This is a genomic window from Nocardioides sp. cx-173, assembly GCF_021117365.1.
GTDB lineage: Bacteria > Actinomycetota > Actinomycetes > Propionibacteriales > Nocardioidaceae > Nocardioides.
The window spans coordinates 2902415-3126072 of record NZ_CP088262.1; the positions used below are offsets into that span (position 1 = coordinate 2902415).

General features: G+C 72.2%; 218 protein-coding genes, 2 tRNA genes and 1 pseudogene (2 of these 221 running past the window's edge). 80 read left to right on the forward strand and 141 right to left on the reverse strand.

What is annotated here, in order from left to right; all coding sequences use genetic code 11:
* The 3 genes in view from LQ940_RS14095 to LQ940_RS14105 are tightly spaced (each overlapping or abutting the next) and all read right to left on the reverse strand, a layout consistent with a single transcriptional unit that may run on beyond the window.
* Positions 1 to 566: the 5' portion of an O-antigen ligase family protein gene (locus tag LQ940_RS14095; protein WP_231243993.1), read on the reverse strand. The gene continues 739 nt to the left of window position 1, outside the view; the window shows 566 of its 1305 coding nt (coding positions 1-566); its start codon is at positions 564 to 566; its stop codon lies off the left edge, out of view.
* On the reverse strand, positions 560 to 1375 hold the full coding sequence (locus tag LQ940_RS14100; RefSeq protein WP_231243992.1) for a polysaccharide deacetylase family protein: 816 nt from the start codon (positions 1373 to 1375) through the stop codon (positions 560 to 562). The genes LQ940_RS14095 and LQ940_RS14100 overlap by 7 nt, the downstream gene beginning before the upstream one ends.
* Complete coding sequence (locus LQ940_RS14105) at positions 1372 to 4122, reverse strand: oligosaccharide flippase family protein (protein WP_231243991.1); 2751 nt, start codon at positions 4120 to 4122, stop codon at positions 1372 to 1374. The genes LQ940_RS14100 and LQ940_RS14105 overlap by 4 nt, the downstream gene beginning before the upstream one ends.
* Before the next feature lie 83 nt (positions 4123 to 4205).
* Between LQ940_RS14105 and LQ940_RS14110 the strand changes: the two genes are divergently transcribed.
* On the forward strand, positions 4206 to 4943 hold the full coding sequence (locus tag LQ940_RS14110; protein WP_231243990.1) for a hypothetical protein: 738 nt from the start codon (positions 4206 to 4208) through the stop codon (positions 4941 to 4943).
* Between the two features lie 20 nt (positions 4944 to 4963).
* Here the strand turns inward: LQ940_RS14110 and LQ940_RS14115 are convergent, their stop codons facing one another.
* Entirely contained in the window at positions 4964 to 5659 is a 696-nt protein-coding gene (locus tag LQ940_RS14115; protein ID WP_231243989.1) for a hypothetical protein, read from the reverse strand.
* Positions 5660 to 5810: 151 nt separating this feature from the next.
* Between LQ940_RS14115 and LQ940_RS14120 the strand changes: the two genes are divergently transcribed.
* Positions 5811 to 6875, forward strand: a complete 1065-nt coding sequence (locus LQ940_RS14120; RefSeq protein ID WP_231243988.1) for a GNAT family N-acetyltransferase — start codon at positions 5811 to 5813, stop codon at positions 6873 to 6875.
* Here LQ940_RS14120 and LQ940_RS14125 read toward each other — a convergent pair.
* Positions 6805 to 7689 (reverse strand): JmjC domain-containing protein, encoded by an 885-nt coding sequence (locus tag LQ940_RS14125; RefSeq protein WP_231243987.1) that lies wholly within the window; start codon positions 7687 to 7689, stop codon positions 6805 to 6807. The two genes, LQ940_RS14120 and LQ940_RS14125, sit on opposite strands and share 71 nt — an antisense overlap.
* Before the next feature lie 152 nt (positions 7690 to 7841).
* Positions 7842 to 9719: a translation elongation factor 4 gene (gene lepA / locus LQ940_RS14130; RefSeq protein ID WP_374229535.1), complete on the reverse strand. Its 1878-nt coding sequence runs from the start codon at positions 9717 to 9719 to the stop codon at positions 7842 to 7844.
* Between the two features lie 68 nt (positions 9720 to 9787).
* On the opposite strand from lepA, the gene LQ940_RS14135 reads away from it, so the two are divergent.
* Both LQ940_RS14135 and rpsT read left to right on the forward strand, forming a co-directional pair.
* The gene (locus LQ940_RS14135) at positions 9788 to 10726 is read left to right on the forward strand and encodes a hypothetical protein (RefSeq protein ID WP_374229534.1); all 939 of its coding nucleotides are present in this window, start codon (positions 9788 to 9790) and stop codon (positions 10724 to 10726) included.
* Between the two features lie 128 nt (positions 10727 to 10854).
* Positions 10855 to 11115: a 30S ribosomal protein S20 gene (gene rpsT, locus LQ940_RS14140; RefSeq protein ID WP_231243985.1), complete on the forward strand. Its 261-nt coding sequence runs from the start codon at positions 10855 to 10857 to the stop codon at positions 11113 to 11115.
* 63 nt (positions 11116 to 11178) lie between these two features.
* On the opposite strand, the gene holA is transcribed toward rpsT, so the two are convergent.
* The 5 genes from holA to leuS all read right to left on the reverse strand — a co-directional run bounded on the left by holA (position 11179) and on the right by leuS (position 19150).
* Positions 11179 to 12153, reverse strand: a complete 975-nt coding sequence (gene holA / locus LQ940_RS14145) for a DNA polymerase III subunit delta (protein ID WP_231243984.1) — start codon at positions 12151 to 12153, stop codon at positions 11179 to 11181.
* A 42-nt stretch (positions 12154 to 12195) separates the two neighbouring features.
* A complete protein-coding gene (locus LQ940_RS14150; RefSeq protein ID WP_231243983.1) occupies positions 12196 to 14502 on the reverse strand; it encodes a ComEC/Rec2 family competence protein in 2307 nt (768 codons plus the stop codon).
* A 1-nt stretch (position 14503) separates the two neighbouring features.
* A complete protein-coding gene (locus tag LQ940_RS14155; protein ID WP_231243982.1) occupies positions 14504 to 15547 on the reverse strand; it encodes a helix-hairpin-helix domain-containing protein in 1044 nt (347 codons plus the stop codon).
* A gap of 240 nt (positions 15548 to 15787) precedes the next feature.
* A complete protein-coding gene (locus LQ940_RS14160) occupies positions 15788 to 16642 on the reverse strand; it encodes a DegV family protein (protein WP_231243981.1) in 855 nt (284 codons plus the stop codon).
* A 24-nt stretch (positions 16643 to 16666) separates the two neighbouring features.
* Positions 16667 to 19150 carry a leucine--tRNA ligase gene (gene leuS, locus LQ940_RS14165; protein WP_231243980.1) on the reverse strand — a complete coding sequence of 828 codons (2484 nt, stop codon included), beginning with the start codon at positions 19148 to 19150 and terminating at the stop codon, positions 16667 to 16669.
* 175 nt (positions 19151 to 19325) lie between these two features.
* On the opposite strand from leuS, the gene LQ940_RS14170 reads away from it, so the two are divergent.
* Positions 19326 to 20087, forward strand: coding sequence for an SDR family NAD(P)-dependent oxidoreductase (locus tag LQ940_RS14170; RefSeq protein ID WP_231243979.1), 762 nt, complete (start codon positions 19326 to 19328; stop codon positions 20085 to 20087).
* A gap of 222 nt (positions 20088 to 20309) precedes the next feature.
* The gene (locus LQ940_RS14175) at positions 20310 to 21998 is read left to right on the forward strand and encodes an alkaline phosphatase (RefSeq protein ID WP_231243978.1); all 1689 of its coding nucleotides are present in this window, start codon (positions 20310 to 20312) and stop codon (positions 21996 to 21998) included.
* 40 nt (positions 21999 to 22038) lie between these two features.
* Here LQ940_RS14175 and LQ940_RS14180 read toward each other — a convergent pair whose 3' ends face one another.
* Entirely contained in the window at positions 22039 to 22965 is a 927-nt protein-coding gene (locus LQ940_RS14180) for an AraC family transcriptional regulator (RefSeq protein ID WP_231243977.1), read from the reverse strand.
* Positions 22966 to 23035: 70 nt separating this feature from the next.
* On the opposite strand from LQ940_RS14180, the gene LQ940_RS14185 reads away from it, so the two are divergent.
* Positions 23036 to 24496: a flavin-containing monooxygenase gene (locus LQ940_RS14185; protein ID WP_231243976.1), complete on the forward strand. Its 1461-nt coding sequence runs from the start codon at positions 23036 to 23038 to the stop codon at positions 24494 to 24496.
* 9 nt (positions 24497 to 24505) lie between these two features.
* On the opposite strand, the gene LQ940_RS14190 is transcribed toward LQ940_RS14185, so the two are convergent.
* From LQ940_RS14190 to LQ940_RS14255, 14 genes are all read right to left on the reverse strand, one after another.
* Positions 24506 to 26146: an acyl-CoA synthetase gene (locus tag LQ940_RS14190; protein WP_231243975.1), complete on the reverse strand. Its 1641-nt coding sequence runs from the start codon at positions 26144 to 26146 to the stop codon at positions 24506 to 24508.
* A 74-nt stretch (positions 26147 to 26220) separates the two neighbouring features.
* Complete coding sequence (locus LQ940_RS14195; RefSeq protein WP_231243974.1) at positions 26221 to 27537, reverse strand: metallophosphoesterase family protein; 1317 nt, start codon at positions 27535 to 27537, stop codon at positions 26221 to 26223.
* Between the two features lie 133 nt (positions 27538 to 27670).
* Positions 27671 to 27743, reverse strand: a tRNA-Ala gene (locus tag LQ940_RS14200).
* Between the two features lie 73 nt (positions 27744 to 27816).
* Entirely contained in the window at positions 27817 to 28437 is a 621-nt protein-coding gene (locus LQ940_RS14205; RefSeq protein ID WP_231243973.1) for a histidine phosphatase family protein, read from the reverse strand.
* Positions 28430 to 28813, reverse strand: coding sequence for a ribosome silencing factor (rsfS, locus tag LQ940_RS14210; RefSeq protein WP_231243972.1), 384 nt, complete (start codon positions 28811 to 28813; stop codon positions 28430 to 28432). Before rsfS ends, LQ940_RS14205 begins: the two co-directional genes overlap by 8 nt.
* Positions 28810 to 29454: a nicotinate-nucleotide adenylyltransferase gene (gene nadD / locus LQ940_RS14215; protein WP_269214872.1), complete on the reverse strand. Its 645-nt coding sequence runs from the start codon at positions 29452 to 29454 to the stop codon at positions 28810 to 28812. Before nadD ends, rsfS begins: the two co-directional genes overlap by 4 nt.
* 24 nt (positions 29455 to 29478) lie before the next feature.
* Positions 29479 to 29637 (reverse strand): hypothetical protein, encoded by a 159-nt coding sequence (locus LQ940_RS14220; protein ID WP_231243971.1) that lies wholly within the window; start codon positions 29635 to 29637, stop codon positions 29479 to 29481.
* A gap of 21 nt (positions 29638 to 29658) precedes the next feature.
* Entirely contained in the window at positions 29659 to 30117 is a 459-nt protein-coding gene (locus LQ940_RS14225; RefSeq protein WP_231243970.1) for a hypothetical protein, read from the reverse strand.
* Entirely contained in the window at positions 30114 to 30743 is a 630-nt protein-coding gene (locus LQ940_RS14230; protein ID WP_231243969.1) for a CDP-alcohol phosphatidyltransferase family protein, read from the reverse strand. Before LQ940_RS14230 ends, LQ940_RS14225 begins: the two co-directional genes overlap by 4 nt.
* 30 nt (positions 30744 to 30773) lie before the next feature.
* Positions 30774 to 32033 carry a glutamate-5-semialdehyde dehydrogenase gene (locus LQ940_RS14235; protein ID WP_231243968.1) on the reverse strand — a complete coding sequence of 420 codons (1260 nt, stop codon included), beginning with the start codon at positions 32031 to 32033 and terminating at the stop codon, positions 30774 to 30776.
* A 151-nt stretch (positions 32034 to 32184) separates the two neighbouring features.
* A complete protein-coding gene (locus LQ940_RS14240; protein WP_231243967.1) occupies positions 32185 to 33150 on the reverse strand; it encodes an electron transfer flavoprotein subunit alpha/FixB family protein in 966 nt (321 codons plus the stop codon).
* Between the two features lie 15 nt (positions 33151 to 33165).
* Positions 33166 to 33954: an electron transfer flavoprotein subunit beta/FixA family protein gene (locus tag LQ940_RS14245; RefSeq protein ID WP_231243966.1), complete on the reverse strand. Its 789-nt coding sequence runs from the start codon at positions 33952 to 33954 to the stop codon at positions 33166 to 33168.
* Between the two features lie 205 nt (positions 33955 to 34159).
* Positions 34160 to 34480 (reverse strand): hypothetical protein, encoded by a 321-nt coding sequence (locus tag LQ940_RS14250; protein ID WP_231243965.1) that lies wholly within the window; start codon positions 34478 to 34480, stop codon positions 34160 to 34162.
* 4 nt (positions 34481 to 34484) lie between these two features.
* The gene (locus LQ940_RS14255) at positions 34485 to 35264 is read right to left on the reverse strand and encodes an enoyl-CoA hydratase/isomerase family protein (RefSeq protein ID WP_231243964.1); all 780 of its coding nucleotides are present in this window, start codon (positions 35262 to 35264) and stop codon (positions 34485 to 34487) included.
* 89 nt (positions 35265 to 35353) lie between these two features.
* Here LQ940_RS14255 and glgX point away from each other — a divergent pair, with 89 nt between their 5' ends.
* Positions 35354 to 37516 (forward strand): glycogen debranching protein GlgX, encoded by a 2163-nt coding sequence (gene glgX, locus LQ940_RS14260; RefSeq protein ID WP_231243963.1) that lies wholly within the window; start codon positions 35354 to 35356, stop codon positions 37514 to 37516.
* A gap of 9 nt (positions 37517 to 37525) precedes the next feature.
* Here glgX and glgP read toward each other — a convergent pair whose 3' ends face one another.
* A complete protein-coding gene (glgP, locus tag LQ940_RS14265) occupies positions 37526 to 40120 on the reverse strand; it encodes an alpha-glucan family phosphorylase (protein WP_231243962.1) in 2595 nt (864 codons plus the stop codon).
* A 353-nt stretch (positions 40121 to 40473) separates the two neighbouring features.
* On the opposite strand from glgP, the gene LQ940_RS14270 reads away from it, so the two are divergent.
* Genes LQ940_RS14270 through LQ940_RS14290 form a run of 5 tightly spaced genes read left to right on the forward strand, consistent with a single transcriptional unit; the run spans position 40474 to position 48631 of the window.
* Entirely contained in the window at positions 40474 to 42468 is a 1995-nt protein-coding gene (locus LQ940_RS14270; RefSeq protein ID WP_231243961.1) for an alpha-1,4-glucan--maltose-1-phosphate maltosyltransferase, read from the forward strand.
* Positions 42465 to 44228, forward strand: coding sequence for a maltose alpha-D-glucosyltransferase (treS, locus tag LQ940_RS14275; RefSeq protein WP_231243960.1), 1764 nt, complete (start codon positions 42465 to 42467; stop codon positions 44226 to 44228). Before LQ940_RS14270 ends, treS begins: the two co-directional genes overlap by 4 nt.
* Positions 44225 to 45652: a maltokinase N-terminal cap-like domain-containing protein gene (locus LQ940_RS14280; RefSeq protein WP_231243959.1), complete on the forward strand. Its 1428-nt coding sequence runs from the start codon at positions 44225 to 44227 to the stop codon at positions 45650 to 45652. The genes treS and LQ940_RS14280 overlap by 4 nt, the downstream gene beginning before the upstream one ends.
* Positions 45649 to 47865 (forward strand): 1,4-alpha-glucan branching protein GlgB, encoded by a 2217-nt coding sequence (glgB, locus tag LQ940_RS14285; RefSeq protein ID WP_231243958.1) that lies wholly within the window; start codon positions 45649 to 45651, stop codon positions 47863 to 47865. The genes LQ940_RS14280 and glgB overlap by 4 nt, the downstream gene beginning before the upstream one ends.
* 10 nt (positions 47866 to 47875) lie before the next feature.
* On the forward strand, positions 47876 to 48631 hold the full coding sequence (locus LQ940_RS14290) for an NUDIX domain-containing protein (protein ID WP_231243957.1): 756 nt from the start codon (positions 47876 to 47878) through the stop codon (positions 48629 to 48631).
* On the opposite strand, the gene LQ940_RS14295 is transcribed toward LQ940_RS14290, so the two are convergent.
* Positions 48610 to 49602 (reverse strand): EamA family transporter, encoded by a 993-nt coding sequence (locus tag LQ940_RS14295; RefSeq protein WP_231243956.1) that lies wholly within the window; start codon positions 49600 to 49602, stop codon positions 48610 to 48612. The genes LQ940_RS14290 and LQ940_RS14295 overlap by 22 nt on opposite strands.
* A gap of 72 nt (positions 49603 to 49674) precedes the next feature.
* Between LQ940_RS14295 and LQ940_RS14300 the strand changes: the two genes are divergently transcribed.
* On the forward strand, positions 49675 to 50580 hold the full coding sequence (locus LQ940_RS14300; RefSeq protein WP_231243955.1) for a LysR family transcriptional regulator: 906 nt from the start codon (positions 49675 to 49677) through the stop codon (positions 50578 to 50580).
* Here LQ940_RS14300 and LQ940_RS14305 read toward each other — a convergent pair.
* The gene (locus tag LQ940_RS14305) at positions 50566 to 51339 is read right to left on the reverse strand and encodes an EI24 domain-containing protein (RefSeq protein WP_231243954.1); all 774 of its coding nucleotides are present in this window, start codon (positions 51337 to 51339) and stop codon (positions 50566 to 50568) included. The two genes, LQ940_RS14300 and LQ940_RS14305, sit on opposite strands and share 15 nt — an antisense overlap.
* 11 nt (positions 51340 to 51350) lie before the next feature.
* Complete coding sequence (locus LQ940_RS14310; RefSeq protein WP_231243953.1) at positions 51351 to 52301, reverse strand: co-chaperone YbbN; 951 nt, start codon at positions 52299 to 52301, stop codon at positions 51351 to 51353.
* A gap of 69 nt (positions 52302 to 52370) precedes the next feature.
* Between LQ940_RS14310 and LQ940_RS14315 the strand changes: the two genes are divergently transcribed.
* On the forward strand, positions 52371 to 53645 hold the full coding sequence (locus tag LQ940_RS14315) for an endonuclease/exonuclease/phosphatase family protein (RefSeq protein ID WP_231243952.1): 1275 nt from the start codon (positions 52371 to 52373) through the stop codon (positions 53643 to 53645).
* 3 nt (positions 53646 to 53648) lie between these two features.
* On the opposite strand, the gene LQ940_RS14320 is transcribed toward LQ940_RS14315, so the two are convergent.
* From LQ940_RS14320 to LQ940_RS14330, 3 genes are all read right to left on the reverse strand, one after another.
* Positions 53649 to 54857, reverse strand: coding sequence for an acetyl-CoA hydrolase/transferase family protein (locus LQ940_RS14320; RefSeq protein WP_231243951.1), 1209 nt, complete (start codon positions 54855 to 54857; stop codon positions 53649 to 53651).
* Positions 54858 to 54927: 70 nt separating this feature from the next.
* Positions 54928 to 55533: an MmcQ/YjbR family DNA-binding protein gene (locus tag LQ940_RS14325; RefSeq protein ID WP_231243950.1), complete on the reverse strand. Its 606-nt coding sequence runs from the start codon at positions 55531 to 55533 to the stop codon at positions 54928 to 54930.
* Positions 55481 to 55969 carry a MarR family winged helix-turn-helix transcriptional regulator gene (locus LQ940_RS14330; RefSeq protein WP_231243949.1) on the reverse strand — a complete coding sequence of 163 codons (489 nt, stop codon included), beginning with the start codon at positions 55967 to 55969 and terminating at the stop codon, positions 55481 to 55483. The genes LQ940_RS14325 and LQ940_RS14330 overlap by 53 nt, the downstream gene beginning before the upstream one ends.
* Before the next feature lie 96 nt (positions 55970 to 56065).
* Between LQ940_RS14330 and LQ940_RS14335 the strand changes: the two genes are divergently transcribed.
* The 5 genes from LQ940_RS14335 to LQ940_RS14355 all read left to right on the forward strand — a co-directional run bounded on the left by LQ940_RS14335 (position 56066) and on the right by LQ940_RS14355 (position 61500).
* Positions 56066 to 57457, forward strand: a complete 1392-nt coding sequence (locus tag LQ940_RS14335; protein WP_231243948.1) for a cytochrome ubiquinol oxidase subunit I — start codon at positions 56066 to 56068, stop codon at positions 57455 to 57457.
* Positions 57454 to 58455 (forward strand): cytochrome d ubiquinol oxidase subunit II, encoded by a 1002-nt coding sequence (locus tag LQ940_RS14340; protein WP_231243947.1) that lies wholly within the window; start codon positions 57454 to 57456, stop codon positions 58453 to 58455. The genes LQ940_RS14335 and LQ940_RS14340 overlap by 4 nt, the downstream gene beginning before the upstream one ends.
* Positions 58456 to 58537: 82 nt before the next feature.
* Positions 58538 to 59065, forward strand: coding sequence for a SigE family RNA polymerase sigma factor (locus tag LQ940_RS14345; protein ID WP_231243946.1), 528 nt, complete (start codon positions 58538 to 58540; stop codon positions 59063 to 59065).
* Positions 59062 to 60255, forward strand: coding sequence for a PASTA domain-containing protein (locus LQ940_RS14350; protein WP_231243945.1), 1194 nt, complete (start codon positions 59062 to 59064; stop codon positions 60253 to 60255). Before LQ940_RS14345 ends, LQ940_RS14350 begins: the two co-directional genes overlap by 4 nt.
* Positions 60256 to 60309: 54 nt before the next feature.
* A complete protein-coding gene (locus LQ940_RS14355) occupies positions 60310 to 61500 on the forward strand; it encodes a hypothetical protein (protein WP_231243944.1) in 1191 nt (396 codons plus the stop codon).
* On the opposite strand, the gene LQ940_RS14360 is transcribed toward LQ940_RS14355, so the two are convergent.
* Genes LQ940_RS14360 through LQ940_RS14370 form a run of 3 tightly spaced genes read right to left on the reverse strand, consistent with a single transcriptional unit; the run spans position 61497 to position 64100 of the window.
* Positions 61497 to 61928, reverse strand: a complete 432-nt coding sequence (locus LQ940_RS14360; protein ID WP_231243943.1) for an SRPBCC family protein — start codon at positions 61926 to 61928, stop codon at positions 61497 to 61499. The genes LQ940_RS14355 and LQ940_RS14360 overlap by 4 nt on opposite strands.
* A 32-nt stretch (positions 61929 to 61960) precedes the next feature.
* Complete coding sequence (meaB, locus tag LQ940_RS14365; protein ID WP_231243942.1) at positions 61961 to 62926, reverse strand: methylmalonyl Co-A mutase-associated GTPase MeaB; 966 nt, start codon at positions 62924 to 62926, stop codon at positions 61961 to 61963.
* Positions 62910 to 64100 carry an acetyl-CoA C-acetyltransferase gene (locus tag LQ940_RS14370; protein ID WP_231243941.1) on the reverse strand — a complete coding sequence of 397 codons (1191 nt, stop codon included), beginning with the start codon at positions 64098 to 64100 and terminating at the stop codon, positions 62910 to 62912. Before LQ940_RS14370 ends, meaB begins: the two co-directional genes overlap by 17 nt.
* Positions 64101 to 64260: 160 nt before the next feature.
* On the opposite strand from LQ940_RS14370, the gene mce reads away from it, so the two are divergent.
* The 4 genes from mce (at position 64261) to LQ940_RS14390 (ending at position 68717) form a co-directional block, all read left to right on the forward strand.
* Positions 64261 to 64758 carry a methylmalonyl-CoA epimerase gene (mce, locus tag LQ940_RS14375; protein WP_231243940.1) on the forward strand — a complete coding sequence of 166 codons (498 nt, stop codon included), beginning with the start codon at positions 64261 to 64263 and terminating at the stop codon, positions 64756 to 64758.
* Between the two features lie 58 nt (positions 64759 to 64816).
* On the forward strand, positions 64817 to 66169 hold the full coding sequence (ccrA, locus tag LQ940_RS14380) for a crotonyl-CoA carboxylase/reductase (protein ID WP_231243939.1): 1353 nt from the start codon (positions 64817 to 64819) through the stop codon (positions 66167 to 66169).
* Positions 66170 to 66345: 176 nt separating this feature from the next.
* Positions 66346 to 67554, forward strand: coding sequence for a hypothetical protein (locus LQ940_RS21770; RefSeq protein WP_269214868.1), 1209 nt, complete (start codon positions 66346 to 66348; stop codon positions 67552 to 67554).
* Entirely contained in the window at positions 67551 to 68717 is a 1167-nt protein-coding gene (locus LQ940_RS14390; RefSeq protein WP_231243938.1) for an AI-2E family transporter, read from the forward strand. Before LQ940_RS21770 ends, LQ940_RS14390 begins: the two co-directional genes overlap by 4 nt.
* A 3-nt stretch (positions 68718 to 68720) precedes the next feature.
* Here the strand turns inward: LQ940_RS14390 and LQ940_RS14395 are convergent, their stop codons facing one another.
* The 3 genes and pseudogenes from LQ940_RS14395 to LQ940_RS14400 form a co-directional block, all read right to left on the reverse strand.
* The gene (locus tag LQ940_RS14395; protein WP_231244007.1) at positions 68721 to 68876 is read right to left on the reverse strand and encodes a hypothetical protein; all 156 of its coding nucleotides are present in this window, start codon (positions 68874 to 68876) and stop codon (positions 68721 to 68723) included.
* A 115-nt stretch (positions 68877 to 68991) separates the two neighbouring features.
* Positions 68992 to 69177 (reverse strand): annotated as a pseudogene (locus LQ940_RS21775) (sigma factor-like helix-turn-helix DNA-binding protein); the annotation flags it as partial.
* Positions 69178 to 69229: 52 nt separating this feature from the next.
* Positions 69230 to 70201: an EamA family transporter gene (locus LQ940_RS14400; protein WP_231243937.1), complete on the reverse strand. Its 972-nt coding sequence runs from the start codon at positions 70199 to 70201 to the stop codon at positions 69230 to 69232.
* 38 nt (positions 70202 to 70239) lie between these two features.
* Here LQ940_RS14400 and LQ940_RS14405 point away from each other — a divergent pair, with 38 nt between their 5' ends.
* A complete protein-coding gene (locus LQ940_RS14405; protein WP_231243936.1) occupies positions 70240 to 70782 on the forward strand; it encodes a CGNR zinc finger domain-containing protein in 543 nt (180 codons plus the stop codon).
* Positions 70783 to 70801: 19 nt separating this feature from the next.
* Here the strand turns inward: LQ940_RS14405 and LQ940_RS14410 are convergent, their stop codons facing one another.
* Positions 70802 to 71575, reverse strand: a complete 774-nt coding sequence (locus tag LQ940_RS14410; RefSeq protein WP_308217439.1) for an alpha/beta fold hydrolase — start codon at positions 71573 to 71575, stop codon at positions 70802 to 70804.
* Positions 71569 to 72339, reverse strand: a complete 771-nt coding sequence (locus LQ940_RS14415) for an endo alpha-1,4 polygalactosaminidase (RefSeq protein ID WP_231243935.1) — start codon at positions 72337 to 72339, stop codon at positions 71569 to 71571. Before LQ940_RS14415 ends, LQ940_RS14410 begins: the two co-directional genes overlap by 7 nt.
* 38 nt (positions 72340 to 72377) lie before the next feature.
* Here LQ940_RS14415 and LQ940_RS14420 point away from each other — a divergent pair, with 38 nt between their 5' ends.
* Together LQ940_RS14420 and LQ940_RS14425 are read left to right on the forward strand one after the other, a co-directional pair.
* A complete protein-coding gene (locus tag LQ940_RS14420; protein WP_231243934.1) occupies positions 72378 to 72860 on the forward strand; it encodes an SRPBCC family protein in 483 nt (160 codons plus the stop codon).
* A gap of 1 nt (position 72861) precedes the next feature.
* Positions 72862 to 73779 (forward strand): DUF6910 family protein, encoded by a 918-nt coding sequence (locus LQ940_RS14425; RefSeq protein WP_231243933.1) that lies wholly within the window; start codon positions 72862 to 72864, stop codon positions 73777 to 73779.
* A 12-nt stretch (positions 73780 to 73791) separates the two neighbouring features.
* Here LQ940_RS14425 and LQ940_RS14430 read toward each other — a convergent pair whose 3' ends face one another.
* Both LQ940_RS14430 and LQ940_RS14435 read right to left on the reverse strand, forming a co-directional pair.
* Positions 73792 to 75594 (reverse strand): 3-hydroxyacyl-CoA dehydrogenase family protein, encoded by a 1803-nt coding sequence (locus LQ940_RS14430; RefSeq protein ID WP_231243932.1) that lies wholly within the window; start codon positions 75592 to 75594, stop codon positions 73792 to 73794.
* Positions 75595 to 75651: 57 nt separating this feature from the next.
* Positions 75652 to 76185 (reverse strand): GNAT family N-acetyltransferase, encoded by a 534-nt coding sequence (locus LQ940_RS14435; protein ID WP_231243931.1) that lies wholly within the window; start codon positions 76183 to 76185, stop codon positions 75652 to 75654.
* A 25-nt stretch (positions 76186 to 76210) separates the two neighbouring features.
* On the opposite strand from LQ940_RS14435, the gene nucS reads away from it, so the two are divergent.
* The 3 genes from nucS (at position 76211) to LQ940_RS14450 (ending at position 77907) form a co-directional block, all read left to right on the forward strand.
* The gene (gene nucS, locus LQ940_RS14440; protein WP_231243930.1) at positions 76211 to 76897 is read left to right on the forward strand and encodes an endonuclease NucS; all 687 of its coding nucleotides are present in this window, start codon (positions 76211 to 76213) and stop codon (positions 76895 to 76897) included.
* Between the two features lie 78 nt (positions 76898 to 76975).
* Positions 76976 to 77317 carry a hypothetical protein gene (locus tag LQ940_RS14445; protein WP_231243929.1) on the forward strand — a complete coding sequence of 114 codons (342 nt, stop codon included), beginning with the start codon at positions 76976 to 76978 and terminating at the stop codon, positions 77315 to 77317.
* A gap of 59 nt (positions 77318 to 77376) precedes the next feature.
* The gene (locus LQ940_RS14450; RefSeq protein WP_231243928.1) at positions 77377 to 77907 is read left to right on the forward strand and encodes a DUF952 domain-containing protein; all 531 of its coding nucleotides are present in this window, start codon (positions 77377 to 77379) and stop codon (positions 77905 to 77907) included.
* Positions 77908 to 77958: 51 nt separating this feature from the next.
* Here the strand turns inward: LQ940_RS14450 and LQ940_RS14455 are convergent, their stop codons facing one another.
* From LQ940_RS14455 to LQ940_RS14480, 6 genes are all read right to left on the reverse strand, one after another.
* Positions 77959 to 79251: an HNH endonuclease signature motif containing protein gene (locus LQ940_RS14455; RefSeq protein WP_231243927.1), complete on the reverse strand. Its 1293-nt coding sequence runs from the start codon at positions 79249 to 79251 to the stop codon at positions 77959 to 77961.
* 78 nt (positions 79252 to 79329) lie between these two features.
* Entirely contained in the window at positions 79330 to 80151 is an 822-nt protein-coding gene (locus tag LQ940_RS14460; protein ID WP_231243926.1) for an NAD(P)/FAD-dependent oxidoreductase, read from the reverse strand.
* A 31-nt stretch (positions 80152 to 80182) separates the two neighbouring features.
* Positions 80183 to 80707 (reverse strand): ferritin, encoded by a 525-nt coding sequence (locus tag LQ940_RS14465; protein ID WP_231243925.1) that lies wholly within the window; start codon positions 80705 to 80707, stop codon positions 80183 to 80185.
* A gap of 26 nt (positions 80708 to 80733) precedes the next feature.
* Positions 80734 to 80940: a hypothetical protein gene (locus LQ940_RS14470; RefSeq protein ID WP_231243924.1), complete on the reverse strand. Its 207-nt coding sequence runs from the start codon at positions 80938 to 80940 to the stop codon at positions 80734 to 80736.
* Between the two features lie 56 nt (positions 80941 to 80996).
* A complete protein-coding gene (locus tag LQ940_RS14475; RefSeq protein WP_231243923.1) occupies positions 80997 to 82994 on the reverse strand; it encodes a protein meaA in 1998 nt (665 codons plus the stop codon).
* Positions 82995 to 83081: 87 nt separating this feature from the next.
* Positions 83082 to 83387, reverse strand: a complete 306-nt coding sequence (locus LQ940_RS14480; protein WP_231243922.1) for an STAS domain-containing protein — start codon at positions 83385 to 83387, stop codon at positions 83082 to 83084.
* Between the two features lie 107 nt (positions 83388 to 83494).
* Here LQ940_RS14480 and LQ940_RS14485 point away from each other — a divergent pair, with 107 nt between their 5' ends.
* Complete coding sequence (locus LQ940_RS14485) at positions 83495 to 84082, forward strand: cob(I)yrinic acid a,c-diamide adenosyltransferase (RefSeq protein ID WP_231243921.1); 588 nt, start codon at positions 83495 to 83497, stop codon at positions 84080 to 84082.
* On the opposite strand, the gene LQ940_RS14490 is transcribed toward LQ940_RS14485, so the two are convergent.
* From LQ940_RS14490 to argS, 23 genes are all read right to left on the reverse strand, one after another.
* Positions 84069 to 85349, reverse strand: a complete 1281-nt coding sequence (locus LQ940_RS14490) for an MFS transporter (protein WP_331275728.1) — start codon at positions 85347 to 85349, stop codon at positions 84069 to 84071. The genes LQ940_RS14485 and LQ940_RS14490 overlap by 14 nt on opposite strands.
* On the reverse strand, positions 85241 to 85681 hold the full coding sequence (locus tag LQ940_RS14495) for a DUF2550 domain-containing protein (protein WP_231243919.1): 441 nt from the start codon (positions 85679 to 85681) through the stop codon (positions 85241 to 85243). Before LQ940_RS14495 ends, LQ940_RS14490 begins: the two co-directional genes overlap by 109 nt.
* Before the next feature lie 97 nt (positions 85682 to 85778).
* Complete coding sequence (locus LQ940_RS14500) at positions 85779 to 86174, reverse strand: F0F1 ATP synthase subunit epsilon (RefSeq protein ID WP_231243918.1); 396 nt, start codon at positions 86172 to 86174, stop codon at positions 85779 to 85781.
* Positions 86174 to 87631: a F0F1 ATP synthase subunit beta gene (gene atpD, locus LQ940_RS14505; protein WP_231243917.1), complete on the reverse strand. Its 1458-nt coding sequence runs from the start codon at positions 87629 to 87631 to the stop codon at positions 86174 to 86176. Before atpD ends, LQ940_RS14500 begins: the two co-directional genes overlap by 1 nt.
* A gap of 18 nt (positions 87632 to 87649) precedes the next feature.
* Positions 87650 to 88573 (reverse strand): F0F1 ATP synthase subunit gamma, encoded by a 924-nt coding sequence (locus LQ940_RS14510; RefSeq protein ID WP_231243916.1) that lies wholly within the window; start codon positions 88571 to 88573, stop codon positions 87650 to 87652.
* A 3-nt stretch (positions 88574 to 88576) separates the two neighbouring features.
* The gene (gene atpA / locus LQ940_RS14515) at positions 88577 to 90214 is read right to left on the reverse strand and encodes a F0F1 ATP synthase subunit alpha (protein ID WP_231243915.1); all 1638 of its coding nucleotides are present in this window, start codon (positions 90212 to 90214) and stop codon (positions 88577 to 88579) included.
* 57 nt (positions 90215 to 90271) lie between these two features.
* Entirely contained in the window at positions 90272 to 91081 is an 810-nt protein-coding gene (locus tag LQ940_RS14520; RefSeq protein ID WP_231243914.1) for a F0F1 ATP synthase subunit delta, read from the reverse strand.
* Positions 91081 to 91677 carry a F0F1 ATP synthase subunit B gene (locus LQ940_RS14525; protein WP_231243913.1) on the reverse strand — a complete coding sequence of 199 codons (597 nt, stop codon included), beginning with the start codon at positions 91675 to 91677 and terminating at the stop codon, positions 91081 to 91083. Before LQ940_RS14525 ends, LQ940_RS14520 begins: the two co-directional genes overlap by 1 nt.
* 44 nt (positions 91678 to 91721) lie before the next feature.
* A complete protein-coding gene (gene atpE / locus LQ940_RS14530; protein WP_193607516.1) occupies positions 91722 to 91910 on the reverse strand; it encodes an ATP synthase F0 subunit C in 189 nt (62 codons plus the stop codon).
* A 99-nt stretch (positions 91911 to 92009) separates the two neighbouring features.
* Entirely contained in the window at positions 92010 to 92852 is an 843-nt protein-coding gene (gene atpB, locus LQ940_RS14535; protein WP_231243912.1) for a F0F1 ATP synthase subunit A, read from the reverse strand.
* A gap of 313 nt (positions 92853 to 93165) precedes the next feature.
* Positions 93166 to 93636 carry a hypothetical protein gene (locus LQ940_RS14545; RefSeq protein ID WP_231365032.1) on the reverse strand — a complete coding sequence of 157 codons (471 nt, stop codon included), beginning with the start codon at positions 93634 to 93636 and terminating at the stop codon, positions 93166 to 93168.
* A gap of 43 nt (positions 93637 to 93679) precedes the next feature.
* On the reverse strand, positions 93680 to 94864 hold the full coding sequence (locus LQ940_RS14550) for a glycosyltransferase family 4 protein (protein ID WP_231243909.1): 1185 nt from the start codon (positions 94862 to 94864) through the stop codon (positions 93680 to 93682).
* A gap of 4 nt (positions 94865 to 94868) precedes the next feature.
* Positions 94869 to 95528, reverse strand: a complete 660-nt coding sequence (locus tag LQ940_RS14555) for an L-threonylcarbamoyladenylate synthase (protein ID WP_231243908.1) — start codon at positions 95526 to 95528, stop codon at positions 94869 to 94871.
* Positions 95529 to 95532: 4 nt separating this feature from the next.
* Entirely contained in the window at positions 95533 to 96375 is an 843-nt protein-coding gene (gene prmC / locus LQ940_RS14560; RefSeq protein WP_231243907.1) for a peptide chain release factor N(5)-glutamine methyltransferase, read from the reverse strand.
* The gene (prfA, locus tag LQ940_RS14565; RefSeq protein ID WP_231243906.1) at positions 96375 to 97448 is read right to left on the reverse strand and encodes a peptide chain release factor 1; all 1074 of its coding nucleotides are present in this window, start codon (positions 97446 to 97448) and stop codon (positions 96375 to 96377) included. The genes prmC and prfA overlap by 1 nt, the downstream gene beginning before the upstream one ends.
* 86 nt (positions 97449 to 97534) lie before the next feature.
* Positions 97535 to 97759, reverse strand: coding sequence for a 50S ribosomal protein L31 (gene rpmE / locus LQ940_RS14570; protein ID WP_231243905.1), 225 nt, complete (start codon positions 97757 to 97759; stop codon positions 97535 to 97537).
* A 143-nt stretch (positions 97760 to 97902) separates the two neighbouring features.
* Positions 97903 to 98280, reverse strand: coding sequence for a response regulator transcription factor (locus LQ940_RS14575; protein ID WP_231243904.1), 378 nt, complete (start codon positions 98278 to 98280; stop codon positions 97903 to 97905).
* A 53-nt stretch (positions 98281 to 98333) separates the two neighbouring features.
* The gene (gene rho, locus LQ940_RS14580; RefSeq protein WP_231244003.1) at positions 98334 to 100157 is read right to left on the reverse strand and encodes a transcription termination factor Rho; all 1824 of its coding nucleotides are present in this window, start codon (positions 100155 to 100157) and stop codon (positions 98334 to 98336) included.
* 321 nt (positions 100158 to 100478) lie between these two features.
* Positions 100479 to 101387, reverse strand: coding sequence for a homoserine kinase (thrB, locus tag LQ940_RS14585; RefSeq protein WP_231243903.1), 909 nt, complete (start codon positions 101385 to 101387; stop codon positions 100479 to 100481).
* A complete protein-coding gene (thrC, locus tag LQ940_RS14590) occupies positions 101387 to 102475 on the reverse strand; it encodes a threonine synthase (protein ID WP_231244002.1) in 1089 nt (362 codons plus the stop codon). The genes thrB and thrC overlap by 1 nt, the downstream gene beginning before the upstream one ends.
* 8 nt (positions 102476 to 102483) lie before the next feature.
* On the reverse strand, positions 102484 to 103776 hold the full coding sequence (locus LQ940_RS14595) for a homoserine dehydrogenase (RefSeq protein ID WP_231243902.1): 1293 nt from the start codon (positions 103774 to 103776) through the stop codon (positions 102484 to 102486).
* On the reverse strand, positions 103773 to 105131 hold the full coding sequence (lysA, locus tag LQ940_RS14600) for a diaminopimelate decarboxylase (protein WP_231244001.1): 1359 nt from the start codon (positions 105129 to 105131) through the stop codon (positions 103773 to 103775). Before lysA ends, LQ940_RS14595 begins: the two co-directional genes overlap by 4 nt.
* Before the next feature lie 43 nt (positions 105132 to 105174).
* Positions 105175 to 106830 carry an arginine--tRNA ligase gene (gene argS / locus LQ940_RS14605; protein WP_231243901.1) on the reverse strand — a complete coding sequence of 552 codons (1656 nt, stop codon included), beginning with the start codon at positions 106828 to 106830 and terminating at the stop codon, positions 105175 to 105177.
* A 126-nt stretch (positions 106831 to 106956) separates the two neighbouring features.
* On the opposite strand from argS, the gene LQ940_RS14610 reads away from it, so the two are divergent.
* Both LQ940_RS14610 and LQ940_RS14615 read left to right on the forward strand, forming a co-directional pair.
* Positions 106957 to 107029, forward strand: a tRNA-Arg gene (locus tag LQ940_RS14610).
* 177 nt (positions 107030 to 107206) lie between these two features.
* Positions 107207 to 108637 (forward strand): choice-of-anchor P family protein, encoded by a 1431-nt coding sequence (locus tag LQ940_RS14615; protein WP_231243900.1) that lies wholly within the window; start codon positions 107207 to 107209, stop codon positions 108635 to 108637.
* Between the two features lie 77 nt (positions 108638 to 108714).
* Here the strand turns inward: LQ940_RS14615 and LQ940_RS14620 are convergent, their stop codons facing one another.
* Complete coding sequence (locus LQ940_RS14620; RefSeq protein ID WP_231243899.1) at positions 108715 to 109611, reverse strand: LCP family protein; 897 nt, start codon at positions 109609 to 109611, stop codon at positions 108715 to 108717.
* Positions 109608 to 110165, reverse strand: a complete 558-nt coding sequence (locus LQ940_RS14625; protein WP_231243898.1) for a hypothetical protein — start codon at positions 110163 to 110165, stop codon at positions 109608 to 109610. The genes LQ940_RS14620 and LQ940_RS14625 overlap by 4 nt, the downstream gene beginning before the upstream one ends.
* Positions 110166 to 110376: 211 nt before the next feature.
* Between LQ940_RS14625 and LQ940_RS14630 the strand changes: the two genes are divergently transcribed.
* Genes LQ940_RS14630 through LQ940_RS14640 form a run of 3 tightly spaced genes read left to right on the forward strand, consistent with a single transcriptional unit; the run spans position 110377 to position 114980 of the window.
* On the forward strand, positions 110377 to 114147 hold the full coding sequence (locus tag LQ940_RS14630; RefSeq protein WP_231243897.1) for a multifunctional oxoglutarate decarboxylase/oxoglutarate dehydrogenase thiamine pyrophosphate-binding subunit/dihydrolipoyllysine-residue succinyltransferase subunit: 3771 nt from the start codon (positions 110377 to 110379) through the stop codon (positions 114145 to 114147).
* Positions 114148 to 114158: 11 nt separating this feature from the next.
* Positions 114159 to 114335, forward strand: coding sequence for a DUF6104 family protein (locus LQ940_RS14635; protein ID WP_231243896.1), 177 nt, complete (start codon positions 114159 to 114161; stop codon positions 114333 to 114335).
* 21 nt (positions 114336 to 114356) lie between these two features.
* Positions 114357 to 114980: an acetoacetate decarboxylase family protein gene (locus LQ940_RS14640; protein ID WP_231243895.1), complete on the forward strand. Its 624-nt coding sequence runs from the start codon at positions 114357 to 114359 to the stop codon at positions 114978 to 114980.
* Here LQ940_RS14640 and glyA read toward each other — a convergent pair whose 3' ends face one another.
* Positions 114981 to 116312: a serine hydroxymethyltransferase gene (glyA, locus tag LQ940_RS14645; RefSeq protein ID WP_231243894.1), complete on the reverse strand. Its 1332-nt coding sequence runs from the start codon at positions 116310 to 116312 to the stop codon at positions 114981 to 114983. It abuts the gene before it with no gap.
* A gap of 100 nt (positions 116313 to 116412) precedes the next feature.
* Between glyA and LQ940_RS14650 the strand changes: the two genes are divergently transcribed.
* On the forward strand, positions 116413 to 117360 hold the full coding sequence (locus LQ940_RS14650) for a helix-turn-helix domain-containing protein (RefSeq protein WP_231243893.1): 948 nt from the start codon (positions 116413 to 116415) through the stop codon (positions 117358 to 117360).
* Here LQ940_RS14650 and LQ940_RS14655 read toward each other — a convergent pair.
* Positions 117357 to 117575 (reverse strand): hypothetical protein, encoded by a 219-nt coding sequence (locus LQ940_RS14655; RefSeq protein WP_231243892.1) that lies wholly within the window; start codon positions 117573 to 117575, stop codon positions 117357 to 117359. The genes LQ940_RS14650 and LQ940_RS14655 overlap by 4 nt on opposite strands.
* An 83-nt stretch (positions 117576 to 117658) precedes the next feature.
* Here LQ940_RS14655 and LQ940_RS14660 point away from each other — a divergent pair, with 83 nt between their 5' ends.
* A complete protein-coding gene (locus tag LQ940_RS14660; RefSeq protein ID WP_231243891.1) occupies positions 117659 to 118279 on the forward strand; it encodes a TetR family transcriptional regulator in 621 nt (206 codons plus the stop codon).
* On the opposite strand, the gene LQ940_RS14665 is transcribed toward LQ940_RS14660, so the two are convergent.
* The 4 genes from LQ940_RS14665 to sodX all read right to left on the reverse strand — a co-directional run bounded on the left by LQ940_RS14665 (position 118276) and on the right by sodX (position 121534).
* Positions 118276 to 118971: an SDR family oxidoreductase gene (locus tag LQ940_RS14665; RefSeq protein WP_231243890.1), complete on the reverse strand. Its 696-nt coding sequence runs from the start codon at positions 118969 to 118971 to the stop codon at positions 118276 to 118278. The genes LQ940_RS14660 and LQ940_RS14665 overlap by 4 nt on opposite strands.
* Complete coding sequence (locus tag LQ940_RS14670; protein WP_231243889.1) at positions 118968 to 119945, reverse strand: zinc-binding dehydrogenase; 978 nt, start codon at positions 119943 to 119945, stop codon at positions 118968 to 118970. The genes LQ940_RS14665 and LQ940_RS14670 overlap by 4 nt, the downstream gene beginning before the upstream one ends.
* Positions 119946 to 119968: 23 nt before the next feature.
* Positions 119969 to 121084 carry an NAD(P)-dependent malic enzyme gene (locus tag LQ940_RS14675; protein ID WP_269214881.1) on the reverse strand — a complete coding sequence of 372 codons (1116 nt, stop codon included), beginning with the start codon at positions 121082 to 121084 and terminating at the stop codon, positions 119969 to 119971.
* 129 nt (positions 121085 to 121213) lie between these two features.
* Complete coding sequence (sodX, locus tag LQ940_RS14680; protein ID WP_231243887.1) at positions 121214 to 121534, reverse strand: nickel-type superoxide dismutase maturation protease; 321 nt, start codon at positions 121532 to 121534, stop codon at positions 121214 to 121216.
* A gap of 49 nt (positions 121535 to 121583) precedes the next feature.
* Here sodX and sodN point away from each other — a divergent pair, with 49 nt between their 5' ends.
* Positions 121584 to 121985: a superoxide dismutase, Ni gene (gene sodN / locus LQ940_RS14685; protein WP_134742060.1), complete on the forward strand. Its 402-nt coding sequence runs from the start codon at positions 121584 to 121586 to the stop codon at positions 121983 to 121985.
* Positions 121986 to 122097: 112 nt separating this feature from the next.
* Here sodN and LQ940_RS14690 read toward each other — a convergent pair whose 3' ends face one another.
* Positions 122098 to 122604 (reverse strand): helix-turn-helix transcriptional regulator, encoded by a 507-nt coding sequence (locus tag LQ940_RS14690; RefSeq protein ID WP_231243886.1) that lies wholly within the window; start codon positions 122602 to 122604, stop codon positions 122098 to 122100.
* A gap of 124 nt (positions 122605 to 122728) precedes the next feature.
* On the opposite strand from LQ940_RS14690, the gene LQ940_RS14695 reads away from it, so the two are divergent.
* Together LQ940_RS14695 and LQ940_RS14700 are read left to right on the forward strand one after the other, a co-directional pair.
* Positions 122729 to 123151 (forward strand): anti-sigma factor, encoded by a 423-nt coding sequence (locus LQ940_RS14695; RefSeq protein ID WP_231243885.1) that lies wholly within the window; start codon positions 122729 to 122731, stop codon positions 123149 to 123151.
* 1 nt (position 123152) lies between these two features.
* Positions 123153 to 123974 (forward strand): RNA polymerase sigma factor SigF, encoded by an 822-nt coding sequence (locus tag LQ940_RS14700; protein ID WP_231243884.1) that lies wholly within the window; start codon positions 123153 to 123155, stop codon positions 123972 to 123974.
* Here the strand turns inward: LQ940_RS14700 and LQ940_RS14705 are convergent, their stop codons facing one another.
* Positions 123975 to 124376 carry a hypothetical protein gene (locus tag LQ940_RS14705; RefSeq protein ID WP_231243883.1) on the reverse strand — a complete coding sequence of 134 codons (402 nt, stop codon included), beginning with the start codon at positions 124374 to 124376 and terminating at the stop codon, positions 123975 to 123977. It abuts the gene before it with no gap.
* 196 nt (positions 124377 to 124572) lie between these two features.
* Here LQ940_RS14705 and LQ940_RS14710 point away from each other — a divergent pair, with 196 nt between their 5' ends.
* Entirely contained in the window at positions 124573 to 124824 is a 252-nt protein-coding gene (locus LQ940_RS14710; protein WP_091026397.1) for a WhiB family transcriptional regulator, read from the forward strand.
* Between the two features lie 13 nt (positions 124825 to 124837).
* Here the strand turns inward: LQ940_RS14710 and LQ940_RS14715 are convergent, their stop codons facing one another.
* Positions 124838 to 126313, reverse strand: coding sequence for a sensor histidine kinase (locus LQ940_RS14715; RefSeq protein ID WP_231243882.1), 1476 nt, complete (start codon positions 126311 to 126313; stop codon positions 124838 to 124840).
* Positions 126314 to 126401: 88 nt separating this feature from the next.
* Here LQ940_RS14715 and LQ940_RS14720 point away from each other — a divergent pair, with 88 nt between their 5' ends.
* The 5 genes from LQ940_RS14720 to LQ940_RS21885 are packed head-to-tail and all read left to right on the forward strand — an operon-like array spanning position 126402 to position 129960.
* Positions 126402 to 127244, forward strand: a complete 843-nt coding sequence (locus tag LQ940_RS14720; RefSeq protein WP_231243881.1) for a DUF2785 domain-containing protein — start codon at positions 126402 to 126404, stop codon at positions 127242 to 127244.
* Positions 127245 to 127253: 9 nt separating this feature from the next.
* Complete coding sequence (locus LQ940_RS14725) at positions 127254 to 128945, forward strand: acetolactate synthase (protein WP_231243880.1); 1692 nt, start codon at positions 127254 to 127256, stop codon at positions 128943 to 128945.
* Positions 128945 to 129445, forward strand: coding sequence for a GNAT family N-acetyltransferase (locus LQ940_RS14730; protein ID WP_231243879.1), 501 nt, complete (start codon positions 128945 to 128947; stop codon positions 129443 to 129445). The genes LQ940_RS14725 and LQ940_RS14730 overlap by 1 nt, the downstream gene beginning before the upstream one ends.
* Positions 129445 to 129828: a thioesterase family protein gene (locus LQ940_RS14735; protein WP_231243878.1), complete on the forward strand. Its 384-nt coding sequence runs from the start codon at positions 129445 to 129447 to the stop codon at positions 129826 to 129828. The genes LQ940_RS14730 and LQ940_RS14735 overlap by 1 nt, the downstream gene beginning before the upstream one ends.
* A 57-nt stretch (positions 129829 to 129885) precedes the next feature.
* Complete coding sequence (locus LQ940_RS21885) at positions 129886 to 129960, forward strand: 50S ribosomal protein bL37 (RefSeq protein ID WP_371863162.1); 75 nt, start codon at positions 129886 to 129888, stop codon at positions 129958 to 129960.
* Between the two features lie 96 nt (positions 129961 to 130056).
* Here LQ940_RS21885 and LQ940_RS14740 read toward each other — a convergent pair whose 3' ends face one another.
* Positions 130057 to 130623 (reverse strand): TerD family protein, encoded by a 567-nt coding sequence (locus tag LQ940_RS14740; RefSeq protein ID WP_231243877.1) that lies wholly within the window; start codon positions 130621 to 130623, stop codon positions 130057 to 130059.
* 164 nt (positions 130624 to 130787) lie between these two features.
* On the opposite strand from LQ940_RS14740, the gene LQ940_RS14745 reads away from it, so the two are divergent.
* Positions 130788 to 131648 carry a pseudouridine synthase gene (locus LQ940_RS14745; RefSeq protein WP_231244000.1) on the forward strand — a complete coding sequence of 287 codons (861 nt, stop codon included), beginning with the start codon at positions 130788 to 130790 and terminating at the stop codon, positions 131646 to 131648.
* A gap of 9 nt (positions 131649 to 131657) precedes the next feature.
* Here the strand turns inward: LQ940_RS14745 and LQ940_RS14750 are convergent, their stop codons facing one another.
* The 3 genes from LQ940_RS14750 to LQ940_RS14760 form a co-directional block, all read right to left on the reverse strand.
* Positions 131658 to 132179 (reverse strand): hypothetical protein, encoded by a 522-nt coding sequence (locus LQ940_RS14750; RefSeq protein WP_231243876.1) that lies wholly within the window; start codon positions 132177 to 132179, stop codon positions 131658 to 131660.
* A 206-nt stretch (positions 132180 to 132385) separates the two neighbouring features.
* Positions 132386 to 132727 (reverse strand): hypothetical protein, encoded by a 342-nt coding sequence (locus tag LQ940_RS14755; protein ID WP_231243875.1) that lies wholly within the window; start codon positions 132725 to 132727, stop codon positions 132386 to 132388.
* Positions 132724 to 135786 (reverse strand): BTAD domain-containing putative transcriptional regulator, encoded by a 3063-nt coding sequence (locus tag LQ940_RS14760; RefSeq protein WP_231243874.1) that lies wholly within the window; start codon positions 135784 to 135786, stop codon positions 132724 to 132726. Before LQ940_RS14760 ends, LQ940_RS14755 begins: the two co-directional genes overlap by 4 nt.
* Before the next feature lie 97 nt (positions 135787 to 135883).
* Between LQ940_RS14760 and LQ940_RS14765 the strand changes: the two genes are divergently transcribed.
* Positions 135884 to 136186, forward strand: a complete 303-nt coding sequence (locus LQ940_RS14765) for a hypothetical protein (protein WP_231243873.1) — start codon at positions 135884 to 135886, stop codon at positions 136184 to 136186.
* Positions 136183 to 137013, forward strand: a complete 831-nt coding sequence (locus LQ940_RS14770; RefSeq protein ID WP_231243872.1) for an NmrA family NAD(P)-binding protein — start codon at positions 136183 to 136185, stop codon at positions 137011 to 137013. Before LQ940_RS14765 ends, LQ940_RS14770 begins: the two co-directional genes overlap by 4 nt.
* Before the next feature lie 7 nt (positions 137014 to 137020).
* On the opposite strand, the gene LQ940_RS14775 is transcribed toward LQ940_RS14770, so the two are convergent.
* Positions 137021 to 138172, reverse strand: a complete 1152-nt coding sequence (locus LQ940_RS14775; RefSeq protein WP_231243871.1) for an MFS transporter — start codon at positions 138170 to 138172, stop codon at positions 137021 to 137023.
* A gap of 22 nt (positions 138173 to 138194) precedes the next feature.
* On the opposite strand from LQ940_RS14775, the gene LQ940_RS14780 reads away from it, so the two are divergent.
* Positions 138195 to 138767 (forward strand): TetR/AcrR family transcriptional regulator, encoded by a 573-nt coding sequence (locus tag LQ940_RS14780; protein ID WP_231243870.1) that lies wholly within the window; start codon positions 138195 to 138197, stop codon positions 138765 to 138767.
* Between the two features lie 5 nt (positions 138768 to 138772).
* Here LQ940_RS14780 and LQ940_RS14785 read toward each other — a convergent pair whose 3' ends face one another.
* From LQ940_RS14785 to LQ940_RS14800, 4 genes are all read right to left on the reverse strand, one after another.
* Entirely contained in the window at positions 138773 to 139384 is a 612-nt protein-coding gene (locus LQ940_RS14785) for a hypothetical protein (protein ID WP_231243869.1), read from the reverse strand.
* Positions 139381 to 140724 (reverse strand): MFS transporter, encoded by a 1344-nt coding sequence (locus tag LQ940_RS14790; protein ID WP_231243868.1) that lies wholly within the window; start codon positions 140722 to 140724, stop codon positions 139381 to 139383. The genes LQ940_RS14785 and LQ940_RS14790 overlap by 4 nt, the downstream gene beginning before the upstream one ends.
* 620 nt (positions 140725 to 141344) lie before the next feature.
* A complete protein-coding gene (locus LQ940_RS14795; protein WP_231243867.1) occupies positions 141345 to 142673 on the reverse strand; it encodes an HNH endonuclease in 1329 nt (442 codons plus the stop codon).
* A 46-nt stretch (positions 142674 to 142719) separates the two neighbouring features.
* On the reverse strand, positions 142720 to 143766 hold the full coding sequence (locus LQ940_RS14800) for an IS30 family transposase (RefSeq protein WP_442939763.1): 1047 nt from the start codon (positions 143764 to 143766) through the stop codon (positions 142720 to 142722).
* A gap of 314 nt (positions 143767 to 144080) precedes the next feature.
* Here LQ940_RS14800 and LQ940_RS14805 point away from each other — a divergent pair, with 314 nt between their 5' ends.
* The 3 genes from LQ940_RS14805 to LQ940_RS14815 are packed head-to-tail and all read left to right on the forward strand — an operon-like array spanning position 144081 to position 148024.
* The gene (locus LQ940_RS14805) at positions 144081 to 146204 is read left to right on the forward strand and encodes an MMPL family transporter (protein ID WP_231365033.1); all 2124 of its coding nucleotides are present in this window, start codon (positions 144081 to 144083) and stop codon (positions 146202 to 146204) included.
* Between the two features lie 24 nt (positions 146205 to 146228).
* Complete coding sequence (locus tag LQ940_RS14810; RefSeq protein WP_231244272.1) at positions 146229 to 147383, forward strand: sensor histidine kinase; 1155 nt, start codon at positions 146229 to 146231, stop codon at positions 147381 to 147383.
* A complete protein-coding gene (locus LQ940_RS14815; RefSeq protein WP_231244273.1) occupies positions 147380 to 148024 on the forward strand; it encodes a response regulator in 645 nt (214 codons plus the stop codon). The genes LQ940_RS14810 and LQ940_RS14815 overlap by 4 nt, the downstream gene beginning before the upstream one ends.
* Positions 148025 to 148075: 51 nt before the next feature.
* Here LQ940_RS14815 and rsrA read toward each other — a convergent pair whose 3' ends face one another.
* The 4 genes from rsrA to LQ940_RS14835 all read right to left on the reverse strand — a co-directional run bounded on the left by rsrA (position 148076) and on the right by LQ940_RS14835 (position 150491).
* Positions 148076 to 148360 (reverse strand): mycothiol system anti-sigma-R factor, encoded by a 285-nt coding sequence (gene rsrA / locus LQ940_RS14820; RefSeq protein WP_231244274.1) that lies wholly within the window; start codon positions 148358 to 148360, stop codon positions 148076 to 148078.
* A complete protein-coding gene (locus tag LQ940_RS14825) occupies positions 148357 to 149022 on the reverse strand; it encodes a sigma-70 family RNA polymerase sigma factor (RefSeq protein ID WP_231244275.1) in 666 nt (221 codons plus the stop codon). The genes rsrA and LQ940_RS14825 overlap by 4 nt, the downstream gene beginning before the upstream one ends.
* A 72-nt stretch (positions 149023 to 149094) precedes the next feature.
* Entirely contained in the window at positions 149095 to 149742 is a 648-nt protein-coding gene (locus LQ940_RS14830; protein WP_231244276.1) for an alpha/beta hydrolase family protein, read from the reverse strand.
* Entirely contained in the window at positions 149739 to 150491 is a 753-nt protein-coding gene (locus LQ940_RS14835) for an SOS response-associated peptidase (RefSeq protein ID WP_231244277.1), read from the reverse strand. Before LQ940_RS14835 ends, LQ940_RS14830 begins: the two co-directional genes overlap by 4 nt.
* A gap of 123 nt (positions 150492 to 150614) precedes the next feature.
* Here LQ940_RS14835 and LQ940_RS14840 point away from each other — a divergent pair, with 123 nt between their 5' ends.
* From LQ940_RS14840 to rsgA, 3 genes are read left to right on the forward strand one after another with little or no spacing between them, the layout of a single operon-like run.
* Positions 150615 to 151142 carry a DoxX family protein gene (locus LQ940_RS14840; protein ID WP_231244280.1) on the forward strand — a complete coding sequence of 176 codons (528 nt, stop codon included), beginning with the start codon at positions 150615 to 150617 and terminating at the stop codon, positions 151140 to 151142.
* Between the two features lie 16 nt (positions 151143 to 151158).
* Positions 151159 to 152427 carry a 3-phosphoshikimate 1-carboxyvinyltransferase gene (gene aroA, locus LQ940_RS14845; protein WP_231244282.1) on the forward strand — a complete coding sequence of 423 codons (1269 nt, stop codon included), beginning with the start codon at positions 151159 to 151161 and terminating at the stop codon, positions 152425 to 152427.
* On the forward strand, positions 152424 to 153413 hold the full coding sequence (rsgA, locus tag LQ940_RS14850; protein ID WP_231244284.1) for a ribosome small subunit-dependent GTPase A: 990 nt from the start codon (positions 152424 to 152426) through the stop codon (positions 153411 to 153413). Before aroA ends, rsgA begins: the two co-directional genes overlap by 4 nt.
* Here the strand turns inward: rsgA and LQ940_RS14855 are convergent, their stop codons facing one another.
* On the reverse strand, positions 153414 to 153863 hold the full coding sequence (locus LQ940_RS14855; protein ID WP_231244285.1) for a DUF2231 domain-containing protein: 450 nt from the start codon (positions 153861 to 153863) through the stop codon (positions 153414 to 153416).
* A 41-nt stretch (positions 153864 to 153904) separates the two neighbouring features.
* Between LQ940_RS14855 and LQ940_RS14860 the strand changes: the two genes are divergently transcribed.
* From LQ940_RS14860 to LQ940_RS14870, 3 genes are read left to right on the forward strand one after another with little or no spacing between them, the layout of a single operon-like run.
* The gene (locus tag LQ940_RS14860; protein WP_374229544.1) at positions 153905 to 154795 is read left to right on the forward strand and encodes an inositol monophosphatase family protein; all 891 of its coding nucleotides are present in this window, start codon (positions 153905 to 153907) and stop codon (positions 154793 to 154795) included.
* Positions 154796 to 154836: 41 nt separating this feature from the next.
* Positions 154837 to 155271 (forward strand): CBS domain-containing protein, encoded by a 435-nt coding sequence (locus LQ940_RS14865; RefSeq protein ID WP_231244287.1) that lies wholly within the window; start codon positions 154837 to 154839, stop codon positions 155269 to 155271.
* A gap of 45 nt (positions 155272 to 155316) precedes the next feature.
* Positions 155317 to 155685 (forward strand): FKBP-type peptidyl-prolyl cis-trans isomerase, encoded by a 369-nt coding sequence (locus LQ940_RS14870; RefSeq protein WP_231244288.1) that lies wholly within the window; start codon positions 155317 to 155319, stop codon positions 155683 to 155685.
* Positions 155686 to 155786: 101 nt separating this feature from the next.
* Here the strand turns inward: LQ940_RS14870 and LQ940_RS14875 are convergent, their stop codons facing one another.
* Complete coding sequence (locus LQ940_RS14875) at positions 155787 to 156032, reverse strand: RNA-binding S4 domain-containing protein (protein WP_231244289.1); 246 nt, start codon at positions 156030 to 156032, stop codon at positions 155787 to 155789.
* A 4-nt stretch (positions 156033 to 156036) separates the two neighbouring features.
* Positions 156037 to 157311, reverse strand: a complete 1275-nt coding sequence (locus tag LQ940_RS14880) for a DUF445 domain-containing protein (RefSeq protein ID WP_231244290.1) — start codon at positions 157309 to 157311, stop codon at positions 156037 to 156039.
* Between the two features lie 67 nt (positions 157312 to 157378).
* On the opposite strand from LQ940_RS14880, the gene LQ940_RS14885 reads away from it, so the two are divergent.
* Positions 157379 to 157789: an adenylyltransferase/cytidyltransferase family protein gene (locus tag LQ940_RS14885; protein ID WP_231244291.1), complete on the forward strand. Its 411-nt coding sequence runs from the start codon at positions 157379 to 157381 to the stop codon at positions 157787 to 157789.
* 91 nt (positions 157790 to 157880) lie between these two features.
* Positions 157881 to 159440 (forward strand): MXAN_6640 family putative metalloprotease, encoded by a 1560-nt coding sequence (locus LQ940_RS14890; protein ID WP_231244292.1) that lies wholly within the window; start codon positions 157881 to 157883, stop codon positions 159438 to 159440.
* 6 nt (positions 159441 to 159446) lie between these two features.
* Here the strand turns inward: LQ940_RS14890 and LQ940_RS14895 are convergent, their stop codons facing one another.
* Positions 159447 to 160484: an alcohol dehydrogenase catalytic domain-containing protein gene (locus LQ940_RS14895; RefSeq protein ID WP_231244293.1), complete on the reverse strand. Its 1038-nt coding sequence runs from the start codon at positions 160482 to 160484 to the stop codon at positions 159447 to 159449.
* A gap of 294 nt (positions 160485 to 160778) precedes the next feature.
* Here LQ940_RS14895 and LQ940_RS14900 point away from each other — a divergent pair, with 294 nt between their 5' ends.
* The 7 genes from LQ940_RS14900 (at position 160779) to LQ940_RS14930 (ending at position 168079) form a co-directional block, all read left to right on the forward strand.
* Positions 160779 to 161741: an isocitrate lyase/PEP mutase family protein gene (locus LQ940_RS14900; protein WP_231244294.1), complete on the forward strand. Its 963-nt coding sequence runs from the start codon at positions 160779 to 160781 to the stop codon at positions 161739 to 161741.
* The gene (locus LQ940_RS14905; protein WP_231244295.1) at positions 161738 to 163150 is read left to right on the forward strand and encodes an FAD-dependent oxidoreductase; all 1413 of its coding nucleotides are present in this window, start codon (positions 161738 to 161740) and stop codon (positions 163148 to 163150) included. The genes LQ940_RS14900 and LQ940_RS14905 overlap by 4 nt, the downstream gene beginning before the upstream one ends.
* Complete coding sequence (locus LQ940_RS14910; protein WP_231244296.1) at positions 163147 to 163866, forward strand: SDR family NAD(P)-dependent oxidoreductase; 720 nt, start codon at positions 163147 to 163149, stop codon at positions 163864 to 163866. The genes LQ940_RS14905 and LQ940_RS14910 overlap by 4 nt, the downstream gene beginning before the upstream one ends.
* Before the next feature lie 65 nt (positions 163867 to 163931).
* Entirely contained in the window at positions 163932 to 164528 is a 597-nt protein-coding gene (locus tag LQ940_RS14915) for a cysteine hydrolase (RefSeq protein ID WP_231244297.1), read from the forward strand.
* A complete protein-coding gene (locus LQ940_RS14920; protein ID WP_231244298.1) occupies positions 164525 to 165967 on the forward strand; it encodes an FAD-dependent oxidoreductase in 1443 nt (480 codons plus the stop codon). The genes LQ940_RS14915 and LQ940_RS14920 overlap by 4 nt, the downstream gene beginning before the upstream one ends.
* A 1-nt stretch (position 165968) precedes the next feature.
* Positions 165969 to 166760 (forward strand): aspartate/glutamate racemase family protein, encoded by a 792-nt coding sequence (locus LQ940_RS14925; protein WP_231244299.1) that lies wholly within the window; start codon positions 165969 to 165971, stop codon positions 166758 to 166760.
* Complete coding sequence (locus LQ940_RS14930; protein WP_231244300.1) at positions 166760 to 168079, forward strand: FAD-binding protein; 1320 nt, start codon at positions 166760 to 166762, stop codon at positions 168077 to 168079. The genes LQ940_RS14925 and LQ940_RS14930 overlap by 1 nt, the downstream gene beginning before the upstream one ends.
* A 1-nt stretch (position 168080) precedes the next feature.
* Here the strand turns inward: LQ940_RS14930 and LQ940_RS14935 are convergent, their stop codons facing one another.
* Complete coding sequence (locus tag LQ940_RS14935) at positions 168081 to 168791, reverse strand: MBL fold metallo-hydrolase (protein WP_231244301.1); 711 nt, start codon at positions 168789 to 168791, stop codon at positions 168081 to 168083.
* Positions 168792 to 168870: 79 nt separating this feature from the next.
* Between LQ940_RS14935 and LQ940_RS14940 the strand changes: the two genes are divergently transcribed.
* Positions 168871 to 169401 (forward strand): TetR/AcrR family transcriptional regulator, encoded by a 531-nt coding sequence (locus LQ940_RS14940; RefSeq protein ID WP_231244302.1) that lies wholly within the window; start codon positions 168871 to 168873, stop codon positions 169399 to 169401.
* A gap of 10 nt (positions 169402 to 169411) precedes the next feature.
* Here the strand turns inward: LQ940_RS14940 and LQ940_RS14945 are convergent, their stop codons facing one another.
* Positions 169412 to 170383 carry a helix-turn-helix transcriptional regulator gene (locus LQ940_RS14945; RefSeq protein ID WP_231244303.1) on the reverse strand — a complete coding sequence of 324 codons (972 nt, stop codon included), beginning with the start codon at positions 170381 to 170383 and terminating at the stop codon, positions 169412 to 169414.
* A gap of 69 nt (positions 170384 to 170452) precedes the next feature.
* On the opposite strand from LQ940_RS14945, the gene LQ940_RS14950 reads away from it, so the two are divergent.
* On the forward strand, positions 170453 to 171139 hold the full coding sequence (locus LQ940_RS14950; RefSeq protein WP_231244304.1) for an alpha/beta fold hydrolase: 687 nt from the start codon (positions 170453 to 170455) through the stop codon (positions 171137 to 171139).
* Here LQ940_RS14950 and LQ940_RS14955 read toward each other — a convergent pair.
* The 27 genes from LQ940_RS14955 to LQ940_RS15085 all read right to left on the reverse strand — a co-directional run bounded on the left by LQ940_RS14955 (position 171136) and on the right by LQ940_RS15085 (position 203043).
* Complete coding sequence (locus LQ940_RS14955) at positions 171136 to 172341, reverse strand: multidrug effflux MFS transporter (RefSeq protein WP_231244305.1); 1206 nt, start codon at positions 172339 to 172341, stop codon at positions 171136 to 171138. The genes LQ940_RS14950 and LQ940_RS14955 overlap by 4 nt on opposite strands.
* A 44-nt stretch (positions 172342 to 172385) precedes the next feature.
* Entirely contained in the window at positions 172386 to 174875 is a 2490-nt protein-coding gene (uvrA, locus tag LQ940_RS14960; RefSeq protein WP_231244306.1) for an excinuclease ABC subunit UvrA, read from the reverse strand.
* Between the two features lie 34 nt (positions 174876 to 174909).
* Positions 174910 to 175770, reverse strand: coding sequence for a fumarylacetoacetate hydrolase family protein (locus LQ940_RS14965; protein ID WP_231244307.1), 861 nt, complete (start codon positions 175768 to 175770; stop codon positions 174910 to 174912).
* Between the two features lie 53 nt (positions 175771 to 175823).
* The gene (locus tag LQ940_RS14970) at positions 175824 to 177263 is read right to left on the reverse strand and encodes an alpha/beta hydrolase (RefSeq protein ID WP_231244308.1); all 1440 of its coding nucleotides are present in this window, start codon (positions 177261 to 177263) and stop codon (positions 175824 to 175826) included.
* Positions 177250 to 178077 carry a fumarylacetoacetate hydrolase family protein gene (locus tag LQ940_RS14975; RefSeq protein WP_231244309.1) on the reverse strand — a complete coding sequence of 276 codons (828 nt, stop codon included), beginning with the start codon at positions 178075 to 178077 and terminating at the stop codon, positions 177250 to 177252. Before LQ940_RS14975 ends, LQ940_RS14970 begins: the two co-directional genes overlap by 14 nt.
* Positions 178078 to 178614 carry a VOC family protein gene (locus LQ940_RS14980; protein WP_231244310.1) on the reverse strand — a complete coding sequence of 179 codons (537 nt, stop codon included), beginning with the start codon at positions 178612 to 178614 and terminating at the stop codon, positions 178078 to 178080.
* A gap of 53 nt (positions 178615 to 178667) precedes the next feature.
* On the reverse strand, positions 178668 to 179840 hold the full coding sequence (locus tag LQ940_RS14985; protein WP_231244311.1) for an acyl-CoA dehydrogenase family protein: 1173 nt from the start codon (positions 179838 to 179840) through the stop codon (positions 178668 to 178670).
* Entirely contained in the window at positions 179837 to 180712 is an 876-nt protein-coding gene (locus LQ940_RS14990; protein ID WP_231244312.1) for a VOC family protein, read from the reverse strand. The genes LQ940_RS14985 and LQ940_RS14990 overlap by 4 nt, the downstream gene beginning before the upstream one ends.
* Positions 180709 to 182019: a flavin reductase gene (locus LQ940_RS14995; protein ID WP_231244313.1), complete on the reverse strand. Its 1311-nt coding sequence runs from the start codon at positions 182017 to 182019 to the stop codon at positions 180709 to 180711. Before LQ940_RS14995 ends, LQ940_RS14990 begins: the two co-directional genes overlap by 4 nt.
* A 158-nt stretch (positions 182020 to 182177) precedes the next feature.
* The gene (locus LQ940_RS15000; RefSeq protein WP_231244314.1) at positions 182178 to 183809 is read right to left on the reverse strand and encodes an ABC transporter substrate-binding protein; all 1632 of its coding nucleotides are present in this window, start codon (positions 183807 to 183809) and stop codon (positions 182178 to 182180) included.
* A gap of 134 nt (positions 183810 to 183943) precedes the next feature.
* Positions 183944 to 184939, reverse strand: coding sequence for an oligopeptide/dipeptide ABC transporter ATP-binding protein (locus LQ940_RS15005; protein WP_231244315.1), 996 nt, complete (start codon positions 184937 to 184939; stop codon positions 183944 to 183946).
* The gene (locus tag LQ940_RS15010) at positions 184936 to 185976 is read right to left on the reverse strand and encodes an ABC transporter ATP-binding protein (protein WP_231244316.1); all 1041 of its coding nucleotides are present in this window, start codon (positions 185974 to 185976) and stop codon (positions 184936 to 184938) included. Before LQ940_RS15010 ends, LQ940_RS15005 begins: the two co-directional genes overlap by 4 nt.
* Entirely contained in the window at positions 185973 to 186875 is a 903-nt protein-coding gene (locus LQ940_RS15015; RefSeq protein ID WP_231244317.1) for an ABC transporter permease, read from the reverse strand. Before LQ940_RS15015 ends, LQ940_RS15010 begins: the two co-directional genes overlap by 4 nt.
* The gene (locus tag LQ940_RS15020) at positions 186872 to 187816 is read right to left on the reverse strand and encodes an ABC transporter permease (RefSeq protein ID WP_231244318.1); all 945 of its coding nucleotides are present in this window, start codon (positions 187814 to 187816) and stop codon (positions 186872 to 186874) included. Before LQ940_RS15020 ends, LQ940_RS15015 begins: the two co-directional genes overlap by 4 nt.
* 79 nt (positions 187817 to 187895) lie before the next feature.
* Positions 187896 to 188336 (reverse strand): GlcG/HbpS family heme-binding protein, encoded by a 441-nt coding sequence (locus tag LQ940_RS15025; protein WP_231244319.1) that lies wholly within the window; start codon positions 188334 to 188336, stop codon positions 187896 to 187898.
* A 2-nt stretch (positions 188337 to 188338) separates the two neighbouring features.
* Positions 188339 to 189499: a hydroxylase gene (locus LQ940_RS15030; protein ID WP_231244320.1), complete on the reverse strand. Its 1161-nt coding sequence runs from the start codon at positions 189497 to 189499 to the stop codon at positions 188339 to 188341.
* A gap of 113 nt (positions 189500 to 189612) precedes the next feature.
* A complete protein-coding gene (locus LQ940_RS15035; protein WP_231244321.1) occupies positions 189613 to 190512 on the reverse strand; it encodes an IclR family transcriptional regulator in 900 nt (299 codons plus the stop codon).
* Positions 190509 to 191840: an MFS transporter gene (locus LQ940_RS15040; RefSeq protein WP_231244322.1), complete on the reverse strand. Its 1332-nt coding sequence runs from the start codon at positions 191838 to 191840 to the stop codon at positions 190509 to 190511. Before LQ940_RS15040 ends, LQ940_RS15035 begins: the two co-directional genes overlap by 4 nt.
* Positions 191833 to 193071, reverse strand: coding sequence for a flavin reductase (locus LQ940_RS15045; RefSeq protein WP_231244323.1), 1239 nt, complete (start codon positions 193069 to 193071; stop codon positions 191833 to 191835). Before LQ940_RS15045 ends, LQ940_RS15040 begins: the two co-directional genes overlap by 8 nt.
* 45 nt (positions 193072 to 193116) lie before the next feature.
* Positions 193117 to 193953: an alpha/beta fold hydrolase gene (locus LQ940_RS15050; protein WP_231244324.1), complete on the reverse strand. Its 837-nt coding sequence runs from the start codon at positions 193951 to 193953 to the stop codon at positions 193117 to 193119.
* 238 nt (positions 193954 to 194191) lie between these two features.
* On the reverse strand, positions 194192 to 194971 hold the full coding sequence (locus LQ940_RS15055) for an enoyl-CoA hydratase/isomerase family protein (RefSeq protein ID WP_231244325.1): 780 nt from the start codon (positions 194969 to 194971) through the stop codon (positions 194192 to 194194).
* Between the two features lie 29 nt (positions 194972 to 195000).
* Positions 195001 to 196452, reverse strand: coding sequence for an aldehyde dehydrogenase family protein (locus LQ940_RS15060; RefSeq protein ID WP_231244326.1), 1452 nt, complete (start codon positions 196450 to 196452; stop codon positions 195001 to 195003).
* Positions 196453 to 196455: 3 nt separating this feature from the next.
* Positions 196456 to 197718 carry a CaiB/BaiF CoA transferase family protein gene (locus LQ940_RS15065; protein ID WP_231244327.1) on the reverse strand — a complete coding sequence of 421 codons (1263 nt, stop codon included), beginning with the start codon at positions 197716 to 197718 and terminating at the stop codon, positions 196456 to 196458.
* Entirely contained in the window at positions 197715 to 198845 is a 1131-nt protein-coding gene (locus LQ940_RS15070) for a citramalate synthase (protein ID WP_231244328.1), read from the reverse strand. Before LQ940_RS15070 ends, LQ940_RS15065 begins: the two co-directional genes overlap by 4 nt.
* Positions 198842 to 200203, reverse strand: a complete 1362-nt coding sequence (locus LQ940_RS15075) for an MmgE/PrpD family protein (RefSeq protein WP_231244329.1) — start codon at positions 200201 to 200203, stop codon at positions 198842 to 198844. The genes LQ940_RS15070 and LQ940_RS15075 overlap by 4 nt, the downstream gene beginning before the upstream one ends.
* Positions 200204 to 200220: 17 nt before the next feature.
* Positions 200221 to 201405, reverse strand: coding sequence for an acyl-CoA dehydrogenase family protein (locus LQ940_RS15080; protein WP_231244330.1), 1185 nt, complete (start codon positions 201403 to 201405; stop codon positions 200221 to 200223).
* Positions 201406 to 201459: 54 nt separating this feature from the next.
* Positions 201460 to 203043, reverse strand: a complete 1584-nt coding sequence (locus LQ940_RS15085; RefSeq protein WP_231244331.1) for a thiamine pyrophosphate-dependent enzyme — start codon at positions 203041 to 203043, stop codon at positions 201460 to 201462.
* Between the two features lie 96 nt (positions 203044 to 203139).
* On the opposite strand from LQ940_RS15085, the gene LQ940_RS15090 reads away from it, so the two are divergent.
* The 8 genes from LQ940_RS15090 (at position 203140) to LQ940_RS15125 (ending at position 210108) form a co-directional block, all read left to right on the forward strand.
* Positions 203140 to 203457 (forward strand): hypothetical protein, encoded by a 318-nt coding sequence (locus tag LQ940_RS15090; protein WP_231244332.1) that lies wholly within the window; start codon positions 203140 to 203142, stop codon positions 203455 to 203457.
* A 268-nt stretch (positions 203458 to 203725) separates the two neighbouring features.
* Positions 203726 to 204604 (forward strand): alpha/beta fold hydrolase, encoded by an 879-nt coding sequence (locus LQ940_RS15095; protein ID WP_231244333.1) that lies wholly within the window; start codon positions 203726 to 203728, stop codon positions 204602 to 204604.
* A 36-nt stretch (positions 204605 to 204640) separates the two neighbouring features.
* A complete protein-coding gene (locus LQ940_RS15100) occupies positions 204641 to 205612 on the forward strand; it encodes a cyclase family protein (RefSeq protein WP_231244334.1) in 972 nt (323 codons plus the stop codon).
* Between the two features lie 79 nt (positions 205613 to 205691).
* Positions 205692 to 206516 carry an SDR family oxidoreductase gene (locus LQ940_RS15105; protein WP_231244335.1) on the forward strand — a complete coding sequence of 275 codons (825 nt, stop codon included), beginning with the start codon at positions 205692 to 205694 and terminating at the stop codon, positions 206514 to 206516.
* Positions 206513 to 207370, forward strand: coding sequence for an SDR family NAD(P)-dependent oxidoreductase (locus LQ940_RS15110; protein WP_231244336.1), 858 nt, complete (start codon positions 206513 to 206515; stop codon positions 207368 to 207370). The genes LQ940_RS15105 and LQ940_RS15110 overlap by 4 nt, the downstream gene beginning before the upstream one ends.
* A gap of 1 nt (position 207371) precedes the next feature.
* Entirely contained in the window at positions 207372 to 208826 is a 1455-nt protein-coding gene (locus tag LQ940_RS15115) for an aldehyde dehydrogenase (protein WP_231244337.1), read from the forward strand.
* 2 nt (positions 208827 to 208828) lie between these two features.
* Positions 208829 to 209695 carry an NAD(P)-dependent oxidoreductase gene (locus LQ940_RS15120; RefSeq protein ID WP_231365098.1) on the forward strand — a complete coding sequence of 289 codons (867 nt, stop codon included), beginning with the start codon at positions 208829 to 208831 and terminating at the stop codon, positions 209693 to 209695.
* Positions 209692 to 210108 (forward strand): carboxymuconolactone decarboxylase family protein, encoded by a 417-nt coding sequence (locus LQ940_RS15125; protein WP_231244340.1) that lies wholly within the window; start codon positions 209692 to 209694, stop codon positions 210106 to 210108. Before LQ940_RS15120 ends, LQ940_RS15125 begins: the two co-directional genes overlap by 4 nt.
* Here the strand turns inward: LQ940_RS15125 and LQ940_RS15130 are convergent.
* Together LQ940_RS15130 and LQ940_RS15135 are read right to left on the reverse strand one after the other, a co-directional pair.
* Positions 210105 to 210734, reverse strand: coding sequence for a TetR/AcrR family transcriptional regulator (locus tag LQ940_RS15130; protein WP_231244341.1), 630 nt, complete (start codon positions 210732 to 210734; stop codon positions 210105 to 210107). The genes LQ940_RS15125 and LQ940_RS15130 overlap by 4 nt on opposite strands.
* Positions 210731 to 211312 carry a TetR/AcrR family transcriptional regulator gene (locus tag LQ940_RS15135; RefSeq protein ID WP_231244342.1) on the reverse strand — a complete coding sequence of 194 codons (582 nt, stop codon included), beginning with the start codon at positions 211310 to 211312 and terminating at the stop codon, positions 210731 to 210733. Before LQ940_RS15135 ends, LQ940_RS15130 begins: the two co-directional genes overlap by 4 nt.
* Positions 211313 to 211552: 240 nt before the next feature.
* Here LQ940_RS15135 and LQ940_RS15140 point away from each other — a divergent pair, with 240 nt between their 5' ends.
* Positions 211553 to 212803 (forward strand): flavin reductase, encoded by a 1251-nt coding sequence (locus LQ940_RS15140; protein WP_231244343.1) that lies wholly within the window; start codon positions 211553 to 211555, stop codon positions 212801 to 212803.
* 65 nt (positions 212804 to 212868) lie between these two features.
* Here the strand turns inward: LQ940_RS15140 and LQ940_RS15145 are convergent, their stop codons facing one another.
* The 10 genes from LQ940_RS15145 to LQ940_RS15190 form a co-directional block, all read right to left on the reverse strand.
* Positions 212869 to 213768 carry a VOC family protein gene (locus tag LQ940_RS15145; protein ID WP_231244344.1) on the reverse strand — a complete coding sequence of 300 codons (900 nt, stop codon included), beginning with the start codon at positions 213766 to 213768 and terminating at the stop codon, positions 212869 to 212871.
* Between the two features lie 49 nt (positions 213769 to 213817).
* On the reverse strand, positions 213818 to 214990 hold the full coding sequence (locus LQ940_RS15150) for a hydroxylase (protein WP_231244345.1): 1173 nt from the start codon (positions 214988 to 214990) through the stop codon (positions 213818 to 213820).
* A 28-nt stretch (positions 214991 to 215018) separates the two neighbouring features.
* Positions 215019 to 215876 carry an alpha/beta fold hydrolase gene (locus LQ940_RS15155; RefSeq protein WP_231244346.1) on the reverse strand — a complete coding sequence of 286 codons (858 nt, stop codon included), beginning with the start codon at positions 215874 to 215876 and terminating at the stop codon, positions 215019 to 215021.
* 128 nt (positions 215877 to 216004) lie between these two features.
* Positions 216005 to 217417 carry an MFS transporter gene (locus LQ940_RS15160; protein WP_231244347.1) on the reverse strand — a complete coding sequence of 471 codons (1413 nt, stop codon included), beginning with the start codon at positions 217415 to 217417 and terminating at the stop codon, positions 216005 to 216007.
* 50 nt (positions 217418 to 217467) lie between these two features.
* On the reverse strand, positions 217468 to 218670 hold the full coding sequence (locus LQ940_RS15165) for a hydroxylase (RefSeq protein WP_231244348.1): 1203 nt from the start codon (positions 218668 to 218670) through the stop codon (positions 217468 to 217470).
* A complete protein-coding gene (locus LQ940_RS15170) occupies positions 218667 to 219734 on the reverse strand; it encodes an ABC transporter permease (protein ID WP_231244349.1) in 1068 nt (355 codons plus the stop codon). The genes LQ940_RS15165 and LQ940_RS15170 overlap by 4 nt, the downstream gene beginning before the upstream one ends.
* A complete protein-coding gene (locus tag LQ940_RS15175; protein WP_231244350.1) occupies positions 219727 to 221262 on the reverse strand; it encodes a sugar ABC transporter ATP-binding protein in 1536 nt (511 codons plus the stop codon). The genes LQ940_RS15170 and LQ940_RS15175 overlap by 8 nt, the downstream gene beginning before the upstream one ends.
* 2 nt (positions 221263 to 221264) lie before the next feature.
* Positions 221265 to 222470 (reverse strand): sugar ABC transporter substrate-binding protein, encoded by a 1206-nt coding sequence (locus tag LQ940_RS15180; RefSeq protein WP_231244351.1) that lies wholly within the window; start codon positions 222468 to 222470, stop codon positions 221265 to 221267.
* A 294-nt stretch (positions 222471 to 222764) separates the two neighbouring features.
* Complete coding sequence (locus LQ940_RS15185; RefSeq protein ID WP_231244352.1) at positions 222765 to 223418, reverse strand: 4-carboxy-4-hydroxy-2-oxoadipate aldolase/oxaloacetate decarboxylase; 654 nt, start codon at positions 223416 to 223418, stop codon at positions 222765 to 222767.
* A 2-nt stretch (positions 223419 to 223420) separates the two neighbouring features.
* Positions 223421 to 223658: the 3' portion of an RraA family protein gene (locus tag LQ940_RS15190; RefSeq protein ID WP_231244353.1), read on the reverse strand. The gene runs 410 nt beyond the window's last position; only the last 238 of its 648 coding nucleotides appear in the window; the start codon falls outside the window, past its right edge; its stop codon occupies positions 223421 to 223423.

Genomic DNA, 223658 nt, shown 5'->3' on the forward strand with positions numbered 1-223658 from the left:
CCCACCCGCCGGTCCGCGCCCAGGACGTAGACGAGCACGCCGCAGACGGAGGCGAGGGTGCAGGACACGACGTAGACCCGAGCCACACGGGCCGGCGCCAGGCCGCCGCGCATGCAGTCGGTGAGGACGGCGAGCACGGCGAGGAACCCGGCGTAGCGCAGCAGGATGTCGAGCCCGGTGCGCCCGTTGGCGTGCAGCACCGTCGCGGCGAGCAGCACGCCCACGAAGACCAGGGCGCAGACCAGCACGGGGCCGAGACCCGAGCTGTGCCGGAGACCCGCACAGCGCCGCAGCAGCCACGAGCACACCAGCACGGCCGCCAGCCCCTTCACGGCGCGGGGGTCGACGAGGGTCAGGTAGTCCTCGAACACGGCCGTGCCGACGACCGCCAGTGCGGCCCAGTCGACGCGCAGCAGCAGGGTGACCACGACCCCGAGCAGCAGCAGCCCGACCAGCGCCTCGCGCGGCGCGAACCCGGCGGCCAGGCCCAGCACCACCGCAGCGATGAGTGCGGGGACGACCACCGGGCGGCCACGGCCCGTGGGGGGCGCGGCGAGGCTCACCACGGCGGCCGCCGGCGCCGCCAGCTGTCGAGCGGGCGCAGCGCCGTGTAGGCACCGTCCAGCATCGGGCGCAGGTCACGAGGGTCGTGCGGCACGAAGGAGCGACGCAGCGAGAGCAGCGGGGTCGCGGGCGGGTTCGCGCCCCGGTCCACCGTGACGCCGATCGTGTAGCCCGCCTCGCCGGCGGCCCGGCGTACGTCGGGGTCCCAGCCACCGGTGGGGTACGCCACGGAGGTCACCCGGCGACCCAGCAGCTGCTCGAGCGCCTCCTTGGAGTCCACCAGCTCGCGCCGCTGCTCCCGCGGGCTCAGCCGCGGCAGCCACGGGTGGCTGACGGTGTGCGAGCCGACGTCCAGGCCGTCCTCGGCGGCGGCCACCAGCGCCGCCGCGGTGACCCGTCGGTGCCCCTCGTGCTCGGGCCGGCCGAGGTCCCAAGCGAACCGGCGCTCGCCGGGCAGGTAGCCGGAGACCGCGAAGAGGGTGGCGGGCAGGCCCCGCTCGCGAAGCAGCGGCCAGGCGGTCTCCACGACGCTGGCGTAGCCGTCGTCGAACGTCAGCGCCACGGCCCGCTCCGGCAGCCTGCCGGAGCGCAGCCGGTCCACGGCGTCGTCCAGCGGCAGCACGACCGCGCCCCAGGCAGCCAGCTCGTCGAGGTGCCGGCGGAACGCCGCCACCGGCGTGGCCAGCCCGTCGCCCGAGTCGTCGACCCGGTGCCAGCCCACCAGGCTGAGCGGCGGCGTACGGCGCAGCCGGTGGGTGGCGGCCGCCACCGGGTGGAGCACCGTGGCCAGCGCGCGGACCCCGGGCCTCATGCCGGTCTCCGCAGGAGCCGGCCGGCCTCGCGCAGGTTGTCCCGGTCCAGGAGCCACACGGGCAGGGCGAACGCGAGCACGCCGATCGTCCCCACCACGAGCAGGTGGGTGAGGGACGGCTCGGCGACCGGGAACAGCCGGCGCACGGCCAGCACCACGGCGGTCATGGCGAGGACGCCGGTGGCGGCGGGCCGCAGCGACCACGCGAGCCCGCGCAGCGAGAAGCCGGTGACGAACACCCGGGCGAGCACCAGGGCGACCAGCGCCACCACGCTCGCCGCGAGGACCTGCCCGACGGCGACCGCGGTGATGCCGTGGTCGACCACGGCCAGCACGATCGCGAGCAGGAGCAGCAGGTGCGTGAGGCGCAGGCACATCGAGACGGCGGGGCGTCCGGCGGCGTTGAGCGAGGTCTGCACGAGCTGGCCGACGCTCAGCAGGGCGGCGTACAGGGCGAGCCAGCCGACCACCGGCACGCCGTCGGCCCACTTGTCGCCGAGCAGCACGAGGTGGTCGGCGAAGACCGCGAGGCCCACGCACAGGGGCGCGATCAGCGTGAGGGTCACCGTCATCACCACGGTGGCCGACCGGCCGAGGTCCCGCCCACGCATCCGGCACAGGTACGGGAACGCGGCACCGGTGATGACCACGACGATCATCAGGTACGGCATGAAGGCCAGCCGGAAGCCGAGGGAGTACTGCCCCAGGGCGACCGCGCCGAGCACCCGGGCCACGACCAGGTAGTCGACGTTGAGCTGCACCAGCTCGAGCAGGTTGGCGCCGGCGTACGGCCCGCCGTACGACAGCAGGCCGCGCGCGTCCTCCCGGTCCCAGCCGGGCAGCACGGGCGGGTGCACCACCCAGGCCAGCACCAGGGTGAGCACGCCCTGGACGACCTGCCCGACGACCAGGGCCATGACGCCGCTGCCCTGCATCACCATGGCGATCGCCACGGTGGCGCCCACGACCGAGGAGACCGTGTCGGGGATGATCCGGCGCAGGAACTCCAGTCGCCGCCGGAGGAGCTCGTTGGTCACCGAGGCGACCGCGAGGAAGGGCAGCGTGACCGTCAGCCCCCGGATCACCGCTGCTCCCCCGTCCTCGGCACGCAACGCGGAGGCCAGCCAGGGCGCGGACACCCACAGTGCGGCGGCGAGCACCGCGCCCAGCCCGGCTCCGATGGTCACCGCGGTGCGGGCAGCGCGCAGCACGTCGCCGCGCCAGTAGACCAGCGCGCTGGCGGTGCCCAGGCTGGTGACCTGGAGCGAGAAGTTGGCGACGAGCGTGCCGAGCGCCACCAGGCCGAGGGCCGAGGGGGCGAGCAGCGCCGCCAGCGTCAGCAGCACGATCGTCTGGGCGCCCTTGACCACGATGCCGTTGGTCGCCAGCCAGAGCGCCCCGCGGGCGGTGCGCCCCGCCTGGTCCGCGGCGGGCGGAGCCGGCGGCGGGGGCGACGCCTCCAGTGCCTGCGTGACGGCGGAGAGGTGGCGGGCGAGCGTCTCCTCGCCCAGGTCGTGCAGGGAGCGGTTGCGCAGGTAGAGGACCACGGCCGCGAGAGCCAGGGAGCGCCGCATCGGTCGCTCCCAGTCCGACCAGCGGCGTCCCGCGACGAGGGTGTCGGCGACCGGCCCGACCTCGTCGACGAGCGACAGGATCTCCTCGGTCGGCAGCCGGCTCGGGTCGCCGGCGGCGCGCAGCGCCGGCATCAGCAGGCCGTCCATGCCCTGAGGGGCGTCGGGCGAGGCGTTGTCCCAGTCGATGACGACGCTGGTGTCACCGTCGACGAGCACGTTGCCGGGCCACAGGTCGCCGTGGCACCACGTGGTCGGGAGTCCGCCCTCGAGCGCACGCAGCTCGTCGGCCCACCGTCGCCGGTCGGCCGCCGGCACCACCTCCGCCGCCGCGCACCATGCCTCGGCCCACCCGGGCCCGGTGGACCCGGTGATCCGGCCCGCCAGCACCGAGGCCACGTCGTCGGCGACCCGCCACTGCTGGTCGGGGCTCGGCCAGGGCCAGGACGGGGCCGCGCGTCGCCGCGGCCTCCACTCGGTGGCGCCCCACGGGCGCCCCCGCGTGCGCCCGCGTGCCAGGACCGGGGGCAGGTACGGCGCCAGGTCGGGGACGTCCTCGAGCACCCGAGCCGCCCGGTCGCCGTCGCGGTCGGGGTCGGTCAGCGAGAGCCGTACGGCCACGTCGCCGGCGTCGCCGCGGACGCGGAGGACCGCGTGACCGGCGGTCGTGACCCCGACCAGGCGGCCGGGCTCGCCGGTCAGCTGCCCCAGATCCGCGACGACCTCCTCGGCCAGGCTCGGGAGACTGGGCCCGCTGAGCTGCAGTCGGGGCGCGGTGGCCGGGCGGCCCACGGCGAGGGCCACCCTGCGGCGCAGCCACGGGACCGGCCCGCTGGGGACGTTGACCGGCCAGCCGCGCCGCCACAGCATCTCGGGGCTCTCGGCGCTCGGATGCACGACGTACTCGCCGTCCTCGCCCAGCGTCGCGAGCACCCCCTCGGGCGCCAGCAGCGGGCGGAGCGTCTCGACGTCATGGCTGCGCGCGTCGACGAGCACCAGCCCGGCCGATCCGGCCGGCGGCGCAGGCGCCCCGGTTGACCAGCCCGGCGGCAGGACCGTCGCCGCCGGGAACGCGGCGAGGAGGTGGGGAGCGAGGACGTCGGTGACGGCGAGGACCACCGGCCCGGGCGGGTCGGCCGGCAGCAGCACGGCGAAGCCCGCGAGCCGGTCTCCCACGGTCCAGTGCGGCGCCGGGGCCGCGGCCCTTACAGTGGGCGCGCCGGGGGTGCCCCCGGCGGCGTACGGACTCAGGGGGGCCGATGCACCGACGCTTCGCGATGCTGCTCGTCGCGTCACTGGGCGGTCTCCTGGTGCTCACGGGCTGTTCGGACCTGAGCGCCCAGCTCTCGGGCGAGCAGTCCTCCGAGCCGGTGAACGAGGCGGCCGCGCCGCCTCCCCCGCTCGTGACGGAGTCGTGGGGCACCGTCGACGGGCTGCTCTCGGTCCTCGTGCGCAACCCCTCCCGGCGGACCCTGCGCTACGCGGCGGCCACCGTCACGGCGCGTGACGCGAGCGGGGTGAGCGTCGCGTCGTCGAGGGGCGAGGCGGAGCCGCGCGACTGCTGCGTGGTCACCGACCTGCCCCCGGGCGCGACGTTCGGCCTGTACGTCGACGTCGGGACCGACGTCGAGTCGGTCCAGGACGTCGAGGTCGCCTTCCGCGACGTGGCGTGGCGGGCCCCCTCCCCCACGAAGCCGCCCCCGATGGAGGCGACGGCGATCCGCCTGGCCGCAGGGGCCAGCGGCGCAGTGGTCCTCGCCGACGTCGCGACCCCCGGTGGGGCCGTCGACGAGGCGGTCCTCCAGGCCCACCTCGTGGACGCCCACGGCGAGTTCCTCGCCGTGGTCTCCGGTCGCTGGGCCTGCTTCGCGGCAGGCGGAAGCCGCCGCATCGAGATGCAGCTCTTCCACCCCGTGCCCCCGGGGACCGAGGTCGCGTCGGTGCTCGCCTACCCCGTGCTCTCCCCGGCGCGGCCCGCACCGGGGTGTACCGGCTGATCGCCTCAGGCTCGACACGTTCAGCTGGACGTCTGCCGGAACAGCCAGCCGAGCGGGCGTGCCGCCGGCTCGTCACTCGCGTCCTGGCGGTAGCTCACGCGCGACGTCGGGCCGCCCTCGTGCTCCCCTGAGTTCTGGGCCGACTGCTGGGCCGGCTCCTGGGCCGGCCCTGGCGCCGACGGCTCGACCTCGGCCAGCGTCTTGCCCGGCACCGGCGGCTGATCCGCCACGGCTGGCGCGGCGGCCGTTGTGGGGCCAGCCGGCTCAGCCGGGCCAGCCGGGTCGGGCCGCTCGGAGGTCCCGGAGCTCTCGGGCGCCGGCTCGGCTCGGACCTGCTCGAGGGTCTTGGCCAAGGCGTCGACGGAGCGCAGCGCTCCCTCGAGATGGGCGCCGAACTCGCGCACACTGCCCTCGATGCCGACCAGGACGGACTCCAGGCGCCCTCGCACCAGGTCCGCCTCGTCGCGGGCCACGCCCACGATGCCCTCGGCGCGCTGCTCTGCCTCCCCCAGCAGCTCCACCGACAGGGCCTGGGCCTCGGCGACGAGCTGGTCGGCCTCGGCGGCCGCCTCGCGCTTGAGCCGGCCGGCCTCCGCCAGGAGTGCGTCGACATCGCGCAGACCGCGGATGTTCTCGCGCAGCGACTGGGCGCGCTCGGCGGCGGTGCTGCTGTCGTCGGCCGCGGACGGCGCGGTGATGGACGGTTGTTCGGTCATGCGGTGTTCCCCCCAAAGGCGAGTCCGGAGGCTGCGGTGGCGGCTCGGACTCGTGCTTGTGTTGCCGGTGGCCTCGTGGGCCGGTCCCGCCCACGTGGGGCGGCTGTCGAAGGCTGCCTCACGCGGCAGCGTCGTGATCTAGGCTCCTTCCGTGTCGACGTCGGGCGAGGTCTCGTGGATCGAGGTCGGAGCGCTCGATGAGCACGCCATGGCCTGGGACGCCCTGGTGTCGCGCCAGCCGCTCGCCTCGCCGTTCCTGCGCAGCTTCTGGCTGGGCTGTGTGACGGACCCGGCCGCAAGCACCTTCCTGCTGATGCTCCAGGACGGTGAGCTGCTCGGCGGAGTGCCGCTGGCGCGCGACCGACTGGTGGGCATCGACCGCTACCGGTTCGCGGGGCAGGGCGTCCTGTGCCCCGACCATCTCGACCTGGTCGCGGTGCCCGGTCGCGAGCCCGAGGTCCAGCGCGGGCTGCGGCACTGGTTCGACCGACCCGGGCAGCGGCTGCTGGACCTGGTCGGACTGGCCCCGGACGCGCGCCTGGCGGCGGCCCTGCCGGGCACGCCGCAGGCCGTCGACCTGGCGCCGTACCAGCCGCTGCCGGAGCCTGGCCAGGACTATCTCGCGTCGCGTTCGTCGAACTTCCGTCGTGCGACTCGCAAGGCCGAGCGGCGGCTCGGCGAGGCCGGCTACGTCCACACCCGCGTCGCCGCGGCGGGCGTGCCGGACGCGCTCGCAGAGCTGCACCGACTGCACGGGACCCGGGACGGTCGCGGCCCCTTGCTGGAGCTCCTGCCCACGCTCACCGGCGCCTTCGCCGAGGGCGTCGCATGCGGCGAGGCCCGGGTGGACCTGCTGGCCTCGCCGGAGGAGGTGGTCGCCGTGTCGCTGGCGTTCACCGCCGACCGACGGCTGAGCCTGTACCAGGTGGCGCGGTCGACCGACCGCGCACACGGCAGCGCCGCGACCGTGCTGCTCCACCGCGTCATCGCCGACGCGGTCGAGGCCGGCTTCACCGAGCTCGACCTGCTCCGGGGGGCGGAGGAGTACAAGTCGTCGTACGCCGACCAGGCGCGGCCGGTGCTGCGGCTGCGGGTCGGTCACGGAGTGCTCGCTCACGGTCTCGTCGGGCTCTGGGCCCTGGCGTTCAGTGCGAGCCACCGGCTGCGGCTCCTGAGAGACCGAGCCGACGCTTCGCGCCGCCGTAGCCCTTCATGAACGCGATCTTGGCGCCGTCGCGCACCGGCGACCGCCCGTAGGGGGGCGGGTCGATCCCGAGCCGCTGCACCTTGGTGTTGAACGCCTGGACGAGGGACTCGCGCTCGTTGTCGTCGTTGAAGAACGTCACCGTCATGGACAGCGACGTGTCGTCGTAGTTGGTGATCCAGTGCGGCGTGTACGGCGGGATGTAGCAGCCGTCGCCGGGGCCGATCTCGTACTCGGCAGTGACCTCGGGCAGGGTGGAGAACCGGCCGAAGTCGCCGCGCCAGTAGGACCGGACGTGGCTCTCGCGCTGCTCCTCGTCGGCGAACCGGCCGAAGCCCAGCAGCCGGGTGCCCTCGAGCTGCATGCAGAAGCTGTGCTCGATGTCGAAGTGCGCCGCGGTCACCGCGTGGGGCGAGCTCGCGAAGAGGAACCCCATCCGGCGCCGCAGGCTGGCGGTGGAAAGGCCCGACGTCGCGGCCAGGCCGTCGAGGATGTCGTCGACGAGCCGGCGGTAGCGATCCACCTGCTGGATGTGCAGCAGCGTGAACCAGGAGCTGTTGGTGGCGATGTCGCGGATCTGGGCGGCGACATCGCCCACCGCCACGGCCACCCCGGCGGCGGCACCGGCCGCGAGCGGCTTGTCGCCGACCTCCGCGGAGACCGAGGCGGGTGGCAGCTCGGCACTGAGCTGCGCGATCGCGTCGAGGGTGAGCAAGGGGTGGCCCACCAGGCCGTGACGGAACCGCGTGGGCTCGCGCGCCGCGAGCCGCTGCTGGAAGTCGCGGCCGACCTGCGGCCCGAAGGCATGGATAGGCGTCGTGCTCATGGTTCCCCCCAACGTGCTGATGAGGGCCCCCCAGCCCCTGGCAAACGGGCGAACCAAAGTTCCCCCGAGAGTCCCATACCCGTACGACGGACTCTTACTCCTGTTCAACACCCCGGAAGTGCGAGAGTTATGGCGCGCCGCTGTGATCTAGGTCACTTCTTGCCGGACTTTTCCCCGGAGGGCGCGTTGGAGAGAGCCGCGATGAACGCCTCCTGGGGGACCTCGACGCGGCCCACCATCTTCATCCGCTTCTTGCCCTCCTTCTGCTTCTCGAGCAGCTTGCGCTTGCGGGTGATGTCGCCGCCGTAGCACTTGGCGAGCACGTCCTTGCGGATCGCGCGGATGTTCTCGCGGGCGATGACCCGGGCGCCGATGGCGGCCTGGATCGGCACCTCGAACTGCTGGCGTGGGATGAGCTCCTTGAGCTTGCCCGCCAGCATGACGCCGTAGGAGTAGGCGGCGTCCTTGTGCACGATCGCGGAGAAGGCGTCGACGGGCTCGCCCTGCAGCAGGATGTCGACCTTGACGAGGTCGGCGGCCTGGTCGCCGGCGCGCTCGTAGTCGAGCGAGGCGTAGCCCTTGGTGCGCGACTTCAGCTGGTCGAAGAAGTCGAACACGATCTCGCCCATGGGCAGCGTGTAGCGCATCTCGACGCGGTCCTCGGAGAGGTAGTCCATCCCCAGCAGGTTGCCGCGCTTGGACTGGCACAGCTCCATGATCGTGCCGATGAAGTCGGACGGGCTCAGGATCGTGGCACGTACGACGGGCTCGCGCACCTCGGCGATCTTGCCGTCGGGGTACTCGCTGGGGTTGGTCACCTCGATGACCTTGCCGTCCTCCATGACGACCTCGTAGACCACGTTGGGTGCGGTCGAGATGAGGTCGAGGTTGAACTCCCGCTCGAGGCGCTCGCGCACGATCTCCATGTGCAGCAGCCCGAGGAAGCCGCAGCGGAAGCCGAAGCCCAGTGCGCCCGAGGTCTCGGGCTCGTAGGCCAGCGCGGCGTCGTTGAGCTGCAGGCGCTCCAGGGCGTCGCGCAGGGTCGGGTAGTCGTCGCCGTCGATGGGGTAGAGCCCGGAGTAGACCATCGGGTTGGGGTGCTTGTAGCCGCCCAGGGGCTCGCTCGCGCCGTGATGTTGGCTGGTGACGGTGTCGCCGACGCGCGACTGCCGCACGTCCTTCACCCCGGTGATGAGGTAGCCGACCTCGCCGACCCCCAGGTCGGTCGACTTCACGGGCTCGGGGCTGATGACGCCGACCTCGAGCATCTCGTGCACCACGCCGTTGGACATCATCTTGATCCGGTCGCGGTGGCTGAGCTTGCCGTCGACCACGCGGACGTAGGTGACGACGCCGCGGTAGGTGTCGTAGACGGAGTCGAAGATCAGCGCGCGAGGCGGGGCCGCGGGGTCGCCCACGGGGGCCGGAGTCTGCCGGACGATCTCGTTGAGGAGCGCCTCGACGCCCAGCCCGGTCTTGGCCGAGGTCCGCAGCACGTCGGCGGGGTCGCATCCGATGATGCCGGCGAGCTCGGCGGCGTACTTCTCCGGCTGCGCCGAGGGCAGGTCGATCTTGTTGAGCACCGGGATGATGTGCAGGTCGGCACCGAGGGCGAGGTAGAGGTTGGCCAGCGTCTGCGCCTCGATGCCCTGGGCGGCGTCGACCAGCAGGACCGCCGCCTCGCAGGCCTCGAGCGAGCGCGACACCTCGTAGGTGAAGTCGACGTGGCCGGGGGTGTCGATCATGTTGAGCACGTAGGTGCCCGGCTCGGCGCCCTGCTCGTTGTCGGCCGGAACAGTCCAGGGCATCCGGACCGCCTGGCTCTTGATCGTGATGCCGCGCTCGCGCTCGATGTCCATGCGGTCGAGGTACTGCGCACGGGCGGCGCGGGCGTCGACCACGCCCGTGAGCTGCAGCATCCTGTCGGCGAGCGTGGACTTGCCGTGGTCGATGTGCGCGATGATGCAGAAGTTGCGCAGGATCGCAGGGTCGGTGTGGCCCGGAGCGGGCGCGGCGGAGGGCTTGGACACGATGCCCGATCCTCCCACGCGGATGGGCGGCAGCGAGAATCCGATGCCGGTGCCGGAGGATGGCCGACGTGATCCCGTCCCCGATCCCCCACGGCCGGACCGCCCGACGCCTCGAGTGGGCCCACCTGCCGCCTCACGCACGAGCCCTGGTGGAGCGGCGCTGCGGCTCCCCCGTCGTCGACGCCCGCTCGCAGGGGGCCGGCTTCACGCCGGGGTTCGCGTCGGTGCTGACCTGCGAGGACGGCTCGCGACACTTCGTCAAGGCCGCCTCGGCCAAGGCCCAGCGGATGTTCGCGCACTCCTACCGCGAGGAGGCGCGCAAGCTGGCCGCGCTGCCGCCGGCCACCCCTGCCCCGCGGCTGCTGTGGGTGCACGACGCCGACGACTGGGTCGTCCTCGGGCTGGAGCACGTCGAGGCCCGCAACCCGCGCCGGCCCTGGCGTGCCACCGACCTCCAGGCGGCGGTGGCGATGCTGGCGCGGACCGCCGAGGTCCTCACCCCGGCCCCGGGTCCGCTCTCGCACGAGCGTTTCGAGGTCGAGTTCGCGGAGTTCCCCGGCTTCTGGGACCACGTCCGGACCACCCGTCCCGACCTGCCGCACCTGGAGGAGGCGGCCGCGCTCGCGGCCCGCTTCGCCGAGGTGACGGCCGGCGACACCCTGGTCCACACCGACGTGCGCGACGACAACATCCTGGTGGGCCCGGACGGCTCGGCCGTGCTGTGCGACTGGAACTGGCCGGTCGTGGGCGCCGCCTGGCTCGACACCGTGTTCCTCATGATCGGCCCTCGCGGGGACGGCCTGGACGTCGACGCCGCCCTGGCCGCGGCCCCGCTGACCGCCGAGGTGCCCGCAGAGCACGTGGACATCGTGCTGGCGCTGCTGGCGGCGTACTTCCTGCGGCAGGGCGACGAGCCGGTCCCGCCGTCCTCGCCGTACCTGCGCGAGGCACAGCGCTGGCAGGGCGAGGTCGTGTGGGAATGGCTGTGCGAGCGGCGCGGCTGGTGATCGTCGCGGGTGATTTGGGCGGCCGGGCGGCCCGCTGCTAATCTTGTCCGTCGCGTGTCCGGCAGCAGCCTGCGCCGACCGCAACCACGACCTGAGACAGCATCCACCCGGAGACGAAGGCGCACCCTGTGGCGAACATCAAGAGCCAGATCAAGCGGAACAAGCAGAACGAGAAGCGTCACGAGCGCAACAAGGCGGTCAAGAGCAACCTCAAGACCGCCGTGCGCAAGTTCCGCGAGGCCGCCGAGGCCGGTGACAAGGACCAGGCGATCGCCCTGAGCCGCGACGCCGCCCGCAAGCTGGACAAGGCCGCCTCCAAGGGCGTCATCCACAAGAACCAGGCCGCGAACCGCAAGTCGTCGCTCTTCAAGAAGGCCGCCTCGCTCTGACCTGAGCCCAGCGACTGCGCCGACCCGCCCGACAACCTCGGGCGGGTCTGCTGCATTTCGGGCTCAGTGCTGGTCGCGCAGCGCGGTGACCGTGAGGACCAGCCGCTCCAGGGTGTAGGACGGGTCGCTCGCCGCCCCCTTGATGTCGGCGTCGGCCTTGGCCACCGCGCGGATCACCCGGGACAACCCGGCGTCGGACCAGCCGCGGGACTGCTCGCGGATCGAGCGGAGCTTCCACGGGGGCACGCCGACCTCACGGGCGAGGTCGGCCTCGCGCATGCCGCGCACGGCGCCCTGGTAGCGGGCCAGCCCGCGGGCGCTGCCGGCGAACGCCGAGGTGACGAGCACCGCCGCCGTGCCTCCGTCCAGCGCCCAGCGGAGCTCCTCCAGAGCGGCCTGGCGCCTGCCGGAGAACGCCGCGTCGGCGACCGCGAACGACTTGGCCTCCGCGCGGCCACCGAAGTACTGCTTGACCCGCTCGACCGTCAGGCTCTGGCCCAGGAAGTCGTTGGTGAGCTGGTGGGCCGCGGCCGCGAGCGAGCGCAGGTCGTGGCCGACGGCGGTCACCAGGAACGACGCCGCCTCCTGGTCGATCGTCGACCCGTGGCGGCGGACCTCGGCGGCGACGAATCCCGCGAACTCCGAGGGCCGGAGCTCGTCGGACTTGGACTCGCTGACGCCCTTCAGCTTGCGCAGCTTGGTGAGTACGCCGGAGCCCTTCTGCCCGCCGCCGTGGGCGAGCACCAGGGCGACGTCGTCGGCCGGTGCCGCGGCATAGCCCAGCAGTCCCTCGACCGACTCCTCGGGCAGGTGCTCGAGGTTGCGCACGACCACGCAGCGCACGGTGGAGAACAGCGACGGCGCCGAGAGCTCCCCCAGCGTGCCGAGAGTGAGGTCGGAGGCCATCGTCTCGGAGAGCTCGGCCTCCGCGTCGTGGGCGCGCACGGTCTCGCGCACCGCGGAGATCGTGCGCTCGTTGAGGAACTCCTCCTTGCCGGTCACGAGGGTGACCCGACCCAGGACGTCACCGGCGCGCATGGCGTCAGCCTGCCACAGCCCACCGACACCGGACACGGGCGGTCAGCGGGTGACGGTCGACACCTCGCCGCCGTCGGCGACGACCAGCACGTCGCCGTCGAGGTCGGTGCGCAGGACGCGGGCGCCGGCGTCGACCAGGGCATCCAGGACACTGCCCGCCGGGTGTCCGTAGTCGTTGCCGGCGCCGACCGACACCAGCGCGACCTCGGCCTCCAGGGAGGTCAGCAGACCCAGGTCCTGGTAGCGGCTGCCGTGGTGCGGGACCTTGAGCACGTCGACGTCAAGACCCGCCAGCACCGGGGCCAGCTCCGACTGGCCCTCCGGCTCGAGGTCGCCGGTCAGCAGCACGCGCACGCCGCGTACCTCGGCCAGCAGCACCACGCTCGCGTCGTTGGCCCGGCTGCCGTCGCCCACGCCGACCTCCGCGAGCCCCGGCGGCGGCCAGAGGACCTGCAGCGTGACCGCGCCCACGGTGCGCGTCCCGGCGTACGGCGCGATCAGCGGCGCCAGCCCCGACTCCCCCGCCACCTCGCCGACCTGCTCGGCCCCGGACGGGGGGTCCGGGGTCGAGCTGGTCTCGACGGCGCCGACCCGTCGCCCGGCCAGCACCCCGGCCAGGCCGTCCACGTGGTCGGCGTGGAAGTGGGTCAGCACCACCAGCGGCACCTCCTCGATCCCCAGCCGGTCCAGGCAGCCGTCGACGGCGTCCGCGTCCGGCCCGGCGTCGACCACGACCCCCTCGCCGGGGCCCGCACGCAGCACGAGCGCGTCGCCCTGCCCGACGTCGCACATCGCGAGCACCCAGCCCGGCGCCGGCCAGCCCGGGGTGGGCAGGCGCACCAGGACGACCGCGAGCAGCAGGGCGAACACCCCGGCCCCCCTCGCCGGACGGCGCAGGAGCCAGGGCAGAGCCAGGGCGAGCGCGGCGCACACGGAGCAGAGCAGAGCGAGGGTGACGACGCCGGCGCCCCAGTCGATGGCGGCCCCCGGCAGGTCGGCACCCCGGCGCGCCACGGCAACCACCCAGGCCACGCACCAGGCCGCGCCGGTGCCGAAGAGGCGGCCAGCCGGGGGCAGCAGCAGCCCCACCAGGCCACCGGCCAGCCCCAGCACCGTCGCCGGCCCCACCATCGGCGCCACCGCGAGGTTGGCCACCACGGCGACCAGGCTGACCTGACCGGACAGCGCCGCCACGACCGGCGTACACGCCAGCTGCGCCGCCGCCGGGACCGCGACCGCCTCGGCCGCCCACCGCGGCAGCCACCCGCTCATCGCGTCGCGCCACCCGGGGGCGAGCACGACGATGCCGGCAGTCGCCAGCACGGACAGGGCGAAGCCGGCGGAGAGCGCCAGCCCGGGCTGGACCAGCAGCAGCACCACCACCGCCACTCCCAGCGCTCGGAAGGCGCGCTGCCGGCCGTCGACACCCAGTGCCAGGAGCCCCACCGCGCCCATGACCGCCGCGCGGAGCACGCTCGGCTCGGTGCGGGCGAGCAGGACGAAGCCGACGATCCCGGCCGCCCCCACGACGTGCAGCCACCGGCCACGGACCCCGCACCACCGGGCCAGCAGCATCAAGAAGCCGACGACGAGCGTCAGGTTCGTGCCGGACACCGCGGTCAGGTGCGTCAGCCCCGTCGTACGGAAGTCCGCGGCGAGGTCGGGATCGAGGCCGGCGTCGTCGCCGTCCACAAGCGCGGGGACCAGCGCCCGCTGGTCGTCGGGCCGGTGGGCCACCGCCTCTCGGATCGAGGCCCGCACGGCGCCGGCCGCCCGCCACCACACGTCCGGGGGCGCGCGCATCACCGGGTCGCGCGCCGAGGTGAGGACGCCGGCCAGGTCGGCTCCGTCGGCCGGGACGAGCAGTCCCGACGTCGTGACCGAGGAGCCGAGCGGGGCGTGGCGCCACGACTCGCCGCCGATCACGAGCACCGGGGTGGCCAGCCGGAAGCTGCGCCCGCGGCCCGTGACCTCGCGGACCTCGAGGCGCACGAGCACCTGCTCCCCGAAGCCTCCGGCCAGGGGCCGGGGATCCGACGTCACGGTGCCCGTGATGCTGGCCGCGGCGCGCTGCCGGGCCAGGTCGCCGACCGGGTTCTCGGCCACTGCCTCGTGACGCAGCAGCGTGCCTCCCGCCACGGCCGCCGCCACGAGGGTCAGCGCCAGCACCGTGGCCGACGCGCGCCGGACGGCGAGGAGCACGAGCGCCGCGAGCGCCGCGAGCAGCAGCCAGACCCACGCCCCGAGGAGGTGGGCACCGATGCCGGCCAGCCAGCCGGCCGCCCCGAGCGCCGGCATCCGCAGGTCGTGCCGGCCGCGCGGATCCGGCCGCACCTCCCCGTCGTCCACGTCAGATGGTCACGTACGGCGCGATCCGCGCCAGCGTGGCGTCCCCGATGCCGTCGACCTCGAGCAGCTCCTCCACCGAGGAGAAGCCGCCGTGCTCGTCGCGCCAGGCGAGGATGGCCTGGGCGGTCACCGGACCGACCTCGGGCAGGGTCTCCAGCTCGGCCTGGCCAGCCGCGTTGAGGCTGACCAGCGGTGGGGCGGCGCCCCCAGGCGCGGGCGTCGGCAGCGACGCAGAGCCGCCGCTCGCCGCCGCTGCTCCCACGAGGACCTGCTCACCGTCGACCAGCGGGCGCGCCAGGTTGAGCGAGGTCAGGTCGACCCCCGGCCGCGCTCCCCCGGCGGCCTCGATCGCGTCGACCACCCGGGCCCCCGCGTCGAGCACCTGGATGCCGGGGCGGCGTACCTTGCCGGCGACGTCGACGGTCAGCCTCGCGGCCGGGGCCACGGTCGCTGCGGGCGAGGCGGGGGACGGCTCGGGTACGGCCACCAGGGCGCCCGTCGCCGCGGACGCCAGCGGCCGAGCCGTCGATGCGGGGTCGGCCCGCCCGCGCACGACCCACCAGGCGGTCGCCGCCAGGCCCACCGCGACCAGCACGGCCACCACCGTCACCTGGGCCGGCCCCAGCAGCACCCGGCCCCGGAGCGGGTCGGGCAGGGCGCCGGCGACCACCCGTCGGCGACGCGCCGCGTGGCGGCCCGGCACCGGGACCGCCGGTGGCGGGGCCGACTCGGCCTCCTGCCCCCTCGCGGGCGGTGGTCGGTGCGAGGGCTGGTGCGAGGGCTGGTGCGAGGGCTGGTGGTGCGGGGCCTGGTCCTGGGGCGGGAGCGGCACGACGCTCAGCGGGCGGCGGGCAGGAGGGACGCGGGTGTGCCCCTCCCACCACTCGCCGCCCGCGGCGGGGTCGACCGCCCCGGTGACCTGCTCGGTGGTCTCCGGGGCGGCCGCCCGGTCCTCGGTGCGAGACACGGCCAGCTCCGCGCTCAGCTGGGCCAACCGGCGCGCGACCGCCTCGTCGTGCTCGTGCTGGGCTCGTCGGGTACGCATGAGGGCGACGTTAGGCAGGCCGGAGGACATCGGGCCGAGGCCGCCGAGGCGCCTGTGGACAGGCCCCGACGAGCGACGTACCTGTGGACGGCCGCCGGCTCGCGGCGACGCCAGCCCGGGCGGCACCCCACCCGATCGAAGCGGACCGACCCGAGCGCTTCTGGGCCGGAACCTGCGCTTCTGGGCCGTTGTTCTGCCCCGGAAGCGCAGGGTTATCAGCAGATGCTGATAACCCTGCCGCTACCGCCGAGGCGACACGCAGACCGCGATCATCCCCGGCCCGACGTGCGCGCCGAGGACCGCACCGAGCTCGCCGCACCAGGGCTCGCGTCCCTCGAGGTTGCCGGCGAGCCGGTCGGTGAGGCGCTCGGCAAGGACGCCGGCACGGTCGGGGTTGGCGAGGTGGGCCACGCACAGGTCGATCGACGCACTGCCGGCGGCCTCGACGGCCAGCTCCTCGAGGCGGGCGAGCGCGCGGGCGCTGGTACGGACCTTCTCCAGGGAGGCGACCACCCCGTCCTCGATCTGCAGCAGCGGCTTGACGGCGAGCGCCCCGCCGAAGAGCGCCGAGGCGGTGCCGATGCGGCCGCCCCGGCGCAGGTACTCCAGCGTGTCGACGTAGAAGAGCGAGCGGGACGCGTCGGCGCGGCGACGCGCGGCCTCCGCGGCCGCCTCGACCGAGGCGCCCTGCCCGATGGCGTCGGCGGCCGCGAGGGCGGCGTACCCGGTGGCCACGCCGACCTGCCGGCTGTCGACGCACTCGACGCGCACCGGCGCGTCGCGCGCGGCGAGCTGCGCGGACTCGAAGGTGCCGCTCATGTCGCCGGAGATGTGCACGGACACGATCTGCTTGGCCCCGGCGAGGGCCGCCCGCTCGTAGGCGTCCAGCATCGCCGCGGGCGCGGGCCGCGAGGTGCTCACCGGCTTGAACTCGCGCAGGGCCTGCGCGACCTTGTCCGGCGTCGCCTCCTGGGAGCCCTCGTCGAAGGAGCGCGCGCCGATCACCACCTGCAGCGGGACCACGAGGATCCCGCGCTGCGCCGCCACCTCCGCAGGGAGCGTGGCGGTCGAGTCCGTGACGACGGCGACCGACATGAGCCGAACAGTAGCGACCCCGGCTCAGACGACGATGTTGACCAGCTTGGGGGCGCGCACGATCACCTTGCGGATCTCCCGCCCGTCCACCGCCCGCTGTACGCCCTCGTCGGCCAGGGCCAGCGACTCCAGGTCGGCCGCGGAGATGTCCGGCGCCACCTCCAGGCGGCCGCGGACCTTGCCCTGCACCTGCACGACGGCCGTGACCGACTCCTCCACCAGCAGTGCCTCGTCGACGACCGGCCAGCCGGCGCGCGCCACGGTCGGCTGGTGGCCCAGCCGCTCCCACATCTCCTCGGCGGTGTACGGCGCCACCAGCGACAGCAGGATCGCCACCGCCTCCACGGCCTCGCGCACCGCCGGGTCGGCGCCGCCGGGGCCCGAGTCGATGGCCTTGCGGGTCGCGTTGACCAGCTCCATGGTGCGGGCCACCATCACGTTGAACCGGTGGATCTCGACCAGGTTCTCGGCCTCATGGAGCGTGCGGTGGGTCAGCCGCCGCAGCGCCACGTCGCCGCCGGCCGGGTCGGTCCCGGGCTCGCTCGAGACGTCGCCGCTCAGGCGCCAGGCGCGCTGCAGGAACCGCAGCGACCCACCCGGCGACACGTCCGCCCAGTCGATGTTGTCCTCGGGCGGGCTCGCGAAGACCAGCGTCAGACGCACCGCGTCGACCCCGAACTCCGCCAGCTGGTCGCCCAGGCTGACGCCGTTGCCCAACGACTTGCTCATCTTGCGGCCGTTGTTGATGACCTTGCCCTGGGAGAGGTACGCCGAGAACGGCTCGTCCCAGTCGACCATGCCCATGTCGCGCAGGGCCTTGGTGAAGAAGCGGGCGTAGAGCAGGTGCAGCACCGCGTGCTCGTCGCCGCCGACGTAGAGGTCGACCGGTCCCCACGCGTTGGCCAGGCCGGTGTCGAAGGGCTGCGTGTCGTCGTGCGGCGAGACGTAGCGCAGGAAGTACCACGACGAGTCGACGAACGTGTCCATGGTGTCGGTGTCGCGCGTCGCCGGGCCGCCGCAGGTCGGGCAGGTGACGTTGACCCACTCGGTGGCCGCACCCAGCGGCGAGGTGCCCTTGGGCTTCAGGTCAGCGCCGCGCAGCTCCGGCAGCTCGACCGGCAGCTGGTCGTCGGGCACGGCGACCTCGCCGTCCACCGGGCAGTGGATGATCGGGATCGGGGCGCCCCAGTAGCGCTGCCGCGAGAGCAGCCAGTCGCGCAGCCGGAAGTTGACGGTGCCGCGGCCCAGGCCCTTGCGCTCCAGGTAGGCGATGGTGGTCGACTTCGCCTCGTCGACGCCCATGCCGGACAGGTCGATCTCCTCGTTGGCCGAGTTGATGGCGGGGCCGTCGCCGGTGAACGCCATGGTGTCGTGGCCCTCCCAGTCTGCGGGCGGCTCGACGGTGCGGATGATCGGCAGGTCGAAGGCCTGGGCGAAGTCCCAGTCGCGCTGGTCCTGACCGGGCACGGCCATGATCGCGCCGGTGCCGTAGTCGGCCAGCACGTAGTCGGAGGCGTAGACCGGGATCCGGGCCCCGGTCAGCGGGTTGGTGGCGTGGACGCCCAGGAAGACGCCGGTCTTGGGCCGGTCGGTGGCCAGCCGGTTGATCTCGGTCTCCTTGCGGACCTCGACCAGGTAGTCCTCCAGCGCGGGGCGCTGCTCGTCGGTGACCAGCTCGGAGGCCAGCGCCGCGTCGGCGGCGACGACCATGAACGTGGCTCCGAACAGCGTGTCGGGCCGGGTCGTGTAGACGGTCAGCGGCTCCTCGCGGCCCTCGATCACGAAGTCGACGTGCGCGCCCTCGGAGCGACCGATCCAGTTGCGCTGGGAGTTGACGACCTTGTCCGACCAGGTCGGCTGCAGGTCGTCCAGGCAGTCCAGCAGCTCCTGGGCGTACGCCGTCGTGCGGAAGTACCACTGCGTCAGCTCGCGCTTGGTCACCTCCGCGCCGCAGCGCTCGCACGCGCCGTCGACGACCTGCTCGTTGGCCAGCACGGTCTGGTCGTTGGGGCACCAGTTGACCCAGCTGTTCTTGCGGTAGGCCAGGCCCTTCTCGTGGAAGCGCAGGAACAGCCACTGCGTCCAGCGGTAGTACTCCGGGTCGGAGGTGTTGAAGCGCCGCGACCAGTCGAAGCTCACGCCGTAGCGCTGGAAGGACTCCAGCTGCGTGGCGATGTTGCCGTAGGTGTAGTCAGCCGGGTGCGCGTCGTTGCGGATGGCGGCGTTCTCGGCGGGCAGGCCGAAGGAGTCCCAGCCCATCGGGTTCAGGACCTCGTAGCCCTTCTGCCACCAGTAGCGCGCGATCACGTCGTGCAGCGCCGTGACCTCCGCGTGGCCCATGTGCAGGTCACCACTGGGGTAGGGGAACATCGTCAGCGCGTACTTCTTCTCGCGCGGCGAGTCGTCGTGCGCGCGGAACGGGTCCAGCTCCTCCCAGACCGGCTGCCACTTGCGCTCGGTGGCGGCGACGTCGTACGTCGCGGTCTCGTCGTGCTGCTGCTCGCTCATCGGTGTCTCTCTCCGCTGTCGGTGCGTGCTGGCTGCTGCCCTGGGGCACAAAAAAGCCCCTCAGTCACGAGGGGCAGCCGCGTCGGTGCGTGGATGAACGACGCGGCTAGGTAAGAAGCAGGTTCCTGCACATGCCTCCAGCCTACCCGAAACGGCGTGCCCTAAAGTCGCCGCCATGACCGTGAGCGACATGTTCAGGCTGGACGGCAAGGTGGCCGTGGTGACGGGCGCCTCGAGCGGGCTCGGGGTGGCCTTCGCCCAGGGGTTGGCCGAGGCCGGCGCCGACGTGGCGCTGGGGGCGCGCCGCGCCGACCGGCTCGCCGAGACCGCCGCCCTGGTCGAGACCGCCGGGCGCCGCGCGCTCGCCGTCGCCACGGACGTCGCCGACCCCGACTCGTGCACCCGCCTGGTGGCCCTGGCCATGGAGGAGTTCGGCCGGGTCGACATCCTCGTCAACAACGCGGGGATCGGCACCGCCGCGCCCGCCACCCGCGAGGAGCCCGACGAGTTCCGCCGCGTGATCGACGTCAACCTCAACGGCTGCTACTGGATGGCCCAGGCGTGCGGCCGCGTGATGCAGCCCGGGTCCAGCATCATCAACATCTCCTCGGTGCTCGGCCTGACCACCGCGGGGCTCCCCCAGGCGGCGTACGCCGCGTCGAAGGCCGGCCTGATCGGCCTCACCCGTGACCTGGCCCAGCAGTGGACCGGCCGCAAGGGCATCCGGGTCAACGCGATCGCCCCCGGCTTCTTCGACTCCGAGATGACCGAGCAGTACCCGCCCGGCTACCTCGAGTCCCAGGCCCCGCGCCTGATCGCCGGCCGCAAGGGAGATCCCGCTGAGCTCGCCGCGACCGTCGTCTTCCTCGCCTCCGACGCCGCCGGCTACATCACCGGCCAGACGCTCCCGGTCGACGGCGGCATGACGATTACGTGATCACAGCCGCGCCAGCGGATGCGATCGTCGGCGGTCGAGCAGCGACCACGACCGAGCCTGTGAGGTCGTGACGGAGCGTGTCGAGACCCCGGTGAGCCGAATGCCGACCCGGACTGTCCGCGCGCACATGTCACGTCACGGTCACCCACGCTCCACCCTGGCGCCCGAGGCCGGCCGCCCACGGAGGAGACCTTTCGCTCGACATCGACGAAAGGACACACCGTGCCGCGCACATCTACCTCCCTGATCGCGACGGGGGCCCTGACCGGCCTCCTCGCGATCGGCGCCCTCGCAACCTCCGCCGCCGGCCCCGCGCCCGAGGCCGGCTCCGAGCAGGACCGCTCGGCGCAGCTCGCGGCGAGGATCGACCCGGCCGAGCCGAAGAGCGTCATCCTGCTCATCGGCGACGGCATGGACGACTCCATGATCACCGCCGCCCGCGACTACGCCCGGGGCGCCGACGGCCGCTTCGCCCTCGACAGCCTTCCCTTCACCGGCGCCATGACGACCCACGGCCTCAAGGTCGGTCCCGGACCGGACTACCCCATCGCCTACGTCTCGGACTCCGCCCCCACGGCCAGCGGCTGGTCGACGGGCAGGAAGACCGTCGACGGGCGGCTCTCCCAGGGCCCCAGCACCGCGGCCACCATCCCCGGCGAGGACTACCGGACCGTCCTGGAGCAGTTCCAGGAGGCCGGCAAGCTGACCGGTGACATCACCACCTCCGAGATCACCGACGCCACGCCGGCGGCGGCCGCGGCCCACATCAACGCCCGCGCCTGCAAGGGCCCGACGGACATGGCGAGCTGCCTGCCGGCGAAGAAGTCCAACGGCGGCAAGGGCTCGATCGCCGAGCAGCTGGTCGACCACGAGGTCGACGTCCTCCTCGGCGGCGGCATGAGCAGCTACACCCAGCCCACCGACGCCGGGGGCGGCGAGACGGTCCTGTCGTACGCGCAGCGGGAGCACGGCTACCGCGTGCTCCAGGACGAGCGCGACCTCGCCTCCGTGACCTCCTTGGAGGACGGGCCCGTGCTGGGTCTCTTCGCGCCGGTGAACCTGACACCGATGAACGACCCGCTCGTCGCCACGCCGCCTCCGGGCGCGGGAGGCGCGACCACCGAGTGCACACCGGCCGACCGTGGCGACCAGCCTGACCTGTCGACCATGACGCAGAAGGCGATCGAGCTGCTGGACAACCCCGAGGGGTTCTTCCTGCAGGCCGAGAGCGCGATGATCGACAAGCAGGAGCACGCCACCGACATCTGCGGCGCGATCGGCGACCTGGTCGAGCTGGACGAGGCCGTCCAGGTCGCGCTGGACTACCAGGCCGAGCACCCGGACACGCTGATCATCGTCACCGGTGACCACGCGCACTCCACCCAGATCGTCGGTGGCAGCGGCGACGGCAAGCTGACCGCCACCCTGAGGACCGCCGACGGCGACCCGCTGACGGTGGCCTACTCGACCTCCGACACCGGCTCGGACCACACCGGCGCCCAGATCCGCGTCGCGGCCTCCGGTCCCCAGGCGGCCAACGTCACCGGCGTGATCGACCAGACCGATCTCTACGCGACGATGCTCGGCCGCACCCCCAGCACCCTCCCGGGCCCCGGGCAGCCGCAGCCCCTGGCCCCCCAGGCGGCCGTCGCGTCGGCCCCCACAGTGTCTCGGGGCGTCCTGCGCCGAGCCGGTCTCCCGGTCTCGGTGGCCGCCGCCGGCGCGACCAAGGTGACCGTGCAGCTGCTCAACAAGGGCAGGGTCCTGGCGTCCCGCAAGGTCGGACGCGAGGGCGGCGACGTACGCCTGCGGACGAGGCGGACCGTCACCGGCCAGCTCGTGGTCAAGGTCGTGGCCACCGGCCCGGGCGGCAGCGACGTCGCCACCCGCAGGGTCCGCATCACCCGCTGATGCCGATCCCCCGCTGACCCGTCACAAACTTTCTGACGGGTCAGCGGTCGAGCCAGCGCCGCCGGGCGTGGAGGTACGCCGCCGCGTCGGCGTACCCGAGCCGGGCCGCGACCTCGGCGACCGGCATCGTGGCGCGACCGGCGTGCAGGGCGTGGGCCAGCGACGAGCGGACCTCGTCGAGCAGCAGCCGGTAGCCGACCCCCTCCGCGGCCAGGCGCCGCCGGAACTGACGCTCGCTGAGAGCCAGGGCGGCCGCGACCTCCAGCATCGGCGCGCCCTCGGGCAGCCGCTGGGTGATGAGGACCCGGACGTCCTGGGCCAGCCCGGTGCGCGCGCGGCGCCCGTCGACGACGTCCTCGCACATGCGCGCGGCCAGCTCCAGCCGCTCCGGGCTGCGCTCCGGCAGCGGCCGGTCGAGCTGGTCGGCGGCGAACTCCAGCCGCGCCACCCCGTCGTCGGTGGTCAGCTCCGCCCCGACCCCGCCCGGCACCAGTGAGTCCAGCACCGTGCGCACCGCGCTCGCGTCGCGCTCGACCAGGAAGCGCCGGACGTCGGCGGGCAGCTCGGCGCCGTCCAGCGTCACGACCACCCGGTCCCCCTCCAGGGCGGCGCGCGGGATCGCGAACGCGTAGCTCAGGTCGATGAAGCGCAGCGCGACCACCATCGCGTCCAGGACGGTCCGGCTCGCCAGCAGCGCGAACCCGAACGCCCCGAAGGTGGCGGCCCGGTAGCGCTGGCCCACGTCGCATCCGACCTCGCCCAGGAGGCCGTGCAGCGTCCGCACCACCCGCAGCTCCTGCGCCGCGGTCACCTCGCCGCCGAGGTCCTCGGCGCGCAGTCCGGTCCCGAGCAGCACCCGGTCCGCGGCGACGCCGCGAGCCCCGGCGTACTCCACCAGCAGCGCGACGCCCGCGGCGGAGCGCGGGAAGTCCCAGCCGGTGGCGGCCGGCGCGGGCAGGAGGGTCATGTCCGGAATTATCAACCGGGTCACCCTCGGCGCCTCCCCGGGCCCGGTCCGCCGCCCTACGTTCGGGGCCATGAGCATCCGCATCGTCGTCATCGGCGCCGGCTTCGGCGGCCTCGGCGCGGTCCATGCCCTCACGCAGGCCGGTCTCACGGACGTCACCGTGCTGGAGCGCGCCGACGAGGTCGGCGGCGTGTGGCGCGACAACACCTACCCCGGCGCGGCCTGCGACGTCCCCTCGCCGCTCTACTCGTGGTCGTGGGCGGTCAACCCCGGCTGGACCCGCCGCTACGCGAGGCAGCCGGAGATCCTCGACTACCTGCGCGGCACCGCCGAGCGCGCGGGTCTGCTCGCGCACGTGCGCACCGGCGTCGAGGTCACCGCCCTCAGCTACGACGAGGCGGAGTGCGTCTGGCACGTCGAGACCGCCGACGGCACGACGTACGACGCCGAGGTGGTCGTCTCCGCCGTCGGCCAGCTCTCCAACCCCGCCATCCCGCGGCTGCCGGGGGCGGAGACCTTCGCCGGGCCGGCCTTCCACTCCGCCCAGTGGCGTCACGACGTCGACCTGCGCGGCGCCCGGGTCGCGGTGGTGGGGACCGGTGCCAGCGCGATCCAGCTGGTGCCGGGCATCGTCGACGACGTGGCCGCGATGACGGTCTTCCAGCGGTCGGCCCCCTACGTCATCCCCAAGCCCGACCAGGGCTACCGCCCCGTGCACCACCGCGCCTTCGAGCGGTTCCCGTGGCTGCTGGCCGCCGAGCGCCGCTCGTGGTTCTGGCTGACCGAGCTCTACAACGCCGCGCTCGGCGGCGTCTCCCCGGTGTCCCGGCCGCTCCTGGCCACGGTGCGCGCGGTGTGGCGGCTGACGCTGCGCCGGCAGGTGACCGACCCCGAGCTGCGGCGGCGGCTCGTGCCGGAGTACCGCCTGGGGTGCAAGCGGCTGCTCTTCTCCAACGACTGGTACCCCGCACTGGCCCGCGACCACGTCGACGTCGTCACCGACGCCGTGGCCGAGGTCGAGCCGGGCGGCGTACGCACCGCCGACGGCCGGCTGCACGAGGCCGATGTGCTGATCTGGGGCACCGGGTTCGCGGCCACCGAGTTCCTCGCTCCGATGCGGGTGACCGGGGTGGGGGGCGCCGACCTGCACGACCTGTGGCGCGACGGCGCCCGCGCCCACCTCGGCATGAGCGTGCCCGGCTTCCCGCAGCTGTTCTGCATCTACGGCCCCAACACCAACCTCGGGGGCAGCTCGATCATCGCGATGATGGAGGCCCAGGCCGGGTACGTCGCCGAGGTGGCACGACGCCTCGCGGACGGCGGACCGCGCGCGCTCGCCGTACGGCCCGAGGTCGCGCAGGCCTACGACCGCGAGATGCAGTCGCGTCTGCGGCGCAGCGCCTGGGCCGGCTGCGACAACTGGTACGCCGACGGCACCCGGATCACCACCAACTGGCCGGGACTCGTGGATGAGTACCGCGCCCGCACCGCCCACGTCGACTGGGACGAGCTGGAGGACGTCGCGCGATGAGCAGTGGGCTCAGCCGACCGCCTGGGCCCGAGCCCAGCGGTAGTCGGCCTTGCCCGACGGCGAGCGCTCCATCTCCCCCACCCGCACGATCGCCTTCGGCACCTTGTAGCGCGCGATGTGCCGCCCGGCCTCGGCCAGCAGGTCCTCGTCGGTGACGTCGGCGCCGTCCGCGAGCTGGACGATACCCACGACCTCGCTGCCCCAGCGCTCGGACGGTCGGCCGACGACGACGACGTCGCGCACGGCCGGATGCGCCGCGAGCGCCCGCTCGACCTCCTCGACGAAGATCTTCTCGCCACCGGAGTTGACCGTCACGCCGTCGCGGCCGAGCAGCTCGATGCGCCCGTCCTCGAGGACGTTGGCGCGGTCGCCCGGCACCGACCACCGGACCCCGTCGACGACCGGGAAGGTGCGCGCGGTCTTCTCGGCGTCGCCGAGGTAGCCGAGCGGGATCCGGCCGGTCCGCGCCAGCCAACCACCCCGCTCGCCGGGCCCGAGCAGGCGGGTCAGGTCACCGCTGAGGACCGCCGTGTCCTCCTGCGCCTCGAACACCGCGGCGTCGGCCTCGGCGCCCTTGAACGAGTAGACGTTGAGCTGGATCCCGGTCTCGGAGGAGCCCACGGTGTCGCGGATCATGATGTGCGGCAGCGCCTCCAGCAGACGGGAGCGCACGGTCGGTGACAGCGGCGCGCCGCCGTTGCTGAACGCCGCCACGCCGGACAGGTCGTAGTCGCGATGCTCGAGCTCCTCCACCAGCGGCCGGGCCACGGCGTCGCCGACGACCGGGATCGCCAGACACCGCTCCCGGGACGCCACGCTCAGCGCGTCGGCGGGATCCATCCGGTGCACGTCGTCGGGGATCACGATCTTGCCGCCGGTGGTGAACATGTGGAACGCCGACCACTGCGCCGCGCCGTGCATGAACGGCGGCAGCATCAGCATGGTCGTGCCGCCGTTCGCGTCCACGGCGGCCTGCGCGATCTCCTCGTACGACGCGTACGGCGTGGTGGTGCCGAACGGCAGCCCGCCCATCGCGGAGATGAAGACGTCGTCATGGCGCCACACGACGCCCTTCGGCATCCCGGTGGTGCCGCCGGTGTACATGATGAACAGGTCGTCGCCGGACGGCTCCGGCATCGCGCCGGCGGGGGCCGGAGTGCCGATGACGTCGGCGTAGTCGACCGCGCCGGGCAGCAGCGCGTGGCCGCTGTCGTCGGCCACCTGGACCAGGAGCCGGAGCCCCGCCACCCGGTCGCGCAGCGCGGCCACCTGCGGCGCGAACTCCGCGGCGTACACGAGCGCGTCGGTCCCCGCGTCCTGGAGCAGGTAGCGCAGCTCCTCCTCCACGTAGCGGTAGTTGATGTTGTACGGCGCCACGCGGGCGCGCCAGGCGCCCACCAGGGTCTCCAGGTACTCGTTGCCGTTGCGCAGGTAGACCCCCAGGTGGCTCTGGCCGGACTCGTGGCCGGCCAGAGCGTCGCGCTCGGTGTGGCACCCCAGCCCCTGCGACACCAGGAAGTGCGCCACCCCGTCCATGCGGGCGTCCGCCTCGGCGTACGTGAGCCGCCGGTCGCGCCAGACCAGGACCTCCTGGTCCGGGACGGCCCGGGCCACGCTGCGGAACACCGTCGAGAGGTTGAAGCCGGGCATGCGCGCTCCTGGGTGGCGGCCGAGAGTCAACTAGAACAGGTTCCAGGAACTGTAGCGGCCGTCACACCGCCCCGTCAGGGGTCGTACGGGAGAAACTGTCCGTCGCGGTAGAGCACCTGGTTGTCCGCGCTCAGGACGACCTCCCCGATCACCGGGGGGTCGGGCTCGAGCACCTTGGCGATCACTGGCGCGCCCTGGGGCGTGGTCTGCCACAGCTTGGCGGACCGGTCCGCGGAGGCCACGACGAACCGGTTGTCGCGCAGCCACAGGGTGTCGCCGAAGACCTCTCCGAGCACGTAGTTGGTGCCGCCGACGGTCGAGTTGGCGCCCAGGATGCCGCCGTGGCTGATCTGGGCGATCCCGTCCTCGTGGATGAGCGTCGTGTCATGGACCTCGCCGTTGAGGTAGACGTCGACGTGGTGCTTGGCCATCGTCTGCCAGAAGCTAGAGTCGGTGCCGCCCTCGTAGGCCAGCTGCGAGGAGCCCCATGCCCGCACCGGCAGCGCCACCGGCACGTGGCCCTGCACGATCACCCAGTCGGTGCCGCGAGCCTCGGCGGCACCGAGCACGTGGTCCAGCCAGCGCAGCTGCTGAGGGTCGAGTCTCAGCCGGACGTCGCCGCGCACCGACTGGAACTGGTCGACCGAGACCAGCAGCACCTCGGGGTTCAGGTAGGTCGCGTACGCCGTGTCGGCCGCCGGCCCCGAGGGATGCATCCGGTAGCCGCCCGGGCGGATGATCGTCTCGGCGAAGCGCGCCTTGTACGTCGGCACCATGGCCCGGTGGAAGCGGCTCCTCCGGGTGTCGCCGTGCCACGGGTTGTCGCCGATCTCGTGGTCGCCGATCGAGGGGTGCACGTCGAGGCCGCGCTGGGTGAACCGCGCGCGCCATTGGGTGTAGTAGAAGTCCGCGGCGCGCTTGAGGGCCGCCTTGCGCTGCCGATCGTTGCCCACCGGCCCGAACACCCCGGACCCGGAGGCGTCCTGACCCCAGTGGCCGTTGACCAGATCACCGGCGACGAGGACGTCGTCGGGCCGCTCGGCGGCGAAGGTGTCCATCACGGTCGCGACCGTCTGCGCATACGAGGCGTTCCACGAGTTCGGCATGCCGGGCTTCCAGCGCGGCGAGAGGCGCAGGTCCGCGATGTCGCCGTTCATGAAGTCGGGCGACGACAGGAACCGGTAGTCGGGCGAGCCCGGAGGCGACACCGGCGGCGGCGTCACGACGCCGTCGACCCCCGCCACGCCTCGACCGGGCCCGGTCCCGCCGCGCTCCGCGGGATGCGCGGTCGCGGTCAGTGCCGCGGTGATCGCCACCGCGGCGACGCCCACGGCGGCGAGCCGGCGACGGCTCCGCCGCGGAACAGGCCCGAGGGCAGGTCTGGTCGTCACGCGGGCTGCTCCGGTCGTCTCGGTCGCTCACGCCGACGTCGTGTCAGACCTCACCGGCGGCGACTGGAATGTCGCCGCCCATCGTGGCACAGGACCGGTGATGATCACGGCCCTTCGCCACCTCGATGTTCGGTGGAGCTGAGGGGACTCGAACCCCTGACCCTCTGCATGCCATGCAGATGCGCTACCAGCTGCGCCACAGCCCCGAACCGCTGCCCCAGTGCTTCAGGCAACTCGCGGAATACTAGCCAACCCCGCACGCCACGCGAAATTCGGGGGTCATCCGATGCGGTTGTAGGCGCCCAGCCGCAGGGCGCCGGCCTCTGGATGCTCCTCCAGGACCACCCAGCCGCAGTTGTCGACTCCGCGTAGGGAGTGGAACTGCTCCTCGGGCCAGCCGAGCATGGCACCGGTCGCCACCCGGATCGCGGCACCGTGGGAGACGGCCACCCCGGTCTCGCCGGGGCCGAGGGCCGCGAGCAGCTCCCCGAGCACGGCCGACATCCTGCGGCGTACGTCGCCGGTGGGCTCGGCCCCCGGCGCCGCGTCGTAGCGCCCGCTGCGGAACTGCGCGAACCCGGCCGGGTCCAGCGCGGCGTACTCGTCGTGGGTCAGCCCCTGCCGCTCCCCCAGGTGGAACTCCCGCAGACGCTCGTCGTAAGTCGCTCGCAGCCCCGTCGCCTCCGCCACGGCGTCGGCAGTCACTCGCGCGCGCACGAGGTCGGAGGACCACAGCAGGCTCGGGGTGAGCTTGGCCAGCGCCCGGGCGGCCGTGGCGGCCTGCTCGCGGCCGACGTCGTCGAGCTCCACGTCCAGCTGGCCCTGCACGCGCAGCGCGTGGTTCCAGGCCGTCCGGCCGTGGCGCAGCAGCACCAGGGTGCGGGAGGACGCCTCAGGCACCGGTGGGCGGGCCCGTGACGTCCGCGGGGAGCTCGATGGTGGGGCAGTCGCGCCACAGCCGCTCGAGGGCGTAGAACTGGCGCTCCTCCTCGTGCTGGACGTGCACGACGATCTCGCCGTAGTCGAGCAGGACCCAGCGACCCTCGCGGTGGCCCTCGCGCCGGATGGGCTTGGAGCCGATCTCGCGCAGCTTGTCCTCCACCTCGTCCACGATCGACTTGACCTGGCGGTCGTTGGAGCCGGACGCGATCACGAAGGCGTCGGTGATGGCGAGCTGCTCGCTGACGTCGAAGGCGACGATCTGCGTGGCGAGCTTGTCGGAGGCCGCGCGGGCCGCGGTGACGACGAGCTCGACGGCGTGGTCGGTGGCAGTCATAGGTCTTCCGTTGCTGTGGGTGCTGCGGTGTCTGGAGTGGGGGGATACAGGCGGTGCTTCTGGATGTACTGCACCACACCGTCGGGCACGAGGTACCACACGGGTTGGCCGCGCCGCTGCCGCTCGCGACAGTCGGTCGAGGAGATCGCCAGCGCGGGGATCTCCACCATGGTGACCCGGGCCGAAGGGATCGACCCGAGGACGGCGGGGTCCATCTCGTAGCCCGGGCGCGTGCAGCCCACGAAGTGGGCCAGCGCGAACAGCTCGTCCGCGTCGCGCCAGCCGAAGATCTCGGTGAGCGCGTCCGCGCCGGTGATGAAGTACAGGTCGGCGTCGGGCATCTCGACGCTGAGGTCGCGCAGCGTGTCGATCGTGTACGTCGGCCCCTCGCGGTCGATGTCGACGCGCGACACCCGGAAGCGCGGGTTGGCCGCGGTCGCGATGACCGTCATCAGGTACCGGTGCTCGGGCGGGGAGACCCGGCGCTCGGACTTCTGCCACGGACGGCCGGTGGGCACGAAGACGACCTCGTCGAGGTCGAACCAGGCCTGCACCTCCGCGGCGGCCACGAGGTGGCCGTGGTGGATGGGGTCGAACGTGCCGCCCATGACGCCGACCCGGCGGCGCACGGCGTCAGTCATGCCGGGAGTCATGCAGGCCCATGCTCAGCTGTGCTCGCGTCCCCCGCCGAAGGCGACCAGGGCACCGAGCATCCCCATGAGGATCGCGATCGCGATCACACCCACCCACCAGGGGTTGATGACCTGCTCGTGGTGCTCCTCGGCGGCCCGGGTCACGGACAGCGTGATCTCGCTCAGCAACATGACCGCAGCCTATCGGGCCGCTCAGCCGAGCAGCGACTCGACTCCGGCCAGCACCAGCCAGAACCGCAGCGTCCGGCCCACGAAGATGGTGGGCAGGAAGACGTACATGCGCATCTTGAGCGCACCGGCGACCGCCGCCATCACCAGCAGGGGCGGGACGCCGGCGAACGACGAGACCAGCATGATCGACCCGCCGAACCACGGACGCCCCTCGATGCGCTGCTGCCAGCGCAGGTAGCTCTGGCTCACCTTCGGCCCGGACAGCCGCTTCTGGACCCACTCGGTGTCGAAGCTGCGTCGGGTCAGCTCGTACCAGACGATCTTTCCCACCGTCTGGCCCGCGCCCGCCGCCACCGCCAGGGCGAACGCGTGCCCGTCCCCCACGGTGGCGGCCATGCCCCCGAGGATGACCTCCATGTTGATCAGTGGGAACAGGGCAGACGCGATGCTGACCCCGAAGCTCCACAGATACAGGCTCATGCCGCGGCGCGCTCCGGCACCGGGAGGCCGAGCTCGAAGAGCCACCGCAGCGAGACGCACTTGAGCACGACCAGCGACAGTGCGATGACCAGGCCGACCGCGACGGCGACGTCCACGTTCCACTCGCGCAGGACCAGCAGCAGCACCGCGAAGAGCGAGGAGTTGACCGCCTTGGCCGGCTTGGACCAGTTCCACAGGTAGATCCGGCGGTCCACCACGTGGAAGTAGTTGGGACTGCGGATCGGCCAGGCCAGGAACGCCATCGACAGGAACATGTCGATGACCATGAAGTTGAACAGGTAGACCGCCACGGGCAGCGCCAACTGCGGCTCGATCCACACCAGCCCGATGTAGAACCCGGCGCAGTTGATCCGGTCGCACATGATGTCGATGACGCCGCCGATGCGGGTCTCGCAGTCACGTAGGCGCGCGTAGCCGCCGTCGGCCATGTCGCCGACCCAGTAGACGGCCAGGCCCACGACCAGCATCGTGAGGTCCTCCTCGCGCGCGGCGGCGAGGCAGAGACCCAGCGAGACGAGGGTCCGGACGAAGGTGATGACCGTGGCGCCCGTGAACAGCCTCTCGGCTGCCGGATCGGCGTACACGGACACGTCGGTCGCGGGCATGTGGGAACGCTATCGCGACCTTGCCCCGCGTCAGCGCACGTGCCCCTCTCCGGTGACGACGTACTTGGTCGAGGTCATCTCCGGCAGGCCCATCGGACCGCGCGCATGCAGCTTCTGGGTGCTGATCCCGATCTCCGCGCCGAAGCCGAACTCGCCGCCGTCGGTGAAGCGGGTCGAGGCGTTGACCAGCACCACCGCTGCGTCCACGGTCGCGACGAAGCGCCGCGCCGCGCCCTGGTCCTCGGTGACGATCGCGTCGCTGTGCTGGCTGGAGAAGCGCCGGATGTGGGCCACCGCCGCGTCGAGATCCGGTACGACGGCGGCGGAGATGTCGAGCGAGAGGTACTCCCGCTCGTGGTCCTCGTCGGTCGCGGGCACGACGCCGTCCAGCGCCTGGAAAGCGCCGTCGCCGTGGACGGTCACGCCGGCCTCCTGCAGCGCCGCGGTCACCCGGGGCAGGAACTCGTCGGCGACGTCCGCGTGGACGAGCAGCGACTCGGCCGCGTTGCAGACGCTGGTGCGGTGGGTCTTGGAGTTGAGCACGATCGCCAGCGCCTTGTCGAGGTCGGCCGCGCGGTCGACGTAGACGTGACAGTTGCCGACGCCGGTCTCGATGACCGGCACGGTCGACTCCTCGACCACGGAGCGGATGAGACCGGCTCCCCCACGCGGGATCAGCACGTCGACGTACCCGCGCGCCCGCATGAGCGCCTTGACGCTGTCCCGGGTGTCGCCCGGGACCAGCTGCATCGCGTCGGCGTCGAGGCCGGCCGCTGCGGCCGCGTCCCGCAGCACGGCCACGATCGCGGCGTTGCTTGAGCGCGCGCTGGAGCTGCCGCGCAGGAGCACGGCGTTGCCGGACTTCAGGCAGATGCCGGCCGCATCGGCGGTGACGTTGGGGCGGGCCTCGTAGATCATCCCGACCACGCCGAACGGCACCCGCACCTGCCGCAGCTCCAGGCCGTTGGCCAACGTGCTCCCCCGCACCACCTCCCCGACCGGGTCGGGCAGGCCGGCCACGTCGCGCAGCCCCTGGGCCATCCCCGCGAGCCGATCGGGCGTCAGCCGCAGCCGGTCGACGACGTTGGCGGGCGTGCCGTCGGCCTCGGCTCGCGCCACGTCCTCGGCGTTGGCGGCCAGCACCTCGGCCTCGCGGTCCAGCAGCGCGTCGGCCATCGCGTGCAGCGCCCGGTCCTTGTCGCCCCGCGTCGCCAGCGCCAGCCCGTGGCTCGCCGCACGGGCACGCCGCGCCACCTCCAGCACGTCCTGCATCGGATCCTCTCCACTCATGCCCCGAGCCTATTCCCGCTCACCACTCCTCAGCGCCCCGTCCCACACCACACCGCTCCCCATCGACCCGTCACCAACTCACGCAAATGACCGCTGACCCGTCAGAAAGTTTCTGACGGGTCAGCGGTCGTGGTGATCAGCTGGGGACGGGTCAGCCCTTGCGCTGGTTGATCTGCTCGGTGGCGGCGGGGAGGACCGCGTGCAGGTCGCCCACGACGCCGAAGTCGACCAGCTCGAAGATCGGGGCCTCGTCGTCCTTGTTGACCGCGACGATGGTCTTCGACGTCTGCATGCCGGCCCGGTGCTGGATGGCGCCGGAGATGCCGTTGGCGACGTAGAGCTGCGGCGAGACCGTCTTGCCGGTCTGGCCCACCTGGAAGGTGTGCGGCATCCAGCCGGAGTCGACGGCGGCGCGCGAGGCGCCGACCGCCGCGCCGAGGGCGTCGGCGAGGCCCTCGATCGGCTCGAAGTTGCCGCCGGTGCCACGGCCGCCCGAGACCACGATGGCGGCCTCGGTGAGCTCGGGGCGACCCGAGGCCTTGCGCGGCTGCTGCGCCACGATCTGGGCGGTCTTGGCGGCGTCGGAGATGGTCGCGGCGAACTCCTCGACGGTCCCGGCGCCGGCCTCCTCGACCGGGGAGGTCGAGTTGGGCTTGACCGTGATGATCGGGGTGCCCTTGGTGACCTTGGCCTTGACCGTGTAGTTGCCCGCGAAGACCGACTGGGTCGTGACCGGGGCTCCCCCATCGGCGGCCTCCACGTCGACGGCGTCGGTGATCAGGCCGGACCCGATCTTGATCGCCAGACGCGCGGCGACCTCCTTGCCCTCGTAGCCGGACACGAAGAGCACCGCCGCGGGCGAGCTCTTCTCGACCAGCTGCTGCAGGGCCTCGGCCTTGGGCGCCACGAGGTAGCCCTTGATCTCCGCGTCGTCGACGACGTAGATCTTCTCGGCGCCGAACGCCTTGAGCCTCTCGGCGACCTCGCCGACCTTGTCGGAGCCGCCGAAGAACACCGCGGCGGGCTCGCCGAGCCGCTTGGCCAGGGCCAGCAGCTCGAGCGTGGGCTTGCGGATTGCGCCGTCGACGTGGTCGACGACAACCAGAACCTCAGACATGTTCGTTCCCCGTCCTCAGATGAACTTCTTGGCGGCGAGGAAGTCGGTCAGCGCGGTGGCGCCCGACCCGTCCTCGTCCTTGACGATCTCGCCGGCCGTGCGCGGCGGGCGCTCGGTGGTGTCCTCGACCTCGGTCCAGGCGACCGCGAGGCCGACCTCGCCGGAGTCGACGCCCAGGTCGCCGAGCGACCAGGTGTCCAGCGGCTTCTTCTTGGCCGCCATGATCCCCTTGAACGACGGGTAGCGGGCCTCGCCGGTCTGGTCGGTCACCGAGAGCACGAGCGGCATGGTGCCGCCGATGACCTCGGTGGCGGTGTCGCCGTCGCGCTTGATGCGGACCTGGTCGCCCTGCGTCTCGATGACGGAGGCGAACGTGACCTGGGGCAGGTTGAGGCGCTCGGCCAGCATGGCCGGGACCACGCTGCCCGAGGCGTCCGTGGACGCCATGCCACAGACCACGAGGTCGGCCCCGCCCTTGTCCTGGCCGATCTTCTCGATCGCCTTCGCGAGGACGAGCGAGGTGGCGACGTAGTCGGAGCCGGCGATGGCCTCGTCCGTGACGTGGACGCCCTCGTCGGCGCCCATCTGCAGCGCCTTGCGCACCGCGTCGACCGCCTTCTCGGGACCGATGGTGAGGGCGATCACCTTGGTCTCCTCCGGGCTGTCGGACTTCTCCTTGATCTGGAGGGCCTGCTCGACGGCGTACTCGTCGAGCTCGGAGAGCAGGCCGTCGACGCCGACGCGGTCAACGGTGTTGTCCGACTCGAACCGGCGGTCGCCGGTCGCGTCGGGGACGTGCTTCACACAGACGACAATGTTCATGGTGGTGTGGCCTGGACGGCCCCTCCTGATGCACTCGTGAGGTCAAGGGAATGGCCAATGACTGCCATGACTGCCATGACTGCCGGCGTGGGCAGGCTACCGCCGAGGCACCGGCGACGAAACACGGGTCGGCGTTCGACTGCGTCACACCGTGTGCTGGGTCACTCGGGCGAGGGGGCGGCGACGGTCACGGACGGACGAGCCGGTCCAGGATCCGTCCCACGACGAGGTAGACGACCGCCCCGATGCCGTAGCTGAACAGCGCTGTGGTCTTGGCGCCGTTCTCCCCGCCGAACCGCTTGATCGGGTTGTCGAGGTCGAAGACGCCGAGGTCCACACCGTCCGCGAGGTCGAGCACGAGCTCGACCAGCGGGTTCGTGCGCTCCGCGTCGACGGCGATCAGCAGGGCCGCGATGGCCAGCACCGACGCGCACACCGCACAGAGCAGCCAGAGCACCCGGGCGAGGGTCACCCGGACCGCCGTGCCACTCGATCTGACGTCTGCCACGTCGCTACCGCCCCTCGAACTCAGCCTTGCCCGGACCGTTCGTGACGAAGGATCGCATACCGGTCGTGCGGTCCTCGGTCCCGAAGAGCGCGGCGAACTGGACGCGCTCCAGCTCGAGACCGGTCACCAGGTCCACCTCCAGCCCCCGGTCGATGCTCTCCTTCGCGGCGCGTACGGCGAGCGACGCCGCGCCGCGGAACTGCCGCGCCCAGGCGACCGCCTCGTCGTAGACGGAGGCGGCCGGCACCAGCCGGTCGACCAGGCCGATGGCCAGCGCCTCGTCGGCCTTGACGAGCCGGCCGGTGAAGATGATGTCCTTCGCGGTGCTCGGGCCGACCAGCCGGCTCAGCCGCTGGGTGCCGCCGGCGCCGGGGATGATGCCGAGCAGCACCTCCGGCTGACCCAGCGTCGCGTCGTCGGCGGCGATCCGGAAGTCGGCGGCCAGCGCGAGCTCGCAGCCGCCGCCCAGCGCGTAGCCGTTGATGGCCGCGACGACCGGCTTGGGGATGTCGGCCACGGCGTTCACCGCCGACTGGATGGAGCCGGAGATCCGGGCCATGTCGCTGGAGGTGAGGTCGACCATCTCCTTGACGTCGTTGCCGGCCGCGAACACCCGCTCGCCGCCGTAGACGACCACGGCCTTGACGTCGTCGCGCTCCGCCGCCTCCGCGGCCGCGGCCCGCAGCTCGGCCTGCACCTGGATGCTGATCGCGTTCATCTTCGGCCGGTCGAGGCGGATCGTGCCCACGCCATCGGTGACCTCGAGCCTCACGAACTCTGACATCTGGCAACTCCCTGCTGGTCGGTGAACGTGGCTTGAGCCTGCCACTGCCGGCGGGCCCTCGGGGAGCCGGTGCCGAAGGATAGGCAACAATGGATCGAGTGACTCCCGGCCTGTGGCGCAACCTCGGCGACCACGCGGCCGTGTGGCCGGGACGTCATCATCCCCTCGGGTCGACCTGGTCCCCTGAGGCCACCAACTTCGCCGTCCACGCGCCCCGCGGCACGGCTGTCTGGGTGTGCGTGTTCGACGACGAGGGCGCCGAGCGCCGGCACCAGCTCACCGAGCACACGCTGGGCATCTGGCACGGAGCGGTGCCGGGCGTCGAGGTCGGCGCCCGCTACGGCTACCGCGTCGACGGCCCGTGGCGCCCGGCGGAGGGCTTGCGCTTCAACGTCGACAAGCTGCTGCTCGACCCGTTCGCCCGCGCTGTGAGCGGCGAGGTGACGGTGCACCCCGCGATCTACGGCTTCGCCCTCGACGCCGACGGCGTCCAGCAGCGCAGCGCCGTGGACTCGGCGCCGTACGTGCCCCGCAGCGTGGTCGTGGCCGACGACTTCGACTGGGGCGACGACGCCCCGCCGAGCCACCGCTGGCGCGACACGGTCATCTACGAGATGCACGTCAAGGGCATGACCCGACTTCAGGACCGGGTGCCGGAGGAGCTCCGGGGGACGTACGCCGGCCTGGGCACCCCCGCCGTGGTCGACTACCTGCGAGACCTCGGCGTGACCGCCGTCGAGCTGCTCCCGGTGCACCAGTTCGTCTCCGAGCCGGCCCTGGTCGAGCGCGGCGCCGTCAACTACTGGGGCTACAACTCGATCGGGTTCTTCGCCCCCCACGGCGCCTACTCCGCCTCCGGCGACCGCGGCCAGCAGGTGACGGAGTTCAAGGCGATGGTCAAGGCGTTCCACGCCGCCGGGCTCGAGGTGATCCTCGACGTCGTCTACAACCACACCGCGGAGGCCGGAGCGGACGGACCCACGCTGTCGTTCCGCGGCTTCGACGACGCCGTCTACACCCGGGTCGGTCCCTCCGAGCCCGACCAGCCGGCCGACCACTACTGGGACGTCACCGGCTGTGGCAACACCGTCGACGCGGCCTACCCGTTCGCGCTGCGGATGATCCTGGACTCGCTGCGCTACTGGGTGAGCGAGATGCACGTGGACGGCTTCCGCTTCGACCTGCTCTCGGCCCTGACCCGCGTCGACCACGAGATCGACATGGGCTGCCACCTGCTCACCGCGATCGGGCAGGACCCGGTCCTGCGCCACGTGAAGCTCATCGCCGAGCCGTGGGACGCCTCGATGGACGGCTACCGCGTGGGCGACTGCCCGCCACCGTGGGTGGAGTGGAACGACCAGTTCCGCGACGAGATCCGCGACTTCTGGCGGGGCCGCTCCTCCGGCATCCGCCGCGTCGCCACCCGGATGTCGGGCTCCTCGGACCTGTACGCCGACGACGGCCGCTCGGCGTACGCGTCGGTCAACTTCATCACCGCCCACGACGGCTTCACGGTCCGGGACCTGGTCAGCTACGAGCACAAGCACAACGAGGCCAACGGCGAGAACAACCGCGACGGCACCGACAACAACCGGTCGTGCAACTACGGGGTCGAGGGCGAGACCGACGACCCCGAGGTGCTCGCTCTGCGGCGCCGGCAGGCGGCCAACCTGATGGCGACGCTGTGCCTGTCCACCGGGGTGCCGATGATCACCGCCGGCGACGAGCGCGGACGGACCCAGCGCGGCAACAACAACGCCTACTGCCAGGACAACGAGACCTCGTGGATCGACTGGCGGCCCGACGACGCGTGGCTGGACGTCTACGAGATCACCAAGACCGCGCTGCGGCTGCGCCGCGAGCACCCGGCGTTGCGGCAGCGGCACTGGCTCGAGGGCCGGCCGACCATCCGCGGCGGGCCCAAGGACCTCGCCTGGCTGCACCCGACCGGCCGGGAGATGACCGCGGAGGACTGGCACGACGCGCACCTGACCACGATCGGCATGTTCGTCTCCGGCAAGCCGCTGCGCTCCCCCGGGCCCCGCGGGGAGCAGCAGCTCGACGCGTCGTTCATGCTGTGGCTCAACTCCGGCGCCGACCCCGTCGAGCTGACGCTGCCCGAGAACGACTGGGTGCAGGAGGGTGAGGTCGCCCTCAGCACCGACCCCGCCCTCGCCCCGGGCCACCCGGCCAAGGCCGGCGAGGCCCTCGCCCTCGCCGCGCGCTCCGTCCTGGTCCTGCGCGCCGGCTGATCCGGCCGATCAGGCCATGGCGACGACGCCGAGCTCGGCGTCGGAGACCAGCAGGTCGTGCCTCGGGATGACCCGGACGGTGTAGCCGAACGAGCCGCTGTGGTCGAGCTCGACCTCCCCGTCGAAGCGGTAGCGGCCGCCGTCGTAGGTCTCGGCCACGGTCAGCGGCTCGATGACGGTCTCGACGAGCTCGTCCTCGGCGTTGGTCTTGCCGTGGACGAGCTGGACGGCGACGTCCTCGGGGGACAGCTCGCCGAGGCCGACGAAGGCGCGGACATGCAGGTGCGCGCCGACCTCGGGCGCGTCGCCCACGCCGCTGCTCTCGACGTGCTCGACGTGGACCTCGGGCCAGTGGGCCCGCACCCGCTGCTTCCAGGCGGCCAGGCTGCGCGCCCCCTCGTAGTCGGAGTTGAGCAGGCGTGCGTTAGTCGCGGCCGGGGTGTAGAGCGACCTGGTGTAGTCGCGCACCATGCGGGTGGCCAGCACCTTGGGGCCCAGCGACTTCAGCGTGTGGCGCAGCATCTCGACCCAGCGGCCGGGCACGCCCTCCTCGTCGAGGTCGTAGAAGCGCGGGGCGACCTCGTTCTCGATCAGGTCGTAGAGCGCGGCCGCCTCGAGGTCGTCGCGGCGGTCGGGGTCGTCCAGCCCGTCGGCCGACGGGATCGCCCAGCCGTTCTCGCCGTCGTACCACTCGTCCCACCAACCGTCGAGGATCGACAGGTTGAGCCCGCCGTTGAGGGCGGCCTTCATGCCGGAGGTCCCGCAGGCCTCGTAAGGGCGCAGCGGGTTGTTGAGCCACACGTCGCAGCCGGGGTAGAGCGGCTGGGCCATCGCGATGTCGTAGTTGGGCAGGAACACGATCCGGTGGCGGACCTCCGGGTCGTCGGCGAAGCGCACCAGCTCCTGGATGAGCCTCTTGCCACCGTCGTCGGCGGGGTGCGACTTGCCGGCGATCACCAGCTGGATCGGCCGCTCGGGGTCGAGCAGCAGGCTCTTGAGCCGGGCCGGGTCGCGCAGCATCAGGGTCAGCCGCTTGTACGACGGCACCCGGCGTGCGAACCCGATCGTCAGCACGTCCGGGTCCAGGGCGTGGTCGATCCAGGCGAGCTCGGCCGCGGCCGAGCCGCGCCGCTCCCACGAGCGGCGCAGGCGCGTACGGGCGTCCTTCACGAGGCGCTCGCGCAGGGTGCGCTTGGTGGCCCACACCTGGGCCGAGGGCACCTTGTCGACGGCGTTCCAGAACGCCTCGGTGTCGTCGGACTCGGCATCGGCGCCCTGGGACTCCGCGAGCTCGATGATCTCGCGGGCCACCCAGGTCGGGGCGTGCACGCCGTTGGTGATCGAGCCGATCGGCACCTCGGCCTCGTCGAAGGCCGGCCACAGGCCGTTGAACATGCCGCGGCTGACCTCACCGTGCAGGAGCGAGACGCCGTTGGCGCGCTGCGCCAGGCGGAAGCCCATGACGGCCATGTTGAAGACCGAGGGGTCGCCGCCGTCGTAGTCCTCGGTCCCGAGCGCGAGCACCTTCTCGATCGGGACGCCGGGGGTGGCCCCGGTCTCCCCGAAGTACTGCTCGACCAAGGTGCGGGGGAAGCGGTCGATGCCCGCGGGCACCGGCGTGTGCGTCGTGAAGACGGTGGAGGCCCGGCCGACCTCGAGTGCCGTCGGGAAGTCCAAACCCGGGCCGGTCTCGTCGACGGTGAGCTCGCGGATCCGCTCGATGCCGAGGAAGCCGGCGTGGCCCTCGTTGGTGTGGAACACCTCGGGCGCGGGGTGGCCGGTGATCCGGCAGTAGGCACGCAGGGCACGGACGCCGCCCACGCCGAGGAGCATCTCCTGGCGCAGCCGGTGCTCGCTGTTGCCGCCGTAGAGGCGGTCGGTGACGTCGACGTAGTGCTCGGGGTTGCCCTCGACGTTGGTGTCCAGCATCAGCAGCGGCACCCGTCCGACGCTGGCGACCCAGATCCGCGCGACGAGGTCGGGGCCGCCCGGCATCGCGATCGAGACGGTGGCTCGCGAGCCGTCGGGCTCGCGCAGCAGGGAGATCGGCAGGCCGTCGGGGTCCAGGACCGGGTAGGTCTCCTGCTGCCAGCCCTCGCGCGACAGCGACTGCGTGAAGTAGCCGTGACGGTAGAGCAGGCCCACACCGATGATCGGTACGCCGAGGTCGCTGGCCGCCTTGAGGTGGTCACCGGCGAGGATGCCCAGACCGCCGGAGTACTGCGGCAGCGCCGCGGTGATGCCGAACTCCGGGGAGAAGTAGCCGATGGCCGCGGGGCCGCCGGCGTCGGTGGCCGAGCGCGCCGCGGCCCGCTGGTACCAGCGCTCGCCGGTCAGGTAGGAGTCCAGGTCGGCGGCGGCGACTCGCAGCCGCTCCAGGAACCCCTCGTCCCCGGCCAGCGCCTCGAGCCGGCCACGGCCGACCGCGCCGAGGAGGGTGACCGGGTCGTACCCGGTGGACTCCCACAGCTCCGGGTCGACCTCCTGGAACACGTCCTGGGTCTCGGGGTGCCACGACCACCTCAGGTTGAGGGCGAGCACCCCCAGCGCCTCCAGGGCCGGCGGGAGGACGGGACGGACCGTGAATCGTCGAATGGCGCGCACCCCGAAGACGCTACCGCCCATTTGTGGAACGATCCAAAGATTCATCCAAAGCGGGCCGCCGTCCCAGGTGACGCTGCCCACACACCGCTCCTGGTGAGCACGCGTGGCCGTCGGACGTCGCGATCCGCTGCGGGCGGCGCGGTGCCGAGCATAACCGCCCTCCCCCGGCCCCGGTTTCGAGACGGCCGCTTCAGCACCGGGTGCCGGGGTAACGGAGAGCGTTCCGGTACGGGGTCACCGGTGCGCGCTCGCGAGCGCCGCTGCTGACCCACGACGGTGGGAGGTGGCTCCCGCGGGACCATGGACCGGCCCGCGGCTTGCACGCGGGCGACGCAACCGGGAAGGGTGGGGACATGCCTGGACGCATTCCGATCATGGACGTCATGCCCCTCGTGGACCTCGGCAGGCGACCTGCCAAGGCGACCGTCGGGGAGCCGTTCCCCGTCACCGCGACGGTGTTCCGCGAGGGTCACGACCAGCTCGGCGCCGAGGTGGTGCTGATCGACCCGGCGGGCGAGCGCCGCCCACCGCGCCGCATGGAGAAGTACGGCGAGGAGCCCGACGTCTACCGCGCCTGGGTCACTCCCGACTCCGAGGGCGCCTGGACCTTCGAGGTGCAGGCGTGGTCGGACCCGCTGGGCACCTGGGAGCACGACGCCGGCCTGAAGATCCCGGCCGGCGTCGACGTCGACCTGATGTTCCTGGAGGGCCGGCTGCTGCTGGAGCGGGTCAAGGCCGAGGTCCCCAAGAAGGCCAAGGCCGAGCACGCGGTCCTGACGGCCGCGATCAAGGCCGCCAAGGACGTCAAGCGCCCGGTGGAGGCGCGCCTGGCCCAGCTCATGGCGGACGAGCTCTGGGCGGTGCTGCACGCCCACCCGCTGCGCGACCTGCTGAGCGTCGAGGGCCCCTTCCCGGCGTACGCCGACCGCACCCGCGCGCTCTACGGCAGCTGGTATGAGTTCTTCCCGCGCTCCGAGGGCGCCACCCGCGACGAGGCGACCGGCAAGATCACGAGCGGCAGCTTCCGCACGGCCGCGAAGCGGCTGGACGCCGTCGCCGGCATGGGCTTCGACGTGGTCTACCTGCCGCCGGTCCACCCCATCGGCGAGGTGAACCGCAAGGGTCCCAACAACACCCTGACGCCCGGCCCCGACGACCCCGGCTCGCCGTGGGCGATCGGCTCCAAGTACGGCGGTCACGACGCGATCCACCCCGATCTCGGAACCTTCGAGGACTTCGACGCCTTCGTCGCCCGCGCCCGCGAGCTCGGCCTGGAGGTCGCGCTCGACCTGGCGCTGCAGGCGGCGCCCGACCACCCGTGGGTCACGACCCACCCGCAGTTCTTCACCACCCGCGCCGACGGCTCGATCGCCTTCGCCGAGAACCCGCCCAAGAAGTACCAGGACATCTACCCGATCAACTTCGACAACGACCCCGAGGGGATCCGGCAGGAGGTGCTGCGGATCGTCCGGCTCTGGATGTCGCACGGCGTGCGGATCTTCCGGGTCGACAACCCCCACACCAAGCCGCTGCCGTTCTGGGAGTGGCTGCTCGGCGAGGTGCGGCGCACGGACCCGGACGTGATCTTCCTGTCCGAGGCGTTCACGCGCCCGGCGATGATGCACGGGCTGGGCTCGGTGGGCTTCCACCAGTCCTACACGTACTACACGTGGCGCACGGCGCGCTGGGAGCTGGAGCTCTACCTCAAGGAGCTCGCGAGCGAGTCCGACCACCTGATGCGGCCGAACTTCTTCACCAACACCCCCGACATCCTCCACGCCTACCTGCAGTACGGCGGTCCGGCTGCGTTCAAGGTGCGCGCGGCGATCGCGGCGACCAGCTCCCCGAGCTGGGGCGTCTACGCCGGCTACGAGCTCTACGAGCACGTGGCCCTCAAGCCGGGCAGCGAGGAGTACCTGGACTCGGAGAAGTTCCAGATCCGCATCCGCGACTGGGACGCCGCCGCGGCCGAGGGCCGCACGCTGGCGCCGTACCTCACCCGGCTCAACGAGATCCGGCGCACGCACCCGGCGCTGCAGCTGCTGCGCAACATCACCATCCACAGCAGCGACGACGAGAACATCCTCGCCTACTCCAAGGTGGCCTACGACCCGGAGACCGGCGAGCCCGGCGACACGGTGATCGTCGTGGTCAACCTCGACCCGCACGCCACCCGCGAGACCATGGTCCACCTCGACCTCCCGAGCCTCGGCCTGGACTGGCACGACGGCTTCACGGTGCACGACGAGATCACCGGCGAGGACTGGAACTGGGGCCAGCACAACTACGTGCGGCTCGACCCGGGTTACGAGCCCGCCCACATCCTCACCCTCAGGAGGGGTCTGTGACCGACCTGCTGCCCGAGCACACCCAGCCCGAGCCCCGGCCGGCCGACCCGCAGGACCCCTTCCCCGACACCGTCGGCACGACCCCCGACTGGTTCAAGTCGGCGGTCTTCTACGAGGTGATGGTCCGCTCGTTCCGCGACTCCAACGGCGACGGCACCGGCGACTTCAAGGGCCTGACCGAGAAGCTCGACTACCTGGCCTGGCTGGGGGTCGACTGCCTGTGGGTGCCGCCGTTCTTCACCAGCCCGCTGCGCGACGGCGGCTACGACGTCGCCGACTTCACCAACATCCTCCCCGAGGCCGGCACGGTGGAGGACTTCCACCACTTCCTCGACGAGGCCCACAAGCGCGACATCCGCGTGATCATCGACTTCGTCATGAACCACACCAGCGACCAGCACCCGTGGTTCCAGGCCAGCCGGGAGGACCCCGAGGGTCCCTACGGCGACTTCTACGTGTGGTCCGACACCGATGAGCTCTACCAGGACGCGCGGGTCATCTTCGTCGACACCGAGCCCTCCAACTGGACCTGGGACCCGGTCCGCCAGCAGTACTTCTGGCACCGGTTCTTCTCCCACCAGCCGGACCTCAACTACGACAACCCGCTGGTCCACGACGCGATCCTCGAGGCCATCTCGTTCTGGTTCGACATGGGCCTGGACGGCTTCCGCCTCGACGCGGTGCCCTACCTCTACGAGCGTCCCGGCACCAACGGCGAGAACCTGCCGGAGACCCACGAGTTCCTCCGGAAGGTCCGGCGCTTCGTCGACGAGAAGTACCCCGGCCGGATCCTGCTCGCCGAGGCCAACCAGTGGCCGGCCGACGTGGTCGACTACTACGGCGACTTCGACTCCGGTGGGGACGAGTGCCACATGTGCTTCCACTTCCCGGTGATGCCGCGGATCTTCATGGCGGTGCGGCGCGAGTCCCGCTTCCCCATCTCCGAGATCCTGGAGCAGACGCCGCCGATCCCGCACGGCTGCCAGTGGGGCATCTTCCTGCGCAACCACGACGAGCTCACGCTGGAGATGGTCAGCGACGACGACCGTGACTACATGTGGGACGAGTACGCCAAGGACCCCCGCATGAAGGCCAACATCGGCATCCGCCGGCGCCTGGCGCCGCTGCTGGACAACGACACCAACCAGATCGAGCTGTTCAACGCGCTGCTCCTGTCGCTGCCGGGCTCGCCGGTGCTCTACTACGGCGACGAGATCGGAATGGGCGACAACATCTGGCTCGGCGACCGCGACGGGGTCCGCACCCCGATGCAGTGGACGCCCGACCGCAACGCCGGCTTCTCCTCGGCGACGCCGGGCAAGCTGTTCCTCCCGGCGATTCAGGATCCGGTCTACGGGTACCAGTCGGTCAATGTCGAGGCCCAGCTGGAGAACCCGTCCTCGCTGCTGCACTGGACGCGGCGGATGATCCAGGCGCGTCGCCGCCACGACGCCTTCGGGCTCGGCTCGTTCCACGACCTCGGCGGCTCGAACCCCGCCGTGCTGTCCTACGCCCGCGAGCACGTCGGCGAGGACGGCGAGTCCGACATCATCGTGTGCGTCAACAACCTCTCGCGCTTCGCGCAGCCCATCGAGCTGGACCTGCGCCGCTTCGAGGGCATGATCCCGGTCGAGCTGCTCGGGGGCGTGCCGTTCCCGCGCATCGGCGAGCTGCCCTACCTGCTGACGCTGGGCGGCTACGGCTTCTACTGGTTCCGCCTGATCGCGGCGACCGACCAGGGAGAGGGGCAGCTGCTGTGACGCATCTCGAGCCCCAGGTCTTCAGCGACTACCTCGTCCGCACCCGCTGGTTCGGCGGCAAGGGCCGCCCGTTCAACGTCACCGGGTTCCGCCTCGTCGGCGAGGTCCCCGGGCGCGTGGACGACAGCCCCCGGGTGGTCATCCACCTGGTGCAGGTCACCTACGACGACGTCGACGCGGCCGCCCCGGACGCCGTCGAGCTCTACCAGGTCCCGCTGGCGTTCTACGAGCACCCGCAGGGTCGGCTCGACCACGCCTTCGTCGGCTGGTGGGAGGACCCCGAGCACGGCTGGGTCCACGCCTACGACGCCCTGCACGACCGGGAGGCCATGGCCTGCTGGCTGCGCTCGTTCGACGATGCCGCCACGCAGGAGCACGGTCACACCGTCGACCCCGAGACCATGCTGACCTTCCACCGCCTGCCCGGGCACGACCTCGACCGGGACGCCCAGTCGATGCTGTTCACGGGCGAGCAGTCCAACTCCTCGGTCGCCTTCGGCGAGGACGCGCTCATGAAGGTCTTCCGCAAGGTCACCCCCGGGGTCAACCCGGACGTCGCCGTCCACGACGTGCTCACCCGCGCGGGCTCGGACCACATCGCAGCCCTCTACGGCTGGCTCGACGTGCTCGACGCCGACTCCGACGCGGTGATCCAGCTGGCGATGCTGCAGCAGTTCCTGCGCACGGCCACCGACGGCTGGGACCTCGCGCTGGGCAGCGTCCGCTCCCTCTTCGCCGACCCCGAGCTGCACGCCCGTGAGTCCGGCGGCGACTTCGCCGGCGAGGCGACCCGCCTGGGCGAGGCCCTGCGCGAGCTGCACGAGACGCTGCGCGAGTCGTTCGGCTCGCAGAGCATCGAGACCGCCGACCTGGCCGAGCAGATGGGCCAGCGGCTCGCCGCCGCCGAGACCGTCGTACCCGGTCTGGCCGAGCATCACGCCCCGCTCGCCGCGCTCCACGACCGGGTCGCGCGGCTGGGGCGGATCGAGGTCCACCGCATCCACGGCGACCTCCACCTCGGCCAGACCCTGCGCACCAGCAAGGGCTGGAAGGTCGTCGACTTCGAGGGCGAGCCGGCCAAGCCGCTCGCCGAGCGGATGCTGCCCGACTCCCCCTGGCGTGACGTCGCGGGAATGCTGCGCTCCTTCGACTACGTGCCCCACGTGGTCGTGCGCGACCGCGAGGAGGAGGACGACCCGGAGGTCGACGCCCAGCGCACCCAGCGCGGCCAGGAGTGGGCGCACCGCTCCCGCAACCACTTCCTCACCGCCTACGCCGGCGGCGAGCTCAGCGAGACCCAGCGCACCCTGCTCGACGCCTACGTCGCCGACAAGGCCGTCTACGAGACCGTCTACGAGACCCGCAACCGTCCCACCTGGGTGGACATCCCCCTCCAGGCCGTGGCGAGGATCGGAGCCCCATGACCGACACCATCGCACCCGTCCCCACGTCCGAGCTCGACCAGATCATCCACGGCGAGCACGGCGACCCGCACCTGGTGCTGGGGCCGCACGTGCACGACGGGGTCGTCACCGTGCGCGTCCTCAAGCCGCTCGCCTCCTCGGTCGTGGTCCGCCACAGCGGCACCGAGACCGCCCTGGAGCACGAGCACGAGGGGATCTGGGCCGGCGTGCTGACCGGCGAGACCGACGTACCCGACTACCGCCTCGCGGTGTCCTACGACGACGGCCCGATCGAGGTCGACGACCCCTACCGCTTCCTGCCGACGCTCGGCTCGGTGGACCTGCACCTGATCAACGAGGGCCGCCACGAGCAGCTGTGGAACGTCCTCGGCGCGCGCGTGCACCACTACCAGGCGTTCGGCACCACCGTGAGCGGCACGTCGTTCGCCGTGTGGGCTCCCGCGGCCCGGTCCGTGCGCCTCATGGGCGACTTCAACAGCTGGGACGGGCGTGCGCACCCGATGCGCCAGCTGGGCAGCTCGGGCGTCTGGGAGCTCTTCGTCCCCGGCATCGGCGCCGGCACGTCGTACAAGTTCGGCGTGCGGGGAGCCGACGGCGAGTGGCGCGAGAAGGCCGACCCGATGGCGTTCTACGCCGAGGTCGCCCCGGCCACCGCCTCCCGCGTCACCGAGTCCACGCACGTCTGGGGCGACGACGAGTGGATGGCCGCGCGCCGCGACCGGAAGCCGGTCGCCGAGCCGATGGCCACCTACGAGCTGCACCTGGGCTCCTGGAAGCGCCACCCCGGCGGCGGCTTCTGGAGCTACGACGAGCTCGCCGACGACCTGGTCCCCTACCTCTCGGAGCTCGGCTTCACCCACGTCGAGCTGATGCCGGTGATGCAGCACCCGTTCGGCGGGTCGTGGGGCTACCACGTGACGTCGTACTTCGCGCCGGACTCCCGCTACGGCGACCCCGACGGGTTCAAGCGCCTGGTCGACCGCCTGCACCAGGCCGGCATCGGCGTCATCCTCGACTGGGTGCCCGGTCACTTCGCCACCGACGCGTGGGCGCTGGCCCGCTTCGACGGCACCCCGCTCTACGAGGACCCCAACCCCCAGCGCGGGTGGCACAAGGAGTGGGGCTCCCACATCTTCAACTTCGGGCGCCCCGAGGTGCGCAACTTCCTCTACGCCAACGCCCTCTACTGGCTCGAGGAGTTCCACGCCGACGGCCTGCGCGTCGACGGCGTGGCCTCGATGCTCTACCTCGACTACGCGCGCGAGGAGGGCGAGTGGTCGCCCAACAAGCACGGCGGCCGGGAGAACCTCGAGGCGGTGCAGTTCCTGCAGGAGATGAACGCCACCGTCTACAAGCGGGTGCCGGGCATCGTGACCATCGCCGAGGAGTCCACCTCGTGGCCCGGCGTCACCGGCCCCACCAGCGACGGCGGCCTCGGCTTCGGCTTCAAGTGGAACATGGGCTGGATGCACGACTCGCTCGGCTACCTCAAGCGGGAGCCGGTCCACCGGCCCTACCACCACCACGAGATGACCTTCGCGCTCGTCTACGCGTGGGCGGAGAACTACGTCCTGCCCATCTCGCACGACGAGGTCGTCCACGGCAAGGGCTCCCTGCTGCGCAAGATGCCCGGCGACCGGTGGCAGCAGCTGGCCAACCTGCGCGCCTACCTGGCCTACATGTGGGCCCACCCCGGCAAGCAGCTGCTCTTCATGGGCTGCGAGCTCGGCCAGGAGTCGGAGTGGGCCGAGGCCCGCGAGCTCGACTGGTGGCTGCTCGACCACCCCGAGCACCGCGGCGTCCACGACCTGGTGCGCGACCTGAACCACGCCTACGTCGGCTCACCCGCGCTGTGGTCGCGTGACGACGACCCGGCCGGGTTCGAGTGGCTCGACGCCAACGACGCCGGGCGCAGCACCTACTCCTTCGTCCGTCGCGGCGACGGCCCGGACCTGGTCTGCGTCGCCAACTTCCGCGACCACCCGCACGAGGGCTTCCGGCTCGGGCTGCCGTCGGCCGGCACCTGGGAGGAGGTGCTCAACACCGACGCCGAGCTCTACGCGGGCTCGGGCGTGGGCAACCTCGGCAAGGTGGTCGCCGTCGAGGGCGAGCACGGCGGCCAGCCGGCGTACGCCGACATCGTCCTCCCGCCGCTGGCGACGGTGTGGTTCCGCCACGCACCTGAGCAGGGGCCGTCTCGCCCGGTCTCCTAGGGTTGGGCGCGTGAGCGAGCACCCCCGCACCCAGACCGTCGCCGACGGCGTCGCCCGCGTCGTCTGGACGCCGTCGGACGGGGACTGGGCCGCGACCCTGGACGCCGTACGGCGTGAGGTCGAGGCCGCGCTCGTGGCGGGCCACAGCCGGGTCGAGATGCTGGTCGCCCTGGAGGACGAGACCGGCCAGCGGGTGGCCACCTGGTCCGGACTGCGCCGTGAGGGTGTGCGCCGCGGGGTGGACGGCGACCTGGTCGTCTACGCGCGCCTCACCTCCGACGCCTCCGCCGAGGAGCCGGGCGGGTTCCGAGCGCTGCTCAACTCCTTCCTCCCGCGCAAGCGCGCGATCAGCCAGATGCTGATCCGCGACCCCGACGCGCGGGTGCTGCTGTGCCAGCTGACCTACAAGCAGGACTGGGACCTGCCCGGCGGCGTGGTCGAGGTCGGCGAGTCCCCGCAGCTGGCGGTGGCGCGCGAGGTCGAGGAGGAGCTCGGTCTCTCCCTCGAGGCCGGGCCGCTCGTGCTCACCGACTGGCTGCCCCCCTGGGGCGGCTGGGACGACGCGCTGTGCCTGGTCTTCGACGGCGGCGTCCACGACGCCTCGATCACCGACGCCATCGTCATGCAGGCCCGCGAGATCCGGGCGGCGGAGTTCCTGACCCTCGAGCAGGCCCGCGAGCGCTGCGCCGACTTCACCGCCCGCCGCCTCGAGTCCGCCCTCGCCAACCTCGGCGGCGGCCCCGCCTACACCGAGTCCGGCCGCTGACCCGTCACCAACTGCTCGCCCCCACCGCTGACCCGGCAGAAACTTTCTGACGGGTCAGCGGTGGGGTCGGCGAGTTTCTGACGGGTCGGTGTCGGGTGGGGCTGGTGTGACGTCGGGCGGCGGGGAGGCCGCAGCGCCACCAGGACGCCGAGCACGAGCAGCAGGCCGCCAGTCGCCTCGGCCGCGTTGGGCCGCTGGTCGAGCAGCAGCCAGGCCGAGGCCATCGCGACGACCGGAGCGAGCAGCACCCAGGGCACCACGGACGCCGAGCGATTGCGGCTCAGCAGGGTGTTGAAGATGCCGTAGCCCACCAGCGAGGCCAGCCCGGCCGTGTACAGCGTGGCGACCAGCGCCTCCCAGCCGAACGCCGCCATCCCTTCGGCGAGCGCCTCGGGGCCGTCGAGCAGCAGGCTGAGCGCCACCAGCGGGACCGGTACGACGAGTGCCGACCAGACCGTCAGGGACAGACCGCCGCTGACGCCCGAGGCGCGGGACAGGACGTTGCCGACCCCCCAGGAGAGCGCCGCGAGCAGGCAGAGTGCCAGCGCCAGCAGCGGGACCTCCCCGCCGCGACCCACGGCGACGACGACCAGCCCGACCGACCCGAGCGCCACGCCGGCCGCCTGCGCGGCCGTGGGCAGCTCGCGCAGCACGCCGGTGGCGATGAGCACGGTGAAGATGACCTGCGCCTGCAGCACCAGCGCCGCCAGCCCCGGCGGCATCCCCGCCGCCATCCCGACGTACAGGAAGCCGAACTGGCCCAGGGACATGAACACGCCGATCAGCGCCACCACCCGCCAGGGCGCCCGCGGACGGCCGACCAGGAACACCGCCGGCAGCACCACCAGCACGAACCGCGCCGCCAGGAACAGCAGCGGCGGCACCTCGCCCATCCCCCAGTCGATCACCACGAAGTTGAAGCCCCAGACGGTGGCGACCAGGGCGGCGAGAATACAGTCGCGTCGGTTCACGGACCCATGCTGACGGCTGCAACCCGGTAGCACCAGCGAATCCTGATGCCCCTTTCTCGGTAGCATCGCTGCATGATCGATCTGGCCGCCCTCACGTCCCTGCGTGCCGTCGACACCCACGGCTCCGTGGTGGCGGCCGCGGACGCGCTCGGCTTCACGCCCAGCGCGGTGTCGCAGCAGGTGAAGCGGCTGGAGCGCCAGACCGGCGTACCCCTGCTCGAGCGGGTGGGCCGCGGCGTGATGCTCACCCGCCACGGCCGGCACCTCGTGGACGCCGGGGCACGGGTGCTGGGCGACCTCGAGGAGATCGAGTCCGGGCTGCACCGCCAGGCCGAGGCGGTGGCGGGCCACCTGCGCATCGTCGCCTTCTCCACCGCCATGCGCGGCCTGGTGGCGCCCGCCGTACGCCGCCTGCTCGACGCCCATCCCGACCTGACCCTCCAGCTCTCCGAGCGCGAGCCGTGGGACACCGTCGACCTGGTCGCCTCCGGCCAGTGCGAGGTGGGCGTGGTGCACCGCTGGGGCGACGTGGCGCTGGCCATCCCCGGCCATCTGGTCGCGGCCTCGGTGGCCCAGGACGTCGCCGACGTGGTCGTCCACCGCGACCACCCGCTGGCCGGGCGCGGCCGCGTCACGCCTCGCGACCTGGTCGACGAGGGCTGGGTCGCCACCCCGGAGGGCACGATCTGCCGCGAGTGGCTGACCCGCATGTACGACGGCACCGGGCGACTGCCGCGCATCGCCCACCAGTCGATGGAGTTCGACAGCCACCTGGCGATGGTCCGCGCCGGCCTGGGCATCGCGCTCGTGCCCCGGCTCGGTCGGCAGCCGCTCGGCGACGACGTCGTCGCGCTCCCGGCGGCCGATCCGGTCCCCACCCGCGAGGTCCTGGCCCTCCACCGCCGCAGCATGACCGCCTCCCCCGCGGTCGCCGCCGTCCTCGCCGGTCTCTGCGCCGACCCGTCAGAAAGTTTCTGACGGGTCAGCGGTGGGAGCGGACTCTCCAGCGGCCACGAGGTCGCGGGCAGCGACCAGGTCGCGGGCCAGCATGGTGGCGCCCACGACGGCGGCCGGCATGACCACGACCGCGCCGAGGGGCACCAGGAACAGCGCCTGGGCGGTGACGCCGAAGCCGAACACCTCGCTTCGCGCGCCCTTGGCGAGCTCGCTGCGCTGCGCCGCATCGAGGCCGCGCGCCTCGAGCGGGCGGGCCAGGAGGTCACCGGCGAGCATCCAGCCGGACACGGCGATGCCCAGCACGCCGCCGATCACGGTGCCGAACAGCGGCACCGTCCCGGCGACCACGACGACCACGCTCGCGGCCACGCCGACGCCCATGAGCACGACGGCGTCGCGGGTGGCGCGCCAGGCGCTCAGGTCGCCGTCGGGCACGCTGCCGCCCAGCATCAGCTCGGCCTCGCGCCAGATCTTGGCGTAGAACGGCTCGCCCACAGCCAGCGTCAACCCCACGAAGGTGGAGGCGGCCAGCGCCAGCGACCCGACCACGAGCGCGATGGCCACGCTCACCTGCACGGGCACCCGCACCGAGTCAGTGGAGTCTTCGACGAACGGCGTCAGCCACCGCACCAGGTCCGTCAGCTGGAGCAGCAGGGTCACGAGGGCCGCGACCAGCACCAGCGCGACCAGCAGGGCGGGCACCATCCCGAGCAGCATCAGCCCGGGCCGCGTGCGCCACAGCACGAACCCCCGGAAGAGGTAGGGCGACCCAGGTATCACGGCTCCAACGCTCAGAACAGCGCCGAGGCCAGGCTCTGGCGGCCCTTGAGCACCCGCGGGTCGTCGTTGCCGACCGCCGCGAACAGGCCGAGCAGGTGCTCGCGCGCCTGGTTGCGCTCGTCGCCGGCCGAGCGCCGTACCAGCTCGACGAGGCGGCCGAAGGCCGCCTCCACGTCGCCGGCCAGCAGGTCGAGATCGGCCGCGAGGGTCTGCGCGGCCAGGTCGTCGGGCGCGGCGTCGGCGGCCGCGCGGGCGGCGCCGGCGTCGACTCCCTGGGCACGCTGCAGCACCTTGGCCATCGCCAGGCCGGCCGCGGCCTCCACGTCGGCGGGGTTGGCGTCGACCAGCTTCTGGTACTCCGCGACCGCACCGTCGATGTCGTCGTTGGCGAGCGCGTCCTGCGCCGCGGCGTAGCGCGGGTCGACGGCGTCCTCGTCCTCGGCTGCCGCCGGGGCGGCGCCGGACAGCGGCTGGTGGCGCGCGGTCATGCCCTGAGCCGCGAGCTGCTGCATGACCTGGGTCAGCGCCGTGCGCAGCTCCTCGAGCGGCACCACGTCCTGCAGCAGCGGAGCGGGGCGGCCGTCCAGCACCGCGACCAGGAGCGGCAGCGACTGCACCTGCATGGCCTGCGCGATGCCCGGCGACACGTCGACGTCGACCAGGCCGGCCAGGAAGCGGCCCTCGAACTCCCCCGACAGGGTCGCCAGGTCGTCGGCGAGCTGCCCGCTCTCGGGCATCCGCGAGCGGGAGAAGAGCACCAGCAGGACCGGCGCCGTCATCGACCGCTCGATGACCTCCTGGAAGTTCTGCTCCGTCACGTCCAGCGCGTACGACGTGGCGCCGGCCGCACCACCGCCGGCTGGTGCCCGCGGGCCGCCGGTCGGGGCGGAGGGGCTGGGGGCGGGGCGCTTGAGCGCGGAGAGGTCGATCGCTCCGGGTCGGCTGAACGGCTGCTGCGTCATGGGCCCAATCCTAGGGTGATGGCGCCCGGCGCGCGGGCGGCCGTCCCGTCTGCGTGGCAGGCTGCAGGCATGCGAATCTCTCGGGCTGCCGCGGCGAGCGCCGCGGCCTTCACACTGCTGACCACATCGACGGTCGCCGGGCTCTCGGCCGGCTCCGCCTCTGCCGGCCCCGCCTCCGCCGAGCGCGGCCATCCCCGCGGTCACGGCCACCACGGGCACGACCGACACGACACGGTGCGCTTCCAGACCTTCAACGCCTCGCTGAACCGCGCGCGGGCAGGCGAGCTCGTCGAGGACCTGGCCACGCCGGACGACCCCCAGGCCGCGGCGGTGGCCGAGATCATCCAGCGCACCCGGCCCGACGTGCTCTTGCTCAACGAGTTCGACTACGTGCCCGGCGGCGCGGCGGTCGACCTGTTCCGCGAGCACTACCTGGAGGTCGCCCAGGACGGCGCCCGGCCGATCCACTACCGCTACGCCTACGTGGCGCCCTCCAACACCGGCGTCCCCAGCGGCCACGACCTGGACAACAACGGCAGCGTCGGCGGCGGCAACGACGCCTTCGGCTTCGGCGACTTCGAGGGCCAGTACGGCATGGTCGTGCTCAGCAGGCACCCGATCGTCACCAGCCGGGTCCGGACCTTCCAGCGCTTCCTCTGGAAGGACCTGCCGGGCGCGATGCTGCCCGACGACCCGGCCACCGCCGCCCCGCGCGACTGGTACTCCCCCGCCGAGCTCGAGGACGTCCGGCTCTCCAGCAAGTCCCACTGGGACGTCCCGGTGCGAGTCGGGCGGCGTACCGTCCACTTCCTGGTCTCCCATCCCACCCCGCCGACCTTCGACGGCGCGGAGGACCGCAACGGCGCCCGCAACCACGACGAGATCCGGTTCTGGGCCGACTACGTCGACGGGCGCCGCTACTTCTACGACGACCAGGGCCGCCGCGGCGGCCTGGCGCGCGGTGAGCGGTTCGTGGTCGCCGGCGACCAGAACAGCGACCCCGCCGACGGCGACTCCGTCGCGGGGGCGATCCAACAGCTCCTGGACCACCCGCGCGTGCAGGATCCGCGGCCGTCCTCGCGCGGCGCCGTAGAAGCGGCGGCCCTTCAGGGCGGCGCCAACGCCGCGCACGAGTCCGACCCGCGCTTCGACACCGCCGACTTCAGCGACGTCCCGGCGCCGGGCAACCTGCGCGCCGACTACGTGCTTCCCTCACGCGGGCTCAAGGTGCGCGCGGCCGGCGTCTTCTGGCCGGTGCGCGCGGACCCGCTGTCGCGGCTCACGGGCGAGTACCCGTTCCCGTCCTCGGACCACCGCGCGGTCTGGATCGACCTGCGCCTCTGAGGCTCAGGCGAGCCCCAGCTCCGCGGCCTCCTCCCAGAGGTCGTCGCGGACGCTGGGGTGCGCGGCGTGCTCGATGATCTGGCGGGCCTGCTCGCGCTGGTCCTGGCCGAAGATCTCGGCGAGCCCCTGCTCGGTCACGATCGCGCTCATCTGGAACGACGTGACGGGCTCGTCGACGAGCGCCACGACCGTGGAGACGTCGGCCTTGGGGTGCCAGGAGCGCAGGGCGATGAACGCCTGGCCGCCGGTGCTGTGCAAGGCACCCACGATGAAGTCGGTCTGGCCGCCCGTACCGGAGTGAATCCGAGCGCCGATGCGTGAGGCGTTGGCCTGACCGAAGAGGTCCACCTGCAGGGCGGTGTTGACGCTGACCATGGCCGGGTTGCCCGCGATCCGAGCGGGGTCGTTGGTGACCTCGGTACGCACCATCTCGACCCGCTCGTTGCCGTCGACCCACTCGAAGAGCTCGGGCGAGCCGAACAGGAAGGACGCGGAGATCGGGACCTCCCGGTCCAGCGCCCCCGCTCGCTCGAGGGCCAGCACGCTGTCGGAGAACATCTCGGTCCAGATCCGCAGCCCGCGCCGGCCGGCCAGCCCGTGCATCGTGGCGTCCGGCACGGCCCCGATCCCCGCCTGCAGGGTGGCGCCGTCGCCCACCCGGGCGGCGACCAGCTCGCCGATGCGCGCCGAGGCGTCGTCGATCGGCGTACCGGCCGCGTGCGCCAGGGGCGTGTCGGCCTCCACGAGCACGTCGATGTGCTCGAGCTCGACCAGCGCGTCGCCGTAGGTCCACGGCAGGTGGTCGTTGACCTGAGCGATGACCAGGCCGCCACGGCTGCGGACCGCCTCGATGGCCGCCGGCAGCACGTTGACCTCGACCCCCATCGAGACCTGCCCGTTGCGCGGCCTGGTCGTGTGCAGGACCACCGCGTCCGGCGCCATCACCCCGGCGAACAGCAGCGGCACCAGGGACAGGCGCGAGGGCACGTAGCTCAGCCTCGGGCTGCGCCGCTGTCCGGGCCCGACGAACGACGTCTCGAGGACCACGCCCTCGCGGTCGGGCAGCCCGTGCTGGCCGTTGAGCGCCCAGAGCCGGTACGTCGGCACCACCGCGTCGATCAGGCTCAGGGTGTGCCACGGCGTGGCGTGGTTCCCGGCGATGACGATCCGGGGGTTGGCGGGCAGGGCAGCGAGGGCACGGTCGAGGTCCACGGGGACGATTCCATCAGAGTCGCCCCGCTGGCGCCCGGGCCCGAGGTCCCATGGACCCGGGACCTCCTTCTCATCGCTCCCAGACGAGGAGCCGCCCGTCGCGGACCTCGACCCGGCGGGGCGGCCTGGGCGTCGGGTGCCCACGGAGGTGCTCGAGCAGGGGGCGGCGCCCGCCCACGCTCACGTCGCCGTCGGTGAAGCGGACGTGGGGGTCCAGCAGGTCCCGCAGGCGTGGCCAGTCCTGGGAGTCGGCGGCGTCCCACGCGGCCGACGCGGGCGCCGGGAGCTCCGGCAGCTCGTGCAGCATGGCCGGCGTGCACAGGCGCCAGGCGTCGGTCACCAGCTCGCGCATCTCGTCGTGGTCCAGCCGCGCCAGGCGGGCACAGACCCATTGGTAGCGCAGGTCGCGCGCCGGCGGCATGAGGAACGGCTCGGGATCCGACTCGACCAGCCCCTCGCGCTCGGCCCTCGGGTAGCCGAAGCCCATCACCGCCTCGTCCCCGGTGAACGCGACGAACACGAGCTGGCGCACCTTCAGCTTGGCGCGACCGCCGAGGTGCGCCTCGTAGGCCCGTGGCAGCGCCAGACCCACCCGGCGTACGTCGTCGGCCGTGACCATCGGCTCAGAAGTCGCCGGCCTGGCGGCGTACCGGCCGCAGGAGCTCGGAGAGCGCACGCAGGTCGTCCTCGCTCATCGCGCTCAGCGCGAACCGGCTCTCCACCAGGTCCTTGGTCGCGGCCTCGACCACGGCGCGTCCCTGGTCGGTGATCTCGGCGAGCACCGCCCGGCCGTCGTCGGGGTGGCGGCGACGGCTGATGTGGCCCGCCGCCTCCAGGCGCTGCACGATCGAGGTGACCGACGTGGGGTGGACCTGCAGCCGCTCTCCCATCTTGCCCAGCGGGAGCGAGCCGCGAGAGGAGAAGACCAGCAGCACCAGCGCCTCGTAGCGGGCGAAGGTCAGCCCGTGCGGCTTGAGCAGCGCGTCGAGCTGGCCGATGACCAGCTGCTGCACCCGCATCAGCGAGGTGACCGCGTGCATGGAGACCACGCCGTCCCAGCGCTGCTGCCACTGCCGGGCGGCCTCGTCGATGGGGTCGAAGGGCAGGGACATGGTGCGGCCATCTTGGCAGCCCTCGACCACCGCCGCGACCCTGTGCACAATCCCGCGGGGCTGGGCATACCCGCCGCGGCGACCTACCGTCGAAGGATGACGGTGCCCGATCTGGCCCTGCAGCTCCTGACCGCCGAGGAGCCGGCCGGGTTGCTCCCGGCCCGGGAGCAGATGGCGCTCTCGCTCGGCTGGCACATCATCCTCGCGTGCTTCGGGGTCGCCTTCCCGACGATGATCTTCGTGGTCCACCGACGCGGCATCGTGCGCGACGACCCGGTCGCCCTGGACCTGGCCAAGCGCTGGTCGAAGGTCTCGGCGGTGCTGTTCGCCATCGGCGCCGTGTCCGGCACAGTCCTCAGCTTCGAGATGGGCCTGCTCTGGCCGGGACTCATGGGACCGTTCGGGGACGTCCTGGGCCTGCCGTTCGCGTTCGAGGGCCTGTCCTTCTTCATCGAGGCGATCTTCCTCGGCATCTACCTCTACGGCTGGGGCCGGCTGCCACCGCGTCGCCACCTGCTGATGCTGGTGCCGATGGCGATCGCCGGCGTGGTGGGCACGTTCTGCGTGATCTCGGTCAACGCCTGGATGAACGCCCCTGCCGGCTTCCGGATGGTCGACGGAGAGGTCACCGACGTCAACCCGTGGGCGGCCATGTTCAACGACCTGGTGTGGCTGCAGTTCGCACACATGTGGGTCGCGGCGTTCATGGTCGTGGGCTTCCTCGTCTCCGGCGTGTACGCCGTCGGGATGCTGCGCGGGCGACGCGACCCCCACCACCGCCTGGGCTTCCTCGTGCCGTTCGTGTTCGCAACCGTGGCCGCACTGGCCCAGCCGGTCATCGGCCACCTGCTCGGTGGCAACCTCGGCGACCGGCAGCCGGCCAAGCTGGCGGCGTTCGAGCTCGCAGAGACGACCGAGAGCCCCTCCCCCCTGCGGATCGGCGGGCTGCTCATCGACGGCGAGGTGCGATGGGCGATCGACATCCCGGTGCTCGGCTCGCTGATCGCGCAGAACTCCTTCTCCGCGCCCGTGCCGGGGCTCGACACCATCCCGGTGGACGAGCGACCGCCCGTGAATCTGACGCACTGGGCGTTCCAGGTCATGGTCGGGATCGGCACCCTGCTGTTCCTGGCCGTCCTGCTCTTCTGGTTCGTGCGGTGGCGCGGTCGAGACCTGTTGGAGAATCGGTGGTTCCTGCGCTTCGCGGTCGCCGCGGGGCCCCTGGCGGTGCTCGCCCTCGAGGCCGGCTGGGTCGCGACCGAGGTGGGACGGCAGCCCTGGGTGGTCTACGGCGTCCTGCGCACGGCCGACGCGGCCGGCAGCAACTCCTGGCTGTGGTGGCTGCTCGCGGCGACGGTCGTCGTCTACGCGGGCATGACCGTCGGCGCGGTGGTCATTCTGCGCTCGATGGCTCGACGCTGGCGTGAGGGCGAGACGGAGCTGCCGAGCCCCTACGGCCCGGAGTCCGCCGAGGAGGTGGCACGGTGAGCCTCCCCATGCTGGTCGCGGCGGCGCTGTTCGTGGGCGTCCTGGCTTACGCGCTGTTCGGCGGCGCGGACTTCGGCTCCGGGTTCTACGATCTGACCGCCGGCAGCGCGACCCGCGGTGCCGAGCTGCGCACGCTGGTCGACCACAGCATCGGGCCGGTGTGGGAGGCCAACCACGTCTGGCTGATCTACGTCCTCGTGATGTGGTGGACGGCGTTCCCGGAGACCTTCGCCAGCACCATGTCCACGCTGATCTTCCCCATGCTCTTCGCGCTCCTGGGGATCGTGCTGCGCGGCGCGAGCTTCGCCTTCCGCAAGTACTCCGCCACCCTGGGCCAGGCGAGGCTCTTCGGTGCCGTCTTCGCCTCGTCGTCGATCGTCACGCCGTTCTTCCTGGGGGCCGTGGCGGGCGCCATCGCCTCGGGGCGGGTCCCCGCGACCGGCCGCGGCGACCTGTGGACCTCCTGGCTCACCCCCACCTCCCTCTTCGGCGGGCTCATCGCCGTCGGCACCTGCGCGTTCCTCGCCGGCACCTTCCTCACCGCCGACGCCGTCCGGTCCGGACACGAGGCGCTCTCCGAGCAGCTGCGCCGACGCAGCCTCGCCGTCGGCCTGGTCACGGGGGCGGTCGTCTTCGCCGCCCTCGTCCCCCTCACCCGCGACGCCCCCACCCTCACCGAGGGCCTGGCCGGGCGCGCGGCGCCGCTGGTCGTGCTCTCCGCGCTGGCCGGGACGGCGACCCTGGTGCTGCTGGTGCGCCGTCGGCCCGCCGAGGCCCGCGTCACGGCGGTCACCGCGGTCGCCTCGGTCATCTTGGGCTGGGGGGTCGCGCAGTACCCCTACCTGCTGGTCGACGAGATCACGATCGCCGACGCCGCCGGCGCTCCGGCCACGCTCCGGGCACTGATGGTCGCGGTGGTGCTCGCGGGCATCATCGTGGTCCCCGCGCTGGTCTACCTCTTCCGCCTCACCCAGAGCGAGTCCTGGTCGCGCCACTGATCGAGGGCGAGCCACTCGGAGCCACTCGGGCCGCGGCGCAACGGCGATGGAACCGAAGCGCGGCCCCGCGTTGTCTGGTGAGATGACGGCGCAAGACGGCCGAGACGGGAGCCTCACGATGGAGCGGGACGCGGACTTCGCGGCGTACGCCGCCGGCCGCTGGACGTCGCTCGTCCGCTCCGCGGTGCTGCTCGGCTGCGCGCACGCCGACGCCGAGGACCTCGCCCAGGCCACGCTGCTCAAGGCGTGGAGCAGTTGGGCGCGGGTGCGGCGCGCCGACGACCCCGATGCCTACGTCTACCGGATCCTGGTCAACACGCTCTCGACCAGCCGTCGCAGGCGGTGGAGGGGCGAGCGTCCCACCGACCGCACCCCGGACCGTGCGGTGGCCGACGCCAGCCTCGACGTGGAGCTGCGCGACACCGTGGTCCGCGCCGTCGGCAGGCTGCCTCCCGCCCAGCGCGCGGTGCTGGTGCTGCGCTTCGTCGCCGACCTCAGCGAGCGCGCCACCGCCGAGGCGCTCGGGATCCCCGTCGGCACTGTCAAGAGTCGCGTCTCGCGCGCCCTGGCCGCCGTCGACCTCGCCGAGCTCGCCCAGGAGGAGCTGTGACCGACCACCACCTCGACCGCCGGGTGGCGCTGCTTCGCCGCGTCGCCGACGGCGTGCCCGTCGGGCCGCTGCACACCGACCTCTTGCTCGCCACCGCCCACCGCCGCCGCCGGCAGCGCCGGGCGGCTGCGCTGGCCGCCGCCACCGTCCTGGTGGTGGCCGGCGGCACCGCCGCGGTCGGACTGACCGGCGACGCCCCCTCGCGTCACGGGGACGACGCACTCGTGACGCAGCCGGCGCCCACCCCCGAGACCCGTCTGGTCGGCGTCGGCCGGCTTGCGGTGGAGGTCCCGGCGGACTGGCCCAGCGGCAAGGCCGCGTGCTCCGGCTTCTCGGTCCCGGAGCCGACGGTGTTCAACGCCGACTTCGGAGGCGGCGGGCGCGGCTGCTTGATCACCGAGCCCGCGCCGTACGTCGCGACGGTCACCGGCCACCGGACGGACGGGGTCGAGGTCTCGGTCGGGGTCGAAGAGCTCACGTCGGTCGACGTCCCTGGCGGCGAGGTGCTGGCCTCGGCGGAGCCGACGACTGCCGGTGGACTGGTGACGATGGTCCTCAGCCACGACCCGTCCGGCCTCCTCCAGGTGGCCACCCGGAGCGAGGCGGAGACCCGCGCCATCGTCGAGAGCGCCCGCATCGTGCCCCCGGGCCACGTCGCCGTGCCGTGGACGCCCGAGGCGATCGAAGCCGCAGGCCTGGTCGTCGAGGAGGTGCCGGTCGACACCGACGCTCGGTTCACCGACGGCTACGTCCTCGGCACGCAGCCGGGCGGAGGCAGCGTCGTGCCCGCCGGCTCCACCGTCCGCGTCCGGGTCGCCCGAAACACAGCGTGGCCGCCCGGTGAGCCGGGGCCGGCGATCAGCTGCGTCTACACCTACCCCGAGGACCTCCCCGAGCGGGCGCAGGCCGTGGCCGGGACGGTGACCGAGGTGCGGCTCGGGAGGTACGACGGCGACGCCGGCGCGACTGCGGCGACGGTGACCCTGGCGGTTGACGAGTGGTTCCGCGGCGGCTCGGGGCCGACCGTCGTGCTCCACACCGTCGACCTCATGCTCCCCGACCGGCCGCAGGACGCGGTCGGCGTCAGGATCCTCGCCGCCTTCGGCCCGACGCGGGACATGATGGCCTGCGGCTTCACCCGCTCCTGGGACGAGAAGACGGCCCGCGCCTGGCGGGACGCGGTGGGCTAGCGGCCGGCCAGACGCAGCGGCAACTTTCCTCGGGGTGCGGAGCGTCCCAGCGCCGTGACCCTCTCGCGCGCCCGCGGCCTCGCCGCCGTGCTCACCGCCGCCGCGATCGTCGTCCTCGGTGCCGTCCTGCTGACCCCCGGCGGCCCGGACCGGGATGGAGGGCACCCAGGCGGACGCGACCTGGCTCCGGTCACCCCCGCGCCCGAGCCGGCACCGTCTCCGAGGCCCGATCCGGCGGCCATCGTGGACGACCCGCGGGCCTCCATCGCGGAGCTGACGGTCCGCGCCTCCGACCCGGACGTGCGCAGTGTCGTATGGCGGCTGTGCCGGACCCCGCGCTGCCGGCGCAGCGACGAGGCCCTCGCGGTCACCGACGACGGCTTCGTCACCCGGCACCTGGTGCCGCTCCCCACCAACCTCTTTGCCACGCCCATGGACGGGGTGCTCCTCCTGGGCAACGGGCCCGCGGCCCGCATCGTCCAGCCGGACGGCTCGGTCACGCCGGTCAGGTGGGATGCCGGGGAGCCCGGGCCGCTGCGCGAGGGCGAGCACCTGGTGACCACCCGCGCGTTCGGCGCGATCCACGCGGTGGACCCGGCGACCGGCCGTGGCCACCGGGTCTCGGCGCCCCGGGGGGTCATCGACGTGGTGCGAGACGGTGACGGCATGCTCCGCGGCCGGCTGCTCGACGGCGCGCGGCGCTACGTCGCCTCCGCGGACGGCGGCGGCACCTGGGCGACGAGCCCGGAGCCGGCCGCGGCGAGCGGGCTCCTCACCAGCCTGGTGCCCTCGGCGTCGACCGCGCGCGCCATGGTCAGCGGCGGCGACGGGGCGACCTTCCTGCCCTTCGAGCTGGTCCACCGCAGCGACGACGCCGGCGAGACCTGGACCAGCTGGGAGCAGTCGGCGCGTCCCATGGCCTACGTCAACCGCGGACTGGCGGTACTGCCCGACGGACGGCTCCTGGCCGACCTCATGGGCGGAGGCAGCCCGAGGCTGGGCCAGGTGGGCCGGCTTCCGTCCGGCCTCTGGGTCAGCGCAGGGGCGGACTGGTCGAGCCTGTCCCCCGTGAGAATGGGCCCGCCGTTCGACGCGCTGGACCTGCGCCGCGAGTTCTCACCCGTCTACGGCATCGTGGTCGACCATGACGCCGTCACCGTCTACGCCGTCACGAGCGCCCCGAACCAGACGCTCTGGGCGTCGGTCGACGCGGGAGTCACCTGGCGCCAGGTGAGCTCACGCTAGAGGGCGGCGAGCCGCTCCTGCATGCTGGCGGCCACCTTGTCCGCGAGCACCTTGAGCGCCACCGGCAGGAGCGGCTCGGCCAGCTTGGCCGCGCCGTGCGGGGAGAACTCCGCGTGGTAGGTCACCGAGGTGCCGGTCGCCGTGCGCGCGAACGTCATCGTGTCGAGGAGGTCGAGCGAGCCGGCGTCGCCGGCAAGCTGGAGCCGCTCGTTCACGATGTGCTCGGTGACGACGTAGCGGACCTCGGTCTCGTGGCCGAGCAGCTTCGAGACGTTCGTGTACGTCGTGCCGACGCCGCCGTCGCCGGAGGTGCGCACGGTCGAGACCGTCGGCGGATCCCACTCCTCGGTGGTCGTGAAGTCCGAGAGGTAGGTCCAGACCTTCTCGAGGGGCTGGTCCACGGTCACGGTGCGCTCGACGCTGGGCATCCTTCCCGTTGCCCCACGCCGTGGATGCTCAATCAGTCCGCGAGCGAGGCGAGGAGACGGTCGGCGGCGCGGTAGGGGTCGGACCGCCCGGCAACGACGGCGGCAGCCAGGTCGTCCAGCGCGGAGTGACCGTGGACATCGCCCCAGCGCCGCCGCAGCGAGGTGAGGGCGATCGCCTCGATCTCTCCGCGCGCCCGGCGCACCCGGCGCCGCTCGAGCTCGCCGGTGGCCTCGAGCCACTCGCGGTGCCGCTCGATCTCCGCGGCCAGCTCCTCGACGCCCTCGCCGCTCTGGGCGACCGTCGTGAGGACGGGGGGGCGCCAGGCGCCCTCGGGGCGGTCTCCCAGCGAGAGCATGCCCCGCAGGTCGCGCCGCACCTGGTCGGCGCCGTCGCGGTCGGCCTTGTTGACGACGTAGAGGTCACCGATCTCGAGGATCCCGGCCTTGGCCGCCTGGACGCCGTCCCCCATGCCGGGTGCCAGCAGCACCAGGGTGGTGTCCGCGAGCCCGGCGACCTCGACCTCGCTCTGCCCGACGCCCACGGTCTCCACCAGGACCACGTCGCAGCCGGCGGCGTCGAGCACGCGCAACGCCTGCGGCGTGGTCCAGGCGAGGCCACCCAGGTGGCCGCGCGCGGCCATCGAGCGGATGAACACCTCGCGGTCGGCGGCGTGGTCGCGCATCCGGACCCGGTCGCCGAGCAAGGCCCCGCCCGAGAACGGCGACGACGGGTCGACCGCGAGCACGCCCACTCGCTTGCCGGAGGCGCGCAGAGCGGTGACCAGCGCGTTGGTGGACGTGGACTTGCCGACCCCGGGCGAGCCGGTGACGCCGACGACCTGCGCGTGCCCCGCGTGGGGGGCCAGGGCCGCCATGACCTCGCGCAGCAGCGGCGACTCGTCCTCGACGAGCGAGATCAGGCGGGCGACCGCCCGGGCCTCGCCGGCGCGGGCGCGCTCGACGAGGTCCGGGACGTCGGCCTCAGCCCTTCGGGACACGCACGATCAGCGCGTCGCCCTGGCCGCCACCGCCGCAGAGGGCGGCCGCGCCGACCCCGCCACCGCGGCGCTTGAGCTCGAGCGCGAGGGTCAGCACCACGCGGGTGCCGGACATGCCGACCGGGTGGCCGAGCGCGATCGCGCCGCCGTTGACGTTGACCTTGGCGTTGTCGATGCCGAGCTCGCGGGCCGAGGCGATGCCGACCGCGGCGAAGGCCTCGTTGAACTCCACCAGGTCCAGGTCGGTGGGCTCGATGCCCTCCTTGCGGCAGGCCAGGGCGGTCGCGTTGGCCGGCTGCAGCTGCAGGCTGGAGTCGGGGCCGGCGACCATTCCGTGGGCACCGATCTCGGCCAGCCACTCCAGCCCGAGCTCCTCGGCCTTCGCCTTGCTCATCACCACGACGGCGGCGGCGCCGTCGGAGATCTGCGAGGACGAGCCGGCGGTGACCGTGCCCTCCTTGCTGAACGCCGGGCGCAGCTTGGCCAGGGACTCCAGGCTCGTGTCGCCGCGGACCCCCTCGTCGGTGGAGACCACGACCGGGTCGCCCTTGCGCTGCGGGATCGAGACCGGGACGACCTCGTCGTCGAAGACGCCGTTCTTCCACGCCACGGCCGCCTTCTGGTGCGACTGGGCGGAGAACTCGTCCTGCTCCTCGCGCGTCAGGTTGGCGCCCGCGGTGTTGCGCTCCTCGGTGAGCAGGCCCATCGCCTGCGAGGTCACCTGGTCGAACAGTGCGTCATAGGCCATCGAGTCCACGAGCGGGACGTCACCGAACTTGAAGCCCTCGCGCGACTTCGGCAGCAGGTGCGGGGCGTTGGTCATGGACTCCATGCCGCCGGCGACGACGATCTCCACCTCGCCCGCACGGATCATCTGGTCCGCCATCGCGATGGAGTTCAGACCGGACAGGCAGACCTTGTTGATCGTGATCGAGGGGACGTCCATCGGGACGCCGCCGGCGACCGCCGCGGTGCGGGCGGGGTTCTGGCCGGCGCCCGCCAGGATCACCTGGCCCATGATCACGTAGTCGACCTGGTCGCCGCTGACTCCGGCCTTCTCGAGGGCGCCCTTGATGGCGTGACCACCGAGCTCCGCGGCCGAGAGGCCCTTGAAGCCGCCCAGCAGGCGGCCGATCGGGGTGCGCGCTCCGGCGACGATGACGGATCCGGACATGGGTGCCTCCGTGAAGTGGATCGGCCGGGACGGCCGGGGTGGGTCCCTCGTGACGATACCCACGGGCCGCGGCCAGGGGCGAGGCCCTCGTCGGCCGCCGTCGTGATGGATAGGTCACAACCGGTCGCGGCGCGGACGCCGGCATACGACCATGTGGCCCATGACCGCACCGACCGACTCGCCCGCCGATCTGCCCGCCGATCTGCCCGCCGATCTGCCCGCCGATCTGCCCCGCCACCTGTTCACCGCCATCGACCACGTCGGCATCGCCGTCCCCGACCTCGATGTCGCGATCGCGTTCTACCGCGACACCTTCGGCATGGAGCTGGCCCACGAGGAGGTCAACGAGGAGCAGGGCGTCCGCGAGGCGATGATCGCGGTCGGCGACTCCGGGTCCTGCATCCAGCTCCTGGCGCCGCTGAACGAGGACTCCACGATCGCGAAGTTCCTCGACCGCTCCGGGCCGGGCGTGCAGCAGATGGCCTACCGGGTCACCGACGTCGAGGCCGTCAGCGCGATCCTGCGCGAGCGCGGTGTCCGCCTGCTCTACGACGCCCCGAGGCGCGGGACGGCCGACTCGCGGATCAACTTCATCCACCCCAAGGACGCCGGCGGCGTGCTCGTCGAGCTCGTCCAGCCCGCGGCCTCCTCGCACTGAGGCGTTACCCGCCGGTAATATCCGCAGCACTTACGACCCGGACCATCAGGAGCCTGACGTGCAGCACATCCTCGACGCCATCCTCGCCGCCTCCGAGAGTCCCGGGAGCGTCGCCCCGGAGGACTTCGCGAGCCTCTCCCTGCCCGAGTCCTACCGCGCGGTGACCGTCCGCAAGGACGAGGTGGACATGTTCGAGGGGCTGGAGACCCGCGACAAGGACCCGCGCAAGTCGCTGCACCTCGACGACGTGCCGCTGCCCGAGCTCGGCCCGGGCGAGGCGTACGTCGCCGTGATGGCCTCCGCGATCAACTACAACACCGTGTGGACCTCGATCTTCGAGCCGGTCTCCACGTTCGGCTTCCTGGAGCGCTACGGGCGTCAGTCGGAGCTCACCAAGCGCCACGACCTGCCCTACCACGTGGTGGGCTCCGACCTGGCCGGCGTCGTCCTCGCGACCGGCCCCGGCGTCACGAAGTGGAAGCCCGGCACCGAGGTCGTCGCGCACTGCCTCTCGGTGGAGCTCGAGGACCCCGACGGCCACGACGACACGATGCTCGACCCGCAGCAGCGGATCTGGGGCTTCGAGACCAACTTCGGCGGTCTCGCCGAGATCGCGCTGGTCAAGTCCAACCAGCTGATGCCCAAGCCGGCCCACCTGACCTGGGAGGAGGCCGCCTCCCCCGGGCTGGTCAACTCCACGGCGTACCGCCAGCTGGTCTCCAAGAACGGCGGCAACATGAAGCAGGGCGACAACGTCCTGGTGTGGGGTGCCTCGGGCGGCCTCGGCGGCTTCGCCACGCAGTACGCCCTCAACGGCGGCGCGACCCCGGTCTGCGTGGTCTCCAACGAGGAGAAGGCCGCGATCGCCCGGAGCATGGGCGCGGAGCTGATCATCAACCGCGCCGAGGAGGGCTACCGGTTCTGGAAGGACGAGCACACCCAGGACCCGAAGGAGTGGAAGCGCTTCGGCGCCAAGATCCGCGAGCTCACCGGTGGCGAGGACATCGACATCGTCTTCGAGCACCCCGGCCGCGAGACCTTCGGTGCCAGCGTCTACGTGACCCGCAAGGGCGGCATCATCACCACGTGCGCCTCGACCTCGGGCTACATGCACGAGTACGACAACCGCTACCTGTGGATGAACCTCAAGCGGATCATCTCCTCCCACTTCGCCAACTACCGCGAGTCGTGGGAGGCCAACCGCCTCATCGCCAAGGGCATGATCCACCCCACCCTCTCGCGTACCTATGGCCTGGAGGACGTCGGCCAGGCCGCGCTCGACGTCCACAAGAACGCCCACCAGGGCAAGGTCGGCGTCCTGTGCCTCAGCCCCGAGGAGGGTCTCGGCGTCCGCGACCACGAGCTCCGCGAGCAGCACCTCACCGCGATCAACCGCTTCCGCGGCGTCTGAGCCGCCCGTCCTCCCGCTGACCCGTCAGAAACTTTCTGACGGGTCAGCGGCGGTTGTTGCAAGTTGGTGACGGGTCACCGGACACGAGCGCATCAGGCTGGGTTCTTTCCGGCGGATCAGGGAGGATGGGGCTGCACGTCCCGTCTGCACTCCGACCACAGCGAGGTAACTCCCCCATGAGCGACCAGGGTCTGTCCATCTTCGACCACGAGCCCGAGGGCGCCGACACGGACGCGGAGACGACCCAGGTCATCCCCGTGACGCAGGAGCGGCCCACCGGGCAGAGCGGCGAGGGTGAGCGGAGCAAGCAGCAGCGGCCGGTTATCCCGCCCCCGCCGCCCGAGCGCACCCAGGCCGTCCCGTCCGTGCCTGCGCCTGCGCCCGCGCCGACCACCGGCGACCTGCCCGTCGTACGCCGCGGCGGGTACGACAAGGCCGCGGTCGACGCCCGCGTGACGCAGCTGGCCCGCGACAAGGCCGGGCTGAGCGCGAGCCTGACCCAGTCCGAGCAGCGGGTCGTCGAGCTCGAGTCGGAGCTGCAGGACCTGCGCAGCCAGGCCGCCGAGCTCAAGAACCCCTCCTACGCCGGCCTCGGCGGCCGCGCCAGCGCCATGCTGCGCCTCGCCGAGGAGGAGGCCAGCGAGATCCGGGCGACCGCAGAGGCCGACGCCACCGAGATCCGCGAGCAGGCCGCCCGCGACGCCAAGGCCATCCGGGCCGAGGCCACCCGCGAGGCGCAGGACATGCGCACCGTCCAGCTGCGCGAGCTCGAGCAGACCCGGATCCGGGTCCTCGCCGACGCCGAGCAGGAGCGCACCCTGGCCAAGGCCGAGGCCGAGGATCTCCGTGCCTCGGCCACGCGCGAGGCCGACCAGCTCCGGCTCGCCGCCCGGCAGGAGACGACCGAGATGCGCACCTCCGCGACGCGCGAGGTCGAGCAGGCCCGGGCTGCGGCCGACCGCGAGGTGCAGGAGGCGCGGCGCACGCTGGCGGTGGAGAAGGAGCGGCTCGCCCGCGAGGCCACCGACCACCACAACAGTGCCACCGCGGAGACCAAGCGTCTCGTCGAGGAGGCCGAGCAGCGTGCCGCCGCCGCCGAGCAGCGGGCGAGCGAGGCGAGCAAGCAGGCCGCCGCGAACCGCGCCGCCGCCCAGACCGAGGCGGAGGCCCTGCTGGCCCGCGCCCGGCGCGAGGCCGAGCAGATCGTCGCGTCGGCCCGCAGCCAGGCCGAGTCGGTGGAGACCACCGGCCACGCCGAGATCGAGCGCGAGATCGCCGCGCGACGCGCGGAGCTCGACCGGCTCATGAAGCGTCGGGACGCCATCACCGCCCAGCTCGCCTCGCTGCGAGACGTCGTCGCCGGGTTCGGCGAGGACGAGAGTTGAGCGAGGGACCGCAGGACGCCAAGGCGGCCGCCCCGCAGGCGAGGACGGCGACCGGCCACGCCGAGACTGCTGGCGAGCACGTGGACGAGCGGCAGCTCGGCCCCCAGGAGGAGTACGGCACCCAGGGCGCGCCCTTCGAGCGCCGTTCCCCCTTCTACCTCGGCTTCTTCGGCGCCCTCGGCGCCCTGCTCGCCTACTTCCTCTGGTCGGCCATCATGGGCATCGGGTCGACCCTGATCCTGATCGTCGTGTCGCTGTTCCTCGCCGCCGGCCTCAACCCGTCGGTCGAGGCGCTGGAGCGGCGCGGGCTGCGGCGCAGCTGGGCGGTCACCGCGGTCATCACCGCGTTCCTGGCGGCCGTCGCGCTGTTCGTGGTCGCGATCGTCCCGGTCATCACCGACCAGGTCACCGCCATCACCAAGAGCGCCCCCGAGTGGCTCGAGCAGCTGCAGAAGAACCGGCAGATCCAGAAGCTGGACGACGAGTACGACATCATCTCCAAGATCCAGGACTACGTCGCCAACGGCGACTTCGTCAGCGGCATCTTCGGCGGGGTGCTCGGGGTCGGGCTGAAGATCCTGGGCGCGCTCTTCAACGCGTTCATCATCCTGGTCCTCACGCTGTACTTCCTCAGCTCGCTGGAGAAGACCAAGCAGGCGTTCTACCGTCTGGCCCCCGCCTCGCGTCGTAGCCGGGTCGCGCTGCTCGGTGACCAGATCATCCGCAACGTCGGCGGCTACGTCTCCGGGGCGTTCATCGTGGCCCTGTGCGCCGGGATCTCCACGCTGGTGTTCCTGTTCATCGTGGGCCTGGGTCAGTACGCCGTCGCGCTGGCGTTCGTCGTGGCGCTCCTGGATGTCATCCCGATGATCGGCGCGACCCTCGGCGCGGTGGTCGTCACCGCGATCGCGACCGCCACCGACATCAAGACCGGCATCTTCTGCGCGATCTTCTTCCTGATCTACCAGCAGGTCGAGAACTACCTCATCTACCCGCGGGTGATGTCGAAGTCCGTCGACCTCCCGGGGGCGGTCATCGTCATCGCGGCCCTCATCGGGGCCGGGCTGCTCGGCGTGGTCGGTGCCCTGCTCGCCATCCCGACCGCGGCGGCGATCATGCTGATCCTGCGCGAGGTCGTCGTACGCAGACAGGACGCGCGGTAGCGCCTACCCCTGAGGGCCGATGAAGTAGCCGGAGAAGTCGGGCCACCGGCCCATCGACGGCCCGCGCACGACCGCCTTGATGCCCTGGACGGCCCAGGGATCGACCATCTCGGGCGTCAGACGCACGGTCTCGAGGCCGGCGAGCCGGTCGGCCCCCACGGCGATCCCGGGACCGGTCCTCGGTGGGCACCAGGGCTCCCGGACCGAAGCAGAACGACGGCGGGTCACCGGCCAGCGTCGCGAACGGCGCGGTCCCCCAGACGCGCAGCGCGGCGAGCGCACGGTGGAGGTAGGAGCGGACCGCACCCTCGGTGACCCCGAGCAGCGCGGCGATCTCGGCGTACTCGAGGTCCTCGTAGAACCGCAGCAGCGCCGCGGCTCGTGCCTCGACCCAGTCGTCGAACGACAGGCCGCGCGTGTCGCGCTGCGCCGCCGGGACCGTGCTCACCCCTCCATCCATGCACGACTGACGTGCGCGCGGGGGGATTCGTTGCGCCGGCCGGGCGACTTTCTCACTCGTGGACGAGCAGCCCGTCGGCCACGTCGCGCTCGCCCAGCTTGACGCCCACGACGCCGGCGAGGATCAGCAGCCCGCCGAGCAGCTGCAGGCCGTTGGGCAGCTCCTCGAGCAGCAGCCACGCCCACAGCACCCCCGCCACGACCTCGATCAGGGCCACGAAGGACGCGACGCGCGACCCCAGCCGCCGGATCGCGAAGATCCCCGTGACGTAGGCGATGGCGGCGGTGACGACGCCGAGCAGCGCGAGCGGCACCCACCAGGCGTACGACGAGCCGGCCATCGTGACGTCTTGGGTCGAGGAGGACATCGGCAGCACGCCGACCAGCCCGAGCAGGCCAAGCGACGCCCCGCCCACGATCAGGCCGCCCGCGGCCAGCGCGAGCGCGGGCAGGCCGCTGTCCTCGTGGGCCGAGATCAGGAAGTACGCCGCGGCGCCGACCATCGCGCCCAGCGCCCACAGCACGCCGGGCACGCTGAGGCCGGCACCGGAGAGCAGGTCGAGCACGAGCACCAGCCCGAGCGCCGCCAGGCCGGCGCCAGCCAGCGTGAGGGGCCCCGGGCGCTCGCCCTTGCGCACCCACAGCCAGACCACGACCGCGGCCGGAGCCGTGTACTCGATCAGCAGCGCCGGGCCCACCTGCATGTGACCGACGGCCGAGAAGTAGCAGAACTGTGCGCCCGCGACGGCCAGCAGCCCGTAGGTCAGCACCAGTGCCAGGTTGGGCCGCACGGCGTCCCATCGCCCGCGCATCGCGTAGGCGCCGAACGGCGCCACGAGGACCGCGGCCACCGAGATCCGGACCAGGACCACCGAGCCGGGGGTCCAGCCGGTGTCCAGCAGCCCCCGCGCCAGTGCGCCCGAGAGCCCGAAGGTCAGGGCCGAGACCAGCGCGAGAGCGAGTCCGCCGACCGTGCGCGAGGCGCCCGTCGACGCGCCCGCGTCGTCACGAGTCATAGTGCTCATAGGTCATGACACTAGGCGCAGTGCAGTAACCTGTCAACGTGGTCTTCGCTCATGACACCGAGACGGCACTCCAGGCGGCGGCGACGCTGGTCAACTCCGAGGACGACGACGGCGACACCCTGTCCTCCGTGGCCGACCTGGACGAGTTCTTCGAGCGGTTCGAGTTCACCGGTCGCCACGACCGCGACCGGGCCGAGCTCGACGCCGTACGCGCGCTCCGGCCGGCGCTCCGGACGCTGCTGACCTCCGAGCGCGACCAGGCCGTCGAGATCGTCAACGAGATGCTGGCCGCCGCCCGGGCGGTCCCTCGGCTGGTGCGCCACGACCGCTTCGACTGGCACCTGCACGCGGTCGACGCCCAGGCGCCCCTGGCCACGCGGATCGTCGTCGAGACCGCGATGGCGATGATCGACGTCATCCGCGCCGACGAGCTCTCGCGCCTCGCGCTGTGCTCCGACGACGACTGCAACGGCGTCGTCGTCGACCTCTCGCGCAACCGCTCGCGCCGCTTCTGCTCCACCTCCTGCGGCAACCGCAACGCGGTCGCTGCCTACCGCGCCCGCCAGGCGAGCAGCGGCTGAGCCGCACCCTTGCCCGCGGTCAGCCCGCGAGGAAGCGACGCAGCACCTCGACGAAGACCTCGGGCTGCTCGGAGTGCACCCAGTGGCCGGCGTTCTTGACCGTCACCCTGCGGTTCTGCGGGAACCAGCGGTCCATCGCGTCGCCGTACTCGTCCTTGACGTACGGCGAGGTCTGCCCGGCCACCCACAGCACCGGGCCGCGGTACGGCGCGTCGGGGTCGAGCCGGTCGTCCGGCCAGCCGCCGAGCACGGCGAGGTCGCGGCCCAGCACCTCGAGGTTGGGCTGCCACGCCCAGGAGTCGCCGTCACGGCGCAGGTTCTGGAGCAGGAAGCTGCGCACGGTGCGGTTCGGCACCGCGTCGGCGAGCGCCTCGTCGGCGTCGCTGCGGCGGGTCAGCGCGTCCAGGTCCAGCTGCTGCATCGCCTCGATGAAGCCCTCGAACTCCGTGCGCCCGTGGTAGTCGACCGGCGAGATGTCGACGACGCAGAGCCGCTCGACCAGCTCGGGGTGGCGCAACGCGAGCACCATCGCGGTCTTGCCGCCCATCGAGTGGCCGACCAGCGAGACGGGGTCGTCAGCGGAGAACAGCCCGGCCACCTCGTCGGCCATGTCGAGGTAGTCGACCCGGTCGTGCCAGTCCGACCGGCCGTGGTTGGGCATGTCGACCAGCAGCACCCGGTGGTCGGCGGCGAGAGCCTTGGCGATCGTGGTCCAGTTCTTCCCCTGGCCGAACAGGCCGTGACAGAAGGCCACCAGCGGACCGGACTCCCCCAGCGTCGCGGTGTTCAGCACCAGGCCCGCCGTCCGTCGGGGCGCAGCGCGCGATCGCGCAGTACGACGGCGAGCCGGTCGCCGAACTGCGCACAGGTCTTGTCGAAGTCCTGCCGGCGGTACTCGACCACCAGCACCCGGGCGCCGTAGGCCGAGGTGTAGTCGCCGCACTCGTCGTAGCGCCCGCACTCCTCGGCCACGGCGAAGTCGAAGCCGACCCGGGTGCCGTCGTAGCCCGCGAGGTTCTTCTGCCCCGCGGCCAGGCCGGCGCGGTGCGCGCCCCTGACCAGCAGCCGGGCCATCGCGGCCGCGTGCTTGCGCCGCAGCATCCCCTGGCTGCGGGTGAACGAGTCGAGGTTGTCGTACTCCACCGCGGCGAAGCCGTCCGCGGCGCAGCCGCGGGTCCAGCGGCTCATGATCCGCGCGATCGCCTGGCGCTGGCGCGCCGTGCGCAGGTCGAGCAGCCACTCCCCCCACGCCTCGTCGACCACCGCCCGGCCGTCCTTCTTGAGCACCAGCCACCACCGCGCGCGCCAGAAGCGCCGCTCGTCCGGCTGGGTCTGGAAGCCGTTGACGTAGCAGACGTTGTAGCGGCCGGCGGCGGGCTCGGCGTCGCGGTCGCGCACGACGATCCCGACGTGCGCCGGCAGCGCCCGGGCTCCACCGAGCTGGTAGTCGACGTCGGTGCCGGCCGGCAGCTGCTCGACGTCGGCGTACGACGGCGCGGCGGCGAGCCCGCCGAGGAGGACGCCGAGCAGCAGGACGAGGAGCAGGGCGCGACGCATGCGCACGAACCTATCCCTTGCGGTGACAAGATCGCGGGGTGACCGACACCCGCATCGAGGCCGAGCGGCTCATCGCCGCGCCCGCCGCTGACATCTTTGCGCTGCTCTGCGACCCGCAGGGCCACGTCGCGATCGACTCCTCCGGGATGCTCCAGGGCGCGGAGGGCGAGCCCGTGCGCGCTCCGGGCGACTCCTTCGTGGTCCACATGGACCGCGAGGCCCTCAACGACTTCCCCGAGATGGGCCGCTACGACGTCACGGTCAAGATCCGCGACCTCGAGCCGGACCGGCTGATCTCCTGGACGGTGCTGGGCCGCATCCGTCCCCAGATCGGCCACGTCTACGGCTACCGCCTCGAGCCCGCCGACGGCGCAACGCGCGTCACGTCGTTCTACGACTGGTCCGACATCGCCCCCGAGTGGCGCGACGCCGGCATCTTCCCGGTGCTCTCCGAGAACGCGCTGCGCGGCACCCTCGGCATCCTCGACCGCACCGTACGTCGCGGCTACCCCCGGGGCTGACGTGCGCATCGAGCTGCAGTCCGTCGAGGCGCTGCGGTTCCAGGACGGCTCCCCCGTGCGCGCGGCGTCGGCGATCGCGGCGTTCGGCGACGGCTTCCTGGTCAGCCAGGACGACGCGACCTCGGCCTGCTGGTGGCGCGCCGGGGTCGGTATGCCGGTCAGGGTGCTGCCGCCGGTCGACGGCCACGACTCGTTCTCCGAGACCGAGGGCACCAAGGCGCTCAAGCCCGACCTCGAGGCGGCGCTCGAGGTGGTCCTCGACGGCTCCCCCGCCGTGCTGATGCTCGGCTCGGGCTCCACCGCCGCGCGGATGCGCGCGGTGCTCGTCGGTCTGCGCGACGGCGTTCCCTGGGCGGTGTCGCGCGACCTGTCGCCGCTCTACGCGCGGGTGGCCGCCCTGCTCGGCATCGACCCCGAGCAGGTCAACCTCGAGGGCGCGTGCGTCGTCGAGGGGGTCCTGCGGTGGTTCCACCGCGGCCGCCCGGCCGCCGGACTCCCCAGCAGCAGCGTCGAGCTCGACCTGGGGGCGCTGGTCGCCACGGTCGCCGGGCGCGCCGAGCCCGCCGACCTGCACCCGACCGGCGTACGGGCCTTCGACCTGGGCGAGGTCGGCGGCGTCGGCCTCGCGGTCACCGACGCGGTGACGCTGCCGGACGGCCGGGTGCTGGTCAGCGCCGCCGCCGAGGACAGCCCCAACGCCTACGACGACGGGCCCGTGCGCGGCTCGGCGCTCGCGGTGCTCGACGGCACCCGCGTCCACGCCACCGCGCCGCTGCCGAGCATCGGGGGGCGGGTCGCCAAGGTCGAGGGCCTGGCCGTCCTGGGGTGGGACGGGCACGGTGGCCGGGTCCTCGCCGTCGTGGACGAGGACGACCCGGCCACCGCCTCGGCCCTGCTCACCCTGCGGGTGAGCCTGTGAGCCGGTCGGGGCTCAGCGCTGGCTGTAGTCGCGGAACCCGCGCTTGGTCTTGCGGCCGAGGTAGCCGGCGGTGACCAGGTGCTCAAGCAGTGGCGCCGGCGCGAAGCCGGGCTCGCGGAACTCCAGGTAGAGCTCGCGCTGGATCGCCAGCGACACGTCGTTGCCGACCACGTCGAGGAGCTCGAACGGGCCCATCGGCAGCGCGCAGCCCTGCTTCATGGCCAGGTCGATGTCGTCGGCCGTCGCGTAGTGGGCCTCGAGCATCTTGACCGCGTCGTTGAGGTAGGGGAACAGCAGCGCGTTGACGATGAAGCCGGCGCGGTCGCCGCACGAGACGGCCACCTTGCCCACCTTCGCGCACAGGGCGCGGGTGGTCTCCGTGACGTCCTCGGAGGTCGACACGGTCGAGACCACCTCGACCAGCTTCATGATCGTGGCCGGGTTGAAGAAGTGCATCCCGACGACGTCCTGCGGGCGGCTGGTCACCTTGGCCATCGCGATGATCGGCAGGCTGGAGGTGGTCGTGGCGAGGATGGCGCCGGGCTTGCAGATCTCGTCGAGGTTCTCGAAGAGCGTGGTCTTGATCGCCAGGTCCTCCGCGATCGCCTCGACCACGAGGTCGACGCCGCTGAGGTCGTCCAGGCTGGTGGAGCCGCTGACCCGCGCGAGGACCTCCGCCTTCGCCTCCTCGGTCGCCTTGCCGCGCTGGATCTGCTTGTCGAAGCTCTTGGCGATCGTCGCGGTCACGCCGGCGACCTTGTCGGCGCTGCGACCGACGTACAGGACGTCGTAGCCGGCCTTGGCGAAGACCTCCACGATGCCGCTGGCCATGGTCCCGGTGCCGACGACGCCGACCTGGGAGATGTCGTGCCGGAGCTGGGGCCTCTCGTCGGCCGAGGGGGTCTTGTCGTCGTCGACCACCACCGGGCTGTCCGGGCCCTCGTAGGTGTAGAAGCCCCGGCCGGTCTTGCGGCCGAGCAGTCCGGCGGTGACCATCTGCTTGAGGATCGGGGTCGGCGCGTGCAGGCGGTCGCGCCCCTGGCGGTACATCGTCTCGAGGATCTCGTACGCCGTGTCGAGGCCGATCAGGTCGAGCAGGGCCAGCGGTCCCATCGGGTAGCCGCAGCCGTAGCGCATGGCGGCGTCGATGTCCTCGCGCGAGGCGTACCTGCCCTCGAACATGGACGCGGCGTGGTTGAGGTAGCCGAACAGCAGCGTGTTGGCGATGAAGCCGGCCTTGTCGCCGCAGACCACCGGGCTCTTGCCGAGGCGGACGACGAGGTCCTTCACGTCGTCGAGCACGGCGGGCTCGGTGACGACCGTGCGGACGATCTCGACGAGGTTCTGGACCGGCGCGGGGTTGAAGAAGTGCAGGCCCAGGACCCGGCCCGGCGAGGAGGTGGCGGTCGAGATCTCGGTGACCGACAGCGACGAGGTGTTGGTCGCGAGGATCGCCTCGGAGGAGACGACGGCGTCGAGCTCGCGGAAGATCGCCTTCTTCGTCTCCAGCGACTCCACGACGGCCTCCACCACCAGGTCCGCGCCGGCGAGGTCACCGAGGGCGGTGGAGAAGGTGATCCGCCCGAGCAGCTCGGCCTGCTCCGCGACGGTGAGCTTCTCGCGCTTCACGGCACGATCGGTCGAGTTCGCCAGGTGCTGGCGGCCGCGCTCGAGGCCCTCGTCGTTTTGCTCGACCCCGACGACGTCGAAGCCGTGGCGGGCGAAGACCTCGGCGATGCCGGCGCCCATGGTGCCGAGTCCGACGACGCCGATCGTGGTGAACGTGCGGGCAGATGTCTCTGGCGTGCTCGTCATGGCGGGCATCATCGCACGCCCCAGGGGGCCGCGACTGTGGGGTAACTCACCAGTAACTTAGGGGTGCAGCGCCCGTCGCAGCGAGGCCGCCATGACCACCCGCGGCCCGTGCCGGTCCAGCCCGAGAGCCCGCTCGAGCCCCCGCTGCCGCACCTCGAACGGCTCGGGGCGGCTCACCTCGACGAAGCCGAGGCGCGAGTAGAACGGCCCGTTCCACGGCAGGTCGCGGTACGTCGTCAACGAGAGCCGGTCGAAGCCCGCGTCCCAGGCCTCGCGCATCGCCTCGTGCACCAGCGCGGAGCCGAGGCCCTGCCGCCCGTGGTCCGGGTGCACCGACAGCTGTGCGAGGTGGGCGAACCCCTCGACGTACGTCACGTGGGCGAAGCCGGTCGGCGAGCCGACCTCCCCCGTCACCAGCAGGAAGCCCGGGACGACGACGCGGTCCCGCCCGTCGCGGCCCGGCGAGGCGAGGGGGTCGCCGCTGAGGTCGCCGAGGACCGCCTCGTACAGCGAGACGCCGGCGTCCTCGATCGCCTGGAGGTGTCGCAGGTCGGCGGCGCGGGCGTGCCGGACGGCGTGATGGCGGTGCACGACGCTCACTGTAGATTCATCGCCCGTGAGGATCGTCGTTGCGCGCTGCCAGGTCGACTACGCCGGACGACTGACGGCGCACCTGCCGATGGCGACCCGGGTGCTGATGATCAAGGCCGACGGGTCGGTGCTCGTCCACTCCGACGGCGGCTCCTACAAGCCCCTCAACTGGATGTCGCCCCCGTGCACGTTGCGCGAGGGCACCACCGAGGACGGCCAGGTGGAGTGGACGGTCACCAGCCCGAAGACCGACGACACGCTGCGGATCCTGCTCGAGGAGGTCGTCTCCGACTCCTCCCACGAGCTCGGCATCGACCCCGGGCTGCAGAAGGACGGGGTGGAGAAGCACCTCCAGGCCCTCCTCGCCGACCACCCCGCTACGCTCGCCGAGGGCCTCACCCTGGTCCGCCGTGAGTACCCGACCGCGATCGGCCCCGTCGACCTCATGTGCCGCGACGCCCTCGGGGTCAGCGTGGCCGTGGAGATCAAGCGCCGCGGCGACATCGACGGCGTCGAGCAGCTCACCCGCTACCTCGAGCTGCTCAACCGCGACCCGCTCCTCACCGGCAACGGCGCCGTCCGCGGCATCTTCGCCGCCCAGGAGATCAAGCCGCAGGCCCGCGTCCTCGCCACCGACCGCGGCATCGCCTGCGCCGTCGTCGACTACGACGCGCTGCGCGGCCTCGACGACCCGAGCCACCGGCTCTTCTAGGCTCGCCCGCTCGCCCGTCGTCCACAGGCGCCCGGGCGTCGGTGGCCGGCCCCGGGGCGAGCGCCATACGGTGACGACATGAGCACCGATCCCGGCATGAGTCGCCGCGTGTCTCGACTCGAGAACGACACGGAGTCGATCTACGACCTCCTCACCGGAGTCCGCACGACCCTGGACGACCACACCCGCCGCTTCGACGGGCTCGAAGGCCGGTTCGACGGGCTCGAGGGCCGGTTCGACGGGCTCGAGGGCCGGTTCGACGGGCTCGAGGGCCACATCGACGGGCTCGAAGGCCGGTTCGACGGGCTCGAGGGCCGGTTCGACGGGCTCGAGGGCCACATCGACGGGCTCGAAGGCCGATTCGACGGCGTCGAGGAGACCCTGCGCGAGATCGTGCGACGGCTTCCCGAGCCGTCATGAGATCGCGCCGACCGCACCGGCCGGCTCGTCGATCCCGCCACCGGCTGGTCTGATCCGGCATGCGCATCTTCCACATCGCCACCGCCGCTGAGTGGGACGCCGCGCGCGTCGCAGGCGCCTACGCCACCTCCACCCTCGGGCGCACGCTCGCCGAGGAGGGCTACATCCACGCCAGCCGCGGCGACCAGTGGCAGGGCGTGCGCCAGCGCTACTACTCCGGCGTCACCGAGCCGCTGGTGCTCCTCGTCATCGACACCGACCGGCTCACCTCCCCCGTCGTCGAGGAGCGCGTCGGGGAGGGGTCCGAGACCTTCCCCCACGTCTACGGCCCGATCAACCCCGACGCTGTCGTCCAGACCCTCCCCCTCGACGACCGCACGGCAGCCGCTGCCGGCGCCTCGTTCTCCCAGCTCTTCCTCGGGGAGGTGATGCACCGGGTGGTGCTCGCCATCATCGCCATGACCACCGCCCTCGTCGGCGCGCTGGTCGGCGCCCTTGTGGTCCCCGACCCCGGCGCCGCCGTCGGCCTGCTCATCGGCTTCGCCGTCGGCATCGCGGTGGCCGTCCTGGTCCACCGCCGTCGCCGCTGAGGAGTTTTCCGGACGTGCCGGCAGGCCCGCCGGCGGCGGGGTGTGGGGCGATCAGGCTCGTCGGCGGCTGGGTGGCGGGAGTGGTTCGGTGCCGGTGTGGTCGCGGCGGTAGGCATGGCCATGGGGTGAGTGCCAGACGTAGGTGCCGCGGTCCAGGACGTCGTAGGACCAACCGCCGTGGGTCTTCAAACGATGGTGCCCGCGACACAGTGGAGCGGAGTTGCAGGAGCAGGTCGGTCCACCCTTGTCGTACGGGATCACGTGGTCGTGGTCGCAGCGGTCGGCTGGTCGGGTGCACCAGGGAAAGACGCAGGTGTGGTCGACGAGGTCGTCCTGCTCGATCAGCCGGTCGGGGTGCTCGTAAGCCACGACATGGAGGTGGTCGGCCAGGTCACGCACGGGCTTGACGTTGATCGTGGTGGTGGCGGTGGCACCGCACCACTGACGGATCGTCTCGAGCAGCACCGGCTTGCGCCCGCATCTGCCGACGGTCACGTTCGGGTCCCCGAACACCTCGGTCTCGTGCACGTGCAGATCGACCACCCGCACCACCTTCACCACCGGCACGGGAGCCTCGAAATCAACCCCGAGGTCCTCATCACCGAACGGGAGCGTCTCCTGCCCCCGAGCCAGATCACCCGCGGCCTGCGCCCGACGTACGTCCAGCGGCTCGCTCGACCCCGCCGCCTTCCGGTCGGCCGCGAGGCGGCTGATCGCGGCGTCGAAGTCGAGCGCGTCCTGCGCATCCAAGGTCCCGGACACCTCGATCGTGCCCTCGAGGGATAGGTCGTCCTTGTGCACGTCGAGCTTGCGCCCGTCCGCGGCCTGGCGGCGCAGCTTCTCGGCCTGCTCGGGGTCGAACCTGGCCATCGCGGTCGCGATCTGGCGCTCGACCTCGGCGTAGGAGACCTTGTGCGCGCAGTAGGCGACCTGCTGGTCCACGTAGGCGGCACCCGCCATGGGCAGGCACTTGGTGTGCTCGGCGATCCAGCGTGCCTTCCAGAACCCCAGCTCCCCGGTCTCCACGCGGGCCCAGATCCTGGGCAGGCGGAACCTGATCTCGAGCGCGGCGCCGACGTAGCGCTTCGCGGAGTCGGTCGACATCCCCAACGCGGCGCCGAGCTCCATGACCGCGAACTCACTCACCATCGGGGCGCCGGGCCCGGCCATGGGGATTCCGTGGTCGCTGAAGACCGCGGCGTCGGCTTCGTCGTGGGTCTCGTGGAGGTGGCACCAGTCAAGCGTCAGGTGGAGGCGGCCGAGCTCGGCGTCGATCGCGGCCTGGGTGTGCGCGCGGACACCGTCGAGCAGCTGTCTGCTCTGGCCGGGTCCGGTGCTGGTCACGGAACTACTCAAGCACCCGCCACCGACAGTGAGGGGACCGAGAATGCCCTTATGCACAAGGGCTCACGACTTTCCGGATCAGGCGAGCAGCGCGGCCACGTCGTCGGCGCAGCCCCAGCTGAGCGCGACGCCGGCGTCGCCGTGGCCGTAGCAGTGGACGACGCGTCCCTCGCGCTCGAGGCGGACCGCGCCGCGGGTGGGGCGCAGGCCGACCCGGTGCTGCAGGACGCGGGCGGAGGCGAGCTCCGGGACCAGGCGGGAGGCCCGCTCGATGAGGAGGGCGGCCGTGTCGGGCGACGGGGTGCGGCTCCAGTCACCGTGCTCGTGGGTGCCGCCGACCACGATGTCGTGCTCGCGCGGCACGATGTACGGCGCCGCCGGGCCGGCGCCGAGCCACCAGCGCTCCAGGCCGTGCTGCGCGAGGTGGACCACCTGCCCGCGCACGGGCGTGATGGAGGCGTCGGCGGCGAGGAGGCGCGAGCCGATCCCGGAGCAGTTGACGACCGCGTCGCCACCTGCCGGCAGCATGCGCAGGCTCAGCCGGGTGACCGTGCCGCCCAGCGCCTCGACCCGGGCGCGCAGCCAGGACAGATAGCGGGGCATCTCCGCCACCGGCGCGACCAGGCTGCGCCCCGAGGGCAGCTCCGTTCCCGGCACCATCCGTACGCCGGTCTGGCCTGCGGCGGCCAGCTCCGCGAAGCTCTCCCCGGACCGGGCGGACCACGAGACGACCCTCGGGTCGGCCGGCTCACCCCCGACGTGGCACAGGGCCCCCGCGACGGCGGAGGTCGTCTCCAGCGGCAGGTCGCGCGCGACCACGTCGACCCGGTGGCCGGCCTCGAGCAGGCGCACGGCGCAGCTGAGCCCGACGACTCCTGCGCCCACGACGATCACGCGCATGGCCCGAGTGTGCCGCAGGGACCGCGAGGCGTCAGCCGCCGGCGACCCGCGGCGCAGTGGGGTCGCCGTCGTCGCTCTTCTGCTCTCGGGCGACGAACTCCTCGATGTCCTCGATGCCGTCGCGGTTGCGGGTAACGACGGCCAGCAGGTCGCTCATCGTGGCGACCTCCTCGACCTGCTCCTTGATGAACCACTGGACGAACTGCTCGGAGGCGTAGTCGTTCTCCTCGCGCGCGATGCGCAGCAGGGTGTTGATCTCCTCGGTGACCCGCTTCTCCTGCGCCAGCGCGAGCGCCACCGGCGCCACGACGTCCTCGAAGCTCGAGACCGGCGCAGCGACGCCGGGGATGACCGCCTCCACGTCGGTGTCGAGCAGGTACTGCACCATCATCAGGGCGTGGTCGCGCTCCTCGAGCGCCTGGGTGTAGAAGAACGCCGCCATCTGCGGCATCGTCTTGGCGTCGTAGTAGACCGCGCACGCGAGGTACTGGTTGTGCGCGGCGAGCTCGTTGCCGATCTGGAGGTTCAGCTGCTCGGCGAAGCGGGGTGCGGTCATGTGGCCAGTCTGGCAGGCCCGCGGGGTCAGGCGGCCTTGGCGAGCTTCTTCTTGGTGACCTTCTTGCCGTCCACCGTGACCAGCTTGCGCTTCTTGACGGTGTAGCCCTCGGGCAGCGTGCCCTCCTTGAGCATCCGCAGCGGGCATCGCTCGCACTTGGTCTTGGAGACGCAGCACTCGGTCTTCGGCAGCTTCCTCACCGACGACTTGGCGGAGGCCTTTTTCTTGGACACGAAGGTGAGGCTAACACAACTTAGGGTCCCCTTCTGTGATCGCCGCCACTTCGCTGTCAGGCCAGGTCGTGCGCCCGGCGGATCACGTCGACGATGCCACCCATGATCTCGGTCAGCCCGAAGTCCTTGGGCGTGTAGACCGCCGCCACGCCCAGCTCGCGCAGCCGCCGACCGTCGGAGTCGGGGATGATCCCGCCCACGATCACCGGCACGTCGCCGAGCCCGGCCTCCTTCAGGCCGTCGAGGACGTCGGGCACGAGCTCCATGTGGGAGCCCGACAGGATCGACAGCCCGACGCAGTGCACGTCCTCGGCCACCGCGGCCGACACGATCTGCTCCGGGGTGAGCCGGATTCCCTGGTAGATCACCTCGAACCCCGCATCGCGGGCCCGCACCGCCACCTGCTCCGCACCGTTGGAGTGCCCGTCCAGCCCCGGCTTGCCGACCAGCAGCCGCAGCCGCCCCCCGAGCTCCTCGCCGGTCGCCCGCACCCGCTCCCGTACGGCGGTCAGCTCGGCGCCGGCCTCGGCCGACCCCACGGCGCCGCCGACCCCCGTGGGCGCGCGGAACTCGCCGAACACCTCGCGCAGCGTGCCGGCCCACTCCCCCGTGGTCGCGCCCGCCCGGGCGGCCGCCAGGGTGGCCGCCATGAGGTTGTCGGTCGTCTTCGCGGCCTCGGTCAGCGCCGCCAGCGCGGCGGCGACCTCGGCCTCGTCGCGCTGCGCCTTCCACTCCGCCACCGAGGCCAGCGCCGACTGCTCGGCCTGCGGGTCGGCGGCCATGATGGCGGCATCGAGGTCGGCGGTGAGCGGGGACGGCTCGGTCGTCTCGTAGACGTTGACCCCCACCACCTTCTCCTCACCGCTCTCGATGCGCGCGCGGCGGGCGGCGTGGGCGGAGACCAGCGCCTGCTTCATGTAGCCAGACTCGACGGCCGCGATGGCACCGCCCATCGCCTGGACCCGGTCGATCTCGGCGCGGGCCCCCTCGACCAGCTCGGCCACCTTGGCCTCGATCACCTTCGAGCCGTCGAAGATGTCCTCGTACTCGAGCAGGTCGGACTCAAAGGCCAACACCTGCTGGAGCCGCAGCGACCACTGCTGGTCCCACGGCCGCGGCAGCCCGAGCGCCTCGTTCCACGCCGGCAGCTGGACCGCGCGGGCGCGGGCGTTCTTCGAGAGCGTCACCCCGAGCATCTCGAGGACGATGCGCTGGACGTTGTTCTCGGGCTGGGCCTCGGTGAGCCCCAGGGAGTTGACCTGCACGCCGTACCGGAAGCGGCGCATCTTGGGGTCCTGCACGCCGTACCGCTCGCGCGTGATCTCGTCCCACAGCTCCACGAACGCGCGCATCTTGCACGTCTCCTCGACGAAGCGGACGCCGGCGTTGACGAAGAACGAGATCCGGCCGACGACCTTCTCGAAGTCCTCCTCGGAGACCTGACCGGAGGCCTTCACCTGGTCGAGCACCGCGATGGCCGTGCACAGCGCGTACGCGAGCTCCTGGGTGGGCGTCGCCCCGGCCTCCTGCAGGTGGTAGCTGCAGATGTTGATCGGGTTCCACTTGGGGATCTGGTGGACCGTGTAGGAGATCATGTCGCCGATCAGCCGCAGCGAGTGCTCCGGCGGAAAGACGTAGGTCCCCCGCGACAGGTACTCCTTGATGATGTCGTTCTGGGTCGTCCCGGCCAGCTGGCCGGCGACCTCCTCGGGCGTCAGCTCGGGGTTCTGCTCCTCGGCGACCACCTGGTAGAGCGCGAGCAGCCACATGGCCGTCGCGTTGATCGTCATCGACGTGTTCATCGACGTCAGCGGGATCTCCGCGAAGAGCTTGCGCATCTCGCCGAGGTGCGGCACCGGGACCCCGACCTTGCCGACCTCGCCTCGGGCGAGCGGCGAGTCCGGGTCGTAGCCGGTCTGCGTGGGCAGGTCGAAGGCCACCGAGAGCCCGGTCTGTCCCTTCGCGAGGTTGCCACGGTAGAGCGCGTTGGACGCGGTCGCGGTCGAGTGGCCGGCGTACGTGCGCATCACCCAGGGGCGGTCCTTCTCGGTCATGGGTCCGAGGGTAGGACGAGACCTACCACTTGGTAACCGGTGCCTCGTGTGGGATGCCCGACACACGCCGGCAGTGCCGACCCGGGCTCAGGCGGTGGCGGCCTCGCGCTCGAGCTCGACCACGCGGATCAGGCGCGAGATGTGCAGCATCCGGCGGACGGCGGGGCCGCAGCCGCGCAGCGTGAGGTGGTGGCCGTCGCGGACGGCGAGCCGGGTGGCGAAGGCCAGGACCTTGAGCGCGGTGTGGTCGACCGTCGCGACACCGGAGAGGTCGACGACGACGTCGTCGTAGGTGTGCAGCTGGTCGTGCAGGGCGTTGCGCACCTCCCACGTGCTGCGCACGTCGAAGTCACCGCTCAGCACCAGTGTGGGGCCGTCGAACGCGATGTCCATGCCTGCCTCGTCTCCCGAGCTCATTCACTGTCACTCACTATGACGCGCTTCACACGCCGCAGGTTGCACCCACGCCCGCGAAAGTTTCCGGGCGCTAGGGTCGGCGCATGGTCAACCTCACCCGGATCTACACGCGCACCGGCGACGCCGGTGAGACCCGCCTCGGGGACATGAGCCTCACCACGAAGAACGACCTGCGGCTGCACGCCTACGCCGATGTCGACGAGGCCAACGCGACGCTGGGGCTCGCGCTCGCCGCGGGCGAGCTGGAGCCGGACGTGGTGGCGGTGCTGACCCACGTGCAGAACGACCTCTTCGACGTCGGAGCGGACTTCTGCACGCCGGTCGTCGCGGAGCCCGAGTACCCCCCGCTCCGCGTCGAGCAGGAGTACGTCGACCGGCTCGAGACCTGGTGCGACCACTACAACGAGGCGCTGCCGAGCCTGCGCTCCTTCATCCTCAGCGGGGGCACGGTGGGCGCGGCCCACCTGCACGTGGCGCGCACCGTCGTACGGCGTGCGGAGCGGTCGGCCTGGGCCGCCTTCGAGCAGCACGGCGAGTCCATGAACCGGCTGGCGATCACCTACCTCAACCGGCTCTCGGACCTGGTGTTCATCCTGGCCCGCCACGCCAACCGCGAGGTCGGGGACGTCCTGTGGGTCCCCGGCGGGGAGCGCGGGGCTAGGGACGACTGACGGGCCGGCTCACCGGCCGTCCGGCCGCGAGGACCGCCGCCGCCGCGGGGCCCATCAGGACCGTCACGGCCAGCAGCGACTCGAGCGTGCCCACGGCATCGCCCAGCGCTCCGAGCAGGGGCGGACCGGTGAGGAACGCCGCGTAGCCGATCGTCGCCACCACGCTGACCCGAGCACCGGCCCGGGCCGGGTCGTCGGCCGCGGCACTCATCCCGACCGGGAAGCCGAGCGCCGCCCCGATCCCCCAGATCAGGATGCCGACGGCGGCCACGACCGGGCTGCCCCCGACGACCGTCAGCAGCGTCCCGGCGGCCACCGCTCCGGCGGAGGCCCACAGGACCGGCCGGCGCCCGAAGCGGTCCAGGGCGGCCGGGCCCAGCAGCCGCCCCGTGGTCATCGCGGTGACGAACAGCGCGTAGCCGCTCACCCCGACCCAGTCGGGGGCGTCGTAGCCGTCGATGACAGCCAGCGCCAGCCAGTCGGTCGCGGAGCCCTCGGCCACGGCGAAGGTGAGGACCATCAGCCCGATGGCGAGGGTGCGGGGCTCGGTCCAGGCGGAGCGCGCCGGGGCCCGGTCGTGCTCCGGCGCGGCCTCGACGGGCAGGAACTCCCGGACCGCCACGAGGACGGCGCCGAGCGCGAGCAGCGCCACGACGCCGAGGTGGGCCTGCACAGGGACGTCCCACGCGGCCATGGCCACGCCCACGCCGGCGCCGCCGATGTTGCCGAAGGACCAGCCGGCGTGGAAGCGCGGCATGATCGTGCGCCCCAGCAGCCGCTCCACCTCGGCGCCCTCGACGTTCATCGCGACGTCCCAGATCCCGTTGCCGACGCCGTAGATGAAGAGCCCGGCGGCCGCGGCGGGCACCGAGCCGGCCGTGAAGGCGCCGACCGCACAGGTCACGAGACCGAGGGCGGTGAGGACCGCGGCGATGCGCACCACGGTCGCGGCGCTGCTCCACTCCACCAGACGACCGGCCGTGGGGAGGGACAGCACGGAACCGGCGGCGATCGCCAGCAGGAGCAGGCCGAGCGCGCCGTTGTCGAGGTCGAGGCGGTCACGCAGGGCCGGCACCCGCGAGACCAGACTCGCCATCAGCACGCCGTTGACCGCGAATGCCGCAGCGACGGCCCGCTTGGAGGCGAGCAGCGAGCCGGTCACCGGGACCAGTCGGTGCCGGGCGGCCGTGCCTCCAGCCAGGACTGGAAGCCGGTGAGCGAGGCCTGGCTCAGGGCCAGCTCGACCTCGCCCGCGGCGGTCTGGCAGTGGATGACGACGTGGTCGGGGTAGAGCGAGACCTGCTCCGCGCCCTGCTGCTCGCGGCGGCCGTCGTAGGTCAGGTCGTCACGCGCCCAGACCCGCTTGGGCCGTGGGGCCAGGGAGAACAGCCGGAACCACTCGAGGTGTTGGCCCGAGTAGCGTCCCAGCCCGAGGACCCAACCGCGCCCGGCCTTGTCGGACCGGACGCGGTAGCTGAGCTCGAAGGTGCCGCCGTGGCGGGACAGGACGCGCCGCCGTACCACGAGCGCGACTCCATAGCTGAGGACCAGGAGCAGGAGGACACCGGCGATGTCGATCAGCCACTGCCACCATGCCATTCGGTCCCGTCCTCCCTTGGTCGGGGCAGCCTATCGGGAGCACGAACGGCGGCCCTCATCGAGGGCCGCCGTCGCGGTGGTGCAGGTGGAGTGACGCTCAGGAGGACCGCTCCGCGGCGCGGATCCGGACCTCGGCGCGGCGGATCCGGGCCTCGTCGTCCTCGTCCGAGGTCCGTGCGCTCTCGAGCTCGCTCTGGGCGGCCGACACGTCGATGTCCGTCGCCAGGATCGCCCGCTCGGACAGGATCGAGACCCGGTTGTTGGCCACGGAGAGGAACCCGCCGTCGACCGCGGCGACCACCAGGTCACCCTCCTCGGCGGAGATCTCCACGACCGCGTCGGTCAGCAGCGAGAGCAGCGGCGCGTGGTCCTTGAGCACACCCACGTCGCCCTCGACCGTGCGCGCGATGACCATGGTCGCCTCGCCGGACCACACGGTCCGGTCGGCGGCGACCAGCTCCACATGCAGAGCGTCGCCTTCCGAGGCGGCCATCAGAGGTTCTTCTGGATCTCGGCCCACTTCGCCTCGACGTCGTCCAGACCGCCGCACATGAAGAAGGCCTGCTCGGCCACGTGGTCGTACTCGCCGTCGGCGATCTTGTTGAACGCCTCGATCGTGTCCTTGACGGGAACCGTCGAGCCCTCGATGCCGGTGAACTGCTTGGCGACGTAGGTGTTCTGCGAGAGGAACCGCTGGATGCGGCGCGCCCGCGACACGATGATCTTGTCCTCCTCCGACAGCTCGTCGACACCGAGGATCGCGATGATGTCCTGGAGCTCCTTGTTGCGCTGCAGGATCTGCTTGATCCGGATCGCGCAGTCGTAGTGCTCCTGCCCGATGTACTGGGCGTCGAGGATCCGCGAGGTCGACGTCAGCGGGTCCACCGCGGGGTAGATGCCGAGCGAGGCGATCTCGCGCGAGAGCTCCGTCGTGGCGTCCAGGTGGGCGAACGTCGTGGCCGGGGCGGGGTCGGTGTAGTCGTCCGCGGGCACGTAGATCGCCTGCAGCGAGGTGATCGAGTTGCCTCGGGTCGAGGTGATCCGCTCCTGCAGCTGACCCATCTCGTCGGCCAGGTTGGGCTGGTAGCCCACGGCCGAGGGCATGCGACCCAGCAGGGTCGAGACCTCGGAGCCGGCCTGGGTGAACCGGAAGATGTTGTCGATGAAGAGCAGCACGTCCTGGTTCTGCACGTCGCGGAAGTACTCCGCCATCGTGAGCGCCGACAGGGCGACGCGCAGACGCGTGCCCGGCGGCTCGTCCATCTGGCCGAACACCAGCGCGGTCTGGCCGATGACGCCGGCCTCGGTCATCTCCTCGATGAGGTCGTTGCCCTCACGGGTGCGCTCGCCGACACCGGCGAACACCGAGACACCACCGTGGTCCTTGGCGACACGGGCGATCATCTCCTGGATCAGCACGGTCTTGCCGACGCCGGCGCCACCGAACAGGCCGATCTTGCCGCCGTTGACGTACGGCGTGAGGAGGTCGATGACCTTGATGCCGGTCTCGAACATCGTCGTCTTGGACTCGAGCTGGTCGAAGGCCGGGGCCTTGCGGTGGATGCCCCACCGCTCCTTGACCTCGTACTCCTCGCCCTCCTCCAGGTTGAGGACGTCACCGGTCGCGTTGAACACGTGACCCTTGGTGATGTCGCCGACCGGGACCGTGATCGGGCCGCCGGTGTCGGTCACCGTGGCGCCGCGGACCAGGCCGTCGGTCGACTGCATCGAGATGGCGCGGACCATGCCGTCACCGATGTGCAGCGCGACCTCGAGGATCAGCGTCTTGTGCTCGCCGTTGAGGTCGAGCCCGACCTCCAGCTTGTTGTACATCTCGGGCATCGCGTCCGCGGGGAACTCGACGTCCACGACGGGTCCGGTCACCCGGGCGACGCGGCCGGTGCTGGTCGCACCCGAGCCGGTCTTGGTCTCTTCAACAGTGGCAGTCATGGTCTCTCACTCGCTCTGCTAGTCGTTGCCTGAGTTTGCGTCGGCCAGCGCGTTGACGCCACCAACGATCTCGCTGATTTCCTGGGTGATGCCGGCCTGGCGGGCCTGGTTGGCGATCCGCGTGTACTTCTTGATGAGCTCGTCGGCGTTGTCCGTGGCGGACTTCATCGCCTTCTGACGGGCGGCCAGCTCGGAGGCGGCCGCCTGCAGCAGTGCGAAGAAGATCCGGCTCTGGACGTACTGCGGAAGCAGCCCGTCGAGGACCTCGGCCGGAGACGGCTCGAACTCGTAGAGCGGCAGCAGGTCGGACGCGTCGTGCTCCTGTCCACCCTCCTCGGCCTCGACGACCTCGAGCGGCAGCAGCCGCACCGCGGTGGGCTCCTGGACGAGCATGGAGCGGAACCGCGTGTAGACCACGTGGACCTCGTCGACGTCGCCGTCCTCGCCCTGCTCCTTGAGGAACGCCTCGATCAGGTGCCGCCCGATGTCGGCGGCCGTGTCGTAGGACGGCTGGTCGGAGGCGCCGGTCCAGGCCTGGACGATCGGGCGCTGGCGGAACTTGAAGTACGCCTCACCCTTGCGTCCCGCGATGAACCAGTCGATCTCCTTGCCTTCGCCGCGCAGCTTCTCGGCGAGGCGCTCGGCCTCCTTGAGCACGCTCGAGGAGTAGGCACCCGCGAGACCACGGTCGCTGGTCACGATGAGGACGGCGGCCCGCTTGGGGTCCTCCTCCTCCCGGGTCAGCGGGTGGTCGACGTTCGAGAACGTCGCGACGGCCGACACCGCACGCGTCAGCTCGCGGGCGTACGGCGCTGCCGCCTGAGCCCGTTGCTGCGCCTTGATGATGCGGGACGCAGCGATGAGCTCCATGGCGCGCGTGATCTTCTTCATCGACTCCGTCGACTTGATCCGCGCGCGGTACTCACGCAGCGAGAGGGCCATGGGTCAGCCTCGCTTCTGCTTGACGATCTGCTCCTGGTCCTCGTCCTCCAGCGCCTCGGCCGGAGCCTCGTTGCCGACCTTGATCGAGCCACCTTCGGAGGTCTCGAACTCGTTGAGGAAGGAGTCGTAGGCATCAGAGAGCGAGGACTCGGTGTCGTCCTCGAACTTCAGGGACTCGCGGATCGCCGCGAGGATCCCCTCGTGCGAACGGCGCAGGAAGTCGAGGAACTCGCGCTCGAAGCGGAGCACGTCCTCGACCGGGACCCGGTCCAGGCGGCCGGTGGTGCCGAGCCACAGGGAGACGGTCATCTCCTCGAGCGGGTACGGCGAGTAGGCCGGCTGCTTGAGCAGGGCCATGAGCCGCTGGCCGCGGTCGAGCTGCTGGCGCGAGGCCGCGTCGAGGTCGGAGGCGAACATCGCGAACGCCTCCATGGCGCGGAACTGCGCCAGGTCGACCTTGAGCGAGCCGGTGACGGCCTTCATGGCCTTGGTCATCGCCGCGCCACCCACGCGCGAGACCGAGACACCCACGTCGATGGCGGGGCGCTGGTTGGCCGCGAACAGGTCCGACTGCAAGAAGATCTGGCCGTCGGTGATCGAGATGACGTTGGTGGGGATGAACGCCGAGACGTCGTTGGCCTTGGTCTCCACCATCGGCAGACCGGTCATGGACCCGGAGCCCAGCTCGTCGGAGAGCTTGGCACAGCGCTCCAGCAGCCGGCTGTGCAGGTAGAAGACGTCACCCGGGTAGGCCTCGCGGCCCGGCGGGCGGCGCAGGAGCAGCGACACGGCGCGGTAGGCCTCGGCCTGCTTGGTGAGGTCGTCGAACACGATGAGGACGTGCTTGCCGTCGTACATCCAGTGCTGGCCGATGGCCGAGCCGGTGTAGGGCGCGAGGTACTTGAAGCCGGCACTGTCGGACGCGGGGGCGGCGACGATGGTGGTGTACTCCAGCGCGCCGGCCTCCTCGAGGGCGCCACGCACGGAGGCGATGGTCGAGCCCTTCTGGCCGATGGCGACGTAGATGCAGCGGACCTGCTTGCTCGGGTCGCCGGTCTCCCAGTACTGCTTCTGGTTGATGATCGTGTCGATCGCGACGGTGGTCTTGCCCGTGGCGCGGTCGCCGATGATCAGCTGGCGCTGGCCGCGGCCGATCGGGGTCAGGGCGTCGATCGCCTTGATGCCCGTGGCGAGCGGCTCGTGCACCGACTTGCGCTGCATCACCGAGGGCGCCTGGAGCTCCAGCGCGCGACGACCGTCGGTCGCGATGTCGCCGAGGCCGTCGATCGGGTTGCCGAGCGGGTCGACGACGCGGCCGAGGTAGCCCTCGCCCACCGGGACCGAGAGGACCTCGCCCGTACGACGGACGGTCTGGCCCTCCTCGATCTTGTCGAACTCACCGAGGACGACGGCACCGATCTCGCGGGTGTCGAGGTTCAGCGCCAGTCCCAGCGTGCCGTCCTCGAACTCGAGGAGCTCGTTGGCCATGGCCGAGGGCAGACCACTGATGCGCGCGATGCCGTCACCGGCCTCGGCGACCGTGCCGACCTCTTCCTTGCCGGCGGCCTCCGGCTTGTAGTCGGAAACGAACTTCTGGAGCGCGTCGCGGATCTCGTCCGGACGGATCGAAAGCTCCGTCATGTCTGCCTACTCTCTGATCTCTGACTCAGGTGTTGTACGTGGTGGGGGTTGCCGGCGTCAGCCGGCCAGCTTCCGTCGTGCTTCGTCGATCCGGCCTGCCACCGTGCCGTCGATGACGTCGTCACCGATCTCCACCCGCATGCCTCCGAGGAGGGACGGGTCGACGACGACGTTGAGGTGGACCTCACGGCCGTACTGCTGGGTGAGCGCCCGCTGCAGCCGGGTGCGCTCCGCGTCGCTGAGGTCCTGGGCCACCCGGACCTCGGCCACGCTCTCCTTGCGCACCGAGGCCGCGACCTTCTGGAACTCGGTGAGCGCCAGGTTCACCGTGCGGTAGGCGCCCGAGAGCGCCTGCTCGGCGAGGACCAGCGACTCCGGGAGGACCTTGCCCTCGAGCAGCGTGCGCAGCAGCTCGCGCTTGTCGCCCGTGGAGCGGGCGGGGTCGCTCAGCGCCGTGCGGAGCTCGGGGTTGTCGTTGATCGTCTGAGCGATGCCGAACAGCTCGTCGGCCAGGCGGCTGGCCTGGGCCGCCGTGGCACCGCCCGAGCGCACCACGGCGATGACGCCGAGGAGCTCGAGCGCGTCCGCGAGGTCGCGCGTGGCGGTCCACCGACGCGACACCGCGTCGGCGACCAGGTCGAGCGCGACAGCGTCGACCTTGCCGTCGAAGAGGGATCGCATCAGCCCCGCCTTGGCGGCCGAGTCGGTCGAGACGTCCGTGGCGAGACGCCGCAGCGCCGGCTCCGAGCGGAGCACGGCCGCGATGCCGAAGAGGTCCCGGCCGAGGTCGGTGCTGGGGTCGGGGACCCCGGCGAGCCGGTCACGCAGACCGGCCACCGCCTCGGCAGAAGCGCCACGTACGGACATCAGCTCACCCCGTTGCCGCGGGAGCTGCCGGCGCCCTCGATGGCCTCGAGGTCGGACAGGAACCGGTCGACCACGCGCGCGGAGCGCTCGTCGTCCTCCAGGCTCTCCCCGACGATGCGCCCGGCGAGGGTGGTCGCGAGCGCACCCACCTCGGCCCGGAGCGAGGTGACCGCCTGCTGGCGCTCCGCCTCGATCTGCGCCTTGCCGTGCTCGGTGATGCGGGTGGCCTCCGTCTGCGCCTGGTCCCGCATCTCCGCGATGATCTGGGCGCCCTGCTCGCGCGCCTCCTCACGGATGCGCGCCGCCTCGTGCCGAGCGTCGGCGAGCTGCTTCTCGAGCTCGGCGAGCTTGGCGTCGGCCTCCGCCTGCTTGGTCTCGGCAGCCGCGAGCCCGCCCTCGATCGCCGTCGTGCGCTCGGCGAACGTCTTCTCGAACGCCGGCACCACGAACTTCCTCACCAGGAGGAAGAGCAGCCCGAAGACGACGAGCGACAGCACGATCTCGACGGGGTGGGGCAGCAGGGGGTTGAGCTCGTGCTCCCCCTCCTCCGCCTTCTCGGCGGCCCTCACGACGAGCGTGGGGATGAGTGTCTGCATGGCAGTCCTTCTTGTTCGGTCGGCCTACGTCGGCTGGACGGAGGTCAGCTCAGGACGAACGCGAGGGCGATACCGATAATGGCGAGCGCCTCGGCGAGCGCGAAGCCGAGGATCGCGATCGACTGCAGGCGCGACTGGGCCTCGGGCTGGCGAGCGACGCCGTTGATGTAGGCCGCGAAGATCAGACCGATGCCGATACCGGGGCCGATGGCCGCCAGGCCGTAGCCGATCATGTTGACGGAGCCGTTCAGAGTGCCATCCACGGCAATCTTCCTTTCGGTTGTTTCTATCTCAGGTGATACAGCAATGGGGTGTGGTGCGGTCCCGGAGGACTAGTGCTCGTCGGCCAGCGCGCCCTGGATGTACATGGCGTTGAGGAGGACGAAGACGTAGGCCTGGAGGAACTGGATCAGGATCTCCAGGAAGGCGACGGCGATGAACAGGACCCAGGCGAGGATGCCGACCGGAGCGTAGGCCGCGCTCATCTCGAAGACGAGGTGCTGGCCGCCGAGCGCGAACAGGATCAGCAGCAGGTGGCCGGCGAACATGTTGGCGAAGAGTCGCAGGGCCAGCGTGACCGGCCGGACCAGGATGTTCGACAGGAACTCGAGGGGGACCAGCAGCACCAGGATCGGGCCGGTGATTCCGGCCGGCACCGACTGGAGCTTGAAGTAGCCCACGAAGCCGTGCTTCTTGATGCCCACCGCGTTGTAGATGACCCAGCTCAGCAGGGCCAGCCCGTAGACCATGCCCGAGCGTGAGAACGTCGGGAACTGGATGAACGGGATCGTCGCGAACAGGTTGTTGAGCAGGATAAACGCGAAGAGCGTGAAGAGGTACGGCACGAACCGCATGAAGTCGTGGCTGCCGATGATGTCGCGGCCGAGCGAGTTGCGGACGAAGCCGTAGGCCTCCTCGCCGACGAACTGCAGCCTGCCCGGGACCATGGCCCGCTTGCGCGAGGCGAGGTAGAACAAGCCGAAGATCAGCACGGCCGAGAGGACCAGCTGCAGCATCGGCTTGGTGACGCCGAGGACGAACTCCTGGCCGAAGGCGTGGATGGTTCCGAAGTCGCCGCCGATCGGGGGCAGGTCGAAGTCGGCCGGCCCCGGAGGGGTGAACTCCGTCCGGATGCCCGCGGCCTGCGGGACAAGTGCGCTGCCGATGCCGCTCAACGTGTCTCCTGTGTCGTCACTGCCAACTCGTGCACTACTACGTCTGGGTCTGGTTCGGGTCCCGATCGTCCGGGGCACGGAAGCGTGCCCAGGTCTGGAACAACCCGAGCGCGGCGCCCAGCAGAATCCCGACCACGACCAGGAAGGACGTCCCCAGCCACCGGTCGAAGAGCCATCCGATCAACCCGTAGACAAGCACACCGGAGACTAGGTACCCAAAGGCGAGCCAGGGGTCTCCGCGAGGTCCGTCGTCGTGCTCCGCAGGGGGAATCTCCTGAGCCATCGCGAACCGGACAATAGCAGTCGCGCTCGGTCATCGTTCACCCGCCTTCGACGGAAGGTCGTAGACCGGGATGCGGCGGCGGGTGACCAGCACGATCTGGCTGACGAGCCAGATCAGGGTGCCCCCGATCACCGCGCCCGCGAGCCAGGCCCGGTCCAGGGTCTCCTCCAGCACGCCGGACGCCGAGAGCACGGCGAAGACCAGCCCCATCAGCACCACCTGGAGCGTGTAGGTGAGCAGCGCGAACATCAGCGCGGCCGTGGGCATGACCTGGGCCACCGCGTTGACGCCCAGCGAGCTGCCGCCCAGGACCACGAGCACGAGGACCGTCCCCACGACTGCGCCCCACGCCGCGGCGGAGCCCTGCGCGAGTGCGCCGACCAGGCTCAGCAGCAGGCCGAGGACCAGGACCACCGCGGCCGCGGTGACGAGCACGCTGACACCGCTGTCCCGGGCGGGCTGCCCAGAGCGGGGAGTGCGGGGAACCTCGGTCGTCATCATCGGCGGCCGTCCTGGTGGGGGTTTCGGGTGCTCGTGAAAACTATCACAAAGTCTCGGAAGGCTCGGAATCGGCGCTCTCCCCTGCCGCCGGGGCGGGGTCCTCGGCCAGGATCCTCGGGCGATGGACGACCGGCAGCAGGAAGGTGAGCAGGACCGTGACGGCGGCCATCGCGCCGAGCGCCGCCCACATGCGCGGGCCGGTGTAGAGGCTGGCCAGGACCGTGCCGAAGGCGATCAGGGCCGCCCACAGCCACATGATCACCACCGCGCGGCGGTGGGAGTGGCCGATCTCGAGCAGCCGGTGGTGCAGGTGCTGCTTGTCGGGGGCGAACGGCGAGCGGCCCGCCCGCGTCCGACGTACGACGGCCAGGACCAGGTCGGCCAGCGGCACGATCAGGATCAGGACCGGCAGCCCCAGCGGCAGCAGGAAGGGCAGCAGGCTGGCCTGCGACCCGCCGGCGCCCTCGGTCAGCTCGTTGCCGGTGAACTGCGTCGTGATCGTGAGGGCCGTCGTGGACAGCACCAGCCCGATCAGCATCGAGCCGCTGTCGCCCATGAAGAGCCGCGCCGGGTGGAAGTTGTGCACGAGGAAGCCCGCGCAGGCGCCGGCCAGCGAGGCGGAGAGCAGCGCGGCCGTCGTGGCGAGCGAGGCGCCGTTGAGGTTGGCCAGCTGGTAGCTGAACAGGAAAAACGCCGCCGCCCCGATGCCGACGACGCCGGCGGCCAGCCCGTCGAGGCCGTCCACGAAGTTGACCGCGTTGACGGTGGCGACCACCACGACGACGGTCAGCAGCTGGCCCTGGGCGGGGTCGAGGACGAACTGGTAGCCGTCGGGGCGCGGGAAGAAGTTGAACTGCAGGCCGGAGTAGATCAGCAGCCCCACCGCCAGCACCTGGCCGCCGAACTTGGTCAGGGCGTCCAGGTCGAAGATGTCGTCTAGCACCCCGATGCCGCAGACCATGGCCCCGGCGATGAGCACGAGGCGGGCGTCCTCGAAGACGAACGGCCCACCGTTGGAGAGGAACGGCAACTTCTGGGCGACCAGGTATGCCGCCACCAGCCCGCCGAGCATCGCGATGCCCCCGAGATAGGGGATCGGCTCGGCGTGGACGTCGCGGTCGCGCACCTTGGCGACCGCACCGGTGCGCAGCGCGATCTCGCGGGCGACGACGGTGAGCAGCGACGTCACCGCGGCGGCGACGAGGAAGACCAGGATGTACTCGCGCACGCGCTCAGCCCTCGTCGGTCACAGTGACCCCGAGCGGCTCGAGCACCTCGTTGAGCCGCTCAAGGGAGAGGGCGCCGTGGCGCAGGACCCGGCCCTGGCTGCCGGTGACGTCGACGATCGTGGAGGCCTCGCCACCCGGGGACTCCCCCGCGTCCACGACCACCTCGACGCGATCGCCGAGCATCTCCTCGGCCTGGTCGGCATCGGTCGCGGCCGGCATCCCGGTGCGGTTGGCCGAGCTGACGGCGAGCGGACCGGTGCGCTCGAGGAGCTCCAGCGCGACCGGGTGGTCGGGCATCCGGACGGCGACCGTGCCGCGGGTGTCGCCCAGGTCCCACTGGAGTGACGACTGCATGTGGCAGACCAGGGTGAGCGGACCCGGCCAGAGCTCCTCGACCAGCGCCCGCGCATAGCCGGGCACCCGTACGGCGAGGGCGTCCAGGGTCGTGGCCGCGCTCACGAGCACCGGCGGCGGCATCTCCCGGCCGCGGCCCTTCGCGGCGAGCAGGCTGGCGACGGCCTCGGCGTCGAAGGCGTCAGCCGCCACGCCGTACACGGTGTCGGTCGGCAGGACGACCAGCCGGCCGCGCTGGATCGCCACGCTGGCGGCCGCGACGGCGGCCTCCAACTCCTCCGGGGTGCCGGTCGGATAGCGGGTGCTCACGGCCTCATCGTGCCAGTCGGGCCGTCAGGAAGCGCGCCCGGCCGGCCAGATCGCGATGGTCGCGCACGTCGGTCCACGGTCCGGCCGCGGCGAAGACGGCCGGGGCCGACTCCCCCTGCACGTCGGCGTGCTCGACCCCCACGACGCCACCGGGGCGCAGCAGCGCCGCGGCCCTTCGCTCCACCACTCGGATCGCGTCCAGCCCGTCCTCGCCGGAGAACAGGGCGAGGTGGGGGTCGTGGTCGCGGGCCTCCACTGCCACCGACTCCCACGCCTCGAGCGGGATGTAGGGCGGGTTGGAGACGACCACGTCGACGGTGCCGAGCAGGTCGTCGAAGGCGGTGCCGAGGTCGCCCTGGCGCAGGTCCACGCCGGTCCCGGCCAGGTTGCGGGCGGCCCACGCGTGCGCGCCCTCGTCGAGCTCGACGGCGTGCACCCGGGCGGCCGGCACCTCGTCGGCGACCGCCTTCGCGATCGCGCCCGAGCCGGTGCCGAGGTCGACGACGACCGGGTCCGCGAGGGCGCCCGCCTCGGCGACGGCCCAGCCGGCGAGCAGCTCGGTCTCGGGGCGCGGTACGAAGACGCCGGGGCCCACCTGCAGCTCGACGTGACGAAACGCGGCCGTCCCGGTGAGGTGCTGCAGCGGCTCCCGGGCCGCCCGCCGCTCCAGCAGCTCGTCGTAGCGACTGACGAGGACGTCGTCGACCTCGTCGACCAGCACCAGGCGGCCACGCGTCGTGCCCAGGACGTGGGCGAGCAGCGCGGCGGCGTCGTGCTCGGGGCTGGCGACCTCGGCGGCCCGTAGCCGGTCCGCCGCTCCGGCCAGCAGTCGCCGGCGGTCGGCCATCAGGACTCGAGCGCCGCGAGCCGGGCGTCCAGGTCGGCCTGGATGCACGAGTCCAGCACCGGCTGCAGGTCACCGTCGAGCACGCTGTCGAGGTTGTAGGCCTTGTAGCCGGTGCGGTGGTCGGAGATCCGGTTCTCCGGGTAGTTGTAGGTGCGGATCCGCTCGGAGCGGTCGACCGTGCGGATCTGGCTGCGCCGGGCCTCGCTCGCCTCGGCGTCGGCCTCCTCCTGCGCGGCCGCGAGCAGGCGGGCCCGCAGGATGCGCATCGCCTGCTCCTTGTTCTGCAGCTGGCTCTTCTCGTTCTGGCAGCTGGCCACGATCCCGGTCGGGACGTGGGTGATGCGCACCGCGGAGTCGGTGGTGTTGACGCTCTGCCCGCCCGGGCCGCTGCTGCGGTAGACGTCGATGCGCAGGTCGTTCTCGTCGATGGTGACGTCGATCTGCTCGGCCTCGGGCAGGACCAGGACGCCCGCGGCGCTGGTGTGCACCCGGCCCTGCGACTCGGTCACCGGCACCCGCTGCACCCGATGCACCCCGCCCTCGAACTTGAGCTGCGCGAAGGGCCCCTCCCCCGGCGCCGGGGTGCCCTTCGCCTTGACGGCGAGCGTGGCGGACTTGAACCCGCCGAGGTCGGACTCGGTGGCGTCGATCATCTCGACCTTCCAGCCGCGCGCCTCGGCGTACCGGGTGTACATCCGCACCAGGTCGCCGGCGAACAGGGCCGACTCCTCGCCGCCCTCGCCGGACTTGATCTCCAGCAGGGTGTCCTTGTCGTCCGCGGGATCGCGCGGGATGAGCAGGTAGCGCAGCCGCTCCGCCGCCGTCGCCTGCCCGGCGACCAGCGCGTCGACCTCCTCGGCGAAGGTCGGGTCCTCCGCCGCGAGCTGGCGCGCCGCCTCGATGTCGCCCTCGAAGCGCTGCCAGTCCTGCCAGGCGGCGATGATCGAGCTCAGCACGGCGTAGCGCTGGTTGAGCTGCTTAGCGAGCCGGGCGTCGGCATGCGTCTCGGGCGCACCCAGGCGCGACTCGAGCTCACGGTGCTCGGCGAGGTAGCCCTCGACGGCCTCGAACATGCGGACTCCTGCGGGTGGCTGGGGACGGTGAAATCACGAGCGCCGACCCGCTGCATGGAGGCAGTGGGTCGGCGCTGTGGGCGAAGCTACTTGCTGTCGGCCGGAGCCTTCTTGGCGTAGCGGGCCTCGAAGCGGGCGACGCGGCCGCCGGTGTCGAGGATCTTCTGCTTGCCGGTGTAGAACGGGTGGCACTGCGAGCAGACGTCGGACTTGATCGAGCCGCTCGTCATCGTCGATCGCGTGGTGAACTCGGCGCCGCAGGTGCAGGTCACCTGGGTCGTCACGTAGTCCGGGTGGATGTCCTTCTTCATGGTGTCCTCTCTGTTCCCATCTCTGGGAGGGCCGCCGGGTCGTCCCCACCTCGTGCGGGCACGTGAACCGGAACCGTCGAACAGGATAGAGAACGCCGCCAGCGGGTGCCTAATTCCCCGCTCCGGCGGTCGAGGTGCGGGGGTCAGCTCTCGGCAGTGCGGGCGAGCAGGGCCTCGACGCGCGAGGCCAGCTCGCGCGGGCTGAACGGCTTGGTGATGTAGTCGTCGGCGCCGGAGTCGAAGCCGGTCTCGACGTCGGACTCCTGCGCCCGGGCCGTCAGCAGGATCACCGGGAGGCCGACGAGGGACGGGTCGGCGCGGATCAGTCGGACCGCGTCGAGCCCCGACGTGCCGGGCATCATCACGTCGAGCACGGCCAGGTGCGGGCGCTGCTCCTGGCAGGCCGCGAACGCCGCCGCACCATCGCCGACGGCGACGATGTCGTGGCCCATGGTCGAGAGCTTGAACTCGACGAGCTCGCGGATGTCCACGTCGTCGTCGGCCACCACGATCCGTGCCACGTCGTCCCTCTCGTCGGTGAAGAAGTGCGGCGTCAGACTAGCGGTGACGCGGCTCAGTCGTCCTTGGAACTGGCGGTCGGCGTGGTCTTCTGCACCTGCATGAGGAACTCCAGGTTGGTCTGGGTCTTCTTGAGTCGCTCGAGCAGCAGCTCCAGGGCCTGCTGGCCGTCCAGACCGGACAGCACCCGGCGGAGCTTCCAGATGATCGCGAGCTCCTCCTTGCTCATCAGGAGCTCCTCGCGGCGGGTGCCGGACTGCACGGCATCGATCGCGGGGAAGATGCGCTTGTCGGCGAAGTCGCGGCGCAACCGGATCTCCATGTTGCCGGTGCCCTTGAACTCCTCGAAGATCACCTCGTCCATCTTCGAGCCGCTCTCGATCAGGGCCGTGGCCAGGATCGTGAGGGAGCCGCCGTTCTCGATGTTGCGGGCGGCGCCGAAGAACTTCTTGGGCGGGTACAGCGCAGCGGAGTCGACGCCACCGGAGAGGATCCGGCCGCTGGCGGGAGCCGCCAGGTTGTAGGCGCGGCCGAGCCGGGTGATGCCGTCCAGGAGCACCACGACGTCGTGGCCCAGCTCGACCAGGCGCTTGGCGCGCTCGATCGCCAGCTCGGCGACCATCGTGTGGTCGGAGGCCGGGCGGTCGAACGTCGAGGAGATGACCTCGCCCTTGACCGAGCGCTCGAAGTCGGTGACCTCCTCGGGGCGCTCGTCGACCAGGACCACCATCAGGTGGCACTCGGGGTTGTTGGTGGTGATCGAGTTGGCGATCGACTGCATGACCATCGTCTTGCCGGCCTTGGACGGCGACACGATGAGGCCACGCTGGCCCTTGCCGATCGGGGCCGCGATGTCGATCACGCGGCCGATCAGGTTGCCCGGCTCGGTCTCGAGACGAAGGCGCTCGGAGGCGTAGAGCGGGGTCAGCTTCTGGAAGTCGACGCGGTGCTTGGCGGTCTCCGGGTCGGCGCCGTTGACGCTCTCGATGCGCACCATCGGGTTGAACTTCGCCTTGCTCTCGCCCTCGCGGGGCTGGCGTACCTCGCCCACGATGGCGTCGCCGCGGCGCAGGCCGAACTTGCGCACCATGGACAGCGAGACGTAGACGTCCTCGGGGCCGGGCAGGTAGCCGCTGGTGCGGACGAACGCGTAGTTGTCCAGCACGTCCAGGATGCCGGCCGCCGGCACCAGCACGTCGTCCTCGAGGATCGTCGTGTCCGGCTCGCTGCGCTGGCTGCCCTGGCCGCCCTGGTTGCCCGGGCCACCCGGGCGGTTCGCCCGCTCGCGCCCCCGGCGGCGGCGACTGCGGCCGCCGCCCTCCTCCTGGTCGCGGTTGGCCTGGTCGCGGTTGGCCTGGTCACGGGTGGCCTGGTCACGGTTGGCCTGGTCACGGCTGGCCTGGTCACGGCTGGCCTGGTCCCGGTTGGCCTGGTCGCGCGGCTCGCGGCTCTGCTGCCGGCCCTGCTCGGGGGCCTGGTCACGGGTGGGGCGCCGACGGTTCCGCTCGCTGCGCTCACCCTCGCTGCGCTCATCCTCGCTGGCACCCTCGCGCCGGTTCGTCGCCGGCGGCTCGGCGTCGCGCTTCGGCTCGGCGTCGCGCTTCGGCTCGTCGTCGCGCGCCGGGGCGGCGTCGCGCTTCGGCTCCTCGTCGCGCGCCGGGGCGGCATCGCGCTTCGGCTCGGGCCGCTCGTCGCGCGCCGGCCTCTCCGACGACTGCTCGCGCTTCTCCTGACGGGGCCGCTCGCCCTGGCGCGCGGCGGCCGGGGCGCCTGCGGACTGGGCGGCCTTGATGGCCTCCACCAGCTGGGCCTTCTTCATACTCCCGGTGCCCGGGATGCCCATGCCGGAGGCCATGGACTTCAGGTCCGCGAGCAGCATGGAGTTGAGCCCGCCGCCGCGCTTCTTGGCGGCAGGCGGGGTCGCCGCAGCGGCACCGGTGAGGGTGGCGCCATCAGGGGTTTGGGTCACGTGAGGTCCTTCCCACGTATCAGTGCCGTCTGGTGTCTCCACCGTCGGCTTCTGGGTCGGTGCCCGACCTCGGCATCCTCCGCACAGAGACGAAGGAGCTTGCGATGTGCGGATGCTCCGCACGATCCAGAGGGAGGGTGGTTGCGCTCAGGGTTCGACCGACCGTCGGTCGGTGGTCACTGGCGCAGCGCCAATGTATCACTGCAGCTGGCGCCTGCCGGGCAGGATCTGTCAGTCGGCGCGAACCCCGTCGTGATCGACGCGGAGCGCGAGCGCCAGCCACCCCTCGGGCGCCCGCGCAAGCAGGGTGGCGGCGTCCGGGGAGGTGTCGCCGGCGCGGAGCGCCAGCACGGTCGGACCGGCACCGGAGACGAGCGCGGCGACGCCATCGGCCCGCAGCGCGTCGACCAGGGCCAGCGACTGCGGCATCGCCGGGCGGCGGTAGTCCTGGTGCAGGTAGTCGCGCGTCGCGCGCCAGAGCTGGTCGGTGCGACCGGCCAGGGCGGCGACCAGCAGTGCGGTACGACCCGCGTCGGCCGCGGCGTCGGCGTGCGGCACCTGGGCCGGCAGCAGGCCGCGGGCGACCTCGGTCGAGACCGGGGTCGGCGGCACGAAGACCACCACGGCGACGGCGGGGTCGACCGGAGAGCCGACGGCGTAGAACTCACCGTCCTCCTGGCCGGAGATGACGAAGCCGCCGTGGACGGCCGGCGCGACGTTGTCGGGGTGGCCCTCGATCCGGGCGGCCAGGCAGAACAGCGCGTCGTCGTCGAGCAGCCGGTCACCGTCGACCACGAGCGCGCGAGCCAGTGCCAGGCCACCCACGATCGCGGCGGACGAGGAGCCGAGCCCCCGCCCGTGCGGGATCGCATTGGTGCAGGACAGGCGCAGGCCCTCGGGCTGTCCGCCCAACGCCTCGAACCCAGCGCGCATGGAGCGCACCACCAGGTGCGACTCGTCGCGCGCGACGTCGTCGCCGCCGGCCCCCTGGACCTCGACGACCAGGCCACGGGCGAGGATCTCGCCCTCCAGCTGGTCGCGCAGGTCCAGTGCCAGTCCCAGCGAGTCGAAGCCCGGACCGAGATTGGCCGAGGTCGCCGGCACCGAGACCCGCACGGGGCCCGCGACGAAGGCCGGCATCAGGCCAGGCCGGCGGCGCGGGCCGCGGCGCGCACGTCGGCGTCGATGACGACGTCCACGATGCTCTGGCCGCTGCCGGTGAAGCCCTCGAGCGCGGTCGCGGTGTCCTTGAGCCCGTGGCCGGTCACCGTGACCGCGACGGTGGTGCCGGCGTACGACTCCCCCTGGGCCAGGTCCTGAAGGAGGCCCGCGATGCCGGCCGCGGAGGCGGGCTCCACGAAGACGCCGTCGCGCGAGGCCAGCTCGCGCTGGGCGGCAAGGATCTGGTCGTCGGAGACCGAGGCGAACCGGCCGCCGGACTCGTTGCGGGCCGCCTCGGCCAGCTTCCACGAGGCCGGGTTGCCGATCCGGATGGCCGTCGCCTTGGTCTCCGGGTCCGGGAACGGCTCACCGGTGACCAGCGGCGCGGCCCCCTCGGCCTGGAAGCCGCGCATCACCGGGGTCCGCGTGGCGAGGCCGAGGCGGTGGTACTGCGTGTAGCCCAGCCAGTACGCCGCGATGTTGCCGGCGTTGCCGACCGGCAGCAGGTGGTGGTCGGGCGCGTCGCCGAGGAAGTCGCAGATCTCGAAGGCCGCGGTCTTCTGCCCCTCGAGGCGGGCCGGGTTGACCGAGTTGACCAGCGCGACGGGGTACTCCCACGCGAGCTGGCGGGCCAGCGCGAGGCAGTGGTCGAAGTTGCCGCGGACCATGATCACCTGCGCGCCGCACACGATGGCCTGCGCCATCTTCCCGGCCGCGATCTTGCCTTCCGGGACCAGCACCAGCGGCTTGAGCCCGGCTTTGGCCGCGTAGGCCGCCATCGAGGCCGAGGTGTTGCCGGTGGACGCGCAGACGACGGCCTGCGCGCCGTCGGCCTTGGCCACCGAGATGGCCGCGGTCATGCCGCGGTCCTTGAAGGAGCCGGTGGGGTTGCTGCCCTCGACCTTGAGCCAGACCCGCGCCCCGGTGAGCTCGGAGAGCCACTCCGAGAGCACCAGCGGGGTGCCTCCCTCGCGCAAGGTCACCGCCTCGATGCCCTCGGGGATCTCGAGCAGTGCCCGGTACTCCTCGATCACGCCGCGCCACTGGTGGGTGCGGGCTGTGGTCAGTTCGGCGTTCACTCGGAGGTCCCTTCGACGCGCATGACGGACGTGACCTCGCGGACGATCTCCATCGCGCGCAGGTGCTCGACGGTGGCGCTGAGCTGGGCGTCGGAGGCCTCGTGGGAGACCACGACCAGCTGGGCGTCGTCGCCCCGGCCCTCCTGGCGCACGGTCTGGATCGACACGTCGTGCTCGGCGAACGCCAGCGCCACCGCAGCGAGCACGCCGGCACGGTCGTCGACGTCGATGGCGACGTGGTAGCGGGTGCGGGTCTCCCCCATCGGCAGCACCGCCCGGTCGGCGTACGCCGACTCGCCGACGCCGCGGGCGCCCGCCAGGTGGTTGCGGGCCACGGTCACCAGGTCGCCCAGGACGGCCGACGCGGTCGGTGAGCCGCCCGCGCCCGGCCCGTAGAACATCAGCTGACCGGCGGCGTCGGACTCGACGAAGACGGCGTTGTAGGCCTCGCGCACCGACGCGAGCGGGTGCGAGCGCGGAATCATGGCCGGGTGGACGCGCACCGCCACGGCCTCGTCGCGCAGCTCGCAGATCGCCAGCAGCTTGACCACGCTGTTCATCTCCCGCGCGGACTGCACGTCGGCGGCCGTCACCTCGGAGATGCCCTCGCGGTGGACGTCGGAGGCGGTCACCCGGGAGTGGAACGCGAGCGAGGCGAGGATCGCGGCCTTGGCCGCGGCGTCGAAGCCCTCGACGTCGGCGGTGGGGTCCGCCTCGGCGTAGCCCAGCTCCTGGGCCTCCTCGAGCGCCTCGGCGAAGCCGGCGCCGGAGGAGTCCATCTTGTCGAGGATGAAGTTCGTGGTGCCGTTGACGATGCCCAGCACCCGGGTCACCCGGTCGCCGGCCAGCGACTCGCGCAGCGGCCGGAGGATCGGGATGGCGCCGGCGACGGCGGCCTCGTAGTAGAGGTCGCGCCCGGCCTTCTCGGCCGCCTCGAAGAGCGTGGGGCCGTCCTCGGCCAGCAGCGCCTTGTTGGCGGTCACGACCGAGGCGCCGTTGTCCAGCGCGGAGAGGATCAGCGAGCGCGCGGGCTCGATGCCGCCGATGACCTCGACCACCAGGTCGACGTCCTCGCGGGCCACCAGGCCGGCGGCGTCGGTGGTGAGCAGCCCCGCGGGCACCTCGACGTCGCGCGGCGCGTCGATCCGGCGTACGGCGACCCCGGCCAGCTCGACGCGGGTGCCGACCCGGGCCGTCAGGTCCGCGGCCTGCTCCTGGAGCAGCCGCACCACCTGCGAGCCGACCGATCCGCAGCCGAGCACGGCCACCTTCAGCGGCTTGTCATTCATGAAGCACCCACGTCCGTTGCCAACAAATCGTCCTCAGTCTCGCGGCGCACGATCACCCGTGCGACCCCGTCCCGCACTGCGATCACGGGCGGGCGCAGGGCGTGGTTGTAGTTGGACGCCATGGACCGGCAGTAGGCGCCGGTGCCGGGGACGGCCAGTAGATCACCGGCAGCGACGTCCGCGGGCAGGAACTCGTCCTTCACCACGATGTCGCCGGCCTCGCAGTGCTTGCCCACCACCCGGGTGAGGGTCGGCGGCGCCTGCGAGGAGCGCGAGGCCAAGGTGCAGGAGTAGTCGGCGTCGTAGAGCGCGGTGCGGATGTTGTCGCTCATCCCGCCGTCCACGGACACGTAGGTGCGCACCGCTCCCCCGTCGAGCGCGACCGGCTTGACCGTGCCGACGGTGTAGACGGTGCACATCGCCGGCCCGACGATGGCGCGGCCGGGCTCGATGGACAGCCGCGGCTCGGCGATCCCCAGCGCGCGGCACTCCTGCTCGACGATCTTGGACATCTCGGTCGCGAGCTGCGCGGGGTCCGCGGGGTCGTCCTGGGTCGTGTAGGCGATGCCGAACCCGCCGCCGAGATCCATCTCCGGCAGGGTCACGCCGAGCTCGCTCGACACCTGGGCGTGCAGGGCCAGCACCCGTCGGGCGGCCACCTCGAAGCCCGAGGAGTCGAAGATCTGGCTGCCGATGTGCGAGTGCAGCCCCAGCAGGTCGAGCCCGTCGGCGGCGAGTACGCGGCGTACGGCCTCGAGCGCGTCGCCGGAGGTGATCGAGAAGCCGAACTTCTGGTCCTCGTGCGCCGTGGCGATGTACTCGTGGGTGTGCGCCTCCACGCCCGCGGTCACCCGCACCATGACCCCCACGGAGGCGTCGAGATCGGCCGTCACCTGCGCCAGGCGCTCGATCTCGACGAAGCTGTCGACGATGATCCGCCCGACGCCGGCCGCGACCGCGCGCCGCAGCTCGGGATAGGTCTTGTTGTTGCCGTGGTAGCCGATGCGGGCCGGGTCGAAGCCGGCGCGCAGCGCGACGGTCAGCTCGCCCGCGGAGCACACGTCGAGGTGCAGCCCCTCCTGCGCCACCCACTGCACGACCGTGGTGCACAGGAACGCCTTGCCGGCGTAGAACACGTCGTAGGCCGCGAACGCGTCGCGGAAGGCGCGGGCGCGGGCGCGGAAGTCCTGCTCGTCCAGGACGTACGCCGGGGTGTTGTACTCGGCGGCCAGGTCCGCCAGCGCCACCCCGCCCACCACCAGGTCACCGTCGCGCTTGTGGGCGGTGCTCGACCACAGCTGCGGCACCAGCGCGTTGGGGTCGGCGGGCTCGCGCAGCCACGACGGTCCCCTCATGGCGCCGGGCGCGTGCGCCCAGCCGGCTTCGTGGGTCACACCGTCACATCCGCTCGGGGGCGGAGACGCCGAGCAGCGCGAGGCCGTTGGCGAACACCACCCGGGTGGCGGCCACGAGGGCCAGCCGGGCGCGGTGGAGCTCGTTGGGCTCCTCGTCGCCCATCGGGAGCACCCGGCAGTTGTCGTAGAAGCGGTGGTAGATGCCGGCGGTGTCCTCGAGGTAGCGGGCCACCCGGTGCGGCTCGCGCAGCTCGGCGGCGCTGGCCACGACCCGAGGGAGCTCGGCGAGGGCGCGCAGCAGCTCCCCCTCCTTCTCGTGCGTGAGCAGGGCCATCTCGGTGCCCGGCTCGAGGCCGAGGGCGGCGGCGTTGCGCAGGATGGAGGAGACCCGCGCATGCACGTACTGGACGTAGAAGACCGGGTTGTCGCTGGACTGCTTGGTCATCTGCGCGACATCGAGGGTCAGCGGGGAGTCGGCCGGGTAGCGGCCGAGGGTGTAGCGCAGCGGGTCCACGCCGATCTCGTCGGTGAGCTCCTCCAGGGTGACCATGGTGCCGGCGCGCTTGGAGAGCTTCATCTCCTCGCCGTTCTTCATGATCTTGACCAGCTGGCCGATCAGGACCTCGATGTTCTGGTCGGGGTCGTCCCCCGCGCACGCGGCCATGGCCCGCAGCCGCCCGACGTAGCCGTGGTGGTCGGCACCGAGCAGGTAGATGCAGAGGTCGAAGCCCCGCGCGCGCTTGTTCAGGTAGTACGCCGTGTCGCTGGCGAAGTAGGTCAGCTCGCCGTTGGTCCGGATCAGCACCCGGTCCTTGTCGTCGCCGTAGTCCGTGGTGCGCATCCAGACCGCACCGTCGGCCTCGAAGACGTGGCCCTTCTCGCGCAGCGAGAGCAGGGTGTCGGCCACCGACTCGCTGTCGTGCAGCGACCGCTCGGAGAACCAGGTGTCGAACTCGGTGCGGAAGGTGCGCAGCTGCTCCTGCTGCTCGGCCAGCTGGGCGGCGTACCCGGCCTCGCGGAACGCGACGCGCCGCTCCGGCTCGGGCAGCTCGAGGAGCCCGGGGTCGGCGGCGACGAGGCGCGCGGCCAGGTCGCGGATGTAGCCGCCCTGGTAGCCGCCCTCCGGGATCGGCCGACCGAGGGCCGCAGCCTCGATCGAGGCGCCGAACAGGTCCATCTGGGTGCCGCGGTCGTTGATGTAGAACTCGCGGTCGACCGTCGCGCCGGCGGCCGCCAGCACCCGCGCCAGCGCGTCGCCCACCGCGGCCCAGCGGGTGTGGCCGAGGTGCAGCGGACCGGTCGGGTTGGCGGAGATGAACTCGACGTTGATGCGCTGGCCCGCCAGCGCGTCGTTGTGGCCGTAGGTGTCGCCCGCCGCGAGGACGTCCAGGGCCACCTGGCCCTGTGCCCCCGCCTCCACGGTGATGTTGAGGAAGCCCGGGCCGGCGATGTCGACCGCGGCGATGCCGTCGGACCGGCGCAGCCGCTCGGCGACGAGCTCGGCGAACGCGCGCGGGTTCATGCCGGCCTTCTTGCCCAGCTGCATCGCCACGTTGGTGGCGTAGTCGCCGTGCCCCTTCTGTCGAGGTCGCTCCACGGTCACCGTCGTCGGGACCCCATCCGGAAGGGTGATGGCACCTTCGTCGGACAGAGTCGTCAGTACGTCGACGATCGCGGTGGAGAGCTGCTCGGGAGTCACCCTCCCAGGGTATCGGCGCCGCCCTCCACACCTCACATCGATATCGGTCGTGGGACCGGGAGGCCGGGTACGTGTCCCGTGGTGCGCGGCTGTAGGGTGACGCGCAGCCTCGCAATGCGAGGCGTTGCCTCCGTAGCTCAGGGGATAGAGCACTGGTTTCCGGTACCAGGTGCCGCAGGTTCGAATCCTGCCGGGGGCACAGACTTCTCACCGCTGGTCGAGCCGCCAGCGCCGACGGGCCCTCGAGGCCCGTCCCTCCGAGTGCCGTCGCTGCGCCCGGGACCGGTCCAGATCGGGGTATAACCAACGTCACTCTCGCCCGTTGGTCAGTCACCGCCGCGGTCGGTTCCGCGCCGCCACCCCGAGGAGTACGTAGATGAGAAGCTCAATCGCCAGGACGGTCGCGCTCGCCGCCGCCTGCGCCGCCGGCCTGACGGCCGTCGGCCTCGCTCCCACGACGGCTCAGGCCGCCGAGCAAGCGCCTGCCGCCCGCCGCCCCGCCGTGAGCGGGTTCGGCTACCAGGCGAACCTCTTCGGCACCAAGGTGCTGGTCAACAACGTCGAGGTGCGCAACCTGCGCGAGGCCGACCTGCAGATGCCGTGCACCCGCCAGGTGGGCGTGTCGCGGGTCTCGAAGTCCGCCGGCTCACTGCCGATCGACAACGACCTCATCAAGATCGCCATCTCGCGGAGCACCAGCAACACCTACCGCAAGGCCGCGCAGGGCATCTACGGCGTGCGCGCGGTCAACAGCATCGGCGACATCTCCCTGGGCGGCACCCTGGCTGGCGTCCCCACGCCGCGGATCCGCATCCAAGGCCTGCAGTCCGTGGCCGACTCGTTCTTCCACGGCAAGGCCAACCAGGGCAAGGGCGCGTTCAAGTACGACGCCTCGTTCAAGTACCAGGGCCTGCGCATCGACCTACCGCAGGGCAGCCCGATCTCGGACAGCCTCGACCAGCTCTTCGACGCGCTCGGCATCGACCCCAGCGACGTCTACGACGTGGTCAACGTGCCGGTCGCCACGCTGGTCGACGTGCTGACCTCGGTCGGCACCCTGACGATCCCCGGTCTGGGCTCCATCGCGCTCGGTGAGAGCCGCGGCTACACCACCGCGTTCGCCGCCAACTCCCAGGCCTACGCGCTGAAGATCAGCGTCGACCCGGAGCTCGACGGGCTCGACGAGACGCGGCTGCAGCTGGGCCGGGCGCGCAGCCGGATCAGTCGCCCGGTCCCGGCCGGCGTCTTCCGCTCGACCATGACCGCGATGGAGGTCGAGGCGCTCAATGGCGCCGTCCGCGTCGGCGGCATCGCCCAGAAGTCGATCCCGTGCGAGGGCACGCGCGGCAAGACCATGACCGTGCGCACCGAGTCGGCCAGCGTCGTGCACGAGCAGCTGGGCATCGCCCTCCAGGACATGCGCTACACCTACCGCGGCGCCCAGAAGGGCAAGACGGGCCAGGGCTTCACCTCCGCGAGCATCGGCCAGGTCAGCCTCAAGGTGCCCGGCACGCTCGACGTGGTGGTCAAGGACCTCTCGTCCAAGGTCTCCGTGGTGTCCCGCGACCCCGACGACCGAGTGAAGCGCCAGACCCGGACCACCTACGGGGCCATCCTGGTCGACGGCAAGCAGGTGTTCCCGAAGCCGAACCGGCCGGTGCGCTTCGACGGCGGCGTCATCCGGGTGCTGGTGCAGGAGGAGTCCAACCGCTGGGGCGCCAAGATCAGCGGCCTCTCCATCCAGCTGACCCAGCTCGACGTCAAGGTGGACCTGGCGCGGGTCGCCACCAGGTTCACCCCGTACTGAGCCACCGGCCGGACGACGATCCGTTCGACGTCGGGGCGGGCCTCACGGTCCGCCCCGACGCGTCTGTCCGGTGCCGGTCAGCAGCGCTCGATCGTCGCGTCCTTGCGGGCGAGGTCGCCGTAGCGGCGGGCCTGCGCGACGTACGGCAGCACCACGCTGGCGCCGCCGACGTTGCCGATGGCTCCTTGCACCACGCAGCCGGTGATCTTGCCGGGCTCGACCTGGGCGACGGCCTGTGCCAGGGCGAACAGCTCGCCTGGGGGCAGGTCGGTGTGCATGTGCTCCATCACGCTCTGGACGCCGCCCTCGATGAACCCCGGCCGGCTGGCCTTGGCCCGGATGGTGCCGTGGATGCCGCGCAGGACGCGCTGCTGGTTGGCAGAGCGATCGAAGTCGCCGCCCGGGAGCGTCTTGCGGATCCGGGCGAACGCCATGGCGCCGTAGCCGTTGAGGTGCACCTTGCCGGCCTTGAACCCGTCGGCCTTGAGGTTGACGTCGGAGAACGGGCGGGGATTGCGTACCTCAATGCCGCCGATGTCGTCGACCATGTCCTCGAAGAACGGGAACCGGGTGACGAAGACGTAGTCGGGCTGCACGCCCACCAGGTCGCCGACCGTCTCCCCCAGCAGCTGGGGACCGCCGTAGTAGAGGGCGGCGTTGACGCGGTCGGAGCCGGCGCCCCGGATCGGGACGTAGGAGTCGCGGGGGATGCCGATCGTGGTGGCGGCCCCCGTCCGGGTGTTGATGCCGACCAGCTGGAGTGCGTCGCCGCGCGTGCGGAGCATGCTCTCCCCCGGCCGCGCGTCGGAGCCCACGGCCAGGATCCAGACGACCTCGGGCTCCCGGTCGACGCCCTGGGCGCGGGCCACCTTGACCAGCTCCACCTGCGTGGAGGCCACCGTGGAGTTCGGGACGACCACCGCCGCGACCGCGAGCACGAGCCCCAGCGTCACCATCCGTAGCAGCCGCCTCATCGCACGACCCCCCTCGTCACGTCGTAGCCGAAGACCTTCCAGGCCCCGTCCCTCCAGGTGAGGAACAGCCTGCCGCGCACCCGGTCGGCCCGCTTCAGCTCGCCCTCGAGCCTCATGGCCAGGACGAACCGCGCGGTGACCGCGGTGGGACGCCGCTTGACCGCCAGGGCGTCGATCTCCAGCTCGCGGCGGAACGGCGTGACCGACTCCACGCGCGGCGCCACCTGCTGGTTGCTCATGAGGGCCGCGTCCTGGCGGGCGTCGGCCGCCGCGCCCTTCGTGAAGCCGGGAAACGCATCGGCGAAGTCGGTCCGTGGGAAGTCGCCCAGGTAGGCCGCGTCGATCCACGCGTCGACGACCTCGGTGATCGTCGCCTTCAGGCGGGCCTGCTGCGGCCGATCGAGCCGGCCCACCACCTCTCCCAGCCGTGCGGTGGTCGCGAGCGGCGGGCGCTCGTCCCGACCCGCCTCGGCCGCCGCTCCCGGGTCCTCCTCGGGCTTGTCGTCGCCCGAGCACCCGGCCGCCGAAGCGGCGAGCGCCAGGGCGAGGGTCACGGACGCGACGGCCCTCGCCGAACGGCGTGAAAGTCTGAGCATGTCCGGTCCTCTCGGTCTACTCCGCGGCACAGCAGGCCGGCCGCGCGGTGGAACCAGTCACAGCCTGCCCGAATGGCAACCCTGCTTCCGGTATTTGCTGGCCCGTGGGTCTAGCCTGGACCGCACACCACCCGTCCCCGCGCGCTCATCGGAAGAGGCGAAGCAAGTCGTGCCGCAGTCGTCAGGCAACCAGTCCTCAGGCAGCTCCCCCCAACCCTCGTCGTCCCTCGGCGCGAACGAGTGGCTCGTCGAGGAGATGAGGGAGCGCTACTCCGCGGATCCTGGGTCCGTCGACCCTACGTGGGCCGATTATTTCAAGAGCAATGGGTCGGGTGCGAGCAGCGCCAACGGCACCACGACGGAGGCCAAGCCGGCCACGGCCCAGAAGACCCCGGAGAAGGCCCCGGAGAAGGCCCCCGAGAAGGCCCAGCCGAAGAGCTCGGACCAGGGCGAGAAGGCCGCCGCGAAGCAGGCTGAGTCCAAGCCGGCGCCGGTCGCCAAGCCTCGTCCGCAGAGCAAGGCCGCGGAGCCGGCGAAGGACACGAGCGAGCCGATGCCCAAGGAGTCGCGTCCGGCCGCCCCGGCCGCCGCGAGCGACGAGCCGAGCTACACCGTGCTGCGCGGCGCCCCCGCCCGCACGGCGGCCAACATGGACGCCTCCCTGACCGTGCCCACCGCGACCTCGGTCCGCTCGGTGCCGGTCAAGCTGCTGTGGGACAACCGCACGGTCATCAACAACCACCTCGCCCGCGCCCGCGGCGGCAAGGTGTCGTTCACGCACCTGATCGGCTATGCGCTGGTCAAGGCGGTCAAGTCGATGCCGGAGATGAACAACGGCTTCGAGCACCGCGACGGCAAGCCCAACCTGATCACGCCCGCGCACATCAACCTGGGCCTGGCCATCGACGTACCGAAGCCCGACGGCTCGCGGCAGCTGCTCGTCCCGAGCATCAAGGCCGCCGAGTCCATGGACTTCGCCGGATTCTGGACCGCCTACGAGGACATCGTCCGCAAGGCGCGTGACAACAAGCTGGCGGTGACCGACTTCCAGGGCACCTCCATCTCGCTCACCAACCCCGGCGGCATCGGCACCGTCCACTCCGTCCCGCGGCTGATGGCCGGGCAGGGCGCCATCATCGGCGTCGGCGCCATGGAGTACCCGCCGGAGTGGCAGGGCGCCTCCGAGGAGGCCATCGCCCGCAACGGCATCAGCAAGGTCATGACCCTGACCTCGACCTACGACCACCGGGTCATCCAGGGCGCCCAGTCCGGCGAGTTCCTCAAGCGCATGCACCAGCTCCTGCTGGGCGAGGACGGCTTCTACGACGACATCTTCCGCTCGCTGCGGATCCCCTACGAGCCGATCCGGTGGAGCAAGGACATCTCGACGTCCCACGACGACGAGATCAGCAAGCAGGCCCGCATCCTCGAGCTGATCCACGCCTACCGCGTGCGCGGCCACATGATGGCCGACACCGACCCCCTGGAGTACCGCCAGCGCAGCCACCCCGACCTCGAGATCGAGTCGCACGGCCTGACCCTGTGGGACCTCGACCGCGAGTTCGCCACCGGCTCCTTCGGTGGCGAGGGGCGCCGGTTCATGAACCTGCGCCAGATCCTGGGCATCCTGCGCGACTCCTACTGCCGCACCACCGGCATCGAGTACATGCACATCATGGACCCCGAGCAGCGTCGCTGGATCCAGGAGCGCGTCGAGCAGCCGCACGTGAAGCCGCCGCGCGACGAGCAGCTGCGGATCCTGCTCAAGCTGAACCAGGCCGAGGCGTTCGAGACCTTCCTGCAGACCAAGTTCGTCGGCCAGAAGCGCTTCAGCCTCGAGGGCGGCGAGACCACCGTCCCGGTGATCGACGAGATCTGCGAGGCGGCGGCCGAGGCGGACCTGGACGAGGTCACGATCGGCATGGCCCACCGCGGCCGGCTGAACGTGCTGGCCAACATCGTGGGCAAGAAGTACTCCCAGATCTTCCGTGAGTTCGAGGGCAACATCGACCCGCGCACGGTCCAGGGCTCCGGCGACGTGAAGTACCACCTCGGCGCCGAGGGTGAGTTCGAGTCCGGCACCGGCGACACCATCAAGGTGTCCGTCGCTGCCAACCCGTCCCACCTCGAGGCCGTGGACCCGGTGCTCGAGGGCATCGCGCGCGCCAAGCAGGACGTCCTCAACCGCGGCGCCGAGTACCCCGTGCTGCCGCTGCTGGTGCACGGTGACGCGGCCTTCGCGGGCCAGGGCGTCGTGGCCGAGACCCTCAACCTGAGCCAGCTGCGCGGTTACCGCACCGGCGGCACGATCCACCTGGTCGTCAACAACCAGGTCGGCTTCACCACCTCGCCGGGCTCCTCGCGCTCCTCGCTCTACTGCACCGACGTCGCCCGCATGGTGCAGGCGCCGATCTTCCACGTCAACGGCGACGACCCGGAGGCGTGCATCCGGGTGGCCCGGCTCGCCTTCGAGTACCGCCAGGCGTTCAACAAGGACGTCGTCATCGACCTCGTCTGCTACCGCCGGCGTGGCCACAACGAGGGCGACGACCCGTCGTACACCCAGCCGCTCATGTACGACCTGATCGAGCAGAAGCGCTCGGTGCGCAAGCTCTACACCGAGTCCCTGATCGGTCGTGGCGACATCACGATCGAGGAGGCCGAGCAGGTCCTGCGCGACTACCAGCAGCAGCTGGAGCGGGTGTTCACCGAGGTGCGCGAGGCCAGCAGCCAGCCCTCGGAGTGGACGACCGTGCCGGACTACCCGGACAAGCCCGCCGGCGACACCGAGACGGCGATCCCGGTGGAGGCGCTCAAGCGCATCGCCGACGCCTACGTCACCCCGCCGGACGGCTTCACCGTGCACCCCAAGGTGATGCCGCAGCTGCAGCGCCGCGCCACCGCGATCACCGAGGGCCCGATCGACTGGGGCACCGGCGAGATCCTCGCCTTCGGTGCGCTGCTCATGGACGGGCGCCCGGTGCGGCTGGCCGGACAGGACTCGCGCCGCGGCACGTTCGTGTCCCGCTTCGCCACCATCATCGACCGCAAGAACGCCGATGAGTGGACGCCCCTGTCCGCCCTCACCGAGGACCAGGGCCGGTTCTACGTCTACGACTCGCTGCTCTCGGAGTACGCCGCCCTCGGGTTCGAGTACGGCTACTCCGTCGCCCGCCCCGAGGCCCTCGTGCTCTGGGAGGCGCAGTTCGGCGACTTCGTCAACGGCGCCCAGACGGTCATCGACGAGTTCATCACCTCCGGCGAGACCAAGTGGCGCCAGGAGTCCGGCGTCGTGCTGCTCCTCCCCCACGGCTACGAGGGGCAGGGTCCCGACCACTCGTCGGCGCGGATCGAGCGGTTCATGACGATGGCGGCCGACGACGCGTTCGTCGTGGCGCAGCCGTCCACGCCGGCGTCGTACTTCCACCTGCTGCGCCGCCACTCGCTCGGCGAGCGGCACCGTCCGCTCGTCGTGTTCACGCCGAAGTCCATGCTCAAGCGCAAGGAGGCCGCCTCACAGCCCTCCGACTTCACCAGCGGCACGTTCCGGCCGTTCATCGGCGACGACGCGGCGGACGCCGAGAAGGTGGACACGCTGCTGCTCTGCTCCGGCCGGGTGACCTGGGACCTCATGGTCGACCGCGCCAAGCGCGAGAACAGCGAGCGGTTCGCCATCGGCCGCGTCGAGCAGCTCTACCCGTGCCCGGTCGACGACATCAAGGCGGAGATCGCGCGCTACCCCCACCTCAAGGAGGTGCGCTGGGTGCAGGACGAGCCGCACAACATGGGCCCGTGGCCGCACTACGCGCTCAACGTGTGGCACCAGGTCGACGCCCACGTCGTCCCCGTCACCCGTACGGCGTCCAGCTCGCCGTCGGTCGGCACCGTGAAGCGGCACGCCGCCGAGCAGAAGGACCTGCTCGACCGGGCCTTCTCGTAGGGGACAGCACCGTGTACTTCACCGACCGTGGCATCGAGGAGCTCGAGCGACGCCGGGGTGACGAGGACGTCACCCTGGCGTGGCTCGCCGAGCGCCTGCAGGAGTTCACCGACATCCACCCGGAGTTCGAGACCGCGGTGGAGCGGTTCGCCACGTGGCTGGCCCGGCTGGACGACCCCGACGACTGAGGGGTCGTCTAGGGTGCCGCCATGGCTGAGCTTCCCGACGAGAGCAGGATCTACCCCGACGCACCGTGGCGGATGGTGGGCTCGCTGTACCTGACGCTGTTCAAGGTGCGCCACGCGGTCGACGCGACCCGTCCCGCCGGGGTCTACGGCGCCGCGTTCGTGAGCTACGACGAGGGCAGCCCGCTCACCTACTCCGAGCTGCTGGTCGCGCGGCCGACCGGCAAGGAGCACGGTGGACGGGTCTCGATCACCGACATCTGGGTCGACTCCCCGGCCTCCGTGGCGGGCGGGCGCGAGCTGTGGGCGATCCCCAAGGACCTCTGCGACTTCGCCTTCGAGACCACCCACACCGGACCGCTGTCGCGGACCTCGTGGTCGGCGAGCGTCGAGAGGCGCCCAATCGCCTCGGCGCGCTTCACCGACGTCTCCCGGGCCGGGCTGCGGCTGCCGTTCAAGGGCGGCACCTGGCAGCCCGAGCTGCCCGAGGGCGGTGGCGAGAAGACCGCCGACCTGACCGGCACGGCCAAGGCGCTGCCGTGCCGCGGCCGCTGGGAGTTCGCCCCCGACGGCCCGCTCGGCTGGCTCGCCGGCGCCCGGCCGCTCGCCTCGGCCCGGATGGCCGGCTTCCGGATGTCGTTCGGCTGATCAGTCCTCGGCGGTGAAGTGCACGGCGCCGAACTGCGCACGCCAGTCGGTGACCTCGGCGCCGACCGCCTCCGGCGCGACATCGGGGTCGAGTCCCCTGGCCAGGAAGCCCGCCAGGGGCTCCATGTCGACCCCGGTCATGCCGAGTCGCGCGAGCTCCGGGGTGCCGAGTCGAAGACCGTTGGTGTCGCCGGCCACCTCCTCGACCGGCAGGCCGATGCCGCAGGTGAGCAGGTGCGCCCGGCGCAGCCGGCGCGAGGCCGCCTGACCACCGCCGTAGGGCGCAGCGAGCACCCCCAGCATGTGGGAGCGGGTGGGCCCGTCGGCCCCGCGGAACAGCGCCACCCCGCGCCGCTCCAGGCCCTCCGCGAGCCCGGTCGCGGTCTCGAGCATGGCGGCGGCGTACGCCGGACCGACGGCCTTCCAGTCCACCAGCGTCACCGCGAGCGCCGCCGACTTCGCCGCGTCGAAGTTGGCGGTGAGCCCCGGGTAGGCCACCGCGTCGAGCCGCTGGGCCAGCTCGGCGTCGTTGGTCACGATCAGCCCTCCGGGGGGCCCGCCGAGGCTCTTGTAGGTGCTCATCGTCATCAGGTGCGCGCCCTGCTCGAGCGGGTTCGGCCAGGCGCCACCGGCGATCAGCCCGCAGAGATGGGCGGCGTCGAAGAGGACCTTGGCGCCCACCTCGTCGGCGATCTCGCGCACGGCGGCGACCGGGTGCGGGTAGAGGTTCATGCTGGCGCCGAGCGTGATCAGGCGGGGCCGTGTCTCGTGCGCGAGGTCGCGCAGGCGGTCCACGTCCACGGTGAACCGGGCGGCGTCGACCGGGGCGGGCAGCGTCCGCAGCCGGTACATCCCGGCGGAGCCGCCGGCGTGGTGGGTGACGTGCCCGCCGATGCTCGGCGGGGGCGCGATGATGGTGTCACCCGGCTCGCAGGTCACCAGGAACGCGTAGAGGTTGGCGATCGCGCCCGACGGCACCCGGATCTCGACGTACGACGCGCCGAACACCTCCGCGGCCAGCTCGGCCGCGACGACCTCGATGCGCTCGATGGCCTCGAGGCCGGTCTCGTACTTCTCCCCCGGGTAGCCCAGCGACGCCCGTGAGCCGAGCCGGGCGGAGAGCATGGCCTCGGCGCGGGGGTTCATCAGGTTCGTGGCCGGGTTGAGGTTGAGCGTCTCGACGTGGTGGATGCGCTCGTTCTCCGCGACCAGGTGGTCCAGCTCGGACAGCAGCGCCGTCGGGCCGCAGGCCGCGGTCCGGTCCGCGACCTCGGCGACGAGGGCCTCGCTGTGGGCCGGGACCCAGGGCCGGTGCTGGAGCGCGCGTGTCATGCGCGCCAACCTAGGTCCCGCACCACCGGTCCCGCACCGGGCTCGTGCAGGGACCTGTGGTCGCCCTCTCCTACAATCGTCGCAACGACGAGGGGGCGCAGTGGTCGCGGGGGACGTGCAGGAGGCGCTCGACGCGCTCGCCGAGGAGCTCGGCCGGAGTCTCACCCTCGACTCCCCCGACGGCATCCTGCTGGCCCACAGCATCCGCGGCGACGACAGCGACCGGGCCCGGGTCACCAGCATCCTGCGGCGCAGCGTGGCCCCCGACGTCCACGCGTGGCAGCTGCGGCACGTCGACCCGTCGCTCGACGTGCTCCAGCAGGTGCCCGCCAACGACGCGCTCGACCTTTCCGCCCGGCGTTGCCTGCCGGTGCGCGCGGGCGAACGGTGCCTGGCGCTGCTCTGGCTGGTCGACGACGGCCGGCCCCTGGCCGCCGCGCACCTGAGCGCCGTACGGCGGGGGGCGGCGGGGCTCGCCCGACTGCTGCCCGCCCGCGTCGCCGGAAGCGGTCGGCTGCGGGTCGTGGCCACCGACGACGATCGCCCGCCCGTGGTCGTCTCCTCCGAGGCCGAGCTCGCCCGGGCGATCGCCGCGGCCCCACCGGGCACGGCGGTCGGGGTCAGCGAGCCGGGGCGCGCCGGGGAGAGCGCGGGCGCCAGGCTGGTGCGGCAGGCCGTGCTCGCCGCCCGCGTGGCCGCCGAGGACCCCGGGGTGCCCTCGCCCGCCCACTGGCCGGGCCTGGGCGTCTACCGTCGCCTGGACGAGGCCCTCGGACCCGTCGGCGCCGACCCGCTCGCGGCGCTCGACGCGTCACCGTCGGGCCCGATGCTGCTCGAGACGCTCGAGACCTTCCTCGACCTCGCCGGCGACGTGCGTGACACGGCCGAGCGGCTGCGGCTGCACCGCAGCAGCCTCTACTACCGGCTCGAGCGTCTCGCCGCGGTCCTCGGCGCCGACCTCGGCGACGGCCTGGTGCGGCTGGACCTCCACCTGGCCCTCAAGCAGCGCCGCTGGGCCCGGGTCTCCGCGACCCGCGGGTCTCCCTAGTCCTGCTGCTCCTGCGCCGCCCGCTGCGCGGCTTCCCGGATCTCATACAGCTCGGTCGCCAGACCGCCCAGCGCCCCGGCCACGTCCTGCACGGCCTTGCTGACGATGCCGGCCAGCTCGCCCGCGGTGGCGGCGGCCGCCTGCACGACGGACTGCACGGCGTCCTTGCCGATCTCCTGGCCGGACAGGTGGTCGGGTCCCGATCGCTCGCTCATGGCGCCATTGTCACCCGCCGCGGCGAGGTCGCCAACGGCGCCGCCCGTGAGAGTGAACACATGTCCACTGATATCGTGGAGTGGTGAGCGAGACTCGGGGCGAACGCAAGGAGCGCACCCGGCGCGCCATCCTGGACGCTGCGCTGGCCCTGTGCGAGGACAGCAGCCTGGTGGCGCTCTCGCTGCGGCAGGTCGCCAAGGAGGTCGGCATCGTCCCGACCGCGTTCTACCGGCACTTCGAGTCGATCGAGGCGCTCGGGCTCGAGCTGGTCGACGAGTCGTTCGTGTCGCTGCGGGCGATGCTGCTCGACGTACGCCGCAGCAATGCGGCCTTCGACGAGACCATCGACTCCTCGATCGGGATCCTGGTCGACCACGTGCGCCGGCAGCGCCAGCACTTCCAGTTCATCGTGCGCGAGCGCGACGCCGGCCCGCTCAGCGTGCGCACGGCGATCAACCGCGAGATCGAGCTGTGCCAGCAGGAGCTGGCCACCGACCTCGCCCGCCTGCCCGGCACCGCGGACTGGTCGCCCGAGGACCTGCGCATCCTCTCCGCGCTGATCGTCACCGCGATGGTGGCCACCGCCGAGGCGATCGTCCGCTCCCCCGACCGCCCGGATGTGGAGAAGCAGATCGTCGAGGACGCGCGGGTGCAGCTGCGCATGGTCCTCATCGGCGCCCTCAACTGGCGCTCGCGGCGCTAGTTCGCGCGCGCCACGACCGGGCGGATCGTGACCTCGGGGATCGTCGCGTCCTCCGGCAGGTCCAGGACGTGCAGGATCGTCTCGGCGACGGTGGCCGGCGAGATCCAGCGAGACGCGTCGTAGGTGCGGCCCTCCTGCTCGTGCACCTTCTCCTGCATCGGCGTCGCCGTGCGGCTGGGGAACACGGTCGTCACCCGCACGCCGTGCTCGACCTCCTCCGCCCGCAGCGAGTCGGCGAGAGCGCGCAGCCCGAACTTCGACGCGGCGTAGGCCGACCAGTCGGCGCTGGCCGAGAGGCCCGCGGAGGAGTTGACGAAGACGAACGTCCCCCGCCGGCGTCGTACGGCGGGCAGGCACAGATGGGTCAGCACCGCGGGCGACACCAGGTTGACGTCGACCTGCGCCCGCAGCTGGGCAAGCGGCTGCTCGGCCACCGGCGCGAGATCGACGACGCCCGCGACGTGGAGCACGGAGTCGAGCTCGTCGGGAAGGCCGGTCAGCGCCGTGACCGCCTCGGGGTCGGCCAGGTCGACGGCGAGGACCCGGCTGCCGGGGTAGCGCGACTCCAGCTCGGCCGCCCGCTCGCCGGAGCGGGCCAGCAGCACCAGCGTCTCGCCGCGCGCGTGCAGCCGCTCGGCGAGCGCGGCACCGATGCCGGAGCCGGCGCCGGTGAGCAGGTGGGTGGCGCTCATCGCGTGAAGACGACCTTGCCGAACAGGTCGCCGGCCGACATCGCCGCGAAGCCGTCGCGGGCCTCGGTCATCGGCAGGGCGCGGTCGATCAGCGGCCGCACGCCGGTGGCGTCCAGCATCGCCACCAGGGAGGCGAGCTCGGCGCGGGTGCCCATCGTCGAGCCGATGACGCTCAGCTGCAGGAAGAAGATCCGGGTGAGCTCGGCGTCGTCCAGCTTCGGCCCGGACGTGGTGCCGCTGATGACGATCCTGCCGCCGGGTCGCAGGGCGCGCACGGAGTGCGACCATGTGGCCCGCCCGACGGTCTCCATCACCGCGTCGACCTTGACCGGCAGCCGGGCCCCGGACTCGAAGACGTCGTGGGCGCCCAGCTCGAGCGCCTTGGCGCGCTTGGCCTCGTCGCGCGAGGTCGCCAGCACCCGCAGTCCTGCGGCCCGCCCGAGCGCGATCAGGGCCGTGGCGACACCGCCGCCGGCCCCCTGCACGAGCACCGTGTCGCCGGCCTTGAGGTCGCCTCGGGTGAACAGCATCCGGTACGCCGTCAGCCAGGACGTGGGCAGGCAGGCGGCCTCCTCGAAGGACAGCGACGCCGGCTTGGGCACGACGTTGGCCGAGGGGACGACCACGGTGTCGGCGAACGTGCCCTGATGACGCTCGGAGAGCAGTGAGCGCTGGGGGTCCAGGGTCTCGTCGCCGCGCCACGAGGGGTCCGAGACGACCGCGTGGACGACGACCTCGTTGCCGTCCTCGTCGACCCCCGCGGCGTCGCAGCCCAGGATCATGGGCAGCGCCTCCTCGCGGAGCCCGACGCCCTGGAGGGACCAGAGGTCGTGATGGTTGAGCGAGGCGGCGCGGACGGTGACCCGGGTCCACCCGGCCGGGACCTCCGGATCGGGCCGCTCCCCCACCACCAGTCCGGCGAGCGGGTCCTCGGAGTCGGCGGGGGCGAAGGAGTCGGCGTAGACGGCGAACATGCCCCGACCCTACTGAGCCGCGCTCAGCGCCGGGCGACCCCGTCGCGGCGGGCGGCAGCGGCGACGGCGGCCGCGACCGCCGGACCGACGCGCGGGTCGAACGGCGAGGGGATCACCAGGTCCTCGCTCAGGTCGTCGCCGACCAGGTCGGCGAGCGCCTCGGCGGCGGCGAGCTTCATGCCCTCGGTGATGGCGGTGGCGTGGACGTCGAAGGCGCCCCGGAAGATCCCCGGGAAGGCCAGCACGTTGTTGATCTGGTTCGGGAAGTCGGAGCGGCCGGTGGCGACCACCCGCGCGTGTCGGCGAGCCACCTCGGGGTGCACCTCCGGGTGGGGGTTGGCCAGGCCGAAGACGATGGAGTCCGCCGCCATGCGGGCGACGTCCTCCTCAGGCACGGTGCCGCCGGAGACCCCGATGTAGACGTCGGCGCCGTCCAGCACGTCCGCGAGCGAGCCGGTGCGGCCGGTGCGGTCGGCGGTCAGCACCGCGAGGGCGCGCTTGACCGGGGTCAGGTCGCCGCGCGAGGAGTGCAGCACGCCCTTGCGGTCGGTGACCGCGAGGTCCTGGATGCCCGCCTCGAGCAGGATCTTCGCCACCGCGACCCCCGCGGCCCCGGCGCCGGAGATCACGACCCGGGTCGTGGCCGGAGAACGGCCCGTGAGGCGGAGCGCGTTCTTGAGCGCGGCGAGGGCCACCACGGCGGTGCCGTGCTGGTCGTCGTGGAAGACGGGGATGTCGAGGCGCTCCTTGAGCCGGTCCTCGATCTCGAAGCAGCGCGGGGCGGAGATGTCCTCGAGGTTGATCCCGCCGAAGCTCGGCGCCAGCCGGACCACGGTCTCGATGATCTCCTCGGTGTCGGTGGTGTCGAGGCAGATCGGGACGGCGTCGACGCCGCCGAACTGCTTGAAGAGCACCGCCTTGCCCTCCATCACGGGCATGGCGGCGGCCGGCCCGATGTCGCCCAGGCCCAGGACGGCGGTGCCGTCGGTCACGACCGCCACCACGTTGGGCACCCAGGTGTAGTGCTGGGTAAGCGACGGGTCGGCGGCGATCGCCTCGCACACGAGGGCGACGCCCGGCGTGTAGGCGAGGGACAGCTCCTCGGGGCCGGTCAGTGCCGTCGTCGAGACGACCTGCATCTTGCCTCCGACGTGGAGGTCGAAGACCGGGTCGCCGACGTGGGGATGGGCGGGATTCTCAGCAAGTGACACGTCAACGATACTTCCATAGGGCGGAACGCCGGATCCGACCGTCCACCATGACCCACATCACAGGCGCCGGGCCGGCCGCGGCCAGACCCGGCCGAGGACCACGCCGCGCACGTCCTCCTCCGGCACGGCCCCGCGATGGCGCGAGTCGACGCCCTCAGCCGCGTTGTCGCTGAGCAGCCACCAGCCCGCCGTACGGCGCTCCGCGGCGCGCTTGACGACCAGCCTCCCGTCGGGGAAGCGCGCCACGACCACGTCGCCGACCTCGGGGCGACGGCGGTAGGACACGAGCAGCCGATCACCTTCACGCAGGGTGGGCTCCATCGACGCGTTGCGCACGAGTGCCCAACCCCAGAACGCCCCTCGTGACCGACTGTCCATGCGGAGTAGTGTCGCAACGACACGCATCACCCACGACGAGAGGACACGCATGTTCGCGCGACTGTTCGCCCCCACGGTCGAGGTCTCGGCCCACTGCGACCTGCCCTGCGGTGTCTACGACCCCGCCCAGGCCCGCATCGAGGCCGAGTCGATCAAGGCCATCATCGCCAAGGTCGCCGACAACGACGACCCTGACTTCCGCACCCGGGCGATCCTGATCAAGGAGCAGCGCTCCGAGCTGGTCAAGCACCACCTGTGGGTGCTGTGGACCGACTACTTCAAGCCCCCGCACTTCGAGAAGTACCCGCAGCTGCACACCCTGGTCAACGAGGCGACCAAGCTGGCCGGCGCCTCCGGCACCAAGGGCGAGCTCGACGCCGGCAAGGCCGACGAGCTGCTCGCGAAGATCGACGAGATCGCCGAGATCTTCTGGGAGACCAAGAAGGCCTGACCGGCCTCAGGCAGGTCGTCGACCTGCGCCGTCTCACCCTCGGCCATGGTGCGCCGCACCACGCTGATCGCCCGTCGCCCCGGTTGTCCGCCTGTCATCGGGGCGGCGGGCTTCACCGTGAGTGACGCCCGCTGTCGACCACCGTGCGACTGGGTCTCGGGGCGAACCCGTTCTCCATGGCCCAGCGCACCGCCTGGCTGCGGGTGTGCACCCCGATCTTGCGGTAGGTCGTGCGGATGTAGGTCTTGATCGAGTTGACGCTCAGGAAGACGGTCGCACCGATCTCCTTGTTGCTCAGGCCCTTGGCGATCAGGGCCAGCACCTCGGCCTCCCGGTCGCTGAGGTCGTGTCTGCGGCCGGGCCAGTCGCCGCGGGTCCGCTCGGGCGGCGAGTGGGCCAGGCGGGTGACTCGCCCGACTCCCTCGTGGATCTCCTCCAGCGACTGGACCGCGTCGGCGGGGGTCAGCGTCTTGGCCAGGTACCCACTGGCCCCGGCGTCCAGCGCCACCTGCACCGCCGCCGGGTCGGTGACCCAGCTGAACACCACCAGCCTGGCGCCGCCACTGAGCCGCAGCACGTCCCTCAGGCCCAGCCCGGCGGCCGCTCCCGTCTGGACCACCGCCGCCTCCGCGTTTGTCCGGTCGGGTCCTCGGGTACACGCCCGGTGGCCGGCCTCGGCCGCTCCATGCTCCGCGCAGTAGGGTCCTGCTCGATCTGCCTCGCTTCAACGAAGGACGAAACACATGTCGGTGACGGGCACGGCCCAGCAGGGTGACCACCAGCGCGACCGGGCCGACGTCGAGCTGCGGCTTCCCGCCGACAGCGCGTACGCGTCGGTTCTTCGCACGACCACCGCCGGGCTGGCGGCGCGCCTGGACTTCACCATCGACGACATCGAGGACCTTCGTATCGCCGTCGGCGAGGCGTCCGCGTTGGTGCTGCCCGAGGCGGACCCGGGCACCGACCTGATCTGCCGGTTCTACCTGTCCCCCGGCGAGCTGACGATCTCGGTCGGCGTCGCCGCCGCGGTGGCACCGGCGCCCGACTTCGACAGCTTCGCCTGGCAGGTGCTGACCACCCTCGCGACCAGCGCCACCGCCACCACCGAGGGCGGGCGGTTCGTGGTCACCATGACGATGCAGTCCTCCATCGCGACGTCTGGCTGATATGACCGCGCAGATCCCCCCGGACGAGCCGGTCCCCCTCGACGACCCGGCGCCCACCGGCGTCGAGGTCACGCGCCGCCGCAGCGCCGAGCTCTTCACCGAGCTCCATGACGACACCGCACCACAGAGCTCGCGCGACGCCGCGCGCGACTCGCTGGTGCACCTGCACCTGCCGCTCGTCGAGCACTGCGCCCGCCGGTTCCGCAACCGCGGGGAGCCGTTCGAGGACCTGGTCCAGGTCGGCACGATCGGGCTGATCAAGTCGATCGACCGCTTCGACTCCGACCGGGGCGTGGAGTTCTCGACCTACGCCACCCCCACGATCATCGGCGAGATCAAGCGCTACTTCCGCGACAAGGGCTGGGCCATCCGGGTCCCGCGCCGCCTGCAGGAGCTGCGGATGCAGATCGGCGCGGCCACGGCCGAGCTCACGCAGTCGCTCGGCCGCTCCCCCACACCCCGCGAGCTGGCCGAGACCATCGGCTGCACGGTCGAGGAGATCGTGGAGGGCATCGAGTCGAGCAACGCCTACTCGACGCTCTCCCTGGATGCCAGCGACGACTCCGAGGAGGGGTCCGCCTCGATGCTGGACGCCATCGGCGTCGACGACGCCGGCCTGGAGCACGTCGAGATCCGCGAGTCGATCAAGCCGCTGCTCGACCAGCTCGACCCGCGGGAGAAGAAGATCCTGCTGCTGCGCTTCTTCAAGAACATGACCCAGTCGCAGATCGCCGAGGAGATCGGCGTCTCGCAGATGCACGTCTCGCGGCTGCTCACCCGCACCCTCGACCAGCTCCGGACCTCCCTGGAGCAGGAGGACTAGCTAGTCCTCCTCCCCGCGCGAGCCGGTCGGGTCGTCTTCGAGAACCGCACGGGTGGCCGGGTGCAGCATCGCGACGATGACCGCGATCCCCACGACCGCCAGCGGCAGCGCCACCAGGGGGAAGTCGCGCAGGTTCCAGGCCAGGCCGAGCTGGATCAGCTGGGTGAGCAGGACCGGACCCCGGGCCCAGGAGTGCTGGCGCAGCAGCGCCCAGGCACAGGCGAGCAGCCCGAGGCCGTAGCCGGCGAAGAAGATGCTGGTCGTGACCCCCATGGCCATCCGCTCCGCCGCGACGTGGCTGATCTCGAGCACCGCGAGCACCGTGAGCACCGCGCCCTGGAGTGCGACGAGAGCGGCCGCGATCCGCAGGGGGAACGGCGTGGCAGAGGGTGTGGAGGGCACCGGGGAAGGGTACGGGGCCGGCATGCGGGCCCGGCTGTGACCCACAAGACCACCCGAAAGGCTTGAATCGCGCGGCATTACTTGCGAGTCTGGTGGGGCGCTCGTGAACACGTTCACTTTCTGCGTTCCTAAACGCGCGCCCGCAGGCCGGAGAACCCCGACCTGCACTCGATCCGAAAGAGAGATCCACCACCCCATGGATTGGCGTCACCGTTCCGCGTGCCTCGACGAGGATCCGGAGCTGTTCTTCCCGATCGGCAACACCGGTCCGGCCATCCTCCAGATCGAGGAGGCCAAACAGGTGTGCCGGCGATGCGACGTGCGCGAGCAGTGTCTCGCGTGGGCCATCGAGGCGGGGCAGGACCACGGCGTCTGGGGCGGCCTGAGCGAGGACGAGCGCCGCGCTCTCAAGCGCCGCAACGCCCGCTCCCGCGTCCGCACCGCCTGAGTCCGCTCCGGTCTCACTCCGCCGGGACGTCGAACTCGGCGCGGGTGCCGGGGCCGTGCGGGCGACTGCCCAGGGACAGCTGGCCCCCCAGCTCGGACTCCACGAGCGTGCGCACGATGGAGAGTCCGAGGCTGGACGAGGCGTCCACGTCGAAGTCCTCGGGGAGCCCCCGCCCGTCGTCGTCGACGCTCACGTGCAGGCGGCCCACCAGGCGGCGCACGGTCACCGTGATCGTGCCCTCCAGCTCGAGGTCGTCGGCGTCGTAGCCGTGCTCGACGGCGTTCTGCAGCAGCTCGGTCAGGGCCATGGCCAGTGCCGTGGCCGACTCGGACGGCAGCACCCCGAAGGTCCCCTCCCTGCGCACCTGCACGCGCCCGCCCTGGGAGCCGACGTCGGCGACCATCGCCCCGAGCCGGTCGGCGATCTCGTCGAAGGCGACGTTCTCCTCGACGGCCTGGCTCAGCGTCTCGTGCACGATCGCGATCGAGCCGACCCGCCGTACGGCCTCCTCCAGGGCCAGCTTGGCCTCCTCGGAGCCGATCCGGCGGGCCTGGAGCCGTAGCAGCGCGGCCACCGTCTGGAGGTTGTTCTTCACGCGGTGGTGGATCTCGCGGATGGTGGCGTCCTTGGTGACCAGCTCCCGGTCGCGGCGGCGCAGGTCGGTGACGTCGCGGACCAGGATCAGCCCGCCGATGTGCTCCCCGTGCGGCTTCAGCGGCACGGCGCGCACGATCAGCGACACCTCGTCCGTGCCGATCTCGGTGTCGCGGTGCGCGCGGCCGCCGAGCACCGCGCTGAGGGTCTCCTCGTCGGGGCGGCGCCGGGGCGGCACCAGCTCCCGGGTCAGGTCGGTGAGCAGGAGGCCGGCCAGGTCGCCGGACAGCCCGAGGCGGCGGTAGACCGACAGCGCGTTGGGGCTGGCGTAGACGACGCGTCCGGCCGCGTCGACGCGGAGGAACCCGTCACCCACCCGTGGGGAGTCGGCGTGGTCGCTGCGCTGTCCCTCCGAGGGGAAGTGCCCCGAGGCGATCATCTGGGTCAGGTCCGCGGCGGTCTGCAGGTAGGACAGCTCGAGCCGGCTCGGCGTCCGCACGCCGAGCAGGTTGGTGTTGCGGGCGATGATCGCGATCACCCGTCCGGCACGCCGCACCGGGATGGTCTCGACGCGCACCGGCACGTCGTCGCGCCACTCCGGGTCTCCTTCGCGCACCAGCCGCCCGCGCGACCACGCCTCGTCGAGCATGGCGCGGCGCCCGGTGGGCACGAAGGTGCCGACCACGTCGTCGACGTACGCCGTCGGGCCGGTGGTGGGGCGCATCTGCGCCCCCGCCCAGAAGCCGTTGCCGGCTCGGTCGGGCAGCCACAGGACCAGGTCCGCGAAGGAGAGGTCCGCGATGATCTGCCAGTCCGCCTGGAGCAGCATGAGCCACGCCACGTCCGCCTCGTCGAGGTCGGTGTGGCTGCGCACGAGCTCGCTCAGGGTGGGCACCGGGCAACCCTAAAGCGTCGGTCGAGGGCTGCGGGGGGCCCGAGACCCAGGGAGGACCGGGGCCACCTTCCTTTGGCACTATGGGCCCATGTCGGCGGCGTACTGGAAGCAGGTCCATGACGAGGACTTCGCGGTCCCCACGGACCGCCCCCTCGCCGACCTCACCGCCGAGCTGACCCGGCTGCTCGGCGAGACCGACCCGCACCTGCGCGACCGGCTGGCGCTGCCGGCCCTGGCCACCTGGGTAGAGCGCGGCGTCTACGATGACCTGCTGCGCGGCCTCGGGGACGGGATGGCCGCCGGACTGCGCGTCGGCCTCGGCGAGCGCGAGACCGACTCGGTGTTTCGCCGCAGCTTCTCGGTGCTGATCCTCGGCGAGTGCATCGCCCGCGACAACCAGCGCCCGCTCGTCCCCGGCGGCAAGGTCCTCGACTGGGGCGACCGGATCGCGACCTGGATGCTCCAGGAGCGTGACCTGCGCGGCTACGTGCCCGGCAAGGGCTGGGCCCATGCCGTCGCGCACGGCGCCGACGCCCTGGGCACCCTGGCGCGCTCGCCGCACGTCGGTGCCGCGGAGCTGGTGGTCATCCTCGACGTCATCGCCGAGCGACTGGCGCTGCCGGTCGACGCGCTCTTCAGCGCCGGTGAGGCGGACCGGCTGGCCCTGGCCGCCATGTTCGTGCTCCGCCGCAACCGGGTGCCGCTGGACCTCCTGGAGGCCTGGGTGGGCGCCCTGGCCGCCACCGCCACGCGCACGTGGGGCCCCGATCGCGACCCCTACCTGGGCAGCGGCAACGCCGAGGCGTTCCTGCGCGCGCTCTACCTCCAGCTCGCGCTCGGCCAGCGTCCGCCCGCCGTACGGGCGGACCTGATGCTGCTCCTGGTCGACGCGCTGCGCTCGGCCAACCGCGGATTCCTCGAGGCTGAGTAACCTGCGGGCATGACCCAGATCGCTGACGACACATCAGGGCAGGCCGCGACCGACGGCACCGTCGAGGGACACTCCGGTGAGCTCGCCGTCTCCGTGGCCCGCACCTATGGCGTCGAGACCATGTTCACGCTGTCGGGGGCGCACGTCTTCCCCATGTACGACGGCGCGGTCAAGGCCGATCCGCCGATGCGCCTGCTCGACGTACGCCACGAGCAGACCGCGGCCTTCGCCGCCGAGGCCACGGGCAAGCTGACCCGGGTGCCCGGTCTGGCGGTCCTGACCGCGGGGCCCGGGGTGACCAACGGCATCAGCGCGATCGCGCAGGCGCAGTTCGCGGGCTCGCCGATGGTGGTCGTGGGCGGACGGGCACCGGCCAACCGCTGGGGCAGCGGCAGCCTGCAGGAGCTGGACCAGCCGCCCATCGTCGAGTCGGTCTCCAAGCTCGCGACCACCCTGCACACCGCCGGCGACGTCCTCGGCGGCATGGACCGGGCCTTCTCCGCCGCGGGCTCCTCGCACCGGGGCCCGGTGTTCGTCGACGTGCCGATGGACGAGTTCTTCAACTCCGCCTCGGGCCCGGCTCCGACCCGCTCCTCCACCCGCGGAGCCGAGCCCGACCCCGAGGCCGTCTCCCGCATCGCGGGCCTGCTCGCCGGTGCCGCGCGCCCCGTCCTCATCCTCGGCACCGACGTCTGGGCCGACGGCGCGGAGGAGGCGGCGCTGCGCTTCGTGCAGGACGTGGGCGTCCCCGTCATCACCAACGGCATGGGCCGCGGGGTCATCCCCGGCGGCCACCCGCTGCTGGCCACGAAGGCCCGCGGCCAGGCCCTCGGCGGCGCCGACCTGGTGGTCGTGGTCGGCACCCCGCTCGACTTCCGGCTGGGCTACGGGATCTTCGGCGGCAAGGACGGAGCGGAGCCGGCGCGGGTCGTGCACGTCGCGGACTCCCCCGGCCAGGTCTCGGGTCACGCGTCCCTGGCCGCGTCGGTCTCCGGCGACCTCACGTCGGTCTTCGACGGACTGCAGGCCGCGCTCGAGCGCGGGGCCAAGCCCGACTGGCGCACCTGGGTCTCGACGCTGCAGGAGACGGTCGCCGCCGCGACGGCGCGCGACCTGGAGCTCCTGCGCGCCGAGGCGGACCCGATCCACCCCGCGCGCATCTACGGCGAGCTGGTCCCGCGACTCGCCGAGGACGCGGTCGTCATCGGCGACGGCGGGGACTTCGTGAGCTTCGCCGGCAAGTTCGTCGAGCCCAAGCGGCCCGGCGGCTGGCTCGACCCGGGCCCCTACGGCTGCCTCGGCGCCGGCCTGGGCTCCGCGATCGCCGCCCGTCTGGCCCGTCCGTCGTCGCAGGTCGTGCTCCTGCTCGGCGACGGTGCCGCCGGCTTATCGCTCATGGACGTCGACACCCTCGTGCGCCACGACCTCCCGGTGGTCATGGTGATGGGCAACAACTCCGCCTGGGGCCTGGAGAAGGGCCCCATGCAGATGCTCTACGGCTACGACGTCGTCGCCGACCTCGCGCCCCGCACGGCCTACGACGAGGTCGTCAAGGCGCTCGGCGGCGCGGGTGAGACGGTGACCGACCCCCGGCAGATCGGCGCCGCCATCGACCGCGCCTTCGACGCCGACGTGCCGTACCTGGTCAACGTCATCACCGACGTCGACGCCGCCTACCCGCGCAACACCTTCGGGATCTGATGCGGCTGCGACGCGCCACGCCCGAGGACCACGAGGCGGTCGGGCGGGCCACCGTGGCGGCGTACGCGCCGTTCCTGCACGACGGCGGGCCGACCTCCGACTACGCGCTGCGGCTGGCCGACACGGCGACGCGCGACCGGGAGGCGGAGGTCTGGGTCGCCGAGGAGGACGGCGAGATCCTCGGCTCCGTCACGATCTGCCTGCCCGGCACCCCCTGGGCACAGCGCGCCGAGGAGGGAGAGGGCGAGTTCCGCATGCTGGCCGTCGACCCGAGCGCCCGGGGCCGCGGCGTGGGCCGCGCGTTGCTGGACCTGGTCGTGGAGCGCCTGCGCGCCGACGGAGCCCGGGCGGTCGTGCTCGGCAGCCTGGGCGACATGACCGACGCACACCGCCTCTACGAGCGCGCGGGCTTCACGCGCGTGCCGGAGCGGGACTGGTCCCCGCAGCCCGGGGTGCACCTGCGCTGCTACCGGCTGCCGATGACCCGCGAGGAGCCCTGATGGAAGCCGCCCTGACCTTCACGGTCACCGACGACGACACCGCGGTCGCGGTCGGCTCCGGGAGCCTGCCGGTGCTCGGCACGCCGCGCCTGCTGGCCTGGCTCGAGGCGGCCACCTGCGCCGCGATCGACCCGACGCTGCCTGCCGGCTCGACCAGCGTCGGCACCCGGGTCACGCTCGAGCACCTCGGCGCCAGCCCGGTCGGTCAGGAGATCGAGGCGACCGCCTCGGCGGCGTACGTCGACGGCCGGCTGCACCGGTTCACGGTCGCCGCGCGCCACATCGACGCGGGGTCGGCCGGCAAGGTCGTCGCCACCGGCGAGGTGACCCGCGTCGTGGTCGACGCGGAGCGTTTCCTGAGCCGGATTTCTCCTGGGTCCTGAGGTCTGCGAAACTGACCCTTGGCCCTCAGCGGGTCGTGACCGATTCGAGGAGGAACCATGGGCAAGACCGGACGCAAGCGCCGCGCTCGCAAGAAGAAGGCCGCCAACCACGGCAAGCGCCCCAACGCCTGAGCGACCCCGCTCGGCAGTTGCACTGAACCCCCCACCGCTGGTCGGGGGTTCGTTGCATTTGGACAGCACGGCGGCCGGCCAGACGACCGCCCGCCGTCAGAGGTAGGGCTGGAGCACCGCGACGGACTCGGTGGGGACCTTGACGGCGATGCCCTTGCCGATGGCGACGAGCGTCCAGCCGGTGCCGGTGCGGACCAGCTTGGCCATGACGACACCCGTCTCGGGGACGCCGGCGGTGAGCCGGTACCGGGCGAGCTCGACGCCCTCCTCGTCGACGATGCGGACGTAGGCGCGATCGACCCAGGTGAGACTGTGGCCCTGGTAGCTGCTGACCAGCAGCACGATGGTGTCGACCGGGCCGTAGACGCGCGCCAGGTCGACGTCGATCACCTCGTCGTCGCCCTCGCCCGTCCCCGTCTTGTTGTCGCCCCGATGCACCACGGAGCCGTCGCGGGTCGCCAGGTTGTTGTAGAAGGCCAGGTCGAAGAGCCGCTTCCCGGCGAACTGCACCGCCGAGGCGTCCAGGTCGACGTCCGGAGCGCCGGTGCCGATGACGCCGGCCGTGGGGATCTTGTCCCAGCCGAGCCCGACCTGGATCCGGCCCAGCGGCCTGCCGTCGGGCGTGGTGAGGGGCAGCTCCTGGCCCTGGGTCAGCTCGATCACGCGCGTCCTCCTTGCTGGTGCCTCGACGGTACCGGCCCCGTGGGTGCGTCTAGCCTCGTCAGGTGCCTCCCCGCTCCCCGCTCGCGCCGCGTCACGGCCTCGCCTCCGCGTGGCTGCGTACGCCGGACCGGGAGCCGGCGGGGCGGTCGGTTCCCTGGCCGACGATGGGCGCCTGGCTGCGCCACCGGCTCGACGGACGCACCGACGTCGACGGGATGCTGGTCGGTGGTCGCTTCGTGTACGACGACCTGCGAGCGGTGCAGGAGGAGGACCCCTATGCGCCGCACACGTTCGTGTGGTTCCACCGGGACCTGCGCGAGGAGCCCGAGGTGCCGGGCGAGCTGCGCGTGCTGCACCGCGACGAGCGGATCGTGGTCGTCGACAAGCCGGCGTTCCTGGCCACGATCCCCCGGGGTCGGCACGTGCGCCAGAGCGTGGTGGTGCGGCTGCGCGACGAGCTGGGGCTGCCCGAGGTGTCTCCCCTGCACCGGCTGGACCGGGTCACGTCCGGGGTCCTGCTGCTCGCCACGGAGAAGCGCTGGCGCGGCCCCTACCAGGTGATGTTCGAGCGCGGCACCGTCCGCAAGACCTACCGGGCCCTGGCGCCGTGGCGCGAGGAGCTCTCACTGCCGGTGACCGTCCGCGACCACCTGCGCAAGACCCGCGGCGAGTGGCGGGCGGAGGTCGTGCCGGGGCTGCCGCCCAACGCCGAGACGCTGGTCGAGGTCGAGTCGCGCGACGGCGACCTGGCCGTCTACCGGCTCACGCCACGCACCGGTCGCACCCACCAGCTGCGGCTGCACCTGCACGGCCTGGGCATCCCGATCGTCGACGACCCGCTCTACCCCGTCGTGCGGGAGACCTCCGTCGACGACTTCTCCCGCCCGCTCCAGCTCCTGGCGAGCGAGCTGGCGTTCACCGACCCGGTCGACGGGTCGGCGCGCCGGTTCGTGAGCGGGCAGCGGCTCCCGGTGTCGGCGGGCCGTCCCCAAGGCCGGCCCGCCGACGTAGGGGGCGGTGAGTAGGGGTCGGCGCTACCCGGGCCGGCGGGTGGTCGCGGCGGTGAAGAGCGCGCCCAGGAACGCCAGGGCCGAGCCGGCGAAGCTGGTCATGACCTCGGGCGCCTCAGCCGACCGGCCCAGCGTCATGAGGAGCACCGTGACCCCGAAGCCGAGGTAGACCGCGGTGCTGAGGCCGCCGATGAAGCGGACGTCGCGGACCGCGCGGGCGAGGCGTGCGGCGCCGCTCCGGATCGCCGACCGCACCCGCTGCCACGGCGTGCGGTCGTCGTGGAGGCCGAGGTGCGCCGGCTCGGCGGCCGCCGCCTTGACCCCGTAGAGCGCTCCGACCGCGGCGGCCAGCGTGGTCGCGAGCGTGCCGAGCACGCCGACGCGGAAGTCGTCGACCGGCATGCGGGGCACCGGTGGCGATGCGTCCGGCGTGGGGCTGAAATCCCGGAAGTCGAGCAGCAGGTCACCCCAGGCGGCCACGAAGACCGCCAGGAAGAGCAGGCTGCCGAGGGCCTTCAGACCGTCGGCCACAGGAGGCGCTGACATGACACGTCCTCGGTTCGCCGGCGCTCAGCGCGGCTCGCCCGCGGGCGAGCCGTCGTCGCCGGCCGAGGCGAGCGCGAGGGGGCGTGCCGTGAGCGAGACCCGGGGATGGTGGCTGCGGAACATGGTCGACTCCTTCGGTGCTGGCCGGGCTTGTCCCGGCACAGGCGAGGGTCGTCGTCAGCAGCAAAGACTCCGCAAAGAGAGGCTCAGTCACCCGCCAGCTGGATCACGACCGAGGTGATCTCCGCCGGAGTCCCCTGCTCGTCGTGCTTGAAGTCGATGTCGTACGCGACGCCCAGGCTCTCGAGCAGGTCGACGATCGCCACGAGCCGCCCGGTGACGGGCCCGGGCCAGATGACCGGGTCCCCCAGCCAGTCGGCCTCCTCCTGGCTCGGCTCCCAGCCGCGTGCCGCGACCTCGGCGACCAGGTCGGCCGCCGGCGGGTGCAGCTTGGGCTCCTGCGGCTTGCGGCTGCGGGTGCTCAGGTGGCCGACCAGGTCGGCCAGCCGTGGGATGGTCTTCGGCTCGACGCCACCGCCATCGGTCATCTGCGTGCCTCCATCGTGTCGACGTCGCGCTCCCACCAAGGAGCCCGCATGGCTCTGGAGTCGAAGCGTGCGCTCGCACGGCACGACTCCGCAAGGGCCGGCGCGCCGGCGAGGTCGTGCAGACCGGCCAGGACCGTGTCCACCGGGCCGAGGGTCGCGACCGACGTGCCGAGCAGGACCCAGGAGCCGGCGTACGGCGCCAGCGCGGCCCGCAGCCCCGGCGGGTCGACGCCCACGGCGATGGCCGCCCGCGCGGCGAGGTACAGCTCCGCCGAGCGCCGCCAGCGCGCCGGACCGGCCAGCACCGCGGTCACGCGGCGTCTCACCTCGTCCGCGGACGCCCGCCCGGCCGCAGCGTCGAGCATCACCGCCGCGGCCTCGAGCAGTCCGTCCTCGATCTCGTGGGACATGGGTCCGCGGGCGACCTCGGCCAGCGCCGCCCCGAGCTCGTCGTGACGGCCGGTGAGGAAGAGGCCGACGAAGGTCTGGAGCTGGACGACGTCGTCGCGCGTCTCGATGGGCATCCGCGCCCACTCGGCGTGGGCGGCTGCCGCGGCCGCCAGCGCGGTGTCCGGGTCGCCCTCGCGCAGCTCGCGCTCCACGTCGAGCAGCGCCGTCCACCACCGGCCGTGCGCGCTGTAGGCGCGGGTCGCGACCGCCCGCAGCTCCTCGCGCGCCGCCCTCGCGGGTCCCGCCTGGCAGCAGGCCATGAGGTCGTCGACCCGGTGCCGCAGCCCGTACACGAGCAGGGCGTCGTCGCCGATCTGCCGCGCGAGCTCCACCGCGGCCTGGGAGAGGGGCAGGCGATGGCGCGCCGGCTCCCCACGGTGGAAGGAGAGCCGCCACTGCGCGGTGAGCGAGGTCAGCAGCGCCCGGGGTGTGCCCACCCGCTCGCACTCGGCGAGGAGGTCCTTGGTGCGGGTCTCCAGCTCGTCTGCCGACGCCGCCGCTGCCCAGAGGTCGAGCAGGACGACCCGGCTCGTCTCGTCGAGGCGATCGCGCTCGCGCAGCCACCCGGCGAAGGCGCCGACCACGGCGGCGTCGGCGGACTGCGGAGCGAGCATCCCGACGTAGTCGTCGAGTGCGGCCAGCAGCCGCTCGTCCTGCCCGTCGCGGCGAGACCTCCCCATCACCTCGAGCAGCACCCGGCGCGCGTCGGCCACCTGACCGGCCACCAGATGCGCCCGGGCGACGCCGTGGCGCGCCTGCGGCCAGAGCGGGTCGCCGGGCCGATCCACCAGCCGGTAGTGGTCGAGGGCCGAGGCGGCGTCACCGGCGTGGAGCGAGGCCGCGCCGGCAGCCACAGCCCACTCGCTGACGACCTCGGGAGGCAGCCAGTCGCGATACCTCGGCACCGCCCGGCCCAGCGAGAGGGCGGGCGGCCCGACCTCGAGCAGCCGGCGGAGCAGGTCCACGGACCGCGCCGGCCCCAGGGTGGCGCGCAGGGCCTCCGACAGCATCGGGTGCGCGAGCGCCACCAGGGCGCCCTCGTCCACCACGATCCTGCTCACCAGCAGCTCCTCGAGGGCCTCACGGCCGTGCGAGGCACAGGCGACGGACGCCGGCAGCGGGGCTTCGGCGACCGCCAGCGCGAGCGCGAGCTCCACCGCCGCCGGCGACTGGTCGCTCAGCACCCGCTCGTGGAGGGCCCGATGGGCGTCACCGGGCAGGGTGGCGTGCTCGACCAGCAGCGGGATCCCGCCGGTCGCCTTGAGCGTCTCGTCGTCGGGGACCGCGGTCGGGTCGATGCGCTCGGCGAGGGTCCGGCACTGCTCGAGGGTGAGCGGGGGCAGCACCACCTTGGTCGGCTGCCACGCCGCCCAGGGATCGTCGGCGGTCGGCCGGCGGGCCAGCACCAGGCGGTAGGACGCCTCGGGCAGCCGGCGCAGCAGGTCGAGGCTGGGGCCGTCCGGGCGCTCGGCATCGTCGACGAGCAGGACGACGCCCGCGGGCAGGCGGGAGCGCAGCAGGTCCTCGACCGCCAGCGGCAGCACCGCGGGACCGAGGCCGTCGCCCAGGCCCGCCGCGTGCTCGCGCAGGGCGCGCCAGGCCGGGTCCTCGTCGGGCGGCTCGAGCGCGGACAGGATGCCGTGCACCAGGGCGAACGGCGTGCTCCCTCTCGCCGAGACCTGCACGGCGCCCTGGCCGGCGAGCTCACCCAGGAGCGCCGTCTTGCCGATCCCGGCCTCCCCGACCAGGCACAGCACCCGCGGCTGGGCCGGTTGCTGGGCTGGTGGTGGGGCTGGTGGTGGGGCTGGTGGTGGGGCGAGCAGTCCGCGCAGCGTCCGCACCAGGTCGTCACGTCCCACCAGCCGCGACTCGGCAGCCGGACCTCGCGGCGACAAGGTCGGTCCGAGGCTCGGGGCGTTGGCGAGCAGCGCCTGCTCGACCGCGTCGATCACGGGGGACGCGTCGAGGCCGAGCTCCGTCGCCAGCAACGCTCGGAACTCGCGCAGCCCCGCCAGCGCCGGCTCGGGGCCCGAGAGCTGGAACCGCGCACGCGCCTCGAGCGCGGCGAGGCCCTCGTCGTAGGGGTGGTCGCGGCCCAGGCGCTCGAGAGCCGCTCGCGCCTGGTCGGCGCGCCCCTCGTCGAGCAGACGGGCGACCAGAGCACGGCCGGCCTGGGTCCGCACCAGGTCGAGGCGACTGCGCTCATCCTCGACGAGCACCCCGCTCACCCCCGGGAAGGCCTCGGCGTCCAGTGAGCGGAGCACCTCGGCGCGGACGCCCGCCTGGACCAGCCCGACGTCGTACTCGTCGGCCTCCAGTCGCAGGCGCCACCGGCCGTTGACCCGGGCCAGCCTGCTCGACGCCGCATGCTGGCGGTCCGGCTCCAGCGCGTCCCTGAGCTTCGACAGGTGCACCCGCAGCGCCGCCGGTGCGGTCTTGGGCGGCCGGCCGTCGTACAGGGCGTCGACGAGCTGGTCGCCGGTGAGCCCGTCGCGCAGGTTGGCGACCAGGAGGGCGAGCAGCAGCCGCAGCTTCGGCGGGAGCGGCACGGGTGTGCTTCGCCGGGAGAGCGAGACCTCGCCCAGCACCCTGACGAAAACCTCACCCATGGTCCCCAACCTAGGACCGAAGGCGCCGTTGCGCCTGCCCTCGCACGAGATCGCCGGGCGCTGGCTAGGCTGGCCCTTTCGACGAACGGGGTACGAGATGGTGGCCAGCCGGTCCGCCCGCGAGCGCAAGGCCAGGGTCGAGGCGGGCCCCCTGGCGAGGGTGCGGATCGACCTGGGCGAGCAGGAGCAGTTCGTCTACAAGGTGACCTGCACCGAGTGCGTCGTCCGTGGCGACCGGCCGTGGTCGGCCTACCGCCCCGGTGAGGACAACGGGTTCCTCGCCGCGATGGACCGCTGGACCTTCCACCTCGTCGAGCGGCACCCGGGCGCCGAGGCGCCGTGCCTGGCCTATCTGGACGCGGCCCAGCAGCGTCTGCAGGAGCGACGGGAGCAAGCGTGACCCGGGTGCTCGTCACCGGCGTGCGCGGCAAGACCGGCGCACCGTTGGCCGGGCTGCTCCTCGCGCGAGGGGTCGAGGTGCTCGGCGGCAGCAGCAGCCACCCGGGCACGGTCACCCTCGACGGGGTCCGCCCGACGTCGTTCTCGTGGGACGACCCGGCCGGCTGGGACCCCGCCTTGGACGGCGTCGACGCGGTGTACGTCGTACGCCCCGACCGCGCGGACTCCCCCGAACTCATCGGCGCACTGCTGGGCCGGGCCGCCCCCGGCACGCGGGTCGTGCTGCTGTCCGAGCAGGACGCCGACTACGAGGGACCGGCCGGGTGGGCGCCCCGCTGCGAGCACGCGGTGCGCGAGAGCGGCCATGACTGGACGGTGCTGCGGCCGAGCTGGTTCATGCAGGTGCTCACCGACCCCCGCTTCTACCGCGACCAGATCCTCGAGGCCGGCCACCTGCCGTTCCCGAGCGGTGGACGGTCTCTGGCCTGGATCGACGCCCGAGACATCGCGGCGGTCGCCGCGCAGGCGCTGCTCGAGGAGGGGCACGCCGGGCGGGTGCACGAGATCACCGGCCCCGAGGCCCTGTCGCTGCCACGCACCGCGGAGCTCCTCTCCGCGGCTCTGGGCCGCCCCGTGACCCACCAGGAGTCGAGCGTGGCCGACCAGCTGGAGGGGCTGGAGGGGTTCGAGCGGGACCTCACGGCCCTGACGTTCGCGCGCGTGCGGGCCGGCAGCTTCTCGGCGGTGACCGACACCGTCCACCGGGTGACCGGGCGACCGGCGCGCTCGCTGGCGGCGTTCCTGGACGACGCCCACCTGCGCCCCTGAGGCGGCCTCACGCCTCCCGTCGCCGCCCGCACAGGGCGGACCCGACCGCGACGGCGGCCGCGAGCAGGAAGACCGTCGTCAGGCCGTGACGGTCGACCACGGGGCCGGCGGCCGCTGACCCGACGGCCTGGCCGAGCATCAGCGTGATGAAGAGCAGGGCGGTGCCGGGGGCGACCTCGTCGGGCTCGAGGTGACTGGTCCACGCGATGAGCACGGAGCTCGCGGCCACGAACGCCCAGCCGAAGACGGCGCAGGCGAACACGGCCACCGCCAGGTGTCCGGACCCCAGCCCGAGCGCGGCGACGGACCCCGCGACTGCGGCGTTCGTCAGCAGCCAGGCGGGCTCGGGCCGGAGCGCGCTCATGCGGCGCGCGGTCACGACGGTGAGGGTCCCGCCGAGGCCGAGCGCGATCCACGCGACGGTGGCGGCCGAGCCGGAGGCGCCCTCGTCGATCACCTGGTTCCGCCCGTAGGTCCAGACGACGACCGAGGCGGCACCGAGCAGCAGCGCCGCGAGCGCCGGCAGCCACAGGCCGGCGACCCAGTCCCAGGTACGCCGGACGGCAGGGCCGGCCGTGGTCTCCGCGTCCACGGCGGGCCGGTCGAGGACCAGGACCGCGATGCCGGCCGCCGCCGTCAGTACGGCGCTGACGACGAAGCCCAGGCGCCAGTCGGGCAGCAGGACCAGGGCGAGCACGCCGGCCGCGACCAGCCCCGGGCCGGTGCCGGCGTTGACCCGGGCCTGGGCGCGGGCCTCGCGCTCGGGCGGCACGTTGCGCTGCACGACGGCGACCAGGCCCGGGGACGCCAGGCCGGCGCCCATCGAGCTCACGACCGCCCACGGGGTGAAGATCGCCAGGCTCGGCGACAGCGCCATGCCGACCGCACCGACGGACGCGGTCAGCAGCGCCCCCACCACCAGCCGCCGCGCCTGCGTCGCCGCGGCCAGGCCGAAGACCGCCCCGGCGGCGTACGCGACCGACGCGCCCGACGCGACGTACCCCGCCATCGCGGAGCTCATCTCGAGCGAGACGCGGATGTCGGGCAGGAACAGCCCGTAGGCCAGGCGCACGAGCCCGTAGGTGCCGGCGATCAGCGAGGTACCGGCGACGACCAGTCGGGTCTCCCGCCGTACTGCTAACGATAACGCCCGTTTCACTTTTCGAGTCTAAGGTAGAGGCGTGCCCATCCGCGACAGCACCCGTCTCCGACTTCTCGACGCGGCCGACGAGCTGCTCTTCACGCGCGGGGTCAGCGCCACCCCGGTCGACCGGGTCCTGGAGCGGGCCGGGGTGTCCCCCGCGACCCTCTACCGGGCCTACGGCAGCAAGGAGGGCCTGGTCGCCGCCGCGCTCGACCGACGCCACCAGGAGTGGCTCGCGGCGTGGGACGAGGCGATCGCCCGCGCCACCGACGATCGCGCCCGGCTGCTGGCCGTGTTCGACGTGCTGGAGGACTTCCGCACGGGCCCCGAACGCGCCCGTTGGTGCGCGTTCCTGGGGACGGCCGCCGAGTACGCCGACCCGCCGCCCGTCCTCGCCGCGGCCCTGCGACAGGAGTCCGCGTCGATGCGGCAGCGCCTGACCGAGCTCGCCTCCCCCGTGGCCGGCGCGCGTGCCCCGGCACTCGCCGAGGCCCTCACCCTGGTCGTCTCCGGTCAGCTCGCCATGCGGCTGCGCGACGGGCGGGCGAGGCCGGCCGGCGCCCGTGCCGTCGCCGAGACCCTGGTCGACCATCCGGAGGCGCTGGCCTGACGGGCTCAGATCAGGTCGCGCAGGCGGGCGGCGAGCGAGTCCTTCACGGCCTGCGTGATCGCGGCCTCGAGCTGCCGGTTGAGGTCGTCCTGGTCCTCGAGGTTCGCCAGGAGCTCGCGCAGGTCGAGGTCGTCGATGGCCCGCACGAGCACGTCGTCGGTCTTCAGGGCCGCATCGATGACGGAGTCGGGCAGCGCCCGAATCGCCGCCTCGAGGAGCCCATTGAGATCGGCGTTGTCGAGCGCCTCGTCGACGAGCTCGGAGGCCGGCGGCAGCATGCCCTCCTCCTCCAGGCGCCGTACGGCGGCCAGGAGTCCGTCATGCAGCGCCTCGATCTCGGCGTCGGTCGGATCCTCCGTCTGGGCCAGCTCAAGCGCGAGCGCCTCCCGACTGACGTCGAGTCGGCAGGCGGCGCCGTCGACGCCGAGCAGCACGAGGCGCTCCGTGAGGCCCTCGATGCCGTCGGCCCGCGAGGTCACCTCGCGCTGGACGCAGGGGTCGGCGGGCCGCAGCGGCTCGAAGCTGCCGCCGCCGTTGGCCAGCTGGACCGCCAGCACGCCGCCCACGAGGGCCACCGCGAGTGCGGGCAGGCCGGAGGCCCGGAGCCGGGCGTTCACGACGCCCTCCGTCGGCCCGGCACCACCATGACGAGCAGGGCAGCGAGCGCGAGAGCGGCACCGATCAGGAACGAGTCGCGGAACGCGTACGTGGCGGCGCGCTCGAGCTGGGAGTCCAGGTCCCGCTCGAGCGCGTCCGCCGCGGCGCGCTCCTCGGGCTCCAGCTCCGCCGCGGCGAACGCCCGGTGCAGGTCGGGGATCTGGCCACGCTGGTCGGCGAGCTCGTCGCCCAGCGCCCGCGCGATGGCGATCTTGCTGTCCGGCGTCAACGGGGCGTCGAGCACCAGCGCCGTGATCGCCTCCTGCGCGGGCACCTCGGCCTCGCGCAGGTCGGCGGTGAACACCGGCGTCAGGATCGCCAGCCCCACGACCACGCCGACGTGACGGGCACCGATGGTCCACGCCGCGTGGTGGGCCCGGGGCAGGCGCATCTCCATGGCCTGGGAGGTCAGGCGGTCGACGGTCAGCCCGAGTCCCAGCCCCACCAGGGCCTGCGGCGCCACGGTCCAGGCCAGGTGGGCCGACGGCGGCAGCGCCAGCCCCGCCAGGCCGCCCGCGACCAGCAGGCAGCCCACCGCGACCTCCAGCTCCGGCGGCGGCCGGAAGAGGCGGGCGAGCGGCCTCGCGGCCAGCGCGGCGACCGGGACGACCGACACGGTCAGTGCCGCGGTGGCCGGGCTCCGCCCCCAGCCCTGGACCAGCAGGAGCACCAGCAGGAACAGCGCCGCCGTCAGCGCGGCCGAGAGCAGGGCGAGCGTGACGTTGGGCCGGATCGCGGGTCGGTGCCGGTCCGGTGGGAGGGCCGGGGCGCCCGGCACGGCGAGCGCCGCGGGCACCGCCAGCGCCGCGAACGGCACCTGGGCCACGAAGATGGCCTCCCACGAGATCGCCTGCGTCAGCAGGCCGCCGGCGACCGGGCCGGCCGCCGTACCGACGACGCCCGCCGTGACCCAGGCGCCCACCCCCCGCCGCTCACCCCACTCGGCGACCAGGAGCTCGAGGCAGCCGACGAGGGCCAGTGCCCCTCCCAGCGCCTGGACGCAGCGCGCCACGATCAGCACCTCGATCGAGTCGGCCACCGCGCACCAGGCCGAGGACCCGGCGAACGCCGCGATGCCCACGGCGCTCACCAGCTGCGGGCGGGCCCGCGCGAGCCCGATCGCAGCCGGTACGGCGCCCAGCCCCAGCACCAGGTTGAACGAGATCAGCACCCACGCGACCTGCCCCACCGTGGCGTCGAGCTCGACCAGGATGTCCGGCAGCGCCAGCGTCACCACGGCCGAGTCCGCCAGCACCAGCGCCACCGTCACCACGAGGAGAGGGGCCACCGCACGACGCACGGCGACATCCTCGCAGCACCTGGGTTGTGAATACGGGGCGCCTTGCGCCAGCCCGACCGGCAGGGGCCGTTCTCAGGCCCCGCGTCCGATGACCAGCCTCGTGGCACGGGAGTGGTCGGACATGAACGCCTACGCCGAGGCGAAGGCGACTGCCGCCGGTTCGCAGAAGGCATCGCGCCCGGTCGATGCTCGGCCCCGTCCCGAGGGGTTGGAGCAGCTCAAGCGCTCGTCCGGCCTGCTCCAGGACCCCTTACGGTCACCGAGCACCTGCAGACGAGCGGCATATTCGAGCCGATACTCGGCCTCGTCGAGCCCCAGTCCAGCGGCCGCGGCGTGCCGCACGGCGTCCTGCCACAACACGATCGCTCGTGTGTCGACAGGAGCGAGCCGGGCCTGCTTCGACATAACAGGCCATGGTGGGGTTCGTCGCTGATGGCCCGAACGGGCCACGCGCGGCCCAACCCGCTCACGAGGCGGCTTCGCAACGTCCACCCCGTCAGTGTGGCGCAGAGCCCTCCCCTCGAACATCACCGCAGACGCACGCAGGTCTCGGACCAGGCTCGCGCTGAACGCCCGCAACGCGGCGATCTGACCGCAGTCGCAAGGGCCACGTCGCCCGGCTAGACGACCAGCTCGTAGACGACGGCCTTCTTCACGTGCCGGATGTCGACGTGGCCGAGCGGGGCGGGCGCGCGGGAGCGGTAGGTATGGCCGGTCGGGGTGGTGATGGTGATGAGGTGGCGGTCTTCCTCGTCGGCTGGGGATGGTCGAGCGTGCCAGCCGGGGGCCTGCTTGGCGTGGTTGCAGCGTTCGCAGAGACCCTGCAAGTTGCTCGCGCACGTCCGGCCGCCGGACTGCCACTCGGTGGCGTGGTCGACGTGGCGGATGGGGGCGCCGCACCAGGGGGTACGGCACACGTCGTGGTCACGACGGCGGATGAAGTGCTCCAGTCCGGCCGGGGCTCGGCGGGCGCGGGAGTCCATCGCCACGAGGTCGCCGGTGTCGGGGTGGGTGTAGAGGCGGCGTACCCACGCGGCCTCGGCCGACAGCGAATCCGCCAGGAGGTCGTGGGCCCAGCCGGCGGGGACCGGGCCGTAGCCGGGGACCTGGGCCGACTCCTCGGCGGCGGGACCGTCCTTGCCGCCGGAGTGGAAGAAGGTCCGGTCGGTCATGACGAGGTCGAGGTGGACCTGGACCGGGTCGGCGGCGCCGGCGCCGGTGACGCGCTCGTAGAGGGTGTCGGCCATGACCTGACCGCGCGAGCGCGGATCACCGGTTGACTGGGCGGCGTCCGCGGCGGCCTTGAGGGCGGCGAAGACGGCGACGCCCTGCTTGACGGGGAGTAACGCGCGCAGCCAGACCATGGTGTCGGGCGCCGGACGTACGCCGACGTGGCGGTCGGCCTCGGCCTTGCGGGCGCGAGCGGCGACCGCGGCGTTGTCGAGGTCGGCGGCGAGCTTGCGGGCGGCGCGCTCCAGGGAGGCGTCGGACATCGTCAGGGCCGGACCCTCGGGGCAGCACAGGCGACGGTCGACCTCCTGGCGGTCGTCCAGGCCCAGGCAGGCGGTCTCGCGGACCAGGATCGTGGCGCGCCACTCGGAGAGCTCGCCGGCGCGCAGACGGTCCAGCGTGTGCGGCATCTCGGCATGGAGGATCTTCGCCAGCCCGAGGAGGCGCGCGGCCTTGTGCGGCGACTCGCGACGAGCCAGCCCGATTTGGGAGGCGATGCCCTCACCGACCCTGGCGGCGGGGAGACCGCGCTCCTCCTGCGCCTGGCGCTGCGAGGCGTCGAGGTCGACGGTCGCGACGGCCTGAGCGCCGGCGGCCGCGCACTTGAGGTCTTCCAGGGCGCCGATGAGGTCGATCCGCTGGTCGTCGGGCAGGTCCCGGGACAGGGTCGCGAGGTGGGCGACCCACCCCCTGACCTGCTCTGCCGGACTCTCGATCATGTGCTCGATTTTAGTCGTCGCCACCGACAGTGGCCCTTCGGCGAGTTCAATCGGTTCTTGCAACGAGCCTCTTGTTGAGGGCTTGTCCGGGAGTCTGCCAGTCGAGGGTCTTGCGGGGCCTGGTGTTCAGTTGAAGGGCGACGTTGTCGCACTCGGCCATCGTGAGGTGGCGGAGGTCGGAGCCCTTGGGCCAGTACTGGCGCAGCAGGCCGTTAGTGTTCTCGTTGGTCCCGCGCTGCCACGGCGACTGTGGGTCGCAGAAGTAGATCGGGATGCCCGACTCGATGGTGAACCGTGCGTGTTGTGCCATCTCGCTGCCGCGGTCCCAGGTGATTGACTTGCGCAGTTCCAGCGGCAGGGTTGCGATCATCTCGTTCAACGTCCACCGGGCCTGGTCGGCACGGTGCTGGCCAGGCAGCGGTGCGAGGAGCACGAACCGGGAAGAGCGTTCTACCAGCGTGAGGACCGCGCCCTTGCCCGTGCCGCCCATCAGCAGGTCGCCCTCCCAGTGCCCAGGCACCGCCCGGTCCTCGACCTCAGCCGGGCGTGCTGAGATCCGGATGTCGTCGGTGATCCCGAGTGTGACCCGTTTCGCGCCACCGGTCTGGGCCTTGCGGCGCTGCCGCTGGGTGCGTAGGTGCGCGGTCAACTCGCGCTTGAGCTCGCCCTTGGTCTGGACGAACAGCGACTGGTAGATCGTCTCGTGCGACACCCGCATCCTCAGATCGCGTGGACACAACACCGGCAGCATCGCCGCGATCTGCTCCGGCGACCAGTTCGCCCGCAACAGCTCCCACACCTTCTCCCGCAACGGCGCGTGATCCAGGCGCCGCGTCTTCGGCCGGCGGGCCTTACGGGCAGCCTCACGCTGGGACCACTTCGCGCTGTACCTCACCCGATACCCCCGCCCACCGGCACGAGCCGTACGAGCACGCGGCGACCGGGTCCCAAACGACCCAGCCCGGCGAAGCTCCCTCGAGATCGTCGACGGATGCTTGCCCACTAACGCAGCAATCGTGGCCTGCGGCAACCCCGCCATGTACGCCCGCTCAATCACCAACCGCTGATCCGCGGTCAACCTCACTCCCGGCACGCGCCGCAACCTCTCACTCACGATCGAGTTGCAACAACCGGTTGAGTTCGCGTTCCGCGCCGGCGCACCGCTAGGGGGCCACCGCACTCAGTCGATGCCGGGTAGCGCCAGCGCCTCGGTGGTCACGACCTCGCCGTCGTAGAGGCCAGCGGGAGGTGCTCGACGACGAAGCCGTTCGAGAGCTCGTGGCGGTACTGGGTCCGGAAGGGGCGCACGAGGGCAAGGCTAGGCGTCGCCGTACTCCGAAAGGAGTACGGCGAAGTGCCTGCCGTGGCCAGAGGCGCCAACGCCGCCGGCTTGACAGCGTGAACGCCATGACTACTCAACTGCGGGCGCCCGACCACTCCGGTGCCGACAAGAGATCGAAAGCATCGAAGACATCGCGAACCAAGACCCTGATGCCCTGGCTCATGCTCGCCGTGTGGATCGGGCTGGTGGTGGGCGGCTACTCGCTCTCCGGCAAGCTCGACTCGGTGACCCGCGACGGCCAGGCGGACTACCTGCCGGCCAGCGCCCAGTCGACCAAGGTGCTCCAGGCCGAGGCCGAGCTGCCCGGTGGCGAGAACGGTCTGCTCATGGTCGTGTACGAACGACCGGGCGGGCTCCAGTCGGGCGATCGGGAGGCGGTCGTACGCGGCCAGACCGAGCTGGTTGAGCGATTCGGCAACGACACCGACGCCCTGCCCGAGATCGTCGACTCCGACGACGGCACGGCGATGATGTACGCGCTTCCGCTCGACCGTGATGCGGTCGCCGAGGAGGCGGGTGCCACCGCGGATGCGCGTGCCCTTCTCGACGCCCGGCCGAGTGGCCTGAACGCCTATGTCACCGGTCCGTCCGCGCTGGGGGCCGACATGGACGAGGTCTTCGATGCCGTCGACGCCACGTTGATGCTCGCCACTGCGGTAGTGGTGGCGCTCCTGCTGATCCTGACGTATCGCAGTCCGGTGCTGTGGCTGGTCCCGCTCGCCTCGGTCGGGGTCGCGGCGATCACGTCGATGGGTGTCGTCTACGCACTCACCCAGATCTTCGGCTTCACCATCACCAGCATGAGCTCGGCGCTGCTGATCGTGCTGGTCTTCGGCGCGGGCACCGACTATGCCTTGCTGCTCGTGTCTCGCTACCGCGAGGAGCTGCACCGACACGCTCGGCCGATCGACGCGATGCTGGCGGCCATGCGGGGGGCCGGGCCGGCGATCCTCGCTTCGGCGGCGACGGTGGTCGCCGGCCTGCTGTGCCTGCTGGCCGCGGATCTCAACAGCATCAGCAGTCTCGGCCCGGTGGGTGCGGCGGGCATCGGGTCCGCACTGCTGGTCATGCTGACGCTCTTCCCGGCCCTGCTGGTGCTGCTCGGGCGCCGGGTCTTCTGGCCGTTCGTCCCGCGACTCGGGGGTGAGGCACACAAACCGCGATCCGGGTGGGCTCGACTCGGCGAGCTGGTGGCCCGCCGCCGCGTCGTCAGCTGGGCGGTGCCGCTGGTGATCCTGGGCGGTCTCGCGCTGGGCACGGTGGGTGCCAGCGGCTCGCTTCCGCAGCTGGACCAGTTCGCCCGTTCCACACCGGAGTCGGTGACCGGGGCGAAGCTGATCGAGGCGCGCTACCCCGACGACAGCGGTCAGCCGCTCACCGTGATGAGTCCGCCGGACCAGAGCCGCGAGGTCCTGACCGCCGTCGAAGGTACGACGGGGGTCGCCCAGGCCGAGATCGGCCGGGCCAGCGACGAATGGGTGGAGATCTCCGTGATCCCGGCCGACTCGCCAGACAGCGCGGGTGAGACGGCAACGATCAAGCGGCTGCGGGAGCAGGTGCACCAGGTCGCCGGTGACGCCGTGCTGGTCGGCGGGCCGAGTGCCGAGAGGCTCGACGAGGCCGAGACCAATGCGAGCGACCGGAATCTGGTGATGCCACTCATCCTGCTGGTGGTGCTCGCCATCCTCGGGCTGCTGCTGCGGGCGATCGTGGCTCCGCTGGTGCTGGTCGCCACCGTCGTGGTGTCGTACTTCGGAGCCCTCGGACTGTGCAACCTGCTGTTCGACCGGGTGCTCGGCTTCTCCGGGTTGGAGTCGTCGGTGCCCCTGATCGGGTTCCTCTTCCTGGTCGCACTCGGCGTCGACTACAACATCTTCTTGATGACCCGGGTACGTGAGGAAGCCGCCCGGCACGGCACGGTCGAGGGCACGAAGCGTGGCCTCGCGGTGACCGGCGGCGTGATCACCTCGGCCGGCGTCGTGCTGGCGGCGACGTTCGCGGTGCTCGCCTCGCTGCCGCTCGTCATGCTCGTCGAGATTGGGATACTGGTCGCCGTCGGCGTGCTCATCGATACCTTGCTGGTGCGGTCCATCGTGGTCCCCGCGCTGACGATGTCGCTGGGTTCGAGGATCTGGTGGCCCAGCAAGCTCTCGCGGACGAGTGAGGACAGTGTCGATGACCGTGCTTGAACGATGAGGGCGCTCCGTCCGCCAGTGGCCGATTGGCTGCTGGCGGCGGCGGCGTTCGTGCTCGGCGTCGTCGTCGCGATCACGCTCCAAGAAGTCGACTTCGACGGCGAGCGACGGGTGGATCTGGGCGCGATCGCGCTCCTGGCCGCGATGTCGGCACCGTTGCTGGCCCGCCGGCGCTGGCCGATCCTCGTCGTCGTCGCGGTCCTCGCGGTGTCGACGCCGTACCACATCCTCGACTATCCCCATGAGGCCGCGATGCCGGCCTCGCTGGTGGCGGCGTTCACGGCGGCCCGCTACTGCGACCCACCACGGCGGCCCACCGCGGCCCTGCTGGCGGTGGCCGCGGTGACCGTGCCGGTCCTCGCCGACGAGGCGTCGGGGGCACCAGACGACGCCCTCCTCGGCGCCGGCTGGCTGTTCATGGCCTTCTTCGCCGGGCTGGCGGTCCGCTTCCATGAGAACTGGAAGGCCGCCGTCACCGCGCGGCTCGAGCAGGAGCGCGCCGACGAGGTCGAGCGGCGGATCGCCGAGGAGCGGGTCCTGATCGCTGCCGAGCTGCACGACGTCCTCGCGCACGGCCTCGCGGTCGCGAACGTCCAGGCGTCCGTCGCCGCGCACCTGATCGACCAGCTGCCCGGGCGCGGGGACGCCTCGCTGCAGGAGCTGTCCAGCACGCTGCACCACCTGTCGGACACGAGCCGGGCCACACTCCATGAGCTGCGTGCCGTACTGGACGTGCTGCATGGTGGCGAGGCCGATCCGACCGAGCCGGCGCCGCACCTGGGCGAGCTGCAGCGTCTGGTGGAGATGGCCGAGGCGGCCGATGTCCACGTCGACGTGCAGGCTGACGGGCTCCCGGACGAGCTACCGTCCACGGTGTCCGTCGTGGCCTATCGGATCATCCAGGAGTCGCTCACCAATGTCATCCGACACTCGACGGCCACGCACGCGACCGTTCGACTCGACCGGGACGGCCACCGGTTGCGGATCACCGTCGTCGATCACGGGCCCGCGCGCCCGAGCTCACCGGCGACACCGGACGGCTTCGGGATCGCCGGGATGACCGGGCGGGCACAGGCCGTCGGCGGTGAGCTGTCCGCCGGACCCGGCGAGTCCGGAGGGTTCGAGGTACGCGCCAGCCTGCCGCTGCCGGAGATCTGGCGGGTGCCGTCGTGATCCGGGTCCTCCTCGCCGACGACCAGGCCCTGGTGCGCGGCGCGTTCGCGCTGCTGGTCGGCTCCGCCGACGACATGGAGGTCGTCGGGGAGGCCGGCACCGGCGACGAGGCGGTGACCCTGACCCGGGACCTGCGCCCCGACATCGTCTTGATGGACATCAGGATGCCGAGCACCGACGGCATCGAGGCGACGCGGCAGATCTTCGCTGACGATCGATCCAGCGGCAGCAAGGTGTTGATCCTGACCACGTTCGAGACCGACACCAACGTACTGCGCGGCCTTCGCGCGGGGGCGTGTGGATTCCTGCCCAAGGACACCCGTCCGGACGCGCTGCTGAACGCCATCCGCACCGTCGCGGCCGGAGAGGCGCTGCTGTCGCCCGGCGCGACGAGGGCGGTCATCACCCGGGCACTGAGTCGCCCGGACGCCCCTGCGCCCGAGCGGCTGGCCAGCCTGACGGCGCGCGAACACGAGGTGCTTCGGCTCATCGCCGCGGGCCGAAGCAACCAGGAGATCGCCGACGAGTTGGTCCTCAGTCCCTTGACCGCCAAGACGCACGTGGGCCGCATCCTCGCGAAGATGGGCGCTCGCGACCGGGTCCATCTCGTGATCGCCGCGTACGAAGCCGGGCTCCTCTAGGCGCTTCGCCGTGCCGTGACCCGCCCCGGGCCGGCTCGAGCGCCGAAGGGCCTACTGGTCGGTGATCTGGACCTGGACCTCGCGCAGGCGGAGGAGAACGCGCTGGCGGAGCTCGAGGGGCGCGGTCTCGGAGCAGGACCGGGCGACGACGGACTTCACCGTGCGCTGGAGGTCGTACTTGACCAGGCAGGGGTTGCACGAGTCGAGGTGGGCGCGGACCTCGGAGCAGTCGGCCTCGTCGAGCTCGTTGTCGATGAAGTAGACGATGCGCTCGAGGTAGTCGGCGCACTCCTCGCGCGAGAGCTCGTCGGGGTGCGAGTGCGAGTGCTCGGTCATGACGCGCCTCCAGTGGGGCCGACCCGGAGCAGGTCGTTGGTGCGTACGTAGTCCGAGAGCATGTCGCGCAGCTGGCGGCGGCCGCGGTGGAGCCGCGACATCACGGTGCCGATGGGGGTGTCCATGATCTCGGCGATCTCCTTGTAGGCGAAGCCCTCGACGTCGGCGAGGTAGACCGCCAGGCGGAACTCCTCGGGGAGACGCTGCAGGGCGTCCTTCACCTGCGAGTCGGGCAGGTGCTCCAGGGCCTCCATCTCGGCCGACTTCAGGCCGCTGGAGCTGTGGGACTCCGCGCGCGCGAGCTGCCAGTCCTCGACGTCCTCGGACATCGACTGCTGCGGCTGGCGCTGCTTCTTGCGGTAGGTGTTGATGAAGGTGTTGGTCAGGATCCGGTACAGCCACGCCTTGAGGTTGGTGCCGGGGCGGAACTGGTGGAAGGACGAGTACGCCTTGGCGAAGGTCTCCTGGACCAGGTCCTCGGCGTCGGCGGGATTGCGGGTCATGCGCATCGCCGCGGAGTAGAGCTGGTCGAGGAAGGGCAGCGCGTCGCGCTCGAAGCGCGCGGTGCGGTCGGCGTCGGTCTCGGTGGCGACGTCGATGTCGGCGTCGTCCGGGCTCACGGGGTCGAGGTCGACGTCAGCGTCGGCGGGAGTGTCAGTCATCGCCCCCCAGCCTAGCCGGGGGTCAGGGGTGACCGGTCGGTCGAGTAGCGCCATCACGTGGAGCAGAACGCCTCATCGCCGTGCGTCATTCCCGGCGACCTCCCGCACCACCCACTCCAGGGTCGCCTCGACCACGATCTCCAGCGCCTCGTCCTGGCGGATCGGCCCTCGGGCGGGCACCTTGAGGCCGTGGTCGGCGCCGGGGACCACGCAGAGCTCGGTGGTGGCCGGGAACTCCTCGGGTCGCCCCATCGCGTCGTTCTCGCCCTGGATCACCAACGTCGGCAGCCGTACGGCGGTCAGCTCGTCCAGGCGGGACTTCTCCGGCCGCCCGGGCGGGTGGAGCGGGAAGGACAGCGCGAGGCAGCCGGCCGCCCCCAGCGAGCGGGCCGAGCGGGCGGCGGACCGGGCGCCGGCGGACCTGCCGCCGAGCACGAGCGGGGTGCGCACCCGCATCGCGTCGGCGGCGGCGCGCAGCGCGGCATCCAGCGTCGCCGGCGGGGTCGCGATCTTGCGCCCGGCGCGACGCCACGGCTGCTCGAAGCGGACCACCGTGATGCCGTGGCGCGGCAGGTGCCGGGCGAGCGCCTCCAGGTCGCGCGACTCGATGCCGCCGCCGGCCCCGTGGCCCAGCAGCAGCGTGGCGATCGGCGAGCGCGACCGGTCGGTGACCAGACGCCCCTCGCCGTGGGGGGTGTCGACGAGCCGCTCGGTGCTCACTCGAGCGCCTCGTCCAGCGGCAGCGGGGTGACGAGCTCGGGGCCGTTGTTGCGCACGTTGGACACCAGCGTCGACACCGGGAACGCCTCCAGCCGCCCGGGCGCGGCCGGCACCAGCAGGTCGAGCAGCGAGTCCGAGGGTGCGGTCGGGTCCAGCCAGGACGACCATCGGTCCGGCTCGACCATCATCGGCATCCGGTCGTGGATGTGGCCCAGCGAGTCCTCGGCCTGGGTGGTGATCACGGTGCAGGTCCAGCGGAACCGCTCGGGGTCGTCGTCGTCGCGCGTCGGGTCGCGCCAGATCTCGTAGAGCCCCGCCATCGCGAGGGTCCCGCCGTCCTGCGGGCGGATGAAGAACGGCTGCTTGCGCGGCTTGCCCTTGGCCGTGAGCTGCGAGGTGGGGTACCACTCGAAGTAGCCGTCGGCCGGAAGCAGGCAGCGCCGCTTGGCGAACGCCCGCTTGTAGGCCGGCTTCTCCGCGACGGTCTCCATCCGGGCGTTGATCATCCGGCTGCCGATGGCGGGGTCCTTGGCCCACGACGGGACCAGTCCCCACTTCAGCACCCGCAGCTGGCGCTGGGGCGGCTCGTCGCTCTCCCGCGACGGCGGGCGCTCGACCACCGCGTAGACCTCCTTGGTCGGCGCCACGTTGTAGTCGGGCTCGAGGACCTTGTCGACCCGGCTCTCGACGACCTCGAACTCCTCGATCAGGTCCTCCGGCTTGCGACTGGAGGCATAGCGACCGCACATGGCAGCAATCTAGCCGTCCGGCGCGGGTCGCGAGGCCGGTGCCGCCAGCCCTCCACCGCCCGACAGCGCGGCTCACCCCTTCGAGGTAGGTGTGACCTCCCGGACGTCGGGTAGGAATGGGACATGACCGTCAGCCGACTCATCGCCCGTCCCATGCTCGCCTCCATGTTCGTCGTGGGCAGCGTCAACGCCCTGCGCAACGCCCCCGCCCTCGCGGCCAAGGCCCAGCCGGTCACCGACAAGGTGGTGCCGCAGCTCCGGAAGGCCACGGGGCTGCCCATCCCCGACGACCCGACCACGCTGGTGCGGATCAACGCCGGCGCCCAGCTGGTCGCCGGCGCCGCCCTGGCCACCGGCCGCGCGCCGCGGCTCTCCGCGCTGGTGCTCGCCGCGTCGCTGGTCCCGACCACGGTCGCGGGGCACGCGTTCTGGGAGCACGAGGACCCCACCGAGAAGAAGCAGCACCAGCTCAACTTCTTCAAGAACGTCTCCATGCTCGGCGGCCTGCTGATCGCGGCCGGCGACACCGACGGCAAGCCGGGCGTGGCCTGGCGGGCCCGCCGGGCGGCCGGCGACGCGAAGCGCGAGGCCAAGCACCTGGCGAAGTCCGCCCGCCGCGAGGCCAAGCTGGCGAAGGCCAAGGTCACCTGAGCCCTAGAATCCGCCTGTGACCGTCGTCGACCCGTGGCCTGCTCCGCGCGCCCATGACCCTGTCGACGCGGTGGTGTCGCTGCCCGGCAGCAAGTCGCTGACCAACCGCGCGCTCGTGCTCGCGGCGATCGCCGACGGGCCGTCGGTCGTACGGCGCGCCCTCCGCTCGCGCGACACCACACTGATGGCCGCCGCGCTGAGCGCGCTGGGCGCGCGCGTCGACACCTCCGGTGACGATTGGCTGGTCACGCCCGGTGACCTCACCGGCGACGCGCAGGTCGACTGCGGCCTGGCCGGCACGGTGATGCGCTTCGTGCCGCCCGTGGCGGGGCTCTCGACCGGGGTCATCGCCTTCGACGGCGACCCGCACATGCGCAGGCGGCCGGTCGGGGAGGTGCTGAAGGCCCTCTCGACGCTCGGCATCCACATCGACGACGAGGGCCGCGGGTCGCTGCCGTTCCGGGTGCACGGCACCGGCCACGTGCGCGGCGGCACCGTCGTGCTGGACGCGTCGGGCTCCTCGCAGTTCGTCTCCGCGCTGCTCCTGGCCGGGGCCCGCTACGAGCGCGGGGTCGACGTACGTCACGACGGCAAGCCGGTGCCGTCGCTGCCCCACATCGACATGACCGTCGCGATGCTGCGCGAGCACGGCGTGGTCGTCGACGACAGCGACGCCAACCGCTGGTCGGTCGCGCCCGGCCCGGTCCGGGCGCTCGACCACCTGATCGAGCCCGACCTGTCCAACGCCGCGCCGTTCCTCGGCCTGGCCGCGCTGTCGGGCGGCTCGATGACGGTGCGCGAGTGGCCGCGCCAGACCACGCAGGCGGGCGACGCGCTACGCGAGATCCTGGCCCTGATGGGCTGCGAGGTCGCGTTCACCGACGAGGGCCTGCGGGTCACCGGCCCCGACCGGCTCCAGGGCATCGACTACGACCTGCACGACGTCGGGGAGCTCGCCCCGGCCGTCGCGGCGCTGTGCGCGCTGGCCGACTCGCCCTCCCATCTGCGCGGGATCGCGCACATCCGCGGCCACGAGACCGACCGGCTCGCGGCGCTCGCGACCGAGCTGGGCGGGCTCGGCGCCGACGTCGTCGAGCACCCCGACGGCCTCTCGATCACCCCGGCGCCGTTGCACGGCGGCGTGTTCCACACCTACGCCGACCACCGCATGGCCCACGCCGGGGTGCTGGTCGCCGCCGCGGTCGACGGCGTGCTGGTCGAGGACGTCGCGACGACGGCCAAGACCTTCCCCGACTTCGCCGGACTCTGGGCGTCCCTGCTGTGAGCAACCGGTACGGCGTCGAGGACCAGGAGCACTACGAGCGCCCCCGCCGGCGCACCCGGCCCCGCACCAAGGACCGGCCGACCTACGACGACGCCGTCGAGGGCGTCGTCGTCACCGTCGACCGCGGTCGCTACACGCTGCTGGTCGACGGCCGCAAGGTCATGGCCATGAAGGCGCGGCCGCTGGGCCGCAAGGGCGTCGTGGTCGGCGACCGGGTGCGCGTCGTGGGCGACGTGTCCGGCGACGACGGGGCGCTGTCGCGCATCGTCGAGGTGAACGAGCGCCTGACCACGCTGCGCCGCACCGCCGACGACGACGACCCGGTCGAGCGGATCATCGTCAGCAACGCCGAGCAGCTCGTCATCGTCACCGCGCTCGCCGACCCCGAGCCGCAGCCGCGCCTGATCGACCGCGCCCTCGTGGCGGCGTACGACGCGGGCATGCGGCCGCTGCTGTGCCTCACCAAGGCCGACCTCGCCGACCCCGAGACCCTGCTGGGCACCTACCGCTCGCTCGGCGTGCCGTGGGTGGTGACCAGCCGGGGCGGCGACCTGAGCGCCGTACGCGAGCGGCTGCGGGGCAGGACGAGCGTGCTCGTCGGCTCCAGCGGGGTCGGCAAGTCCACGCTGGTCAACGCGCTGGTGCCCGAGGCGCACCGCGACGTCGGCATGGTCAACGCCGTCACCGGCCGGGGGCGTCACACCTCCACGTCGGCCTACATGCTGCCGCTGCCCGACGGCGAGGGGTGGATCATCGACACCCCGGGCATCCGGTCCTTCGGGCTGGCCCACGTCCGGCCGGAGAACCTGATCGAGGCCTTCCCCGACCTCGACGAGATGACCGAGGACTGCCCGCGCGGCTGCACGCACGGCGGGGACGAGCCCGAGTGCGGCCTCGACGTGGCCGTGGCCCAGGGGCAGGCCGACCCGGAGCGGGTCTCGTCGTTCCGGCGGCTGCTGGTCGCGCGCAGCGTGCCGGAGTACTGATCAGCCCTCGACGCCGTACCACGCGATCTGGGCGCCGGCGTCGCCGGTGAGCACGACGTAGACCAGCGTGACGGCGGCGGAGAGCGCCACCAGGCCGCTCATCACGGCGCGGACCGGGCCGGTGCGGGAGTGCCACCAGGCGGCCACGAACGCGATCAGCGCGAAGGCCGTCATCGAGATGCGCAGGATCCCCGCGCGCTCCTCGTGCGTCTCGACCAGCGCGGCGAGCGGACCGCCGTAGGTGTTGGCCTCCTCCAGCTGCTCGCCGGACAGGAAGGCGACCCAGACCGCGCCGACGGCGACCGCGGCCATGACCACCAGGGGCCACCGCAGGACGTCGCGCCAGCGCGGCACGAAGGCGTAGAGCAGGCCGGCCAGGGCCGACAGCGGCCCCAGCACGACGGCCGCGTGGACGACGAGAGCGTGAAGCGGCAGTCCGTTGAACTCCATAGATGAACGCTAAACCAGTTTGCTGAAAGTAACCTGTGTGCGTGGCGACCGATTTCACCGACGACCTCCGTCTCGCTCACGTGCTCGCCGACGACGCCGACTCGCTCACCACAGCGCGTTTCAAGTCGCTCGACCTGCACGTGATGAGCAAGCCCGACCTGACCCCCGTCACCGACGCGGACCAGGCAGTCGAGGACGGCATCCGGCGCACCCTGTCGCGCGTGCGCTCCCGCGACGCGATCACCGGCGAGGAGACCGGGTCGAGCGGGCACAGCCAGCGCCGCTGGATCGTCGACCCCATCGACGGCACCAAGAACTTCGTCCGCGGGGTCCCGGTGTGGGCGACCCTGATCTCGCTCGTCGTCGACGAGGAGGTCGTCCTCGGGGTGGTCTCGGCGCCGATGCTGCAGCGTCGCTGGTGGGCCTCCGCGGGCAACGGCGCGTGGACCGGGCGCTCCCTGCTCAAGGCGACGCAGTGCCAGGTCTCCGACGTACGCCGCCTGGAGGACGCCTCGATGTCCTACGCCTCCCTCCACGGCTGGGAGGAGCGGGGGCGTCTCGACGACTTCCTCTCGCTGATGCGTCGCTGCTGGCGCACCCGCGCCTACGGCGACTTCTGGTCCTACATGCTCATCGCCGAGGGCGCGATCGACCTCGCCGCCGAGCCCGAGCTCGCGGTCTACGACATGGCGGCGCTCGACATCATCGTGCGCGAGGCCGGCGGCCGGTTCACCTCCCTCGACGGCAACGACGGCCCGTGGGGCGGCAACGCCGTGGCCTCCAACGGCCACCTGCACGACGCGGCGCTGTCCTTCCTGGGATCCCTGCCCGACCACGCCGACGACCCGGAGTGGCGCCGACCCGGCTCGGCCTCGGTCTCCGACATCAGCGCGCGCCGCCGCGCGCCGATCGACGGTCCACCGCTCGACTGAGCCACTGGCCAGCAAGTCGCCACACCAGTAACGTCACCGGTATGCGCATCGGCGATATCCTCCAGGCCAAGTCCTCCACCGAGGTCATCACGATCGGGCCGGACGCCGGCGTCCGCGAGCTGCTGGCGCTGCTCGCCGAGCACAACATCGGCGCGGTGATCGTGAGCGCCGACGGCTCCAGCCTCGACGGCATCGTCAGCGAGCGCGACGTCGTACGCCACCTCCACACCGACGGCACGGTCATCAACAACACCGTCGCCTCGATCATGACGGAGACGGTCGAGACCTGTGCCCCGGAGGACCCGCTCGACGGCGTCATGCAGACGATGACCGAGCGTCGCTTCCGCCACATCCCGGTCTGCTCCGAGGGTGGCGCCCTCGTCGGGATCATCAGCATCGGCGACGTCGTGAAGCACAAGATCGGCCAGCTGACCTTTGAGCGCGACCAGCTCGACAGCTACGTCCACCAGACCTGAGCCCCACCCCCGCCGACACCGCGGACCCGCGGCTAGGGTGGCCTGATGGACAAGCCTGAGATCGACTTCTTCGACCCCGAGCCTCCCAGCGACCTCGTCATCACCGACGTGATCGAGGGCAACGGCGCCGAGGCCACCGCCGGCAGCACCGTCTCGGTGCACTACGTGGGCGTCGCCCACTCCACCGGTGAGGAGTTCGACGCCTCGTACAACCGGGGCGAGCCGCTGCAGTTCCGCCTGGGCGTCGGCCAGGTCATCTCCGGCTGGGACACCGGCGTGCAGGGCATGAAGGTCGGCGGCCGCCGCCAGCTCGTCATCCCGCCCCACCTCGGCTACGGCGACCGCGGCGCCAGCGGCGCCATCAAGCCCGGCGAGACCCTGATCTTCGTCGTGGACCTGATCGCCGTCCGCTGACCCGTCAGAAACTGTGACCACCCGCCGCTGACCCGTCAGAAAGTTTCTGACGGGTCAGCGGTGTTTGGTGACAGTTGGTGACGGGTCGGTGAGGAGGGGGGTCACCAGGGGAGGTTGTCGGTGGCGTCTCCGCGGGACACGCGGGCGCTCTGGCCGGCGAGGGTGACGACGTCGCCCTGGGCCAGCTGGCGGCCACGGCGGGTCTCGACCTCGTCGTTGACGCGCACCATGCCGGAGGCGATGAGGGGCTTCGCCTCGGCGCCGCTCTCGACCAGGTTGGCGAGCTTGAGGAACTGACCGAGCCGGATCGACTCGTCGGTGATCGGGACGTCCAGGGGCTCGCTCATGGTCTCAGTGAACCAGCACCGAGACCGTGTGGATCAGCACCCCGACCAGACCGCCCACGATGGTGCCGTTGATCCGGATGAACTGCAGGTCCCGCCCGACGTGGAGCTCGATGCGGCGAGCGGCCTCCTTGCCGTCCCAGCGCTCGATGGTGTGGGTGATGACCGCGGTGACCTCCTCGCCGTAGCGCGACACGGCGAAGACGGCCACGTCACTGGCGCGGGCGTCGATCCGGGCACGCAGGTCGGCGTCGCCCGAGAGCCGTGCGGCCAGGGCCGAGACCTCCTGCAGCAGCCGGCGGCGTACGGCGCCGTCCGGGTCGTCGAGCGAGCCGGTCAGCGCACGGCGCAGGGCGTCCCAGAGCGAGATGCTGGAGGCCAGCACCGAGGGATGGTCGAGGATCCGCTCCTTGAGCCGCTCCGTGCGCGCCCGGGTGTCGGGGTCCTCGAGCAGGTCGACGGCGAGGCTGCGCAGCATCGAGTCCAGGGCGACCCGCGCCCGGTGGTGGGGGTCGTCGCGGATGTCGCCGACCCACTTCACCATCTCGACGTGGATTCGCTCGCTGACCCGCTCGTTGAGGCGCTCGGGCGCCCACCACGGCGCCCGCTCCAGCAGCACGTCCTGGACCGTGCCCGGGTTGTCCCTGAGCCAGTGGTGCAGCTCCTCGAGCGCGAGGTCGACCAGGCCGTGATGCAGGTCGTCGTTGAGAGCCTCCGTGAGCAGCCCGCCCAGCAGCGGCGAGATCGGCTCCTCCCGGAAGCGTGGCACCAGCGCATCGTGGATGAGCGACTCGATGTGCTCGTCGCGCACCTTGGAGAGCGCGATGCGAGCCAGCTCGGCGACCTCGTCGACCACGCGCTGCGCGTTGGCCGGCACCGAGAGCCAGCCGCCCACCCGCTCGGCGACGCGCGCCGAGGCGATGCGCTCGCGGATGATGTCCTCCTGCAGGAAGTTCTCCCCCACGAACTCCTCCAGGCCGCGGCCGAGATCGTCCTTGCGCTTGGGGATCAGGGCCGTGTGCGGGATCGGCAGCCCCAGCGGGTGCTTGAACAGCGCCGTCACGGCGAACCAGTCGGCGATCGCGCCGACCATCGAGGCCTCGGCGCCCGCGTTGACGAAGCCGAGCACCCCGTCCTCGTCCAGCGTCAGCACGTAGACCGCAGCGGCGAAGAGCAGCAGCGACACGGCCACGGTGCGCATGCGGCGCAGCGCGGCGCGGCGTACGGCGTCGGCGGCGGGGTCGCCGACGGCGAGGGTGGGGGCAGCGGGTGCGGCGGACATCGACACCCATCCTCGCCCACACCCCGCGTCCACGGGGGACCCAGCCCCGCGTGCCACAATCTCGGGCATGTCTTCCCCGGGACCTCGTACGGTCATCACCTTCGGCACGTTCGACGTCTTCCACGTCGGGCACCTCAAGGTGATCGAGCGCGCCGCCGCCCTCGGCGACCGCCTCGTCGTGGGGGTCTCGGCCGACGAGCTGAACATGCGCAAGAAGGGTCGTGAGCCGGTCTTCAGCCAGGGCGAGCGGCTCGCGATCGTGGCCGCCCTGAAGGACGTCGACCAGGTCTTCGTGGAGGAGAGCCTGGAGCTCAAGCGCCACTACATCGAGGAGTACGCCGCCGACGTGCTCGTCATGGGCGACGACTGGGCCGGCAAGTTCGACGACCTCGGTGACATCTGCGAGGTCGTCTACCTCTCCCGCACCCCCGCCATCTCCACGACCGCCCTGATCGAGAAGATCTCCGGCGGGAGCTGATTTGTGACCCCGGACTGCGCCGGGGATGCTTTCGTCTGACCCGTGGCCGCTTCCCCCCGGCCCGGGACGTCTCGAGATCGAAGGAGACCAGATGCGCCGCTCTGTCGCCGCCATCCTGGTGGCCCTGAGCACCACCGTCAGCGTCCTGCCCGCCCTTGCCACGACTCCCGGGGCGAGCGCCTCGGCGAGCGCCCCCGCCGCCATCCCGCGCCACCCCGACGGCGAGGACTCGCCGCAGGAGGTGCTCCAGCGCGCCCAGCGGGCGTTCGCGCCGGTGGGCCGCGACCGCTCCCCCGCCGCCGACCGCCCCGACGCCACCCTCGCCCTGCGCGACCTCTTCGAGGTGCGCGCGCGCCTCACCGGGGAGGAGCGCCGCCGGGCCGACGAGCTGCTGGCGAGGCCCTCCGACGGCGCAGGCGACCCCTACGACGACGGCTACACGGTCCCGTCGAAGCGCAAGTGCTCGAAGAACCTCTGCCTGCACTGGGTCCCGACCACCGCGGACGCCCCGCCGAACCGCAAGTGGGCCCTGCGCACCTTCGACATGATGAACCGGGTCTGGCGCTTCGAGGTGGGCAAGCTCGGCTACCGCCGGCCACTGCCGGACGTGCGGCACTCCAGCAGCCCCAAGTTCGACGTGTACCTCAAGGACCTCGGTAGCAAGTTCATCTACGGCTACTGCGCACCGGAGTACCCCGCGGCCGGCGCCAGGCGCACGGCCTCAGGCTTCTGCGTGCTCGACAACGACTTCGCCCGAAGCCAGTTCGGCGCGCCGCCGCTGACCAGCCTGCGAGTGACCGCCGCGCACGAGTTCTTCCACGCGGTGCAGTTCGCCTATGACTACAAGGACGACCCCTGGTTCATGGAGTCCACGGCGACCTGGATGGAGGAGCGGTTCGCCGACTCGGCCAACGACAACCGCCAGTACCTGCCCGCGGGCCAGGTCCGGCTCCCCCACGTGCCCCTCGACGTCTTCCGCCGCGGCGGCACCGCCCCGTACGCCAACTGGGTCTTCTGGGAGTTCCTCAGCGAGCGCTACGGCAAGGCGATCGTGAAGAGGGTGTGGGAGCAGGCGGGCGCCTTCCCCGGCGCGCCCAACAGGTACTCGACCCAGGCGCTGACCCGCGTCCTCGGGTCGCGCGGCGGCTTCTCCTCGGTCTTCGCCGCCTATGCCTCGGCCAACGCGACCGCCACCCGTAGCTACCCCGAGGGCAAGGCATGGCCGTCGGCCACGATCTCGCGGACCCTCGTGCTCGGCCGGAACGAGCGCACGGACAGCGCCCGTACCCGCATCGACCATATGGCCGCCAAACACGTGCTGTTCCGCCCCGACTCCTCCCTCGAGCGCGGCAAGTGGCGGCTGCGGGTGAAGGTCGACGGGCCGGCACGCGCGTCCGGAGCGCGCGCCCGGCTGGTCGTCAAGACCAAGAAGGGCGCGTGGGTCCGCCGGCCGATCGAGCTCAACGCCCGCGGTGTCGGGTTCGCCTCGTTCGACTTCTCCCCCGCCAAGGTCCGCAGCGCGGTCGTGACCCTGGTCAACAGCAACACCCGCTTCCGCTGCGGCAAGGGCAAGTCCTACTCGTGCTCGGGCCGCCCCCTGGGCGACCAGAAGCGGTTCCTGGTCAAGGCGTGGGTGACCCGGCGCGGCTGAGCTTGCTCAGAGGCGCACCAGCACCTTGAGCGCCTCGCGGTCCGCCATGGCCCGGTAGGCGCCGGGGACGCCGTCGAGATCCACCGCGCGGTCGAAGACCTTGCCCGGCTCGATGGCGCCCTCGAGGATCCGGGGCAGCAGGCGGTCCAGGTAGGCCCGCACCGGGGCCGGGCCGCCGGTCAGGGTGACGTTGCCGCGAAAGAGGCTGCCGAGGCCGACCGGGGCGGCCTCGTACTGCGGCACCCCCACCCGACTGATGACCCCGCCCGGCCGGACGACGCCGAACGCCTGCTCGTACGCCGCCAGGTGACCGACCGCCTCCAGGACGGCGTGCGTGCCCTGCCCGCCGGTGAGGTCGCGGACCCTGGCCACCCCCTCCTCGCCGCGCTCGGCGACGACGTCGGTGGCCCCGAACTCGCGACCGAGGTCGGTGCGGTCGCGGTGGCGGCCCATGAGGATGACCTGCTCGGCGCCGAGCAGCCTCGCGGACAGCACGGCCAGGAGGCCGACGGCCCCGTCGCCGATGACGGTCACGGAGTCGCCCGGCGCGATCCGCGCCTGGGCCGCGGCGTGGTAGCCGGTGCCGAGCACGTCGGCGAGCGTCAGCAGCGACGGCACCAGCGCGTCGTCGGCAGCCACCGGCAGGACCACCAGGGTGCCGTCGGCGAGCGGGATCCGGACCGCCTCGGCCTGGGCGCCGTCGCTTCCGCCCATGCCGAGGAAGCCGCCGGTCGGGCACGAGGTCTGCAGGCCCGCACGGCAGTACTCGCACGTGCCGCACGAGAACGCGAACGGCGAGACGACGACGTCGCCCTTGCGCACGGTCGCGACCTCGGAGCCGACGTCCTCGACCACCCCGATGAGCTCGTGGCCCATCCGCGCCGGTCCTGCTCCCGGCGGCATCGCGCCGTAGGCGTGCAGGTCGCTGCCGCAGACACAGGAGGTCGTGATGCGTACCAACGCGTCCGTTGGCTCCTGGACCACCGGGTCGGGGACGTCCTCGACGCGGACGTCACCGGCACCGTAGATCAATGTTGCTCGCACGTGTGCTCTCCTGGAATCGGTCAAACGAATGCCTGTAGCAATCGTTCCACGGTTGAGAGTCTGTCGGGGGTCAAAGCCGAAACCGGGCGCTCACTGCGCGGAATTGCGGCTGACCGCACCAGACCACGATGCCACGCTCGTAGATCAGGGCCGTAGCCCGCCGCAAACGGTCAGTCGGACTCGATCTCGAAGTCTCACAGAGCGCGAGACACAGTTGCGCTGGTCACGTTCTCGGGGCACCCTCGTCTGGAGCGATCACTCTATGGAATCGCTTCCCGATCCAGGAGAGCAGCAGTGCCACACCCCGACCAGCGCCGGTTCGCGCAGGCCGAGAGCCTCATCGGCGTCGGCCCCTCCCCCAGCGCCCACGAGCGCCGTCTCGCCCTCCGGCGGGCCTTGACCGCGACGACCGCGGGCACCCCGCTCGTCCTGCCCGGGGTCACCGACGCGCTCGGCCTGCGCCTGGTCGAGTCCGCGGGCTTCGCCGCGGCCTACGCGACCGGCGCCGGGCTGGCCAACGCGCAGTACGGCGTCCCGGACGTCGGGCTGATCTCCCTGGCCGAGGTCGTCGACCACGTCGGTCGCCTCACCGAGGCCTCGCCCCTGCCCGTGGTGGTCGACGCCGACACCGGGTACGGCGGTCCGCTCACGGCCATGCGCACGATGCGTCTGCTCGAGCGGGCCGGCGCCGCGGCGATCCAGATCGAGGACCAGGAGATGCCCAAGCGGTGCGGGCACTTCGACGACCACGCGCTGATCCCGAGCGGCCACATGCAGACCAAGATCGCGGCCGTCGCGGAGGCCCGCCAGGACGACGCGACCGTGATCGTCGCGCGCACCGACGCCCGCAGCGTGCACGACATCGACGAGGCGGTCCGCCGCGCGAAGGCCTACGTCGAGGCCGGCGCGGACGTCATCTTCGTCGAGGCCCCCCGCACCGTCGACGAGCTCGCGCTGGTCGGCCGCGAGCTGGCCGGTGTGCCTCTCGTCGTCAACGTGGTGGAAGGCGGCCGCACCCCGCAGCTCGAGCTCGCGGAGTACTCCGAGCTCGGCTTCGGGGTCGTGCTCTACGCCAACTACCTGATGCGCTCGATGATGGCGGCCGGCCGCGAGGCCCTGGCCCACCTCGCCGAGCACGGCGAGACCGCGTCGCGCGCCGACCGCATGAGCACCTGGCAGGAGCGCCAGGACCTGATGAACCTGCCCGCCTTCACCGAGGCGCAGGCCTTCTACGACCGCCCCTGGGAGGAACGATGACCGCCGGACTGCCCCTGGAGCGAGAGCTCCCCGACCGCGTCGGCGTGCTGGTGCTGGGCTCCGGCCTCGCCGGATGCGCCGCCCTGCTGGCCGCCGCCGAGGCCGGTCAGTACGCCGTGATGCTGGAGAAGACCGGCGAGATCGGCGGCAGCACCGTGCGCTCGGCCGGCCTGTCGGCCTTCGCCGGCACCGACGAGCAGGCCGAGCAGGGCATCGCGGACTCCGTGGAGCTGCTGCGCAAGGACCTGCTGGAGACCGGCCGGCACCGCTGCGACGAGGCGCTGGTCGACCTCTACTGCGAGCACCAGCTCGACACCTACCGCTGGCTGACCGGCCACGGCGTGCGCTACGGCGAGGTGCACGCGGCGTCGGGCCAGTCGGTCCCCCGCTCGCACCCCACCGACACCACCGGCATGCTGCACCACCTGCTGAAGGCCGCCGGCCTCCTCGGCGCGCGGCTGCTGCTCGACACCAAGGCCGAGCGGCTGGTGCGCGAGGGCGGCCGGGTCGTCGGCGTCGATGTCGCGGCGCCCGGCGGGGGGCGGCACCGCATCCTCGCCGACGCGGTCGTCGTCGCCACCGGCGGCTTCTCCCAGAACCCCGAGCTGCTGGCGCGCTTCGCGCCCCAGATGGAGCACGCCCTGCGGGCCGGCGGCGAAGGCTGCCAGGGCGACGGGCTGCTCATGGCCTGGCAGCTGGGCGCCGGCGTCATCGACACGCCGTACGTCAAGGGCACCTACGGGATCTACCACGAGCCGCACCCCGACGAGGACGGCACCGGCATCCTCGCGGTCTACAAGGGCGCGATCGCGGTCAACCGCGAGGGCCGCCGCTTCGTCGACGAGTCCCTGCCCTACAAGGAGATCGGCGACGCCGCCCTTGCGCAGCCGGGGGTGACGACCTGGCAGATCCTGGACGCCCAGGTCATGGCGCAGACCAACGACGAGGTCCCGATCTACGAGTTCGCCGGCCGCGAGCGCGCGGGCATGCTGGTCACCGCCGACACGATCGAGGAGCTCGAGGAGCGGCTCGGGATGCCCGAGGGCAGCCTGGTCGCCACCGTCGAGGACTACAACGGCCGCATCGCCGCCGGCGAGGCCGACGCACTGGGCCGCGCCCACCTCTCGGGCGGCGTCGGCGCGCCGTTCGCGCTCGACCGGCCGCCGTTCCACGCGCACCCGTCCGGCACGGTCGTGCTGGCGACGTACTGCGGGCTCACCGTCGACACCGACCTGCGCGTCCTCGACGTCTTCGGGCAGCCCATCGAGCGCCTGTACGCCGCCGGCGAGGTCATCGGCGGCTTCCACGGCGCCGGCTACATGACCGGCACCTCGATCGGCAAGAGCGGCATCTTCGGCCGCCTGGCCGGCACCCACGCCGCGGCCGAGGAGAGTGAGCTGGAGTGGTGAGCCTCTTCGACCTCACCGGCCAGGTCGCGCTCGTCATCGGCGCCGCCCCCGGCGGCCTGGGCGAGCGCGCCTCGATCGCGCTGGCCGACCACGGCGCCACCGTCGAGGTCGCCGACATCGCGGGCGCCGCCCTCCGGGTGGACGTCACCGACGAGGCCTCCGTGGCCGCGCTCTTCGCCGACGTCGTCGCCCGGCACGGCCGGGTCGACATCGTGGTCAACGCCGCCGGCGTGATGCTGCGCAAGCCCTACGACGAGACGACGCTGGAGGAGTTCGAGCACGTCGTGCGGGTCAACCTGACCGGCACCTGGCTGGTCGGCCGCGCCGCCGGCCAGGCGATGACCCCCCAGGGCAGCGGCCGGATCGTCAACCTGACGACCGTCTACGCCGAGCGGGTCGGACCGGTCCCGGAGTCGGCGTACTACGCCTCCAAGGCCGGCGTCGCCAACGTGACCCGCGCCCTCGCCATGGAGCTCGGCCCGCACGCGATCACGGTCAACTGCCTGGCTCCGGGCGTCTTCTACCCGACCCAGATGACCGCCGCGCTCGCCGAGGACCCCGAGCGGCTGGCGTGGTTCTCCGGGCGCACGATGCTCGGCCGCCTCGGCGACCCGGCCACCGACTTCGCCGGTCCCCTCCTCCTGCTGGCCTCGCCGGCCTCGTCGTACATCACCGGCCAGGTGCTGTACGTCGACGGCGGCTGGTCCGCCTGGTGACCCTGCGCCACCACCTGCCCCACCATCCGTTCCGCACCAGATCCGCCCGACCCGAAGGAAACCCCATGTCCGACCGCCGTACCGCCCTCGTCCTCCTCGACTACCAGGTCGCCCTCTGCGAGGACGGCCCGCACATGCGGATGCCTCCCCTGGTGGAGCAGATCAAGGAGCGCGGCGTCATCGCGAACGCCGCGTCGGTGCTCGAGGCGGCCCGCAAGGCCGGCTGGCTGGTCGTGCACGTCCGCCTGGCCTTCGACGACTCCTTCGTGCTGCGCACCAACCGGCACCCGCGCTTCGACGCCTACCCCGACCAGCGCGCGATGATCGCCGGCTCCCCCGAGGCCGAGATCGTCAAGGAGCTCAGCCCGCTGCCGGGCGAGCCGGTCGTCGACAAGGGCTGCGTCGACCCGTTCGTCGGCACCCCGCTGCTCACCGCGCTGGCCGCCGAGGGCGTCGGCCACGTGGTCCTGGGCGGCGTCGCGACCAACCTGGTCGTCGAGTCCGCCGCCCGCCACGCGAGCGACGCGGGCCTGCAGGTCACCGTCGTCGACGACATGTGCGCGTCGTTCCGCACCGACTTCCACGAGTTCTCGATGCAGAACATGATGCCGCTCTTCGGCTCGGTCACCACGGCCGCCGAGCTGGTGGGCTCGCTGGCATGAGCGTCCACGAGTACGACGTCGTCGTGGTCGGCGGCGGGGTCGCCGGCCTCAGCGCCGCCTGCGCCGCGGCCGAGGCGGGCGCCCGGGTGGCCGTCCTCGACCGGGCGCCGGAGGCCGAGACCGGCGGCAACACCCGCTACACCGAGGCGTTCTTGCGGATGGCCTCGATCGAGGCGACCGCCGACGGCCTGGAGGAGTCGCTCGTCGACGACTTCATGGGCCACCCGGACCCGAGCGTCGTGCGCGACGCCGAGCGGTCCCCGGAGCGCCGCACGGCGCTCTACAAGGCGACGCACGTGGTCGACCCCGACTACGTCGAGACCCTCGCCGAGCAGGCCCCGGCCACGCTGGCCTGGATGGGCACGCACGGGATGCGCTTCGAGTTCCTGCCCACGCCATTCCTGACCACCTCGACCACGCGCATGGCGCCGGTCGGCGGCGGTCTGGCGATCGTGGAGACGATGGGCAAGGCCGCGCGCGGCCTGGGCGTCGACTTCCACTTCGAGACCACGGCGCGCTCGCTGATCGCCGGCGACACCGGCGTCGAGGGCGTCGTCGCCCAGACCACGACCGGGCGCGCGGAGTTCCGCGGCCGGGTCGTGCTCGCCAGCGGCGGCTACCAGGGCAACGCCGAGATGATGGCGCGCTACCACGGCGGCCACGCGCTCACGACGCGTCCGGTCGCCCGCGGCGGCAACTACAACAAGGGCGAGGGCATCGAGATGGCCCTCGCGCTCGGCGCGGCCACGGCCGGGTCGTTCAGCCTCTTCCACGCCGAGCCGGTCGACCCGCGCTCCGGCGAGCCCGAGGCGGCGATCTTCTGCTTCCCCTACGGGATCCTGGTCAACCGCGAGGGCAAGCGCTTCGTCGACGAGGCCCGCGGGCCGATCGACGCCTGGTACGAGCGCACCACCCGCGACATCCAGGCGCAGACCGAGGGCGTCGCCTGGGTGATCCTCGACCAGCAGGCGCAGGCCGTGCCGAACATCCGCTCGGGCATCCGCACCGACCAGCCGCCGGTGCGCGGCGCCTCGCTGGAGGAGCTCGCCACGAAGATGGGCGTGCCGGCCGAGGCACTCGCCGACACCGTCTCGACGTACAACGCGGCCTGTGGCGACGGCGACTTCGACCCGCTGGTCCCCGACGGGCTCGCCACCTCCGGCCTGGTGCCGCCCAAGTCCAACTGGGCCCGGCCGGTCGCGGACGGTCCCTACGAGGCCTACCCGGTCATGGCCGCCAACGTCTTCACCTTCGGCGGGCTCAAGACCACCCCGGCCGCCGAGGTCGTCGACCGCGACGGCCGCGCCATCCCCGGGCTGTACGCCGCCGGCGAGATGACCGGCCTGTACTACTCCAACTACACCGGCTCCACCTCGGTGCTGCGCGGCGCGACCTTCGGGCGCATCGCCGGCGCGGGGGCGGCCGCCGCGGGGAGCTGACATGCGGATCTGGCACCAGAGCTTCACCGTCCTCGACGACGTGCCGCACTACCGCGACGCCCTGCAGCGGCACCTGTCCGCTGCCGCGGCGCCGGGCACGACCGTCGAGCTGCACGGGATGAAGGCGGGCACCTACCCCTCGGCGTACCCGGGCACGCACATCGGTTACTCCTACCTCTCCAGCCTGCACCGCGAGCAGTTCGTCGCGGCCGCGCTCCAGGCGCAGGACGAGGGGTACGACGCGTTCCTGATCGCGACCATCCCGGACACCGGCTACGAGGTGGCCCGGTCGCTGGTGGACATCCCGGTGGTGACGTTCGGGCAGACCTCGGTGCTGATGGCCGGGATGCTCGGCGACTGCGTCGGCATCGTGAACTTCATCGCCGCGCTGGAGCCGCAGCTGCGCCGCAACCTGCGCGACTACCGGCTCGACTCGCTGGTCGGCCCGATCACCCAGGTGGACGCCGCGTTCACCGACGTGATGGCGGCCTACGCCGACCCGCAGCCGCTCCTGGACGCGTTCACCACGGCCGCGCGCCGGGTCATCGCCGACGGCGCCAACGTGATCGTGCCCGGCGAGGGCCCGCTCAACGTGTTCCTCGCCGACCAGGGCCTGAGCCGGGTCGACGACGTCCCGGTGCTCGACTCGCTCGGCACCTGTGTCCGGGTCGCCGAGCTGCGGGCGGCGCAGCACCGCTCCTCCGGCCTGGTGCCGTCGCGGGCCGGGTTCCACCACGCCCAGCCTCCGCGCGAGCTGGTGGACGCGGCCCGGGCGTTCTACGGCCTCGGCTGATGGACGAGCTGGAGGTCGACGTCGCCGTCGTGGGCGGCGGCGCGTGCGGTGCGATGGCGGCGCTGCGCGCGTCCGCCGACCCGGCGCTGGTGGTCGGGGTGTTCGAGAAGAGCACTCGTGAGGGCTGCAACGCCGAGATCTCCAGCGGCAGCCTGGCCGCCGGCGGCACCCGCTTCCAGCGGGAGGCCGGGATCGAGGACTCCCCCGAGCTCCACGCGAGGGAGATCCTCGCGGCCAGCGGCGACCTCGCCAACAGCGAGGTCGTGCATGCCCTGTGCGCGGCCGCGCCGGAGTACGTCGAGTGGCTGGCCGACGAGCTCGACTACCCGATGGAGATCGCCGGCGACCTGCCCCGCGCGGGCATGTCGGTCACCCGGCTGCACACTGACACCGGCCGCTCCGGCGGGCGACCGCTGATCCAGCACCTGCGCGCCGCGCTCGAGGAGCGCGACAACGTCGCCTTCGTCGACGAGGCGCCGGCGGTCCGGCTGACCCACACCGGCGGCGTCGTCGACGGCGTCGTCGTCGCGCAGAACGGCGGTGAGCTGCGGGTCCACGCGGAGACGGTCGTACTCGCGCTGGACGGCTTCGCCGGCAACCCAGCCCTGATGAAGGAGCACTGCGCCCACCTGGGTGATCCCTTCTACGGCGGGGTGAGCACGAGCACCGGCGACGCCCTGCCGTGGCTGAGCGAGGTCGGCGCCGAGCTGCGCCACCTGGGCGCCTGCCTGCGCTCGGGCCTCGTGGTCGTCGGCCATGGCACCCGGGTCAGCCCCTCGCTGCCGTTCTTCGGCGCCGTGCTGGTCGATCTCGAGGGACGTCGCTTCGTCGACGAGGAGGCGCAGGGCTACTCCAAGCTGGCCGGCATCCTGCAGCACCTGCCCGGCCAGCGGGCCTCGATGGTCTGGGACGACGAGGCGCACGCCGCCACCAGCGACTCCGAGATGATGCGGGAGACCACCCGCGCCGGCGGCTACCGCACCCACGCCGACGAGCGCTCGCTCGCCGAGGCCCTCGGGCTCCCCGAGGAGACGGTCCGCGCCGCGCTGCAGCCGCACCCCGGACGGCGGCCGCTGCGGGCGCCGTACCACCATGCCTGGGTGACGCACGGCGTCCTCACCACCCAGGGCGGGGCCGTCATCGACACCGTCGGGCGGGTCCTTCGTCCCGACGGCACCCCGGTGCGCGGCCTGCGTGCCGGCGGCGGCACGGCGGTCGGGCTGGCCGGCCCCGAGTCCGACGGCTACGTGTCCGGCAACGGGCTGCTCTCGGCGTTCGGCATGGGCTGGCTGATCGGCAACGACCTCGCGGGTCGCTGACTCACCGGGCTCGGCGCGCGGTCTCCTGGACCTCGGCCAGGTCGCCGCGCCACGGGGCGCCGTGGCCGGGCAGCACCCAGGTCGCGTCGAGCCCGGCCAGCCGTCCGAGCGACTCCAGTGCCTCGTCGGGGTCGTCGGTGAACGGTGCCGGCTGGACGCCCGTACGGCCCGTCAGCACGTGGCGCGTGGTGAGGGCGTCGCCGACGAAGACGGCGTCCACGGCCGGGACGTGGACGGCCACGCTGCCCGGCGAGTGCCCCGGCATCCCGACGATCCGCGGTGAGCCCGGCAGTGGCAGCACGTCGCCGTCGTGCATCTCGACGACCTCGGTGAGGTAGGCCGTGCGCCAGCCGCGCTTGCGCAGCGCGTAGCCGGCGAAGCCGAGCAGCGGTCCGAGGCGCAGGGGGCCCACCGGCGTCTTGGGCTTGTCGCCGCTGCGCGCGCGCTCCGCGTCGTCGGCGTGCACGTAGACGGGGACGCCGTGGTCGCGGCGCAGCCGCTCGGCGAAGCCGATGTGGTCGGAGTCGCCGTGGGTGAGCACCACCCCACGTACGTCCTTGACCGAGCGGCCCATCGCCGCGAGCTCGGCGAGCAGGTCGCGCCAGTGGCCCGGCAGGCCGGCATCGACGACGGTCACGCCGTCGGCGGTGTCGACGAGGTAGGCGGCCACGACGTCGTTGCCGATGCGGTGCAGGTGCGGGGCGAGCTCCATGGGATTCTCCTTCGGGTCAGGTAGGCTACGGTAATTAGCCATCAAGGCTAATGTCAATAGCCAACCTCAGGAGGGCCCGATGCCAGCACCCGAGCGCACGTCGCTGGAGCAGATCGTCACGGCCGGCCGCGAGCTCCTCGAGAGCGAGGGGCCCGCGCGGCTCACCATGCAGGCGGTCGCGGCGCGCGTGGGCGTGCGGGCACCGTCGCTCTACAAGCGGGTCCGCGATCGTGACTCCCTGCTCGCCCTGGTCGCGGGCGCGACCATCGAGGACCTGGTCGGGCGGCTGGACGAGGCGGAGGCCTCGGTCGCGGGGCTCGCACGCACCTTCCGGTCGTTCGCGCACGAGCGGCCCGAGGGGTTCCGGCTGATGATGGCGGCGTCCACGGACGGTGAGGCGCTCGCCCGCGCGAGCGCTCCGGTCCTGCGCATCGCCGAGGAGCTGGTCGGCAGTGACGACGCGCTGGAGGCGGCGCGGCTGGTCACGGCCTGGGCAACCGGGTTCATCACCATGGAGCTAGCCGGGGCGTTCCGCCTGCACGGCGACCTCGAGCGCGCCTTCGAGTTCGGCCTCGAGCGGATCTCGTCCACCCTGTCGCGGCGGCCCTGACCGGCTCCTCCTAGCCGCTCCCGATCGACCGAGCGAGCCGGTCCACGAGCGCCGCCACGGCGTCGCGCAGCTCGGGGCCCTCCTCCACCCGGAAGTCGAACGGCACCCCGGCGAGCCACTCCTGGGCGTACATCGCGGGGTTGCGGGTGCTGCCGAGCAGGACACACCCCTCCCCCAGCGGCTCGAGCCGGCCCATCGGTCCCCGCAGCCACGGCCGGACCTCGTCGGCGGGCGCCTCGAACACCACCCGGGTGGGGTAGCGCCACCCCGCCCCGAGGTGGTGCTCCAGCGCGGCGACCGGGTCCAGGTCGTCGGGCCGGCGGAAGCCGTGGCCGGTCGCCTGCACGCCGGCGATGCGGTCGATCCGGTAGGTGCGCACGGCACCGGCTCGGTGGGAGTGGCACAGCAGGTACCAGCGGCCGAAGCGCACCACCACCGCCCACGGGTCCACCTCGCTCTCCCACTCCGCACTCGCGTCGCCGCGGTAGGTGACGCTCACCCGTCGGCGCTCCGCGACCGCCGTGACGAGGGCGCTGGTGGTGACCGGGTCCGGGCGCGCGGCGTCGCGGCGCGGCGCGGCGGACGCGTGCTCGCGCAGGGCCGCCGCCTCGCGACCGACGAGCTCGGGCAGGGCCCGCACGACCTTGCCCAGGGCGGCCCCGACCAGCCCGTCGGCGTCGGCGGAGGTGGACTGTCCGTCGAGGACCGCCATCACCAGCACCAGGGCCTCCTCCTGGGAGAAGACCACCGGCGGCAGCCGGGTGCCGCGACCCAGGCGGTAGCCGCCGTGGGGACCGCGCTCGGACTGGACCGGGACGCCGGCCTCGCGCAGGATCCCGACGTAGCGCCGGGCGGCGCGCTCGGTGACCCCGAGGCGCTCCGCGAGCTCGCCGGCGGTGGTGACCGGGCGCGAGCCGAGCAGCTCCAGGGCGCGCAGGGCGCGCGCGGTCGGGCTGGTGTCGGGGCGAGCTCGCGCGGCCATCTCGGGAGCCTAGGCCCGGGGTCGGAGAAGCGGAAGCAGATCGTCCGGAACCGCCTCTAGCGTGGCGGCATGGACATCATCCTCATCGGCGGACTCTGGCTCACCGGCGCGGCGTGGGACGACGTCGTCCCGGGCCTGGAGGCCCGCGGCCACCGCGCCGTCCCCCTCACGCTGCTCGGGCAGGGTGACGGAGCCGCCTCGGCCACGCTGCAGAACCAGGCGGACGCGGTGGTCGCCGCGGTGGACGCGGCCGCGGGGCGGCCCCTGGTCGTCGGCCACTCCGCCGCCTGCGCGCTCGCCTGGCTGGCTGCGGACCGCCGCCCCGAGCGGGTCGCGGCGACCGCGCTGATCGGCGGCTTCCCCGCCGCGGACGGTGAGGAGTACTTCTCCTCCCTCCAGCCCGAGGGAGGTGTGCTCGCCTTCCCCGGGTGGGAGCCGTTCGAGGGGCCCGACGTCGCCGACCTCGACGGCGCCGCCCGCGCGCGCATCGCGGCCACCCTCGTGGACGTGCCGGAGGCGGTCGTCAAGGGCACCGTCCGGCTCACCGACGAGCGCCGCTACGACGTCCCGACCTGGCTGGTCTGCCCGGAGTTCACGCCGGCCGAGGCCCGGGAGTGGGTCGCCGGGGGCGAGCTGCCCGAGCTGGCCGGCGCCGCCCGTCTCGAGTACGCCGACCTCGACTCCGGCCACTGGCCGATGTACAGCCGGCCGGCGGACCTCGCCGACCTGCTGGCCACGATCGCCGAGGGGCTCTAGGCCACCGGCACCGCGACGGCGGTGCGCCGGGCGCGGTGGGTGAGGTGGATGCAGGTGAAGGCGGCGCTGCCGCAGACCAGCATCACCACCGCCACCGGCACGGCGGTCTGGTCGCCCCAGAGGCCACCGATCGGCGAGACCAGCCCGCCGAAGAGGAACATCATGGCGCCCATGACGGCGCTGCCGGAACCGGCGTAGTCGCGGCTCTGCTCCATCACCAGCGCACCGGAGTTGCCCATGACGAACCCGACGCTCGAGATGACCACGAACAACGGCACCAGCAGGAGCCAGGCCGGCAGCGGCAGGGCGGCGACCGCCAGGAAGCTCGCGCACCCGACCGTCGCCACCGCCAGGGCGGCGCGCACGGTGTTGGCCGGCGGCACCCGGCGCCCGGCCAGCCGGACCGAGATCAGCGAGCCGGCCATCATGCCGAGGGCGTTGACGGCGAACCCGATGCCGTAGACCAGCTCGCTGGTGCCGATCACCCCCTGGTAGACGAACGAGGAGGTGGAGATGAAGGACATCAGCATCCCGAACGTGAAGGCCGCCGCGGTCGCGTAGCCCAGGTACGCCGGACGCCGCAGCAGCGCGCCGAGGTGGCGGTAGCTCAGACGCGGGCTGCGCCGCTCGACCGGCAGCGACTCCCGCACGGTCGTGAGGACCCCGACGAGCTGGAGCACGGTGAGGGCGAGGACGAGAGCGAGGATGGCGCGCCAGGACAGGTGCCCGGCCAGCGCGCCGCCGAACAGCGGCGCGAGCACCGGCGCGATGCTCGTGAGGCTGGCCAGCAGCGACATGGCCCGAGCGGCCGCGAAGCCGTGGAGCCGGTCGGCGACGATGGCCCGGCAGATCACGACCCCGGCGGCGCCCGCGAGCGCCTGGAAGAACCTGGCGGCGATCAGCACCTCGATCGTGGGGGCGAAGACCGCCGCGGCGGCAGCCACGGTGCTGACGGCGCAGCCCACGAGGAGCGGGCGCAGGCGACCGAAGCGGTCGGCGACCGGGCCCCAGAAGATCTGGCCGATCGCGAGACCGGCGAGGAACGCGGTCAGGGTCAGCTGCACGCTCGAGGCCTCGGTGCGCAGCGAGTCCCGCACCGCCGGGAACGAGGCGAGGTAGAGGTCGATGGAGACCGGGGCCGTCGCGGAGAGCAGCGCCAGCACGATCAGCAGCCGTCTGCCCAGGGATTCCTCGGTCGTCACATGTCTCCTCTGGTGCGGGCGCGGGTGGGCGCCCCGCGAGACTCTCAGCCCGGCGCGTGTGCCCGCGCCCGTGCTCCCAGCCATCGGAAGAGGTACGGCGCGGTGGCGCTGCCGGCGGCCGAGGCGACCTGCTCGGGGGTGCCCGTCGCGACCACCGTACCGCCGGCGTCTCCGCCGCCCGGCCCGAGGTCGATGACCCAGTCCGCACTGCCGATCGCGGCCAGGTCGTGCTCGACCAGGACCACCGTGTTGCCGGCGTCGACGAGGCGGTGCAGCTGGCGCAGCAGCAGGGCGATGTCGGCCGGGTGCAGCCCGGAGGTGGGCTCGTCCAGCAGGTAGAGCGCGTGCCCGCGGTGGGCGCGCTGCAGCTCGGTGGCGAGCTTGATCCGCTGCGCCTCGCCGCCGCTGAGCTCGGTGGCCGGCTGCCCCAGCCGCAGGTAGCCCAGCCCCACGTCGCGCAGCGTCTCCAGGCTGCGCCGCGCGGCCGGGACGTCGGCGAGGAAGACCGCGGCGTCGTCGACCGACATCGCCAGCACGTCGGCGACCGTGCGGTCGCGGTAGGTGATCTCGAGCGTCTCGGCGTTGTAGCGGGCACCGTCGCAGGTGGGGCACGGCGCGTAGGTGCCCGGCAGGAACAGCAGCTCCACCGAGACGAACCCCTCGCCCTGACAGGTCTCGCACCGGCCCTCCACGACGTTGAAGGAGAACCGCCCGGCGGCGTACCCGCGCGCCCGGGCCTCCTCGGTCGCCGCGAAGACCCGGCGCACCGCGTCGAACAGCCCGGTGTACGTCGCCAGGTTGGAGCGCGGGGTGCGCCCGATCGGCCGCTGGTCGACCCGGACCAGCCGGTCGAACGCCTCCAGGCCGGCCGCGTCGTCGACGTCCACCTCGAGCTCGGCCTCGTCCTCGTCGTCGGGCGCCAGCCCGAGGTGACCACGCACGAGCTCGGCCAGGACCTGCGTCACCAGCGTCGACTTGCCGGAGCCGGACACCCCGGTCACGGCGGTGAGCACGCACAGCGGGACGTCGACGGAGACGTCGCGCAGATTGTGACGGGTCACGCCGCGCAGGTGCAGCCACCCGTGGGGGGTGCGCGGGTCGTGCTCGAGGCGCTCGGCACGGCCGAACAGGTAGTCCCCCGTGGCCGACCCGGCGACGCCCTCCAGCCCGGCGACCGGCCCGGAGTACAGGACCCGGCCACCGGCCTCGCCGGCTCCGGGGCCGATGTCGACCACCCAGTCGGCGCGCCGTACGACGTCCAGGTCGTGCTCGACGACGAACAGCGAGTTGCCGGCCGCCTTGAGCCGGTCGAGCACGTCGAGCAGCGGCTCGGCGTCGGCGGGGTGCAGCCCGGCCGACGGCTCGTCGAGGACGTAGACGACGCCGAACAGCCCCGAGCGGAGCTGGGTGGCGATCCGCAGCCGCTGCGCCTCCCCCGGCGAGAGGGTGGTCGACCCGCGGCCGAGGCTGAGGTAGCCGAGCCCGAGGTCGATCAGGACGCCCACTCGGGCGACCAGGTCCGCGGCGATCCGGACGGCGACCTCGGTCGTCTCACCGCTGTCGGCCGACGAGACGGCCGCGCTCGCCTCCGTCAGCTCCGCGGTGGGCCGCAGCAGTGCCACGAGGTCGGCCAGCGACAGGGCGTTGACCTCGGCGATGGAGCGCGCGGCGAAGGTCACCGCGAGTGCCTCGGGGCGCAGGCCGGTGCCGCCGCAGTCGGGGCACGGCGTCGCGCGCATGAAGCGCAGGGCCCGCTCGCGCATGCGCTCGCTCTTGGAGTCCGACAGCACGTGCTGGATGTGCTTGCGCGCGCTCCAGAACTTGCCGTAGTAGCCATGGTCGATGCGGTCGCGCTCGGGCTCGATCAGCACCGAGGGCTGCTCGTCGGTGAAGAGCAGCCAGTCCCGGTCCTTGCGGGCGAGCCGGCGCCACGGGCGGTCCACGTCGATGCCGAGCCCCATGACGATGCTGCGCAGGTTGGCGCCCTGCCAGGCGCCGGGCCAGGCAGCGATCGCGCCCTCGCGGATGCTCAGGTCCGGGTCGGGCACGAGCAGCTCCTCGGCCACGTCGTGCACCACGCCGAGACCGTGGCAGCGCGGGCAGGCCCCGGCCGCGGTGTTGGGCGAGAACGCCTCGGCTCCGAGCCGCTCGGCACCGGCCGGATAGGTGCCGGCCCGCGAGTAGAGCATCCGCAGCAGGTTGGAGAGCGTGGTGATGGTGCCCACGCTGGACCGCGAGGTCGGCGCCCCGCGGCGCTGCTGCAGCGCCACCGCGGGCGGCAGCCCGGTGATCTCCTGCACGTGCGGAGCCCCGACCTGCTGGAGCAGGCGGCGCGCGTAGGGCGCCACGGACTCGAAGTAGCGACGCTGGGCCTCGGCGTAGATCGTCCCGAAGGCCAGCGACGACTTGCCCGAGCCGGACACCCCGGTGAAGGCCACCATCGCGTCGCGAGGCACGTCGACGTCGACGTTCCTCAGGTTGTGCTCGGTCGCGCCGCGCACGTGGACGAAGGGGTCACTCGGATCATGGCTCACCTCGCTCGGTACCCGGCCTCATGCTCCCCGCCGGTCAGCGCATCGTGTGCACCATCTCGCCGAGGCCGTCGGCCCAGGTGCGCAGGACCTCCCCCGACCGCAGGTAGCGCGGCGGCTGCATGCCCATGCCGACTCCCTCGGGGGTGCCGGTGAAGATCACGTCACCTGGCAGCAGGCTCACGACCTCCGACAGGGCGGAGATGATGCGCGGGATGCTGTAGAGCAACTTGCTCGTGCGCCCGTCCTGGACGGTCTCGCCGTCGATGGTGCAGCCCAGGGCGAGGTCGTCGCGGTCGGCCAGCTCGTCAGTGGTCACCAGCCACGGGCCCATCGGGCTGAAGCCCGGGTGGGACTTGGCCAGGCCGAACTGCGGGGCGGGTCCGGACATCTGTCGAGCCCGCTCCGAGAGGTCCTGGCCGAGGGTCAGGCCGGCGACGTGGTCCCAGGCCTCCTCGACGCTGGCCCGGTACGCCGGTCGCCCGATGACCGCCACCACCTCGACCTCCCAGTCGGTGTTGCCGCCCTGCGGCAGGGCGATCTCGCCGCGTGGGCCGGTGATGCTCGTGGGGAACTTCGTGAACACCGGCGGCAGCTCGGTGGGGGGCTCGTAACCGGTCTCGTCGGCGTGGTCGGCGTAGTTGAGGCCGATGGCGAACACCTGGCGCGGCTCGGGCGACGGCGCTCCGAGCAGGTCGACGTCCAGGTCGACGTCCGCCTCGGGCGAGCGGGCGAGCAGCTCCTCGGCCCAGGCCCGGAACTCCTCCCAGCGCGGGTAGATGCCGGCGATGGCCGGCCCGAAGCGGCCGCCGCTGGCGGTGGCCACGTCGATGCCGCGCGGGTGGTCCCCGTGCTCGAGGACGAGCACGGCTCGGTCGTGGTGGTGGGCGAGGCGCATGGGCGGGCTCCTAGGGAAGGACGAAAGGCGAGCAGAAGGGACAGCGAGGTGCGTCAGTCGTCGGTCAGGAACCCCGTGACCAGCGACTCGAACCGGCGAGCCCGCTCGAAGGGGACCCACAGGCCGGTACGGCCGTACAGGTGCACCTCGACGTCGGGGATCCGGTTGAGCATGAAGAGCGCGTTGTCGTAGCCCTGGACGCGGTTGTCGCGCCCCCAGACCACGAGGGTGCGGGCCGAGATCTCGTGCAGGCGCGGCCACAGCTGCTCGGTGGTGGCCGGCGTCCCGCGGCCCTCGGGGGCGCCGGCCATGAAGTCGGGGTCGACGCTGGCGAGGAAGCGCTCCTCGACGAGCTCGTCGGTCACGAGGGATCGGTCGTGCATCATCATCTCCAGGTAGGCGCGCATGCGCTCCCGGGTCGGCGGGCCGTCCTGATAGTAGGAGCGGATCACCTGCTGGCCCTCGCTGGGGCTCGGCGTGAACAGCGGCAGTCCGCCGGCCGAGCTGACCAGCACCAGCCGCTCGACCACCTCGGGGTGGTCCACGGCCATCGCGATGGCCGCCGCACCCCCGGTCGCCATGCCGAGCACGTGCGCGCTCTCGGCGCCCAGCTCCGCGATCAGCGCGGCGAAGACCCGCGCGTAGAACCCGTAGCGCCCGCCCTCGATCGCGGGCTTGTCGGAGCGGCCGTAGCCGGGCAGGTCGACGACCACGGTGCGGAAGTGGGCGGCGAAGGCCTCGACGTTCTGTCCGAAGTTGCCCCAGCCATAGGCGCCAGGGGCGCCGCCGTGCACGCAGAGCAGCAGCGGGGCGTCGGCCGCGCCGGCCTCGTGCAGGTGGATGCGGACGCCGGCCGCCTCCACGTAGCGGGACGTCGACTCGGCGGTCGGGGAGTCGGTCATGTCAGGCCTCCGGCCCGTCGGGGGCTCGACACCGAAGAGTGCGAGCTGGTGGGCCAGGGTCTGGTAGTAGCCGACGAGGGTGCTGACCTCGAAGACACCGGCCGGTCCCAGGGCGTCGCGCAGGACGTCGAGGTCGCCGTCGTCGGTGAGCCGGCCGTCGAGCAGCCGCGCGGCGAGCGCGAGCGCCGGCACGGCGGTGGCGTCCACGTCATCGGCGAAGGTCGCGGGTACGCGCGCGGCGGCCAGGGTCGCCAGAGTCTCCTCGGGCACCCCCAGCCGGCGCGCGATGCGCTCGTGGGCGACGCGCTCGTAGGCGCAGTCGTGATGCCCCGCGACCAGGAGCACGACCATCTCCCGGACCTGGTCGTCCAGGCCGGACTCGTAGCGCAGCGCCGCGCCGAGGCGCTGCAGGGGGCCTCCGACCGCGGGGCTGTGCAGCATGGCGTCGAAGGGGCCCGTCAGCCGCCCGTCGGCGTCGACCGGGCCGCCCGGACGTGCGGGGTCGGCCCGCGGCCCCGAGCGCAGCTCGTCGTACAGCGCGCGCTGCGCGTCGGTCAGGCTCGCGGGGTCATGGGGCTCAGACCTGGGCAACGATCCGGTTCCTGGTCTCGCCGACGCGCTCGACCCGGCTGAGCACGACCTGCCCCGGCCGCAGGAAGATCTTGGGATCGCGCGCGTTGCCGACGCCGTCGGGCGTACCGGTCAGGATCAGGTCCCCGGGCTCGAGGCGGGTGAACACGCTGATGTCGGCGATCGTCGTGGCGACGTCGAAGATCATCTTGTCGGTGGTGGACCTCTGCATGACCACGCCGTCGACCTCGCAGGAGATCTCCAGGCCGGCGGCGCCCGGCGGCAGGTCGTCGGCGGTGACCAGGTACGGGCCGACCGGGGTCAGCCCGTCCCACGCCTTGCCCGCCAGCCACTGCTTGGTGCGGTTCTGCCAGTCGCGGACGCTGAGGTCGTTGCTCACCGAGTAGCCCGCGACGTGGTCCAGCGCGTCCTCGACCGCGATGTCGCGTCCACCGGTGCCGATGACCACGACGAGCTCGACCTCCCAGTCCAGCAGCTCGCTCGCCGAGGGCATCGGCACGTCGTCGTAGGGGCCGGTCAGCGAGGAGCGGAACTTGGCGAACAGCACCGGGTGCGTGGGCAGCTCGTTGCCGGTCTCGGCGACGTGCTCGGCGTAGTTGCGTCCGAGGCAGACCACCTTGTCCGGACGGGGCACGACGGGCAGCAGCCGCACCTGCGCGCCCGCGACGATCTCGCCGTCGCCCGCCGCGAGCTCACGCCAGGCCGGGTCGGCGAGCAGCGCGCCGACGTCGCGGAACGGCAGCAGCACGAGGGTGTCCCCCTCGACCCGGGCGGCGGCCTCGCGGTCGCCGACCCGGACGCTGGCGAGCCGCACTCAGCCCACCGTCCCCGGGCCGGCCTGTGCAGGGCCGCGGATGCCGCCGGCGACGCCGTAGGTCTCGCCGCCCTCGGCGAGCATCCGGTCGGCCTCGGCGAGGACGTCCTCGAGGCTCTGGTCCAGGTTGAGGTCCTTGCGGAAGGGCTGGCGCACGTCCTTCGGGATGCGCACGTAGACCTCGATCCGGTTGCCCTCGGGGTCCCAGAAGTAGATGCCGAACGCGTTGCCGTGGGTGACCTCCTGCTGCACCTCGACGCCCGCGTCCTGGAAGCGCCGGTGGAACTCCAGCAGCGACTCCACGGTGTCGACGCGGAAGGAGATCTGCTGTACCAGCTTGACGTCGCGCGGCGCGGTGCGGCCCCGGGCGATGACGAGCTCGTGGTGCTCCTCCTCGGGGCGGGCGCTCATGAAGACGATGCCCTTCTCGGGGTCCTCGTCGGTGACCGTGAGCCCGAGCATCTCGGTGTAGAAGCCGCGCATGGCGTCCAGGTCCTCGACCCACAGGCCGGCGTGCCCTAGCTCCTGGATGGGCATGGGTTCCTCTCGTGACGATGCGGGTGCGGGTGCGGTGCGAGTGGGGCCGGTGCTCAGAACTTGATGCTCGGCGGGATCGGGTGGCCGAAGAAGTCCAGGCCCCACGCCTGCATGATCGGGTCCTGCACATTCTGGATGTGGTGGATGGCCGACTGGCTGTCGCGCCAGAGCCGCTCCATCGGCAGGTCCTCGCGCAGCGACACTCCCCCGGCGACCCGGAACAGCCGGTCGGCGGCGGCGACCGCCCGGTTGGTCGCGCGGACCTGGTTGCGGCGTACCTCCGCGCGCTGCGAGACCGGCGTCGGCTCGCCGGCGGCGCACAGGTCGTAGGTGCGGTCGACGTCGGTCAGCAGGTGGCGGGCGCTGGCGTCGATGTCGGCGGCGGCGTCGCCGAGAGCGGCGAGCTGGTAGGGATCGAGCGAGGACTTGCCGTAGCGGCCGTCACGGGTGCGGGTGAGCTCGACGAAGGCGTCCAGGACGCCCTTGCAGATGCCGATCGTCGCGGCCGAGACCGCGCCGGCGAACATGACGTTGCGCGGCATCGCGTACAGCGGGTTGTCCCGGCCTCCGACGCGGGCCGCGGCCGTGCCCTCGGTGATCTCCTCGGTGCCGATCACGCGGTACGACGGCACGAAGGCGTCGCGGACGACCAGGTCCTTGCTGCCCGTGCCCTTGAGGCCCACGACCTGCCAAGAGTCGGCGACGATCTCGTAGTCCGAGCGCGGCAGCACGAAGTGACGGGCGCGACGGTCGGTGATCGTCTCGCCGTCGTCCTCGGTGATGAAGCCGCCGATCGTGACCCACTGGCACAGGTCGGTGCCCGAGCTGAACGGCCAGCGGCCGCTGAAGACGTAGCCGCCCTCGACCGGGCGGGCCCGGCCCATCGGCGCGTACGGCGAGGCGATCCAGGTCTCCGGGTCGTCGCCCCAGATCTCCTCCTGCATGCGGCGCTCGCCGAGCGCCACCTCGTGCGGGTGGACGCCCACGACACCGGCGACCCAGCCCGCGGAGGGCGAGTGCGAGGCGATCTCCAGGACCGTCTCCAAGAACTCGGTCGGGTGGTCCTCGGTCCCGCCGAAGTCCTTCGGCTGCAGCATCTTCACGACGCCGGTGCTGCGTACCGCGTCCTCGGTGACCGCGGTCAACTGGCCGGCGCGGTCGCAGTTGGCGGCGTCCTTGCGCAGGATCTCGGCGACCGGGGCGACCCGGTCGGTGGCGCGGCTCATCTCTCGTGGCCCCAGTAGTGGGCGGACTGGTAGCGAGTCGGCGTCCAGGTGGCGTCGTCGATCTCGATGCCCCCGGTGCCGTACTCGATGCCGGTGCCGGACGGCGACTCGACGTAGAAGGAGATCATCTTGTCGTTGGTGTGCTTGCCCAGCGTGGCGGTCATCTTGTCCCCGCCGGCGCTCAGCGCGTCGATGGCCCGGCCGACGCCGTCGATGTCGGTGGACTCCAGCATCAGGTGCCCCACGCCCACCGGGCGGTTGCGGTCGTCGTTGGCGACGGGCACGAACGCGAAGGAGTGGTGCCGCGGGTTGCAGTGGAAGAAGCTCGCGACCGTCGTCTCGTTGACCTCGATGTGGTCGCTGAGGCGGAAGCCGAGCACGCCCTGGTAGAGGAGCTGGAAGGCCTCGGGGTCCTTGACCAGCTGGAAGGCGTGACCGAGGCCGAGGCGTCCGGCGACGAACTCCGTTCCGGTCGGCGACACGAATGGGGTGAGCGCGTTGGTGAGGCCGTAGAACAGCTCGACGCTCACCAGGCCGTCGGGGTCGACGAAGCGGACCAGCTCGGTCACGTTGCGGGCGCGGGCGGCCTCGGGGCCGGGCCGCTCGACGGCGATGCCGAACTCCTCGACCCGGGCGGCCAGCTCGGCCAGGTCCTCCGGGCCGGCGACCTCCCAGCCGAGGACCGTCACCCCGGAGGTGGCGCCCTCCTCGATCTGCAGGCGGTAGAGGTACTCGTCCATCCGCAGCCGCAGCACGCCCTCGGCGTGCTCGACGACCTGCAGGCCCAGCGTGGTGGAGGCGAACCTGCGCCACTCCGCCAGGTCGGGGCATCCGAGCACGGCGTAGCCGAGGCTCCTCACGGTGGCGCTCATGGTGTCTCCCTGGGGGTGTCGGGCATCGGGTGTGCCTCACCCTTCGGCATCGACGACGCCACGGCCAATGGCTCGTGCCACGGAGTGGAAAGGCCGTCGGACTCCTCGTCGCGCAACCCGTCCAGCTCGATCAGTCGGGCGGAGACGACCGCCGCCGCCTGCTTCAGGCACTCCACCCACCGCGCCACCTCACGGCCGCCGATGCCCCGGGGGATGTTGGAGAGCCGCAGCGCGATCTGCACCTGCTGCATCGGCCCCTCGACCGGCACCACGATGGAGTGCAGGTCGTAGCTGCCGCCAGGCTCGATGTCCGGCTCGTAGAGTGCGGCGGTCTCCTGGATGATCGCCTTGAACCGCCGCTCGTGCTCCGGCAGCCGGTCGACCGAGGAGTAGTCGCGGACCGCCTCGAACAGCTCCCGGTCGTCGTGTGTGCCGCGCAGGGACAGCGAGTAGCCCCGCTCGCGCACGCGCTCGAGCTGCCCGACGTACGCCGCCCGGGTCGCCTCGTCGGTCTCCGGCAGCCGGTGCAGCCACTCGTTGACGGCCACCGAGCCGGAGTGCGAGATGTACACGGCCCCCAGGGGCGGCACCAGCGGCACCCGGAAGCCGAGTGAGATCCGGCTCGGCCTGGCCGACCCGCTCGCGAGGGCGACGAAGACGGCGTCCTCCCCCACGCAGGCGGTCACGCTGCAATCGGCCTCGAGGTCCGCGGCCACCGCCTCGAGCTGGTCGCGCGCGACCTCGGCGAGCCGGATGCCCTGGATCAGGTCCGGCTCCACCTGCGCCAGCAGGGACGGCAGGGTGAAGCGGCCGTAGCCGCCCTGGAAGAAGAGCAGCGGCAGGGTCGGCCGGAGGACGTCCATGTCGGTGACGCGGCCGATGACGACGTAGTGGTCCCCTGCCTCGACGACGGACTCATAGCCGCACTCGATCCAGGCGACCGCCCCGTCGAGGATGGGCGCGCCCCCCGGCGCCGGGTGCCACCGAACATCCTCGAACTTGTCGTCGCGGTGCTGCGCGAACCGGCGGCACAGAGCCTCCTGGTCGGCGGCCAGGACGTTGACGCAGAAGGAGCTCGCGTCACGCAACCGCGCGAACGTGCCGGAGTCGCGCTGGGGCAGGAACGCCACGAGCGGGGGGTGCAGCGACACCGACGTGAAGGAGCCGACGACCATGCCGACCGGCTCGCCGGCGGCGCCGATCCCGGTCACGATCACCACCCCGGTCGGGTAGTGGCCGAGCGTCTCGCGGAAGTGGCGGGGCTCCACGCCCCCGGCGGCGGGCTGGTCCTGGGGGGGCTTGGTCATCGTCGTGTCCTCACAGCGGGTCCTCACGTGGTGCGCGACCTCGATTCTGTGCCCCCGGCGGCCGCCATGGGCGAGATCGTGCCGCGCGGCGGAACCAGACGAGGCCGGACCGGGGCACCGCGCCCCGGTCCGGCCTCGTCTGCTCGGGTCAGCTCGGGTCAGCTGGCCCAGATGTAGCGCAGGTCGATGATGTCGACGGTCTGCTCGCCCTTGCTGCCCGGGAAGCCGCCGACCTCGTCGCTGGCGATCCAGCCGCCGATCTGGCCGACGGTCGGGGTCGAGGGCATCCAGCGGGTCATCGCCTCCTGGACCTGGGCGTACAGGTCGCCACGCTCGGCGACCGGCGTCACGAGGAGCTCCTCGATCAGCTTGTCGACCTCGGCGTCACCGCCGCGGGCGATGTTGGCCGGCGACTTGGAGTGGAAGCGGCCCTGCAGGTCCGAGGTGGCCTGCAGCGTGATCCCGATGAACCGCAGCTGCGCGCTGTAGTTGCCCGCGGCGGCCTCGGTGATCATCGTCGGCTGGTCGCTGATCCGGATCTTCATCTCGACGCCGATGTCGGAGAGCATCTGCTGCAGCACGCTCGCCTGTCGCTGGAACTCCGGCGGCGAGGTGCTGGTCATCTCGAACGACGCGTCGCCGCCCTCGGCGACGTACTCCTCGATGAGCTTCTTGGCCTCGTCGGCGTCGAACTCCGGGAAGTCGGTCTCGACGTACTCCGGGTGGTTGCCCGTGAAGTAGCCCTCCATCGCGGGGTGCTTGCCCTCGAAGACCGCGGTGGCGAGGGCTTCGCGGTCGATGCCGAGCAGCAGGGCCTTGCGCACCCGCTCGTCGTCGAACGGCGGCTGGGAGGTGTTGAGGGCCAGGTAGAAGTAGGTGTAGGCGGGCTGCTGCAGGACGGTGAGGTCCGCGGCGCCGGCCTCCTCGAGGTCCGTGACCGACTGGGTCGGTGCCAGGTCGAGGCTGCCGGCCTTGATCGCACTCAGGCGGGCCTCGGTGTCGGTGGCCGTCACCATGACGATCTCGTCCAGGTAGGGCAGCTCGGGGATCCGGTACTCGGGGTTGCGCTCGAGCACCAGGTCTCCGCCCGGCTGGAAGGACTTGACCTTGAAGGCACCGGCACCGACGGGCTTCTGGCCGAAGGAGGCGCCGGACTTCTCCACCGCGGTCGGGGACGGCACCATGCCCGCGCCCGCAGTGAACAGGACCGGGAACTCCACGGAGGGGGCGGCCAGCTTCATCTCGAGGGTGAGCGGGTCCACCACCTTCATGTCCACGATCTGCCGCGCGGCTGCCGCCTGGCGGCCCTGCGACTCGGGGGCGGCGTAGCGGGTGAGGTGAGCGACGACGGCGTCGGCGTCATAGGGGGTGCCGTCGGTGAACATGACGCCCTCGCGGAGCTTGAGCGTCCAGGTGAGCTGGTCCTCGGACTCCAGCGACTCCGCCATTCCGGGGATCGCCTCGCCCTCCGGGCCGATCGCCATCAGGGTCTCGAAGATCGCCGTGGCCGCGTTGATGCCCGGGGTGGACAGGGCCGTGGTCGGGTCGAGGGTGTCGACGGGGGCCATCATGCCGAGCCGGAGCGAGCCGCCCTTCTGGGCATCGCTCCGCTCGAGCTGGGCGCCGCCGTACTCGTTGAGGGAGACGCCCTCACCTTCGGCGACGACCTTGTTGGCGTTAGACGCGTCCGCAGGCGGTTTGGTGTCGCCGCCGCCGCTGCAGGCGGTGAGCAAGAGAGCCGCCAAGGCCCCGGCGAAGAGGCCTTTGGCGTGGTGCGTGGTGTGGATCACGGGTACTCCTTGACCGATGTCGGCAGACCCGGGAGGGCGCCGTGCTCGGTATGATGGGGGTCACATTCCGAGCCGGGGAACAGTGCGGTGCCGACGGATGGAACGCCCGGCGAAACTGCCTGCCGCCGGTGGCGTCATCCCACCGGCTGGGGAGTGCTGACCGGGTGGTGGCAGGCGACCTGATGGCCCGGCTCGAGCTCGACGAGCTCCGGCTCGGTGGTGTGACACAGCTCGGTGGCGGCGGGGCAGCGCGCCGCGAACGGGCAGCCGGCACTCGGCGCCTTGCGGGAGATCTCGTTGCGCGCTCGGCGGGGCTTGCGCTCGGCGCCGGGGTTGGGGATCGAGTCGAGCAGCAGCGTCGTGTAGTGGTGCAGCGGCCGGGCGTAGAGGGCGGTGGCGGGCGCGAGCTCGCAGATCTTGCCGAGGTACATCACCGCCACCCGGTCGCTGATGTTCTTCACGACCGCGAGGTCGTGGGAGATGAAGATCATCGACAGGTGGTGCTCGGCCTTCATCTTCTCCAGCAGGTTGAGCACCGCCGCCTGCACCGAGACGTCCAGTGCGGAGACCGGCTCGTCGCAGATCAGCACCTCAGGGTTCTGCACGACCGCGCGCGCGATCGAGATCCGCTGGCACTGCCCGCCGGAGAGCTCGTGCGGACGGCGGTCGGCCATCCGCTCGTCGACGCCGACGTCCTCGAGCGCCGCCAGGGCGGTCTTGCGCACCTCGGGGTGCCCGACCAGGCGCAGCGGGTCGGCCACGATCTCCAGCGCCGTGCGGCGCGGGTTGAGCGAGGAGATCGGGTCCTGGAAGACCAGCTGGATCCGGCGCCGCAGCGGGCGCAGGCGCCGTTGGCTGAGCCCGGTCAGCGGCTGGCCCGCGAGCATCACCTCGCCGGAGGTGGGGGGCGGCAGCTGCACCAGGGACTTGCCCAGCGAGGACTTGCCGCAGCCGGACTCCCCCACCACGCCGAGGGTCTCGCCCTGGAGCAGGTCGAGGTCGACGCCGCGTACGGCGCGCACGGGGGCACCCTTGGCGGAGCGGTACTCCACGACGATGTCGCGGGCGGAGAGGACCACCTGCCGCTCAACGGGCTCGGTCTGGGGCGCGGAGGTCTGGGCGATGCTCATCGGGGGCTCACCTCGAAGGTCGGTTCCGGGCGCTCGGTCGACGGGTCGGGCAGATCGACCGACGTGGGGTTGTGGCAGGCGGCCGCGGAGAGCGTGCCCTCGTCGGCGGTGAGAGGCGGCCGGACGTGGGCGCAGACGTCGAGCGCCTGCGGGCAGCGGGCGCGGAACGGGCAGCCCACCGGCCGGTCGACCAGGTTCGGCGCTCGCCCGCTGATCGTGTTGAGCACCGTGTGCGGGGGGTCCTCGAGGCGCGGGCGCGCCCCCTCCAGCAGCCGGGTGTAGGGGTGCCGGCCGTGCTCGAAGACGTCCCGGGCGCCGCCGCGCTCGACCACCTCGCCGGCGTACATCACCGACACCTGGTCGCAGCGTTCGGCGATCAGCCCCAGGTCGTGGGAGACCAGCAGGATCGCCAGGCCGCGCTCCTCGCGCAGCTCGTCGAACAGGTCCAGGATCTGCGCCTGGACGGTGACGTCCAGCGCCGTGGTCGGCTCGTCGGCGATGAGCAGCTGCGGGTCGCAGGCCAGCGCGATCGCGATCATCACCCGCTGGCGCTGACCGCCGGACAGCTCATGGGGGAAGGAGCGCAGCCGTCCCTCCGGGTCGGGCAGGTCCACCTGGTGGAGCAGCTCGACGGCGCGCGCGAGCGCCTCGCGCTTGGAGACGCCCCGGTGGCGTCGGATGGGCATGGCCAGCTGCTGGCCGATGCGCATCACCGGGTTGAGCGCGGTCATCGGGTCCTGGAAGACCATGGCGATCTGCTGCCCGCGGATCTCCTGGCGCATCTCTTTCTCGGAGAGCGCCGCCAGGTCGCGACCGCGGTAGCCGATCCGGCCGGCGCGGTGGGCGATGCTGCGTTGCGGGAGGATGCCGAGGATCGAGCGGGCCGTGACGGACTTGCCGGAGCCGCTCTCGCCGACGAGGCCGTGCACCTCGCCCTCCCCGATGCGCAGGTCGACGCCGTTGATCACCTGGGCGACTCCGCGGGCCGTGCTGAAGTGCATCTCGAGGCCCTCGACCTCGAGCAGGGGGGCGCTCACAGGGCTGCCTCCTTGATGTCGAACTTCCGGTTGAGCTCCTCGGCCAGGAAGTACAGGGCCAGGAGCGTCACGAACATGGCGCCGGCGGGCAGCAGTGCGATGTGCGGGGCGGAGTCGAAGTCCGAGCGGCCGTCGCCCATCATCGTGCCCCAGCTCGAGGTGGGCGGCGGCACGCCGAGGCCCAGGAAGCTGAGCGAGCCCTCGGCCACGATCGCCACCGCGACGAGCACGGTCGCGAACGCGATCACCGGCCCCACGACGTTCGGCACGATCTCGCGGCGCAGGATCCGCCAGCTGCCCGACCCCATCCCGCGCGAGGCGATGACGAACTCGCGCTCCGCGAAGCCGAGGGTGGCCGCGCGGGTCACGCGCGCCACCTGCGGCGCGGCGATGAACCCGATGCCGATGATGATCGTCTTGAGCCCGGGGCCCATGAAGACGCTCAGCGCGATCAGCGCCACCAGGGAGGGGAAGGCGAGCAGGATGTCCATGACGCCGTTGATGATCCGCGAGAGCCAGCCGCCGAAGTAGCCGGAAATCAGCCCGAGCACCGCGCCGACCAGGACCGCGAGGGCGATGCCGCCGATGCCGACGGTGAGGCTCACCCGCCCGCCGATCAGCAGCCGGCTCAGCATGTCGCGACCGATCGTGTCGGTGCCGAGCCAGTGGTCGACGTGACCGGGGGGCACCGCGATGGCGGCGTAGTCGCTGCGGTCGGGGTCGGGTAGGGGAAGCAACGGGAAGAGGACCGCGCCGAGGACCAGCAGCGCGATCCAGGCGGCGGACAGCATGGTCACCCAGCGGACCTTGCGACGAGCACGGGGCTCGGCCGGCGGGGCCACCCCGGCCCCGGCCGCGGTGAGGTCGGTCCGATCGCCGGCGGTCGGGGTCATGGTCATGCGCGCACCCTTGGGTCGAGGACGGTGTAGAAGATGTCGACGAGGAAGTTGGCGACGACGTACGTCGCGGCGATCAGCAGGATCAGCCCCTGGACCATCACGTAGTCGCGGCCGTTGATGCTGCTGAACAGCAGGGTCCCGACGCCGGGCAGGCCGCAGATCAGCTCGATGACGATGGTGCCGCCCACCAGGTGCCCGATGTTGACGCCGACCACGGTGATCAGCGTCGGCAGGGAGGGCTTGAGCGCGTAGCGGGTGAGGATCGTCGAGGGCTTGAGCCCGACCGAGCGGGCCAGCAGGATGTAGTCCTCCTGCAGGGTGCGGATCATCTCGGTGCGCAGGATCCTCAGATACACCGGGATCAGCCCCGCCGAGAGCGCGATCGTCGGTATCAGCAGGGACTTGATGCTCTCGCCGACGTCCTCGGACAGCGGCACGAAGCCCAGCGCCGGCAGGACCTGCAGCTTCACCGCCAGCAGGAACACCAGCAGCACGGCGACCATGAAGTGCGGCAGCGCCTGGAAGCCGAACGTGATGACGGCGACCACGCGGTCGATCCAGGAGTCGCGGCGGTTGGCCGCGATGGTGGCGAGCGGGATCGCGATCGCGAGCGAGACGATCTCGGCCATCACCAGCAGCTGCAGGGTGACCGGCAGCCGGTCGGCCACGGCGGCGAGCACCGTCTCCCCCGTGCGGTAGGACTGCCCCAGGTCGCCCTGCAGCAGGCCGCCCAGCCAGGAGAAGTAGCGCTCCATGAGCGGCTGGTCGAGGCCCAGGCTCTTCCGCACGGCCTCGACCGCCTCCGCCGAAGGGGCGTCGCTAGAGGCGACGATCACCTCGGCGGTGTCGCCGGGGAGCAGGTCCAGGAGGACGTAGACCAGGAACGTCACGCCCAGCAGCACCCCCACCAGGTGTGCCACCCGGATAGCCGCGATCCGCATCGTGTCCTCCTGCTCGGGTCGACGACGCCTCGGTGTGACGCGCGTCATGCGGCAGCGTATGGCCGCTCCCGAGGGGCAACTACCGGCCCGTGCCGCCGGCTGGCACGACGCCGGACGGCGCCTGAGCGAGGGTCGCGACAGCGTGTTCGGCGACCGCGACGTCGACCTCGGGGGCGGCGCCGCTCACGCCGATGGCACCCACGACGGCACCCTCCTCGCGGATCAGGATCCCGCCGGGCAGGGTCGTGGCCGCGAACGGGAGCTGGTCGTCGGCGAGACGCCAGACGTCGGGGTGGGCGTCGCGCATCGCCGCCAGCTCCGCGGACGGCCGTCCGAAGGCGACCGCCGTGCGCGCCTTGCTGCGGGCGATGCCCAGGGTGAACCAGCCGGCCTCGTCCATGCGGGCGGAGGCGACCTCGATCCCGCCGGCGTCGACCACCACCATGCTCAGGCGCAGGGACGAGGCGGCCGCGGCCTCCTGCACCTGCGTCAGCAGCCGCTGCGCGGTCTCGAGCCTCATCCTCAGTACCTCACACCGGCCGGGACGGGCTGGCCGAACAGCTGGAGGCCGTAGCCCTCGTAGGTCAGCTCGGCGGCGTTGTTGATGTGGTTCATGGCGGCGTGCAGGTCGCGCCAGAACCGCTGGAAGGGCAGGTCGCGGCGCAGCGCTCCGCCACCGGCGTGCATGAAGAGCTCGTCGACGGCGTCCACCGCGCGGCGTACCGAGCGCACCTGGTTGCGCCGCACCTCCAGGCGGAGTGCGGGCGTGAGCGCGTCCTTGGCGCCCGCCTCGTAGACGCGGTTGATGTCGTTGAGGAACTGCAGCCGGCTGGCCGCGATGTCGGAGGAGGCGGCGCCCAGGACGGCGAGCTGGTGCGGGCTGCCGGCGACGGCGGCACCGCGGGCGTCGACGCGCTCGCGGGTGTGCTCGACGAACGCATGGAGCGCGCCCTCGGCGATCGCGAGGGTGCCGGCGGTGATCGCGCCGGAGAACATGGTCGGGAACGGCATCCGGTAGAGCGGGTTGGTGCGGCGCAGCTCGGCGCTCGGAAGCGCCTGCGGGTCCACGAGCCGGTCCGGGCTGATGTAGGCGTCCTTGATGACGATGTCCTTGCTGCCCGTGCCCTCGAGGCCGATGACGTCCCAGGAGTCGGCGACGATCTCGTAGTCCGAGCGCGGCAGGATGAAGTGGCGCACCGCGCGAGCCGGGTCGGCGACGACCCCGTCGGCATCGGTGAGCATGCCGCCCAGGAAGATCCACTGGCAGTGGTCGGTGCCGGACGAGAACGACCAGCGGCCGCTGAGCAGCCAGCCCTCGCCCTCCGGCTTGGCCCGGCCCATCGGGGCGTACGGCGAGGCGATCCAGGTGTCCGGGTCCTCGCCCCAGACCGCCTGCTGGAGGTCGTGGTCGCACATGGCCATCTCCCACGGGTGCACGCCGACGACGCTGGAGACCCAGCCCGCTGCCCCCGACCTGGCGCCGACGGCGAGCACGGCCTCGAAGAACTCCACCGGGTGCACCTCGTCGCCGCCGAACTCGGCCGGTTGGAGGAGACGCGTGACGCCGGTCCAGCGGATGCGGTCGGCCACCTCGTCGGTGAGCCGGCCGAGCCGCTCACACTCCGGGCCGCTCTCGGCGAGGAAGTCGCCCTGCTTCTCGATCCGCTCGAGCACCTCGGTCATGCGCTGCTCCCTCACTTGCTGGTCACCGGAGCCCTCTCCGGGCCGGCGACCCGATGATCGACCCCGCGCCGGCCCGGACGAAGTGATCCGTGCCACGGTCCGGAACCCCGGGGTCAGCCGGCCGTGGCCTCCAGGCCCTGGTCCACCAGGCGGCGGGCGTACAGCGCCGAGATCTCCCGCGCCGCCGACTGCACCTGCTTGGCCAGCGCCACGGGGTCGAAGCGTCCGGTGGGCCCGGAGACGGACACCGCCGCCACCGCCACGCCTTGGCTGATGATCGGCGCGGCGACGCAGGTCAGGCCGAGCGCCGCCTCCTCCCGGTCGAAGGCGACCCCATGCTTGCGCACCTGGTTGAGCTCGGAGACGAAGAGTCCCGGGGCCGCGATCGAGTGCGGCGTACGACGAGCCAGGCCCTCCTGCAGGATCTGCTCGACCGCCTCTCGGTGACCGAACGGCAGCATGGCCTTCCCCAGCGCCGAGCACGAGGCCCGCATCCGGCCGCCGACCTTGGTCGGCACCCTGACGTTCCCGTGACCATGGATCTTGTCGAGGTAGACCACGTCCACTCCGTCCAGCACCGCGAGGTGGACGACGTAGCGGCTGCGCAGGAAGAGGTCGCTGAGGAACGGGCCCGCGATGCTGCGCAGATCGCCGTGGCTGCACATGGGGACGCAGTTGCCCAGCTCGAAGAGCATCCGGTCGAGCCGGTAGTCGGTGCCGGAGCGCTCCAGGTAGCCGCTCGCCTCGAGCTGGGCCAGCAGCCGGAACGCGGTGGACTTGGGCAGCCCGGTCAGCCGCGCCAGCTCACTTACCCCCGCGACCGGTCCCACCCCGCGGAACGACGCGAGCAGGCGCAGAGCCTTGCTCACCGAGGTCACCGCGGGGCCGTCGTCGTCCGCCGGGGACTCCGGCAATGCCTGAACCGAAGAGATTCCCCCCACGGGCATGGGCTGCACCGACATCGCATCCTCCCTCGAGCCGCCGACCACGTCGTCGACGGTGACCAGCGTCACGCCTCGGAGCCCGGAGCGCAAGCCCGGAGCGTTCCATCTTTCGGAACACCGCCTGGAGCGCCCGGACCGCTCCGGTCCCGGGGGTCGTCGAGCCGGCGCAGAACCGCCCCGCCGCGCCAGCCTCCGAAGGCGAGGGCGAGCAGCCCGAGAGCGACCGCTCCGCCCGCCACCGTGACCTGGGGGCCGACGCGATCCGAGAGCCACCCCTGCCCCAGCGCCCCCAGAGGGAAGCTGCCCGTGAAGATCATGATCCGCACCGCGAGCACCCGCCCCCGCACGTGGTCGGCCACGATCAGCTGGATCGCGGTGTTGGCGGACGAGACCACCGCCAGGAACGAGGCGCCGACCAGCATGAGCGAGAGCGCCGCCAGCGGCAGGTTGGGAGCGGCGGCGAAGCCGAGCATGCCCAGGGCGCACAGCGGCAGCGCCCAGCGCACCATCCGCGACAGCGTCAGGCGCAGGAAGCCACCGGACACCAGGGGCGCCGCGAGCAGCGAGCCGATGCCGAGGGCGGCGTTCAACAGGCCGAGGCCCACCGCGCCGACGGTGAAGATCTCGTCGGCGAACACCACGGTGAACCCGAAGATCGGGTTGGCGAAGAAGCCGATCAGCACCGAGACGATGATCGCCACCTGGATGCCGCGCTGGCCCCGGACGTAGCGCAGCGCCTCGGCGAAGCCGCTGAAGGTGCCTGCGGTGCCGGGTACGGCACCGGGTCGCGGGCGCGCGCGGACGGTGAACAGCGCCCAGATCACGAAGCCGAACGACAGCGCGTTGAGCAGGAACGCCCAGCCGGGGCCCAGGGTGGCCAGCAGCAGCCCGGCGATGGCCGGCCCGATCGAGCGGGCGGCGTTGAACTGCAGCGAGTTGAGCGCGATCGCCGACGTGAGGTCGGCACGCGGCACCAGGTCGTTCACGAAGGACTGCCAGCTGGGCAGGTTGATCCCGTGGAACACACCGCTCACCGCCATCACGGCCATGATCGCCACAGGCTCGTGTCTGCCGACGAACCACAGCACGCACAGCCCGGCCGCCGCGAGCGCGCCGCCGGCCTGGGTGGCGAGCAGCAGGCGGCGGCGGTCGAAGCGGTCGGCGAGGCTGCCCCCGAGTGGTGCGCACAGGACCCCGGGCAGGAACTGCGCGAGCGCAGCCAGTCCCACCCAGAACGCGCTCTGGGTGAGCTCGTAGAGGACGTACGGGACCGCCAGGTTGGTGAGCCAGGTGCCGACGTTGGAGGCCAGTGCGCCGCACCAGAAGATCAGGTAGTCGCGGTGCCGGAACGCACGCACGGAGTAGGCGAGCCCGCGGGCGTCGGCGAGGTCACCCATCCGCGTCGGCCGGGGCGGCACGGTAGGCGGCCGTCACCCGCTCGGCGGCGGACGTGAGCGCCCGGGTCCACTCCTCCACCCGGGCGCCGTCGACGTCGCACGGCAGCCGGCTCAGCCGCAGCACCTGGGCCACCTCGCCGTCGACCCCGAAGATGGGCGCGACGATGGACTGCACGTCGTAGCGGCGCCCGGCCACCACCTCGACGGGCTCGTAGGCCGCGGAGAGCCGCTCGATCTCCCGCTCGATCTCCCGGTGCCGCGACGGCGTCAGCCGGCCCGAGGAGTTCTCCCGGAGGAGGTCGTGCAGCCGGGTGTCCGCATCCTCGCCGACCATTGCCATCGACCACCCTCGCTCCCGGGCGGTGGCCAGGCGCTGGCGGTACGCCTCGCGCCGGTCCCTGCCCGCGGCGGAGAGCCAGGCGTCGACCTCGTCCGGGCCCCGCCAGGCGACGTACAGGTCACCCAGCGGCGGGCGCAGCGGCACCCGGTTGCCCGGCGCGGCGCGGGTGGACGTGCCCGGCGCGGTGCTCACCGCCACGATCACGAGGTCGCCGCCGCCGCGCGACAGGAGCGAGCACTCGACCTCCAGGCCGCGAGCCAGCCGGTCCATCTCGGGGCGCGCCAGCTCCGCGAGCCGCACCCCCTTGATCAGGTCCGCCTCGGGCAGCGCCATCATCGAGCTCGGCACGAAGCGTCCGTAGCCGCCCTGGAAGAACAGCAGCGGCTGGACGGCCCGGGTGACCCGCAGGCGCTCGACCCGGCCGAGGACGAGGACATGGTCGCCGGCCGGGGTCACGTCGTGGTAGCCGCACTCGATCCACGCCACCACGTCGTCGAGGATCGGGGCGCCCCCGGGGGCGGGCGTCCAGCCGAGGTCGTCGAACGGCCTGGCGCCGGGCGTCGCGAAGCTGCGGCACACCGACTCCTGGTCGGCGGCGAGCACGTTGACGCAGATGGACGACGCCGTGCGCAGTCGCGCGAAGGTCCGCGAGGTGCGCGTCGGCAGGAAGGCGATCAGCGGGGGGTCGAGCGAGACCGAGGTGAAGGAGCCGATGGTCATGCCGACCGGCTGCCCCGTGGCGTCGATACCGGACACGACGACCACGCCGGTGGGGTAGTGCCCGAGAACCTCGCGGTACTTCAGGTCCTCGAAGCCGCGCGTGGCCGGAGGGCGACCGGACGCGTCGCGCCCGGTCGCCTTCGCCGCGAGCGCCGTCGAGGCCGTCGCCATGGTGCTGCTCCTCTCCCCCGCCCCCCCGAGGGGCGGAAGGGAATGTCAGTTGTTCTCGATGAAGTCCGCGACGACGCGGTTGAACTCCTCCGCGTGCTCCACCTGGGCCCAGTGACCGCAGCGGTTGAGCAGCAGCAGCCGGGAGTCGGGGATGAGGGCGACTAGGCGCAGGGAGTTCTCGTAGTGCACGACGCGGTCGTCGCGGCCGTGGATCAGCAGGGCCGGGACGCGGATCCCCGCGACCTGCTCCTCGGCCGGGAAGTCGCGCTTGTTGCGGACGCCGGCCAGGAAGTTGGCGACGTGGTCGGGGTGCTTGAGCAGGCTGTCCAGGCGGACCCGGGCCCGCTCCTCGCGCTGGTCTCCGGAGTCGTAGCTCATCACGTCGACGAGCTCGAGCATCGTCTCCATCGACGGCTGGCGGTAGCCCTTCTGCAGGATCTTGAGTCCCTCGGAGGGACCGTCTCCGGCACCGAAGATCTTCACCCCGGCGGCTCCGGCGCCCATGGTGATGAGGTGCGACTGGCGCTCGGGGTGCTCGACGGCGAAGCGGATCGTGGTGGCGCCGCCCATCGAGTTGCCGATGAAGGCCGCCTTGTCGATGCCCAGCTCATCCAGGAACTCCAGGGCGGTCTGCACATGGTTGCGCTGGTCGGGGGCGACGGTGTCCGACTCGCCCCAGCCCGGCATGTCCACGGCGTAGCAGGTGAACCTCTCGGCGAGCTCGACGATGTTCGGCCCGAAGTTGCTCCAGCCGGTGGCGCCAGGGCCGCTGCCGTGCAGGAGGAGGACCGGGGGGCCTTCACCGGCCTGGTTGTAGTGCACCTTGCCGGAGGGCAGGGAGACGTAGCGGCTGGTCGAATCGAACGTGAGGTCGAGGGTCATGGAGGGGTCCTCTCTGGACGGGGTCCGGCCAGGCGGGCGGCGCCTTCTGGCGCCGGCTGTCAGGTGCCTGGCTCGGGAGGGTCGGTGTGGTCAGCGTGCCGTGATGCGACGCCGATCACGAGACATCGGTGCCGTGGGCCGGAACGCCGGTCAGTGTCCGCGGAGGACCCGCTCGACCGCGATGATCTCGGCCCCCATGTCGCCGAGGGTCATCGCGGCGTACGGCGCCGAGCGGGCCTCAGCGGCCCTGCCACTGGGGCTCCCGGCGCTCGAGGAACGCCCGGGCCCCTTCCTTCTGGTCCTCGGACATGTAGACGTCCGGCCCCGCGTCCATCCGGATCGCGCTGTGCGGGGGCAGCCCCGCGGTCTTGCGGTAGGTGAGCTTGAGCCGCTGCAGCGACAGCGGGGCCGACGAGATCACGTCACCGAGCCAGTCGAGCCCCTCCTGGAGGACGTCCTCGCCGGGGAGCACCTTGTTGACCAGGCCCCAGCGCTCGGCCTCCTCCAGCGGGATGCGCCGGCCGGTGTAGAGCCACTCCATCGCGATGCCCGGGGGCACGGTCACCGGCAGCATGACCGAGGCGAAGTGGGCGCCGCGGGCCCGCTTGGACTCCGGGACCCCGAAGAACGCGGTCGGCGCGGCGACCCGCATGTCGCACGACAGGGCCAGCTCGAAGCCGCCCGCCATCGCCGGACCGTTGATGATCCCGACCGTCGGCTTGCGGGTGTCGATCATGACCTCCATCAGGCTGCGCCGGTTGTTGTGCAGCGGCCCGTAGAACGGCTTGCCCTGGTCGGCCATGTCGCGAGCGCCCTTGAGGTCGGCGCCCGAGCAGAAGCTCGTGCCGGTTCCGGTGATCGCGATGACGTAGACGTCCGGGTCGTGGTCGGCCTCGATCAGCGCCTGGACCAGCGCGTCGTTGAGGTCCATGTTGAGGGCGTTGCGGACCTCGGGACGGTTGAGGGTCAGCAGGCGCACCTTGCCGTGGTCCTCGATCTTCAGCACGGGCTCGGTCATGGCATCTCCTGGGGTCGAAGGGGTGAGGGTCAGGCGGGAGGCTCGGCGCGCACCGTCACCCACTGGGTGTCGGTGAACGCCTCGAGGTTGGCGCGCTGGCCGCCGTGGCGGGCGCCGTTGCCGGACAGGCCGACGCCGCCGAACGGCACCACGGCCTCGTCGTTGATCGTCTGGTCGTTGATGTGCACCAGGCCCGTGGGGACCAGGTCGGCGAGCGCGAGGCCCTTCATGACGTCGCGGGTGATGATGCCCAGCGACAGCCCGTAGTCGGAGTCGCGCGCCAGTGCGGCGGCCTCCTCCAGCGAGCCGAACGTCATGACCGGCGCCACGGGCCCGAAGACCTCCTGCGCGTACGCCGGCGTGCTGGTCGTGACGCCGGTGAGCACCGTGGGAGCGTAGAAGAGCCCGTCGTAGGTGCCGCCGGCCTCCACGGTGGCGCCGCCGTTGACGCTGTCGGTGACGATCTGGTGCACGCGGTCGCGCTGCGAGGCGTCGATCAGCGGGCCGATCGCGATCCCGGCCTGGGTCGGGTCGCCGACGGGCATGGCCCGGGCGACCTCGGCCAGCCCGGCGACGTACTCACGGGCGATGCTCTCGTGCACGAGGTGCCGGCCGGTGGCCATGCAGATCTGGCCCTGGTGGATGAACGAGCCCCGCGCGCCGGCGCCGACCGCACGCTCGAGGTCGGCGTCGTCGAGGACCACCATGGCGGAGTTGCCGCCGAGCTCGAGGTGCAGCCGCTTGAGGTACGGCGCCGCGGCCGCGGCGATCGCCTGACCGCCGCGAGTGGAGCCGGTGAACGCCAGCACGGGCACGTCGGGGTGCCGCACGAGCGCCTCGCCGACATCGGCCCCGCCGGGGAGCACGTGCAGGAGGCCCGGGGGCAGCCCGGCCTCCTCGAAGATCCGGGCGAAGACCACGCCGCCCACGACGGGGGTCCGCGGGTCGGGCTTGAGCACCACGGCGTTGCCGAGCGCCAGCGCCGGCGCGACCGAGCGCAGCGCCAGCAGGATGGGGGCGTTGAACGGGGCGATGACCCCGACGACACCCACCGGCACCTGACGGCTGAACGACAGCCGGGGCTGCGCCGAGCGCAGCATCTCGCCGTACGGCGCGGACGCGAGGGCGGCCGCCTGGTCGCACTCGTCGGCGCCGGTGGCGCCCTGGCCGTAGGCCATGGGGCGGATCGCGCCGGTCTCGCGGCCGGTCCACTCGCCGATCTCGTCGGTGTGCTCGAGCCACAGGTCGGCGGCGCGCGAGAGCACCTTGGCCCGGTCGCGGTAGCTCAGGGCGGCCCACTCGCGCTGCGCGACGACGGCCCGCGCGACCGCGGCGTCGACGTCCTCGGTCGTGGCCAGCCCGACCTGCGCGAGGACCTGGCCGGTGGCGGGCTCGACGACGTCGACGGTCTGCTTCGACTCCGTCCAGCCGTCGGAGAAGATCGAGCGCTCCCAGGTGCGGTCGCCCAGCAGCTCACCCATCGCTCAGCCCGCCTGTCCGGCCGGCGCGGCCACGGACGCCTCGGTGGCACCGACCACGCCCTCGTCGATCAGCGCCTGCACCTCGTCGTCGGTCATGCCGAGGCGGGAGAGGATGTCGCGGGTGTCGGCTCCGAGCAGCGGCGGCGCCGAGGTGAACGGCAGGTTCTCGCCGTCGACCTGCATCGGCAGCCCCACGACCGCGAAGTCGGGGACCTGCGGGTGCGGCAGCGGCGCGACGGCGCCGAGGGCGATGACCTGAGGGTCGGTGGCCAGCTCGGTCGCGGCGCGCACCGGCGCGTTCGGCACCCCGGCGGCGAGCAGGATCGCGGCGATCTCGTCGCGCTCGAAGGTCGAGGTGACCTCCGACAGCGCGGCGACGACCTCGGCGCGGTGCTCGGAGCGGCCGACGTTGCTGCCGAAGCCCTCGCGGGCGTCGAGCTCGGGGTGGCCGATCGCGTCGAGCAGGCGCAGCCACATCCGCTGGCTGCCCGCCGCGATGAAGATGTGCCCGTCCGAGGTCGGGAAGGCGCCGTACGGCACCACCCCGGGGAAGCCCGAGCCGAGCTTCTCGCGCTTGTTGCCCGCGGCCTGGTTGGTGAGGCTGCCGGCCACCCACTCCAGGGCGGTGTTGAGCAGCGACACGTTGACGTGGCTGCCGACGCCCTCCTGGTCGCGGCGGCGCAGCGCCTCCAGCACGCCGATGACGGCCCACATGGCGGTGCCCTTGTCCAGGATGGACAGCGGCACCCGCGAGGGGCTGCCGTCCGACCCCTCGGGCATCATCGCGACGATGCCGGTGAACGCCTGCAGCAGCGGGTCGTACGCCGGCTCCTCGGCGCGCGGGCCGACCGGCCCGAAGCCGGTCATCTCCAGGTAGACCAGGCGCGGGTTGAGCTCCTGGATCCGCTCCCAGGTGAAGCCGGCCTTGGCCAGTGCCTGGGGCCGCAGGTTCTGCACGAGCACGTCGGCGCCCTTGATCAGCTCCTCCAGCACCGCTGCGCCCCGGGGCGTCTTGAAGTCCAGCTCGATGCTCTGCTTGTTGCGGTTGAGGCCGAGGAACGCGGTGCTCACCCCGTTCCAGGCGGGCGGCGCCCAGGCCCGGGTGTCGTCGCCGTGGCCGACCCGCTCCACCTTGATCACCTCGGCGCCCAGGTCGCCGAGGACCTGCCCGCACATCGGTCCGGCGACGCTGGTGCTCAGCTCGATGACCCGCAGCCCGTGCAGGGAGCCGGGTCGCTCGGAGGTCGGGATCTGGTCGTGGGTCATGGGGTGGGCTCCTGGGGGTTCTCGGGTCGCGCGGGCGACGTGATCGGGGCACGCCACGGCCGGGGGCAGTCGTCGTAGACGCCCGCGCCGAGGCGGAAGTGCTGGGCCTGCTCGATGGTCTCCACCAGCGGCATGTCCATGGCATAGAGAGCGTCGGGGCCGGGCCGGGGTCCCGCCTTGCTGACGTGGCCGTAGAGCTCGTGCCCGACGACCTCCTCGGCCAGGTGCGCGGCCTCGATCAGGGCGGCGAGGTCGACGCCGGTCTCCACGCCCTCGCCCTCGAGCAGGTGCACGAGGTCCTCGGTCGGGATCATCTTGGTCGCGCGTCCGTTGCCGCAGTAGGGGCAGCCGCCCATGCCGCCGATCGAGGAGTCGATGACCAGGGTGTGCTCGGCGCCGAGCGTGCGGAAGGCCTGGTACGCCGAGAGCAGCGCCGTGCCGCGCCCGTCGTGCAGGTGCAGGTGGAAGGTCGTGATCTCCGGGAGCTCCTCGGTGATCGCCCGGATGGTCTCCTCGACCGCGCCGGGCGTGTTCCAGCTCATCGGGTCGCCGATCCAGGTGTGGGTGACCGGGATGCCCGCGGCCTTCCAGGCCGCTGCCTGGAGGTGCAGGTGCTCCATGCGCTGCGCCAGGTCGAAGCCGCCGAGCCAGTTGGAGCCCCAGGCCGCGTTGATCCGGATCGAGGCCTCGGTGACCCCACGGGCCACCGCGCTCTCGATCCGCTGCGGGATCGCGGCGAGCTCCTCGGCCTGACCCCGCGCGGTGTTGCGCTTCACGAAGACGTCGCACAGGTGGACGCTGGTGACGCCGATCTCGGAGTCGGGCGCGAGCTTCGTGCCGACGTACTCCTGGCGCCGCTCCACGCCCTTCTGGTTGAGGGCGAGCGCGAAGTAGTGGACGCCGGGCACCGGCTCGAAGCGGGCGAGCAGCTCGTCGATCTGCGCCATCTGCGGCACCCACTTGGGGCTGACGAAGGAGCCGACGTTGATGCTCTCCAGCCCGGTGCGGCCAAGGGCGTCGAGCAGGCGCAGCTTGTCGTCGAGCGTGATGTCGGCGCTCTCGATCTGCATCCCCTCGCGCATGCCCTCCTCGACGATGCGGACGGTGGGCCTCCCGGCGGCGCTCATCGTCGTCCCCCCAGCGCGTCCTGCAGCCAGTCGAGCGACGGCGCGGTGGGGACCGTCCCGAGCCGGTCGGCGAGGTCGTCGGCCTCGTCCTGCTTCCACCCGGCGCTCGCGAGAGCGGAGCGGACCTTGGCGCGCAGATCCTCGTCGCTGATCGGGTTGCGGGCGTCGCCGTAGGTGACGTCGACGCCGTGGCACACCACCGTGCCGTCGTCGAGCGTGACGGTGACGGTCGTGTGGTGCTCGGCCGCCTCGCTCCCCCGCGCGTCCAGCCGGTACGCCGCCATCAGCTGGCGCACCTGGGGGTCGCCGACGCGCTCGTCGGTGAAGTCCGCGAGCGCGACCGCACCGTCCAGGACGGCCCGGCAGACGGTGTACTCGAGGCTGAACTTGCCCTCGAGTCCGGTGGCCGGCAGGTGGTCGAGCAGCGGGTTGGTCGAGGACAGCGGGAGCGACACCTCGACCGCGGTGACCCGGGAGGGGTCGCCCACCTGGCGGTGCAGCTCGACCGCGGCGTCGATGGCCCGGTGGGTGGCGTAGCAGGACGGGTAGACCTTGAGCGCCCAGTCCGTGACCCACTCGGTCTCCCAGTGCGCCAGGCGCTCGCCCAGCGCCCCGAGCAGCTCCGGGGTGGTCTCGCCGTACATCGCGAAGAACCCGCGGCGCGCCTCGAGCTGCTCGGTGTGGGCGGTGAACCCGCGCCGGGCGAGGCCGATCGCCACGACCGCGTCGCGAGCCGCCAGGCCGGCGTGCAGCGGCTTGGTCATGGTGCCGAAGTTGGCCAGGCTGCCCGCGGCGCTCGACGCCGCGATCCCGAGGGCATGGCGCGTGCGCTCCGCGTCGAGCCCGATGAGGTGCGCCAGCGCGGCGGTGGCGGCGAGCCGGCCCGTCGAGGACGTGTTGTGCCAGCCGCGGCCGTAGTGGTAGTCCAGCGGCAGCGCCTCCGACACCGCGCGGAAGACCGCGTTCCCGATGTCGAAGGCGTGGGTGAGCCGCGCCCCGGACACCGGCTCCTTCTCGGACGCGAGCATCGCGACCAGCGCCGGCACCAGGACGGCGGCGGGGTGCATCGCCATCGACGGCACCGCGTCGTCCCAGTCCAGGGCGTGCGAGAGCGTGCCGTTGACCAGCGCCGCCTGGGAGGGCGACGCGGTCTCGCCGGTCCCCCACAGGGCCGCGGCGCCCGGGGCGCGCTCCCCCTCGAGCCAGTCGAGAAGAGGCCCGGCCACGTCGGCCTCGAGCCCGGCCACCGTCACCGCGACGGTGTCCTGGAGGACCCTCGCCACCGCCCCCGCGGTGGGCGAGACGCCCGACCGCGGGGACGTGGCGAAGGCCGCGATGGTCTCGGTCGCGCCGGTCACTGCTGCTCCCGCCATGCTCAGTAGGACCGCGGCATGCCGAGCTCGCGCTGGGCGATGCCCGCCAGGATCAGGTTGCGGCTGATCGGAGCGATCAGGGAGCCACGCGAGCTCTGGAACTTCCGGGCGATGCCGAACTCCTCGGTCAGGCCGTAGCCGCCGAAGGTGTCCATGGCGGCGTTCGCGGCCTTCCACTGGGCGTCCGCGGCGAGGAACTTGCACGCGTTGGCGTAGAAGCCCTCGCGGCTGCCGGCGGCGTACAGGCGCGCGGCCTCCCAGCGCATGACGCTGGCGGCCTTGAGCTCGACGTAGGCCTGGGCGATCGGGAACTGGATGCCCTGGTTGCTGCCGATGAGCTTGCCGAAGACCTCGCGCTCCTTGGAGTAGCCCACCGAGCGGTCGATGAAGTAGAGGCCGGCGCCGATGTACTCCGACGCGACGCTGACCCGCTCGGAGTTCATCCCGGACAGGATCACCTTGAACCCCTTGCCCTCCTCGCCGATGAGGTTCTCGACGGGGACCTTGAGGTTGGTGAACGTCAGCTGGTTGGTCTCGTGGTTGCTCATGACCTTGATCGGGCGCGACTCGATCTGGCCGTTCTCCTTGGCCTCGCGCACGTCGACGAGCAGCACCGAGATGCCGTCGGTCTTCTTCTCGACGTCCTCGTAGCGCTCGGTGCGCACCAGCAGCAGCATCAGGTCGGTGTGCAGGAAGCGGGAGGTGAAGATCTTGCCGCCGTTGACGATGTAGTGGTCGCCCTCGCGCTTGGCGAAGGTGCGGATCCGGGTCGTGTCGGTGCCGGCATCCGGCTCGGTGACGCCGAAGGACTGCAGGCGCAAGCCCTCGTTGGCGATCTGGGGCAGCCACTTCTGCTTCTGCTCGTCGCTGCCGTGCCGCAGGACCGCGCCCATCTGGTACATCTGCGCGTGGATCAGCCCGGCCGAGTTGCCCCAGCGGTTGAGGGTCTCCAGGACGATGCACGACTCGTTGATCGTGGCGCCGCCGCCGCCGTACTCCTCGGGGATCAGCATCGAGAGCCAGCCGTTGTCGGTGAGCTCCTTCACCCAGTCGTCCGGGTACTCCTCGGCGCGGTCGAGCTCGGTCCAGTACTCCTGGGGGTACTTCTGCGCCAGGTCGGAGACGGCGTCGCGGATGGACTCCTGCTCCTCCGTGATCAGGTCGTCGGCCAGCCAGTCTTTCGCCATGGGGGTTCCTTACTCGGGACTCGGGTTGTCAGCAGGGGTGGTCAGGAGGGGTGGTCAGGACTCGACACGGACGTCGAGCAGGAGGGGTTCGCGGCGCTCGCCCAGCGTGGGCACGACCTCGTCCAGCACCGCGAGCAGCTGCTCGTGGCTCTCGACCCGGATCGACGCGCAGCCGAAGCCCTGGGCGAGCAGGCCGGGGTCGATCTCGCCGAACCCCGGCCACGGGGGCTTGCCACCATGGTCGGCGGCGAGCCGGTCCATCACGGCGTAGCCGCCGTTGTTGAGGATCACGTAGAGCGTCCCGACCCGGTAGTGGGCCGCGCTCCACAGCGCCTGGATGCCGTAGAGGCTCGCGCCGTCGCCGACCATCGCGACGACCGGACGGTCGGCCCGCGCCATCTTGACGCCGGTCGCCGCCGGGATCGCGAAGCCGAGGCCGCCCTGCGCGATGGTCAGGAAGCCGAACGGCGCCCGGGCCGGCATCAGCTCGAGCAGCTTGGACCGCGTGGAGGGGCTCTCCTCCAGCACGGTGGACTCGGCGGGCAGCCGGGCCGCCACCGCGGCGTACACGTGCTCCGCGCGCAGCGGGCCGTCGGTCGCAGGCACCAGGTGGGTCAGGTCGCGCGGCTCGAAGGCCGTCGCGTCGGCGCGCGGGGCGACCCGCTCGGCCAGGTCGGCGACGACGGCGACCACGTCGCCGAGGACAACCAGGTCCGCGGCGCTGTAGGTGGCCACGTCGTCGAACCCGGTCACGACCACGACGTCGGTGCCGGGCTCCACGAAGGGGCCGGGGCGGTAGGTGCCCTGGCGGAACGCCGGGCCCCCCACGACGAGCACGAGGTCATGGTCGGCCAGCGTCTTGCGCAGGCCCGGGCGCAGTGGCGGCAGGTGGCCGCGGAAGCGGGGATGGTCGTGCGCGAACCCGGCCTGGGAGGCCGAGGACTCCTGCCACACGGGGGCGTCGAGCCGGTCCGCCAGCGCCGCGATGGCACGCCATGCCTCCGGGGAGTCGGCCTCGGGACCGACCACGATCGCCGGGTGCCGGGCCGCGTCCAGGCGCGCCGACAGCTCGGCCCCCAGGACCGGGTCGGCGGCCTGGCTGCGGCGTACGACGGTCGGGGCCGCCGGCCGGGCCTGCTCCTCCGCGGGCTCGTCCCAGTCGCCCATCGGGACGATGACGACCGCGGGGCCGCGTCCGAGGACCGCCTCGTGGTAGGCGCGCTGAACGGCGCCGGGGATGGCCTGCGCGCAGGCCGGCGTCCGGATGGAGACCGGGTAGTCACCCGCGAGGCCGTCCAGGTGCCCGGCCAGGAACGGCTCCGAGGCGATGTGCCGGCGGTCCTGCTGGCCCACCAGGATGACGAGCGGCGCGTGGTTGGTGCGGGCGGTGGCGATGGCCCCGACCGCGTTGCCGAAGCCGGCGGTCGTGTGCAGCAGCACCAGCGACGGCCGGTCGGCGGCCAGGGCGTGGCCCGCGGCCATCGCGACGACCGAGTTCTCGTGCAGCGCGAGCACGAAGTCGAGGTCGTCGGGCAGGTCGGTCAGCAGCGCCACCTCGGTCGACCCCGGGTTGGCGAAGATCGTGGTCATCTCGAGGTGACGCAGCGTCTCGAAGAGCTGGTCGCGGACGGTACCCATGGCTCCACTCTCGTCAGCCCCCGTGGGCCACACTGGCAACCTCGCAGTGAGTGGAACTGCACTCTGTGCGCAGACCTCGATTCCTACAGTGGCGACATGGACACGGAGGCCGGATCCGCCCGCAACCGCATCTACCAGGTCACCTCGCTCGACCCGGAGACGCTGCTGGCCATCGCCGACCGTCTCGACGTGGCGACCTCCTTCGCCGACCTCATCTACCGCGAGAGCGAGATCGACGCCCTGTGGAGCCTGGTCGACATCCAGGTGACCGCGGCCGAGCACAGCGGCTCCGCCACGGAGCTGGCCAGGTGGACCGGCCTGCGCTCGCGACTGTGGGAGGCCCACGACCTGGTCCCCGAGGGCCGGTGCCGCGAGTCGGCCGCGATCCTGCGCGAGCTCGTCCAGACCTGGTGAGGTCCTCCGCCGGGCGAAGCGGCCAACGGCGCACTCCTCCCCCGCTCGACCACGGGAGGCTTGATTGTTCTCCCGCCCAACGGAAACCGTCCATGTAATGGGTGCTCTAGGTGCTTAGAGTGCCTGGACAGGGCAGGTCATGCAGACAGCGACGAATCCTGGAAGTCCTTGCCGGGCACATCCACCCCGGCTAGCCTCACTCTCTGTAACGAGCCCTCCAGTGACGCAGGCCACGATCGCCGCGTCCGCCAATCAGAAGAAGGCACACATGACGACTGACACCATCGCCGCACCGGCCGCGATCCGCTCCCACGACCTCGAGGTGGGCGACGGGCTGACGATGCGCGTCAACGAGTCCGGCGAGCGCAAGCCCGGACAGCCCTCGCTGCTGATGCTGCACGGCTCCGGTCCTGGCGTCAGCGGCCTGTCCAACTGGACGGCCATGCTCGAGTCGCTCGGCACGAAGTACCACTGCATCGCCCCCGACATCATCGGCTTCGGCGACTCCAGCCACCCGGACCCCTCGCCCCAGGGCTACGAGGCCAACCGCGACCTGCGCATCGACAAGATCTTCACGATGCTCGACGAGCTCGGAGTCGACCAGGTGATCCCGCTCGGCAACTCCCTCGGCGGTCTCTACACGCTCCGCATGGCCCAGCTGCAGCCCGAGCGCCTGCACAGCATGGTCCTCATGGGCTCCGGCGGCGCCCCGAACCTGCCGCTGCTCCCCGCGCTGGGCAAGCTGATCCGGTACTACGACAACCACAGCCCCGAGGGCATGGGCGACCTGCTGCTCGAGTTCGTCTACGACAAGGAGGCCTTCGGCCCCCGCATCGCCGAGCTCTCCCACGAGCGCTACACCATCGCGGACCGCGAGGACATCCGCCGCTCGCACGCGGCGACGTTCGCCCAGGTCGGCGAGCCGCCGCGCTACTCGGTCGAGGAGCTGGCCGCGATCGACGTGCGTGCCCTGGTGATCCACGGCCGCGACGACGCCGTCGTCCCGCCCGAGGCCAGCAAGTACATCGCCGAGCACCTGCCCAACGCCGACCTGTACATCCTCGCCAAGTGCGGCCACTGGAGCCAGGTCGAGCAGGCGGACCGGTTCAAGACCCTCGTGGACAACTTCGCGGCGGGGCTGATCTGACATCTCCACCACCTTCACGCCTCGAGAGGCCCTCGCATGACGACTCGCGACCTCACGGTCAGTGAAGAGCACTTCGCCGCCCTCGCCGCCGAGCACCGGCGGTGGGGGCGGTGGGGCGTGGACGACCAGCGCGGCGCGCTCAACCTGGTGACCCCGCAGCGGGTCGCCGCCGCCGCGGGCCTGGTCCGCAAGGGCGCCGTGTTCTCGCTGGCGCACCCGATTGGCCCCAACGGACCCACCGTCTTCATGGGCGGGCGCTTCGCCCCCGTCCACACCTTCACCCGCTCGGGCGACGACATCCGGCGCTTCTACGCCGAGGGCGGCTCCGGTATCAGCTTCACCGACGACGTGATCGTGATGCCGCTGCAGAGCTCGACCCACTGGGACGCGCTCTCCCACGCCTTCCACGACGGCCGCATGTACAACGACCGCGGCCCCGAGCACGTGCGCTCCGGCGGCACCGAGGCCAACTCGATCACCGAGGCGGCCGACCGCATGGTCGGGCGCGGCGTGCTGCTCGACGTGCCTGCCCTCACCGGCCGCGACCACCTCGACATCGGCGAGGCCATCGAGGCCGACGATCTCCAGCAGTGCTGTGAGCGTCAGGGCGTCACCGTGGGCGAGGGCGACTTCGTGCTCGTGCGCACCGGCCGCCTCGGCCTGGCGGCCCGCACCGGCGACTGGGGCCCCGAGTGGGGCACCGGGATCAACACCGGCCTCGGCGTGTCCGCGGCCGCGTGGCTCCTGGAGCGCGACGTCACCGCCGTCGCCGCCGACACCTTCTCCGTCGAGATCATCCCGGCCCAGACCTCCGCCTTCGGCGAGCACGCGCCGGTCCACGCACTGCTGCTGCAGGGCGCCGGCGTGCACATGGGCGAGCTCTGGTCCCTCGACGAGCTCGCCGCCGACTGCGCCGCCGACGGGACCTACGAGTTCCTCCTGGTGGCCGCGCCGCTGCTCGTGGACGGAGCCGTCGGCTCCGCCTGCAACCCCCAAGCGCTCAAGTGAAGAACCCCCTCGGTCCAGCGGCCGTCCCGGAGCACCGGGACGCCCTGGGCCGCCGACAGCACGAACAGTAAGGAGTGCGATGTCCAGCCTCAACGGCACACAGGCCCTGGTAGCCGGAGGTGCGGTCAGGAACCTGCCCGCCATCCGGGCCCTGGTCGACGCCGGCGCCCGCGTGGTGATCCAGGCCCAGACCCCCGAGGAGACCAAGACGGCCCACCAGGTCGCCGCGGACCTCGGGAGCCAGGTCCAGGTCACCACCCGTCCCGTCGCCACCTTCGCCGACGCGGAGGAGCTCGTCGCGGCCATCGTCGAGGAGCACGGCTCCGTCGACGCGCTGGTCACGCCCGTGGCCCCTGATGACGCGCCCTCGCTCGTCGACCTCGACGAGGAGAGCTGGACCGACTACAAGTCCGCCTACGTCACCCGCGCGGTCGCGCTGACCCGCGCGGCGAGCGCCGTCATGGCCGGCCAGGCCACCGGCGGTCGCGTCGTCGTCCTCAACTCCGCGTCGACCTTCGTCGCCCCCGGAGCGGCGCAGTCCGCCGCCAACGCGGCCCTGCTCTCCCTGAGCAGCGCGGCCTCGGCCGGGCTGCGCGACACCTCGGTCCGCGTCAACGGCCTCCTGCTCGGCGTGCCGGGCGCGTACCAGGGCGGCGTGCCGGCCCCGACCGGCGAGGTCGACATGTTCGGCCCCACCGTCGCGTGGCTGGCCGGCGAGGAGTCCGAGGGCGTCAACGGCAAGTTCGTCTACGTGGGCGGCAGCGACGTCGGCTTCTACTCGATGCCGATGGTCATGGAGAACGCCAACGTCCAGGTCCGCTTCGACGGCGAGGCGGACTCCGCCACCGTCGGGCAGTTCCTCAACAACCTGGTCGACATCGGAAAGGTGCAGAGGCAGGCATGAAGACTTACACGAACAAGGTGGCCATCGTCACCGGTGGCGGACGCGGCCTCGGCCGTGCGTGCGCGCTCGAGCTCGCCCGGCGCGGGGCCAAGGTCGTCGTCAACGACTTCTTCGTCGGCGAGGACGGCGTCTCCGCCGCACAGCTGGTCGTCGACGAGATCGTCGCGGCCGGCGGCGAGGGTGCCGCGAGCACCGACAGCGTCGCGACGTTCGCGGGCGCCCAGGCGATCGTCGACGTCGCCGTCGCCAGCTTCGGCCGCGTCGACTTCCTGGTGACCAGCGCGGGCACGTTCAACCCCGCCCGCATCACCAACATCGGCCAGGACGTCTGGGACAACATCACCGGCGTGCACCTCGACGGCCACGTCGCCTGCCTGAACGCGGCGGCCAAGCAGATGATCGCCCAGGGCGACGGCGGCCGGATCGTCACGGTCTCCTCGCGCGGCGGCCTGTTCGGCGCCGAGGTCGCCTACTCGGGCGCCAAGGCCGGGATCATGGGCCTCTCCTCGGCCGCGGCCCTCGAGCTCGCCGAGCACGGGATCACCGTCAACTGCCTGCTGCCCAGCGCGCAGACCCAGCTCTTCTCGAGCGCCGCCGAGACGCGGCTGTTCGGGGGGATGCCGGTCTCCATGCACATGGAGCCCGAGTACATCGCCCCGGCGGTCGCCTACCTGTGCCTCGACGAGGCCAAGGACTTCACCGGACAGTTCCTCTACGCGTCGGGCAACGACGTGTGCGTCTACGGTCCGCCGCTGCGCGTCGAGCGCACCACGACCTTCGTGCGCAACACCGGCGCCTGGAGCGTCGAGGGCCTCGCGGAGTACCTGCCCCACCTGATCGAGAGCGGGTCCTGACATGGAGCACATCCCAGGCGTCTACATCGACGGCCAGGCCCGCGACGGTCTCGCCGGCGACTTCCAGGTCCAGAACCCGGCGACCGAGGAGTACTTCGCCACCGTCTCCCTCGCCAACGGCGCCGACGTCGACGATGCGGTGCGCTCGGCCAGGCTGGCGCACGAGTCCGGGGTCTGGCGCGACACCCCGCTGGCCGAGCGGCAGAAGGTGGTGCTGCGCATCGCCGAGCTGATCGAGGAGCGCGCGCCCGAGCTCGCCCGGCTGCGGACGCTGTCGATCGGCGCGCCGTACGCGGAGCACCTCTCGATGTCGGCTCCGCTGACCCGCATGTACGTCGAGTCGGTGGAGAAGGTGGTGTTCGAGCAGGTGCGCCGCGACTCGCTCGGCGACGCGCTGGTCATGCGCAAGCCGATCGGCGTGGTCGCCGGCGTCGTGCCGTGGAACGTCCCGGTGCGCAACGAGCTCAAGAAGCTGATCCCGGCACTGCTGTGCGGCAACACGATCGTGCTGAAGCCGGCGCTGGAGTCCCCCCTCACCGGGGCGGCGCTCATGCGGATCTTCACCGACGCCGGGCTGCCGCCGGGCGTCGCCAACCTGGTCGTGGGCGGCCCGGAGACGGGTGAGGCCCTCGTGGCGCACCCCGACGTGCGGAAGATCGCCTTCACCGGGTCGACCGCGACCGGCGCCCGCATCGCCGCGGTGGCCGGCCCGCAGTTCAAGCGGCTCCAGCTCGAGCTCGGCGGCAAGTCGGCCGCGATCGTCTGCGACGACGTGGACCTGGCCGACGTGATCCCGCCGCTGCTCGGCTTCGGGTTCGCCAACAGCGGCCAGATCTGCGCGTCGCTCTCCCGCATCGTGGTCCCCCGCCGCCTGCAGGACGCCATCGTCGAGGCGCTGGCCGAGGGCGCACGCCGTCACGTGCTGGGCGACCCGATGGACCCGGCCACCACCATGGGTCCGGTCGTCAGCGAGCGTCAGCGCGACAAGGTGCTCGGCCTGATCGAGAGCGGTCGCCAGCAGGGCGCCCGGCTCGCCGCCGGCGGCGGGGTGCCGGCCGGCCTCGACCGTGGCTGGTTCGTCGAGCCCACGGTGTTCGCGGACGTGACCAGCGACATGCGCATCGCCCAGGAGGAGATCTTCGGGCCGGTGCTCTCGGTGCTGCCCTACGACACCGAGGACGAGGCCGTCGCGATCGCCAACAACTCCGAGTACGGCCTGCACGGTGCCGTGCACTCCAAGGACCCGGAGCACGCCTTGGAGCTGGCGAAGCGCATCGACACCGGCACGGCCGCGGTCAACAGCTTCGACGTGCCGCTCTCCGCGCCCTTCGGTGGCGTCAAGAGCTCCGGCGTCGGGCGCGAGAACGGCGTGGAGGGCTTCGACCACTACCTGGAGTGGCACTCCTACAAGCTGACCCCGACGCTGGCCGACACCTTGCAGCAGCGCGGTCTGTGACCATGCAGCATCTCGCCTTCATCGGCCTCGGCAACATGGGCCTGCCCATGGCGCTGCGGCTGGTGGCGGCCGGCCACCGTGTGACCGGCCACGACGTCGACCCCGGCGCCGTGGACCGGGCGCGCGAGGCCGGACTCACGACCGCGGGCTCTGCCGCCGACGCCGTCGACGGCGCCGCGATCGTGGTCTTGATGCTGCCGAGCTCCGACGTCGTGGAGGCCGTCGTCGACGGCCTCCACGACGTCCTCACCACCGGCACCACCGTCCTCGACATGAGCTCCTCGGACCCGATCCGCACCCGCGCGCTGGCGCGCTCGCTGGCCGAGCGCGGGGTCGCCCTCGCCGACGCCCCGGTCTCCGGCGGCGTCACCGGGGCCGTCGCGGGCACGCTCACCGTCATGGTGGGCGGCGAGCCCGAGGCAGTCGACCGCGTGAGCGGCCTGCTGGGCGAGCTCGGCACCGTCAAGCCCGTCGGCGGCCCGGGTGCGGGACACGCGCTGAAGGCGCTCAACAACCTGCTCTCCGGCGCCCACCTGCTGGCCTCCAGCGAGGCCATCGAGGCCGGGCGCCGGTTCGGTCTGGACTACGACGTCATGCTCGACGTCATCAACACCTCGACCGGCCGCAGCTGGTCGACGCAGTACAAGTACCCCACGTTCGTCGTCCCCGAGACCTTTGACTCCGGCTTCAGCCTGGCGCTGCTGGTCAAGGACATGCACACGGCCACGAGCCTGTGCGAGGAGGTCCACCTCCCGGCCCGGCTCGGCGCTGCCGCCACCGCGCTGTGGGCCGAGGCCGAGGCCGAGCTCGCGCCCGGCTCCGATCACACCGCGATCGCCCCCTACGTACGAGACCAGGACGGCTCATGACCCCCGCCGAGACTCCCGCCGATGGGGCCGCGCAGGCCTACATCGACGACATGGCCCGCAAGCGCGGGTACGTGCTCGACTACCACAAGACGATGGCCGCCCACGACTTCGACGTGCTCAAGGCGGCCAACGGCCTGGTCTCCGCGGCCTACCTCGAGCAGCGGCTGCTCGACCGCAGGACCAAGGAGCTGCTGTTCATCCTCAGCCTCACGGTGATGCGCTCCTCGCAGGCCCACATCCGCAGCCACATCCGGGTCGCGCTCGAGATCGGCGTGTCCCCCCAGGAGATCCTCGAGGCCATCGAGATCGCTCTCCCCGAGGCCGGCGTCGTCGCCTTCCAGGAGGGCCTGGAGGCCTGGGTCGCCGAGGTCGGCGCGGTCGGTCTCGAGCCCAGCCCCGACCTCGCGCCCTAGCTGCGACGCTCGCTGTGGCGCCGCGCGGCGCGCACGAAGGTCCCGAGGAAGAGCTGGACGTAGACCTCCACGTCGAATCCCTCGTCGACCTGCGCCGCGACCAGTGCGCCGTCGGAGAACGCGACCACCAGCCGCGACAGGTCCTGCGCCAGCAGCGGGTCGGGGTGCGGCCGCAGGGCCTCCAGCAGCCAGGCGGTGATCATGCCGGCGATCTGGGCCCGGATCTCGGAGAACAGCACCCGGGCGCGCTCGTACTGGTCGCGTCGTTCCAGCAGCAGCTGCATGCCGACGACCAGGAAGTCGGGCATCCCCTGCAGCGACCGGATGGCGCTCTCGAGCACCTCGGCAAGGTCGCGGCTGCCGGCCGCGCCCTCGCCCAGGGGCGCAGCGGCGAGCCAGCTCGTGTAGCTGGTGTGGAGGACCTCGGCGAAGAGGGCGTCCTTGTCCTCGAAGTGCCAGTAGATGGAGGAGACGGGCAGCCCCGAGCGTGCGCAGACGGCCGCGATCGTCGTGCCGTCCAGTCCGCGCTCGCGCACCAGGGCGGCGGTCGCGGACAGGATGCGGTCCTTGGAGCCCTCCTGGGCGGCTCCGGCCTTGCCCGGCGCCGCCGCGGCCGGCGGCGTCACGAGGCCCACCCCTCTTCCAGCATCATCGCCGCCATGCCGTCGGCGATCAACGAGACCATCCGCGGGACGTCCCGGGCGGCCGTGCTGCGCACGTGGACGAACATCCCGTCCATCAGGATCATGTAGAACTCCGCGAGCTGGTCCGGGATGGCTGGGTCCCGCTCGAGCACGGCCGGGTCGACCAGCTCGCGCCAGTCGTCGCGGATGCCGGCGGTCGTCTGTCTTCTGACCTCCACAAAGATCCGACGGGCCGCGGGCTCCTCGACGCGCTGCTGCATCGCGAGGAGCAGACCGAGACCCCAGAACTGCGGGTTCATCGCGAACCCCACCGAGGCCTTCTGCATGCGGTACTCGAGCTTCTCGGGCAACGCGTCGGGCTCACCGCTCGTCGCCCACGGGCCGATCGCCGAACGCCATTGGTCGTAGCTGTGCTCGAGCGTGGCGGCGAGCAGCTTGTCCTTGCTGCCGAAGTGCCAGTAGATGGAGCTGGCCGGCAGTCCGGTCCGCTCGGTCACCAGCGCGACGGTGGTGCCGTCGTAGCCCCGCTCGGAGGCGATGTCCAGCGTGGCCTCGATCACGGCCTGACGGGACTCGTCGCCTTGTCGGTGTCGACGGTCTGTCTTCCTGGCCACGCCCCATTGCACCACATCCCCACCACGAGCAACAGCACCAAATCGGTCTTGACTCGCTACAGGGAAACGGTCACTCGCGCGCATAGCATTAGGGGACAGGTCAGGATAGACTCGGTATTTCGACATCAAGCGCCGTCATCACGTCTGTAGTGAACACTCCAAGGAAGCGCTTGCGAAGGGATGATCATGGGCGACGACGCCACCCCCACCATCGATGCAGCCACCTTCCGCGAGGTGATGGGCCACTACCCGACGGGCGTCGCGGTGGTCACCGGGTTCGACGGTGACGAGCCGGTCGGGATGGTGGTCGGCACCTTCAGCGCGGTCTCCCTCGATCCGCCGCTGGTCACGTTCATGCCCACGCGGGGCTCGGGCACCTACGCCCGGCTGCGCAACGCGCCGTCGTACTGCATCAACGTGCTCGCCCACGACCAGCTCGAGCTGTGCCGCACGATGGCCGCGCCGCGCCCCGACAAGTTCGACGGCGTCGCCTGGGAGACCTCCCCCTACGGCGCCCCCATGCTCAGCGACGCCGTCGCGCACGTGCACTGCGTCGACGACACCGTCGTCGAGGCGGGCGACCACGACATCGTCCTGTGCCGGGTGCTGGACATGGCGGTGAGCCGGCCGGCCACTCCCCTGCTCTTCTTCCAGGGCGGCTACGGGGGGTTCAACCCCCGAGGCATGGCCGCGCAGGGCGACGCCGAGCTGATCTCGGCGATCCGGCTCGCGGAGTCCGCGCGCCGGCCGGTCGAGAGGCTGGCCGAGCGGCTCGGCTGCGAGGCTGCCTGCCTGGTGCAGATCAGCCCTGACGAGCTGACGACGGCGATCAGCTCCTACGCCGGCGACGCCTCCATGAGCGAGCACCTCGGCCGCCGACTGCCGCTGATGCCGCCGATCGGCGAGGCCTGGGTTGCCGGCGCGCCGGACGAGGTCGTGGAGCGGTGGCTGTCCAGGGCGCTGCCCCAGGAGCCCGAGGTGGTCGAGCGCTATCGCCAGCGACTCGAGACCGTCCGTACCCGCGGTGCCGCGCTGTCGATCATCGGGTCCAGCGGCCACGAGCAGTACGAGGCCCTGTCCGAGGCCCTCATCGAGTACGCCAGCGGGCAGGCCACGCCCGCCCGCGAGCGGGCGCTGCGCGCGCAGATCTCGCAGTTCTCCAGCTTCTACGAGACGCTGGACATCGTGGACGACGAGGTCTACGACCTCGGGTCGATCGTCGTGCCCGTCCGCGACCCCAGCGGCGCCATCGTGATGACCCTGCGGGTCCGCCAGCTCCCCCGCGGGGTCACCGGCCGCACCGTCAACGAGTGGATCGACCTGGTCAAGGACGCCGCCGCCGGCGTCGAGCGCGACCTCGCGGGGCCGGGCGCGACCGCCCACCTGCACGACTACCACGCCTGGTACGACGGCGACTTCCCCGGTCTCCCCCGGTAGCGAGCCACCCACGGCATGAGGCCTCGGACCCGATGGGGTCCGAGGCCTCAGGTGCCTGCCGGGGATCAGGGCAGCGGGTGCACGATGCCCGGCGGGCGCGAGCGCGCCTCCTCCTGGAACTTGTGGCCCCAGATCTGGTTCTGGTGGAAGACCTTGGGCTGCCAGTTCTCGGTGATCTCCATGCCGTCGAAGCCGTACTCGATGTTGAAGCCCGAGGGCGTGGTGACGTAGAAGCTGAACATCTGGTCGTTGGAGTGACGTCCCAGGCTCAGCACGAGCGGGATGTCCATCTTCTCGACCAGGTCCCAGCCGGTGCCCACGTCGTTCATGCTCTTGTACTGCAGCATGAGGTGGTTGAAGACGCCGACGCCCTCCGGACCCTGCCCGATGGCGAAGGTGTGGTGGCGCGCGTTGACGTGGTAGAAGTGCGCCTTGAAGCCGTCGAACAGGATCTTGTCCGACAGGTCGAAGCCCATGACGCCGCTGTAGAAGTCGTGCCCCTTCTCGATGTCCGGGACGAACAGCAGGATGTGGCCCAGGCCCTGGTCACCCGTGACGAAGCCGTCGATGTTGCGGCCCGGACGGAAGCTGGCCACCTTGAACGACTGGGCCCAGCTGATCTCGTGGCGGAAGCCCCACGGGTCGTCGAAGAAGATCAGCTTGTTGACGCTGCGAGACGCCGCGTGCTCGTCGTCCCCGAACGTCGCGACCACGCCGGCCTCGGCGAGGGTCGCGGCCATGGTGTCGAGGTCGTCCTCGAAGTCCACGGACCAGCCGAAGTAGGCGGTCTCGTCCTTCTCACCGGGGTGGACCTGGATACGCCACAGGGCGTCGTCGAGCTTGAGGCGGACGGCGCCGTCGGGGCCGGGCTCGGTGAGCATCGCACCGAGGAAGTCGGGACCGAAAGTCTCCCACTCCTGGTAGCGGGGCGACCTGACGCCGATGTAGGCAAGTGACTTGATCATGTTCTTCTCTCTTTCGGCCTGGATGAGGAGCGGGCGTACGGACGATGGATCAGACGAATGCGAACTGCGGCTCTTCGTCACCGAGGTCGTCGAGGGCCCAGAGCTGGTAGATGTTCTCCGCCACGTTGCAGATGTGCACGAGAGCCGTCTGGCTGTCGCGCCAGTAGCGCTCGTTGGGCAGGGACCGGTGGATCGAGGCGGCGCCGGCGCTCTTGTAGAGCCGGTCGATCGCGTCGACGGCGCGCCGCGAGGCACGGACCTGGTCGCGACGGAAGGTCAGCCGCTGGCTCCAGGTGAGCTCGCCACCCTTGGCGAGGTAGTCGTAGACCTCGCTCATGGACGTCAGCAGGTGCGAGCGGCTCGCGGCGATGTCCGACGCGGCCTCCCCGTAGAGCAGCAGGAAGCTCGGCTCCTTCTTCGCGGCGCTCCCCGAGAACGCGTCGACGCGACGCTCGAGGTACTCGCGGTAGACCATCAGCGCGCCCTGGGCGACGCCCTGGGTGGCGGCGCCGATGCCGGCCGAGAACATCACCGGGAAGTTGATCTTGTAGAGCGGCTTGCCCTCCTGGCGGTAGGCGTACTTCAGCTCGTTCATGTCCGGCGAGCTGACCGTGCGGTAGTCCGGGACGAAGACGTCCTTGAGGATGAGGTCCTTGGACCCGGTGCCCCGCAGGCCCAGGGTGTTCCAGGAGTCCTCGACGATCTCGTAGTCGCCGCGCGGGATCACGAAGTGTCGCACCTGCGGCGGCTGCAGCGGGTTGCCGGCCTCATCGGCGACCATGCCGCCGATGACCACCCACTGGCAGTGGTCGGTGCCGGAGGAGTAGGTCCACCGCCCACTGAGCTGGTAGCCGCCGTCGACGGGGATCGCGCGACCGAACGGCGCGTACGGCGAGGCGACCCAGGTGTCGGGGTCCTCGGCCCACAGCTCCTCGCACAGGCGCGGGTCGAACTGGCCGAGCTCCCACGGGTGCAGGCCCACGACGCCGCTGACCCAGCCGGCGGACGGCTGGTGGTGGCCCATCTCCATGGCTGCCTCGAGGAAGTCGGAGGGGTGCGACTCGAAGCCGCCCCACTCCTTGGGCTGCAGCATGCGCATGATGCCGGACTCCTTGATGAGCCCGGCGGTGGTGTCGGTGAGCTTGCCCAGGGCGTCGCTCGCCTCGGCCTCGGCGCGGAGGGTGTCCGCACTGGCCGCGATGTTCTTCATGACGTCGGTCATCGTGTGCTCCTTGTTGAGGTCGGGGAGGTCAGGCCGTGACGAACTCGGCGACCATGCGGTTGAACGGCTCGGCGTGCTCGACCTGGGCCCAGTGGCCGCAGCGGGCAAGCAGGACCATCCGGGAGTTCTTGAGGGTCGCGACGAGCTGCATGGAGTGCTCGTAGCTGACGACGCGGTCGTCGCGGCCGTGGATGAGCAGCGCGGGGATCTCGACCTTGGCCAGGTCGGCCAGCGAGAACCACTTCGGGATGATGCCGCCGAACTTGGCGGTGGCGGCCAGGTAGTTCTCGAGGTGCTCGGGGTAGGCCTGCGCGTTGGCGGCCCGCTCCTGGGCCAGCTCGTCGGTGGCGAACCGGTCGTCGAAGGTCATGACCTCGACGATCTTCTTCATGTTCTCGGGCGAGGGGTCCCGGTAGGCCTGCACCAGGACCTTCATGCCCTCCGACGGTCCGTCCTGGGGGCTGAAGAGCTTGGGGGCACCCGGGCCGGAGCCCGGTCCCATCGTGATGATGTGCGAGACCCGGTCAGGATGCTCGACGGCAAGGCGCAGGGTGGTGATGCCGCCCATGGAGTTGCCGACGAAGGCGGCCTTGTCGATCCCCAGCGCGTCCAGGAGCTGGACCGCCACCTCGACGTGGTCGAGGCGGTCGGGCGGGCAGGTCTCCGACTTGCCCCAGCCCGGCATGTCGACGGCGTAGACGTGCAGGCCGGCGTCCGCGAGGGCGCCGAGGTTCTGCTTGAAGTTGCTCCACCCGGTGGCCCCCGGGCCGCTTCCGTGCAGCAGTACGACGTGGCGGTCACCCTCACCCGCCTCGTTGTAGTGGATGTTCCACTCCTTCGTCTGCACGAAGCGGCTGGTCGAGCTCTCGCTCAGTTGGTCACTCATTAGGTTTCAACCCTCACTGTCGCTGCTGTCGTCCGGAACCGGTGGCCACGGCCATCGCTTCCCTAGAGTGATTACTCCAGACGAAGTGTACGAAGAATGTGGCGCGGACCACAAGGTTTTCGGCAGACTCATGCGGCCGTCTTCCCCGCAGGTCGGGGGCTGCGGACCAGGAGCAGCGAGGCGCCGATGGCGCTGAGCACCAGCAGCGCCATGACGGCGAACGCGAGCACGAAGTGCTGGTCGAGCAGCGACTGCGTCGACGCGGTGAGCCGCTCATCCCGACCTGCGAGGAACTGCTCGGCCTGGGTGGCCGACAGGCCCCCGGCGACCAGCGTCAGCATCAGCGAGGTGCCGAGCATCGTCCCGAGCAGCTGGAACAGCGTGCGGACCGCGTTGACGCTGCCGGCGCGTTCCGGCGGCGCCTCGTGCAGGATCGTCGTGCTGTTCACCGTGGCGAAGGCCCCGGTCGACAGGCCCACCACGGCCAGCGCGAGGAGCAGCAGCACGGTAGGGCCGTCGATCAGCAGCCACGCCAGCACGGCGCCCACCCCCGCGAGGACCACGACCGAGTAGCACAGGGCGACCAGGCGCTCGTCGTACCGGGTCAGCCGGCCGCCGAGGATGCTGCCGAGCGCGACCCCCGCTGGCAGCGGGGTGATCTTGAGCGCGGCCTCGGCCGGACCGTCCCCCAGGACTCCTTGGAGGTAGAGGCTGATCAGGATGGCCGTGACCAGCCGGGGCACGATGAGGGCACCGCCGGCGTAGTTGGCGGAGGTGAAGCTGCGGCTGCGCAGCAGGGCGAGGTCGAGCGCCGGATGCCGCGCCCGCCGCTCCACCCGCAGCAGGAGGCGGAGCAGCACCAGGGAGAGGAGCACGGGGCCGACCAGCTCGAGGCTGACCCAGCCCGCGTCCTGGGCGCGTGAGAGCCCGAGGAGCAGAGCGGCGACCGAGGCGAAGATCAAGGCGTTGCCGAGCCAGTCCACTCCCGAGCCGGCGCTCCCGGAGGACGACCGCGTGGGCAGTGAGCGGAGGATCCCCCAGGCGAGGGCCAGGGTGACCGTGGCGACGGCCAGCGTGAGCAGGAAGATCCAGCGCCAGGACCCAAGGGCCGTGGCTACGCCGCCGATGCTCGGCCCCGCGGTCTGCGCCACGGCGAACCCGGCGAGGTAGACCCCCATGGCGCCGCCGAGCCCGGGGCCGCGGAAGAGCAGCACCACGATGGCGGCGGAGTTGGCCAGGAGCATGGCGCCGCCGGCGCCCTGGACGGCCCGGGCCACGATGAACAGCCACGGGTCCTGCGCCACGACCAGCGCGAGGCTGGCGGCGGCGAACGTCAGCAACCCGGAGAGGAAGACGCGCCGCGGGTCGTAGCGGTCCGAGATCTGGCCCATCAGGACCAGGAGCGCGCCGCTGAACAGCATGTACGCCAGCAGCATCCAGGAGCCCTGGAACGCGGAGGCGCCGAGGTCCGCCACCGCGTCGGGCAGGGCGACGTTGAGCATCGTGGCGTTCAGGCCGATCAGGGCACTGGACACGAACACGACCGCGAGCGTGGCTCGCGGTCGTGCCGCCGTGCGGACGCCGTGCGGAGTCAGTAGGCGCCCTTGGGGAGCTCGCCGGTGAAGCGCCAGTTGCCGTGGTTCTGGTAGGCCACCTCGGGCACGTTGCACATGTGGGTCGCGGCGACGTGGAGGTCACGCCGGAACCGCTCCACGGGGTGCCCCTCCTGGATCGAGGAGGCGCCGGAGGACCGGAACAGCTCGTCGAGCGCCGCGATCGAGCGGGTGGTCGCCCGCACCTGGTCGCGCCGGAACCGCAGCCGCTGCTCGTCGGTGACCTCGTGGCCGCGCGAGACGTGGTCGTAGACCTCCGCGACCAGCGAGCGGAAGTGAGCGATGCTGGCCTCGACGTCGGACTCCGCACGTGCCAGGGCGCTCAGCTGGAAGGGGTCGGTTCGAGAGGTGACACCGCTGACCGTGACGCGCCCGGCGATGTGCTCGGCGTACGCCCGCACCGCACCGCGCAGGATGCCGAACGTGCCCGCGGAGATGGCCGCGGGGAACATCAGGCCGAACATCATCTGGTAGAGCGTCTGTCCGGGACGGTTCTCCCGGGCGTACTTGCCCCCGTACATGTCCACCGCGCTGTAGACCCGGTGGTCCGGGACGAAGACGTCGGCCATGCGGATGTCCTTGGAGCCGGTGCCCCTCAGACCCAGCACCTTCCACGAGTCGGGCACGACCTCGTAGTCGCGGCGCGGCAGCACGAAGTGCCGGACGTCCGGCGGGGTGAGCGCCTCACCCTGGTCGTCGGCGACCATGCCGCCGAGGATGATCCAGTCGCAGTAGTCGGTGCCGGTCGAGAACGGCCAGCGGCCGCTGAGCAGGTAGCCGCCGTCGACCCGGCGCGCCCGCCCGAAGGGGGCGTACGGCGAGGCGACCCACGGGTCCGGCCCCTCCCCGTAGATCTCCTGCTGGGTCTGGTCGTTCATGATCGAGATCTGCCAGGGGTGCACCCCCACGACGCCGGTGATCCATCCCGCCGACGGCTGGTTCTCGCCCACGGCGATGACCCAGTCGAAGAAGTCGTTCGGGTGGGCCTCGTAGCCGCCGAGGTCCTGCGCCAACAGGAGCTTCATCCCGCCCGAGTCGGCCAGGATGTCGGCCGTCCGCTGCGTGATGAGCCCCTGCTGGTCACCGGTGAGCGCGTCGTCGCGGAGCGTCTCGGCGTGCTCGCGGATCACCTCGAGAGGGGCACGGGTGCTGCGCTGCGTGTCGTCCTGTACGGCGGTCATGCGCGCGTCGACCGGTCTCGGACCAGCTTGGCCACGGCGACCGCGATGACCAGGCCGGCGCCGTAGAAGACGTTGGTGATCCAGCCCTTGGCGCCCAGGAGCTGCAGACCGAAGATGCCGGTCTGCAGGAAGTAGATCGCCACCATCGTGCCGATCGGGTTGAACGACCCGGGATGCACGACCGCCGTACCGAGGAACACCGCGGCGAGTGCCGGCAGCAGGTAGGCCATCGTGGTCGACGAGTCGGCCCCACCCAGGGTGGCGACGAGGATGACGCCGGCGAGGCCGGACAGCAGTGCGCCGAAGATGTAGGCGCCGAAGCGGATGCGCTGGACCCGGATGCCGGCGAGCCGAGCCACCTCGCGGTTGGCTCCGACGAAGATCATGCTCCGTCCCAGGGGTGTGAACGCGAGGATGTAGGCGACCACCAAAGCGAGCGCGATCCCGTAGTAGAAGGACACGGGCATGCCGAAGATCGGGTAGATCGAGAGCTTGGACAGGCTGGGGTCGTTGACCGAGACGATGGTCTGGTTGGAGATCCACTGCGAGATGCCGATCAGCAGCGTGCCCATGCCCAGCGTCACGACGAACGACGAGACGTCGAGGATGACGACGAAGAACGCGTTGACCACCCCCGCGAGCATGGCCGCACCGAGGCCGGCGAGGCAGGCCACCCAGATGTTCCAGCCGTGCACCCCGGCCATGACCGGGACGATCGTGGCGGAGAGGCCCATCACCGAGGCGACCGAGAGGTCGAACTCGCCGACGACCAGCGTCACCATGACCGACATGGCCAGGAACACCAGCACCTGCTGGGAGCCGAAGATGGAGGAGAACGACCCGTGGGTCAGGAACGTGTCGGGCATCCGGACGGCGAAGTAGCCCGCCATCGCCACCCACACCACGATCAGGGCATAGCGGCTGAGGATCTCGCTGCCCCACGACGGGCGGGCGGGCCGCCGATGGTGCTTCTCGCCCTCGGGGGGCTCGGCGACGGCCGCAAGGGACCCGTCGTCGAAGATGCGGGGTGCGTCGTCGGTGACGAGGGGGTCGGCTTCAGGCATGAGGCCCTCCAGCGGTAGTCGTGGCTTCGGAGTAGATGGCGTTGAGGATGTCGTCCGGGTTGGTCGTGACCAGCTCCCGGGCCGGGACACCCGGGTGGAGGACCAGGACGCGGTCCGCGCTCTCGGCCAGGTCGGAGGGCTCGGTGCTGACCAGGACGACCCCTGCCCCGGCCGCCGCTGCCGCGCCGATCGCGTTGAGGAGGTCGGCGCGGGCGCCCACATCGACGGCCTGGGTCGGCTCGTGGAGCACCAGCACGTTGGGTGCCAGGGACAGCCACTTGGCGAACAGCACCTTCTGCTGGTTGCCGCCCGACAGCTCACGGACGAGGTCCTCGCCAGAGCGCGCCCGGATGCCGAGCTTGTCGATGAAGTCGTTGGTGATGCTGTGCTGCCAGCCCCGCCCGACGTGCCAGGGCTTGCCCCTGCGTCGCAGGCTGGGCAGGACCAGGTTGTCGCGGACGCTGAGGTCCACGGCGAGGCCCTCGCGGTCGCGACGCTCCGGTACGAGCGCCACGCCGGCCTTCATCGTCTGGGACACGTGGGCCTTGGCGAGGTTCAGGCTCCCGGACTCCGTGGTCAGCCTGCCTGCGGCCGGCCGGGTCGCCCCGGCGATCGCGTAGGGCACCTGCTCGAAGCCCGTGCCCGGCAGGCCGGTGATGCCGACGACCTCGCCCTTGGCGATCTCGAGGTCGAACGGCGCGAAGCCGTCGAGCGTGAGGCCCTCGACCTTCGCCGCCACGGTGCCCGCCTGGACCTGCGAGCGCCGACCCGCGAGGGAGTCGACGTTCTTGCCCAGCATCAGCCGGGCGAGGTCCCGCTCGGAGTGCGCCCGGGTCTCGAGGCCGCCACCGGCGACCTTGCCGTCTCGCAGCACGGTGACCCGGTCGCTGACGCTCAGCACCTCTTCGAGGTTGTGGCTGACCATGATGACCGATGTGCCGCTGGCCACGATGCGGCGCAGGAGGGTGTGGAAGCGCGCCAGCTCGTCGCGCGGGAGGGAGCGCGTCGCCTCGTCGAGGATCATCACGCCCTCCCCCGCCACCTGGTCGCGCAGCGCACGGGCGATCGCCACGCCGGCGCGGTGGGCGCCGGGCAGCGAGCCCACCAGTGCGTGGACGTCGACCGGGATCTCGAGGCGCTCCAGGGTCCGGCGCGCGACCTCGTCCTGCCTCTTCCAGTCGATCTTGCGCGTCAGCCCGTGGTGGGCGAAGCCGCCCACCCCGATGTTCTCGCTGACGGTGAGGTGGTCCAGCAGCCCCATGTCCTGGTGCACCACCGAGACGCCGGCCGTCTGGGCCGATCGCCACTGGACGGGCAGCGCGAGCGGCTGCCCGTCCACCGAGAGGGAGGCCCCCGGGTCAGGGGCGTGGTACCCGGTGAGGATCTTCACCAGGGTGGACTTCCCCGATCCGTTCTGACCCACGAGTGCGTGGATCTCACCCGGCTCCACCACCAGGTAGCCCTCATCGAGGACGGTGGTCGAACCGAAGGTCTTGCTGACCCCGAGGGCCTCCAGGCGAGCGGTCATGGTCAGGCGACTCCCCAGGCGGCGAGGAACGACGGGATGTAGGGCTGCCCCTCGCTGAACCAGTCGTCGGTCAGCGCGAGCTCGGGCTTGAGCTCGAGCTCCTCGACGTTGCTCTCGTTGAAGTCGCGGCTCAGGGCGGCGGTCACCTTCTCGACCTTCTGGCCGGCCAGCAGCTGCATGAGCCCGTTGGTGAACAGCCATCCCTCGTACTGGATCGGCCCGGTCAGGGTGGAGACCTGCGCGCCGTCCTTGATCCGCTGCAGGGCGTCGAGCGAGCCGCTCCCGGTGATGACCTCGACCTTGCCGGTCTTGCCGGCCTGCTGGATGCCCTGGATGGCGAGGGGGGCGAAGTTGTCCACCGGGACGATGACCGCATTCGCGTCGGGGTGCTGTACCAGCGCCGCGCTCACGGTCGCCGCGAGCTGGGCCTGCGAGTTGGCCGTGGTGAAGTCCGCGGTGTAGACCGAGCACTCCTTGCAGATCTCCTTGAACTTCTCCACACCGGCGTCACTCGAGCCCGTGGTCGCCGTCGAGTCGAGCAGGCGCAGCCACAGCGGCTTGACGTCCTTGCCCACGTGGGCGAGGGCGGAGACCGACAGGGAGGCGTAGCCCTCCTGGAGGCGACCGGTGTTGTCGTAGAAGTCGATGACGCCGGGCTTCGGCGTCATGCCCTTCTCCTCGACACCGGCGATGAGGGTGGGGATGCCCTTGTCGGCGAGCGCGTCGAACTGGGTGGCGACGGCCTCGTAGTCGATGAACAGGGTCATCACGGCGTCGGCGCCCTGGTCGCCGGCCGCCTTCAGGCAGTTGCCCCAGCTGGTCGGGTTCGGTTGGCCGCCGGCGCCGCCGTCGCAGACCTTGTAGTCGGCGCCGATCTCGTCGAGGGCCTGCTGGACACCCACGACGATCGCGTGGATGACCGGGATGCCGTCGGAGAGCGGGATCAGGTGGACGGTCTTGCCCTTGAGGTCGACCTGCTTCTCGAGCTGCGCGATCTCGGGGTAGCGCTCTGCCGTGAGCGGCGCGCTCCACTCCTCGATCTGGGCCTGGGCGGCCTTCAGCTCCTCATCGGTCGCACCGGAGCCGTTGCCGCCGCCGCCGCTGCCGCCGTCGGTCGAGCCGCAAGCGGCCAGCAGAGCCCCGGCGAGTGCGGTGGCCAGGATGGCGCGGGCGCGCGTGCGGCCCACCTTCGGACGTGCTGATGACATGCGTGCTCCTTGTGTGGTCCTGGCGGGTCCTCGGGTCTCCCGAGGCGAGGACACGGGCGTGACGTGGGTCACGCCATTGACTGGATCGTACGCTACAGGGAAGTAACGAGAGTGGGAAGAGAAACACCACAATCTCCTGATTTAGCCGGATCCAGGCGCCACAGCGACTCATTTCGAGGTGTGCAGCGCTCACTACAGCGGCGGGCGACAATCCCCGCTGGCAGTGGAGTAGGAAGCACGAGACGCCGCCGGGGCCAGGCCCCGGCGGCGTCTGCTGGTGACTCGCGTCGGCTGCTACTCGCGGAACCCGTAGACGTCGAGCGTGAGCTCTCCGCCGCGGATCCGCGTGAGGTACTCCTGCTCGGCGTCCAGGCGAGCGCGCGACGCCGACAGGGTCGCTGCGAGAGCCGACGGGGGCAGCACCAGCACGCCGTCCGCGTCGGCGACGACCGCGTCCCCCAGCGCCACCGGGACACCGGCGACCGTCACGGGGTCCCCCACCGAGCCGGGCCAGAACTTTCCGGTACGACGGACGCACACGCCACGCGAGAACACCGGGAACCCGAGCTCCTCGAGCTCGACGGTGTCGCGCACGCCCCCGTCGATGACGAGTCCGGCGATCCCGCGCTGCTGAGCTGCGACGGCGAGCACCTCGCCCCAGTAGCCGCAGAGCTCCTCGCGCCCGTCCACGACCAGTACGTCGCCGGGCCGGGCCTGGGCCACCGCGTGGTGCAACGGCAGGTTGTCGGCCGGGTGCGTGCGCACCGGGAGGGCCCGCCCGACGAGCCGGGCGCCCTTCCACACCGGCCGGATGGCCGGGTCGAGCGCGCAGTCGAGTCCGGAGGCCTCGTAGGCGGTCGCGGCCCCGACGGCCGCGAGCTCGGCCAGCTGGTCGTCGGTGACGGCGAGGCGCGCCGCGTCAGTCGGTGCTGCGGGTGTGGTGGTCATCCTCAGGCCTTCCGCTGCAGCGTGTGGTAGCCGAACTTCGCCCGGGCGTCGGTGATCGACATCCCGTCGACCACGGCCGCGGCGATCGCGTCCTCGGTCGTGCCGATGTCCTCGGCGAGTGCGAAGACCTCGTCCAGCCGGTGCGAGGGGATCACCACGACGCCGTCGTCGTCACCCACCACGATGTCGCCCGGACGCACCTGGACGTCACCGAGGGCCACGGGGACCTGGACGTCGGCC

What these genes read in the sequence shown, in the direction of transcription:
- LQ940_RS14400 (WP_231243937.1), bottom strand. Translation starts at nt 70,201, where the DNA reads ATGAGCACTATGACTCGTGACGACGCGGGCGCGTCGACGGGCGCCTCG.
- LQ940_RS15125 (WP_231244340.1), top strand. Translation starts at nt 209,692, where the DNA reads ATGACCCCCGCCGAGACTCCCGCCGATGGGGCCGCGCAGGCCTACATC.
- LQ940_RS14870 (WP_231244288.1), top strand. Translation starts at nt 155,317, where the DNA reads ATGGACAAGCCTGAGATCGACTTCTTCGACCCCGAGCCTCCCAGCGAC.
- LQ940_RS14760 (WP_231243874.1), bottom strand. Translation starts at nt 135,786, where the DNA reads ATGGGTGAGGTTTTCGTCAGGGTGCTGGGCGAGGTCTCGCTCTCCCGG.
- LQ940_RS14185 (WP_231243976.1), top strand. Translation starts at nt 23,036, where the DNA reads ATGAGCATCCGCATCGTCGTCATCGGCGCCGGCTTCGGCGGCCTCGGC.
- LQ940_RS14875 (WP_231244289.1), bottom strand. Translation starts at nt 156,032, where the DNA reads ATGAGCGAGCCCCTGGACGTCCCGATCACCGACGAGTCGATCCGGCTC.
- LQ940_RS15050 (WP_231244324.1), bottom strand. Translation starts at nt 193,953, where the DNA reads ATGACCCTCGACCTCACGTTCGATTCGACCAGCCGCTACGTCTCCCTG.
- LQ940_RS15020 (WP_231244318.1), bottom strand. Translation starts at nt 187,816, where the DNA reads ATGCGGATCGCGGCTATCCGGGTGGCACACCTGGTGGGGGTGCTGCTG.
- LQ940_RS14835 (WP_231244277.1), bottom strand. Translation starts at nt 150,491, where the DNA reads ATGTGCGGTCGCTATGCCTCCAGTCGCAAGCCGGAGGACCTGATCGAG.
- LQ940_RS15095 (WP_231244333.1), top strand. Translation starts at nt 203,726, where the DNA reads ATGACGACTGACACCATCGCCGCACCGGCCGCGATCCGCTCCCACGAC.
- LQ940_RS15055 (WP_231244325.1), bottom strand. Translation starts at nt 194,971, where the DNA reads ATGACCGAGCCCGTGCTGAAGATCGAGGACCACGGCAAGGTGCGCCTG.
- LQ940_RS14920 (WP_231244298.1), top strand. Translation starts at nt 164,525, where the DNA reads ATGAGCGTCCACGAGTACGACGTCGTCGTGGTCGGCGGCGGGGTCGCC.
- LQ940_RS14980 (WP_231244310.1), bottom strand. Translation starts at nt 178,614, where the DNA reads ATGCCCATCCAGGAGCTAGGGCACGCCGGCCTGTGGGTCGAGGACCTG.
- LQ940_RS14745 (WP_231244000.1), top strand. Translation starts at nt 130,788, where the DNA reads ATGGGCGCCTGGCTGCGCCACCGGCTCGACGGACGCACCGACGTCGAC.
- LQ940_RS15040 (WP_231244322.1), bottom strand. Translation starts at nt 191,840, where the DNA reads ATGGGTGACCTCGCCGACGCCCGCGGGCTCGCCTACTCCGTGCGTGCG.
- LQ940_RS14255 (WP_231243964.1), bottom strand. Translation starts at nt 35,264, where the DNA reads ATGTCAGAGTTCGTGAGGCTCGAGGTCACCGATGGCGTGGGCACGATC.
- LQ940_RS14100 (WP_231243992.1), bottom strand. Translation starts at nt 1,375, where the DNA reads ATGAGGCCCGGGGTCCGCGCGCTGGCCACGGTGCTCCACCCGGTGGCG.
- LQ940_RS14825 (WP_231244275.1), bottom strand. Translation starts at nt 149,022, where the DNA reads ATGACTGACACTCCCGCCGACGCTGACGTCGACCTCGACCCCGTGAGC.
- LQ940_RS14240 (WP_231243967.1), bottom strand. Translation starts at nt 33,150, where the DNA reads ATGTCTGAGGTTCTGGTTGTCGTCGACCACGTCGACGGCGCAATCCGC.
- LQ940_RS14330 (WP_231243949.1), bottom strand. Translation starts at nt 55,969, where the DNA reads ATGTCCCTGCCCTTCGACCCCATCGACGAGGCCGCCCGGCAGTGGCAG.
- LQ940_RS15175 (WP_231244350.1), bottom strand. Translation starts at nt 221,262, where the DNA reads ATGACCGCTCGCCTGGAGGCCCTCGGGGTCAGCAAGACCTTCGGTTCG.
- LQ940_RS14300 (WP_231243955.1), top strand. Translation starts at nt 49,675, where the DNA reads ATGATCGATCTGGCCGCCCTCACGTCCCTGCGTGCCGTCGACACCCAC.
- LQ940_RS14675 (WP_269214881.1), bottom strand. Translation starts at nt 121,084, where the DNA reads ATGCAGGTCGTCTCGACGACGGCACTGACCGGCCCCGAGGAGCTGTCC.
- rho (WP_231244003.1), bottom strand. Translation starts at nt 100,157, where the DNA reads ATGCTGCTCGCGGACCTGAAGTCCATGGCCTCCGGCATGGGCATCCCG.
- LQ940_RS14370 (WP_231243941.1), bottom strand. Translation starts at nt 64,100, where the DNA reads ATGTCCGGATCCGTCATCGTCGCCGGAGCGCGCACCCCGATCGGCCGC.
- LQ940_RS15140 (WP_231244343.1), top strand. Translation starts at nt 211,553, where the DNA reads ATGGGCGACGACGCCACCCCCACCATCGATGCAGCCACCTTCCGCGAG.
- LQ940_RS15150 (WP_231244345.1), bottom strand. Translation starts at nt 214,990, where the DNA reads ATGACCGACGTCATGAAGAACATCGCGGCCAGTGCGGACACCCTCCGC.
- LQ940_RS15090 (WP_231244332.1), top strand. Translation starts at nt 203,140, where the DNA reads ATGGACACGGAGGCCGGATCCGCCCGCAACCGCATCTACCAGGTCACC.
- LQ940_RS14935 (WP_231244301.1), bottom strand. Translation starts at nt 168,791, where the DNA reads ATGGAGCTCGCCCCGCACCTGCACCGCATCGGCAACGACGTCGTGGCC.
- LQ940_RS14985 (WP_231244311.1), bottom strand. Translation starts at nt 179,840, where the DNA reads ATGAGCCGCGCCACCGACCGGGTCGCCCCGGTCGCCGAGATCCTGCGC.
- prfA (WP_231243906.1), bottom strand. Translation starts at nt 97,448, where the DNA reads ATGTTCGAGGCCGTCGAGGGCTACCTCGCCGAGCACCGTGAGCTCGAG.
- LQ940_RS14880 (WP_231244290.1), bottom strand. Translation starts at nt 157,311, where the DNA reads ATGTCCGCCGCACCCGCTGCCCCCACCCTCGCCGTCGGCGACCCCGCC.
- mce (WP_231243940.1), top strand. Translation starts at nt 64,261, where the DNA reads ATGACCGCACCGACCGACTCGCCCGCCGATCTGCCCGCCGATCTGCCC.
- LQ940_RS14640 (WP_231243895.1), top strand. Translation starts at nt 114,357, where the DNA reads ATGGCTGAGCTTCCCGACGAGAGCAGGATCTACCCCGACGCACCGTGG.
- rsrA (WP_231244274.1), bottom strand. Translation starts at nt 148,360, where the DNA reads ATGACCGAGCACTCGCACTCGCACCCCGACGAGCTCTCGCGCGAGGAG.
- LQ940_RS15115 (WP_231244337.1), top strand. Translation starts at nt 207,372, where the DNA reads ATGGAGCACATCCCAGGCGTCTACATCGACGGCCAGGCCCGCGACGGT.
- LQ940_RS15025 (WP_231244319.1), bottom strand. Translation starts at nt 188,336, where the DNA reads ATGAGGCTCGAGACCGCGCAGCGGCTGCTGACGCAGGTGCAGGAGGCC.
- LQ940_RS14510 (WP_231243916.1), bottom strand. Translation starts at nt 88,573, where the DNA reads ATGGCCCTCTCGCTGCGTGAGTACCGCGCGCGGATCAAGTCGACGGAG.
- LQ940_RS14500 (WP_231243918.1), bottom strand. Translation starts at nt 86,174, where the DNA reads ATGGCCGCCTCGGAAGGCGACGCTCTGCATGTGGAGCTGGTCGCCGCC.
- LQ940_RS15110 (WP_231244336.1), top strand. Translation starts at nt 206,513, where the DNA reads ATGAAGACTTACACGAACAAGGTGGCCATCGTCACCGGTGGCGGACGC.
- LQ940_RS14670 (WP_231243889.1), bottom strand. Translation starts at nt 119,945, where the DNA reads ATGTTCGCCGTCTACGCCGACTCCTTCGCCCCCGCCGACTCCGAGGAC.
- LQ940_RS14235 (WP_231243968.1), bottom strand. Translation starts at nt 32,033, where the DNA reads ATGAGTGGAGAGGATCCGATGCAGGACGTGCTGGAGGTGGCGCGGCGT.
- LQ940_RS14170 (WP_231243979.1), top strand. Translation starts at nt 19,326, where the DNA reads ATGACCGTGAGCGACATGTTCAGGCTGGACGGCAAGGTGGCCGTGGTG.
- LQ940_RS14450 (WP_231243928.1), top strand. Translation starts at nt 77,377, where the DNA reads ATGCGCATCTTCCACATCGCCACCGCCGCTGAGTGGGACGCCGCGCGC.
- LQ940_RS14940 (WP_231244302.1), top strand. Translation starts at nt 168,871, where the DNA reads ATGCCAGCACCCGAGCGCACGTCGCTGGAGCAGATCGTCACGGCCGGC.
- LQ940_RS14160 (WP_231243981.1), bottom strand. Translation starts at nt 16,642, where the DNA reads ATGTCGGTCGCCGTCGTCACGGACTCGACCGCCACGCTCCCTGCGGAG.
- LQ940_RS15155 (WP_231244346.1), bottom strand. Translation starts at nt 215,876, where the DNA reads ATGAGTGACCAACTGAGCGAGAGCTCGACCAGCCGCTTCGTGCAGACG.
- atpE (WP_193607516.1), bottom strand. Translation starts at nt 91,910, where the DNA reads ATGATCGGCTACGGCCTGGCGGCCATCGGCCCCGGTATCGGCATCGGT.
- holA (WP_231243984.1), bottom strand. Translation starts at nt 12,153, where the DNA reads ATGCGCGCCGGTGACGTCCTGGGTCGGGTCACCCTCGTGACCGGCAAG.
- LQ940_RS14360 (WP_231243943.1), bottom strand. Translation starts at nt 61,928, where the DNA reads ATGCCCAGCGTCGAGCGCACCGTGACCGTGGACCAGCCCCTCGAGAAG.
- glgX (WP_231243963.1), top strand. Translation starts at nt 35,354, where the DNA reads ATGGATCGAGTGACTCCCGGCCTGTGGCGCAACCTCGGCGACCACGCG.
- glgB (WP_231243958.1), top strand. Translation starts at nt 45,649, where the DNA reads ATGACCGACACCATCGCACCCGTCCCCACGTCCGAGCTCGACCAGATC.
- LQ940_RS15030 (WP_231244320.1), bottom strand. Translation starts at nt 189,499, where the DNA reads ATGACCGAGGTGCTCGAGCGGATCGAGAAGCAGGGCGACTTCCTCGCC.
- LQ940_RS15005 (WP_231244315.1), bottom strand. Translation starts at nt 184,939, where the DNA reads ATGAGCATCGCCCAGACCTCCGCGCCCCAGACCGAGCCCGTTGAGCGG.
- LQ940_RS14885 (WP_231244291.1), top strand. Translation starts at nt 157,379, where the DNA reads ATGTCTTCCCCGGGACCTCGTACGGTCATCACCTTCGGCACGTTCGAC.
- LQ940_RS14180 (WP_231243977.1), bottom strand. Translation starts at nt 22,965, where the DNA reads ATGACCCTCCTGCCCGCGCCGGCCGCCACCGGCTGGGACTTCCCGCGC.
- LQ940_RS21770 (WP_269214868.1), top strand. Translation starts at nt 66,346, where the DNA reads ATGAGCGACCAGGGTCTGTCCATCTTCGACCACGAGCCCGAGGGCGCC.
- LQ940_RS14750 (WP_231243876.1), bottom strand. Translation starts at nt 132,179, where the DNA reads ATGTCAGCGCCTCCTGTGGCCGACGGTCTGAAGGCCCTCGGCAGCCTG.
- LQ940_RS14735 (WP_231243878.1), top strand. Translation starts at nt 129,445, where the DNA reads ATGGAAGCCGCCCTGACCTTCACGGTCACCGACGACGACACCGCGGTC.
- LQ940_RS15170 (WP_231244349.1), bottom strand. Translation starts at nt 219,734, where the DNA reads ATGCCTGAAGCCGACCCCCTCGTCACCGACGACGCACCCCGCATCTTC.
- LQ940_RS14965 (WP_231244307.1), bottom strand. Translation starts at nt 175,770, where the DNA reads ATGCGCCTCGCCCACCACCACGACCGAGCCGTGCTCGTCCTCGAGCAC.
- LQ940_RS14155 (WP_231243982.1), bottom strand. Translation starts at nt 15,547, where the DNA reads ATGCGTACCCGACGAGCCCAGCACGAGCACGACGAGGCGGTCGCGCGC.
- prmC (WP_231243907.1), bottom strand. Translation starts at nt 96,375, where the DNA reads ATGGCCGACCGCCGGCGACTGCTGGCCGGAGCGGCGGACCGGCTACGG.
- LQ940_RS14755 (WP_231243875.1), bottom strand. Translation starts at nt 132,727, where the DNA reads ATGACCGATGGCGGTGGCGTCGAGCCGAAGACCATCCCACGGCTGGCC.
- LQ940_RS14335 (WP_231243948.1), top strand. Translation starts at nt 56,066, where the DNA reads ATGACGGTGCCCGATCTGGCCCTGCAGCTCCTGACCGCCGAGGAGCCG.
- LQ940_RS14915 (WP_231244297.1), top strand. Translation starts at nt 163,932, where the DNA reads ATGTCCGACCGCCGTACCGCCCTCGTCCTCCTCGACTACCAGGTCGCC.
- glyA (WP_231243894.1), bottom strand. Translation starts at nt 116,312, where the DNA reads ATGACACGCGCGCTCCAGCACCGGCCCTGGGTCCCGGCCCACAGCGAG.
- LQ940_RS14725 (WP_231243880.1), top strand. Translation starts at nt 127,254, where the DNA reads ATGACCCAGATCGCTGACGACACATCAGGGCAGGCCGCGACCGACGGC.
- LQ940_RS14995 (WP_231244313.1), bottom strand. Translation starts at nt 182,019, where the DNA reads ATGACCAAGCCCCCCCAGGACCAGCCCGCCGCCGGGGGCGTGGAGCCC.
- LQ940_RS14950 (WP_231244304.1), top strand. Translation starts at nt 170,453, where the DNA reads ATGGACATCATCCTCATCGGCGGACTCTGGCTCACCGGCGCGGCGTGG.
- LQ940_RS14765 (WP_231243873.1), top strand. Translation starts at nt 135,884, where the DNA reads ATGGTGGCCAGCCGGTCCGCCCGCGAGCGCAAGGCCAGGGTCGAGGCG.
- rpmE (WP_231243905.1), bottom strand. Translation starts at nt 97,759, where the DNA reads ATGAAGAAGGACATCCACCCGGACTACGTGACGACCCAGGTGACCTGC.
- LQ940_RS14805 (WP_231365033.1), top strand. Translation starts at nt 144,081, where the DNA reads ATGACTACTCAACTGCGGGCGCCCGACCACTCCGGTGCCGACAAGAGA.
- LQ940_RS14190 (WP_231243975.1), bottom strand. Translation starts at nt 26,146, where the DNA reads ATGCCCGGCTTCAACCTCTCGACGGTGTTCCGCAGCGTGGCCCGGGCC.
- LQ940_RS14700 (WP_231243884.1), top strand. Translation starts at nt 123,153, where the DNA reads ATGACCGCGCAGATCCCCCCGGACGAGCCGGTCCCCCTCGACGACCCG.
- LQ940_RS15100 (WP_231244334.1), top strand. Translation starts at nt 204,641, where the DNA reads ATGACGACTCGCGACCTCACGGTCAGTGAAGAGCACTTCGCCGCCCTC.
- atpD (WP_231243917.1), bottom strand. Translation starts at nt 87,631, where the DNA reads ATGACTGCCACTGTTGAAGAGACCAAGACCGGCTCGGGTGCGACCAGC.
- LQ940_RS14110 (WP_231243990.1), top strand. Translation starts at nt 4,206, where the DNA reads ATGCACCGACGCTTCGCGATGCTGCTCGTCGCGTCACTGGGCGGTCTC.
- LQ940_RS14730 (WP_231243879.1), top strand. Translation starts at nt 128,945, where the DNA reads ATGCGGCTGCGACGCGCCACGCCCGAGGACCACGAGGCGGTCGGGCGG.
- LQ940_RS14945 (WP_231244303.1), bottom strand. Translation starts at nt 170,383, where the DNA reads ATGGCCGCGCGAGCTCGCCCCGACACCAGCCCGACCGCGCGCGCCCTG.
- LQ940_RS14480 (WP_231243922.1), bottom strand. Translation starts at nt 83,387, where the DNA reads ATGGACATCGCGTTCGACGGCCCCACACTGGTGCTGAGCGGTGACTTC.
- LQ940_RS14415 (WP_231243935.1), bottom strand. Translation starts at nt 72,339, where the DNA reads ATGCGTCGCGCCCTGCTCCTCGTCCTGCTGCTCGGCGTCCTCCTCGGC.
- LQ940_RS14310 (WP_231243953.1), bottom strand. Translation starts at nt 52,301, where the DNA reads ATGACGCAGCAGCCGTTCAGCCGACCCGGAGCGATCGACCTCTCCGCG.
- LQ940_RS15085 (WP_231244331.1), bottom strand. Translation starts at nt 203,043, where the DNA reads ATGGGTACCGTCCGCGACCAGCTCTTCGAGACGCTGCGTCACCTCGAG.
- LQ940_RS14545 (WP_231365032.1), bottom strand. Translation starts at nt 93,636, where the DNA reads ATGATGACGACCGAGGTTCCCCGCACTCCCCGCTCTGGGCAGCCCGCC.
- LQ940_RS14460 (WP_231243926.1), bottom strand. Translation starts at nt 80,151, where the DNA reads ATGCGCGTGATCGTCGTGGGCGCAGGAGTCGTCGGGCTCAGCTGCGCC.
- LQ940_RS14795 (WP_231243867.1), bottom strand. Translation starts at nt 142,673, where the DNA reads ATGATCGAGAGTCCGGCAGAGCAGGTCAGGGGGTGGGTCGCCCACCTC.
- LQ940_RS14345 (WP_231243946.1), top strand. Translation starts at nt 58,538, where the DNA reads ATGACGGCGCAAGACGGCCGAGACGGGAGCCTCACGATGGAGCGGGAC.
- LQ940_RS15015 (WP_231244317.1), bottom strand. Translation starts at nt 186,875, where the DNA reads ATGACCATGACCCCGACCGCCGGCGATCGGACCGACCTCACCGCGGCC.
- sodX (WP_231243887.1), bottom strand. Translation starts at nt 121,534, where the DNA reads ATGGACAGTCGGTCACGAGGGGCGTTCTGGGGTTGGGCACTCGTGCGC.
- LQ940_RS14270 (WP_231243961.1), top strand. Translation starts at nt 40,474, where the DNA reads ATGCCTGGACGCATTCCGATCATGGACGTCATGCCCCTCGTGGACCTC.
- LQ940_RS14495 (WP_231243919.1), bottom strand. Translation starts at nt 85,681, where the DNA reads ATGGCATGGTGGCAGTGGCTGATCGACATCGCCGGTGTCCTCCTGCTC.
- LQ940_RS15120 (WP_231365098.1), top strand. Translation starts at nt 208,829, where the DNA reads ATGCAGCATCTCGCCTTCATCGGCCTCGGCAACATGGGCCTGCCCATG.
- LQ940_RS14525 (WP_231243913.1), bottom strand. Translation starts at nt 91,677, where the DNA reads ATGCAGACACTCATCCCCACGCTCGTCGTGAGGGCCGCCGAGAAGGCG.
- LQ940_RS14840 (WP_231244280.1), top strand. Translation starts at nt 150,615, where the DNA reads ATGACCGTCAGCCGACTCATCGCCCGTCCCATGCTCGCCTCCATGTTC.
- LQ940_RS15045 (WP_231244323.1), bottom strand. Translation starts at nt 193,071, where the DNA reads ATGGCGACGGCCTCGACGGCGCTCGCGGCGAAGGCGACCGGGCGCGAC.
- lysA (WP_231244001.1), bottom strand. Translation starts at nt 105,131, where the DNA reads ATGAGGGGACCGTCGTGGCTGCGCGAGCCCGCCGACCCCAACGCGCTG.
- LQ940_RS14430 (WP_231243932.1), bottom strand. Translation starts at nt 75,594, where the DNA reads ATGACGAGCACGCCAGAGACATCTGCCCGCACGTTCACCACGATCGGC.
- LQ940_RS14220 (WP_231243971.1), bottom strand. Translation starts at nt 29,637, where the DNA reads ATGTTGCTGAGCGAGATCACGCTGTCCGTGACCCGGGCCGCCGAGGAG.
- LQ940_RS14465 (WP_231243925.1), bottom strand. Translation starts at nt 80,707, where the DNA reads ATGACCGCACCCCGCTTCGCCGAGCAGCTGAACCTCCAGATCGGCAAC.
- LQ940_RS15145 (WP_231244344.1), bottom strand. Translation starts at nt 213,768, where the DNA reads ATGATCAAGTCACTTGCCTACATCGGCGTCAGGTCGCCCCGCTACCAG.
- LQ940_RS14665 (WP_231243890.1), bottom strand. Translation starts at nt 118,971, where the DNA reads ATGAGCGCCACCCACCTGCTCACCGGCGCCGGCTCCGGCATCGGTGCC.
- LQ940_RS14115 (WP_231243989.1), bottom strand. Translation starts at nt 5,659, where the DNA reads ATGACCGAACAACCGTCCATCACCGCGCCGTCCGCGGCCGACGACAGC.
- LQ940_RS14655 (WP_231243892.1), bottom strand. Translation starts at nt 117,575, where the DNA reads ATGAGCGAGCGATCGGGACCCGACCACCTGTCCGGCCAGGAGATCGGC.
- thrB (WP_231243903.1), bottom strand. Translation starts at nt 101,387, where the DNA reads ATGCCGGCCTTCGTCGCGGGCCCCGTGCGGGTCTCGGTGCCGGCGACC.
- LQ940_RS14620 (WP_231243899.1), bottom strand. Translation starts at nt 109,611, where the DNA reads ATGAGGCGGCTGCTACGGATGGTGACGCTGGGGCTCGTGCTCGCGGTC.
- atpA (WP_231243915.1), bottom strand. Translation starts at nt 90,214, where the DNA reads ATGACGGAGCTTTCGATCCGTCCGGACGAGATCCGCGACGCGCTCCAG.
- LQ940_RS15180 (WP_231244351.1), bottom strand. Translation starts at nt 222,470, where the DNA reads ATGTCATCAGCACGTCCGAAGGTGGGCCGCACGCGCGCCCGCGCCATC.
- LQ940_RS15060 (WP_231244326.1), bottom strand. Translation starts at nt 196,452, where the DNA reads ATGGGTGAGCTGCTGGGCGACCGCACCTGGGAGCGCTCGATCTTCTCC.
- LQ940_RS14695 (WP_231243885.1), top strand. Translation starts at nt 122,729, where the DNA reads ATGTCGGTGACGGGCACGGCCCAGCAGGGTGACCACCAGCGCGACCGG.
- LQ940_RS15105 (WP_231244335.1), top strand. Translation starts at nt 205,692, where the DNA reads ATGTCCAGCCTCAACGGCACACAGGCCCTGGTAGCCGGAGGTGCGGTC.
- LQ940_RS14125 (WP_231243987.1), bottom strand. Translation starts at nt 7,689, where the DNA reads ATGAGCACGACGCCTATCCATGCCTTCGGGCCGCAGGTCGGCCGCGAC.
- LQ940_RS14615 (WP_231243900.1), top strand. Translation starts at nt 107,207, where the DNA reads ATGAGAAGCTCAATCGCCAGGACGGTCGCGCTCGCCGCCGCCTGCGCC.
- LQ940_RS14930 (WP_231244300.1), top strand. Translation starts at nt 166,760, where the DNA reads ATGGACGAGCTGGAGGTCGACGTCGCCGTCGTGGGCGGCGGCGCGTGC.
- LQ940_RS15065 (WP_231244327.1), bottom strand. Translation starts at nt 197,718, where the DNA reads ATGACCCACGACCAGATCCCGACCTCCGAGCGACCCGGCTCCCTGCAC.
- LQ940_RS14445 (WP_231243929.1), top strand. Translation starts at nt 76,976, where the DNA reads ATGAGCACCGATCCCGGCATGAGTCGCCGCGTGTCTCGACTCGAGAAC.
- LQ940_RS14855 (WP_231244285.1), bottom strand. Translation starts at nt 153,863, where the DNA reads ATGGAGTTCAACGGACTGCCGCTTCACGCTCTCGTCGTCCACGCGGCC.
- LQ940_RS14485 (WP_231243921.1), top strand. Translation starts at nt 83,495, where the DNA reads ATGGTCAACCTCACCCGGATCTACACGCGCACCGGCGACGCCGGTGAG.
- leuS (WP_231243980.1), bottom strand. Translation starts at nt 19,150, where the DNA reads ATGAGCGAGCAGCAGCACGACGAGACCGCGACGTACGACGTCGCCGCC.
- LQ940_RS14905 (WP_231244295.1), top strand. Translation starts at nt 161,738, where the DNA reads ATGACCGCCGGACTGCCCCTGGAGCGAGAGCTCCCCGACCGCGTCGGC.
- LQ940_RS14225 (WP_231243970.1), bottom strand. Translation starts at nt 30,117, where the DNA reads ATGAGCCTGTATCTGTGGAGCTTCGGGGTCAGCATCGCGTCTGCCCTG.
- LQ940_RS14865 (WP_231244287.1), top strand. Translation starts at nt 154,837, where the DNA reads ATGCGCATCGGCGATATCCTCCAGGCCAAGTCCTCCACCGAGGTCATC.
- LQ940_RS14710 (WP_091026397.1), top strand. Translation starts at nt 124,573, where the DNA reads ATGGATTGGCGTCACCGTTCCGCGTGCCTCGACGAGGATCCGGAGCTG.
- LQ940_RS14475 (WP_231243923.1), bottom strand. Translation starts at nt 82,994, where the DNA reads ATGACCGAGAAGGACCGCCCCTGGGTGATGCGCACGTACGCCGGCCAC.
- LQ940_RS15070 (WP_231244328.1), bottom strand. Translation starts at nt 198,845, where the DNA reads ATGAGCGCCGCCGGGAGGCCCACCGTCCGCATCGTCGAGGAGGGCATG.
- LQ940_RS14990 (WP_231244312.1), bottom strand. Translation starts at nt 180,712, where the DNA reads ATGAGCGCCACCGTGAGGAGCCTCGGCTACGCCGTGCTCGGATGCCCC.
- LQ940_RS14315 (WP_231243952.1), top strand. Translation starts at nt 52,371, where the DNA reads ATGCGAATCTCTCGGGCTGCCGCGGCGAGCGCCGCGGCCTTCACACTG.
- LQ940_RS14595 (WP_231243902.1), bottom strand. Translation starts at nt 103,776, where the DNA reads ATGAATGACAAGCCGCTGAAGGTGGCCGTGCTCGGCTGCGGATCGGTC.
- sodN (WP_134742060.1), top strand. Translation starts at nt 121,584, where the DNA reads ATGTTCGCGCGACTGTTCGCCCCCACGGTCGAGGTCTCGGCCCACTGC.
- LQ940_RS15185 (WP_231244352.1), bottom strand. Translation starts at nt 223,418, where the DNA reads ATGACCACCACACCCGCAGCACCGACTGACGCGGCGCGCCTCGCCGTC.
- nadD (WP_269214872.1), bottom strand. Translation starts at nt 29,454, where the DNA reads ATGACTGACGCCGTGCGCCGCCGGGTCGGCGTCATGGGCGGCACGTTC.
- LQ940_RS15165 (WP_231244348.1), bottom strand. Translation starts at nt 218,670, where the DNA reads ATGACCGCCGTACAGGACGACACGCAGCGCAGCACCCGTGCCCCTCTC.
- LQ940_RS15080 (WP_231244330.1), bottom strand. Translation starts at nt 201,405, where the DNA reads ATGGCGAAAGACTGGCTGGCCGACGACCTGATCACGGAGGAGCAGGAG.
- LQ940_RS14230 (WP_231243969.1), bottom strand. Translation starts at nt 30,743, where the DNA reads ATGCCCGCGACCGACGTGTCCGTGTACGCCGATCCGGCAGCCGAGAGG.
- rsfS (WP_231243972.1), bottom strand. Translation starts at nt 28,813, where the DNA reads ATGACTGCCACCGACCACGCCGTCGAGCTCGTCGTCACCGCGGCCCGC.
- LQ940_RS14890 (WP_231244292.1), top strand. Translation starts at nt 157,881, where the DNA reads ATGCGCCGCTCTGTCGCCGCCATCCTGGTGGCCCTGAGCACCACCGTC.
- LQ940_RS14520 (WP_231243914.1), bottom strand. Translation starts at nt 91,081, where the DNA reads ATGTCCGTACGTGGCGCTTCTGCCGAGGCGGTGGCCGGTCTGCGTGAC.
- LQ940_RS14720 (WP_231243881.1), top strand. Translation starts at nt 126,402, where the DNA reads ATGTCGGCGGCGTACTGGAAGCAGGTCCATGACGAGGACTTCGCGGTC.
- LQ940_RS14925 (WP_231244299.1), top strand. Translation starts at nt 165,969, where the DNA reads ATGCGGATCTGGCACCAGAGCTTCACCGTCCTCGACGACGTGCCGCAC.